This window comes from Brevibacillus schisleri (assembly GCF_055685845.1).
The window spans coordinates 4800344-5031029 of record NZ_JBVNDM010000001.1 but is presented as its reverse complement, the minus strand read 5'-3'; the positions used below and the strand labels follow the sequence as shown (position 1 = coordinate 5031029).

Here is a 230686-nt window from a genome sequence, read left to right as displayed (position 1 = left end):
AGAGAAACAAGCCCTTAGCGTCCACCTCTGAGACACCCCCCTGAATGGACGACTTTGGACGCGGGTTTCGCTTTTTTTCATGGAGCCGGGCAGTCAATCCCTCAGCGGGTGGCCCTAGAATCTGAGTGTTTTCTCCTGTTTCCTCCCCGGCACTACAGCAACGTACTTGAGTTTCTATGTATGTGGCTGCGGTGGGGAGAAGAATATTTCCAGTCTAGGCTCAGTGCTCCGTCCTGCTGAGGGTGGGACTGTCCGCTCCGAAGGAATTCGCGGGGAAACGCAAAAGTGGTAGCCGCTACGCCGCACGGGCACGGTTGCGTTTCTGTTGCCCGCGAATCCCTTCTCCGCTAAGTAGGACTCCACAAGTCGCTACGTCTGGAAATATTCTTCTCTGGCGTAACTGACTACATTCTTCATTCTTTTAAGATTTTTAAAACTCGTTATAGCATGGAAAGCTCGTAGAGGAAACAGGAGAAAACAGCGAAGATCTTAGGGACGCCGACCGAGGCGCAATGAAAAAAAGAGAAACAAGCCCTTAGCGTCCACCTCTGAGACACCCCCTGAATGGACGACTTTGGACGCGGGTTTCGCTTTTTTTCATGGAGCCGGGCAGTCAATCCCCCAGCGGGTGGCCCTAGAATCTGAGTGTTTTCTCCTGTTTCCTCCCCGGCACTACAGCTGGAATAACGTACTTTTTCAAATACGCAAAAAAGGCTTCCCCGCAATGACAAGCGTCCAACAGTGCTGGCCAAGTTTTACATACGATGACCATGTAAAACAAACTACCGCCAGAAAGGAAGGGGTGCCATGGCAACCTTTCAGGAAGCGCTCCTGGCCAAGAAGCATTTGGTCAAAAGGTGGAAGCGGATGCCGGGCGTAATTGGCATCGGGATTGGCTACGCAAACGGTAAAAACAAAAAAGGCGGCGCCTGCATTGTGATGTATACCGTCAATGCAAGTGCCGCCGTGAAGAAGAGCTGCCCGAGTTGCGTCCTTGTCAAAAGACAGGTGGCGACAGCCCATGTATCGGTTCCTGTTCGAACCGTAACCTCTGGACGGTGCCATTGTCATCCTGCTGTACGTCCTTCTGCAACGAATTATCGCAGCAGAATCAGACCTGTGATCGCTGGATATAGCATCGGCTATCCAGGGGCATCCGGAACGGCTGGGTTAATCGTTGCCCGAGGAGGCCAACGGTTTGTGTTGAGCAACAATCACGTCCTGAATCGTAACAATACGAGCGGCTATACCGAGACAATCCAGCCAGGTGGAGCCGACGGTGGTCGTTCGGGAAGAGATCGAATCGGACGCTTGTATCGGTATGTTCGACTTCGGAGAAATGCAGGTAATCGAATGGATGCAGCCCTTAGCATCCCTACTTCCAATCGACTCCTTGCCCCTCGTTATGCAACCGTGGGCAGAGTACCAGGCGTGATTCGCTCGTATGGTATCGGGCGCAGATTGAAAAAGGTGGGCCGTTCATCGGGGCTGGCATGGGGAACGGTCGAATCGATCCACACCGATATTGATGTCAGTTACGGGAACTACGGAGGACTGGGGACCATTCGTTTTCAGAACCAGACGGTCATCAGAAGTACGGTTCCCATCTCCTTGCCGGGAGATTCCGGCTCCGTTTGGCTGACTGCGGGCAATTACGCGGCGGCTGTGAATTTTGCTGGTTCAGCCAATGGGAGGCTCTCCATTTCGTATCCGGTTGTCTGGGCATTGCAAGCGTTTGGTGTTGGGATAGCAAGAGCAACAGGGAGGGCCAGCACGTCAATTGCCAAAGCAAAAAGGGTCGGGCGAACTAACACCCGTACTAGACCGCTATCTCCCGCAGAGTTAAATCGTGTCCAAACAAAAAAAGCTGCCTCCAAAAGGCAGCCGGGCAAGCGAAAGAAAAGTAGATAATAGCATTAGGATACTTCTTTGGCGAGCTGATCCAGTACGTTGAGAATGCGTTGTGAGATATCTTCTAGCGTATCAAACGTAGCTTCTGCTTCCTCTAATTTTCCTTGCTTGACGAGGTGGTAAATCCGCCGAACCGTTTCGTGGAACTGGCGATGAGGCGCTTCTAGTTGCTTGAAAGAGGGCAAGGTGCTCAAGGATGGATTGTTCAGGGCCTCGTCATACCAAATCCCCAAGCGGCATTGATGATGGTCCACGAGTTCTTTTTCATCAATGTGGTGATACCCAAGCATGAAGTTGTACAGCCACCATTTCCATAAGAGATGGTCGGTTTTGACGATTCGCAAGTAATGCTTGGTCTTAAAGTGGCTCGTTTGTGTGATGCTCAGCTTGTGTAGGCTGTTAATGCCAGCCCCAACATTATAGACGTTTTTACCTACATTCGAGACGTGCGAAGCGACCTGCTCCATATTCGTCAGGACTTGGGATATGCGCATGGAAATGTCATCTGTGGCAGCAGACTGCTCTTGTGCCAATGCGGCGATGTGTCCGGTGGAATGCCCGACAGTCTCAATATTTTGCACAATATCTCCTAATATCCCAATGGCATCGCGTGTCTGAATCACTTTATCGTTAAAATGGTCGCTCATGAGAGTGGCCGTTTCTTTTACTTGGACAGCTTCATTCTGAACATTGTTGATTGTCACAGTAATGCTTTGAACGGATTGCTTGGTCTGCTCGGCGAGCTTTCGTACTTCATCTGCCACGATAGCAAAGCCTCGCCCGTGTTCGTTGGCACGCGCTGCCTCAATCGACGCATTCAATGCAAGAAGATTGGTTTGATCGGCAATATTGCGGATGACTTGGACGACCTGAGAAACTTCTGCAATGGATGTCATTAATTGCGACGTTTTTGCTTGCATTTCTTGGAATTCATCTGCCATGGTAAGAAAGCTGGTTAATGAATCTTGGATAATATCCTTGCCCATCGTCGCTTGCTCGATTGTCGTGGAAGCACTCTCTGCGACAGAGACGGCTGATTGAGCCACTTTTTGCACAGACTCGCTTAGCTGCTCAGCAGCAGATCCCACATTGCCAGCTTCCTCAGTCGTATCCTCAAGCGTGTCCAGCACATGCTTGAATTTATCCATCTGAATCACTAATTCCAGAACTTCGCCCAGGCGATCAATGACTTTGTAATCATTGTCCTCCTGATACGATTGGAGGACGATTTGCGAATCAAGCGTGATGATCTTCAGGAGCGCCAACAGGACAGAAGATAATTCCTGGGGACGTTTTGAATAGGTATTGACGATAGCGGGAATCAAATATTCATAAACCCGCAAATAAGAGCCCGTATACCATTCTGGCGCAAGTCCAATTTTGCTATGGACCTCTCCGATTTTCTTACGCCCGGCTACATAGGCGTCGTCTAGCTTGGCATGTGGAAGCGATTGCAAATAGTGACGAAAGGATACGGCCAATCGATCAACCGTCGTATGCATTTCGATGATCTGCATAAGATTGGAGTATTGGTGAAGCATGTGGTAATGACGCTCTGTAATGGCCTCTAGGTGTTCTGTTAGGAGTGGTTCAATTTGTTTCAGCCGATCAAGGTCTGTTTGATTCATTTGCAAAAAATGAACTTTTCCCTGTAGCTGATCGGGCATTTGGACATCGCTTTTTTGAATTGAGGTGGTAACGGTTTGAGCGCCACGCTTACCAAACATAAAATCCCTCCATATTTTTACGGAAAACGGGCCTATTCATCAAAAGAATAGGCCATAAGTGCTTTTTAGATTATAGCATTCATGAATGGAGTTGAATCTTTGGAACTATTGTGATTTTGTGAAAAGTATATTAAAAAATGGGCAACGTCATCCATTATTCAAAAAAGGTCATGTGATGCTTTTCGTCCCGGTAATAGGCGAGGCGGTCCTGGAGAGTGCCTGTATGTAATTCGAACTTATGCCCATCAGGGTCGGTGAAATAAATGGAGCGCTTATCCCGCTCTGAGCGATCCCGTCCATGCAAAATGGTAACGCCATGCTTTTCCAAGTGAGCATACCACTCATCAAATGACTCTTCTGTAATAGTGAAGGCCATGTGTGTATAGGAGTGAGCAATTTCATTGCGTGGGATGTCGGGCTCCTCATTCAGCGCCAACCAGTAGCCATTTAAGTCAAAGTAAGCCAGCTTGCGACCTCGTACAAGTGGTTTGGCATGCAGGACATCCCGGTAAAAACAAAAAGATTTCTCCAGATCTGAGACAGAGAAAAGCAAATGATTTAATCCTTGAAGTTGCGGCAATATGTCCCCCACCTTTTTAGCAATCATCTAATTACTATTGTATGGGGAAAACAGGCAAACCACCAGTCCAATCCGGGTCTGCCTGCCATCTGGTTAGGATTGACTTTGTTGAGCTTGCGCTTGGGTTTGCAGCGTTGATTGGACTTGGGACACCATCGTTTGCGCTTGGGCAATTTCCTGAGACGCTTGCTTCAAGGCTTCTTCGGCGAGCTGTGGATTGGCTGCAGATTGCTCGATTGCTTGCGTAATCATATTTTTTGCCAGCGTGGTGGCTACCTCTGCTTTTTTAAGCGAGTCCGTGTTAATTTGGCTAGGCATTGCTATACCTCCTGCGGTTTTGGGTGATCAGAACACCGTATTAATTTGCCCTGCACGCAACGGTTTATGTATATAGGTACGCGTCCAACCATTTTCCTCCCGTGATGCATAGTCTGACAGGGGGAGGGACGTCAGATGAAAAAGCAATGGGTGCAGGTCATTCGATTGGCAGAGCAAGCATTCTTTACGATTATCTTTTCAGCGGATAAGCGGGTGGGGGATCGCGGAATCATTTTGCCAAAACGGTTCAATTCCAAGATGAAAATTCGCCGTTTCCTGCAAAAATTCATGACCCCTTGTCTGGCAAATCGAGTGATCGGCAATCTTGATTTGCGGCGAATAAACGGACGACTCGCGATCCCGGTAGGGGATACGATAGGGGCTCCACCGATTGTAAAATCACAGATCCTGTCTGCGGGCAGCAGGTGTGCGACGCTTGTGGTATGGTTTGCCTTCGATCCAAGCGATCGATTTTTCCGTGTGTACCAGTTGAAAAAGCTTTCGAATGGGCGCTGGATTGTTGTAGGGCGTCACCCGCTGGACTATCCGTTTAACCTTCCGCAAGATATCTTGAAACGACAAATACCATGTGGGAAAATCTGTACACCATGGAGAGCGAAGTTAAATACTAGGAAAAAATGACTATATTCTAAAGAAAATCCGGTATTGCTATTGGTCCGATTTACCTGTATAGTATGTAAGTGTTGCGATGCTTATCGGAAATTGTCGAATGAGAGAAGGTCCGATATGGTTGGCAATCGGGAAGTAGCTCAGCTTGGTAGAGTACTTGGCTTGGGACCAAGGGGTCGCAGGTTCGAATCCTGTCTTCCCGACCATGTTTTCTTTTGAATAGGCCGGTATGGCGGAATTGGCAGACGCGCGCGACTCAAAATCGTGAGGGAAACCGTGGGGGTTCAAGTCCCTCTACCGGCACCAGCAATCTATACATATGGTTTTCGTTATAAGGTGGGAAACAGTGAGTAGGCCTGTTTCTCACTTTTTTTATTCATACAATTATTGTCCATTATTCCTACAACAAAGCCTGCCAAAGGAGAGGACGACAGTGATTAAGGTAATGATAGTGGAAGATGAGAAACCCATCCTTGATCTCATGAAGCATGTAATCGGAGAAAACGATCACTATACGATCGTCGGAGCGTTCACACATCCACTAGAGGCTCTCGCTTGTCTGTCCGATCTGTGCCCTGATGTGGCGTTCTTAGATGTAGAAATGCCAAAAATGAACGGTCTCGAGCTAGGCTCCAAAATAAATGAGTTGTCTGAGCACACAAAAATTATTTTTACGACTGCCTATAAGCAGTACGCGTTGGATGCGTTTAAGGTGTACGCGTTTGACTATATTTTAAAACCAATTACGCCTGCTGCCATTGAACGAGTGACGAATCGATTAGTCAAACAGCTACAAATGGTTGCCCCGATCAAACAACCGATGAAGAATGTCTTCATCCAATGCTTTGGTGGCTTGGACGTGCGTAATGCAGGAGGCGAAGTCGTTCGATGGCCAACGAGAAAGAGTGAGGAGCTGTTTGCCTACTTTCTCTGCCATCCCAAGGAGGATATCAGCAAGTGGCATCTGACTGACCTTTTATGGCCGGAGATGGATGAGAGCAGAGCCACGCATAACCTGCACAATACCGTGTACCGATTGAAAAAAATCATGAAGCAGCAAGAACTCGGTATCGATATACAAAAAACGGGTGAAGGCTATCTATTTCACCCGATGAATCAGACGTACGATTTATTGTCATTCCAGCAATTCGATCCCTCTTCGTTAATGAATAGGCAAAGCGAAGGAAGAGCCGAAAACTTGTGTGCAATGTACAAGGGGTCCCTTTTTGATCGCAAGGATTTCTTATGGAAAGCCCCTCTGGAAGAAAGGTATCGGAAAAAGTATACGGAGCTGGTATACAAACTGGTAGAGCTCGACATTGCCTCAGAGGAGTTACCTAGGGCTGTGCGAAGGTTGGAAGAGTACTTGGCGGTGTACCCTTTGCACGAGGAAATGAATGTCGCTTTGATGGATATTTACGCGAGGGGCGAACAAAAACAGAAAATCGTTCAGCACTATGCCAAATTCGCTGATGTCTATCGCCGAGAGTGGGACATGGAGCCGCCTCGGAAGATAAGCGAGTGGGTGACACGCGTGATTGGACAGTGAGACAGGAAGATATGATTCTTTCTGTCTTTTTTTTGCCCTCGTAATGATAGAACTCCGATCATGTGAGAAGTTTGGGAGAACGAATTGCTATCATTCCAAGAAAAAGGAAGAAGGTGAGTTTCATGCAGTTCACTATAATACAGCGAACGTTTGGCCGTCTATTGCAAAATGAATATCGTCGAAATTCCAGAAGACGACCGAATGGAAAATATGAGTAGCTCTGAAATTGAGCAAGTGAGGCAGTCGGAGGGACAAAAAATTCTCGCGCAAGTCAAACAAGAACAGTATGTGATCACCCTCACTGGAGAAGGAGAACTGTGGACCCCAAAGCGACTATCTGTGCAAATGGAAGATTTGTCGGCGCAGGGTCAAAATGAGATTTTCTTTGTCATTGGCGGCTCATCTGGGTTATCAGAGGAAGTTTTGTTCAGGGCAAATGAGCGGTTGGCACTCCCAAAGAAAGCATATCCCTATCGGTTGGCGCGTTTGGTCGTGCTGGAACGCTTGTACAGAGCGTTGCGAATCAGCTTGGGAGAGCCGCTGGGGTAGTTTCGAATCCATGGGACTCCTTTTTTCTTGTACGTAAAAACATTGCGAGATTTTTGTGAGGGGGAAATGGTACTCTTAGAGCGAAAAGATCGGACATATTCGAGCTCTGTAGGGGAAGGGGATACATTTTTGGAGCGAAGAAATTTCCTGATGCCTGCCGGGATTGGATTGGTTTTTTTACTTTCCATTGCGGTATTTATCGGGATCTATATACAAACCTTTCCTAGTCGGGACATGCCTATGGCGAAGCGGGGAGTACTCGATTTGTCGAGATGGGATTTTCAAAGCCAAGGCTCGGTCAATTTAGATGGGGAATGGGAGGTATATCCAGGAAAATTGTTTTCACCTGAGGATTTTCGACGAGGCCAACATGCAAATGTCTCATATCTGGTCGTGCCTGGAACGTGGAAGGGAGACAGTGTCATCGATAGTATCGACCGGAAAGGTGCTGCAACCTATCGATTACAAGTAAAGCTTCCAGAAGATGGGCAAATCTACGGATTGAAAACAAAGAGCATTCGGATGTCCCACCGATTATTCCTTAACGGAAATGAGGCGGGTGCGAGTGGACATCCTGCCGTAGTGAGTGAAACCCATCAACCTGGGAATACACCATATACCGTGTTTTTTTTCGCAGATGACAAGGATCTGGAGATTGTCATTCAAGTGGCGAATTTCATGTTTTTTACCGGGGGGATTGCAAGCTCGATCCAATTGGGCTTGGATGAGGATATTGCCATTTTAAACAGCACCTTGCTCGGAACAGATATCGCCTTTGTCGTAACACTGGGGATCATGGCTGCGTACCATCTTAGCTTTTATTTTCTCCGCTTGAGGGAGAAAACCTATTTATTTAGCGGCAGCTATATGATTCTTCTTGGTATTTATCATATGGTTTTTGGTGAGAAGGTGCTGCTGCAGCTCTTTCCTTCGATTCCTTTCACAGTTGCGTACAAGGCACAGGATGCCTCCCTATTTGCGAGTTCAATCTTACTCGCCCTATTTTTCTGTTCCATCGATACGAGGGTTCTATCCCGCAACTGGCTGGTGAAGCTCACAGCGCCCATTTTTCTCTACATTCTTGTCATTCTCGTCTTGCCGTACTCCTTCTATACGAACCTGAAAGGGCCTCTCTTGATTTATGTGCAAATCATTCATTTCTTCATAATGGGTAGGCTGATTTATTTATCTGGAAAGAGTCTAAGGGACTCGTCCGACCGAAAAGAACTGCTGCTTTTCATTGGGGCGAGTATTTCCATGTCGATCAGTCTCATTGACGGTCTTTTATACGCAGAGAACATCGTGCCCACTGATCTTGCGGGAAAAATCGGCATCCTCTATTTCATTACCTTCATCAACATTCTTTTGGCCGTTCGATTCACGAATGCTTATGAAAAGACAGAGATTCTATCCCATCAACTAAAAATCTCCAATCAGATTAAAGATGAATTTCTGACGCATACTTCGCATGAGATGAAGACACCGCTTCACGGGATTATCAATATTACGTCCCATTTACTAGAAGATGAGAGTAATGCGTTGTCTCCCAACCAAAGACAAAATCTTTGGCTCGTCAAGGACACATCGATCAAGCTGTCCATGTTGGTTGGTGATTTACTTGATGTTACCCGCCTGAAGCACGGGGAGCTGCGCCTCCATTTCTCGATTGTGGATATCAAGGTTATCACCCAAATTGTCTTTGACGTTCTGCAATTCGAACTGCTGGGAAAAGATGTCCGGCTGAAAAATCAGGTCCCGGCTAACATTTGGGTGTATGCAGATGAGAATCGGCTTCGTCAAATCATGTATAATCTCGTACACAATGCCATCAAGCATACGAGCATAGGCTCGATTAAGGTAACGGCGGGCGTGGCGGGGGGACAGGTTCGTATTTCCGTTGAGGACACGGGGATCGGGATTGCACCGGATAAGTATGAAGCCATTTTTGATTACTTTGAGCAGGTGGACCAGCTATTGCCACAGGATGGGTATACAGGCATGGGTGTAGGCTTATTCATTAATCGCAAGCTGGTTGAACTCATGGGAGGGGAAATTTGGGTAGAGAGCTCGGAGCTTGGCAAAGGCACCCGTATGACATTTACGCTGGCGACGGGACATCAGCAGATGGTCAAGCAGGAGCTTGCTGCAGCGGCTCAGGAGAGGTATCGGGAGGCCAGTGAGCAGATTCCTCTTACCATTAGTGGTGATCACCAATATACCATCATGATTGTCGATGACGAGGCATCCAACATATACACCTTGCTGAACATCCTTTCCAAGCACCGCTATAATGTCATTTCGGCCTTTTCGGCAAAAGAAGCCATGAAGAAAATCAAGGAGCATCCACAACCTGATCTCGTCATTTTGGATGTGATGATGCCAGGAGTATCGGGGATTGAGCTGTGCCAGCTGTTGCGAACGCAGCATTCGATTCTTGACTTGCCGATCCTGTTTGCATCGGTCAAAGATACCCCGCAAGACATTGCACTCGGGTACAGAGCAGGGGCGAATGACTATGTGACCAAACCGTTTGATGCGGAGACACTCATTGCCCGCGTGCAGACACTGATCTCGATGAAGACCTCCATTCGGGAAGCAATTCGTAATGAACATGCGTTTCATCAGGCCCAAATTAAGCCGCATTTTCTCTATAACGCTTTAAGCAGTGTCATTTCTTTCTGTTATACCGATGGAGAAAAGGCAGCGTATCTCATCACCATGCTCAGTCAGTACTTGCGCTATATTTTGGATATGGATCGGACGGCGTTGTTCGTTCCGTTATTTCGGGAAATGGAGCTCATCCATGCTTATGTAGAGATCGAAAAGGCTCGTTTTGGGGAAGGCTTCGACTTTGTATGTCACGTAGACGAAGGTATTCTTGAAAAAGAGATTCCTTCCCTGAGCATTCAACCGTTCGTAGAGAATGCGATCCGGCATGGATTGTTCGAAAAGGACGAAAAAGGTCATGTGACGCTTACCATTGTGGACGGAGGTCATTACATCAAGGTCACGATCGAAGACGACGGGGTCGGTATAGCAGATGATCTCTTGTACCAAATGTCAAAAGGGGAGAATCCAAAAGGAAGCATCGGCATCCAAAACATCCGCAGACGATTGGATACCATTCCTGGTGCTACCTTGAGTATCACCTCTGAAATAGGAAGAGGGACCAAAGTCGTCATGTACATACCTACCCCAGAGGGGATGCATGCTTGATCCATGTACCTACTGTCTTTTCCTTTTGTACCTGCTACAATAGCGTAGTATAGAAGGAAAAGGAGGCGAGAACGTTGAGACTTGCAGGAAAACAAGTGGTTTGCTTCGTCGAAAGTGAATTTGAGGATCTCGAGCTCTGGTATCCGGTGATGAGACTGCGAGAGGAAGGTGCTACCGTCCATTTCGTCGGTCCGAAGGCGAATCACGTCTACATAGGAAAGTACGGTGTACCGTGTGAGGCTGACAAAGCGATGGGAGAGGTCAATCCTGCCGACTATGCAGGCGTACTCGTTCCAGGAGGGTGGGCACCTGACAAGCTGCGCCGCTATCCGGAAGTGCTTTTGTTTGTGGTTGCGATGCACGAGGAGAAAAAACCGATTGGACACATTTGCCATGCGGGTTGGGTGCTTGCCTCCGCAAAAATTTTGCGCGGGGTAAGGACGACATCGACGCCAGGCATTAAAGATGATATGGAGAATGCAGGAGCGATTTGGGTAGATGAAGAGGTCGTGGTAGACGGTCACATTGTAGGTTCCCGTAGACCGCCTGACCTGCCTGCGTACGCCAAAGCGTTTGCTGATTTGCTGGCAATACAATAGGAAATGTTGAAAAGGGCTTGCTCGGATTGACGGGTAAGTCCTTTCATGAAAGAAACTCCAACCTAGTAGGGGATGATAGGGTGTTCAATAATCGGGAGTCACTCCCAAAAGAAAATCAAAATCAGAGGCCAAGCAGCAAAAATCTATCCGACAATGTGCTTCTCCCACAAAATTCCCACCGAAATATGCCTCCCGTTTTACAACTCGCCAAAAAAGTAGGAAACAAGGCAATGACGCAACTCCTGCAAAATCAAAAGCAACCTCGAATGCCACTCATCCAAAGGAAACTCAAACAAGAGAATCTCAATAAAATGAAAGCGGACCATCCAGATGCATTCCAACAAGAAGATTTTGAAGAAGCCGTTGGAGATGACGGGAAGTTTACGGATGTGCAAGCAGATAAAGGTCTTCCTACTTTTTGGGGGATGTTAAAGGAAGTATTCGGAGAAAAAAATTTGAATGCAATGGTATTTGCCAAAACAAAAAACCAATTGGGAGAGACATGCGACCGTCCTCATTCTGTTACCGCTCTTATTACAAAAAGTACCTCTAAAAATGGCCGTGAAGGCTTAAAGTTGGTAACAGCCATCGGAAATCTTGGAAATGAAGAGGTTTTCATACGGGAAGGCGCGATTAGCGGGTTGTTGGCCAGCTACGAGGGAGGTCATTTGGTTGGCTATCAGATCCTCAGAGGACAAGGAGGCGATCAAGAATGGAATGTAGCCCCGCAGGATACAAAAAATAATAAAGAATCCTACAATAATACAATCGAGGAAATGCTGCGTGAAGCGAAAATTGGAACAAAGTACGAGTACACGGTAGAAGTAAAATACGATCAATTGAACTTCAGTGTAGACCAGGATCAGCTCTTAAAATTGGGGATCTTGAAAAAAATAGACGCGGATAAACCATGGGAAATTCAGCTTCCTGTCAGAATACCGTTCAAATGGGAGGCCAAGGCAGAGATGCTCAACAATGGGCAATTTGGTCGTCCGACGGCAGGAGATTCGTCCTATGATCAATATTCAGAAAATATGGACGAAGGTAATCTAGATTATACAGAGAGCGACTATACGGCGAGATACCATTTATGGTATTCCGTCAATCGAGGAGAAGACAAAGATTATACGCCCGGTGATTTGGAAGATATGAAGGGCGTTACAGGTGTTCGTTTTTCCATGCATCAAGCCTTGATGTCAGATCATGCGAAAAATAAAGACCCGATAGCATGGAAAGGAAGGGAAAGGGTAGCGGACTACGGGAGTGTACAAGATGGATTGGTGGCAGAGTCTGCGGGTATTCGAAAAGCGATTGACAATATGTATGAGAAAAACAGACAAGATTTTATCGAGTTTGAAGCCATGGAGGATGCAGATCAACCAGAGGACTTCGAGCTCGCTCCCACTGTTGTGATGGACAAAATGGATGACGAAGGATATAGAAGCTGTTTTATCCAAGAGTTGCGGGATGCAAAGATTGTGACGGAATACGATGAGCTGAAATATGCAAATGAAAATTATTTGGAATCTTTTTCTATGAAGGATGATGACTTGAAAAGCTTGCAGCTGGAAAAGGATCATCTGAAAGACATCGAAACAAAAATGAACGCAAAAGATATAAGCCCAGACCTGCTGAAGGAATGCAAAGCCATGCTCCAAAAGCAAAGCCGCGTTTTACGGGTCATCCTCAATCATAGACGGGAAAGAATGACGTATTCAAAGATCGTCAAAAAAACACGTCCTATCTATAAAAGAAAATGGGAAAGGTCGGTCAACAAATCGATTGCCGCGCATGAAAGATTGAAAATCATGAAGAAGAAAAGTAGAAAAACGGTGAGTGATGAACAAATTTTACGAGACTTCGAGTGGAACAAAAACAGTTGCAGACGAATCGAGACATTTGACGGATTTTTGAAAGGGAAAATCGATTTGCGCAAAATTGATACAGAATAAGAGAAACACCAAGCCGAAACATGGTACATTTCGGCTTGGTGTTTTATGAACCGGAGTTATTCCGTTTCTTCCACGGCGGATCGCCTAACTCATGAATTTTGTTATTGATTTTAAAAAAAAGATAGGGAATCAAAAACGCCATGATCGTCCCTGCGAAGGTCAAATAAGGAGGAACTACGCCTAAAAATTTGAGCATGGGATCACCTGTTGTCTTGACGTTCGGTACGGTTGATTGCACCGATATTGCGTAAATAGACTTTTGCTTGAACTTTTATTTCGCTTTTTTCATACAGATGCTGCCCTGATTCCCAATCCTGCCGAATCTTTTTCCATAGCGAAAAATAATGCTGCTTCAGATAGTTGCCAAGCTTAATGACATCCACTTTCATCTGCTTATGGACCTTCCTGATGGTATCATTACTCATTCGCTCGATTTCTTCGGCAAACACTTGTTCAAGCTTTTTCATCGCAGTGTTATTCAGTGAATCCATTGTGGCGTAAGACTCAGCCAATGTGCCTTCACATTCGATTGTGATTGTAAATTTCATGTGTTGCTGATCACGTAAATCTACTTCAATGCTATGCTTGATCCCTTGGATGTTCATCGAGACAAGACCGTTTTTAACCTTGCCTTTTACCATACCTCCCTTAACTTTTCCCGTGAGAAAATTTAGCCCCTCCGTCTCTTCTTCCCCCAGAAAACCAATCAATTGATTGTCACGGGTAAAAACAGAGGCGCCTGCTAATTTTACCTCCTGCTCTTCGGCTCTGATACGCGGAACCACAAAACTGTACGAACTGAGAAGCTCCTCGTGGACATCGCCCAATCGGGCCTCTGGAAGCATGCGGGAATTTTTATTAACGTTTTCTCCAATCGAGTTGACGTAAATAGCGGGTAGCTTCTCTGTTTTCGGTTTGACTTCCAGTACTTCTTTAGCGGGGCCATTTGAGATAAATACCTTGCTGCTTCGTCTGGAATCTGGATCACGCAGATAGAAATCGAGTGCTCTGGCAAAACCGTTTTTCGTACGGGCGACGTCTTCGGAGACGATCAGGATCTTCATATGCTGATAAAACGGAGTTCTGCTGGTCCGGGTAGCCAATTCCCGGGAAATCTCGAAAAGAGAATCCCCCTCGGATATGAGGTTGAGGTAAGCCTCATTGGCTGTGTTTTGACCACCGCCTTTTCCTTGGCTGCCGGAAATCAATCCACCGGGGACGACGAATTGATGAGTGACGAGAAAGCGCTCTTTTACTTGAGGTTTGTCTGGTGCCTCTTGTTTGGCTTGCTGCTCGGCTTCTTTTGTACGTGGTTTATCAACCGCTATGCCTACTACAAATCCTCGTTCCTCAATTTGAACCTGATCCCAGCATCCAGCCAGCAAAGTAGATAGAAGCAGGAAGATGCAGAAAACAGTGAGCTGTCTATTCATGACCCTTTACACCTCGTATGACAGCGATGAGGAGCAGCAAAATCGGACATAAATAGACGAGGATCATTCCGAAATAAGTGATGCTGTCTGCAAACGCGAAGAAATCAACCAGGTTTTGTGGGAGCATCGCGACAAAATAAATCATGGGAGAAAGAATGAGCACCAAAATCGTTTTGTGTACCTTGTGGAACATGGACGACAAGTTGAGCACGGTAATATCGAGCCACATCGCACATGTGTTGAAGATCGTCATGATCCAGATAGTGAAGAAAATGGACTCCACCCGTTCAAAAAAGCCGCCGGGGATTTCGACCTCTTTTGCCAACTCGATGGTTGGATAGGTCAAGTTCGTCGCAACCTCTGCTGAGAATACTCCGATGGCGAACATGTAGATGGTCATGTAGAGCAGAATGGGGATCGAGAGACCTAACGTCACGGCCTTTGCCCCTTCCTGAGGCTTTTTCATCAGCATGGTGTAAAAAAGGATAATCTCAAAGCCGGAATAAGACAATCCGACTACTCTGGAGCCTTCCAAGAGAGAGCGCCAGTCTGATGAAAAAAAGGGACGAACATTTTGGATGTCAAACAACTGGGTAGTAAACAGCAGGACGACGAACATGACGACAAGAACCACAGGCAAAAACAGCAAGTTGAGCCGCAGCATGGCAATACGTGATCCAGTCACGGAATATTGAACGATCAAGAGAAAAGAGAGCGTGATCATTTCCACCGGGGTATTGTAGAACAGGTACTGCTTAGCGATGTTTCCGATTGCCCTGATTTCAAACGAGACAAATAGCATCGTGTAAATACAGACGAGAAAGGTTAAGATGTAGGCGATCGGTTTGCTTGCGATCATCGAGCTGTATTCAAAGAAGCTTTGTCTCGGAAACCGAGCCGCTAGCTTGGCAAGTAGCCAGCCTACCAGGCACGCACAAAGACCACTAATCACGACGGAAATCCATCCATCGAATGCTCCGGTTGCCTTGGCTAAGGAGCGGGGAAAGGTCAGGATGCCGACGCCGATTGTGACTGAGGCAATGTTAATCCCCATATGATTTTTGCTGATCATTTTCTCCGCCAAGGTTTCTGCACTCACTTACGACCCTCCTGTACTCATTCTGTTTTCATCTTTCGTGTGAAGGGCATCTGGTCGGGTTTTCAAGAAGGTAACAGGTGCGCGCAAAATCATATCCTTCCAATCCCTTGGCATATGTGGAGCAAGAGGCGCCAAATAAGGGTACCCGATGCTGGTCAGATTGGATAAATGAATCATGATGGCAATAAAGCTAAGCACCACACCATAAATACCAAAAATGGCCGCCATAAACATGGCGAAAAAACGAATCATCCGAAAGGCAATGGCAAGGTGATAAGAAGGGATGGCAAAAGAAGCGATGGCAGTGAGGGCGACGACGATGACCATGACAGGACTGACGATGCCCGCAGAAACGGCTGCGTCACCGATGACAAGACCGCCGACGATCCCGATGGTCTGGCCGATCGGCTTCGGCAAGCGTATTCCGGCTTCCTGCAGCAACTCCATCGTCGTCACCATCATGATCGCTTCTACGAATGCCGGAAACGGAACTCCATCACGTGTGGCCGCGATCGAGAAGGCGAGATCAGACGGGATCAAGCCAGGGTGGAAGGTGACGAGAGCGATATAGAAAGCGGGCGAATAGACGGCCAGAAATGCTGCCAAATACCGTAACAGCCGAGCCAATGAACCGACAATCCAACGCTCGTAGTAGTCCTCTGGTGAATGCAGGAGCAAGCCAATTGTCACAGGCAAAATGAGCACCATCGGAGTCCCGTCCACCAATATCGCAATGCGGCCTTGAAACAACGCTCCACTCACTTTATCGGGACGCTCCGTGTTATGAATCTGCGGAAAAGGCGATAAAAAATCATCTTCAATCCATTGCTCGATAAAACCGGACTCTTCTATCTCGTCCACATCGATCGTAGAGATTCGCCGTCTCACTTCATTCAGTAGTTCTGGATCAACGATGTTTTCAATGTAGGTGATGATCACATCTGTTCGGCTGCGTCTGCCTATGATCGACCCTTCAAAGCGCAAGTTCGGGTCTTTGATACGTCTGCGTATATGAACAGTGTTGTCCCGGATACTCTCCGTAAAGCCATCCCGCGGACCACGCACCAGGCCTTCGGAGACCGGCTCCTCAATGGCACGAGTTTTCCAGCCCTTGCTGTCGACAATAATGACTTCGGTCGCTCCATCCACAAAAATGGCTGTATCCCCGGAAAGAATGCCTTCGAGTACTTTTGTCAAATCCGTTGCTTTCGATATTTCAACGACAGTAAGGACTTCCTCATAAAGCATCCGGACAATCTCGTCTGGTTCAGTCGGTACTACTTTGGAAGCAGTTGAGATCATCAACTGGATTTGTCCGAGAACTTGCGTATCCAGCATATCGCAGTTCGCCAATCCATCAATCGCAATCACGGCACAGGAATGATTGGTGTTGCCGATCGTAAAGGAACGAAGTAATAAATCGTGTGGGCTGCCCAGCACGGTCTTAAACGTCTCCATGTTTTGCTGCAAACTGGTCGTTAGTACAAGCGCAGGATCATTTCGCTGCTGCAAGCGCTGTGCGATAAGAGAGGGAGTTTTCTTTTGGCGACGCTGTGACAAAAATCTGCGCATCATTTGAAGTTTCCTCCCGTTCAGATTGCGAATATCATGTTAGTGCGATTTTTTCCAGATGAGAGGAAAATTATGCGGAAGAATAGGCGAATGCTAAATCTTTCATAGTTTTGAATTGAACTCATTTGTGACCTGTGATACATTCGGCATGGTAGAATAGAGTGAAGTAAAAAGGAAGTTCATGAACAAGAATTAGTAGAGAGAGTAGGAAAGATGGAGAAGGGTGGAATAGAAGTGCTTGACAGTCAAGTATTGATCCGGGAAACGGACTTTTCCCGACTGGCACATACATGGGAAGAACTCGCAGAAGTAATGAAGTCGCAGGGAGACGAAAACACGCCCCTCAAGCTCATTCAACTGGCTGCGAAAACAAAGAACGCTGAGCTGAATATTGCGTTTTGCGGACATTTTTCCGCAGGAAAATCAACGATGATTAACACGCTTCTGGGTGTTAATTTGTTGCCTTCCAATCCGATTCCGACAAGTGCGAATGTCGTGAAGATTCGTGGCGGAGAAAAAGCGGCTCGCGTCTTCACCATGAACAGCGGAGTCCTTACATTTGATCCAGATACGGAGATGGAGAAGCTCAAGCAGTTTGCTGTTGACGGAGATACGGTTGAATCCGTAGAGGTCTCTTATCCGGGAACATTCCTTGACGAATACGCCAGCTTGCTCGATACACCGGGCATTGACTCAACAGATGCTGCACACAAAATCGCTACAGAATCTGCTCTTCATTTGGCTGACGTCGTCATTTACATGATGGATTATAACCATGTTCAAGCCGAAGAGAACTTCAACTTTACGAAGACGTTGAAGGACCGTGGCAAGCCAGTTTATCTGGTTGTGAACATGATTGATAAGCATATTGATTTCGAATTGGATTTCGACAGCTATAAGGAAAGTGTCGAGGAGGCATTCGCGACCTGGAACATTCATCCGGATGGTATTTTTTACACGTCGCTTGCGGAACCAGATCATTCTGAGAACATGTATGAAGAATTTAAGGGCATGCTTTCGCAGTTGATCGCTGATCGTGAAAAGCTGGTTGGCACGAGCGTTCGCAGTGCTGCCGAGCATTTGATCGATGAACACATCCAAGTAGTAAGAACAAGCCAGGCAGATCAACGCCAGCAGTGGGAAGCCCAACTGGATGGTCTGGAAGTAGAAGGCATCGATAGTCGTAATGCAGCGGCTGTGCAGGAAGCGCTTGAGCAGGAGGAAGCAACAGCAGCGGCTCTAGAGCAGCGTGCTGAGGATGCCCGAGTGCAGATGGAAAAAGAGCTGAGTGTACTTTTGGACAATGCTCGTTTGACGTATTTCAGCACGAACGAAGCAGCACGAAGCTACTTGGAGAGCCGCAAACCGGGCTTCAAGGTGGGGTTGTTGTTTGCAGGCAAGAAGACAGAAGAAGAGCGCGAACGTCGCGAAGAAGCGCTTCTCGTCGAGTTCCGTGAAAAAGTGGCGGGAAATCTCGACTTCCATTTCAAAGAATTGCTTGGCAAGCAGCCGCAAGTGTTTGATTTGCGGAACGAAGAATATCACGCAAGCGTGCACGCGACCAAGATCGAGATTACAGGTGAGTTCCTGAGCAAGCACATCAAAGAGGGTGCTGCTTCGAGTGAGTACGTCCTGAACTACTGTGCGGATATTTCCAGCGGGATGAAGCTGGAGTACAGACGAGTGGGTCTCTCCTTCATTGCACAAGTGGTTGAGATGATAAAGGAGAAAGTGCGCGTAGAAAGTGCAGCTCAAGGCGAGCGTCTTGGCGCATTGCGTGAATTGGCAGCGCTGCATCAAAAGCTGGCGGGACTGGCAGCGAGAGAAGAAGAAACCAAGGGTCGTCTGTTGGCGATTATGCGTGGAGGAGAATAAGTAGCATGAATCAACTACGAGACAAACTAATTGCGGCAGCAGAGCGTCTGCGACGCGCAAGTGAAGAAGTCGTTTCCGTACCAGGGATGCAAGCACAGGCACAGGCGATGCTGGATCGAGCAGATCGTCTAACCGCCAACCGTTTTACTGTTGCACTGTTTGGTGCTTTTAGCGCAGGAAAATCCTCGTTTGCCAACGCCTTAATGGGCGATCTCGTGTTGCCTGTATCGCCGAATCCGACGACAGCAGCGATCAATAAAATTATGCCGCCTACGGATGAGCGTCCGCATGGAACTGTGCGTGTCGTTTTGAAGGAGCGCGAAGCAATTGAGCAGGATGTTATCCGTTCACTCGCTGTGTTTGGACTGGTTGCATCTGATCTGGATGGCGCATTGGCTGAGCTGGGCAAGATCGACGTCGCCCAAATCCCGCCTACGGCAAAACCTCACTACACCTTTTTGAAGGCTGTCACAAAAGGTTTGCCAGAAATGGCTGCTCATCTGGGTGGAGAACTGCTTGTGGATATGCAGGCATTCAAAGGCTTTGTAGCCAAGGAAGAAAAAGCTTGTTTTGCGGAATACATCGAGCTGTTCTATTCCTGCCCGCTGACAGACCAGGGCATCGTTCTCGTTGATACGCCTGGTGCAGATTCCATCAATGCGCGTCACACAGGTGTGGCGTTTGAATACATGAAAAACGCGGATGCTGTGCTGTTTGTAACCTATTACAACCACGCCTTTTCACAGGCAGACCGCGAGTTTTTGCTACAAATGGGACGGGTCAAGGATACGTTTGAAATGGACAAAATGTTCTTTATCGTCAATGCTTGTGACCTTGCAGCAAACGATGAGGAATTGCAGGGTGTGATTACCCACGTGGAGAAAAACCTCCTCTCGTGCGGAATTCGCCTCCCACGTATTTATCCGGTATCGAGCCAGACTGCTCTGTTGGCACGGATGCATGAAAAAGGCAAGCTGGCAGCTTCTGCGGAGAAAGTATACCGCCAGCGCACGAATACGGCTGAAGGCGAGTCGTTAATGCCGGCAGATGAAGCATTCAAGTTTTCGGGAATGGCGTCGTTTGAAGCAGAGTTCCTCCGCTTTACGATTGAAGAGCTGACGCAAATTGCTGTGAATGCTGCAATCGGTGAAATCCGTCGCGCTCATGATACCATGACAGAATTTATGCGTATGGCACAGTCCGGGGAAGACGAGCGTCTGTTGCGCAAAGAAGCAGCAAGCAACGCCAAGACACAGGCTCTGTCAGCTGTTGAAGCGCTGTCTACCGCTTCGTTCGAACGCGACTTGGCAAAAGAGCGCGAGGAGCTGCTCTACTACGTTCGCCAGCGCTTGTTCTTCCGTTTTAACGAGCTGTTCAATCTCGCATTTAACCCGGCTGTCATCAAGGACGATGGACGCAACATGAAGCAAGCACTGCAAGGATGCTTGACTGATCTTCTGCGTTCGATCAGCTACGACTTGGCGCAGGAGCTGCGTGCCACTACCCTTCGCTTGGAGAAATTCACGAACAAGCAGGGCACAATGCTTGTTGCGGCGTGGCAAAAGGATGTACAAGGCTACGCAGCAGGTTTGACCTTGGCACCTTATCAGCAGAGACAGGTGGAAACATTGTCCTTTGCAAACGAGCTGCCAGTAGCCGAATCCGCATTTGCTTCCGCGATTTCCTTGTTCAAAAACACGAAAGACTTTTTCGAGCAGGATGGCAAAGCCAAAATGCGTGACGAGCTGGAGAAGCGCATGCAAGAACCAGTGAGCGCGTATGTAGAAATCGGAAACAAGCAATTGGATGAGCAGTTTTCAACGCTGTTCCAGGAGCTGGTGGCAAGTGAGCGCAATCGCGTCATCGACCAGATCAACGAGTACTTCACAGGTCTGTTTGCGGCTCTTGAGATGAACGTCGATCTCGACGAGCTGGCGGCAAAAGTGAGTCGTGTGGCGGCTGAGTTGGAGTAATCAATTTTTCTACAAGTAAAAAGGGCAGTCCCTGCGTCTTGTTCAGACAAGGGATTGCCCTTTTTTACGGTAAAGTGGGAGGAGTGCATAGAGAGTCTGCGCATTTATTACTCTACCCTTAGCAAAATATGCTTGAATCCATCTTCGTCTCGTTCGTGCTGAAAAATAACTGTCCACGTCAATGTCTCATCAAAAATATACATATCCAAGGTGAATCGCGTGTAGTTTTCAAGCAGTTGCTTTGCGTCCATCTTCATTATTTTGTCGCGAATCATCTCTTTACCAAACGTGCTGTACCCTTCCCAAAATACGAGTACCTCGCCTTTTTGGAGCAAAAATGTTGCAGCTTCATTTTTTGAAAGACCCTCTCTGATGATACCCTTATCGTTGTTATTGAATCTCGCTAATTCCCAGAGAAAACCTCTGTACTGTGAAACATATCGCTTATATACAAATCGGCGAAAGCTACAGCTTTCTGTATCAAAAAAGATGGAAACATAGCGTTCTTTTAGCGACTTAGAACGTTCTTTCTCTAAGGACGGAATCGTACGTGTATTCACAACATCAGGACGATACTGAACTGGCCGATAGGAAAATTCTTGTTTAACGCCATTTTTTTTCGTCACTTTGGTAGAAAATCCATAGCTCATTTCTTCGAGATAATTTGTCCGAGCAAACATATCTAGCGTATAATCCAGTTGGCTCGAATGAAGTTTGGCATATTCTCCTGCGGGTATTTTTTTCACAAAGCACCCGTCTGGAATATGCCCGATATGGCTCACTCTCTTTCCGATGATGGTACTCTGTAAATCCCACACCTCAAATATTTTTTCTGGCTCAAGTATATGCTCGATTTCGGTGAGATGAGGATTATAAAATTGAGCGTAATCATTATCGTGAGAGTCGAAATCGCAATCTTCTGGGACCCCAATGACGATCACCTCGTCGAGTTTACATATGTCCAGCCTCATAGTTCCTCCTGTAGTGTGCAACGATTTGATTTTAACATCCAGTATAAGTAAGAGATGACGTAACTGTAAATACAGTTACGTCAAAAGGATTAACCCATCGATTTCCACGGATAGAAATGATGCCCGTCCATTTGTTCCCAATTATTGTTTTTTTTCTTTAGCATGTGATAGTGAGGGAGATTGGCTGGACGAATTCCCCGGCTAGAAATATGATGTCGATCATGTTGCATAGTTTCATAACCAGTTTGCGTTACTACTTCTTTTGCAAGGCTCTTCCGAACACTAAAAGTTTCTTCTTCATTTTTGGCCGCCAGTTTAGCTGCTGTAAGGGATAGTGGTGTGGTAACGAGGACTCCTCCAGAACTATTCAATCGTGCTCGAAAGTGTTTAACATTATTCTTTTTAATTTCATATGCAATTTCACTAGTCATTGTTACACTGTCTGTGATAACTCGGGCATAAGAACGTCCTTCATTCTCTCTAATATTTCTCTCTAATGCTGCTTGGTTTTCTATATAGTTTTCTAAATACTCACTCACAATAATGGCACCTGTAACTAACGCCACAAAGTCTCCCACAGGCAGAGGGCCGTCGATTGCTGCCAGAGCTCCTAATGTTACCAATCGAGCTGCTAATTGCCGTTCCGTCATTTTAAGTCCAGCGTTGCCTAGAGCCTTTATTGCAGCACTTTCTGACATAGAGCTTCGCAAGCCCATACTTTCCTCTGGGAAGCTTTGATGGATTTGATAGTATTCGTAGTATTCTTGTGCAAGCGCATCTATTCTTGCAAAGTCTTCCTGCAAGTCGTTATAGTCAATATCCTCTGATTGTTTTGCTTTCATGTTAGATGTTCGTGTAGGCTGATGTTTATCAATTATTGATGCAACATCTTCGAAATAGTATACATCATGTTCATTCATATAATCTTTTATTTCTTCTACCATCTGGATTCTATGCGGTTTTTCTTCAAAATCTTCTTCAGTGATACCAGTAATGAATGCCTCGATGTCACTTTGCTGAATTTGTTGCTTCTCTATTATTCCATCATTGGCAAACGCACTATTAGAGTTGGAAAAGAATAAACCAAAAATCAGTAGTAATTTAACCCAAAGTAATTTTTTCATCACGTATTTCGTTTGTACTACTGGTGCCAAGTAGTTACAAACTTCACTCCTCTCAAATGAATTAATTTCTAGTACCTTAAGGTTGTGGAAAGGTATATTCTGTAAATATTTACAGTTTGAAGCTTAGCGCAACATTGAATATATGTAAAATATTGTTTTTAAATAAATAATTAGGCGACCGATAAAATCATGCCGCCAATCAATGAACGCCTGCATGGAACTGTGAGTGTCTTCTTGAAGGAGCGTGAAACCATCAAGCATGATCTCATCTGTATACTCGATGTCTTTGGACGGTTTGCGGCTCTTGAGATGAACGTCGATCTCGACGAGCTGGCTGCAAAAGTGAGTCGTGTGGCGGCTGAGTTGGAATAGAGAGGTTTGAGAGTGAAAAATGAAAAGGGCAGTTCCCGGATCTTGTAACGACGAGGGGATTGCCTTTTTTCTGTTGTTAAATAGAGCATGTCACATGATTAAATGGAGTAAAGGAGTCATCAGATTCTCCTCTTGTAGTTTCATTAATCAAATCTCCTTTTTCCCCTCATAGCTGATCGTCTAAATGAATGACGGTTGATTTTGTGTGAGGATCCGCATGTCTGGTGAAAAAAACTATGAGCCAAACCGCGATCAAGACGAGTATCGTACCGGTCACGGTGATTATAGAATGACCACCTGTATGAATGAACAAAACGATAAGACCAATAAAGCTTAGGTACGAATGTATTTCTTTCATGAACTCTGTACGAACACGTTGGAAAAGCCAACCATAAACAGCTAGTACCAGTAAAAGAAGGAAAGCAGCAATTCCATTCAACATTCCTTTATGTGTGAGTTGTTCCGTTAACAAATAATAACTGCCAGGTAATATACTAAATACTAATGCTGCCCACCCTGTAAACAGATGGAAGATATGTTTGACGAGCGGGCCAAGTAAATGAAAGATATCTCGATAATCACCGCTCGCCATATTCGGATGACCGCCACCGATAGGAGGAACTTGGTGCATTTTTTGTGGTGTGGTATAGAATGAATAAAGAATAAGCATTGCAATAACCGTTACGAAAAGGACCGCGGGTAGCCAAGGTTTTATTTTTTTCACAAAAGTCACCTCTGTCTTTAAGTTGGATAAATAGTAGTGTAGAAAACTTAACAAATCCTTAAGTTGCGAGGATGTGAATTTTAAGGAAGAGTTAAGGGTTGTAAGACATAATTGATCCTCAGTATGAAAATAGATGTATTGATGTGGGGTGAAGTGATGTTGCGTTTGTTAGTTGTAGAAGATAATCTCCCGTTGAAAGAATCGATTATTCAAATATTAGTGGATGAGTTTAAAGTAGATGGAGTATCTGAAGGGGAGGAAGCACTCTTTCTAGCAATGCAAAATATTTATGATGCTATTGTGCTAGATGTGATGATACCAAGAATGGATGGCTTTCAAATTATAGAAAGCATGCGCAAGGAGGGGATTAAAACGCCAGTATTATTCTTGACAGCGAGGGATTCATTGGAGGATAGAGTGCAAGGTCTGGAGTTGGGAGGAGATGATTACCTGACCAAGCCTTTTCAAATGGCTGAATTAAAAGCACGCATTCGAGCGCTGTTAAGAAGGAGCGGCAGTTTGACGACTGATCATACTTTAAAGTACCGTGGCATCCAGTTAGTTGGTAAAGAACAGGAAACCCTAGTAGATCTGGTGCCTGTAAAATTGACATTAAAACAATACGAATTATTGGAATACCTCGTACAAAACAAGGGCATCATTCTGACAAAAGAGCAGATTTATGATCGCATATGGGGATTCGAGTCAGATACAACAATATTAGTTGTTGAGGTTTTTGTGCATCATCTTCGAAAAAAGCTGGAGCCCTTCGGATACCATAAAGATATTCAAACCATTAGAGGCGTTGGGTATATGTTAAAAGAACAGTAAGGGGAAGAATATGTTCAGACGAACGCATATGCGCCTTACCATTATGAATTCAGTTGTTTTCATAATGCTTATCGGTTTGCTAGCTACTGTGATCTACTTTTTCACCTATGTACAATTATATAAGGATGTTGATCGATCCCTGTTAAAAACAGCTGAGAAGTTAAACCCGCAGCTTAGGCCTGAAAGAAGCGATGAGCCTAGAAGTAAGCCCGGGAGTCAGCCTGGCGCTGGAGCAAAAAAAGGACCTGAAAAAGGACCTGAAAAAGGACCTGAAAAAGGACCGGCTCTCGAGGAATTTTTGTTTGAAAATGATCCGCGTGTCATTACGCTTGTCTGGAATGATAAAAATGAACTGATTAATACTGGGCCAGGAGTAGATTTCTTCCAAAAAGCGAATTTCGTCAAGAAGCCAAGGCACTTTGATGATGGAGAGATTCAGGAAATTCATGTTGATCGCTTTGCTTTTCACGTGAAAACCTTGAAAGTTCATTCCCCGAATGGGGTAATAACGGTACAGTATCTCCGCAATGTAAATTCAGAGCAGGAGCTTTTGGACAGATTGCTCGTCATTATTATCATCGGAAGCTGTATCGGGGTCGTATCTGCTGTGATTGCCGGTTATTTTCTTGCAGGTCGAGCATTGGTCCCAATACAAAATTCCTGGACAAAACAACAACAGTTTGTTTCAGATGCTTCTCATGAATTAAGAACACCACTTGCTGTCATACAAGCAAAAACAGATTTATTATTTCGCTCACCTGCTGCAACGATTCAAGAAAAAAGTATTGATATTTCCATGATTTCAAATGAGTCTAGAAGATTATCCAAACTGGTCACCAATTTACTTACCTTAGCGAGATCTGATTCCAATCAGATGGAAATGAAGAAACAGCCCTTTTTGCTTGATGAAGTTCTGCGAGATATTGTAGCTAACTATGAAGAAATTACTGTATATCAAGAAAAAGCGATCACTCTTCATACGCCAGTAAATATCAGTTTCACAGGAGATAAAGAAAGGGTCCATCAGTTGATTCTCATTTTCTTAGACAATGCTATGAAATATACAGAAGCAGGAGGCGAAATCTCACTTATATGTGAACAAACTGCCTCCACAATTAAACTGAAGGTGAAAGATGATGGGATTGGAATGGACGAGAAGGAAATTCCAAATATTTTTGAGCGGTTTTACCAAAGCGACAAAGCACGGACGATGGCAGAAGGCTATGGTTTAGGGCTATCTATTGCCAAGTGGATTATTGACAAGCATCATGGAAAAATTACGGTCAGCAGCAAAGCAGGGGAAGGAACTTGCTTTGAAATTACGTTCCCTAAGAATCAAAAATAACAAAGTATTGGGTACCGATTCCATTGGTACTCTTTTTTCTTTTTTCCTGCTCTTGTAGTTCTTAAGGAAAAGTTAAGACTGGAGATCCATAATCGTACCTGTAAACAAAACATCTCATCATCGAAAAAGGAGGAGAATGGATGGAAGAAAAAAAAAAGAAGCGGAAAATCTGGAGGTGGCTGATCGTTGCTACTGTTTCAGCTGTCATTCTTGCTGGTGGATTTCGGGCTTTACATGCAACAGGCTGGATGAATAAGGAGATGCTCGCTTATCCGCATGTTCATCAAATCTTTGTAAGCTTGCAAGACAGAGGCGAGAAGGAATTGGTAGGACAAAGCGAACATTCGGAGCGATTACAACCTAAATCTGAAGGAAGGCGATTCCACAAAGAGGATATCAAACGAGAACACGGTGAGCGAAGACATCAAGCAGATGGTTGGATATTCTTCCTGATTGCAGCAGGTCTTGTCATCAGTGGTTGGTTTGTTCGCAAACATGCAAATGAGAGTATCTGGAGAAAATGGACAGGCTGGCTTCTGATCTTTGTTGGGGTTCTTCCCATCTTGCCATTACTTGTCATTGCGTTCGTCATTTACTGGTTATGTATACGAATCAGACCGCGTAAAGGGAATATCGTTTTCGTTGATGTACCACTTCACTCCCCATATTCAGGTGAGAATAGTAATTCAGCCATTTTAGATAAATGGGAAAAACAGATGTCGAAGGAGGAAAAATAAGATGGGTATTTTTAAACGGGTAAGAGATATTGTTGTTGCAGATGTGCATGAGGTATTAAATAAAGTAGAGAATCCAATCACTTTGTTAGATCAATATATAAGAGACATGGACAAGCAAATCGAAAAAGCCAACCAGGCACTTTCCTATCAACTCTTTCTTGAGAAAAGGTATGATCTTCTCATCGCAGAAGAAGAAGCAAACATAGAAAAGCGCACGAAACAAGCCAACCTTGCTGTTGATTGTAATGAAGATAACATGGCAAAGCTTGCCCTACAGGAAAGAGTAATTCATGAAAATAAGCGCAATCTGTACCAGGATCAATATGACGCGACAAAAAAACAGACAGCGATCCTGTATGAGCAAATAGATAAACTTAAAAACACCTATCAAGAGTTCCAATACAAAAAGCTGGTGTTAACATCCAGAGCCCACGCTGCAAAATCTATCAAGCAAGGACAGGAAATGCTGTTAGGGTTTCATAGCGATTATGCAATGAAAGGATTTGCGAGGGTAGAAGAGTTTGTCCAGAAGCTGGAAGCTGAAGTAGCTGCGAGTTCGTACGTTTACGGTACGAAAGCTGTCGACAGGAAGCCATATATTGATCATCTTCTGGCAGAAACAGTCGAGGCTCAATTAGCAGAGCTGAAAAAAGCGAAAGAAGTGAATTAAGAGGATGTGAAACCAGACAAACTCCCTTTTTTGTTCAAATGAGAAGGGAGTTTGTTTTTTCGGTACCCGGCAACAGATACAGTCAAGTATTTCTGGTTGTTTTAAAATGTAATGTTCCACCTATTATTGGCTACGGTGGCAGAGACTACTGTGGGATTCTTCAAGGTTCTGCACTTTTACAAATTTTAGCCGACACCAACAACGACATAGCTCTTTCGTTCCGCATTCGACTTTTGGACAGTGATATCTTCCATATTGGGCATACAGTTTCCTCCTAATAGGGAGCTTCCTATACAGATGGAAGATGCTCATGTTGAAAACAACCGTTATTCAAAATTTTTATTCCGGAATCTCCCATTCCTCGCGCAAAATCCCCATCTTAATCGCATCGTAATATTCACCACGAACAATCCTTGCTTTGCGTACCCGCGCTTCTTCCACCATGCCCATGTGAGCAGCCAGCTTGATCATCCGTTCATTGCCAGACCACGTACCAATGCCTAAACGGACTGTATCCATATGGGTAAACAAGTAGTCGATCCACATCCGAAACGCTTCCCGACCATAGCCATTCTGCCAGTAGCGGGAGTCGTAAATGACGATTCCGATTTCGCACCAGTTCGTCTCCTCAGATATCCAGTAGCGACCGACACTGCCTTTTAGCTCGCCGTCAATCTCAATGATCAGCTCGGTTCTTGGTGCATCTGTCCCGACGAGAGCGAGAGACTCCTGGTAGCGTGGGAGGGCACGATACTCTTCTTTTGTGTACGGATCAAGCGGTTTGTAGGGGCCATTCCAATGGAGATGTTCCCGATCCTCTGCTTCGTATTTCCAATAGTAAATCGTATCCAAATCTTCTGCTCGAATATCTCGAAGAACGACCTTTTCTCCTTGCAAATGAATACGCATGACTTGTTCTCCTTTCGTTTGGGTGAATCTGGTACAATCATTGTAAAAGAAAACTGCTCCTATACATAGTGACAGTTTAGGAGAGTTGGATAGGAACAGATTGGAGGGCCGCTGATGGAGTACATGCCGGTCATGGATGCACAGAGCAAAGAACCTCTGTATCAGCAGCTATACAAGCAATTGAGCAGACGGATTGCATCAGGAGAGATACCATCCGGAACCAAGATGCCGTCTATCCGTCAGTTGATGAAGGCAAGCGGCGTCGGAAAAAATACGATTGAGGCTGCCTATCAGCAACTACTCGCAGAAGGCTACATCGTGAGCCGGGAGCGAAGTGGCTTTTATGCTGCCGAGATCGAGAGATGGTCAGAGCCAGTGGAGCAGGATGAGGAGATTACCTTGTACTCATCTATCTTGAAAAAGAAAAAAGGGGAGCATCTCACTTGTCGCTACAATTTTCACGGTTCGGTCATCGATACGAAGTCGTTTCCTTACGCTGCATGGCGCTCTTGCATGCTGGAAGCGCTGGATGTCTATCCGGAGGACTTTTCTTTTTACGGGGATGATCAAGGAGAGTGGGAGCTTCGAGAAGAGCTCAGTAAATATTTGCGCAGGGCACGTACGCTCATTTGTCGGCCTGAGCAAATCATCATCGGCACCGGATTACAGCAGGCTCTCAGCTTTTTATGTCTGCTCTTGGCAGATCGACATCGTGTGGTTGCGATCGAGGAGCCTGGCTATGCAGATGCACGAATAGTCTTTTCCCAGCACGGCTATGAGGTCGTGTCCATCCCGCTAGCGGAAGACGGGCTGTCCATTGAAGCCTTGGAAAAAAGCAAAGCAACGGTCGTGTACACGACGCCTGCGCATCAATTTCCGTATGGGATGGTCATGCCAGTAGGTCAGCGCCAGCAATTGTTGCAATGGGCAAAGAAAAGGAACGGAATCATCATCGAAAATGATTACGATGGTGAATTCCGCTATAATGTACACCCTACGCCATCTTTGCAAGGGATGGATCGGGACGGATGTGTGGTTTATATCGGGAATTTTTCCAAAGCATTTTCTCCAGCACTTCGCTTGGATTACACGGTACTTCCGCGGCAATTGCTCGGGCGATATTTGGAAGCATTCCAGGCGTATCCTTCTCCGGTTTCCCGCCATTTGCAGCGGAGCATGCAGTTGTTCATGCAAAAGGGCTACTGGGAAAAGCATGTCCGAAAAATGCGCACCGTCTATCACCGCAAGCACGATACATTGCTTCGGTCGATACAGACCTACATGCCTCGGGAAGTACGAGTTTTGGGACAGTCAGCGGGGCTGCATATTTTGCTAGAGGTAGATACTTCCCGAACGGAAAAGGAGCTGATCGAGCAAGCACGTGCGTCCGATGTTCGCGTTTATCCGAGCGGCCATAACTGGGCCAATGATCCGACGAATGTGCGTCCGCGAATCATCGTTGGATTTGGTGGAGTGGAGGAACAAGACATTGCAGAAGGAATCAGTCGTCTAGCAGAAGCTTGGTTTTCTTTATGATTGGCGCTTTTGCCGGATCTTCTCGTTCCGATGAGGGTCCCAAATAGTTTCAACAGAAAAAAGCAGCCTATGGCGTGGGACAGGGCAATTGTCCAGCGCATAGGCTGCTTGTTTTTTTTCGGCAAGGATTATTTCATGCTTTTTTGGTACTCATCAAACTGAGCGCTGACCTCATTCGAAGGCTTGCTAGTCAAATGGCTGACAACCACGATAGCGAGCAGGCTAATGGCAAAGCCGGGAACCATCTCGTAGAGGAAGTCCTTCAGCACATCAAAACGAGTCCAGATGATAACGGTAAGTGCGCCAGCGACCATACCGGCGAGAGCACCCCATTTGTTCATGCGCTTCCAATAGAGGGAGAGCAGAATGACAGGCCCAAACGAAGCGCCGAATCCGGCCCACGCATATCCAACGAGATCGAGGATCGTGTCATTTTTATTCAAGGCGAGCAAAAAGGCAATGACAGATACAAGTAAGACGGACAGGCGGCCAAAGGTGACCAGCTCTTTGTCGGTTGCAGAACGCTTGAAAAAGGTTTTGTAAATATCCTCGGTCAAGGAGCTGGAGGTGACGAGCAGCTGAGAGGAAATCGTACTCATGATCGCCGCCAAAATCGCCGCCAGCAAAAAGCCGGTAATGAGTGGATGGAACAGGATCGTACCGAGCTGGATAAAGATCGTCTCAGGATCGCTCAACGTCCAGCCTTGCTTGGAGTATAGGGCAATACCGACTAGACCTGTCAGCATGGCGCCAGCGACGGAGAAAATCATCCAGCCCATACCGATGCTGCGCGCTTTTTTGATCTCACTCGTGGACGTGATTGCCATAAAGCGAACGATAATGTGCGGTTGTCCGAAATAGCCGAGACCCCAAGCAAACAAAGAAATGATGCCGAGCAGGCTGGTCCCTTTAAAAATATCGAGCAAAGAGGGATCGACAGCGTGAATCTCGGTAAATGTTTCTCCCAATCCGCCTGCTGTAAGAACGGTCACAAGCGGAACGAGGATGAGCGCGATGACCATGATGAGTCCTTGTACAGCGTCCGTCCAGCTTACAGCGAGGAAGCCGCCAAACAATGTGTAGGCAATGGTGACCAATCCAACAATCCATAGCCCCGTTTGATAGCTCAGGTGGAAGGTGTTTTCAAACAACACGCCTCCAGATACGAGACCGGATGAGACGTAAAAAGTAAAAAAGATCATAATAACAAGGGCCGAGACAAGACGAAGCATCCGAGACCCGTCCCCGAAGCGATTTTCCAAAAAAGCAGGAATCGTAATCGAGTTGTTGGCAACCTCTGTATACGAACGAAGGCGGGGAGCGACATACAGCCAGTTGGCATAAGCCCCGAGAGTCAGACCGATGGCAATCCAGGATGCGCTAAGACCTTGGGCAAACATGGCGCCAGGCAAGCCCATCATCAACCAGCCACTCATATCGGATGCACCCGCGCTGAGAGCGGTTACAGTTGGACCGAGCGACCGACCGCCGAGCATGTAGTCTGTCAGATTGGAGGTACGTTTGTAGGCATAATAGCCGATCAGGAGCATACCTGCCATGTACACAATAATAGATGCGAGCAGCATATTCATTGGCATCACCTCGTTGTGTTTAGTATTTGTGAAAATTATATGAACATCTTACACGTTATCATGCCCAATTATAAAAATCTATAAGGAAACACAGAAAATTTTGTAGAAACCCAATAAAAAGTTTTTTAATAACACGAAAAAGCCCGCGATGATGGATCGCAGGCTTTTCTTGAAATGTTTTCCTAATTACTGAACTTGAACCTGACCGTTTCCGTCGAGTGTTACTTTGAATTCCTTTACGACAGTGGGCTCCGCACCTTGGTTGTTCAAATCGTGCTTGAGCACTTTGAAAGTACCATCGGCAGAGAGTGTGCCTGTATATTCAACACCAAACATGTCAGATTTATAAAAGCTGAAGTTCGCAAGCTCGGTTTTTTGCAATTCATTTACCAGCAACTGACCATCTCCACTGAACATGGCATTACGCAATGCTTCAGAGGATTCGTATTTTTGCTGGAGGTATGTTTGCAGCTGTTTGGCGACTTCAGACTCAGCCAGTTGCTTGCCGGCTTCGAGAGCTTGTTGGCCCGCTTCGACAGCCTGTTTTCCTGTCTCAATCGCTTGTTGACCTGTTTCTACTGCTTGCTGAGCGGTTTGGACCCCTTCGGATAGATCGGAGCAGGCAGTGAGCAGTAACGCGCATGCGATCATCCATACTTTTTTCATGTGATTCACTCCTTTCTGGCGTGACGATTCATACTTTATTTATTTTACCGTATATCCACTGACTTCGCATCCGCATATGATGGGGTAAGCGTAAGAGCTGCACTGATTACAGGGAGGAAACACAATGATTCAAGGGAAAGTAAAATGGTTCAGCAAAGAAAAGGGCTATGGGTTTATTGAGCGTGATGGAGGACCTGATGTATTTGTACACTACTCTGCGATCACAGGGTCAGGTTACCGGAACTTGGAGGAAGGCGAGCAGGTGGTTTTTGAAATCGTGAATGGACAGCGTGGGCTGCAAGCCGCCAATGTGGCGAGGAAAGTCGTGTAAAAGAGGTATCATCTTCTAAAAACACATGACGAAGGACTTCCTTCGATTCAAAAACGCCGTCAAACCTGTACAAGGCAGACGGCGTCTTATTTATGTCACGTATCGTTCGGGATGGATCAAAGGTTGTTGTAGAGAAAGACTGACAATGCAATCACCAAGGCGATGGTAATCATGCCGTAAATGATCAACAGATTGCGGGAGCGTTGTTTAAAGTCCCGAACTTTGGATTCGGATGGGTTCATACCGATTTTTATGGTAACGACGAGACCTATGAGAACAAGTACAATAATAGCAATAATGAAAGGCAAAATACTCATAACAGCCAGTCCTTTCTGTATGGCCCAGTCATCCTGCCGGATATACACGAGGATGCATACGGTAGCTTACTTCGATCATATACCGCCCGCACAAAAATGTTGCCATCCACTTGGGGATTATTTTGACCATCCACTTGCTGTGAATGCATCCGCTAAGCGAGAGACTGCCTCCGTGATCTGATCCAGGGTAGCTCTGCCAAAGGTGAAGCGGACATACCCTTGCTCTGCGCCGAACAGATGGCCCGGAACGAAAACTACTCCCCGTTTCACTGATTCTGTGAGAAAATGTTCGCCGCTCCATTTCCCTTTAAATTTACACCACAGGTGAATGCCTCCCTCTGACCCGACCATTTCTACTTGATCACTGAACTTGTCTTGGAGCGAGAAGACAAGCTGATCGTGCCGCAAGGATAGCTCTGTTCGCAACAGATCGATGTGACTCGCAAACTGAGGCGATCCGAGAAAGCGATTTGCCAGCCATTGCGGAAAAATGCTGTGCCCAAAATCAAACTGTTGTTTCGCATCTGCCAATCTTTCCATGACGGTAGGGGGCCCGACGATCCAGCCGATTCGCAGACCTGAGGCTACGATTTTGGTCAAAGAGCTGATATAGAGTACTGTTCCGTGTTGATCCAGTGATTTTAAGGTTGGGACGGGCTCTCTCGTAAAACTGGTCAGGCTGTATGGATCATCCTCGATGATCGGAATCCCTTTTTCATAGGAGAACGCGAGCAATTCCTGGCGCCGCTCCAATGAAAGTAGCGTCCCTGTCGGGTTCTGATAATTCGGATTGAGAAAAACCATTTTGATGCGGTGCTGGCGGTGGAGCTGGGCTAAGTGCTTCGGGTCGATTCCGTCTCGGTCGACAGGCAGCGAAAACGTACGCAAGCCAGCAGAATGAAAAAGCGGCAAGGAATAACAATAAGACGGCTCCTCAATGGCAACTGCATCTCCTGGCTTTAACAAGCATTGAACGACGAGATGAAGGGCTTGCTGCGCGCCTGACGTAATCATGATCGAGGTAGCAGGTGCTTCGATGCTTCGCCATGTTTTCATGTGGAGACTCAATGTCTCTCGCAAAGCCCAATTACCCTGCGGGTGCTCATAGCCGAGATGAGTCGGGAAGTCATCGGGGGTCATGAGCTGCTGGAGCGTTTGATTGGGGACGAGATCGGTCGAGAGCTCGCCACTCGCCAAATCGATCAAGTCATTTTCCTGTGTTTCACGACGGATTTTGCGAATCAACGGTAAATTCGGACGAAATGAACCTGATTCCGTCAAATGACGCCAGTTCGGAACGCGGGTCCGTGCCAGTCCCCAAATATCTTGGCTGACGATGGTGCCACTTCCTTGTATGCGCTCGATCATCCCTGCTGCTTGCAGCTCATCGTACGCAGCGACGACGGTCGAGCGGTTGACGTTCAGTTCTTTGGCCAGTGTGCGCTCCGAGGGCAAATAGCTGCCGGGGCCGAATTCACCACTGCTGATTCGTTGCTCGATTTGCTCTGCTATTTGTTTATATAAAGGCTTTGTAGGAATAGAAGATTTGCCATCCATCACGAATCCCGCTTTCTACATTTATCCATTTATTATATCATGACATTCCGATCTTTCCTTTTCGTCTGGGTCAGGTAAAATAGATGAGATGGAAGGAGAGATGGACGATGAAACAATACCTGGATTTGTGCCAGCGCATTTTGGATGAGGGTGTCACAAAAGAGGATCGGACAGGCACCGGAACGACCAGTGTTTTTGGGCATCAGATGCGTTTTGACCTGAGTGAAGGCTTTCCTATGGTCACGACGAAAAAGCTGCATATGAAATCGATCATCCACGAATTGCTCTGGTTTTTATCAGGCGATACCAATGTCCGCTACTTGCAGGAAAACGGTGTGCGGATCTGGAACGAATGGGCCGATGAAAACGGAGATTTAGGCCCGGTATACGGAAGCCAATGGCGTTCCTTTACTGGACGCGACGGCAAAACAGTGGACCAGATTCAATGGGTCATTGATGAGATCAAACGCAATCCGGACTCCCGCCGCTTGATCGTTAGCGCGTGGAATCCGGCTGAATTGGACAAGATGGCATTGCCGCCTTGTCACCTGCTGTTCCAGTTTTACGTAGCGAATGGCAAGCTGTCCTGCCAGCTGTATCAACGCAGTGGCGACACGTTTTTGGGTGTGCCGTTTAATATCGCTTCCTACGCGTTGCTGACGCATATGGTGGCGCATGTCACAGGGCTTGAAGTGGGCGATTTTGTTCATACGATCGGAGACGCTCATCTGTATCTCAACCATATCGAGCAGGTCAAGCTACAGCTCACTCGCCAGCCGAAACCACTGCCAAAGCTCGTGCTCAATCCAGATGTGACTTCGATTTTTGACTTCAAATACGAAGATATAGAAATCGTTGGCTACGAATCCCACCCGCACATCAAAGGCGAGGTGGCCGTATGATCAGCCTGATTGTTGCCTATGCCCGCAACCAAGTCATCGGAAAAGATGGCGACATGCCGTGGAATCTTCCTGCCGACTTGAAAAATGTGAAGGAATTAACGACAGGCAAAACGATTGTAATGGGACGCAAAACGTTCGAATCGATCGGCAAGCCGCTGCCTAACCGCAGAAATGTCGTTCTGACACGCAGCAAGGACTTTCACCCTGAAGGTGTAGATGTCGTTCATACGAAGGAAGAAGTTCTCGCCATGGGTGATGTCATCATCTTTGGCGGCTCGGAAATTTATCGCCAGTTCCTCGATGTCGTTGATCGTCTGTACATTACAGAGATCGATTTGGAAACAGAGGGTGATACGTTTTTCCCGGCATGGGATCGTGATGCTTACACCTTGGTGGACAAGCGTGAGGGTATCGTGGATGAGAAGAACGTTCATCCGCATGCGTTTTACGTGTATGAGCGGAAAAATAGCTGATAAACGAAAATGCCTCGATGCTGAGGCATTTTTTTGTTCTTTTTTGGAACTAAACGCATATATAACGATAGGAAATAGCAGGGACGAACCTAAGGAGGTGATCGGGTGAAGGTAGACTTTCACGTCCATCTGGAGGAAGGGCCGTATTCGCTGGACTGGCTGCTCAAGCAAGCAGAATCATTGCGCCCCCTCGTGGAGCATGCCGAAGTGATGGGGAGCCGAAAATGGGCAAGTATGCTGACCACTGGGTTGGCAGAACGCCTACAACAAGGCCCGTATTCACGGGATTGGCTTGAATTGTATCGACTCCGTGCCAAACAGGCTGGGATTCAGCAAGTTTGCGTGGTCGAGCACTTATATCGTTTTCATGAGTACCGGTCGTACTACGAACAGCATGTGCACATCGGCTCTGATCGTTTGGGAGCAGCGCAGCGCAAATGGCTGAGTCAGGTCGCAAACGATTCACTGGACAGCTTTGTTGTTTTCCTGCAAAAAGAGCGGCTTCGTTGGGCGGAGGATGGAATTGAGCTGCGTGTCGGGATTGAATTGGATTATTTTTCGGGTGGAGAAGAGACACTGCGGCCTATCATCAATCAATATCCGTGGGATGTGTGCATAGGAGCCGTGCATTTTCTGGAAGGCTGGGGCTATTCAATCCAGGGTGCACAAGAACGCTTTGGAAGACAGGAGCTAATCGGATTGTACAGCCTTTATTTTGATAAGCTTGAGCAGGTGATCGAATCGCAATTATTCGATGTTATCGCCCATATCGATGGCATCAAAGCGTTTGGTATGCGACCGGATGAGACTGCCCTATTGCCGTATTATCAGCGTGTGGCCCGGGCTCTTGGACGGATGGGGATTGCGACGGAAATCAATACAGGCTACGGTTTGGTGAGTCAACTCCGTGAATTTTCGCCCAGCTATCGTTTTCTGGAAATTTTGTTCGAGAATGAGGTACCCATCAGCTTGGCGTCTAACGCTACTGCGCCTGATCAAGTCGGTCAGCATTTGGACGAGGCTCGAGCGCAGTTGCAACGGGTAGGCTATACGAGCTTTGCGGTTTTTGAAAAGCGAAAACGTAGCATGCTCGCTCTGGATTAGTCAAGCTCCCCATTTGACCCATGATTCTGCTATGATGGGACAAGAATGATGAATCCAGGGGGAGGAGTAAGAACCATGGCCTTGCAGGAACAATTAAAAGAGCTGCTAAAAGAAATGGAGCCGCAAATCATTAGCTGGAGGCGTCATCTGCACCAGCATCCCGAGCTTTCCTTTCAAGAAGAGAAGACTCCAGCCCTTATTGCCGAAATATTGAGAGGACTTCACTTCGATGAGGTTCGCACAGGCGTCGGTGGTAGGGGAGTCATGGGCGTTTTGCGCGGTGGGCGCCCGGGTAAGGTCGTCGCGTTGCGTGCGGATTTTGACGCGCTGCCGATTCAAGATCAAAAAGATGTACCTTATAAATCGACTGTACCTGGCGTCATGCATGCGTGTGGGCATGATGCGCACACTTCTCAGCTACTAGGACTCGCTTCTGTTTTGGCAGCTCATCGTGAGCAGTTTGCTGGTGAAATTCGCTTTGTTTTTCAGCATGCGGAGGAGGAAAATCCGGGCGGAGCTATCCAAATGGTTCAGGATGGTGCTGTAGAGGGCGTCGATGCGATCTTTGGCGTTCATCTCTGGTCGATGTTCCCTGTAGGAAAGGTGTTCATTAGTGCGGGTCCACTCATGGCGAATACGGACGACTTTTCCATTGCGATTAAAGGAAAAGGGGGACACGGTGCTGTTCCGGAAGAAACTGTCGACTCTATTGTGATCGGTTCACAAATCGTCGGTCATCTCCAAACGATTGCCAGCCGCAACGTTAGCCCGTTAGAAAGTGTGGTCGTGACCGTGGGGACGTTCCACGGCGGAGACAGTACGAACATCATCGCAGATAGCTGTCGTTTGACAGGGACTGTCCGCTCCTTTTTGCCAGACGTCCGCGACCGTGCGGAGCAGCGCCTGACAGAAATTGCGGAGGGGACGGCTGTTATGATGGGAGGAAGCGCTACAGTTGTCTACGAGCGAGGATATCCAGCCGTCATTAACCATGAAAAGGAAACAGCGATTGCACGGGAAGCAGCCATTGCAGCGTTTGGAGCTGGCCGTGTGGAATCGATGAAGCCGTTGATGGGGGGCGAGGACTTTTCGTACTATTTGGAAAAGGTGCCCGGCGCTTACTTGTTCGTAGGGGCAGGCAATCCGGAAAAACTGGCAACATATCCCCACCACCATCCCCGCTTCGATATCGACGAGGATGCCATGCTAATCGCAGGCGAGCTCTTGGGACGAACAGCGCTGCACTATTTGGAAACACAGCAACGATAAGAAAACGCATGAAAGATGCGCTTTTGCCTACATAGGACAAAGGCGCTTTTTTTGCTTTCAACCATAAGCTATACGAGGCTAGCTAGAAAATCGAATAAGGGAGGGAGGGGCCTTTCGGTGAGAAAACGGATAGGCGTACTGACCTACCGAGGAGAATCAGGCTTTGTCGAGCCCGGCTATTTGCGAAGGCTGGTTGAGGCAGGAAGAGAAATGGGGGCAGAGGTTTTTTTATTTAGCCCACAAGATGTCCATTTTGAAGAAAAGCGGATTAACGGTTATGTACCAGATAGCACGAAGTGGAGACGAAAGCGTTTTGCCTGGCCCGACATCGTCATCGATCGTTATCGCTACTATCCATTGCCTAAGCATCGTGCCTATTTGCCATTTCGCAAGCAAAATTGGTTCAGTTATGCGAATAACCGCTTCTCGAACAAATATGTCGTTCATCAGATTTTGATACAAGATCCACAGCTACAGCGCTGGCTTCCCGAAACACTCCCCTACGACAGAAAAACGCTTGCCACCATGCTTGCCAATCATCGTCTAGTTTATCTCAAGCCGACAAACGGCACAGGTGGCAGAAGCATACTGCGTGTGGAGAAACGCGCAGGTCGTTACCTTTTGCATGGCAGGACCAAGCAGCAAGCCAAAAGCTGTGAAAAACTGGCGACGCTCACAGAGGTGTGCGAGCGGCTGGAGCATTGGATGAAGAATGAGAAGAGCGGAAACGAGCAGTTTTTTCTTCAACAGGGGCTACAATTGTCACTGGTTCCCAAGCGAACAGTAGATGCTCGCATGCTTGTGCAAAAGGACGGGAAGGGTCAGTGGTGTTTGACCGGGATGGGCATTCGGGTTGGGCCGATCCAATCGTCCACCTCGAATTTGCATGGGGGAGGAACAGCATTGCCTGCCGTCTCCTTCCTGGTCAAACGATTTGGTCAGGAAATGGCAGAGCGGATTGTACAGGAATGCAAGGAGCTCGCGATTAAGACAGTTACACGCATTGAAGAGCATTTCGGCCTGATGATGGAGTTTGGCTTTGATCTGGGGATTGATGTTCATGGCAGGGTTTGGATTATCGAAATCAATCCGAAGCCAGGGAGAGAAATTTTCAAGCAGATGGGTCAGCACAAGCGATATGCGACGGCGGTTCGACGGCCGTTGGAGTATGCGTTGTATCTTGTTAATAAGGGCAATGCAGTTAACTAAAGAGGATCTTCCATTAAGGAAGGTCTTTTTTTGTTATTTCCGTTTCTTTTAAGAGGGGGACACGGCATAATAATAAAAAAATGGCACAAGAGGTGAAACGCACATGCAAAAACAATCATTTTCCATCGCACTCGACGAGGAGTTAACGCTGCGCGGCGACATTCATACGGAGGAATCGGCAGGCTCAGCACAGCCACTAGTGCTATTTTGCCACGGCTTTAAAGGCTTCAAGGATTGGGGAAGCTTTCCCTACGTGGCCGACGAGCTGGCTAAGCAAGGCATTACCACAATCCGCTTTAATTTTAGCTGCAACGGCGTAGGGGAGAGCTTGATGGAGTTCGACGAGCTGGAGAAATTCGGACGCAATACATATGCGCGCGAGCTGGCTGATTTGCAAGCATTGACGGAACGGATTTTGTCAGGCAAGCTCCCGTTACCCGATTACGTGGACAAAACGAAGCTGTACGTATTGGGACACAGCAAGGGCGGCGGTGACGCGATCTTATTCGGAGCAAACAACCCGCATGTGGCAGGGATTGTGACCTGGAACGGAATCGCTCATGTCGATTTGTTCGACGAGAAGCTGCGCAGACAAATAGAAGAGACAGGCGTCGGATACATAGCAAATGCACGAACCGGTCAAGACATGCCCATCACCAGAGTCGTGATCGAGGATGTGGACAACAATCGCCAGCGATACGATATTTTGGAATTGGTTTCTACGATGGAGCAACCACTGTGCATCATCACAGGAGAAAAAGATTATGTCCGTCTGGTAGAGGGTGCAAAAAGAATTCATCAGGCTGCCAAAAACAGCGAGCTGCACTGGATAGAAGGCGGCGATCATACATTTAACACGCGTCATCCGTTTGCGGGTACATCGGCTCCGTTGGAAGCTGCGATCAAGCAAACTGTCGCATTTGTCCGCACCCCACGGACATAGAAAAAACCTCAATTTTCCCGCGTTTTCTTTCCATTTGGGCTGTGGTATACTGGGAATCGTTCTAACGGTTCGAATGATGTGATTATTCAGAAAAATAACAGAACAGGTGGAGAAGAAACATGAATAGCAAGGTGTATCTGTATGATACGACCCTGCGAGATGGAACGCAGGGAGAGGGGATCAGCCTGTCGGTAGAAGACAAGATAAAGATCGCACTGCGGCTGGATCAGTTTGGTATCGATTTTATTGAAGGCGGTTGGCCGGGCAGCAATCCAAAGGACATGGCTTTTTTTGAGCGTATCCGGGAGATTTCGCTACAGCACGCAAAGGTAACGGCTTTTGGCAGTACCTGTAGACCGAATGTAGCAGCGGCAGATGATGACAATCTGCAAGCGTTGATCTTAAGTGGAGCCTCGGCAGCCGCGATTTTCGGGAAATCATGGGACTTGCACGTGACGGATGCTCTCAAGACGACGTTGGAAGAAAACGTGCGCATGGTCGCTGATTCGGTTGCATTTTTAAAAGAAAACGGACTGACGACTCTCTTTTTGGCAGAGCATTTCTTCGATGGGTACAAGGCGAATCCTCGCTACGCATTGCATGTTCTGGAAGCAGCAGAAGAGGCTGGGGCTGACTGGATTGTTCTCTGTGATACAAACGGCGGGACACTGCCGCATGAAGTTTATGATATTGTCAAAACGACTGTGGGCCATCTACGGACGCCTGTAGGCATTCATCCGCATAATGACAGTGGAGTGGCAGTTGCCAATGCACTAGCTGCGATACAGGCGGGCGCACAGCAAGTACAAGGAACAATTAACGGTATCGGTGAGCGCTGCGGGAACGTCAACCTGATCTCTGTGGTTCCGAATTTGCAGCTCAAGCTGGGCCATCATTGTGTGAGCAGTGATCAATTGCAGGAGCTGACACAGCTGTCTCGCTATGTAGCGGAAATTGCCAACATGACGATGCCGAACAACCAGCCGTTTGTCGGGTACAGTGCGTTTGCTCACAAGGGTGGTATTCACGTAAGCGCCGTTATGCGCGATCCGAAAACGTACGAGCACATCGAGCCAGAAAACATCGGCAACAAACGTCGCGTACTCGTCTCAGAGCTCGCAGGACAAAGCAATTTGCTCGCGAAAATGGAAGAGCTCGAGATCGATCTATCGCTGGATCGCGAAAAGGCGAGAGAAATCATTACACACATCAAAGAGCGCGAATTCCAAGGCTATCAATACGAGGGAGCAGAGGCTTCGCTCACGCTGATGCTGCTGGAAGCCTCCGGCAAGCTAAAAAACCTGTTCAAGCTAGACTCCTTCAAAATCATGCTGGAAAAGGCAGCCATCCAATCGATCACATCGGAGGCAACCGTGAAGCTGCGAGTGAACGGGGAGTCTGTCCATACGGCTGCTGATGGAAACGGTCCGGTGAATGCACTGGACAATTCGATGCGAAAAGCATTGGAGAGCTACTATCCGTGCATAGCAAAAATGCAGCTGGAAGATTACAAGGTGCGTGTCTTGGACGAAAACGGCGCGACTGCTGCAAAAGTACGTGTCCTAATCGAATCCTCGAGCAACGGCGAAAAGTGGAGCACAGTCGGCGTCTCCACCAACGTCATCGAAGCGAGCTGGGAAGCACTGGCAGACAGTATTCGTTACTTACTGTGGAAAGAAGGTTGTGAGGAAGTCGGAAGCCTTGCTTCCTCCGGGACGCGTGTAGGAATTGTGAATCATTAACAAAGGGAACCAGCCCGGGCAGATGCCGTCGGGCTGGTTTTCCTTTGGTATGCAAGTTTTAAAAGGTACCGATCAACCAACAAAGCTGGCGAGAAGAAAAAGTACAGGGCTCGTAGACCTTGACAACGCCTACCCTTTTGGAAGTGGAGACGGCCATTGAATCCCCTTGCTGGTGTGTCAGAGTCGAAGAGAACTGTGCTTTTTCTTCTCCTCCACCATGTTGACTCAAACCACAAAGACCTTCGGTCACGGCTTCGAAGATGAAACCGGCCGATCAATCAACTGCCGCAGCTTTGTCTCCGTGGCAGAATTCGGGTCAGGTGTGTAAATGCTGCACCGCAAATCCGCATTCCCGGAAACTTGCAGCGAAGTCAGATGAAAGAGCATTTTCCCTACCTTCGCATGACGAAATTCCAGTAATACCTCCGGAGCTGAACTGACGCGGCTCTGCTCCCACAGGTCGTGAAAGTCGGGATGAACCTGCCGCATCTCGCTTAAAAACTGCTCGTACCACTCGTCCTCTACATACTGACCGTAATTGGCGCGGAAAATCGCGAGAAAGCCGCTGACGAAATGCTCCCAGTTGACAGCCAGCCGTCGTAATTCCTTACGCGTAAACACGAGGCGGATTAAATTCCGTTCTTCATAAGGGATTTGTTCAAAATCAAGAAAGACATGTGTAGCTGCCTCGTTCCAGCCGACAATATGACTGCGCCGATCTGAAATGATGGTTGGGCACGAGCGCAACTCTTTTAAGATTCGTTTCAGGGCTGGATTGATCTGCGGCGGTTCATCTTTTTGCGGGATTTGCCCGACTCCAGTCCCTGTCTCTAGTGCCAGCGCATACAAATATTTGTGCTCATCGACGGTAAGCTGCAAGGCTCTTGCAACCGCATCCAGAACAGAAGGCGAGACCTTAATATCGCGGCCTTGTTCCAGCCATGTATACCAGGTGGAGCTAACCCCGGCAAGCTGAGCCACTTCTTCTCTTCGTAGCCCAGGTGTTCTTCTGCGCGTCCCAGGGGCCAGCCCGACCGATTGTGGTAAAATTTTGGCGCGTTGCGCTTTCAAGAAAGTAGACAGTGCCTGCAAACGCGTTTGCTGATTCATGGAACACCCTCCTTTTCCTCAACTGGGTAAGTTTGTTAGACTAGTACTCATTATACTAGGATAAACAACAACTTGTAATAGGATAATACGTATGACAAGATGGTTTCCATAAGGCACTCGAATAGGAGGCTAATCATGGAAAAAGTCGTTGTCACAGGTATGGGAGTAATCTCCCCGATAGGGAATACAGTGAATCAGTTTTGGAACAGTCTCGTGCAAGGAAAGTCTGGTATCTCTCCAATTGATACTTTTGATACAGCACGAAATAAAACGAAAATCGCAGGTTTGGTGCGAGATTTTGATCCGGTGGAGCTGTTTGGGCGCAAAGAAGCGCGGCGAATGGATCGCTTTTGCCAATTTGCCCTTGCTGCTGTAGAAGAAGCACTAGAGGATGCAGAACTTCAGCTGGACGAGTTGGACCGCGAGCGAATCGGGGTTTATGTAGGCTCTGGCATCGGTGGGGTAGGGACGCTTCTTGAGCAGCATAACGTTCTTCGTGAACGAGGCCCTGAGCGGGTCAGCCCGACGCTTGTTCCCATGCTCATTTCTAACATGGCAGCAGCGATGATCAGCATCAAGTACGGTCTATACGGTCCGACAATGTCACCTGTTACTGCATGCTCGATTGGGAATACGTCCATCGGTGAGGCTTTCCGGCTCATTCGGGCGGGCGGAGCGGATGTCGTCATCGCAGGAGGGTCTGAGGCCGCGGTGACAGACATATCTCTCGCCAGCTTTAGCAATGCGACGGCATTGTCTACAAGAAATGATGATCCAGCAGGAGCGAGTCGGCCATTTGATGCCAAGCGGGATGGGTTTGTCATGGCAGAGGGTGCCGGGATAGTGATATTGGAATCAGAATCACACGCCAAGAAAAGAAACGCTCGCATGTATGCCGAGGTGATTGGCTATGGGGCAAGCTCTGACGCCTATCATATGGTGGCGACACATCCAGAAGGAATCGGTCCCTACCGTGCGATGAAATGGGCCCTTCAGGAAGCAGGGGTGCAACCGACAGACGTGGATGTCATCAGCGCGCACGCAACCAGCACAGAACTCGGAGACCGCTCCGAGACACTGGCGATCAAAAAGCTGTTTGGCGACCATGCGTACCGTGTACCGATCACCGCGAACAAATCGATGACGGGGCATATGTTTGGTGCAGCCGGGGGTGCGGAGGCGATCGCCCTGATTAAGAGCTTGCAGGAAGGAATCATTCCCCCGACGATTAATCAGGTAGAGCGTGACCCTGAATGCGATCTGGACTATGTGCCAAATACAGCACGCAAAGCCACGCTCGACATCGGCATGTCCAATTCCTTTGGCTTTGGCGGTCATAACGCAGTCATTGTGCTGAAAAAAATGTAATGGATAGAGCCTGTTCTCGTAGTCTCAGGTAGACTGTGAGAGCAGGTTTTTTTTATTTCGATAGAAAAAAATGAAACGTTTTGTCGCCCTGATTTCTCTAACAGGGGAGAAAAGGAGGGGGGAGCTGTTTGAATAGACAACTTGGTCTCGTTGCTCGTGCCAAGGCTGGTGATGCTGACGCGTTTCAAATGCTGATTCATCAGGAAAAAGCCAATTTGTACAAGATGGCTTTCGTGTATACGCGCAACGAAGAGGATGCGCTTGAGATTTTTCAGGAAACGGTCTATAAGGCGTTACTCTCCATTTCAACCTTAAAGGAAGAGCAGTATTTTACCACATGGTTGACGCGCATTTTGATCAACTCGGCGCTTGCCTATTTGGCTAGGAAACGCAAGGTAATCTCGCTTAGCAAAGACATGATTGAAAGTGTGCGGGATACAGGAAGCGTAAGGCTCGAGGAACGGATCGATCTGCTGGAAGCAATGGAAGAGCTGGAAGAAAAGTATGTAACGGTACTGCTGCTAAGGTTTTACAAGGACTACTCCGTAAAACAAATCGCGGAAACGCTGGATTGTCCGGAAGGCACTGTAAAAACAAATATTCACAGAGGATTGACGCTATTAAAAAAGAAACTAAAAGGGGAGTACTTCGATGAGAGAAAAAATTCATGCCTATAAAGAGCAAGTAGATCGCATTCCAGTCCCGACAGAGAAGCTGGACGCTATTATCGCCCAAACCGTTCAGCAGGCTGTACCGAAGAAAAAACGCTTGAACAAACGAAAGCTGGTGTATAGCACAGGGGCTGCAGTCGTTACTGTAGGTATCTTGTTTAGCTCGGCGACTGTCTCACCCGCGATGGCGAACCTAGTCTCCAAGGTGCCTTTGATCGGATCGATATTCACTACTTACGGTGACAACGGATTGAAGCAAGCGAGTGAAAAAGGCTTAACGACTGTCATCGGCGAGTCGCAGGACGTGGGTGGCAATGCGATTACCGTCAATGAAGTCTACTATGATGGGACACGCTTTACGATTGGGTACACATTGGAAACAAAGGAGGCAGTCGGAGAGCATTATTTAGGCTCCTCACCAGATTTGACAGTGAACGGAGAAGCGTTTGGATACGCAGGAAGCAGCAAGCAAACACAAATTACGCCGACGCTTGCGACCGGAATTGTCGAAATCGACGCAATGAATGGCTTGCCTCAGGAGTTCAAGCTAGGGTTGAGCTTTCAGGGGGAGGACGGCAAGAAGTGGAGCTTCTCCCTACCAATCAGTGAACGTACAGATACGAAACGCATTCCAGTTAATCACAAGCAACAAGCTGGAGGCATTGACCTGACGGTTTCGGATGTCACAGTGGGTCCAGCAGGGCTGGTTGTGAGCTTCCAGGCAGTAACCGAGGAAATTGGATATTTATCGAGCTATTTGGAATTCAAGGTGGTCGATGAAAAAGGGAACGAGCTGGGAGCGTACTCAGGCGGCAGCCAAGGTAAAAAGTCCGACGGCAAAGAGTATCTCACGGGTACAAGACGTTTCGATCCGGTGACATCGGATGTAAAAGAATTAACGATCACGCCATATATGTCGTTGCCTACAAACGGTGGCGGTGTCGAAATGGATGGCAAAGGGAAAGAAACATTGATCCAATCGGCAATCGAGACGATACAAAAGCATGGAAAGAACATCAAGTTCAATACGTTTACAATTTCCTTGCAAAAATAAAACCACGCAAAAAAGCGTCACTCCATGTACAGGAGCGACGCTTTTTTCTCTTGTTGGGGCAAAACTAGGATTGTTTTCTCATCGCACCTAGCTCTTCAACAATGGCGGTCATTTCATTGATGCCAAACGCTGCTTTTTTCTGCACCATGTTGTACAGGTACAGCAAATCCTCGTAATGAACGAGATCGAAGTCCTCCGGGCGCATCACTGCTGTATTCGCCATGTTCAGCTTTGCTTTGATGCCCTCAATGATAATGGCCAAGTTTTCTACAGTCGGTTGATTCAGGTCAGCCATACTTTCTCTCTCCTCTCTACAAATCTGGTATTTATTTCGTCAGTTGCCCACGTGTGACGCCCAACTGGTTGGTTGCCTTTAGTGTACGCCATACGTGTGTACCGCTAACTTCTCCGCGCAATGCCTTGCGATACAGACTGATTACCTCTTTCACGCGCTCTGGTTCTTCTTCCAAAAACTCGATGCGATAGCTACCGACATTCAGGGAGCGGAACTCGCTCAAGTATTCAGCACCGGACTGGTCAATCGCGTTATAAACGGTATTGCGGCAACCGGTATCCACACGTACAGGGTGAGAAAAACCGACGCGGTCTTTCAAAGAAATGCGGGAGGTCTCACATGGAGTACCGCAGTTTGTATGGTCAGTACCTTCACTCATGAATGTGCAGTATACGCAGTGCTCGGTGTGGAACATCGGCATGTGCTGGTGGATAACCAGCTCCATGTTCGCAGCGTTTGAGCGGCTGAGCATATCGACCATTTGCTGGATGTTCAGATCGTACGATGGCGTGACTCGCTCAAGACCTGTTGCAAGGAACAGTTCAACTGCCTTGTGATTCGCGACGTTCAAGGAGAAATCGCCAATCAGTGGAATGTCGATTTCATCACGACGGGACATGTAGTAATAGAGTGCTCCCGTATTGCGCACCAGAATAGCGTCTGGTTTGCTTTTCGCGATCAGGGCAAGGACACCGTTTTCATCCGGCATATGAATGCGCATCGTAGCAATCCCGATCTTTTTCCCGTACTTATGGGCCAGCTTGACACCCTCAGGATACTGCTTGACGAATTCAAAGTCAGCGTAGAGGAAGTCCACATCCGTTTGCGCGGCTGCCTCCAATTGCTCAAGCGAGCGGCACAGCGCTGTCAGGAGTGGCTTTTCCACTGGCTGGCTCTTCGGGGCATCCGCGTATACGTTGATATCGTGATGGTGGTAAATCGGCGGCTTCGAGCGCAGGAACACGAGCTGTTCAACCGCGTCACGACGCATCCGGTTCAACTCACTGACAGGTACGATGAGATCCCCTTCGAGATCGACAGTCAGATCGTGAGCTTCCAGGTGGAAAATGGTTCCGCCCAGACGGCTTAATTGATCATGCAGCAACTCAGCCGTCAGAGGACGCTTCAAAGCAGTCTCCAGCAGTACCTCGGAAGGAACACTGACAGCGTGATTCGCTTGTTTATCCACCCAAGTGACACTGAGCTTTTCACCCAGCTTTCCGCTTACGTGAACAGACAGCGGGAAGGTGCGATAAGGCTTTTCCGTCTCGAACGTTTTGCGCAGGCGACGATCCAGCTCAGGATCGCTCGTCTTCCATACGCGGTCACCGACATGAAGACGCTTCAGATTCACGTCATTGCGTCCCATGACGATTTCGTACATGCCTTTGGAAACTTCGCCTTCTACCTTTTTACTGCGGCTCAAAATATCGTAAATGCGACCGCCTTCTTCTTTTTGCGTCGGGTCACCCGCGTCGAACACGATTCCGTCTCCGCGTTTGACAGGAGCAGTGATTTCCACCAAAACGCCTGTGGGAAGCAGTTTTTTCACGGTTCCCAAAAACACACCGCGGCTTTTCGGGAACGAACCATCTACGAGCTGCTTGTTGTTTGTCCCGGTCAAAAATCCGTGTGTAAATCCGCGAGAGAAGCTTTGTTGCAGCTCGCGTACTTCTACCTCGGTTGGTCCTGTATCTTGTCCGGCAAAATAACGGTCGATGGCGGCATTGTATTTACTCACGACGTTTGCCACGTATTCAGGTGTTTTCAGGCGGCCTTCAATTTTAAAGGAAGTCACACCAGCCTCGATCAACTCAGGAACCAAATCGATAGCAGCCAAGTCTTTCGGAGACAGCACGTAAGCGATGTTCCCCATTTCCTTTTGCACACCGTCTACCATCAGGTCATACGGCAAGCGACAGGCTTGGGCACACTCCCCGCGGTTTGCCGAGCGTCCACCCCACATTTCCGAGGTCAGACATTGTCCCGAATAAGAAACGCACAAGGCACCGTGAACGAATACTTCCATCGGCAGCTCTGCTTTTTCACCGATTTTTTTGATCTCTTTTAATGAATTTTCACGCCCGAGTACGACGCGTTCCATATCAAACGGCTTCGTGAATTCCACCGCTTCCGGCGAAGTAATCGTCATTTGTGTAGAGCCGTGAATCGGGAAGTCTGGAGATATCTCGCGGATCATCTTTACGAGACCGAGGTCTTGAACAATCACAGCGTCTACTCCAGCGTGAATACAGGCGTCAATCAGCTCGCGTGCATCCTCTAGTTCATTTTCAAATACGAGAATATTAAAGGTAAGGAAGCCCTTTACCCCGTACATGTGCAAATAAGCCATAATCTCAGGCAGTTCCGCCATTTGGAAGTTCTCAGCACGAGCACGCGCGTTGAACTTTTCTACCCCAAAAAAGATGGCATTGGCTCCGTTGGCCACGGCTGCCTTCAAGCAGTCCCAGTTACCGGCAGGTGCCAACAGCTCGATATCTTCACGTTTTATACCATTTCGCATGTGTATGTCTTACCTCCAAGGTCTTCAAACAAGCTCTTCTTCATCATAGGGAAATGTGCTGGTCACCGCAACAAAAACATCCTTTCTGCCAGATGTTGAAAATGTGCCTTCCAGAAAGACATCTGTAATGTTATTCTGTAAGAAAAATCGAAATATTCTAAGAGCCAGGGGAACCGATATATGTTAATCATCAAAGACATTTTGCTACAGTTACTGTTCGTTATCGTCCCTGTTTTGCTGTATAGAAATGTTTGGCTGGGGCGATCAACCTCGAACAAGATGAGCGTCAAATCATCAATGGTTATCGTTTGTAGCTCGATCAGTGTTATTTTTGCGATGAGCTTTCCAGTACAACTCAGTAATGGTATGGAGTACGATTTACGCTCGATACCGATCATTATTACCATTTTATACGCTGGGTATATCCCGGGCATTTTGACGATTTTGGTGATGTTTATCGTAAGGATCGTTTTAGGTGGCGATAGCGTACTCGTAACGATCCTTGGAACGATGGTTTATGCGATCATCCCGTTTTTATTGGTGAATCGTTGGTATGGCTACTCTTTACGAAAGAAACTAGGGTTCGTTCTCTTGATCGGATGCTTAAAGCAGCTATCCATCATCGGTGGAGGGATGGTTGTTTTGATCTGGAGAGGATTTCCGTTGTCCATCATTAACAATTATCTGGAGCCGCTGGTGGAAATCGGCTACCTCGCTTTGATCGTACAAGGTGCAGCCGTTTATTTCATCGAGTTTATTCGAGAATCTCATATTATCCGCAAGCAGGTCGAACGCTCGGAAAAGCTGAACCTGATCAGCGAGCTGGCAGCCAGTGTCGCCCACGAAGTGCGCAACCCACTCACGGTGGTACGAGGCTTTGTCCAATTGTTGCGTGAGGAGACGAATCCGAAAAACGTTGAATATATCCGATTGGTCTTAAATGAACTCGATCGGGCTGAATTTATCATTTCCGACTATTTAAATCTGGCCAAGCCTCATTCTGAGACGCTGGAGCGACTGGAGATTGCGCATACCGTGAAAGAAGTCACGGCTATCATGTCCTCCTACAGCGTCATGAACCGAGTGGAAATCGCCTGTGAGACCGAGCCGGGACTATTCGTTGAGAGCAATGCCGTTAAGCTCAAGCAAGCATTGATGAATCTGATGAAAAACGGTATTGAATCGATGGGACAAGGTGGCATACTTCAGGTCACCGTACGAGCAGCCGGGAACTATCATGTGATTTCCATCATGGATGAGGGAGAGGGGATGACGCCAGAGCAGATTGAACAGATAGGGCTACCTTTTTATTCTACAAAGGAAAAAGGGACAGGTCTCGGTTTGATGGTAACCTGCCGGATCATCGAGGCGATGCAAGGGACGATCCACTTTCAGAGTCAACACGGGCATGGAACGCAGGTGACGATTCAACTGCCTGCAGTGTATATGACCGGAAAAGGAGAGGAACATGGACAAAGATCAAGAGGTGTGGGAGCGACTCTTACATGAGTTGGCTGTCATCAGAAGTGAATTAAAAGCGTTCAAGCTCGAAACACGTGCAGAACTCTATCAAATCAAAAGCGAGCTGAAAGAATGGCAGCAGCGTGAAGAACAGCGAAGGCTCTCGAGCGAAGGGGAATAGACCATGAGACGATCCGCAAACAGATGGTGGCAAAAAACAGGAAAAGCTTTTTTCGCAGCAGGTTTGGCTTTAGCGCTTGCTGCATGCGGACAACCACAGGAAGCAGCAAAGCCTGTCACACAACAAGCGAATGAAGCTACACCAGCTAATGCATCGGTGCCTCCCGAACAAATACTCAGACTGAATAACTTTACAGAACCGCTCTCTCTTCATCCCGGACTCATTTCGGATGTTTGGTCATCCAATGTTATTTTTCAAACGTTTGAGGGTCTGACTCGCATTAACGACAAGGGCATTCCTCAGCCCGCGATGGCCCAGGAAATCAAGGCATCAGACGATTTGTTGACGTATACCTTCACGATTCGCGACAATGCGAAGTGGTCAAACGGCGATCCCGTAACTGCGCACGATTTTGAAAACGCTTGGAAATGGGCACTCGATTCCAAAAACGGCTCCCAGTATGCCTACCAGCTGTTTTATGTAAAAAATGCAGAGGCGGCCTTTGCTGGCAAAGCGAAGCCCGAAGAGATCGGGGTCAAGGCAACAGATGACAAGACACTCGTCGTCCAACTGGAAAACCCGACGCCGTTTTTTCTGGAGCTGACGGCTTTTTACAGCTACTTTCCGTTAAATACGAAAGTGGTGAAAGACAATCCAGACTGGGCGAAGGAAGCAGGACCAGCCTACACCTCGAATGGACCGTTCAAACTCGCTGCGTGGGAGCATAAAAACAAGCTAACGCTAACGAAAAATGAACATTATTGGGACGCAGACGCTGTCAAGCTGACCAAAATCGAAATGAATATGATCAATGACGCGAATACAGAGCTGTCCATGCTGGAGAGCGGCGATCTCGATTGGGCAGGTGCCCCGGCTGGCAATCTTCCGCTCGATGCGATGCCGACCTTGAAGGAAAAAGGATTGCTGGTGATCACGCCAAAAGCCGGAACGTACTGGTATGAATTCAACACAGAGCAAAAGCCTTTCCACAACAAAAAAATTCGCCAAGCCTTTTCATACGCGATCAACCGGAAAGACATCGTGGAGAACATCACGCAGGGAGGGGAATTGGTTGCGACAGCCGTAGTGCCGCCGACAATGTTTGCTGAGAACGAGCAAGGCTTGTTTACAGACAACGACATGGAAAAAGCCAAGCAGCTATTGGCGGAAGGGATGAAGGAAGAAGGATACGCAAGCGTCGACCAGCTCCCGCCGATTACACTGTCCTATAATACGGAGGAAGCACAGACCAAAATCGCGCAAGCTGTACAGGACATGTGGCAAAAGAACTTGGGTGTGCATGTCAAGCTGGAGAATCAGGAATGGAATGTCTACTATGAAAACGTGAAAAACGGTAAGTACCAAGTAGCGCGGATGGGGTGGACGGGGGATTTCAACGATCCGATCAACTTCCTGGAAATATTCCGAACGAAGGAAGGCAACAACCATACTCGTTGGGAGAATCGTCAATATGCCGATCTATTGGCGGCTTCTGCCAAAGAGAAGGATGCTGCCAAACGAAAAGCAATCTTGCAAGAGGCTGAGAAAATCTTGGTGGATGAAATGCCAGTTATTCCGTTTTACTTTAAGTCTACGGTGTATGCGCAGAATCCCAAGTTAAAAGGTGTAGTCATTTCAGGTCTGGGATACGCGCAGTACAAATGGGCCTATTTTGAATAAATCATAAGCTGTCACATTCGAAGGGCTGGTCAGTCGGATTATTCCACGACCAGCCCTTCGAATACGATAGAGACTTTCTCTTCCATGATTTCTTCGAGTGCCCAGGCGCCTTCGCTGCGTACCCAATCATAAAGAGCGTTATAGTAAATGTTTTCCAACATATTCGCAGCAACAAGTGGGTTGAATTTGCTTTTCAATTGATTCTTTTCTTGCGCTTCTTCAATCAGGTCGGCGAACAGCTGGCGCAATTCAAAGTACATGTTCTTTTCGTTCTCAAGCACTTTCCGATGTTTCATCGAGGATTCTACGACGACTTTGATGAAATCGAAATTGGTGATGGTGACTTCATTCATGATCTTGTAAATCCGCAGCACCTTCGACTTGCATTCGTCACCATAGTCCCACTCTTCCCGGCGCTCCTCGATTTCATGCAGACGCTCGTATCCCCAGTTAGCGAGAATGGCTTCCTTTGAAGTGAAATGCAGAAAGATCGTACCGCGTGCAACATCCGCTTCTTCGGAAATCATGTCGATGGTAGTTGCTTCAAAGCCATGTGTTTTGAAAAGCTTGATGGCAGCATTGAAGATTTTTTCGCGTGTTTCGCGCTTTTTCCGTTCCCGTCTCGTCGTCAAGTATGTAGCACCTCCCTATGAACTCGTACGCTTGATTATAACACAACGGTTACCTAACAAAAGAATAGTTCATGCAATTGAGCATAATTTAGGTGAAAAAAGGATAGACTTCTGCGAAGGTCGAATGTATATTTATATACTATAATGAATAAATATTAAATCATACCAGGCTCGTGATGCATGGGGTGGAGGAGAGTAAAATGGGTGTTGCAAAGGCGCTGGCAGTACGTCAGGCTACGATGAAAGACGTGGATGCCATGTTGGAGATTGTTAATGAATATGCACAGCAAGGCTTGATGCTGCCACGTACGAAGCTGTCTTTCTTGGAAAACTTGCAATCCTTTATTGTCGCTCATGACGGAGATTCGGTCGTAGGTGTTGCAGGCCTGCATATTTTGTGGGAGGACCTGGCAGAGATCCGCTCCTTGGCTATCTCGGAAAAAGCAAAGGGGATGGGCGTTGGGAAACATCTGGTTCTTCATTTGGTTGAGCAATGCCGCCTTTTGGGAATTAAGCGTGTATTGGCGCTGACCTATCAACAAGTGTTTTTTGAAAAGTGCGGGTTTTGGGTAGTTGCCAAGGAAACACTGCCGCAAAAAGCCTGGAAAGATTGCATTAACTGCTCCAAGCTGCCGATGTGCGACGAAATTGCTATGATTTTCGAAACGGCTTGATACATTTGGTCTAGCCTTCCTTTTTCCTTTTCTGGTACTATATTCATATAAATAGTAGAAATATAAACAATATTCTATTAGTATACCAGAAAAACCGATTGGCAAAAATGGGGGGCTTTTCCATGAAACTAGGCGCTCGTATACTGCTCGTACTATTATTGGCAGGTAGTGTACCGCTGACAGCAGCGGGAGTGTTTGCTTATCAGGAATCCAAGCAGGAATTGTTGAATGGAAGTGCCGCTACACTGGAAGCACTACGTCAAAGCAACAAGGAACAGGTGGAAAATTACTTTCGCGAGCGAGCCAGGAACGTGGATACGTTGGCTGCATCGGGAACAGTAATGTCCGCCCTTTCTTCGTTTGAGGACGTGTGGCAGCAAGGCCTGGGATCATCTGCTTATGGAGAAGTGCAAGCGCGGTATACGAACGAATTGAAGATGGAGGTCGCTCGCTACGGCTTCGTAAATGCCTTTCTGTTGAATGCACAAGGGGACATCGTGTACGAGACAAAGCCACAGGCCGATTTCGGTACCAATCTCCTGACAGGCCCACACGCTGGCTCTGTACTTGGCCAGACTGTACAGCAAGTTCAGAAAACCCAAAGCGCAGAAATGTCAGATCTAGGCATTTACGAACCATCCGGAGGGGCGCCAGGGGTATACATTGCAGCGCCGATCTATGAACGAGGCTACATCATCGGGCAAATAGCAGTCGAAGTATCCATGGACTATATTTCAAGAATATTCAACCAACGAGAAGGGCTGGGGGAAACCGGGAAGATTTACTTGGTTGGCGGTCCGGACAAGCTCATGCGATCGCAACTGGGCAGTGGACCAAATACGTTGTTACAGCAAAAAGTAGATACGCCCATCGTCGATCAAGTCTTGCTCACCCAACAATCAGAAGGAACGGTCGAGAGCATGGATTACTTAGGTCAGCAAGTGCTCGTGTCCTACGATCAGGTTAAAGTGGGGAAAAAGACGTGGGCGATTTTGGCAGAGAGGAATATGACCGAAATACTGGAGGGCCCAACCCGCATTCGGAATGCCATGATTGCTTTTAATGGTGCCGTCCTCATGCTCATCGTTATCATCTCGTTATTTACTGCAAACTGGCTTCGCCGCTCGTTTCGCGGCATGCTTGCTGTCGCAGAACGGATCGGGCATGGTGATTTTTCACGAGAGATTCCTGACAAGCTATTAAAACGAAAAGATGAATTAGGAGAACTCGCTGGGTCTCTCGTTACGATGCAGAAGCAATTGCGCAAAATCTTGTTTCAGATTCAGCAGGCAGCTGCTTCCGTTTCAGGGGCGGTGCGTAATATTCAGGGAAACACCAGTGAGATTGCTGCTTCCAGCCAGCAAATAGTCCTCGTGGTCGATCAAGTGGCTGCCTCTGCAGATAGCCAGGTTGAGAAAATGGGACAAACCTTGAATCTGGCTGTTGATTTGACGAAGGATGTGGAAGGAGTAACGGAAAATGTAGAGCGAGTGACCGTATCTGCAGAAGAAATGAAGCAGCATGCACACGCAGGCAGACGCGCGATCGCAGATGTGATGGACAGCATGGACGAAATTAATCGTTCGGTAGAAGCTGCAACGGATGTCATTCATGTATTGGAAGGGCGCTCGAAGGACATTTCGAGAATTATCGCTGTCATTACAGAAATAGCTCGTCAGACCTATCTGCTCGCCTTGAATGCTGCGATTGAAGCGGCCAGAGCAGGAGAGCATGGCAAGGGATTCGCCGTCGTCGCAGGGGAAGTGCGCAAGCTGGCGGAGGATACCAACCATGCTGCCCAGCAGATCGTAGGCATGATTGGAGATGTGCAAAAGGATACGAAGGAAGCGGTATCCAGAATGGTCGAGGGTGCCCAAACAACCGCCCGTGGCATGAAGACAGCCCATCAATCGCAAGAGATGTTCCAGCACATCGAGGAAAACATCCTCGGGGTGTCGCAAGAAATTAACGGTGTCAGTGAAGCCTTCAAACGTATGGCGCCAGATGCCCAACAGGTAGCTGTAGTCGCTGGGGAAGTATCGTCCGCATCGATGCAAGCGGCTGCTGGTGTCCAGAGCATCTCGGCTGCGGTAGAAGAGCAGAGTGCAGCGATGGAGCTCATCGCAGATGCTGCGAATCAGTTGGCTATTCTAGCAGAAGAGCTGAGAAGCTCCCTTGCAACCTTTGTCTCGCGCGAAAATTAAGAAAAAAGGGACGGAGCAAAAGCCGGTGGAAACTGCCTTTTCTCCCGTCTCTTTTTGTATTTTGGAAGGATATCTCACACAAAATGTTGAATGATAAGGACGATGGAGAGTTTCAAGCCGGAGGGACGTAAGCGTGCACAAACTAGATTGGGAACTATATCTGCTACCGTTCGAACAAGCTGTAGAAGAAATCAAAGTCAAAATTAAAAATATCCGTAACGAGCTGCGCAAACGCAAGGAGCATTCACCGATTGAGTTTGCGGTGGGCAGGGTCAAATCGATCCCGAGTATTTACAACAAGGCAAACCGCTTGCAGTTTCCTATTGATGAAAATATTTGCTGGGAAATTCGCGATATCGCTGGCATCCGTGTCATTTGCCAGTTTATTGATGATATACCGGCTGTCGTAGAGATGATCCGCAACCGCGGGGACATGCGTGTGTATTTGGAGAAGGATTATGTCTCTACCCCAAAAGAAAGCGGCTATCGCGGCTATCACCTTGCTGTGGAGTATCCGATTATGATGGCGGGTGGGCAGGTGACCATTCCGGTAGAAATTCAGATTCGCACATTGGGAATGAATTTTTGGGCGACGATTGAGCACTCGCTGAATTATAAATACGAGGGAATTATCCCATCCGATATACGGCAAAGATTGTTCGAAGCTGCCAAGGCGTCCTACAAGCTGGATAGTGAAATGAACAATATCCGGGACGAAATTAAAGACGCCCAAGCAGAGTTTACGAAAAAAGAAGTGCCGATGGAGTCATTATTATCGTTGGTGGAGCTGGATCTCGACGTCGATGCGGCAATGGAAGAAGGAAGTATGAATGAAGGGGCTGGAGAAGAGAATGACAAGCGTTAATTGGCTGGGAGAAACAAATAAACGCAAGGAAGAACTAATTGCGACGACGCAACAATTTTTGCAAATAAAAAGCGTACTCGACCCCGAGTCCGCGCGGGAAGGTGCCCCTTTCGGAGAAGGGATTCGGCAAGCGCTTGACTTTGCGCTAGGCGTATGTGAAAAGGCAGGCATGACAACCAAAGACGTCCGCGGGTATGCAGGGCACGCTGAATTCGGACAAGGCGAGGAATTGATCGGCATTCTGAGCCATGTCGATGTCGTACCTGAAGGCGATGGCTGGTGTACACCACCGTATGCGGCTGAGATTGTGGATGGACGCTTGGTGGCACGTGGTGCGATTGATGACAAGGGACCGACGATGGCGGCCATTTTCGCCGCGAAGATCGTGATGGAGCTGGGATTGCCACTGTCGAAGCGCGTGCGCTTTATTTTCGGTACGGATGAAGAATCGAGCTGGCAGTGTGTGAACACGTATTTTGAAACGGAAGAAATGCCGACGATGGGCTTTACGCCAGATGCAGACTTCCCGCTGATCTATGCGGAGAAAGGCTTGACTGACCTGTCATTGCGCCAGAAGCTTGAATCCTTCCAAAGCCTCGGAATACCTGCTGCGGAAAATGTGGAGGCAAAGCTCGTTTCCTTACAGGCTGGCTTGCGGATGAACATGGTTCCAGACAAGGCTGTAGCAACGCTTGCACCAATCGGCTTGAATAGTGAGGCGATTGAACAAAGTTATCGTAAGCACTTGGATGCGACTGGCTTGAAAGGCAAGGCGGAGGAGCAGGATGGCCTCGTCGTTCTGCACATGGAGGGCGTCTCGGTTCACGGAATGGACCCGAGCAAAGGTGTCAACGCGGGTACCGAGCTCATTCACTTTTTGCGCACCTTGTCCTTGGATGAACGGGGAGCAGTATTCGTAGGCTTGGCTGATCGTTATTTGCACAAGCAGTATTATGGGGAAGCGATCGGCATCGCGCATAATGATGAAGAAATGGGCGCGCTCACAGTGAACACAGGTGTGATCGAGTATGACGAAAAGCAGGATGCGCTTTTCCGTCTGAATATCCGTTACCCACATTCTGTAGCCTTCGAAAAATGGTCGGCGGTGCTGGCTGAACGATTCAGTGAAGGAGCATTTACGCTCGAAGTGGCTGAGCATCTGACACCGCACCGCGTCGACCCGAATCATCCTTTGGTGACGACACTGCAACGCGTGTATACAGAACAAACGGGTGAGGAAGCTGGCATCATTGCAATTGGCGGTGCTACCTACGGCCGTTCGCTGGATGTTGGGGTGGCATTCGGACCGCTTTTCCCAGGACGACCTGACAGTGCTCACCAGCGAGATGAATATATTTTCGTCGATGACCTGATCAAAGCGACAGCGATTTACGCGCAAGCGATCTATGAATTAGCGAAGTAGAAAATAGGCAAACGGCTGGGCACAAGCTCCAGCCGCTTTTTTTTTTGCTGAATTAGACGAGACAAAAAACTTAGCAAATGCTGCGAAGGCAATTGAATCAAATGAGACAGCTTGAAGATGCACTCGAGCGCATTCGGGACAGCGGTTGGGGAAACAATAATAAGGGAATTCAGTATCAAAAAGGAGATAAATGATGGACGATCTTACGAAATTGATCAAGGATTTGACGGAAACGGACGGAGTACCTGGGCACGAGCGCGAAGTCAGAGTAAAGATGGAGAAGTACTTGCAGCCTCTTTGCGATGAGTTGGTAAAGGATCGGCTGGGTGGAGTGCTCGGGAAGAAGACGGGTGCAGAAAACGGTCCGAAAATTTTGCTCGCGGGACATTTGGATGAAGTAGGCTTCATGGTGACACATATCACGCCAAAAGGGTACTTGCGTTTCATCCAGCTTGGCGGATGGTGGACACACAATATGCTCTCGCATCGTGTGAAGGTCAAGACACGCAAAGGTGAGTATCTGGGGCTCATTGGTTCGAAGGCACCACACGCGCTGGAAAAAGAAGAACGGGAAAAAGTCATGAAGCTCAAGGAGTTGTACATCGACATCGGGGCAAAAGATGAAGCGGATGCAAAGGAAATGGGTGTTCGCCCAGGTGACTGGATTGTCCCTGACAGTAATTTTACGACGATGCACGACGGAGAGCTGTGGGTCGCAAAGGCGCTCGATAATCGGGCGGGGTGCGCGATGGCAATCGAGGTACTGAAACGATTACAGACGGAAGAGCATCCGAATGTGGTATACGCCGGTGCAACCGTACAGGAAGAAGTAGGGACTCGTGGAGCTGGCACAATAGCGAGGCTGGTTGAACCGGATATTGCTTTTGCTGTTGATGTTGGACTCGCGTATGACACACCTGGAAATGAATCGTATCCGATGACCTGCAATGTGGGAGACGGTCCGCTCGTCATGTTATTTGATGCTACGATGATTCCACATACCGGATTGCGTGATCTCGTATTCGACACAGCAGAGGAGCTGGGCATCAATATCCAGGTGGATGCCCTCGCAGGAGGTGGAACAGATGCAGCGAAATTCCATTTAAGCGGAATTGGCTGCCCATCGATTGTCGTCGGCTTTGCGACACGGTATATTCACAGCCATAATGCGATTATGTCCAAAAGCGATTTCGAGCAGGCTGCCCAACTGCTGACAGCTGTTATCAAGAAGCTCGATAAGGAAACGATTCAACAATTGATCGACAGATAGGCAAGGAAAGCAAAACCCTCCCCATGTATGAATGCATTGGGGAGGGTTTTCGTTTTGTTACTTGTTCTTCTCGGGGAGGTCTACCTTTATTTCCAGACCCTTAATAAACTGATCATCTGTGACTGTTTCAGCGAAATGATCTTTTACGACAAAAGGCTTGATTATAAAATACTTCGGCTGTCCTTGTGCAGAAGCATAGCGGGCGTCAAATGTGAGAGTGTTATCCTTACGTTCCCCTTCTCCGTGGAGGGATGTCAGTTGACGACCTTGGTCGTCAAACAGGGCAGCTCTGATGGACTTATCTGATGTCTCGCCATCCAGTTTGACCGAATACAACAAGCGCGTCGTCACTGGCGTCACATTGACCTCGGATACTTCGAAAGAAATCCCATCGTTTGATTGAATAGCATTCGGTTTAAGCTGGATGGTGTTGCTCGTCGCTTTTTGGAACGGAATGTCCAGCTTGAAGGCTTCATCAATACCAGCAAGCTTAACAACCACTTCCGCATGGAAAGAGTCTGGAATCTTGCCCGTAGAATTGTGTTCAGGTGTCTTCAAAATTTCTTCGAAGACCAGAAAGTTTGGGTGCGATTCGCCAGCTGAGTAGAAAAAACCACCTGTTACCAAACTACCTGGGTCATCTTGCCCTTTTCCATCGATGCTAAAAGTGACATTTTCGATCGCGTCACTGAGTTTGACAACCTCCGCTCCCGTATCAAACATGCCGTCCTTCAGGTTTGGAGCTGTTACATTGAGGAGGTAGACAGCGCGTGTTCCGTCGAAGACCGTCTCTGTTACCTCGAGTTTCATATCCTGGTGAGAAATACTTCTGTTTACCTTGGAAGAAAGACCTTGTTCGCCTGCCGCTCGTAAGCCGAGGTCCGCTTCGATGAAGCTAAAGAGACTGCCGACGAATGGGATCTGCTTAATCGATTGGGCCATGACTGGCGAGATAAATCCAGAGGTGAATACCGTTGCACCTAGAATGACTGCTGCGGCCGCAACATAGGGTGCTTTGCGTAATCGTTGGACTTTTCGTTCACGAGACATTTCCGGGAGAGCGGCGTATGTTTCATCCAGTCGAGCCCGTACCAATGGCGACATCGTCGTATCTTTTGTACGTTTGTATTCCTTTAGTTCTATATCGAGTTTAGATTGATCCATAATGTATCTTCCCTTCCCGAAATATATGTAATTTCTCCATCAAGTTGTTCCGTGCCCGACTGAGCCGCATTTTTGCAGCGCTCTCCGAAATTTCCAGTATCTCTGCTACTTGTCTTAAAGGCATGTCTTCAAAATAGTGAAGCACAATAACAAGACGCTGCTGCTCATCCAATCTCTCAACGGCGTCCCGTAGGTCAATAAGTTCGTCTTTCGGTGAGAGTGACAATTGGTTAGGGAATTCATCCATAAGAACGTTACGGGAGCGATTTGCTACGATCTTGTTGCATTCATTGATCAAAATTCGGAACATCCATGTCTTGAAAAATTGGGGCTCACGAAGTGAATGCAGAGATTTAAAAGCTTTCAAAATGGTTTCCTGCAGAGCATCTGCAATATCTTCCTCCTTTTTCAGGATGGATTTAGCGGTATGGTACAAGGAGCTCTCGACTTGTTTGACAACAGCGATAAAAGCTTCACGATCTCCTTGCTTTGCCAAGAGAACCTGTTCTGTTAGATTCATCTTTCTCACTCCTTTCTGTGTTGGTTTTTCGCATTGACAGTAATTAGATCAGCGAGATCGATACATGGTCACAGGATGCAAGCAAAAATTTTAGCTAGGCTTGCTTCAGCGTCGCGAGTCTTGAAGAAAAATGCCCGGGAGTTGAACGGTTTAGTTGTTTTTTCGAAAGGACTCCTTTAGTATAGGTAGGATAGGATTTCGCAAGGGCAACAACCTGCCTAGGATGAATTTTGATTGATGAGAGCCGGTTTTATCGCATCCACTGTCCATGCAGTCATGGTGTGGCGAATCGGATCGCTTGTGAAAGGAAGTGGAAGTTATGGCAAAATCGTTTGCGTCTTTTGGTTTTCGTCCGGAGCTGATGCAAGGGATTCAAGACCTGTATTATAAAGAACCAACACAAATTCAAGAGGAAGCCATTCCTCTCATTATGGAAGGCAAGGATCTGATCGGACAAGCTCAGACAGGTACGGGTAAAACAGCTGCATTCATGCTGCCGATCCTCAACGCATTGGAAGAGGGAAAACGCGACATTCAAGCGCTCATCCTCACTCCGACGCGTGAGCTTTCCATCCAGATTGCAAAAGAAGTAGAAAAGCTGGGCAAACACCTGAATGTGAATGTACTCTCCCTGCACGGTGGAACGGATATCGACAAACAACTGAGCAAGCTGAAAGAAACGGTTCAAGTTGTTGTAGGAACACCAGGACGTGTATTGGATCATATGAAGCGCGGATCGCTCCATTTCGGACGTATCTCCACATTAGTGCTGGATGAAGCCGATAAAATGATGGAAATGGGCTTCTTGGAAGATGTGGAGCAAGTAATCGTCCACACACCTTCCCAACGCCAGGTGCTGTTGTTCTCGGCTACGATGCCTGATTTGGTGAAAAAACTGGCGCACCGCTTCATGAAACAGCCACCGCATATCAAGATCGAGGGTAAGCAGAAGACTGTGGAGCGCATTGAACAATTTTACTATGTAGTGAACCAAAGCGATAAGACGGACGCTCTCGTCGATGTGCTGGAGCAAGAGCAGCCGTTCTTGACTATTGTGTTTGCCAATACCCAAGTACGTGTGCAACAGCTTACTGCCCGCCTACAGGAAAATGGCCTCTCGGCGAAAGCCCTGTACGGTGATTTGTCCCAAAACAAACGGGAACAACTGATGAAGCAATTCCGTGAGATTCGTTTCCAATACTTGATCGCGACAGATATCGCGGCTCGTGGACTGGATGTAGAAGGTGTAACTCACGTCATCAACTACGATTTGCCGAATGACGTGGACAGTTACATTCACCGCGTTGGTCGTACGGGTCGTGCAGGACAAAAGGGAAAAGCGATCTCCCTCATTTCTCCTCGTCAGAAAAACTTGATGGCTCGCTTTGCGAAAGCGACGAAGGCTTCGATCGAAGAAAGAATTTTGCAGGAAGGACGCCATCTGGATGCCGGACGTCGTCAGCGCGCAGAAGAACGGGAAACTCATTTCATTGAGCTGCGGGCGCAACAGGCGAAAGAGCAACAGAAGGAAAAAGACAAAGAGTTCTCTCCTGTACGTGAAGCGATTAAGAAAAAGACGAAGGTAAAGCCAGGCTACAAAAAGAAGATGGCTCGTGAGCTGGGAGAACTGCAAACGCAGTACGAGAAAAACCGCAAGAAGGCTGAAGCGATTGCAGCACGCAAAGCGGGTAAATCTGCAAAGCCTGCCGATACGAAAAAGGCAGGAAAAGGTGGAGCCGCTCGTTCTGCCAAGGGTGGAAGACCGTTTAGTCAATCTGCCGGAAAAACAAGAGGAAGATAAAAAATGAAGAGGCTGCCCAGATTCGAAAAGGATCTGGGCGGTTTTTTTTGTAGAAACGCCTTTGGTGTATGAAAGGAAGTTCTTGACTTTATACTCGACTAGAAGGTTTATACTCAGTTCGAAGTAATGGGAGAGAAGGTGTGGAATTGTTTAAAATCAGCGAGTTTTCCCGACTGAGTCGAATTCCGTTGCAAACGTTGCGCTATTATGATCAGATTGGGATTCTAAAACCAGCAAAAATCGATGATACGACCGGGTACCGATATTACTGTGCCGAACAGCTTCTGCAGATCAATCGAATTGTCATCTTCAAAGAATTGGGGTTCACCTTGCAGCAGATTGCGCAATTGCTTCACGAGAATATACCAGCCGAACAAATTCGGGGCATGCTGAGGCTCAAAGAAAATGAAATCCAATCCCTGCTGGAGATGGAAATGGCAAAGCTTGCCCGTATTAAAGAACGAGTGCAGCTTGTTGAACGGGAGGGAAGGATCGAGAAGGAGCAAGAGGTGGTTTTGAAGCAGGTAGATGGTATGCACTTGATCTCCTATTCGGCACGGGGTACTGCTGAAGATATTCCTTGGCTGTTTCAAATGTTCGACAGCATGCTTGATGCCAGCCTGAAGACATCCTTGACTGGTCCCAAAACAGTGCTCTGGAAGGAAATTGGCACGAAGGATCAGCTCTTCGAATTTGGGGTGGGCTACGGCATTAAAACAGAATCTGTCAAACTGCCCGAGCAAATCGAACGAAGCTTCTTGCCTGCCGAGACAATGGCTACGTTACTATTCCGTTCGGATTCGACCAAGAAAGAATCAGCTTGCCTGGATCTGGCTACGTGGATTGAACAGCATGGTTACTGCATTCGAGATGAGCAGCCCGGCAGAGAAATCTATGTTCCCTTATCAGAAGAACCTGGAGTTGAGCTCATAGAAATCCAGATTCCAATTGAAGCAAGGGGGCAAAGTTAGCATGGGGAATAAAGGGGTAGTCCATATTCTCGCTTTGGCAGTTTTCCTGATTGGGACAGTGGAGTATCTGATAAGTGGCATCATTCAAACGGTGGCAGCTGATCTGGGTGTCACGACGTCTTCTGCCGGATTGCTTGTCACTGCATTTGCCCTTTCTGCGGCAGTAGGGGCTCCCATTGTCATCGCTGCCACGATCCATCTTGACCGAAAAAAATTATTACTTATGATGCTTGGCATTTTTATTTTGAGCAACTGGCTGGTCTATGTGAGTTCTTCCTTTGAGATGATGCTGGTTACACGCATGATCCAAGGACTCAGTGGAGGAGTTGCTACTGTTGTTGCGATGGCGGTATCTACACGGCTAGTCGAAGAAGGCAATCGTGGGCGAGCAATCGGCATCATTTTGATGGGATTGAGCAGTTCACTTGTACTTGGCCTTCCCGTTGGCACTTTTTTAACTGAAGCGATTGGCTGGAGACTGCTGTTTATTTTTATTGGGCTGCTGGGCTTGGTTCCGTTGCTTGTCATTTATAAAAAAGTCCCGCCTATAAGAGCGCAGGAGGCTGTAACGCCGCGGGCACAGCTAGCTGTTATAAAAAATAGAAAGATTCTTACTGCGGTTGTTATCACGTTGTTGTACATCGGGGCTTATTCCACATTGTTTACCTATATTGCGCCTTTTCTGCTAACCCGGGCCGTGCTTTCGGCATCCGAGATTTCCGCGATTCTGTTTTTAGCAGGCATTTGCAGTTTTATGGGGTCAAAAATTGGAGGGGTTATCGCAGATCGCAAGGGGCCGAAGTTTACGATTTATTTTGGACTCTCCCTTCAGGCAAGTATGCTGCTTTTGCTTTCGGTCATGGATGGAGTGATCACTACGTATATCGTGATCATCATGCTGTGGATGCTCGCCACGTGGGCAACGTCTCCCGCCCAACAGCTATATTTGGTTACCCAGGTGCCCCGTTCGCCGGATATCGCACTTAGCATCAATACATCCTTTATTCAATTTGGCTTCGCTTTGGGATCGTGGGTTGGGGGACTGGTGATCAGCAGCTCCTCTGTGGAGAATCTGGGCTGGTCCGGATTTGTTATTGCGTTGCTGTCATTGTTGCTCGCAATCCGCTTGTTTTCTACAAAGAAAGAGCAGCTATCAGCGTAAGAAGATGGCGTATGATGTCTTCTCGTCTCTCTCGGCCGCATTATTTTAGGAATACGCCCCAAGACCATTCGTGTGGCAGAAAAAATGAAAGATAAGACATGTTATTTCTTTAAAAAATACGGTGATATCCTCAAACCCCCTTTTATTATGAAGGAATTGGTATAATCATGATAAAAAGGAGGGGCACCACTATGGATCGGATTGATGAACAAATCCTTCGCTTATTGCGGGAAAATGCCCGAATCACCAGCTCCGACATCAGCAAGCAGGTTCATTTGTCCGTGCCTGCGGTCTCCGAGCGAATACGCAAGCTGGAGGATACAGGACTCATTAGGCAATTCACGGTAAAGCTGGATCGGGAGCAGCTAGGGCTTCACCTGATTGCGTTTGTGATGGTGCAAATCGAGAAAACGGAGCATATCGCTGGCTTCCGTGAAACGGTCATGCAGGCAGACTGTGTGCTGGAATGCCATCATATTGCGGGAGCTTACGACTATGTATTGAAGGTTGCCGTAAAAGGGACGGCTGATTTGGAACGATTCATCTCTGAAACATTGAAGCAAGTAGAAGGTGTAAGCAAGACGAATACGATGATCGTCCTGTCTTCCATGAAAGAGGAGATGTGAGCCTGATGGCGATCTGGCACGGTCTATTATTCGGGATGATGCTCCAGCTATCCGTTGGTCCGGTTTGTCTGGCGGTGTTTCACCGCTCGATGACTCGGAGATTGCATGATGCATTCATGATGGTACTGGGTGTTGCACTCGCAGATGCTGTTTATATGGGAGGGGCGATCGGGGGACTGTCGCTGCTGTTACAAATCGATTGGGTCAAACAGTTGGTTTTGATTATGGGGGCCCTGATTTTGACTTGGTTTGGGATTCAAACCTTGCGTGCCATAAAAGGAAGGAGAGAACAACAACAAACACCAGCATCAGTCCAGCAGGCTTCATCGGGTCGAAGCAGCTTTTGGCACGGCGTGCTCCTGACGCTCGCAAATCCTCTGACTGTTCTGTTTTGGGCGGGAGTATTTGGTTCACTATTGGCATCTGGCGCTTTTGCTCATTCAACGGAGTTGTTCTTGTTTGCGACAGGCTGTCTGTTATCGACTTTATTGTTTCTGGGGCTGGTAGCTTTGCTGGCCGCGTATTTGGCTCGCTTTTTTCGTCCAGGATGGTTCAACGTTTTTCATGGGCTCAGTGGTGTCTTTTTAATTGGGTTTGCGATTGTCCTTTTCGCAAAAAGCGGTTTGAAGCCTCCATACTGGCCTTTTTAAAGGAATTTGGAATGACTGTATCGAATTTTAGATAGAATACAGGAATTGCGATAGAAAATAGTGTTTTCCTCTCATGTGAATTGGGTAATAGATAGGAAGATAGAACCCTTTCTTGTAAAAGTACCATAGTACAGGGTGTGAGGAGAACCAGTGATGACGACGGATACGTGCTTGAAATGCGGCAGTCCGATGGGCCGGGGAGAGTACAGTTGCCAGGTTTGCGGAGAAAACGAAATGCAAGACTACCAGATGATTCGCAATTACGTGAGAACGTATCCGAATTCGAATGCGATGCAAATTGCCAACGCAACAGGGATATCTGTTTCAAAAATATTGCGTTATATTAGAAATGGCTCTTTGTCCGTAGTAGACAATCCGTCCCGCAGAGGGCGATCATAAGAAAAAGAGAAAAGCCCAAAAGCAGTCACGAATGCATTTCGTGTAGCTTTGTGGGCTTTTTTATTTTGGATGGAAATCTACAACCAGCGTAGACCTTTTGGATAATGATTTTTGAGTTGCCCCTCTGATTGCTTGCCCCAACCGATGGAGAATCCATCTACAGTAACCAGCGTCCAGCCGCTTTCACCATCACGCGTGAGCGCTTCTCCTTTTAAGTACCGCAACAGCTCAGGATCGTCCGCGCCATACGAAGCGACACGGGCTGCCTCCGCAGGAGAGAGAGCGAGTGCCAAGGCGTGTGCAGGTTCAAATCTGTTCTTCTTTACGGTTCCTAGATGCAGACCGACGCGCGCGACCTTTAGCTTGTCCCAGTCGAGCTCGGGGGCAGGTGAGTAGTAGAACTGCTCGCCAAATAAAAGAAAAGCAGATTCATCTTCGAATGGTTTGGAGAGCGCAGGGAGTGCTTCGGCTGCGAATGTACGCCAGGCTGCGATGGCTTCTTTTCGACCTGCCGGAGCTGATTTTGCCGCACGCTTTTCTTTACGCTTCCCGGGAGGTACGTGAACTTCAGCGGTCTCACTCTTTTGCAGCTTGGCGAGGTAATGACCTTCTCCCTGTAGACGATGGGGCCACAATCTGGCTGTCTGGGTGAGCTGCTCATTTTGCGGCGACGCCCACTCGGGTTGACCAGCAGAAAAGCAATCTGCATGTGGTAGCGGGACAACCTCAAATTCCGGGTGACGGCCGAGGAAGTTAACCAGAGACTGCTCGTTTTCCAGCGGAGCGAATGTGCAGGTGGAGTAGACCAACGTCCCGCCTGGCTTCAGCATAGCAGCGGCCGCCTCGAGAATATCGCCTTGCATGACATGGCACTCCGTTACTTTTGCTGGGCTCCAGTCTTCGATTGCTTCGGGCAGCTTGCGAAACATTCCTTCGCCAGAGCATGGAGCGTCTACTAAAATTCGGTCAAAAAACTGAGGGAATCGCTCCTGTAAGCGTTCAGGCGTTTCGTTGGTCACGACGGCATTGGTCACGCCGCAGCGCTCCAGATTTTCTGACAAGGCTTTTGCCCGAACAGGATGAATTTCGTTTGCCACGAGCATTCCTTGTCCACGCAAAAACGCTGCAAGCTGCGTCGATTTGCCCCCTGGCGCTGCACACAGGTCGAGGATTCGCTCACCAGGTTGTGCACCGAGTGCTTCGGCAGCGGACATCGCGCTTGGCTCCTGCAAATAGTACATGCCAGCGGAGTGAAAAGGATGCTTGCCGGGACGAGCAGGCTCTTTGTAGCGAAACCCATTTTCGCACCAAGGGACTGCTTCTACAGCAAACGGCGAGATTTTCAAAAAATCGTCACGCTCCACCTTCAACGGATTGACTCGTAAGCCGTGTGTCACAGGCTGATCATACGAGGAAACGAAGGCCTCATAGTCGTGTCCGAGCAAGGTTTTCATGCGCTCGATAAATGATGTTGGTAAAATTTTTGTCATAACAGCCTCCGATGTCAGATTTTGGCCCCATGTGAAAGGAAAAGATAGAATCATGGCGAATCATAGAGAATGAGGTGAGAGCATTATGGAAGGATCCCGTGCAAAACGCTACCGCTCCCGGCGGAGGAATGACTCGGAAGTAAGCCGGTTTTGGATCATGGGGTTGTTGTTCTCACTGCTGGTGCTCGCTTTTGAATTCTTTATCGAAATACCCGCCGATGCAGATTGGCTGACCGATATGGAGATGGCTTTGTTTTCTGCCAGCTTTACGTTGCTTGCCTTTTATCTGCTCGGACTTACCTTTGCCTTTTCACGCCATCAAAAGGCAGGGAAGATCAATCACCAAATCATCATCTATGTATGGTTGGGTGCGATCTTGTTTCACTTGTTCCTGCTCATCAGCAATTTGTCCAATCAGCATGTGTACAAGGCAGGGATCATTCTATTTTTAGGACCATTGTTTTTAACTGTCTACCATTTTATCACGTACTTGGCAGCTTTGCGCGAGGAGCGTGAGGAGCAGGAGGCAGCTACGACAGCTACGCTCGAGCGTACGGCCTACCAGATGATCCTGGAGGGCGGGCGTGTATACAGCGAGCTGAGTCGCCTGAAAACAGAATATCCAGAAGTGGAGCAAATGCTTCGTGCCAACGATTTTCACGATAAACTGGAGCGCTATGCTTTGGAAATGCAGCAGTATTTGCAGGTGAAGCATTTTGAGCGTAAAGACGTGGAGCTCTTGGAGGGTCACTATTATTTCTTGGAAAACTTGCTGAGCTTGGCGAAACAACATCCGGGAATAATCGAGTCCCGCGTATATAGCCGCCGAGGTGACAATTGATGGGTACAAAGGAGAGGGAAGCGGATGTTTTGGAAAAAAGACAAAGGCCTGGCAGAAAAAGAGACAGCAGCGACGACATCCACAACCACAATGGCAGGACAGCAAGACGCATGGAAACATGAGCTTCGCGGTCTTTACGAACAGATGGGGGCAATCCTCGCTTCGAACCAAGCGATGAACGCCGATTCCGATCAAATGGTGCGATTGGTGACGAGGATGAAGCGTGCCGTAGAGAATATCCAGACCATTAATGAGCGGGATGAAGAATCTGCGAGCCAGTTGTCGGTTCGAGGAGAGCGCCTGACAGACATCTGCAAACAATCGGTAGCGCGTGCAGATGAAGGCAAGAAGGCTATGACGGACGTTGTGGAAGTCATGAGCCTGCTCGACAAAGAATCGGTTCATACGTCCAAGTCCATGAGCCGCTTGGAAGAGCGTTCTTCGGAAATTACGAGTATTGTCAAGGTAATCAGCGACATTACGAATCAGACCAATCTTCTCGCTCTGAATGCAGCGATAGAAGCTGCACGTGCGGGGGAACAAGGCCGAGGCTTTGCTGTCGTAGCGGATGAGGTACGGAAGCTGGCAGAGATGACAGCGAACTCGACCAAGACGATTGCGGAATTGATCGGCAAGATTCAAGAAGAAATCAAAGAAGCATTGTCCAACAGTGAAAAAAGCAGCAGTGCGATCAAAAATGGACTTTCCATCAGCAAGGATGCTGCACAGAAGACGGATCAGATCGTGAACGCTTTCCAGGTACTGAACGTCGAAGTGGCAAGTGTGATGGAAATCATCGCGCATCAAAAGCGTTTTGCTGACGATGTGTCCCAGCAGGTAAGTGAGGCAAAGGGCTTGCTGGACGAGCTGAATGAAGGCATGACCAAGCACGTAAGAAACGCTAACGCGGTAGAGCAAATGCTCGCGACGAGCGTAAAGGATGTCAAAAAGTTATTGTGATCATGTAGAAGAAAAATCAGGAGTCCGTATCCAAGCGATGCGGACTTTTTGATATTTGTTCTTTCCTTTCACGAAATATTTACATGTTTACGTTTGACTATTCGAAATGGAGTACTATAATCAAAGTAGGTTTCTCCATTTCTTTCCTTTTTTCGACAAAATCTTATCCAGCATTCGCTATGAATGGGCAAACCCATTGAAAAGTGGGGACGCAAAGCTACGGGCCTAATGTACACGTTACGATGGCAGCCGGGTTGCCAACTAGCAGTGTATTTTGCTGTTTTAGTATGACGGCTCCTTTCATGCGAAAGGGGCCTATTTATTTTTCAAAAGGGGAGTGGTTGTAGCATGTCAATCCTTCAAACACTGGACAAGCAGTACATCAATGGGGAGTGGCGCGACGGACTTGGCGCGAAGACATTGCAAGATATCAACCCTTACAACGGGGAAGTCATCGCAGAATTCAAAATGGCAAATCTGGAGGATATCGACGCGGCTTACAAGGCGGCAGCCGACGCGAAAAAAGAGTGGGATGAAGTGAATGCCTATACCAAATCCCGAATGTTGGAGCGTGCTGTTCGCTATATCGAAGAGCATGAGGAAGAAATCATTCAGATCATCATTCGTGAACTAGGTGGAACCCGACTGAAGGCATTTTTTGAGATCGGGCTTGTGAAGGATATTATTCGCGAGGCGGCTACGTTCCCTGTACGTATGGAGGGAAAAATTCTCCCTTCTCCCGTAGACGGAAAGGAAAATCGCTTGTATCGGATTCCCGCAGGAGTTGTCGGCGTTATCAGTCCGTTCAACTTCCCCTTCTATCTGTCGATGAAGTCTGTAGCTCCAGCTCTTGGCGCGGGCAACGGTGTCGTCCTCAAACCGCATGAGCACACGCCAATCACGGGTGGGACTCTCATCGCGAAAATTTTTGAAGAAGTAGGTCTGCCCAAAGGCTTGATCAACGTCGTTGTAACGGATATTACTGAAATTGGCGATGGGTTTGTCTCCCACCCGATTCCGCGCATCCTTTCGTTTACAGGCTCTAGCCAAGTAGGAAGCCATATCGCGCAAGTGGCAGCGAAGCATTTCAAGAAGGCGATTTTGGAGCTAGGTGGCAATAGTGCCCTGATTGTTTTGGAGGATGCGGATCTCCAGTATGCCGTCAATGCAGCGGTATTCAGCCGCTTTACCCACCAAGGTCAGATTTGCATGTCGGCTAACCGGGTTCTGGTTCACCAAGATGTCTACGATAAATTCCTCGATCTGTATGTGGAAAAAGTATCTGGACTCAAGGTAGGCGACCCAAATGATCCAGACACGGTAATCGGTCCACTCATCAATCAACGGCAAGTCGCCAACCTGATGGCAACGATCGATGAGGCGATACGCGAAGGAGCCGTTCCTGCACTGAAAGGGGAAGTAAAAGGAAACGTGGTCGAGCCGATTGTTTTGACAGGAGTGACCACAGACATGTCGATTGCATCCAAAGAGCTGTTTGGTCCGGCTGTTTGCATCATGTCGTTTGCTTCCGAGGAAGAAGCAATTCGCATGGCGAACGAGACACCATTTGGATTGTCCGGGGCGATTCATACCCGCGATCTGGAGAGAGGTGCCCAGATGGCCAAGCGCATTGAGACCGGCATGATTCATATCAACGATGGAACGATCAATGACGAGCCGATTGTGGCGTTCGGCGGTGAAAAGCATTCCGGATTGGGACGCTTGAATGGTCAATGGAGCCTAGAAGAGTTTACTACGCTAAAATGGATTTCGGTTCAGCACAAAAAGCGTCAATTTCCGTACTAATGCTAGCAAAAGATAGAGGTGAAGAGGGTCATGAACGGATACGAAGGTTGGAACGAAACAGAAGCCTCCGAAAAGGGGAAAAATGCAGAACTTCTCGAGGCTTTCATCAAGGTTGCCCCCTATTTAAATGAATTGCTCAACGATGACATTACCATTGGGGTCTACGACACGGAAAAGCTATTGCGCAATGTGCCTGCCCAAACATTTTCCCTGCAGGTAAAGCCTGGTGATCCACTCCAGGAAGGGGATGTGATCACCAACGCGATTCGAAAAAACACCAAGCAGGCGATGATGGTTCCCAAGGAATTATTTGGTTTTCCTCTCGTCGCACGGGCGATCCCCTTGCATGATCACACGGGAAAAGTTATCGGCGGTGTTGGCATTGGTTCGAGTATGGAGCGAGCCAATGAGCTGTATGAAATTGCCGCAAATCTCTCGAGCGTCGTCGAGGAGGTCAGTGCCACCACACACGAGATGGCCGTGCAGATCGGGAATTTGAACGAGCAAATGAAGGCGATCTCAGAGCAAGCCAATGATGTGAGCCAAAGTACAACTGAGATCGAGCAAATTACACTCGCCGTGAAAAAAATCGCTGATCAAAGTAACATTTTGGGACTGAATGCGAGCATTGAGGCTGCGAGAGTAGGAGATGCAGGGCGTGGATTCGCTGTCGTCGCGAATGAGGTACGAAATATGGCGACAGATTCACGGACGAATGCAGACAAAATCAAGCAAACCACCGATTCCATCCGGGATTTGATAACCCTGCTGCAAAATTCGATTGAATTGATCAATCAAACCATGGAGAGTCAGGCAGCCGCTACGGAGGAAATTTCTGCGACGATGGTCGAAGTGAGCGACAATACGCAAAAGCTGGCAGGACTTGCCCAAGAAGTGTTTGAAATAAAGTAAGCCCATACATGTAACAAAATTCCCCTCTCAGGAGTCTAACTCTAGAGAGGGGAATTTTTCCTTTAGTTCTTATTTGTGGTGGGGAGTGTTTGCTCCAGCATATAGCGATACACCGGTACTTCATCGCCCTTTTCAACGGGCAGGAAGTTAAACGTGACGTAGCTGTCCACTGATTCCGGTTCCAGAGCCAAGGCAATGAAGTTCGCGTTTGGCTGGGCCATGCTGAACACGTAACTACCCGCAGGAAAGGTTTTCGTTGTTTCTGTTACATTTGCAGTCACTTGATTGGTGAAATGCCCATTCTCGTATATCGTATTCACCTTGCTTTCCAAAATGGTGTAGCTTTCTACCGCTATGGTCGTTTCTTTTGATAGCTTGCTTACCGAAACACCGAGCAGTTCCAGCTTGGCTGCAACGTCATGGTAGCCAGGAGGCATGAGATACGCAGTGGGGCGCTCACGTTCGAGTACGGGATAGGCATCCGTAGAGCTTACCCAGTCGATGGGGGTAGACACTTTTTTTGCTGTAGCGAAATCGACAACTTCGAGAGATTGACCCGGTATTCGCTTATTCGCACTCAGGATAACGAGTTTGTCGTTGCCGTTTGCCTTTTTGCCTTTTTCCGTGATTTCTGCGCGTGCCTGTGCGACGGCGGACTTGATTGCCTTGGCGTTGGCCGCTGTTGATTGAATGACAGCAGCGTGAGTTATGGCCTGACTGTATACACGTCGTTCAAAATCGGCGCGTCCAATGCCGATGCCGCGTGTTTCCACCAAAAACGTTAACGTGTTTTTCAATCCCAAGGCATTGCGTCCGATTCTTGTCTCTGTGCTGCCTTCTGTTGCGGTCACTTTTCCGTCCTTGCCTTTAGCGAGCGTATAGTAAGCGTGATGAGAAAGTTGCTCCTTGTCGAGTGCTTTTTGAACGTCAGCCAAGAGCACGTTGTCTGACATTTTGCGCAGGTTGGTGGGGATATTCAAGTTTTTCGCAGAGGAGATCAGAACATCGTAGGCAGAGATCGCGCCTTTTTCTCCAACATCGCGAAGCTGGCTGGAAGAGACGCCGTATTCGTGGGCATCAAGCACCACATCAGGTTGATAGGTAGTAATGGCTTGGTGAACCGCTTGCACCTCTGGATATTCTACCTTCATGTAGTCGCGGTTGGCGTCCAGCTCTGTCGCGATGTAGCGTTTGAATTGGTAGGAGCCATCTGGGTTGATGCGAGGAACAATCGCAACGTTTACGTGATCCAGAAGGTCGGTCCCAAGCTTTCCCTCTGCCAACCATTTGGCGATCACAAGAGCAGATTCACCAGCGGCGGGCTCATTCCCGTGGATTTGTGCCTGTAGCCAGATGAGTGGCTTCTCATTGGTTTGTTTGAGCTTGCCGTGGTCTTTGCTGAATAACAGCAGGGGGATGTCCCGACCTTCCAATGATGTACCGATGGATAGCAGCTGGATTTCCTTGTTGCCTGCAACCAATTTGCTTATGTAAGCCATCATTTCTTCCTGGGATGTAAAAGCTTCTTTTCCTTCTTGGAAGCCGGGTGTCCCAAACTGGATAGTTGGCTTGGGAAACAAGCTCTCAATCTGTGCAGGTTGTACATAGGTTGGCCCGATTCCGTAATAAGGAATGTGGGTTTGTGGTTCAGCTTGGGTGATTGAGGGGCTGGTGAACAGAGATATTACGAGTGCTGTAGAAACAACGTAGCGTACTTTCTTGTCCATAAATTCCCTCCTGCGTAATAGAAGTAGACACCTATGGTTAATTTATCAGATTATTTTTAAAATAATAATCACTACGAAATATTCATTTTAAAGTAGGACTTTCGGTTCTCCTTTACTAGAATTGGGGGATGACATGGTCAGAAAAATCAGCAGAATGCTCCTTTTGATGACGGCCATCGCCGTATGTAGTATCCTTCCGAGCGATATTTTTGCAAATGAATGGAAAAAACCAACAGAAACAGAGAATGTTGAGCACCTGAATGGCGCGATTCACCAAAAACAAGAGTTTCGATTCTCAGATGGTGCCACGTATTGGGCCCATAAAATGACAGGTCAGCGCAATATGATGCCCTACGTTTTCACCATCCCCATTCAGGGTAACAGTCAGAACATGATGTTCCGCTACCGAGACTACGATGAGTCGAAGAAGCCGTATTGGAAGGTTGTCACGCTTGATCAAGTCCAGACCCTTCCGCTTTCCGCTGGTTTCCTAGAGACAGAGGGCAGGTATATTTGGTTAAGTAAGCCCATTACCTACGTGGATAAAGGTAGAGCCACGATTGAAGAAAAGCCAGCATTGGCGTTGCCAATCGAAGTAAAACAGACGCCTTCTGGTGTCGAGCTCGTGGTCAAGCTGCCGATGAAAGCAGGCTTTATCAGCGAAATGTGGGCGCTCGATTCGAGAGAACCGCTTGTTCCTTGGGGAGAACAAATGTTTGACAGCATCTGGCTTAACTTGGACGTTACGGAAAAGGCAAAATGGCTGTACGATGGGTATTACTATCAAAGCCCTTCTACGTATGAGCCGACTTCCAAGTCCTCCTTTTGGCGGATTCCCGAAAACTATGTCCTTCGCTCCTTTTTATATACAGGTGGAAGCAATGCTGCCCGGGATATGGGCTATGTGATGCTGAGAGCGAGCTTGAAACAGCAGGAGCCTGAGGGGTACTGGAAGACGCAGCCGCGCTCTTTGTGGTTAAGTGACGATTACGGGATACCAGAGGGCTTTTACGATACGAGATTCAACACAGGAGCGGCTGATCTGATTCTACGGGGCTGCGATCAGTATCAAGAAAAGGACTTTTGCCAAGCGGCGAAAAAATATGCTTCTTATTTTCACAATCATGCAGCCGTGAACCGTTTTGTCGTGGCTGGTGTACAGCAAGGCTGGCTGGTTCCGGACTACGCGACAGCAACGAATCCGATAATTCGGACACACGTTTCTTTGAATCATCAGTTGGCCGAAATTAATTTTCTCTACAAAAGCTACATGCAATTCGGTGATCGGACTGACAAAGATTTAGCAGATACGATGCTTTACGGTGTCGTAAACCTTGGGTCGCAGTGGATTCTCGGAAATGGCGATTTGCATTACGCTTATTTTCCAGATGGAACATTCGGCAGGAAGGACTATCCGTTCTTGACCTACAATGACTTGGTCGAAACCCAGCGTCTGTACCGTCAACTGCATGGGATAGATGAGATGACACTTGCCTTGTTGATTGACAGTAAATGGATGTGGATGCAGTTGAATAATGTTCAGTATCGGTAGGTAAAAAATCTAAATGATAATGAATGTGACCCTCAATAAGATCAAGTTAAAGTGATTTTATTGAGGGTTTTTTTGTTTTTGTATACTTTTTACATTTCGTTGACAAGAAAATCCTAAAAATGTGTAATGATGGTGGGGGTGTATACAGCATGGCATATTCAATATTAATCGCTGAAGATGATCCATCCATATCCGAACTAATCAAAATGACATTAGGCGCCTCGGGCTATGTCTGTAAAGTTTCATCCGACGGTAACACGGCGTTGAATGATCTCGAAGAAAAGGAGTATCACTTGGCGCTTCTTGACATCATGCTGCCTGGAGTTGACGGGTTCACACTGTTGGAATCCTTTAAGAAAAAGAATATCCCGGTCATTTTTGTTACAGCCAAGACAAGTGTTATGGACAAAGTACAAGGTTTGCGTCTTGGTGCTGAGGATTATATTACAAAACCTTTCGATTTGTTGGAGTTGTTGGCACGAGTGGAAGTCGCTCTGAGAAGAAGTCATCAGGTTGTATTGGAAACATTGACCGTAGGTGATGTGACAGTGGATTACCATAGCCGCAAAGTGTACAAAAATAATCAGCTCGTCACGTTAACCCCGAAGGAATATGAGCTGCTTGAATTTTTGTTGCATAATCCGAATATTGCTTTTTCTCGTGAAAGTTTGCTGAATCAGGTCTGGGGTTATGACTTTTATGGCAGCACCCGGACAATTGATACACATGTCTTGAATCTGCGCACAAAGCTAGGTTTGTCTGATCATATTCATACGGTGCACAAAATTGGTTATCGAATGGAGTTTTAAGATGCGTGAGAGGATGAAGAAAACTCCTCTGTGGATGCGAATCTATCTCATGGTGTTCGGATTGGTGACAGTGGTCATTGTCTTTGTTTCCTACCGGATCATCGAGGTTTCTATTGAGTACAATCTTCAAAGGGAAATCAGCAGTTCCCTTGAGAACCATAGCATGATCGGGAACTCGCTGAAAATGTATGAAAGTACGATTGATGATTACTATCCGACGTTGCTGAAAGACATTTTGCCGAAATCTTTTCAAAATTATGGGCAGTATTTTACTGATCAGAGAAGCCATCTTGCCATAACGGGTGAATCTGGCGAGAAGCATTTTAGCAGTATATCGAATGAAGAAGAGAAGGTAATGAGTCTAGTCCCACCCAAAGATGGGAGAAGAAGCTATGTGATTCGAAACATAGATGCGCGCACCGTACTGTTTGTTTCGAGCTGGATGAAAATGGATGACCAACTGCTTCGATTGGATTACGCCCATGACATAACAAGTCTGATCGATGACCAGAAGTCACTCTCCTTACAGATCTCTTTTTGGGTATTGGTTGGCTTGACGGTCTTTGCGGTTGGCTTGTTTGTCCTGATTAGACAAGCCTTGCGTCCACTCGGCCTGTTAAGCCAACAGGCTCAAGGGATTGCAAAAGGAAGCTATCAGCATCGCATAACGGTTCAGCGCGGCGATGAGATTGGCCAGCTTGCGGTTGACTTCAATCATATGGCAGAAGCGATTCAAGCCAACATGGAGCTTCTGCAGAGGGGCGTAACGGAAAGAGAGGCGTTTATCGCAAGTCTGGCCCACGAATTCAAAACGCCGCTTACATCCATCATGGGCTATGCCAGTTTGCTTCAGCATTATGACCTGGAAGAAAAAGACGTCGAGCAGGCCCTGAGCTTCATTCATTCGGAAAGCAAACGGCTTGACGGGATGTCAAAAAAGCTGTTGGAGCTTTTCCGACTTGGAAATGGGGAGGCACTGAACAAGCAGCAAGTTGATGTTTCTTCCCTTATGCAGCAGTTGAAAATCATCTCCCAGTTTTCGTTAGACAGAAAGGGCCAAACGCTGGAAATCATATATTCAGTCTCTACGGTTACCGTCGATCCGGAGCTTTTTTTGGTGCTATTAAACAATCTCGTGGAGAATGCCTCCAAAGCGTCTGAAAACGATGCAGTGATTCGATTTACTGTTTACACAGAGGACTCATTTGTTGTTTTTTGTGTGGAAGATCATGGCTGTGGGGTGCCGGAAGAGCATCTGACAAATGTTTTTCAACCATTTTTTATGCTGGATAGCGCGAGGGATCGGAAAAAGAACGGTCACGGTTTAGGGTTGTCTCTAAGCAAAGCGATTGCTACGGCACACCAAGGCAGTATTTATATGAAAAGCAGATTGAACGGCGGAACATCGGTTTACACCCTGGTTCCAGATCAAACTTCGAGGTAATTATGGAGGCATGTATTGCGAACTATCCAAAAAATAAAGATAAAGTCCCACGGCTTCAGGCTTAGCCTTGCTGTTATCGGCATACTAGGTCTGGCCTCCTTCTTTTCTCCGGCTGCTTTCGGCCCTGCTGTTCTGGACAGTAAAAAGGATGCCATCATGACGGAAACCTCTCCACCAGCAAACCTTGAAACCAAAGAAATCGCTTGGAAGCAAAGCCACGAGCAGAGTAAAAAATCCTTTGATCCGTTGACCAAGGATCAGGCGGCCCCCTATATTCGGATGGCAAGAGAAGCGTTCGATGCGCAAGGCATGCCAACACCTGAAACCGGTTATTGGATCAGCAGTACCGTGACGGAAGGCAAAAATCATGTGGATATCATCTGGTATCCCAATGGTGTTGTTTTTGGCCAAGAGAGCAAGATCAAGGAAAAGGTTTACTACGCACTATTTTACAACGCCGATGTGGATAAAGGCGTAGGGAAAATGGTTGAACTTGAGGTTATTTGGAATTACGGTGAATCCCATTGGTATGGCGAAAACGCAGAATAAGAAGCAGGACTGTAAGGAGATAGAATTGTGAAAAAATTGACCGATACAAAAATGAAGCTGGGGTTATGGTTAAGTATTGGAGTGATGGGCGTGTTAGCCCTTGCTTTGAGCTTCTCCCCGACAACGTTTGGCTTGGCTGAAATCAATAAAAACAAAGATGTCATTAAGACGGAAACAACGGCGTCAAACACGCTTGAATCGAATGAAGGTGAAGAGCAGCAGGACAAGAAGAAAACCGATAATCCGACACCCACCAAAGAAAGTTCAGTGAAGTTAATCCGCACTGACTTTAGTAAAGAAGAGCGAGAGCCCTTCGTCAAGTTGGCAACAGATGCGTTTATCGCCAATCATATCGACCTGCCTGATAATAATTACAGGCTTTCATTTTCCAGTGAAACGAGCGAGGATACAACGACCGCTGAGATATGGTGGCATCCAAAAAGAGAGGAAGGAGCCGAACCACCTTTGATAGGCTTTCACGAAAGCTATTTTGTCAATTTGACCGATGTGGACTTGGAGAAAGGAACGGGCACAATTAAAGAGATCAAGATTTGTATACGCAGGGACATCGTATCGTTCAAACCAAACACGATGTTCGCCCCGTATATAGACAAGGCAACAAAAGTTTGGAAAGACAAAAACATCAAAATTCCGCAAATCGGCTACGATCTGGCGGGATGCTTGGTCGTAAAACCCATCACGGAAAAAGAGACAATAGCGCTTGTCGATCTTTACTGGTACCCAAGATATACGAAAAGCAATAACGTTTATCAAGCTGTTCATGACAAGCTTTATTACGTGCAATTTTCAGATGTTGATTTAAAAAAAGGAACAGGTACAGTTGAGAACGTAGAAACGAACGAAGAAGAAACGAGAATCGTGGACGAAATACCACCAGAGCCGATTATCAGGAGTGTGAAACTGGCACCAGCACAGGCAGCCCCGTTTATCCAGATGGCAAAAGACGCTTTTCAAGAGAAGCAGGTAAAACTTCCTGAAAGTGGCTATTGGATTAGTAGCAAGATTAGGTACCACGATGATCAACCGAAACGACTACCAGAGGTGAGAATTTACTGGTATCCCGACGGCGTTGCTGAAGGGACTGATATCGCTTCTATAAAGGAAAGAGTTTATCTTGCTTATTTTGATGAAGTTGATTTAGAGAAAGGAACTGGTGAATTATGGGATATCTGGGTAAGAAGAACCGTTCCTTAGTAACAAGTTTCACATAGCAGGGTGGACGAAGAAGATGGAGAGTCGCGTATGGCGACTCTTTTTTCATACCCGGATTCCAGCTTGCCCCAATGCTCGAGACGATCTTTGACAAAACCATGACAACCTACCGATTAAACGTAAGCGCCAAACTCTTCCCACCTTCAACCACTATGCTAGCTAAGAGATCATGAGATTAACCTGAATACGGAGGGTATCTCATGAATGCCAAAGAACAACGCAGACAAGACAATGCTCTGTCGAACAATTGAAATATTGGCTCTACAAAATAAATCGTGTTTCATCCAGGGCCACTCCAGATCCAAAGACTTCTCCCGTTCAGTTTGTACCGCTTGCCGCCGTAGATCTGCCTAGTAGCACCATTCCTGTTCCTTCTCTCATTCTTCATATCGGTCAGGCTAGTATCGAGCTTCATTCCGGTTTTGACCCGAACCTTCTGCGCGAAGTAATTCACGCGCTTACTTCATCATGCTAACCTTTCCAAGCAATCAGCGTGTGTTTCTCGCCTGTGGTTCTACCGATCTGCGCAAGTCGATCGACGGACTTGCCGCCATCGTTCAGGAAAGCTTTGGTCTGAATCCGTTCTCCTCCGGCTTGTTCGTATTCTGTAACCGGGCATGTAACAAGCTCAAGATTCTCTACTGGGATCATAGTGGGTTCTGGCTTTATTATCGCCGTCTGGAACGTGGCAGATTTCAATGGCCGACAGGTAAAGAAGAAGTAGTAGCCATTTCGAGCAGGGAGCTTCGCTGGCTGCTGGATGGTCTTTCACTCAGCCAGCGGCAAGCGCATCCCAAGGTTAATGCCGTTTCCGTCATTTAGTCACATCTTTGTAATCACTTTGTCAGAGGCACTTTCAGAAATTGGGTTTTTATTATCTAATGTGTAAAGTATGGAAAAACATGCAGATATGCCAACCATTGAATCTCTACAACAACAAATCATCGAACTATCGGCCAAGCTCAAATGGTACGAAGAGCAGTTCCGCTTAGCGCAGCAGAAGCGTTTCGGTGCTTCCAGCGAGCAGACGCATCCGGATCAATTAGAAATCCCGTTGTTCAACGAAGCCGAAATGCTTGCATCGCCTGCCGATGAAGAGCCGCTGTCTGAACAAATCACCTACGAGCGGCGCAAGTCATCCGGCAAGCGAACAGAGGATCTTTCCAAGCTACCTGTAGAGACCATTACCTATACACTTTCTGAAGGCGAGCAAATATGTGCGTGCTGCGGTGGGTTTCTTCACGAGATGAGTACCGAGACACGCAGTGAAATTGCCGTTGTACCACCACAAGTGAAGGTCATCCGTCACGTGCGGAATGTGTATGCTTGCCGTTATTGTGAACGTGAAGATATTAAAACCCCGATCGTCACAGCTGCGATGCCAAGACCTGTTTATCCGGGAAGTTTGGCTTCACCGTCGAGCATGGCTTACGTCATGAGCCAGAAATACGTCGACAGCTTGCCGCTATATCGGCAAGAGCAGCATTTCGCGCGTCTTGGATACACGTTATCTCGTCAGACGATGGCGAATTGGATGATCTACGGAGCCGAGAAATGGCTCATGCCATTGGTCTCCGTGATGAAAGCTTATCTGCTAAGGCAGGATGTGCTTCATGCAGATGAGACGACGCTGCAAGTGCTGCGTGAGCCCGGGAAGTCTGCCCAATCGTCCTCGTATTTGTGGCTGTATCGCACCGGACGCGGCGTAACGCCGGCGGTCATCTATGATTACCAGAAGACACGTGGCGGCGAGCATCCTCAAAGCTTCTTATCCGGGTTCAATGGTTACCTGCATGTCGATGGTTACGCGGGCTATCATAAGGTTGCTGGTGTGACTCTTGTGGGATGCTGGGCACATGCGCGGCGTAAATATGACGAAGCGCTGAAAGCAGCTCCGCCGGCGACGAGAGATAACAAGGATTCGGTAGCCAGTCAAGGACTGGCTTACTGCAATGCTCTCTTCACCATTGAGCGCGAACTGAAGGATGCTTCGCCAGAAGAACGATATGCCGAGCGGAAGAAGCAAAGCCTTCCAATCCTGGAGACTTATTTGGTGTGGCTCAAGCAACATCGCTCTCAAACCCTACCGAAGAGTCTGGTCGGACAAGCGATTGCTTATAGCCTGAATCAGTGGGAGAAATTGACCGAATTCCTGAAGGATGGCCGACTCGAAATCGATAACAACCGAAGTGAACGCTCGATCAAGCCGTTCGTGATCGGAAGAAAGAACTGGTTATTTGCGAATAAGCCTCGCGGCGCGAAGACAAGTGCGGCGATCTAAGGCGTGATCGAGACGGCGAAGGAAAACGGACTTCTTCCGTTTCAATATTTAAAGTATCTGTTCGAGCAGCTTCCGCAGCTTTCGAATCCACAAAATCCAGAAGCGATCGAGCCTTATTTGCCATGGTCATCTTCGCTTCCGAGCACTTGTCGCGTGATGGGATAGGTGTCGTATTACATCAAAATTCTTGATGAGGCCTAAGTCTATGTGACGCTTACGTATATGCGAAACTTGTGATTAAAAAAAGAGTTAATACCGTAAAAAACCCTTAGGTTTCCCTAAGGGTTGAAAAGTATGAGTTGTTTGTTCTGTTAACTCATTTTTTCGGTTGTTGCTTGATCAAAGAATAAGCTGCAAGCGTTACTTTCCGAATCCAGTCTGCTGTGGGAAGAAGAGAAGGGAATTGTGTACCAATTGGCAAGCGGCCTCGCTGTGGATGAACTGAAAAAGATGGCAGAGTCTGTCGGAGTGGGTACACCTCCCACGCCACCGGATCAATACGAAATCGAATCCGATACAAAAACAATTACCGCAGAAGAAGCCGAGAAATGGCTTGGCTCGAAGATCCCAATGCCGACGAAGCTGCCTGTGGGAGCCGTCATCACGTACAGCTTGACGAAATCAGAGGATGAGGAGTCTGTAACTGTCAATTTCCAGAACCCGACCAATCCGGATGAACGCTTTTTCATCGACATCATGAAAGGCGACATCCAAAAAGAGGTAGGGAAGGTCCCGTACATCGACGGCAAAAGCACCGTGAAGGAAATCAAGCTGGCAAACGGAACGACTGCGTATGCTTGCCAGTATAAGGCGTGGAGCGCTCAAGATCCGAACCTGACAGCCTTGCAGGTGCTGTTCTGGGAGCCGAGCAAAGGTGTCATTTACAAAACGTTCGGAACCAAGCCGATCGAAGAATATGTGAAAATAGCAGAATCGGTGAAATAAACGAGTGGGAGGACGGCGAAGAAGCCGTCCTTTCGTTTTTTTGGAAATTGATCAATTAGTGGATAAATGGATGGAATTTACAAATCCATGACATCGTAATGACGAAGCCATGACATTGGATTGATACTCTATCAATGCTATCGAGTACTTTGGCTCGATAAGCACCGAACCAATGGAGGATTTTCTATGAAAAAAACAAAATCGAAGCTGGGATCATTTCTGAGCGTTTCCGCTCTGTCTGCGTTGGCGGTAACTGCCGTATTCCCTGTAATTCCTGCACAGGCGGCCATGAACGGGAACAAAGATGGTATTGTCGCGCAGGTAAAAAAAGTGGAAAAAGCGGATAGCAAAAAACAGCAGAATGACGAAGAGGACAAGAAGGGCAAGAAGGGCAAGAAGGAAGATATTAAGCTGACTCCAGAGCAGGAAGCCATTTATATTCAAAAAGCAAAAGATGCCTTCCAGGAAAAAAATATTGAACTTCCTGCAAGTGGATACAAGATTGAAGCATACCATTTCATGAAAGAGACAGAGACCGTATATGTGAGTTGGTTTCCTGAAGATGAAGATGAAGATGAAGCAAAGAAACCGATGAAAGTGTATCGAGCCAAGTTTGAAAATGCCGATCTGGATAAGGGAACAGGCACGGTGAGTGTAAAGGTCATCAATCAATTCGGCACCGTATTCAGTAAACTTGACCAAGAACTGGCCGCTCCTTTTATCGAAAAAGCAAAAGAAGCTTTACAAGAAAAGAATATCGACCTTCCTGAAACTGGGTATGAAGCTAAAGGTGTCAAAGTCACTACTGATGATGTACTTCGCTCGGTTGAAGTGTCCTTTTTACCCGAAGGTACTGATGGGCGATCTGGAAAGGTCTACTATGTGCATTTTGTAGATGTCGATTTGGATAAAGGAACCGGTAAAGTATTCAAATCATTTGTTAGAGAACACAAAGAACAGCAGGATGACGAAGACGACAAGAAAGACAAGAAGGCTGATAGTAAGCTGACAGCAGAGCAGGAAGCCAATTACATTCAAAAAGCAAAAGATGCCTTCCAAGAAAAGAATATTGAACTTCCTGCAAGTGGATACAAGATTAATACTGACTTCAGCAGCAAAAATTCAAATACTGTAATTGTGATATGGCTTCCAGAAGATAAAGAAAAAGTACGTACGATGAAAGTGTATCTTGCCGAGTTTAAAAATGCCGATCTGGACAAGGGAACAGGTACGGTGGATGTAAAGGTCATTAATAAATTCGGTACCGTAATCGGTAAACTTGACCAAGAATTGGCTGCCCCTTTTATTGAAAAAGCAAAAGAAGCTTTGAAAGAAAAGAATATCGAGCTGCCTGAAACCGGGTATGAGATTAAGGCTGTCACATTCACTACCAATGATGTACTTCGCTCGGTTGAAGTTTCCTTTGTTCCTGAAGGCACCAACGGAAGATCAGGAAAGGTTTATGAGGTGTCCTTTAGAGATGTCGATGTAGATAAGGGAACTGGTACTCTATACGATGTATTCGTTGATGACAACGACGACGAATAGCATTGAACTTTCGCAAAACGTAAAATGAGGCACAGGATACATGTTAATTCCCCCCAATCTTTATAGAGTCGCTGATGCGGCTCTTTTTGTCTTTCCTTTTGGGAACGAATTGATCAATAAATCCTTATGATCGATTGAGATATTTTTATGTTGACTCGAAAATTTCGCACACGAATATCTGTATCAATTGGGTTATCGTATAGTTCATTTCCCTCCAGCTCGAACTTTTCTAATTTTAGGCGCATTGTATGATAATATTCCCCGTTAAAAACAAGAGAATCAATTTTCCCGCCACTAGCCTTGATTTCTACTCTTTTCATTTCTCTAACCCTTTCTTCGCCGCAAGACTATTAACCAGCAGCTGAGCCAGCATTTTCGACGAATGATGATCTACATCCCGGAGTCCGGAAAATTCAGTTACTTCCAAGCCAATCACACGACGATCTCCAAGGAGCAATTGCAAGATTTCTTGGCATATGTCTAGTGAAAATCCCTGCTCGCTAGGAATGTACGCTACCGGCATTTCTTTCTTGCAAATCGCATCCACATCGAAATGGATAATATCTTGGCATCATTAGGTATTTCGGAAAGCAATAAGCATATAAGCAGAATTACCATGTAGATGTACTAGTTTTTGATAAGTACCGACGATAATATTGCAATCTCCCCCCAAAATTAACGAAAAATCATCTTGGGAAAACCAATCAAAAGATTGATCGTTCACGATATCTTCCCAAACCATTCACATAATAGAATAGCTTCAAGCAGCTCGTGACAAAGCCAAATCTGATGCATCCATAAGGAAAGCATTACATTTACACGCACACTAAACTTACCCCTTAGCTAACGAAAGCGAAGGGGTACGGAGGATTTACATGAACCGCTCAATATTCGTTCGATAGGCAAATCACGAGTATTCATCCTCCAGCTTTAGGGCTTGCAATACAAGTACCGCAAATTCAACGTATGCCCCTCCAACTGCCGTAATAAATTGTCCATCCATCACAACATCCGCATCTACTTTATTTTCCCACTGGAATACTCCTTCGATATTCTCTACGAAAGAAGTCGTGTACGTCACATCGCGAATTCCATCGATGATCTAAGCGGATTTGACAGTTGTCGTTTTTTCGTTTACGTAGAAACACTCGATCCAACGCAAAAACCTTGGAGGTAGTACGATGAAAAAGTCCAAAACGAAAAAAACTGCTGCATGGCTGAATCTCTCTGTTATGAGTGCTTTGACAGTGACGGCCATGTTCTCGCCTGTAGCTGCCAGCGCCGCACTCAACGATACGAAGGATAACGTTGCAGCCGAGGCAACAGACGAGGAATTCGATCTCTTGAAACTGACAGAAAAACAGGCCGCTCCGTTTATCGAAAAAGCGAAAGAGGCTTTGCAAGAAAAAAATATAGCTCTCCCAGCGAGCGGGTACAAGCTGTCAAGCAGCAGCCGTGCTTATGACGATGTGCTGGAAAGCGTTCATATTACCTGGCGTCCTGAGACGGGGCAAAAGGAAGGTAAGTACTATTCCGTGCGTTTTGCAGATGTCGATCTGGAGAAAGGAACGGGGAAAATCGATGATGTATATGTAGACAATTATGATAAGCTCATCGCTTTGGAAGAGGAGGATGAAAAGGATAAACAGGAGGACAAGGAACAAAAAAAGGATCTCTTGAAATTGACAGATCAACAGGTGGCTCCGTTTCTTGCAAAAGCAAAAGAGGCTTTGCAAGCAGAGAAGATCTAACTTCCAAATAGTGGATATGAGGTGACGCATTTCGGGAGCAAGAAAGACAAGACCTTACAGGTTCTATGGAGTGCTGAAGAACAATCGAAAGGGTATGTTGTCCATTTTGTTGATGTTGATGTCGAGAAAGGCACAGCGACAGTAAAAAGTGCAAAAGTGATCAATGAGCTTGGCGTCGTTATGAGAGATCTTCCACAAGAACAAGCTGCCCCTTTTATTGAAAAAGCAAAAGAGGCTATGAAAGCGAAAAATTTTACCCCATCTGAAAGTGCATACGAAATTTCCGCTACGGGTGTGACAGATGACGACGTTTTGCGATTTATTGACGTTTACTGGTATCCAAATGGAAATCCGCGGCCGAAATACAATGTACACTTTACCGACGTCAATTTGGAGAAAGGAACAGGCACAGTGGAGGATGTCATTGAATTTAATCGCTAATTGATGAGCAAGTATGTGAAAAAAACCAGCCGTTTCCCTGTAAGCTTCAGGGAAGCGGCTTCTTAATCATGTGTTGCGCTTGCTTTTCAAAGCAAAGTAGTCTTCTCGTTTTTTTCAAATGCGTTGATGCTCCCAATACAACGTCCCATTCTTTCGTACCACAAGCAGTGCATCGATACCGTTGACGCTTTACCGGGATCTCAATGACTTCATTATTGATGAGGTCTTTGTATATTTGGTGTTTCTTATCAGATTTGTGAAAGTTCCCATTCCCACAATGAAAGCAAATGATAGGGGCTACAATTGTAAAATTACATTCGTTGATAATAATTCTGCTCACCTTCCGAGATGTGTGTCGCACAATATTGTAGTAGAATTAATAAAAAATAATAAAAGTAAATAAATTTCATTAGTATGACTATTTTAACAACGAAATATTGGTAAGTAAACTACCCAGATATGGAATAGCAAAGCCTAGACTAGCGGGACACTGTTCGATGTGATTGATCATAAAAAATTGCCGGTTCTCCCTCTCGTAGGTGTGACCGGCATACTTAACGAAAGTTGAGAGCATTCTGATCTATTTCCGCAAAGCAAACAAGGTCAAAAAGCTGACCGCCTCCCGTAGTTCTACGCTTAAACGGCCCGCGATATCTGGCGTAATTCCTTCTTTGTATACCGGCTCTTCGCCTAGCAGTGTGAAGCCATTTTCGCTCGCTAACTGCTTGGCTTCCCAGGGCATCATCGTATTTTGGATCGTCGTCTCTTCATATAGTCTGCGATAGCTATGAGCGCGTGGGCCAGCTGTAGGACCGAGAATACCCAAAACGAGAATTCCTCCGGGTGCGAGCACGCGGTGAAGCTCCAAGAGTGCCTGGAGCGGAGACGGTGTGAATTCCACCACGTTAATCGAGAGCACACCCGAGAATGAATCATTGGCAAAAGGAAGCTCGCTGATATCTCCTGTCTGAAAATGAACAGAGCCTGAGAAGGAAATGACCCGGTCATGAGCGAGGCGGATCATTTCCCCGGCAATGTCGATGCCCTCCACCTGATAGCCGTGCTCTGCAAGCTTGCAACTGGCATAGCCGTCACCACAGCCTGCATCGAGAACAGGTCCAGATCCGACAGATACATGCTTCATAAAATAGGGGAGGATGGTGCTGCGGCTCCCTTTTTCCCACATATGCTCACTTCGTTTTCGCCAGTCTTCTGCAAATTGATCCCATTGCTTGGCGGCTTGTTCTGTCCATTGGCTCATCCTTGTTCACGCCTTTCTCTTCGATTGAACGATACCGTTATGAAGAAAAACCCCGGTCAAGGCGGCCGGAGCTTTTCATGGAAGATGTTTTACGTCAAAGGATCATGGTTTGGGGATATGTGGGACCAGGTCAGCAATTTTTTTACTCTTTAGCGTATGCATCATTTGCTGCTCGGCCTCAGCCACAACCTGTTGAATCAGACAGGCACTATCATGACGGAAGCTGCATTCAAACAAGGAGGTTGTCCCTTCAATGGCTTGGATAACATCCAGAAACGATATATCATCCTGATTGCGTTTGAGCTTGTATCCGCCATTTGCGCCAGAGACCGAGTGGATCAACCCAGCTTTGACCAGTTTGGTCAGCATTTTGGAAAGATATGTTTGTGAAACGCCGAGCTTTTCTGCCAAAAGCTGAACACTAACGGGTTTATCAGGGGCTTCTGCTACCAGATAGAGCATCGCATGGAGGGCATAGTCTGTTGCCTGTGAATACTTCATAAGACACCTCAATCATGGACTTAATACATCCATCATAAAGTGAATGGGGAGCATGAGCAAGGGGGAGAGTGATTCGTGCTGTCATCTGCACTTTCGACGCCCATTTTTGGATGGGGAAACTTGACACAAAAAATCATTGAGGGATATTATAGATATGATAAGTCCGCGAATGTGTTGTTTGAAATGATCTAAGTACAGGAAGTTATTTTTTTGCTTCTATTAAGGATATTAAGAATCTGTAATGGTCATTTTGAATAACTGTTCAACATAAAAAGGGAGGAAAATACAAATGAGCATTTGCCACACGACAGATACTACGTTTCAACATGATGTAAAAAGCGAAGGCTATACTCTCGTCAATTTTTGGGCACCTTGGTGCGGTCCGTGCCGCTTTTTTGGGCCGATCCTCGAATCGTTCGATAGGGAGCATAGTAGCGAAGTGAGAGTCCTAAAGGTCAATGTCGATGAACAACAAGAGATTGCCAATCAGTATGGCATTATGAGTTTGCCAACGACCATTTTGCTCAAGAACGGAGAAATGATTGACAAGGCCGTAGGAGCTGCCCCTCTAGCGGAACTGAAACAATTTGTTTTCAAGCATAGGTAGTAGGAAAACGAAGCGAAAGCCATCGGTCAACTTGATCGGTGGCTTTTTGGTATCCAGTTGTTACTCGCATGCGTACTTTAATGAATAAATGCGTTTGAGCGTTTTCGCGTTGTTTCGTGCTCTTGCAAGGGGAAGCGCTTCCAATGTACTCTCAAGATAACGACAAAATAATCCCAATTCACAAAATAATGTCAATAATCGAAAAGGAAAGCGGAGGGGTAGGCAATGAGCAATACCGATTTTTTCCCGATTCAGGACTGGGACTACCTGGAGTTTTATACAGGGAACGCCAAGCAAGCTATGCACTATTTCACAAATGCGTTTGGATTTGAAGCAGTAGCCTATTCGGGCTTGGAGACAGGTTCTCGGGAAAAGGTTTCCTACGTCTTGAAGCAGAAGCATATGACGTTCGTGATCAGTGGGGCACTTACGCCTGACAGCCCGATCGCGGATTTTGTGAAAAAGCATGGGGACGGAGTCAAAGACGTTGCCCTGCGTGTAGAGGATTGTGAGCAGGCTTACCGGGAGGCCGTTTCTCGCGGAGCCATTCCGATCATGGAACCGACTGAGTATACCGATGAATTCGGGACGGTCAAAAAAGCGATTATCGGTACGTACGGAGAAAACATTCATTCTTTTATCGAACGAAAAAATTACAACGGACCATTCTTCCCGGGCTATAAAGCTTACCAATCTCCAGTCAAAGGAGAGAGCACGGGTATCATCGGCATCGACCACATCGTTGGTAACGTCGAGATCATGGATGAGTGGGTAGAATATTACCAAAAGGTCATGGGCTTTACAGCCGTACAAAATTTCAGTGAGGACGACATCTCGACGGAGTATTCTGCGCTCATGTCCAAAGTGATGCAAAGTGGAACTGGACGCATCAAGTTCCCGATTAATGAGCCAGCAGAAGGACGCCGCAAGTCGCAGATTCAGGAGTTTTTGGAGTTCTACAAAGGTCCAGGCGTACAGCATATTGCCATCCTGACCAACGATATTATCGAAACGGTATCGAAGCTGCGTGATAACGGTGTAGATTTCCTCATGGTGCCAGATGCGTACTACGAAGATTTGAAAGAGCGTGTAGGGGAAATTGACGAAGACATCGAGGCGCTGAGAAAGCTGGGGGTCTTGGTCGACAGAGACGACGAAGGCTATCTCTTGCAGCTGTTCAGCAAGCCAATTGTTGACCGTCCGACGCTGTTTATCGAGATTATCCAGCGCAAAGGAGCGCGCGGCTTCGGGAATGGCAACTTCAAGGCACTGTTCGAGGCGTTGGAGCGCGAGCAGGAGCGCAGAGGGAACTTGTAATTTATTGAGGGAAACGAGCACGACAAGACCATCTCAGGCTGAAAACGCTGAAGGGATGGTCTTTTTTTATTTTGCCGAAGCAGAAAAATTAATGCCTCATGAACCATTTACCCGTCTCTATCATCTATACTAATGAGAACCAAATGTTGGATATAAAAGGAGGGTTATGCGATGTGAGCATCAAGAGGGAAGTTCAGCAGGACATTCAGCTGGCACAGGACGGCAGCGTTGAAGCTTTTTCCAGAGTCATTCAATTGTACGAGCGGACTTTGTATGGCTTGGCACGAACCTATGTCGGGCGGGACGAGGATTGTGCCGATGTGGTGCAGGATGCGGTAATGAAAGCATTCAGAGCCATCCGAACGCTGCGAGAGCCTGCTTATTTCAAAACATGGATGATTCAAATTCTCATAAACGAATGTAGACAATGGCAGAGAAAAAAGAAACGAAGCCCAACAACCGTAGAGCTGTTTTCACTACAAATAGAGGAGAAAGCGGTACAGGCTCCCTACGAAGCGATTGAATTAACAGAGGCAGTATGGAAGTTGGAGCAAGAGCTGCGCATCGTCGTTTGGCTTCACTATTACGAGGATTTGCCAATCAAGCAAGTCGCCTTGCGAGCAGGAATCCCGGAAGGCACAGTGAAATCCCGGCTGCACCGGGCTCGCCTACTGCTTGCAGAAGAGCTGGAATCCTCCCAGGAAAGGAACGTGGACGATGACCCGACTTTTGTGCGGAAGCTGAGTCTGGATGACTTCGCTCCGCTATTAGCCGCATAAGTACACAGATGTCCAAAAGAGAGTGAAAGGGCCGAAATTAGGATGATTCATCGATTGGAACCAAATGATTATGCAATAATCAGAACGTTACTCTCGCCTGATAATGTGAACATTTTGACCATCCAAGCGATTATCAATGGAACAAATCGAGGAGCGATTTTCGTAGACGATGTGGAGCAGCCCCGGACAGCCTTGGTCGATCAAACCGGTGTGATTAGTATTTTTGTCGGGGATGCTGCCAATGAAGCGTTCACAGCGGATCTGGGTGCCTTTATCGAGGGGGAATTGCGCAGATATACGACCGAATCATGCGGGGGAACTCATTTTCTGGCTGTTGTCCCAGATGAAGAGTGGGAAAAAGCAGTGACCAAAGCCATCTCGCATCGAGAGATCGAAACGGATTGGGAGTATTACTACGAGTTCAATCCCGAGCAATACCAAGCGCGAAAGATCAGCTATCGCCCTCTGCCTGAAGGATACAGTTTGACTAGAATCGATGCAGGTGTCATCGAAAACGACCCCGACAACATCCTGATCGAGGTTGAAGAGGAATTCTATCATTCGGTGGATGATTTTTTGCAGTGGGGCGTAGGTTTCTGCGTATGTAAAGGAAGTACGATTGTGAGTGCTTGCCTGTCTTGCTCTGTCCATGAGCATGACCATGAAATTAGCGTGGAAACGTACGAGGAAGCCGACATGAACAAAGGCTTTGCTACCCTTGCTTGCGCAGCGTACCTGGAGCATTGCATGGAACATGGACTGAAACCGCACTGGACCACGCTGGAAACCAACGAGGAGTCGGTACGTCTGGGGACAAAGCTAGGATTTGAGCCGAAAGGAAGTTGTAAAATATTGGAATTCAAATATTAAAATGATACGGGTATCCATGGGTTGTCGAAATCACTTCGGCAACCTTTTTTACTAGGAAAGGAAGAGAAGCAAAAGGGAAATGCAATGTGAAGAGTGAATATTTTGATTAGATATGGATATGAACAGGAACGAGCGGGCAGAGATTGAGAGGGATAAAACAATGAATCTGGCATTAATGGTTCCATTGACGGAGCGGACGGCGGTTTTGATTGTGATGGCCTTGCTGTTTACACGTGTCCGTGCATTCCGCAGCATATTGAACCAGCAAGCGACGTGGCGGGAAAAAGCACTGATGGTCGTCATTTTCTCTGCTATTTCCATACTCGGTACCTATAATGGCATATGGTATCAGGATGCGATTGCGAATTCACGCGTGATCGGGACGGTCGTGGCAGGCTTGCTGGCTGGTCCTTGGGTAGGGTTGATGACAGGGCTGATTGCGGGAATTCATCGCTATTCCTTGGGCGGCTTTACAGATTTGGCATGTGCCATCTCGACCATAAGCGAGGGTTTGTTTGCGGGATTAATCTATCAGTTCCTCCGTAACCGCAGCAAAAAAATCGGGTGGACGACAGCACTCTTCGTTGGTTTTTTGGCGGAGTGGCTGCAAATGGGCATTGTTTTGCTCATCGCACGTCCATACGCTGACGCTTTGGCATTGGTTCAAGCCATTAGTGTACCCATGTCAGTCGTCAATTCGGTCGGAATTGCTATTTTGATCATTATTATTGATTTGGCCAAAAAGGAAGAGGATCGGATTGGAGCGCTCCAAGCTCAGAGAACGCTGCAAGTAGCGGACAAAACACTATCGTACTTGCGACAAGGGCTGACTTATGATTCTGCCCAAAAGGTAGCGGAGGAAATTTTGCGGACGACGCGTGTAGCAGCGGTAGCGATTACCGATACGCGCTCTGTACTTGCGCATGTTGGTGCAGGCTCGTCTCATCACGTAGTGGGAGAAGGCATAACGACCAAGGCGACCCGTGAAGTTTTATCGACCAAAGAAGTAAAGATTGCCCAGACGAAGGAAGAGATTGGGTGCAGGGAGACGAATTGCTCCTTGCGCTATGCGATCCTTGTCCCCTTGATGCGAAGACGTGAAGTGGCGGGTGTGCTCAAGCTGTATCAGGATCGCTCGCGCAAACTGTCGGCAGTGGACCTGGAACTCGTACGTGGATTGGGGAACCTGATATCGAGTCAGCTCGAACTGGCTGAGCTAGAGAAGCAGTCCCGCCTGTTGGCAGATGCAGAAATCAGAGCCTTGCATGCGCAGATCAATCCACATTTCTTGTTTAATGCGCTCAATACGATCGTCTCGTTTATTCGCTTCCGTCCCGAAAAGGCCCGTGAATTATTGATTCATTTGGGAGAGTACTTTCGCCGGAATTTGCATGACTCTGGCGGATATGTCAGTCTGGCGCGTGAGCTGGAGCATATCGAAGCGTATTTGGCCATCGAACGTGCGAGATTCGGGGACAAGCTTCATGTAGAGTACGACATCGAGGACGGCGTAGAGCGGTTTACCGTGCCAGGACTGATTTTGCAGCCGCTGGTAGAGAATGCGGTCAAGCACGGGCTGTTGCCCAAGCGCGAAGGGGGTACTGTAGTGATTCGTGCGCGTCGCAAAGAAAAGCAAATCGTCGAACTGACAGTGGCAGATAATGGAGTCGGAATGGAGGTTGACCCATCCGAGCGAGCACTAGATGAGAAGCGTGTAGGGCGGCAATTATCTGGGATCGGTCTTGCCAATGTAAAAAGCCGTCTTCAATCGATTTACGGAGAACCGTATGGAATCGAGATCGAGAGCAAAAGCGGGAGCGGGACAACATGCACCATACAATTACCGATAGGGGTGAACGTCAGTGCTCAAAGTGTTCATCGTCGATGATGAGACGCCTGCCAGAGAAGAACTGCGGTATTTGCTAGAGCAGTTTTCGGAAGTGTCCGTAGTAGGAGAGGCGGGTAGTGGGGAAGAGGCGTTGGAAGCGGTGCTTCAGACAGAGCCGGATGCGGTTTTTTTGGACATCCATTTGCAGGACAGGGACGGTGTAGATGTGGGGCAGGAGCTTCTGGAATCCATGGTCAATCCACCTGTCATCATCTTTGCAAGTGCGTATGAATTTCATGCGGTTCGAGCATTTGAGGCCGAAGCCGTTGATTATATCGTCAAGCCGTTCAGCGAAATGCGTCTGGAAAAGACGATGAACCGGGTACGAAAAATGAGGCGGAAGAGTGAGCCTGCATTGGATGCGTCACCGCTACTGGAGGAAAGGCTACAATCCCTTCTGCAAAATGTACTGGTCGATACTCAGCCACATCGTGTCCCGGTAGAAAAAAACGGCAAGATCATGCTGATTGATCCAAACGAAATCGTCTTTGCCACCTTGGAAGGAAGGTATGCGAGCATCTATACAGCAGGTGAGCAATATGCGACCACCTTTACGTTGCAGGAGCTGGAGAGCAGGCTGTCACGCCAACAGTTTTTTCGGACGCATCGCGCTTTCATTGTCAATTTATCTAAGACGGCAGAGCTCGTCCCTTGGTTTAAAGGCTCGATTCATCTAGTCATGCAGGATCAACGTAAAACAGAAGTGCCTGTTAGCCGCAATGTCGTGAAGGAATTGAAGAAACGATTGGGCTTTTAAAGGAAACAGACCAATCCTGCGTCCCGTTTGGGGGAGGATTGGTCTGTTTTTTTGACTGCTTACACGGGATAGTCATCGTTTTTCTTCCGTGTCACCATGATCCCTCCCAAAACGATCAGGATCAAGCCGAGGATGCCGCCTACTTGGGTAGACGCCAGATTCGCGATCAAAAATATGATAGCGAGAACGGTGAGGATGCCAATGGGGATCAAGAGAGCGGGTTTGCGATTGCCGAATAGGTACAGCTCGGTAAGCCCCACGGCAGGACCAATCAGGAAAAAGGGCCACGTCGTGCTCATATCCCCATGAAAAAATAGCTGGCTGAAAAAGAAGAGTGGAGCATAAACAAGCAAGATCCCGCCTGGCACCAACAATCCAGCGCGATTCGGCATTGGGTTCATAAAAAAGAAAATATGAAACCCGATTCCTGGGATGAGAAGGAAGACTGGCCAAAGCATGTCCATTGCGAGCGGTACGTTCAGGTAGGTAGCCAGAACAAAAATCGCTCCGATTCCGATAATGATGTAACCCCCGATTCGTCGCATGTGCGTATTCTCCTTTTTGATTTCCATACCAATTTATGTATAACTTTAACATATTGTGGAGGAGTTTGTATCGGACTCTGGGCGGAGACTTTCTACGTCCCCAAATTGAACGCGCTTACACTCAAACGAGGATGGTGCAGCTTGTGCCTGTTTTTGTACGGTTCAGCCATTTTTTATGTTGGCAAGCTGTCCGATGTGATACGTTTTTCTAAGGTCCATTGCCTGAATATTTCATAAATAGAAGGAGGCGACTCGGATGAAGAAATGGTTTCTTTCCCTCTTGATTTGGGGCGGGATAGCCGCATTGGGTGCTGTCGGATTCGGGATGATAGCCCTCTGGCAAGGGGAATCAGTCAACTCGTTCTGGTTACTGACAGCCGCATTTTGCACTTATGCTGTAGCATATCGTTTTTACAGCAAATTCATAGCCAAAAAACTAATGGCGCTCGATGACAATCGCGCTACTCCAGCAGAAGTGAACAACGACGGCAAAGACTTCGTACCCACGAACAAATGGGTGTTGTTTGGGCACCATTTTGCTGCGATTGCAGGAGCAGGCCCGCTCGTAGGTCCTACGTTGGCTGCGCAAATGGGATATTTGCCGGGAACGATCTGGATTATCGTCGGGGTCGTGATCGGTGGAGCGGTACAAGACTTTATTATTCTGTTCGGATCGATGCGCCGTAATGGAAAGTCTCTCGGTCAGATTGCCAAGGAAGAGATCGGTCCTGTTGGCGGAGCACTTGCTTTGATTGGTATTATTGCCATTATGATTATCCTGATTGCTGTTTTAGCGATGGTTGTGGTTAATGCTCTTGCTGAATCACCTTGGGCTACCTTCACGATATTCATGACGCTGCCTATCGCGATAATGATGGGATTGTATATGCGGTATATACGACCTGGGCAAGTATTGGAAGGCTCGATTATCGGGCTTGCTCTCTTGTTCTTTTCCCTCTGGCTCGGTCAAATCGTTGCTGCATCGCCAACATGGGGACCAGCTTTCACGTTTTCCAAAGTACAGCTTGCCTGGATGATCATTGTGTACGGGTTTATTGCCTCTGTTTTGCCTGTGTGGCTGCTGTTGGCACCGCGTGATTATCTCAGCTCATTCTTGAAAGTAGGGACGATTGCGGTATTGGCGGTGGGAATTGTGCTGACACTGCCGCCATTGCAAATGCCAGCACTGACTAAGTTCATTGATGGAACGGGCCCTGTTTTTGCAGGAAACCTGTTTCCCTTCTTGTTTATTACCATCGCGTGCGGAGCCGTATCAGGATTCCATTCACTCGTATCATCCGGAACGACGCCGAAGATGATCGCGAAGGAATCGCATGCGCCATTGATCGGCTATGGCGGGATGCTGATGGAGTCTGGGGTCGCGGTTATGGCAATGATTGCAGCGTGCGTGTTGACTCCCGGTGTCTATTTTGCGATCAACTCACCTGCCGCAGCAATTGGCGTGGATGTAGTCCAGGTTGCGACGACGATAACGGGCTGGGGCTATACCGTAACGCCTGACCATTTAACAACGCTCGCCAACGACATTCAAGAAAAGACGATCCTATCCCGGACAGGCGGAGCACCGTCACTGGCAATCGGGATGGCGACGATTTTCTCGGGAGTATTGGGTGGCAAGGCATTAATGGCATTCTGGTATCACTTTGCGATCTTGTTTGAGGCTGTCTTTATTTTGACGACGATCGATGCGGGAACGCGTGTCGGACGATTTATGGTACAAGACATGCTCGGCAACGTCATTCCGAAAATGAAGGAAGTCAACTGGCTGCCAGGTAATCTGATTGGTTCTGGGATCATTACCATCGGATGGGGATACTTCTTGCTCCAAGGTGTCATGGACCCGTTGGGAGGCATTTACACCCTGTGGCCGCTCTTTGGTATCGCAAACCAAATGCTCGCCGCGATTGCGTTTACGGTGGGAACGACGATTATTTTCAAAATGGGCAAAGCCGCTTACGCGTGGATCACACTCGTACCGATGGCTTGGCTGACGACGGCTACGCTGACAGCAGGCTGGCAAAAGCTGTTCCATCCTGATCCAAAAATCGGTTTCCTCTCGCATGCAGAAGCATTCCAAAAGGCACTGGATGCGGGGACGCTGCCAAAAGGAGTAAAAACGATAGAAGCTGCACAAAAAATGATCTTCAACGACCAGATCGATGCTGTGGTATGTGCGATCTTCATGGTCATTACGATTGGGATTATTCTCGATGGTGCGCGGGTATGGATCAATATTCTCCGCGGCAAGCACTATCCGTTGCAGGAGTCTCCGTACATCAAGTCCAAAGGAAATGTATTTGACGGGAAAGGACATCACGTAGCATGAGGCGCAAGCTAAGAGCCATGCGAAAGGCAATGCGCAAAGTGAGCTCTGTTATTAAAACCATTTTCGGAATGCCTGACTATGAACGCTATCTCGCCCATTGGTACGAGACGCATGGGGCACCAGGAATCTTTCCGATGACAGAGCGTGAGTATTACATGTACGCATTGACCGAACGATTTGAAAAAGGCGGCGTAACGCGCTGCTGCTAAAGTGGTCATGTAAAAAAGGGTGTCTCCCCGGTCAGAAAATGACGAGGGAGACACCCTTTTTCAATAATCCGGGTGCTGGGTGAAACAACGACATTTCAGGCACACTCCCCATGGCTAACGTGTGGTGTAACAGCAGGTAAAGTATGGTACACTAAATCATATAGCATGGCCGTTTTTTAACACGAGCTGTCTCATCATATTCAATTAAAACATCGAAGCCTCTCTTTCTGGAAGAAAAGGGCGTGCTTTGCGAAAAAATAAGTCAAGTTTTAGGTGGCGATACGTGTGCAAGCATCAACACTGGCGGCTCTCAAGGAGCTCGCTTTGCAATGCGCCCGTTCAGCGGGTGAGCTGAGTTTGAAGCGAATGAAGGAGCCTTTTACCGTCGAGTATAAAACATCTGCCTCCGATCTTGTTACAGCCGTAGATAAAGAAGTGGAGAATCACGTCATTCAGATGATTCTTGCACGTTTCCCTGATCACGGCATTCTTGGAGAAGAGAGTGCACATGTGGAGGATTACAAGCAGTATGACACGCTTTGGGTCATCGATCCGATTGATGGTACGACCAATTTTGTGCATCAGCAAATCAATTTTTCCGTTTCCATTGCTGTGTATCATAAGGGAGAGGGAATGGTCGGAGTGGTTTACGATCCTTCCAGAGACGAGTTGTTTTATGCGGTAAAAGGGGAAGGGGCTTTTCTCAATGATCGTCCCTTGCAAGTGAATCGAGAAGTGAGCCTGGAGCAAGCTTTGTTATGCACGAGCGTATTTTGGAACAAGCGTGCTGAGCAGATCGGCATCGATTTGATCGTGAAAAAGCTTGCCGGGAAGGTTCGCGGAATGCGTCTTTTGGGAAGCGCCGCTCTGGAAATGGCGTATGTGGCTGCGGGAAGACTGGATGGCTACGTCAGTATGCAGCTCAATGCGTGGGATTTCGGGGCAGCTCGCATTATTGTAGAAGAAGCGGGCGGCCGGGTGACGACCATGACGGGGACACCACTGCCGTACGACCAAAAAAGCAGCGTGATGGCTTGCAACCCGACTTTTTATGAGGAGCTGCAGCAGTTCCTGAAATTGGAACATACCGATGTACCTTCACAAAATTAAGTGTACAAGAACCCACCGGACATGCGCATCCAGTGGGTTTTCTTTTGTTATGTATCTTGGGTTTTCGTTTGGATGTCGGGTGCATATGCTATAAAAGCATAGCCCAAAGACGAGCAACGACTGTATTTGGTACGAAGTCGGCTTGTCCGAATAAGGGGGATAACTATGACCCTGATCGAGGAAAGTGTAAAGTTGATCCTACAGCATCAAGCGAGTACCGGGGCGTATCTCGCTTCACCCGCATTTGTCCACTATCAGTATGCGTGGCTCCGCGATGGAACATTTACAGCCTACGCGATGAACCGTACTGGCAAGCATGAGAGTGCCCGCAAGTTTTACCAATGGTGTAATGATGTGATCCGAAAGCATGAGACAAAGGCAAGAGCAGCCATTTCGGCAGTAAAAAATGGATTAGACAAAAATGATGCGGGAAGAGACCGCTTTTTGCATACGCGCTATACAGCAGATGGAGTAGAAGTGGCAGGTGAATGGGGCAGCTTTCAGCTCGATGGTTACGGGACATGGCTGTGGGGGCTGGCTGAGCATGTGCGGATGAGCGAAGAGCATGACTTGATTCACGAGGTCAAGCCATCGATTGAACTGACGATTGACTATGTCGTGGCGTGCTGGCAGCTCCCGAACTTTGATTGCTGGGAAGAGGGAGGAGACCGAATCCATCCAGTGACGTTGGGAGCCATTTATGCCGGGATCAAGGCGATGGAGCCTTATTTGCCCGAACGAGCTTTCGAACTCGCTCAGCAAGGAGAGACCATTCGCCAATTCATACGCGAGCATGGCACAGCCAACGGGCGATTGATAAAATCCGTCGGGGATCATTCTGTGGATGCAAGTCTACTCTGGCTGGCACTGCCGTATGGGATCGTCGATGTAAATGATCCGCTTATGCTCCGAACCGTGCAGGTCATAGAAGAGGAACTGTGCGCAGGACACGGCGTGCATCGCTACCCGGCCGATACGTATTACGGCGGGGGGCAGTGGCTGTTGTTATCTGCGTGGTTGGGCTGGTATTACGTGAAAACGGGCAGGCGTGAAGAAGCCGAAAAGATAGCGGCGTGGATTGTGTCCCAGCGGCAAGCGAACGGACTGCCTGAACAAGTACAGGAGCATTTGCTTTCCCCGGCTCATTATGAGATGTGGGTGGAGAGAGCAGGCCAACCCGCTGTGCCGCTCCTTTGGTCGCACGCGATGTTTCTCGTGCTGGCGGCAGAGCTCGGCATTCCGTACTAGCCAGGAAGGGGGTCTTCCTGGTTTTTCTTATTGCTGACATCTATTGACACCATTTGTGGCTATGCTCAGCTCAGGACTCTGTTGGAATACTCGCAAGCAGCTTGGCTATCACAGACAGGGTTTCTTTTGCAAATGGCTTGTCCGTGAAGGAGAGGAGAGCTTCATAGGACAAAATCAGAGCAACCGCTTCCTCTGTCGTGAGGGCAAGGGGCGCTTGCAAGGGAGCACCTGCCTCGCTGAGCATAGAGACAGTCTGTGATTTGCACTTTGAGGATGCCTGCGCACAAATGAGATGCCCGGTTCTGTTTCTCCCGGCGGAGACTGAGTCAAAGCTCGATGTGAAGCTCTCTCTGATCCAAATGGTTACGAGGCATCCGCAAAGAAAAACGGTAGTCATTCCAAGCTCCAAGCATTTGATTCCGATCGATACGCCTATAGCGACAAGCATGGAAATACTGGCGTTTCTAAAAGGGTTGGTGTTTGAATGTGCTTCTGGATAACCGAGGCTTCATCGTTGCGAGCAGGACACCGACAAGCGTCACAACGCCACCAGCCATCGTCACAAGCGTAGGACCTTCACCCAGCCACACCCAAGCAATCAGAAAAGCGAGCACTGGCGTCATGTAAAGGGAGGTAGTAGCCTCCGAGGTGCCAACGACAGAAGTCACATAGGCGAGGGACAAATAAGCAACAACGCTAGGGAAAATGCCCAAATACACAACACTGAGTGTCACATCCCACGGCGCTTGGGCTATCGCTGTGCCAAGTCCGGGCAGAAAGAAGAGCATGCAGAAGGTACCTGCCCATAAGGTGTAGGCGGTAAACGCCAGAACGCCGTATTTTTCTACGAATGGCTTCTGAAACGCAAAGTAAATGCTTTCGCTACTGGCTGCCAATAAAATCAAGAATATTCCGTCTGTTATTTGGAGGGTCTCTCCTGTGCCAATCGTACAGATGGCGACTCCTAGAAAACTGATCAGTGCACCGAACCAGCCTCTCACACCGAAATGCTCCCGGAAGAATAGGAGAGCGAGGAGAGCGGAAAAGATCGGCGTCGTCGTGACCAAAAGGCTGGCTACACCTGCACTTACGCTCATCTCCCCGTAGTTGAGCGCTGTATGGTAAACGGCGAAACCCAAGCCCCCCAGCAGAAGGATAGCTGGGACATCCTTTAACTCCGGCAGACGGATGCGGAAAAACAGTGCGAGTATCCCGAGAAAAAGAGAACCAATCAGAAAGCGAAGCAGCGAGAGATGCTCCGGCGAGTATGCTTGCAGCCCAACGCGAATACCGGCAAAGGCCGAGGCCCATAACAAAATGCTGATGGCATGTGCAGCGAAAATACGACTTCTGACAGGATGAAACAAGATAACTTCCCTCCTTCGAATGAAAAAACCAACCTGCTATTCTCTGCTTCTTCTTTCTTTTCCATGGTAAACAAGAAGTGGTAAAATATCTGCAACCACTCAGCTATCAAAAAAACCAACCACTTTTACCTATGAAGATGAGGAAGAGGAAGGGATCGATCAGGTTGCACAGAGAGAAACGGTTGCCGAAATATCGGAAAATTATTGATTTTATCAAAGGAAAAATATCTACAGGAGAATGGCCGATTGGCAGCAAAATCCCCAGCCAACGCGACTTGGCACAAGCGTTCGAAGTCAATCGGAGCACGGTCATTGCGGCATTGGAGGAGTTGACTGCAGACGGGTTGATCGAGGGCAAGCTGGGAATGGGCACTGTCGTTGTCAATAATACCTGGACGCTGTTGGCTACGACACCACCGCCGGATTGGAGTGAGTACGTCAGATCTGGATTGCACAAGCCAAGCATGACGTCGGTGCAAGAAATCAATAAGCGTGAATTCCAGGCAGACCTGATTCAGCTGAGCAAAGGAGAGCTCTCCCCAGACATGTTTCCAGTCGATACGATGAAGCAAGTCATGGAGCGGGTAACGAGGAACCTTAGCGGATTTGGATATGAAGAGCCGAGAGGGTACTTTCCCCTGCGCCAAGCGGTCAGTAATTATGTCGGACGACAAGGAATTACAGCTTCGCCGTCTTCTGTCTTAATCGTGTCTGGTGCATTGCAGGCGCTCCAGCTCATTTCGGTTGGGTTATTGCATCGAGGTTCAACTGTGTTTTTGGAACAGCCTTCGTATCTCAATTCCTTGCATGTGTTCCAGTCGGCGGGGATGGAGCTTGCCGGATTGCCGATGGATCGTCAGGGGATGATTGCGCAGGCGATCTATGCGAGGCGAAAAGAGGAGCATGGGGCGATTCTGTACACCAATCCTTGCTTTCATAATCCAACAGGCATCCTGATGACAGAAAAACGCCGGCTGGAGCTGCTGCGGGTATGTGAAGAAGAGCGTCTGCCGATTATCGAGGATGACATTTACCGCGAGCTGTGGACGAAAGAGCCTCCACCGCTGCCGCTCAAGGCTAGAGATAAACACGGACATGTCCTGTACATCGGGAGCCTGTCAAAGACATTGACCCCCGGCTTGCGGATTGGATGGGTAGTGGGGCCAGAGCCAGTTATCGAACGCCTGGCCGGTATCAAGATGCAGATGGATTACGGAGTCAGCTCACTATCACAACGTGTGGCGGAGGAGTGGCTGGCAAGTGGCTTGTATGAGAGGCATGTGCACAAGGTCAGAGAGCAGCTCATTACAAGACGAGCTTCTGCCATCCGGGCACTTACGAAGCACATGAGTGAGCTCGCGACGTGGGAAGTACCTGACGGAGGATTTTTCATCTGGCTGAAAATGAATGGAAAGCTCTCGACGATGGAGCTCTTTACAGCAGCCAAACGCCAGGGCATTCTGCTGAATCCGGGCAACATTTACGGGGAGACGAAAGAAGGGTATGTGCGGCTCTCGTATGGGTACGATTCGATCGCCGATTTTGAATCTGGCATTGAGAGGCTTGGTCAAATCGTCCGCGATCATAGATAAAAGCAGAGGAAAGGTGGAGGCGGCAGCCAGTTGCTAATTTCATCACTGTCGCCTTCCAAAAGCAGGATGTCCACGGCCGGAAACCGCTTGCGAAAGCTGCCCAAAAGTCCGGGCAAAAAGCGGGAGGCGACTCAGCAAGGAGAGACCATTCGCCAATTCATACGCGAGCATGGCACAGTCAACGGGCGATTGATAAAATCCGTCGGGGGGCAGTGGCTGTTGTTATCTGCGTGGTTGGGCTGGTATTACGTGAAAACGGGCAGGCGTGAAGAAGCCGAAAAGATAGCGGCGTGGATTGTGTCCCAGCGGCAAGCGAACGGACTGCCTGAACAAGTACAGGAGCATTTGCTTTCCCCGGCTCATTATGAGATGTGGGTGGAGAGAACAGGGCACCCCGCTGTACCGCTCTTATGGTCGCACGCGATGTTTCTCGTGTTGGCGGCAGAGCTCGGCGTTCAGTACTAGCCCGGAAGAGGATCTTTCTGGTTGGTAGCGATCAACCGGGATAATTTAAAAAAGGTATTCAGGAGCAAAAATACATTCCTGAATACCTGTTAGTTTCATACTTCTTAAGGCACTCCTTAGCTCTTTATAGACACATCTTTTTCCAATGTTACTTCATGAAATGATTTCATACGTAGTTGTAAAAATGGGGTGAACAATAATGTACAAGCCGAAGCTAACAATCCAATGCCACCCGCAAATAAAGCGAACCGTAAACCCATTGCCCCTCCTATCATCCCTCCAATTAACGAACCAAGCGGTAAAGACCCCCACGAGATAAAGCGAAAGGTAGCATTCACGCGACCTTGCAGGGCATCGGGTACAATTACTTGACGTAAACTGACGGTACTAATGCTAAACATGGAGACACCCATTCCGAAAAGAAGCTGTCCCGTTATCATAATCAACGCCATGCTTAATTCTGATCCTACTGCTAATGGAGCAAGCAAGCCGCCACTTGCTGCGATCGTAGCGGAACCCACAATAGTTGGACCTACTCCAAAACGACGTACAGCCCTTTGGGCAAGCAGAGAGCCAAAGAGGTACCCTACTCCTAGCGTTCCATAAATGATGCCAACAATGCTCGCACTGATTTTGAGTTCTTGCGATGCATATAGAACATAAACACTAAAAATAACATTCCAGGAAAGGTTAAAGATTGTTGAGCAGCGAACCACTCCCCACAGCAACGGTTTTGTGTAAACCGTATGCAGCCCTTCTTTGATTTCCAGCCACATATTTTTTTGTTTTTTCGCATCTGTCACGACTGTCTCGAACTTGCGAATCCGGGCAATGTACACAGCGGATACAAAAAAGGATACCGAAGTAAATAATATTGCAAAAGGAGCGGTGATTAACTGTTCCAGTCCACCTGATAAACCCGGCCCAGCAATTTGCGCGGTAGATTTACTTGTCTCTAGTTTGCTATTCCCATCAACAAGCTGCTCCTTGCTCACAATGGAAGGCAAAAAGGATGTATAGGCAACATCGAAAAAGACAGTACAGATCCCCACTATAAAGGCTATCAAATATAGCACTGTCATATTCAGGAATCCGGTTAAGGCTGTCAGCGGCACTATGAGCAGTAATGCACCCCTGAAAAAGTTAGCGGCGACAAGAATGGGTCTCCGGGGAAATCTATCTATCCATACACCAGCGAGCAAACCGAAAAGGATAAATGGCGCATACTCGGCAAAACCAAGCAACCCCATTTGCATGGGACTGGCTCCTAAATAGAGAGCTGCCACTAATGGCATTCCTAATAATGCAACCTGAGTCCCAAACTGTGATGTCGTTTGCCCAATCCAGAGCCTGCGAAAATCTGTGTTCGTTAACAATCCTTCCACCTTGTTACTCATGTTCGTTCCCCCATTTTTCGTCACAACTAATTGCCATTTTTCGTATTTTTAGTATAGGGGAAATTATGTTTCAAGATCTTGCGCTTTCATTATCATAGTCAAAGCACGACGTCCAAAAAAGATTGGCATGATCGATTGATGCCGCGAGCTCAAGTGCCGCAGAAGATTCGGTTATTGAATTTTTATTACACCTACGTTATATTCCATATATGAAATATTAAAGATAAGGAGTCCCTCTATGCATACATTATCGAATGTTGAATTCATGCTCCTGCAATTAATCGCGGAACATCGTCAAGCTTCCGGATACGATATTATGAAGTTAGTCGAACAGCGAGGCTATAAAGAATGGGCAAATATCGGTACAACTTCGATATATACAGGATTGAAGAAACTTAGCGATAAAGGATGGATCTCACCTGAGACATCCGAGGAGAAATCCGGCAAGGGGCCAGCGCCGACCCGGTTTGCCCTCACCGAAGTGGGTATACGTAAGCTGAGAAATGAAATTCTTGATAGTCTGTCGTCTACACGGGAACGTGACAACCGCTTCGATCTCGGTTTGGCCGCTTTGCCTCATATCGGGAAGGAAGAGGCAGTCATTGCTTTACGGAAACGACTGGATTTTCTTGGACAATCCTCGATAAAAATAAGACAGAAGTACGAATCACAAGGGGGAGCTAGCTTGCCGCTGAACGTAAGGGCGTTGTTTTTGCATCCATTAAGCTTAATCGAGAGCGAGCAAGCGTTCGTTAGTCGTTTCATCCATGAATTATTGGAGGAGGCAAGTAAACATGGTCAAATTTATTGAAGGTTTCATTCCTTATCAAGGGGAACATTGCGAAACAACCGCCATGGGCAATTTATTGCAATATGCGGGAGTCCACCTGTCTGAGCCGATGTTGTTCGGACTCGGGCAAGGGCTTGGATTCATATACTGGGATTCGAAGGGAATGGACTTTCCTTTCATCGGAGGAAGGATAAAACCGGATAAACTGACCGCTTATCTCGCCGAACGACTCGGCTTGAACGTCAGATATCAAGAAACCTCGTCCGTCAATAAGGCGTGGCAGAACGTCCGAAGCAGCATCGAACACGGCATTCCGGTTGGGCTTAAATTAGATTCTTATTACTTGGATTATTTTACGAACAAAGTGCACTTCGCCGGTCACTATGCGGTACTTTACGGTATAGATGACGAATACGCCTACTTGGCGGACACCAGACAACAGGGTGGACTTGTGAAGACGAGTTTGACAAGCTTGGCCGCTGCCAGAAATGCAAAGGGACCCATGAGCTCCCGGAATCGTTCCTTTACGATCGAGCCAAACGACGCATTGCTTCCGCTTGTTTCTGCTATACGCGAATCCTTGACCATGAATGCGCAAGACTATCTGAACCCGCCCATTCAGAATATTGGCAATAGAGGCATTGTTAAAATGAGCAATGAAATCTTGAAGTGGCCTTCTCGCAGCAACAATGTCGAACATGATTTATGTCTTACCGCGATGCTAATGGAGCGGGCGGGAACCGGTGGCGCTTTATTTCGGAATCTGTATAGGGATTATTTGAGAGAATGTGCTGATCGGCTGGAGGACCCGAGGATCGAACAAGCCCACTGTATGTTTACAGAGATCGCTCCAATGTGGGTTAGCGTCTCTGCATCAATCGACCATGCAGGAAGAACAGGTGAGCACCAAGAGCTCGTGCATGCGTCTAAGCTGTTGCTTGAGATTGCGGATAAAGAACGCGCAGCCATGGAGCTATTGTTGTGATAGCTTTACACTTACATGGAACGGAATCATTCCTTTATGCTTAAAGTATAATAGCTTGATTTCAAAAGAGGAGGAATCAGAAAGTTGAAGTACTATCGCTATGTGTTAAGTATCCCACCTTTGGATTGGGAGTGTTGCTTTCTTAGCATTGAGGAGTATAAGCAGAGCTTTGCGAATAAGTATCATCAAAATATAGAGTATTACATGCAAGTTATCGGGGATTGTCAACAGCATCTCGTTGATATCGATAACCTTGCTGTTGTGACTTATAAAGATCTGTGTGCAAGCGTTCATTCTGCTGAGCTGCGTTGTCCAGCCATGATTTTCTCCATACCGAGTGGCGATCATCGAGGATCAGCTTTGTTTTGTATCATGTACAAGCTTGAAGACGACGGGGATACGTTTATTTACTCTCCTGTTCCACTCGTTCATCTAGAGCAAGATCAAGCAGGTGAAATAGAGCTTTTCATCTAGGATCGAAAGACTGGTCAAATCGTCCGCGATCGTAGATAAAAGCAGAGGAAAGGGGGAGGCGGTAAACAATGGGGTATATAGAAATTACGAAAAAAAATATAGAAACGGAGCACATATGCTGTGCATTAGGTGCAAAACAATACGAACATTCAGTAGCTGAGAAGAAGAAGTGGCTGACAGAGCGAATGGATGAAGGTTTGGTTTTTTATCGCTTGGATGAGCGAGCAAAAGTGTTTATTGAGTACTTGCCTGCGGAAATGGCATGGGTTCCAATTGAAGCGCCCAATTATATGTATATTAACTGTTTGTGGGTCTCTGGCAGATATAAAGAGAACGGGCATGCGAAACAATTGTTGCATCATTGCAAGGAAGATGCCATCAAACGTGGTATGGACGGAATCGTTCATATCGTAGGGAAGAACAAGTACCCGTATTTGAGTGAGAGGCGTTTTTTTGAGCATATGGGGTTTGAACTGGCAGACCAAGCAGAGCCGTATTTTCAATTAGTGGCATGGAAATGGAATGAACAAGCTGCTATGCCGTCCTTTCGTAACACAGGAACGACTTCTTCAAAGGAGAAGGGCGTCACCATTTATTACACAGCACAGTGTCCATTTGCAGTTGGTGTTTTGGAAGAGCTGAGAAAAGTAGCGGAAGCGAAAAGTGTCCCCTTTCATGCGTACAAGCTGACAACGAGGGAAGCAGCACAGAACGCGCCTGTCGTATGGACGACCTTTGGCCTGTTTTATCAGGGGGAATTTATTACCCATGAAATCATGAGTGCCAACAAATTTGAAAAGTGGCTAACAGAGCTTCTCGCACACCAAAAGCCCCGCCAACCCCAATAGGCGAGGGCTTTGTTCGTGTGGCTACCTGCTCGTTGGCGTGAAGTCCATGCCTTTTACATATTGCTGGCTGTGAACGGCAAACTCTGCCGTGAGTGGGGAGATCGACTGCCAGTTGCGTACCGCGAGCACCACTTCCCTTGTAATCGGGGGTGACAGAGGGATCGCGACGACTTTGGGGATGACAGGTGGCATGTACAGCTCAGGCATGATAGTGACGCCGATATACTCTTGCACCATGGTCAAAATCGTATACACCTCACGCACTTCAAACGTAACTGTTGGGGTGATGTGATTCTCTTGCAGCATTTTTCGGATGCAGCCATCCTTTGGCATGATAAAACAGCGTTCCGCAATTTCGGAAAAACGAAGGGTCTGACTGTCCTTCAATGGATGGGTATCTGGCAAAATGACCATCATTTCGTCTTGCAAGAGCGGCAACGTTTGCATTTCCTTATCAGGCATAACGGTAAATGCAATGTCGACAACCGAGCTGTGCAGCCAGTTGCTAATTTCATCACTGTCGCCTTCCAAAAGCAGGATGTCCACGGCCGGAAACCGCTTGCGAAAGCTGCCCAAAAGTCCGGGCAAAAAGCGGGAGGCGACGCTGGGGATCGAGGCAATACGCAAGGTACCGGACGAAATCCCTCGGGCCACATTTGCTTCCTCCGTCATGCAGGATGTGATGTTCAAAATGTCGCGAGCGTGCGAAAGCATTCGTTCTCCGATGCTCGTCGGAGTGATCCCGCTGCGACTGCGCTGAAAAAGGCTGACGCCTAGCTCTTTTTCCAAGGACTGAATCATCTGCGAGACGGCGGATTGTGTAAAGCCGATTTCTTCTGCTGCCCGCGTGAAGCTACCAGCTTTTGCTGCGGCGACAAACACTTGCAATTGGGTAAGCGTCATGTCTCCTCGTTCCTTTTCATTAGTTTTATCTTATGAAAAATATTATAAATCATTGTTTTACTAATGGAAAAGAGCTTCGTATAGTAAAAGACATCACCACCAAGCATATACGAGGAGGAACATAGATGCATCCCGAATGGCAGCGAATTGCAAATGAATTTATCGAGGCGACCTCTTACCGGGTGGGCGAGCTGGAAAAAGGCTGGGCCTCTCGTTACGATTTTTCCAAAAGACCAGCGACGTATTTGCGCTATGAAGAGGTGTTTGCCCGCATAGAATTGGGCAAGCCGCAGTTTCCAGCATCCGTCGATTTGTGGGAGGTCCTCGCCAATCGAAGATCCAAGCGTAATTTCTTGAAGCAGCCTATGACGCTTAACGAATTGAATCTCTTGCTGTGGGGGACACAGGGCATCACAGAGGATATGGGAGACTATCAATTACGCACGACGCCGTCTGCCGGGGCTCTGTATCCGATTGAGACGTACCTGATGATCAACAACGTGGAGGGACTCGAGAAGGGCCTGTATCACCTGGATGTACAGAATTGGTGCTTGGAAGGACTGAAGAAAGAAGACACATCCGAGATTGCCTATCTGTTCACGGAAGAACAAGAAGTGACGAGACGGGCTGCTGTCAATTTCGTTTGGACAGCGATGGTGGATCGCACGAAAGACAAATACAAAGAACGTGCGTACCGCTATATTTGGTGGGATTCCGGGCACGTGTCGCAAAATCTGCATTTGGTAGCAAACGGATTGGGGCTTGGGGTAACGACGATTGGTCACTGGATGGATCATGACATGAATGAATATTTAGGCATTGACGGCACGTCCCATCTGTCTGTTTTGATGGCATCAGTGGGCAAAATCGCAGGTGGGCATTGGCTGACGGACCGACGACCGGAATAAGCAGGTAAAAGGATGGGCATAAAAAGCCGCATCCTTTTTTTCATTTATGATGGTGTGCCAATTGAGATGTCATGTGCAGAAAGTGTATCGCGAAGAACGGTCGCCATGAGTTGGTAGCCGAGGACATGCGGATGAAGCCCGTCGTCAGCTAATTCCTTGCGCAGTGTGATGCCATCAGTGTCTATCATGCGGGAGTGATAATCGACATAGAGACAGTTTGTTTGTTCAGCAATCACTTGAAAACGTTTATTGATAGTAATCACGAGCTCGTTTCGCTCATAGTTGCGTGCGTATCGGTCCATGCATGTAGGCAAGAGGGAACAAAGAATGGGCTGAATGCCTTGCTCGAGAGCCGCATGCACCATTGCTTCTACATCACTGGCCACCTGCTGGCAAATCTCTTGGGGTGTCAGTCGGTCGGAAGGCAAGAATGTATCCAACGCCCATGTATTGTTAATCCCGATCATGATCACCACGTAACGTGGCTTCAATTGAAGGACATCCGCGGCAAAACGCCTACGGGCCTGCTCGGTTGTGTCACCGCCGATTCCACGATTGACGATTGTCTGACCCGACCGGCCAAAAAAGGTAGCGAGATCCCACCAATGCGTGATGGAATCGCCGAAAAAAACAAAATCGACTGGGTGCTGGTGGAAGAGAAGCGCTTCATTATGAAAGTCAAATTCGTTGCGTCGCCTGTCTGCTGGCGCATCGATACTAAAAAATCCTGGCTTTATGAGAGCTGGGCGCTGTTCGTCCAAGCTACATCCCTCCTCGTCCAAAAGTTTACCATATCCCTGTAGGCGTGGTGTGCAGTTTCGTTTACTTCTTACTTGATTTTGCCGAGTGTACACGATAACATATGTTCTAAATAAGAGTGATAACCATTATCAAAGTGTGGAGTCTAAGAGAAGAGGGTGACCGATGTGTCCATTGCCAAAGTAATTCGAGAGCGCCGCTCTATAAAAAAAGACTATAAACCAGATACTGTGTCCGAAGAGCTTGTTCTGGAGCTGTTGAATGACGCCGTATACGCGCCGAACCACTGTATTCGTGAGCCATGGAGATTTATGTTTGTATCTTCAGAGAAAAAAGAAGCGTTTGTAGAGAAGTTGATCACCTGCTATCCGCCCGAAGCCCATCAGGCGCGCAGAGACATGTACAACCAGCCAGCAGCTTATTTGGTTGTTATCATGAAAGAAGATCCGCGCCAAAAACAATGGGAAGAAGATTTCAGTGCGACGGCTGCTCTCATTCAAAACTTCCAGTTGCTCGCATGGGAGCGTGGACTAGGCGTCGTCTGGAAAACAAACGCGCACAACTGGGACCCGAAGGCACACGCCATCTTGGGTGTTGCGCCAGGAGAGAAAATCGTTGGCTTCCTGCACCTCGGTTTTTTCGATCAGGAAAATGTACCAGCAGCACGCACACGCACACCTGCCGAAGAAAAGTTCACTCGGTTCGAATAAATGGAAAAAACGAGATCATTCGAAGGTCTCGTTTTTTTTGTGTAGGCTGCACGACTTCGGTTACACTAGTGCTTGAACATTGTTTAATGAGCTCGAGTTGAAATATGGGAGCAGGGTGTATGGTATGAGAGTTTTTTGGACGTTACAAAACCAAGAAGCATGGGATCTGGCTCAAGATCGGGGATATATACAGGGGGAACGAAATTATGCGATGTTCCCAGAAGAATACGAATGGATGATCCACCAGATGAAGAAGCGATTGTCAAACTATGAGGGCGATTATCCGGTATGGTTGTGGGTGAACAAACCTGATTTGAGGAATACAGGCTATTTTGAAAGTGGCGTAAAGTTCGTCAGAATCAAAGTTGAATTGGATGAACAAGAGGTTTTACTGTCTGACTACGATGAATGGCACATGGTATTAAATCATGATTACCTGGCAAACAGTGAACAAGAGTATGAAGAATACCATCAGGGGAAAGGGACGATTTCAAAAGAGGAAAGCTGGGAACGCATCTTTGCATGGGATAGAAAGCGAGACTCCAGTTGGGATATAGATGGGGATAGAGAGTTACAAGGGACAACGGGGAAAATAAATCTAGCTAACGTCAAAAGCGTCGAGTACTTTATCGCGAGGTAATGGGAAAACGAGACCATGGAAAGGTCTCGTCAGGCTGTCGAGAAAGTCGACAGCCATTTTTATTTCACTTAATTTTAAAGCGACACCGCGTTAATTTGTTATAATTCTTATAATTACATTTTATAGTAGGTGATTATTGTGCTTACCTCCAATGATAAAAATCCACAAATGCATTACGAATTTGTGTGTCTTGATGAATTGGTCCCAGAGGACCATTTATTAAGGGTCATCCAGAAACATATAGATTTCTCCTTCATCCGAGAAAAAGTACGTCAATATTATTGCGAGGATAACGGTAGACCGTCGATTGATCCTATTGTTTTATTTAAAATGATTTTCATTGGATACCTTTACGGTATCCGCTCAGAGAGGCAACTCGAAAAAGAAATCCAGACTAATATCGCCTATCGTTGGTTTCTTGGCCTTTCTTTAACAGATCGAGTTCCAGATCACACAACAATCAGTTGGAATCGTCGAACCCGTTTTAAAAATACAAATGTTTTTCAGGAGATTTTTGATGAAATTGTTCGCTTGGCGATTCAGCATCGAATGGTCGCTGGACGTGTATTGATAAGTGATTCTACGCATCTTAAAGCAAATGCGAATAAACGAAAATTTAAGAAGCATGTCATCGAGAAAACGAGTCGTGCCTATCTCAAAGATTTAGAGGTAGCAATTAATGAAGACCGTGAGGTACATGGAAAAAAGGATTGAAGCCTAGAGAGGGTGTGAAGGAAGAAAAGGAAATCAAGATGAGTACCACTGATCCGGAAAGTGGCTACATGGTTCGAGACAGCAAGCCCGAAGGCTTTTTCTATCTCGATCACCGGACTGTCGATCATAAGTACAATATTATTACCGATGTCCATGTCACTGCTGGCAATGTCCATGATTCCGTTCCTTACATAGATAGGCTGAATCTCCAAATCGAGAAGTTTGGGTTTCAGGATACAATTGAAGCTATTGCATTAGATGCTGGTTATTTAACTACTCCAATCTGCAAGGCACTTCACGATATAAATGTATTTGCTGTCATCGGTCATCGTGCCTTTACACCTGTTAAAGGTCTTTTTGCTAAATGGCGCTTTAAATATGATCTGGAGTGCGATGTGTACACATGTCCTCAAAAACATACGCTTACTTATTCGACTACCGATCGAAACGGATACAGGATGTATAAGTCCAATAAAGAAATATGTAAAACTTGTCCAAGGCTTTCTGAGTGTACCCGATCTAAAAATCACCAAAAGGTGATAAGCAGGCACGTTTGGGAAGAGAGTAAGGAATGGGTTCGACAGAACCGTTTAAGTAAATCGGGGAAATATTTATATAGATTAAGATACCAAACCATAGAGCGAAGCTTTGCAGATGCTAAAGAACTGCATGGGCTTCGCTATTGTAGGTTACGCGGACGTGAAAATGTCCAAGAGCAGGTATTGATGACAGCAACAGTACAAAACATTAAAAGGATAGCGCTACACCTAGCGAAAGCAAGTTAGGTGCAGGCTATCCTTTTTTTCAGCACTTCGTGCTGAACAATACTAAAAAGAAATCCCCCAAAAGGGGGTTTCTCTTCAGGCTGACGAGACCATGGAAAGGTCTCGTTTTTTCATGATTATTTGGATGCTTCCTGCGCTACGACTTTTACCATGCTTGAAATGATCCCTAGATGGATGGACTCGTGCATGACGGCAAAGTTAAAGACTTCTCCTACCGTCGTAAATTGGAAGGGACCCATTGTAATGGGGGCAGGCAAAGCTGCCTCAAGCTGCTCAGGGGTGACGGAGGCCAGCAGATCTAGCTGTACGGACAAGTAGTGAATGAGTTCATCTTTCGCGGGAGGTGCAGTCGTCCAGTCAGAAGGCTTCGTTCCCGTCTGAAAAAGAGTAGCGTAAGAAGCGGGCAGGTCAGATTGGTAAGGCAAGCCGATGGACAGGAAATGTTGAAAACAAAAGACGATATGCCCAATATTCCAGCGAAGTGTATTTGAAAAAGCGGGAGATTGAACATCCAATAGCTCCTCAGGAATCATGGGAATCTGCTGCAGACCAATTTGACGAACGGATGTGGCAGAAGTGATCATGCTTTGAGACATAAGACAAAACCTCCCTATCATTTTCCTATGATTGACAGCGCTCTTACCGTCATCTAAAGTGTACGTCGTAGGGGAAAACGCAACAATCATGCTTTTCCGATGAGAATGATTAGTAAAAATGATCATGGGCGCAAGGGGTGAAGCAATGGAGCTCAGGCAATTGGAGTATTTTATGGCAATATGTGAGGAAATGCATTTTTCCCGGGCCTCAGAAAAGCTATGTACCTCTCAGTCCAACCTCAGCCAGCAAATTAAGTTTTTAGAGAATGAGTTGGGTGTCCCGCTGTTTGACCGCTTGGGCAAGCGAATCACGCTGACAGAAGCAGGAAAGGTATTGCTGGAGCAGAGTCGGCATGTTTTTTCCCATATCGACTACGCACGTGAAGCAATTGCAGCCATGAAAAATAACGAAGGGGGCACGCTCACGATCGGTGTCCTGCCTGGCGATGCCGATTTGTTGTTTGATGCTCTTCTTGTAGAATTCCACCGCTTGTATCCGAAAACATCTTTATCCGTCATAGAGTCTACAAGAATCGTGGAGCAAATCACATCCGGCGAGATTGATTTGGGCGTGACTGTGTTACCTGAGCCGGATGAGAGAATCACTGTCATTCCGCTATTTCATGAAGAGTTCGCGCTTGCCGTTCATCGCGCACATCCACTCGCCAAGGAAAAGGGAATCAAGTTTGGTCAGCTTCAAGAGGTGAAAATGGTGATGTTTCCGCCGGATCATCAAGCGAGACAGCTCATCAATCGCTATTGCATACAGGAAGGCTTTCGTTTGCAGCCTCATATCGAAACAACTACACTCCAGTCTCAATTGAGTCTTGTAAAAAAGGGGATTGGGGGCTGTATCCTGCCTAGCTTACTGCTGCAAAACGTAAACGACGACGAGATTGCGATCATCAATCTCTTGCATCCGACACCCAGCCAAGACATCTGTCTGGTTTATCGCAAGGACAAATATATGGGGTTCGCGGCTCGTACCTTCATCGATACGCTACAAGCGTATATTCAATCGGCCATCGACAACGCCCAGGCTTCCGCCATCAATAATAATCACTCGTAAGATTTTCCTTTCCTTGGTAAAATAAATGCATATCATGATGAACTGTACGATCTGGTCGATGGGAGGAAGTTCACATGCATCCAAAAAAAGTCCCCCGTTAATCCCGAGGTCCTCCATTCATGTATTTGTGTCAGCTCACCTCAAAAAATATCAAGGGAGAAGTACGTAAATGAACATGAATGGACCTGTAAAAATGTCTCGAAGTGAACGATTTCAAACCTGCCAAGAAATTGCTGCGAGATTGCATGACGTGTACAAAGAAAAGATTCTGGCCATTGGGGTGTATGGTTCTATTTCTCGTGGGACAGACGGCCCTTATTCGGATATCGAGATGTTTTGTGTACTAGAAGAAACAGGGGAAGAAATAGAATTTAGCCACGAATGGTCAGCGGGACCTTGGAAGGCGGAAGTGAATGTGTGCAGTGCAGATGTTATGCTGAACACTGCCGCTACTGTCGAGGATGATTGGCCGCTGACACATGGCCCATTCTTTTCTCCGCTGAGTCTGTACGATCCGAAGGGCTTTTTTGAAACGCTCAAAAAAGCAGCAGAATCACCATCGCAGGAAGAGTTCACAGAGAATATCAACGGTATTCTCGTAGGGGAAATGTACGAGTTTATTGGCAAGTTGCGAAACGTAAATTTAGACGGCCCACATACCTATCTGCCTTACTTGGCCATGGAGTTTGCCCAATACGGTGCGATGTTGATCGGGCTGCATAACCGAAAGCTCTACTCGACAGGGGCCAAGGTTTTGCCAGAATCGCTGGAATTGCCGCATCGCCCGGCTGGATACGATCAGGTAGCCAGATTGGTAATGGCGGGAGATCTGACTGATCCATTAAAAATCGTTACTGCTTGCGAAGCATTCTGGGATGGTCTCCAAGAGTGGGCTACACAACATCACTATGTGATTCATTCAGAGCGAATTCCTTTTTAATGGATAAAAAAACTAATGAGACCCCGTGCAACGTAGGGGTCTCAACTTTCCAAGAAAGCCTTGCTTCCTAGCGAGGCTTTTCTTTTTTGCTTACTCAACTTTGCCGCTCAAATGCTCATGAATGAGCTTCCATTCATCTGTCTCCGTTTTCGTGAAAATATTCGTGGCTCTGCCACTTCCTTTGACGAATTCCCCGTTGTAATAGCCTTGATATTCATACGTATATACACAGCTAGCGGATCTTTGATCGACAGCAATCCACTGGACATCCGTAGCCGCATACACTTCATCCTTGATCAGATGCCATGCATTTTCAAAGTAAGCGCGGATTTCACTCATGGATGTACAAGTCTTGTCGGAAAACCAGTAAATGGCATTCGGATGAAGCACTTTCTCTACATTGGCAAAGTCATGTGTATTAGTAGCTTCTATATATTGCGCTAACGCCTGTTTATACCCTTCCACAAATGATCCCTCTCTCCGCTGAAAATGGTCTATTTATCCATATTTTATAGGTTTGCGGCAAAGAAAAAAAGCCCGCCCGATGTAGAAGGGGGCTATTCGGGCGGAAATGGAGGACGTAATGTCCATCGTAGGGTCTGACACATTCATGATAGTTGTCTGATGTTAAGGAAGAGTAGAGAGAACATGAAGCATTTGTTAATTTTTAGGTTTTGTCTAAATGCCGAGGGGCAAGCACCCGTTTTTTTTCTTTTTGATCGCTAGGATAGACAGGCATCCATACAGGGGAGATGAGACTGTCATAAGCTGAATGCAGTACTGATCCTTGCCAGCAGATCGGTGCTTCCATCTGATCTCAATGAGAGGAGGAGAGAAGATTATGGGTTGCAATCGCGATGGTTTCGGCTTTTTTGGTGGCGGGTTCATTTGGATTCTCATTATTATTTTTCTAGTAATTTGCTTCTTTGATGATTAAGGTACGATTGCAAAGAAAAGACTCTGTGCTCTTATACGAGAGACAGAGTCTTTTTTCTGGTTACTACTTCAAATGCTGCAAAAACTGACGTGTGCGTTCCTCACGCGGCTTTGCGAACAAGTGGGAAGGTGTATCTCGCTCCACAATGACGCCTTGGTCCATGAAAATCACCTCGTCGGCAACTTCGCGGGCGAACCCCATCTCGTGCGTGACGACGATCATTGTCATTCCTTCCTGGGCAAGCTCCTTCATCACCTTCAAAACTTCGCCAACGAGCTCCGGGTCGAGAGCGGAAGTAGGCTCGTCAAATAGCATGACTTGCGGGTCCATCGCCAGTGCCCGAGCAATCCCAACGCGCTGCTGCTGTCCGCCAGATAACTGTGCAGGAAAATGGTCCAGCTTGTCACCAAGACCAACCTTTGTCAGGAGAGCAGCGGCTTTCGCACGTGCTTTCTCTTTGTCTTCTTTTTTGACAGTGACGGGCCCCTCCATCACATTTTCAAGGGCTGTCATGTGCGGGAACAGATTGTAGCTTTGAAACACCATTCCGGTTTGCTTCCGCAGCTTCGGAATACTTGTTCTCTCTACTTTTTTGGAAAAGTCCAGCTTGACGTCCCCAATCTGGACGCTGCCGCTGGTCGGAACCTCAAGTGCATTCAGGCAGCGAAGCAAGGTTGTTTTCCCGGAGCCAGAAGGACCGATGATAACGACTACCTTTCCTTTTTCCACCGAGAGGGAAATGCCTTTGAGCACATGTAAGGTGTTGAATTGTTTATGCACATCCGTGATCGTAATCATTCGTTTTCACCTGCTTTTTAGACATAACGGTCCAGCTTGCTTTCGATGCGATCCTGGATAATGGAGAGTACGAAGCAAATCACCCAGTAGATAAGGGCCGCTTCCGCATAGACGAGCAACGGCTCATATGTCGCAGCAACGACTTCTTGGGCTTTGCGAAACATCTCCGGTACGAGAACGACCGAAGCCAGCGAAGTATCCTTGACCAAACTGATAAACGAGTTGGACAAAGGAGGAATGGAGACGCGAGCTGCTTGAGGGAGCACGACCCTGCGCAGTGCTTGCCAGTAGGTCATTCCCAGAGAGTAGGCTGCTTCCCATTGCCCTTTTTGAATCGACAAGATCGCGGCACGTACTACTTCGGAAGAGTAGGCACCGACGCTGAGAGAGAAGCCGATGATTGCTGATGGTATCGGATCGATCATCAAGCCGACGCTCGGCAAGCCATAAAAAATGATGAACAATTGGACCAATAGCGGAGTACCGCGAATGATCGATACATAAAAGCGGGCGATGCCAATCAGCGGCTTAATGCCGGATAGTCGTGCCAGCGCAGTGAGAACGGCAAGGATCAGACCAATGAAAAAGGCAGCGATGGCGATTGTTAAAGAATAGAGCAAGGCTCCTTTCAACAGAGGAAGAAAGGAGCTTTGCGCGATATCGATCCATCGGTTCAGGCGTTCTGGGTTTTCAAAGAAGCTACTTAGAAACATCTGCACCAAACCATTTCTCTGATATTTTTGCGAGGGTACCATCTTTCGTCATGTCATCCAGTGCTTTGTTGAATGCATCAACCAGCTCTGTGCTGCCCTTGCGGAAGAGGAAGCCGTTTTTCGCTACGTTCGGATCTTTTGCGATAATTTTGATCGGAACATCAGGCTTTTGCTTCATGAAGTCTAACAGGGAAATCCCATCGTTGATCGTAACGTCTACACGCTTGGAAACAAGCAGGTCAATCGCTTGGTTAAAGCCTTCCACACCGACGATTTCCGCTCCGTTTTTCTTCGCGATATCTGTGAGGTTACTCGTCAATGTTTGCGCTGCTTTTAGACCTTTAATATCCGCAAAGCCTTTTACGGTCGTGTTGTCTTTATGGGTGACAAGGACTGCTGTGGAAACGGTATATGGATTGGAGAAATCGTATTTTTCCTGACGATCAGGGCGAATGCCTACCTGATTTGCTACGACATCAAAGCGCTTGGAGTCAAGTCCAGCGAACATGGCATCCCATTGTGTTTCTTGAAACACAGGCTCAACGCCGATGCGCTTTGCTACCTCTGTCACGACCTCCACATCATAGCCTGTCAGCTTGCCAGACTGATCGTGGAACGTAAACGGAGCGTATGTGCCCTCGGTTCCGATCAGCATTTTACCGTCAGCTTTTACTTTTTCCAACAAGTTTTGTTCTTTTTTCCCTTCTGTTGGGGCAGGAGCGGCACTATTTTGCGGTGGCTGTCCTGTTGAAGACGACCCGCAACCTGCCAATGCGACTAACAGAGTGGAAGCGAGAAGGGAAAATAATAGTTTTTTCATAAAGTAACCCCCACTAAACCGATGTGAATTTGAATAGGAACATACTAAAAGGGACAGACAATTTTGTCAACGGCTAAGAATTTATTTAAATTCTTAGGCGCATGAAAACTTACCGCATAAACGCGGTCGCTCCCCATGATTTTTCCACGATAAAGATTTTCTTCACGGCTAAGAATTACTTCGTGATATCTTCGCCGAACCATTTGACGGAAAATTTGGAAAGGGTGCCGTCCTGCTGCATCTCATCGAGCACCTTGTTAACGGCATCAATCAATTCCGTGCTACCTTTGCGTAACATGAAAGCGGTTGGTTGGCCTTCTGTATTTTTCGCCACGATTTTGATTGGCGTATCCGGCTTTTGTTTTAGGAAATCAAGCACCGACAAATTATCGTTGATCACCACGTCCACGCGTTTTTGCGCGATCAGGTCAATCGCCTGATTGAAGTTGTCTACACCGACGATTTCTGCCTCATGGGAGCGGGCGAGGTCAGCGTAGTTGCTGGTCATGGATTGTCCGGCTTTTAAGCCTTTAATATCCTTGAAGTCTTTGACGGTGTTATTGTCCTTGTGCGTGACCAAAACCGCACGGGAAATCGTATATGGCTTGGAGAAATCGTACTTTTCCTGACGATCAGGACGGATTCCTACCTGATTGGCAATGACGTCAAAGCGTTTGGAGTCGAGTCCCGCAAACATGGCATCCCACTGGGTTTCCTGGAACACAGGCTCTACACCGAGTCGCTTGGCAACCTCCGTGATTACTTCCACATCATAGCCAGTCAATGTTCCCGACTGATCATGGTACGTAAACGGAGAGTATGTACCTTCCGTACCAATGACGAGTTTCTTCTCGGCTTTCACTTTTTCCAGCAAATTTTGCGAAGCTGCTTGATCAGCAGGCGGAGTCGTATTATTCGGCTGAGAAGGAGAACCGGAAGTGCTGCAGCCAACCATTCCTAGTAGCAGACAAGAGAGTAGGGTAGAAAGAATGACTTTTTTCATGTTGTAATCCCCTTTATGTTAATCGGATTTCATGGATTCATAGTAGTGGTCGTTCATGCCTTTGTCAATCTTTATATTGTTAAATCCTATTTGATTACTTTGGATTGAGATCTATGTAGCTGCGGTGAAGAGAAGAATATTTCCAGTCTAGGCTCCAGGCTCCGTCCTGCTGGGGGTAAAGACTGTCCGCTCCGAAGGGATTCGCGGGGAAACGCAAAAGTGGTAGCCGCTACGCCGTATGGGCACGGTTGCGTTTCTATTGCCCGCGAATCCCTTCTCCGCTCGGTAGGACTCCACAAGTCGCTACGTCTGGAAATATTCTTCTCTGTCGTAACTGATGACATCTCTTCATTCTGTTAAATCTTTAAAAGCCCGTTTAAACAGGGAAAGCTCGTAGAGGAAACAGGAGAAAACAGCGAAGATCTTTGGTACACCGACCGAGACGGAATGCAAAAAGCGAAACACGCCTTTAAGCGTCCACCTCTGAAATATACCCTGAAAGGACCACTTTGGACGCGGTTTCGCTTTTTGCATGGAGGCGGGCAGTCAACCCCACAGCGGGTGGGACAAGAATCTGAGCGTTTTCTCCTGTTTCCTCCCCAACACTACAGCAACAACTCAAGGTCTCTAAATATGCATCTGCGGTGAAGAAAAGAATATTTCCAGTCTAGGCTCCAGGCTCCGTCCATCTGAGGGTTAAGACTGTCCGCTCCGAAGGGATTCGCGGGGAAACGCAAAAGTGGTAGCCGCTACGTCGCGTGGGCACGGTTGCGTTTCTGTTGCCCGCGAATCCCTTCTCCGCTCGGTAGGACTCCACAAGTCGCTACGTCTGGAAATATTCTTCTCTGTCGTAACTGATGACATCTCTTCATTCTGTTAAATCTTTAAAAGCCCGTTTAAACAGGGAAAGCTCGTAGAGGAAACAGGAGAAAACAGCGAAGATCTTAGGGACACCGACCGAGACGGAATGCAAAAAGCGAAACACGCCTTTAAGCGTCCACCTCTGAAATACATCCTGAAAGGACCACTTTGGACGCGGTTTCGCTTTTTGCATGGAGTCGGGCAGTGAATCCCTCAGCGGGTGGGACAAGAATCTGAGCGTTTTCTCCTGTTTCCTCCCCACCACTACAGAACGTTTACACTTTTTATCCCTTTTAAGATTCTCCATTCATGCGGTGGCTATGTGCATGAGACGAAAACTTGGCGCAGAAGTAGTGGTTGAGGTTCCCCGTCAAGAAGCGTACAATTAGTACGAATTGAAAGGCCTACAAGCAATGACGTGCTTGTTCTTCACAGGAGAGCGCACCGACAAAAGGAGTCAATCAACATGTTAAACGACTGGCGTATGTATACAGATGGAAGTGGAATCGAGCAAAAGCATGTAGCCTGGCATGAAGTGCTGAAGGAAATCGCTCAATTGGATGGAGTAACGCGGACGTTGGTTCACGCAGCGTATGGAGACCATGTGGATTTGGTCGTAGCAGGTGGGAACAACGGCAAAGTATTAGTGCAATGGAAAGAACACGAGCCGGCTGAGCAGCACTTTGTCCTTGCAGCAGACAAGCAATCGGCGGTGATGTCCACGCTCGTCATCGAGGGTAGTGAGGTTGCCTTCCCCCTTTCCTGGTGTGTACCGCTTGAGCAGGTTGTTCCCTTGTGCGGGGATTTGCTCAGAACATGTGAAAAAGGGGAGCCGACAAAACTCGAATGGCTTCCGGTAGAAATGTAGGCAGGAGGGCAGCATGGAACTACAAACGTTGCAGCAGTCCATCCTCATCATGGCCGTCATCATTGGGATCGGTAGCTTAATCGGCTACCGACAACCCTTGACTGCGGACTCCCGCCAACTCGTCATCACGATTATTATTAACGTAGCCATGCCGTGCATTATTTTAGACGGGATCTTTCAGACAACGATTGATCAACAAATTTTATACCAAATTTTTGCAATATTCTTCATTTCTATTATCCTGAACTGCTTGGGTATTTTCATCGGCTGGTTAGGTGCGCGTGCTCTTCCGCTTCCTGTGAAAAAACGTCGGGAGATCGCGCTCTTGTCTGGCTTGGGGAATACAGGCTTCATCGGTTTACCGCTTTGTGCGGCATTATTTGGGCCAAAAGGGGCACTCTTGGCGGCTATTTTCGACGCAGGTGTGGATGTTGTGTTATGGACAGTAGGGGTGATGATGCTCCAGGAAAAAGGAAGCTTTTCCTTGAAAGGGCTCAAGACACTCATCAACATCCCGATGATCGCGATTGTATTTGGACTCGGTTCTGCCATCATCGGGTTTGTGCCGCCTGAGCCTGTGAAGCAGCTGTTTGGAACGCTGTCCAAGCTCGCCTCTCCGTTAGCTATGATGTATATTGGTATGCTTTTGCCTATGTTTTTGCGCAACAAACCGCAAGTATCCTTGAAGCTTTTGAGCATGCCACTCACGTTTAAACTCGTTGTTTTTCCGCTGATGACGGCGTTTCTTTTGTCCGTTTTTTCAATCGACAGCGAGATCGTCAGCGTTTCCCTTGTGCAAGTAGCGATGCCCACCCTGACATTGGCCTCGATTTTGTTCGGGCGTTATGCGGCGGACGAGGAGATGGGGGCCATGACGACGGTTTGTTCCACCTTGCTGGCACTCTTGTCCATCCCGGTTGTTCTGGTCATGGGAAATTGGCTTTTGCACTAATCCCTCGCAAATCTCAGTCATAGTGAAACGAATCAGAGGTAACCTATGTCTAACAAGTAAAGAATGACGAAAATGATGATTAGGGATGGAGGAACAACAATGAAAGGCAAATCGATTTTGGCTGTTGCCCTGACACTGCAAGTGTTGGCGGCTTATCCTGTGCAGGCGGCAGTGACTAGCACACCACAAACAACGACAAATGCGATACTGGTAAACGGAGAGCAATCTTCCTTGGCAAAAGCACCAATTCTCGTCCAGCAGCGTACCTATGTAACTGCTGAGGATGCGAGCCGGATTTTAGGAGGCACTTGGAAACAAGATGCAACGAATGGAGAAATGAAGCTGGCAAAAGGGACGCTGACGTTCCATCTCGTTACAGGAAAAGTAGCGTTGAATGGCAAGTGGCTGTTAGATGGGCAGGGCGCAATCGTTCGTGACAAGCAAGTGTATGTGCCGTTGAGATGGATGGCAGAGCAGGCCGGACATCAAATCACGTGGAATGCCGAGAAAAAGGCGGTGGAAATTGTGATGGCTGGGGAAGAAAGTGCCTTTACGCTTGTCGATGCCGATAAGCTGACAGAACAGGAACGTACGTTTATTGATTCGGTAAAAGAACAGCAAGGCATACACAAGCAGGGAGATCTTTATGTCATCGCACGCGGATCCTCACCGAATCCTGGCTACGGACTGCAGGTAACCAAAGTCGAGCAGAGCTTGGAGCAGCTTTTTGTATATGTCAAACAAACGCAGCCTGATCCGGGCAAAATGTATCCGCAAGTGATTTCCTATCCGTATTTGGCGGCAAAAGTGAAGCTGCCACCTTACACGACGATTTCCTTTCTAGATGCAGAGACGAAGAAGCCGCTGTTTCCCACAGAGGGCAACGGAAGCCGATAAAAAAATCGAACAAACGACGCAGAGGGCCTGCTAACGAGGAGCACGTAGCAGGCCCTCTTGTTTTTGTGTAACTCCTGATGTAAGATATGGTTGTGATTTCCTATCCCTTGAGAAATGGAGGTGTGTGTACGTGTCCGGAACTCTTCAAGCATGGTTTGTGGTAGAAACTTCCAGTATGACGCATGATTTTACATTCAACGGGACCAGTCTGTCCTTTTTTGCGCATACAACTGAACGGAGTTTCCATAGGCGTACCATGCATCGATCAGGGGCGGTTTGTTCTTGTCTATAATGGGTAACTGACGTAAGGTCGGTCCCTTTCACGATGCCGCAGGTAATGGCCTGCGGCTTTTTTGCGTCCACTCGTACGTGCGGTGTGGTCTCAAAATTGTGCCGGGGCCACCAGGAAATCCATTATTTTGAACCGTTACCAACATTCATTTCGAGGAGGAAACAATCATGATTATTGTCGCGACACAGCAATTGCAGAAATCGTACGGAGCTGATCCGGTTTTACAAGATATCACATTGGAAATCAAAGCAGGAGAACGCGTCGGGATCGTAGGACCGAATGGAGCAGGCAAAACCACGTTGTTCAAGCTGTTGGCAGGTATCGAAAGCCCTGATTCTGGTGAGCTTTTTCGGGCAAAAGGAACGATATGGGCGTACCTGCCGCAAACGCCGAAGTATCCGGCGGAGTGGACGGGGGCGGATGTTGTAGCCAGTGCTTTTGCGGATGTCATCAAGCTGCAGGAGCAGATGCGCGAGCTCGAGCAACAGATGGGTTTGCTTTACGAAAATGAACAAGAGCTAAACCGCCTCATGCTACGCTATCAAAAGCTGCAAGATGAATTTGAACAGCGGGATGGCTATCAGTGGGAGACGAAAATGACCCAGGTGACACAGGGCTTGGGAGTTAGTTCGGAGCTGTTAGCGACACCTTTTGCCCAGCTCAGTGGTGGGGAAAAGACGAAGGCTGGCCTTGCAAAGCTACTCTGTCAACAAAGCGATGTTCTGCTCTTGGATGAGCCGACCAACCATTTGGATGTGGAGTCGATGGAGTGGCTAGAGGAGTTTTTAAAAAATTATCAGGGCACGATCCTGATTATCTCCCATGACCGTTATTTTTTGGATGCGGTCGTCACGTCTGTCTATCATGTGGACGGAGGAGAAGCCGAATTTTATATCGGTAATTACAGTGCATTCGCTACGGAACGTGAGGAGCGTTTGTTGCGCCAGTTTGCCGCTTATCAGGAACAGCAGAAACAAATCAAGAAAATGAAAGAGACAATCAAACGGCTCAAGGAGTGGGGCAATCGCTCCAATCCACCGAACGAAGCCTTTCACCGAAGGGCAAAAAGCATGGAGAAAGCGCTGGCACGGATTGAGCGTATCGAGCGACCGAAAATGGAAGCGGATCGCATGGGCTTGCAGTTTATGAAAACCGACCGAAGCGGACAGGATGTGCTAAAAGCGACGGGGGTACAGAAAGCATTTGGCGGAAAACAGTTGTTTGCGGATGCTAGCTTTTTATTGCGCTACGGAGAGCGAAAAGCGCTGCTTGGACCAAATGGCTGCGGTAAATCCACGTTGATTCGCATGCTGCTGGGAGAGATTGAGCCAGACGCAGGTACACTCAAAATTGGCAGCAGCGTAAAGGTTGGCTACTTGTCACAGCAAGCTTTGGAAGGGGACCAAAATCAACGTCTGATTGACGTTTTCCGCGAGGTAGCCAGCGTGACGGAGCCGGAAGCACGACATTTGCTGGCGCGGTTTATGTTTTACGGCGAACAAGTATTCAAGCGGATCGGGCAGTTGAGCGGCGGAGAGCGGATGCGACTGCGCTTGGCCCAAATGATGCATCAGGAAATCAACCTGCTCATTCTGGACGAACCGACCAACCATCTGGATATTGAAGCGCGAGAAACATTGGAGGAAGCCTTGGCGGATTTTCGCGGGTCGTTGTTTATCATCTCGCATGATCGCTATTTCCTGCAAAAGATGGCAGATGGTGTGTTTTGGGTAGAAAATAAGCGGCTGGTTCACGATGTGGGTTCCTATGGGGAAGCAAGGGAGAAGCAAAAACAGAGGATTGCTGCTCGTGCGGGTAAGCCAGAAGAAATAGAGAGAAAGCAGTCAGCAGTTAAACAAGTCCAAGTGACGGCCGTGACGAATGCGACAGCTAAACGTCCAAATCCGTACAAGCTGGCAGAGCTTGAACAAAAAATAGCCTCGCTAGAAGGAAGAAAAGGCGAACTGACTGCCTTGCTCCAAAGTGAAGGGGCCGATTACGAGCAGTTAGTGGCTTGGCAACAGTCGATTGACCAGGTACAGCAGGAGATAGAGGTAACCTTTTCAGTTTGGATGGAGCTACAGGAACAGTAGGCTGCCATAAAAATAGCACCGTCAGCAAAGTGTTGATGCTGGCGGTGCTTCCTTTTGTATGGCTTACGATTGTGCTTGTGTGCTAGGGTCTGGCAGGCGGCGATAGCTGCTGACAAACCACAGGAGGAGCAGCACCATCAAGACCCCTCCGAGGAAGAACGGACCGCCGTGGGAGACTTGGTAAACCGCTCCACCAGCTAATGGACCCAAGATCCGTCCTAGGCTGTCCATCGAGCTGATTGCTCCACTTGTCACGCCTTGGCCTTGCGTGGTTCGCTGGGTGATCATTGCGGTGGCTGTCGCTCTAATCATGCCTTGTCCCGCCCCGAATAAGGAGAGGATCAGCGCTAGCACCCAAAAGTTACCCGATAACGGAATGGCGAAAAATCCAATGCCGTAAAGAATCATCCCCATGACGAGGACACTTGCTTCCCCTAGCTGCTTGACCATTCTTCCGATCAGCCCGCCCTGTACGGCGGCAGCGATCAAGCCCATGACGAGAAACATGTAGCCGAGGTCTATGGAGGTAAAACCGTACAAATCACTTATGTACAGGGCAAAAGTCGTTTCCAGTCCGGAAAAAGCAAAGGAAACAGTGAACAAAATACCGTACAGCAAGGACATGGATCCGAACAAAGAGACAAGCGGATTTTGCCGCTGTTCTTTTTGTAGATTCGCCCGTTTTTCTTTCGGCAAGCTCTCTGGCAAGGAAAACAGGATCAGGAAAAACGTAAGCAACGCCACGATACCCGAAGCGTAGAAGGGAACGGCAAAGCCGAATTTGCTGAGCAGTCCACCAATGACCGGACCGAAGACAAAGCTAAGTCCAATCCCGGCGCCAATGACCCCCATCCCTTTTGCCCGTTCTTCTGAAGGGAAGAGATCCGCTACCATTGCGGTTACGGTTGGCAATGCGGCAGCCGAGACGATTCCACCCAAAATGCGATACAGGAGCATTTCTGTATAACTGTCAGCGAGTCCAAACAGGATAAAGGTGATGGAAAAGCCGAACAGCCCAAATGATAGGAGTGGCTTTCGCCCGACTCTATCGGAAAGTGCTCCCCAAATCGGTGCAAACACCAGCTGCATAATATTGTAGCTGGCAAAAAGTACGCCGATTTGAAACGAAGTCGCACCCAATTTTTCCGCGAAAAAGGGAAGAATGGGGATAATGATGCCAAAACCGAGCATGATGAAAAAAGCAATAAAGAACAAGAGGGCAAGGTGCTTCTTATTCACAACGTCTACCTCTTTTCGCACAAAAATCTGTTCAAGCGAATTGTTTGCTTTTTCCACCTTACGTGAAGGAAATGGCGAAGTCAAGCCAGCAGCGTGGGCAGTTATAGCGAGACGTGCTATAATAGAAAAGAAACAAGAATGGCTACCTATATTGTCAAGTATATATCCATGAGGTGTTTGTTACATGTCTACTGCGATGCTTTACTACCTGGCCTGGCATGAAGATGATTGGCTGGATGAAGTGCTCGATCGTTTTCCTGAGATCAATGCCATTGTGCCTTCGGTCAAAACGTTTGAGTTGCTGGCTAAACAAAGAGAGTCCGGAGAAGTTGAGCGAGCTGTCCTCGTTCTGAATGCGGCTGTCGAACAGGAGAGATGCAAAGAGTTTTTACGCTTGTGTCAAGAACACCCGCAGCTATCCGCGGACCCTTTGTATATCGTCGGATTGAAACCGGAAGAGGAGGAGGCGTGGCAAGAAGCGTATCCACACGCGAAGATCATCGTCATTACCGGCTTTGCTGTCGAGTTTGATTACGATGCCGTCCTCGCAAGGATGGAAATCGATCTGGAGGGAGCTCATTGAAAATAAACCCGAATGAATTCGATTTGAAGGCGTTTCTGCACCGTTTCGGATTGGTTATTTATACAGGTGATCCTGAAGGGGATTTGCTGTTGATAGAAGATGAAATTCGGGAGCTATATGAGCTGAATGTCATTGACAAGGAAGAGTTCATTGAAGCCATGTCAGCGTTGCGCAGCAAGCGTAAGGCTGAGGGAAGAGAATAGAGCGTAAGAACGTGTTTGCCAAGCCGTGTGTAAGCGGTAGTTGGTGAACACGTTTTTTTTGTTTGGGCATCTCGAATTGTATTTTGTAAGAAATTCTTCAGAAATACTTATCCTTTTCTTAAGGATATCTGTCTTCTTTTGAAAGGTTTACCCGTTAGGATAGAGTACAGAGAGAAAGGAGGCGGCACAGGTGGAGTTTACAGGGTATTACGAGCTATTCTGGGAGATGGTTACAGGCATGCTGGGAAAATTCATCCCTGATGAGATTACGGTCATGACCATGGGGGCACAGGTTGCCAATACAGGAGCGGACTTTTTTCCAGCATTTGCAGTTATATACCCCGTTTTTTTCATCGTTTCTTGCGTGGGATACTTGCTGGGAGCGAAGGCATTTGGGTGGATGGTCCGGAGGCTGGGCTTGCGTGCTGATAGACTGTCGGCATTGCGCGGGTCAATGGGCTGGCTGCTTGCTTTTAGTATCTTTCTTCCGATTATTCGTCATATCGTGCCTATCCTCGCTGGTGCCAGCCGAATGTCGTTTCGGCAATTCCTTCTATTCTTTTTGCCGAGCAGTATCGTTTGGACCTTGCATTACTATGTGGCAGGCTACTTGTTCTATGATCAACTGGAAATAATGATTGCGGGCGTTTATCAATATAGCAAAATTACATTGACGATTGTTTGTTTTGCAGGGTTTTCGTTCCTTATGATTCGCCAGTTGCAGCGTCTTGGTGGAATGAAAGGACCTCGAACGAATAAGCAACCACCTGTTTCGTAACCGATATGAATTCTTAGTGCGGCGTCTACTATCCACGAGCTTTTCGGATGGAAGGCGCCTTTTTTTATGCGGATTTATTATCGTTCTGTTCTGATACTTTTAAAAGTTTGTAAAGAAGAAGTTTACATTTGGTAACAATGGGGTAAATTACCAAATGTCGTCGTGTCATGAATTTCCATTTTTAAAAATTTGTATGATTGGAGGCTTTTGTTGCATGAGGAGCATAAAAAATGTGCTGGTAACCATTTTGGCTGCTATCACGATCGGTATTTTTATTCTTCAGCTAGTGTTTGGTTTTCTCCAGTTTGAGCAAATTATCTCGAATGAAGTAGAAGCAAAGTTACAAATGCAGGTAGCCAAAGAGGCGGCTTATCTGAATGGGATGCTGGACAAGACAGGCAAGCTCTCGGAAACACTCACTTATTCTGTCTCGCATGGCTCCAAGGAAACAATCAAGCAAATGGAAGGGACGCTGGTCGATGTCGTAGCGTCTGAGCCTTTGATTGTGGGCGGTGGATTTTGGATGGAGCCATACAGCTTCGACAGCACGCAAAAGCTGTACGGCAGGTACGCCATCCGCAATAACGACAAAGTAGAGCTCGATCCGGCTTATAGCGATGGTAGCTATGATTATCTCGCGCAGGATTGGTACAAGGCGGGGATGGTGGACAAGCCATATGTATGGACTGAGCCGTATGCCGACCCGATTTCCAAAGTTCCTATGGTGACAGCAATTGCACCCATTAAGGTGGGAGGAAAAATCAGCGGTACGACGACATTGGATATCGGGCTTACGGAGCTTAACAAAAGCATCGAAAATCTGAAGGTTGGTGAAACGGGCTATGGTTTTATCGTTTCCAAGTCGGGCATTTACGTATCCCATCGCGATGCCCAAAAGAACTTGCAGGTGAAAATGACGGACGAATCTGAAACGGGACTGCGGGACATTGCCAATCAAATAACAGAAGCAACCGCAACGGGTATGACGCAAGCAACCATCGCTGGTCAAACGCAATTCGTCACCTTCGCTCCTATCGGGGAAACAGGCATGACACTAGCTACTGTCATGCCCGCAGCAGAAATTAACGGACCGGTTACCCAATACTTTTACATCAGCCTGATTATTTTTGGTGTCTCGATCAGTATTTTCCTTGTGCTCTTGTATTGGTTCATCAATCGACAGGTAGCACGCCCTTTGCTACAGCTAAAAGCAAGCATCGTCAACCTGGTGGAAAAAAAGGATTTAACCCAGACGATCCCAATCCGGCGCAAGGATGAGATTGGCGACGTGGCGACAGCAGTGAATGCATTCGTTGCGGATCTGCACGGAATGATGAAAAATATTAGCGGCTATACCGGTCAAGTCGGAACTGTTTCAGAAACTTCCGCAAAGAAGTCTCATGAAGCACGACTTGCCTTTGGTCAGGTTGCGTCGTCGTTCCAAGAGGTAGCGACCGGAACGGAGAATCAACAGCATAGTGCCGAAGAAAGTGCGCGTGCGATGGAAGAGATGGCCATCGGTATTCAGCGGATTGCCGAAGCCTCATCCACAATGGCCGAATCTTCGAAACATATGGCAAACGAAGCGGTGGCGGGCAACCAATCCGTAGAAAAGGTGTCAGGACAGATGGATTCGATCAACCGATCCGTAAGCCATTCTGCCGATGTCGTTCGTTCGTTGGATAGCCGCTCAGCAGAAATCTCACAGATCGTGGAAGTCATCGCAAGCATCGCATCCCAGACGAACCTGTTGGCGCTCAATGCGGCGATTGAAGCTGCGCGTGCAGGTGAACAGGGAAGAGGTTTTGCAGTGGTAGCAGATGAGGTGCGCAAGCTGGCAGAGCAGTCCAATGACTCCGCGAACCAAATTGCCAACCTGATTACCGAAATCCAACGGGAAACGACTTCGGCGGTACAAGCCATGGATGAGGGAACACGCGAGGTAGAAACCGGAATCCAGATTGCCTATGAGACAGGGGAAGCATTCCGCCGGATCATGGATTCTACTCAGGATGTAGCCGATCAGATTCAGGAGATTTCCTCCGTTGCCGAACAAATGTCAGCGGCAACGGAACAGGTAACGGCATCTATTTTGCAGTTGTCCTTGATTGCAAAGGAATCTGCCGCAAGTGCATCGGGTGTGGCTGCTTCAACGGAAGAACAGCGCATCTCGATGGACCAGCTCTCTACATCCGCCGAGCAGCTAAACCAAATGGCGAAGGAATTACAGCAAATGATCAACCGTTTCACACTCTAAACTCTGTTTGCAAAAAAATGCAAAATGATGAACTGCTGCTGTCATGCGATGGGAGCAGTTCGCTTTATTGACAGAAAAATACAAGTCGGAATATAATGAATTTGGAATAAAGCAAACAAAAGCAATGTTTTGCAAACAATAATCCAAGGCTGGTGGAACAGAATGCAAAACCATAAGTATGACGTTGTGGTGATTGGTGGTGGAGTAGTCGGTACAGCCATATTGCGTGCCCTTTCGTTTTATCAACTGAAACTGCTTTTAATCGAGAAGCAGCCTGACGTTTGTGAAGGGACAAGCAAGGCGAACAGTGGGATTGTTCATACCGGGTTTGATGCAAAGCCAGGCACAGTTGAGGCAGAGTGCCTTCGCCGCTCCCACCGCTTATGGCCGATGTTGGTTGAGAATCTGAGAATCCCCTTCATTCCATGTGGCGCCGTAATGGTGGCGACAAATGAAGAAGAAAAGCAGATCATCGAAACCACCTATGTTCCCCAGGCAAAAGCAAATGACGTAGATGTTCACTGGATGTCTGCTGAGGAGATTCTGGAGATGAATCCCGCTGTGACAACCAAGGTAACAGGTGGATTGGCAGTGCCGGGTGAAGCTATCTGCGATCCATTCTGGGCCACCAGAGCCTTCGGAGAGATAGCAGTGGTAAACGGTGCGGAGGTTGTGCTTGGACAAGGCGTCTCCCACATCGAGACGGTACCGGATGGAGAGGACTTGCTCCTTACGCTGGAAAATGGGGAAACGGTCACGACCCGTTATGCGGTGAATGCTGCCGGATTATGGTCTGATGAGATTGCCAGGATGGTGGGAGAGGAGAGCTTCTCGATTTCACCGCGCAAAGGCCAGTTTATCCTGACTGAAGAGGCGATATCCATCTCCTCGATCATCTTGCCGGTTCCTACGAAAACCTCCAAGGGCGTGTTGGTCTCGCCAGTCGTGTTCGGTGGTTTTTTGCTTGGGCCAACGGCGGAGGACCAAGAGGACAAATGGGATCGTTCCACCTCACAGGCCGGGATGGAATCGGTGCTGGCAGGCTGTGAGAAACTCGTTCCTGACACGCGGCAGTTTTCCACGATTCGTCAGTTTGCCGGGGTCAGGGCAGTTTGCAGCGAAGGAGATTTTGTCATCCGTCCATCCGCTGTGCAGCCACGTATGATTCATGCTGCCGGGATTCGTTCCACCGGACTATCTGCTTCCCCTGGCATAGCAGAGCTGGTAGTGGAAACACTCCAGAAAGCTGGACTTGAGCTGCTGGCAAACGAACAGGCAGAGCACACCCTTCCCGATCTCTTTTCAGAGGAGCAGGATACAGGAGAAATCATTTGTCTGTGCCGCTCGATTACCCGGAGTGAAATCGTCCATTCCTTGAAGCGTCCACTCACCCCGCAGACCATTGATGGCGTGAAGCGGCGGACGGGCGCTACCTTAGGAGAGTGCCAAGGAAACTGCTGTATTCCCAAAATCATCGATGTTATGACCGAGACCTATCCTGAACAGACCGGGAAGCAGCCTTTAAAAGGAGTAAGAAACTCTTATCTAGCTGTAGCACAAGGAGAGGAGCAGTTATGAAGTATGAATTGGTGATCATTGGAGCAGGAATCTCGGGATTGACGGCAGCCCTTTCAGCGTGGGAAGGAGAAGTCAGCTCTGTTCTGATGATCGATTATCAGAAGAGAAGAGGTGGCTTCACCTTACCGTATTGGAGCTCTGATGAGTTTGCTCCAGAACGGGAACTGATAGAAAAAGCCGCGTCGCTTCCCTACGAGATTCACGAACAATCAACTGTCGTCGGTTTTTTCCCAGGGGCAAACGGTCAGCTGCACCAGTTGTACGTCCAATCGCCGATGGGCACCTATTCTATTGAGGCAAAAAAGGTACTGATCGCCTCAGGCTCGCTGGAAAAACCGCGTGAGGCGCACAAAATTCCGGGGACACGTCCAGCAGGAGTCATGACGCCGATGATGGCGATGCAGCTGATCGAGAGAGGACATCAGCCGGGCCGAAAGATTGTGTTGATCGAGAATGGCAGAATCTCTCGCAGTACAGCGGTCCTTCTGGAAAAAGAGACGAGCAATCTGGTCAAATATGCTGAATCAGAATGGGAGCTTATCTCTATCAAGGGATTGTCCCGCGTAGAAGGAGTGCAGCTGCGGAATCGGATGACGGATGAGAGAAGCGAAGTGGCGTGCGATACGCTCATTTTTGCAAAGGGTCGGGTACCCTGCACGTTTTTCTTGAAAGGAACGCCAATCGAGAGAGATCATCACGATGCGATTATCGTAGATGCCACGGGGAAAACGAATCTGCCAGATATTTATGCAGTGGGGAGCTGTACTTGCCTTGGCGAAGATGATCACTCCAATTCAATGGAATTGGCAAAAGAAATAGCCAAACACCTCTTTTAAAGCGGGCATCAGAAGGGAGAGTTTACGATGAAGCTATCCGACTCGTTTACGATTCAGTCAAGCAAAGCGGATGTATGGTCGGTCTTTATGGATGTAGAGAAGCTGTCAGGCTGCGTACCCGGCTGCAAAGAAGTAAAAATGAGCAGCCCAACCCGTTATGAAGCGAACATGGAAGTGAAAATACAGTTTATGACGATTCCATTCCGTGTCACCGGGGAATTAAGAGAAGCGGTAGAAGGAGAAGCGCTGCAAGTGGAGATGACCGGACAACCAGTAGCGCTGGCAGGATTGTTCCGCAATCAATTGCACCTTCAGTTAAAAGAGGAACAGCCGGGAACCACACGGGTTCAATACGAGATGGATTTGCAAATGACAGGACGATTGGCATCATTAGGAGATATACTAATGAAGGGGACTGTGAAGAAAAAGGCAGAAGAATTTGCGACGAACGTCCAAATCTTGTTTCAGTCTAGTCAGGAGATTTACAATTAAGAGAAGATGGTGATCATCCATGCTACAAGAAGAAAGACAGCAGCTGATCCTGCAAATGCTACAAGAAAATCAATCCGTTCGTATTGCAGAGCTATGCAGCCGACTAATGGTGACCCGCGAAACAATCAGGCGTGATTTGTATGAAATGGAGCAGCAGGGACTACTCAAGAAGGTGCATGGTGGCGCTATTCTGAATAAAACCAACGTGGAGCCTCCTTATGCCAAGAGGAGTGGATTAAACTTGGCGGAGAAAGAGGCGATTGCAGTCACCGCCGCCTCTTTGGTGGAGGACGGCGACGCGATCTATATTGATTTAGGCACGACGACACAATTGTTCGCCAAACACCTTTACCATAAAAAGGGGATTACGGTGATAACCAATGCGCTACTGGTGGCATTGGAGCTATCTCATCACCCGGATGCAAAGGTGATCATGAGTGGGGGTGAATTGCGGGCAGGGGATCTGGCCATGTCCGGTCCGATTGCCAGGAAAAGCCTCGAGGGGTTGTTTGTGGACAAAGCATTTATTGGTGTGGGGGGATTGGCAGCCGAAACTGGTTTTACGGATTACCATGTAGGCGAGTCAGACATCAGGCAGCTGATGCTTACAAACGCCAAAGAAACATATGCCTTGATTGATCATTCCAAAATAAATGTAACCGCTTTTATGAGAGTGGCAGAGCTATCCGATATCGACGTAGTCATTACAGATGAGGAACTACCCCAATCTCTTGCTGGGCGGCTTGCTCAGGAAGGATTGCAAGTCATCGTTGCTAAGACATCCGTGTAAAGCAAATGGTGAGGGAGGCAGTCCATGGTGAAGCAATCGGTACAAGCAAATGATTCGCAAGATATGCAAACGTATCATTATAAGCAAGAACTGAGACGGACTTTAAAATTGTTCAGTTCGTTTGCCGTCGCGTTTTCTTTCATTTCCATTACAACAGGCATTTTTAGCAATTATGGATTTGTGCTGAGTACGGCTGGGCCGGCTGGTATCTGGACCTGGCCGATTGTAACCATAGGGCATTTGTTAGTGGCGATTATTTTTGCAGAGCTGGCTGGAAGAATTCCATTGAGCGGTTATTCCTATCAATGGGTGACACGTCTTGCCAACCCGGGGCTGGGTTGGTTTGCTGGCTGGATTGCCTTTTGCTTTCTCGTTATCGTGGTTCCAACCGTCGACTATGCGCTGGCGCCCATCATTGCCGAGATGTTTGGTTGGGATACAGGCGCAAAGACGCTGGTCTGGATCGTGATTGGTACGCTGATCGTCCAAGCTTTATTAAACATTTATGGAGTGAAGCTAGCAACTCGCATTAACGATATCGCCGTGTACACCGAAGTGATCGGTATGGTTGGGATCGTTGTGGTGCTGGGGGCAGTTGTGATGTACAACGGGGCAAATGGGAGCATGCTAACCGATATCGGTACCGCTGCCACTCAATCAGACGGTTCGTACCTAGGCGCTTTTATCATGGCTGCCCTGATGGGTTCCTTTACATTAGTAGGTTTCGAGGCTGCTGCGAATCTCTCCGAGGAGACGATCAACGCGAAGAAAACGGTTCCTCGTGCCATGATTTTATCCGTATTACTAAGTGGTGTGATCGGTTTCTTGTTGTTGATCGTCATTTCTGTTGCCATTACAGATTTGCCGACTGTACTTGGTGCGGCGAATCCGATTCCGTACATATTGCAAGCAAGTCTTGGCTCTGCTGTATCCAGCTTTTTTCTGGTGCTTTGTCTCATTTCTATCTTCGCGTGCGGCTTGATCATCATGGCTTCCGCTTCCCGTCTCATCTATGCGTTGTCACGCGACAATGTATTCTTCGCTTCCTCCATCTTCAAGAAGGTATCACCTCAGACTTCCGTACCAACAAACGCAGTTTTACTCGTTTTCGTGCTAGGCATTCTCGCGGTGCTATTCGCAGATTCCTTGACCCTTCTGGTAGGGGCCACCTCAGTTCTGCCTGCCCTTCTCTATCTGACAACGATTGCGGCTTATGCATGGAAACGCAAGGAACTGCCCAAATCGAAGTACTTTGACTTGGGAAAATGGCGCACACCGCTTACTTTCCTAGCGATTGCATGGCTGATCTTTGAGATTGGCATTTTGACTATTCCGGAAAACTTCCATAGCGTAGCGATCGTAGCAGCTACCTTGCTGGCAGTTGGTGTGATTTTGTATCATCTGCTGTTCCGCAAAGGGATTAGGGAGGGCCGTATCGGTATAAAAGACAGAACATTCGGATTTGGTGAAGAGAAAGAAGATCATTCCGCCTAGAATAAGAAAAAAGGAGTCTGCTGTATGGAGAAGTATTTGCTGTCGATCGACCAGGGAACAACTGGGACCAAGGTGCTGTTGGTCAACCGCCAAGGACGAGTTGTTGCTGAAAGCTATCAGAAGCACACGCAATCTTATCCACAGTCCGGATGGGTGGAGCATAATCCGGAGGAGATCTGGGAAAAGGTCTTGATGGGAGTGGCCGACGTGATGCTCAAGGGACGTATCGAACCTGAGCAGGTGGAAGCGGTAGGTCTGGCTAATCAGGGGGAAACGGTCCTCTTTTGGGATTCGGTCAGCGGGGAGCCGCTTTATCCGGCGGTCGTCTGGTCTTGCCGCCGCTCCGATCAAATCGCCGAGCGTTGGAAGGCGGATGGCGAGTGGGCACAGAAGGTAGCCGAGAAAACCGGACTTTTGATTGACCCGTATTTTTCTGCGACCAAAATCAGATGGATGATGGAGGAAGTGCCTCTGGTGCGAGAAAAGATTCGACAGCGGCAGGCCTTTTGCAGCACGCTTGATTCTTGGCTGATCTGGCAGATGACAGGAGGCGCCTCGTATGTATCCGATGCTTCGACTGCTGCCCGAACGCTGTTGTTTGCCCATCGGCAGGGGAATTGGGATGAGGAAATATTGCGGTATTTGGAAATAGAGGAGGATTGGCTGCCGCAGATTCGTTCAACCGTTGGCTCTTTTGGTCGTACGAATCCGGATCAATTTTGCGGCATTCAAGCACCGATTCTCGTTAGCCAGGTGGATCAACCAGCCGCCCTTTACGGTCATCTCTGCGTAGAGCCGGGGATGTCCAAATGCACGTATGGCACGGGTTGCTTCGCTTACATGAACGTTGGAAACGAGCCGCCTGCTACGAATGAGAGCGGACTATTGACGACGCTTGTCTGGAAACGCGGGGCACAACAGACTTATGCGCTTGATGGCGCGATTTATGCGGCGGGGTCTGCTGTCGAATGGGGAAAGGAGCAGCTTGGACTGTATCAGGATATAGAAGAGCTGCAACGGTGGTCGGAGCAGTGGTATGAACAACTGCACAAGGGGGAAGCCCCAACTAATCTTTTATTTATCCCGGCATTGAATGGGATCGGCACGCCATACTGGAACTCGGAGGCCAGAGGGGTGTTTCTCGGACTCTCCCAGCATACGGACCGACCGCTGATGGCAAAAGCGATACTAGAAGGGATCGCTCACCGTGTAGCGGATGTGTTTGTCACAATGGAACAGGCGGTCGGACAAAAGATTTCGGTCTTGCGTGTAGATGGGGGCTTGACGCAAAATCCATATTTGATGCAGTTTCAGGCAGATCTGCTAGGTGTTCCGGTTGAGGTGCCCGAGATCCATGAAACAACAGCGATGGGCATTGCGTTTCTGCTTGGGGAAGAGTGCGGCTGGTGGTCGGTGAAAGACTTGGAAGCGAGGATGAAGGTAGGGCGTCGCTATGAGCCGACACTTGATGAATCGGTGAGGAAAAGACTACGTGCTCGCTGGAACAAGGCGGTTCACCTCCTGTTACAAGTCAGCGAAGGGTAACGTAAAAAAGCAACCAACTGCCAAAGCGGGCACACGGCGTCTGGCGGATGGGTTGCTTTTTATGATTCATTCCACTCGAATGGCACGCTCCCAGCCAAAGCTGTCAAACCACTCTTTACGTCTAAAGTTCAAGAGAGCTTGTCTCACATAAGGAATGACGTTCGGGGGTAATTTATCCATGTCCACCCATACGAGCTCATCGCATTTATTCGGCTCGGCATTGATAATTTCTCCGCGCCATTCGGTGGTCGCAACAAAAAAGTCAATGCGTTCATCTGTAGAGAGCCGATGCATGACGCCTACCATCTCCAGGCTCGCTGGATCGATGTCAATCCCGCATTCTTCTTTGGCCTCGCGGATCGCGGCTGTCTTCACTTCTTCATTCCCATCGAGATGTCCGGCGGGAACACTGTAATTGCCGTCTTCGTAGCCGGTATTGTAGCGGCGTAATAACAAGACTTGCGAATCTTTTACCAGGAAAAGGTGAACGGCTACCTGCATTGCGAAGCGCTCTGTCTGCATGCGAATTCTCCTCTATTTAATGATACTCTTCCGGACGATGATTCTCGGCAGCCTGTTTCCGGCGCTCGAGTCTGTTTTTTTTCAAAATAGGCGAACTTGTCATGGCAAAGAGCAGCATGCCAATTCCAGCAACCCCTAAAACGATCCCGATAGTAAGATACAGCGAATTCATTAAAAAAGACCTCCTTAATTCATGCAAAGCGAACATGATTATGAATGGGAACTATGCTATAATGGCACAGTGTGTTTTTACTTGATTCTCGGTAGTAATTTCTAGAAAACGCAGGGAGGATTTTGCGAGATGACTCAGCATACGTCTGTTGATCAGCTATCCATTAATACCATCCGCACGCTGGCGATTGATGCCATCGAGAAGGCGAATTCCGGTCACCCGGGAATGCCGATGGGTGCAGCGCCTATGGCACATGTACTGTGGAGCCGCTTTATGAAAGTAAATCCGAGCAATCCAAAATGGATTGACCGCGACCGTTTTGTCCTCTCAGCAGGACATGGCTCTATGCTATTATACTCGATGTTGCATCTGATGAAATACGATGTTTCACTGGAAGACCTACATAATTTCCGTCAATGGGGCAGCAAAACGCCTGGTCACCCTGAGTTTGGACATACGGCGGGTGTTGACGCGACAACGGGTCCTTTGGGACAAGGGATCGCGATGGCTGTCGGTATGGCGATGGCTGAAAAGCACATGGCAGCTGTTTACAACCGCGACAATTTTGACATCGTTGACCATTACACATACGTAATTTGCGGCGACGGTGACCTGATGGAGGGTGTATCCAGCGAGGCTTCTTCCCTGGCTGCTCACCTGAAACTTGGCAAAATGATCGTGCTCTACGATTCGAACGATATCTCTCTGGATGGCGAGCTTTCCCGTTCCTTCTCTGAAAACGTTGCGGGTCGCTATCAAGCGTATGGTTGGCAATACATTCGCGTAGAAGACGGCAATGATCTGGCTGCTATTGACGCGGCTATCGCAGAAGCGAAAAAAGATTTGGACCGTCCTACCTTGATCGAAGTAAAAACCGTCATTGGATACGGTAGCCCGAACAAAGGCGGCTCCAGCTCTTCTCACGGCGCTCCTCTTGGAAAAGACGAAGTGAAGCTGACAAAAGCAAACTACGAGTGGCACCATGAAAGTGAGTTCCACGTACCACAAGAAGTGACGGATTTCTTTGCAGGCTTGGCTGACGCTGGCGAAAAAGCAGAAGCTGCTTGGCGCGACCTGTTTGCTGCTTACGCAAAAGCGTATCCGGAACTGGCGCTGCAATTTACGACTGCAGAAGAAGGTCATCTGCCTGCTGGTTGGGACAACCATATGCCGACGTATGAAGCTGGCGCAAAGCTGGCGACACGCGTTGCTTCCGGTAATGCGATCAATGCATTGGCAAACAGCGTTCCATTCTTCTTGGGCGGATCTGCTGACTTGGCACATTCCAACAACACGGTGATTAAAGAAGCGGGCAACTTCCTGCCAGGTTCTTACGATGGCCGGAACATTTGGTTTGGTGTTCGTGAATTCGCGATGGGTGCAGCCCTCAACGGTATGGCTCTCCACGGTGGCGTTAAAGTATACGGGGGTACATTCTTCGTGTTCTCCGACTACGTTCGTCCGGCGATTCGCCTGTCTGCACTGATGAAGCAGCCAGTTGTCTACGTATTTACACATGACTCGATCGCGGTTGGTGAAGATGGACCGACGCATGAGCCGATTGAACAGCTCGCTTCCTTGCGTGCAATGCCAGGCTTGACCATTCTTCGTCCGTCTGATGCAGTGGAGACGAACGAGGCTTGGAAATATGCTGTATCTCGTACAGATGAGCCAGTCGTTCTGGTACTGACTCGTCAAAACCTGCCAGTTCTGCCTGAAACCATTGAGAAAGCGGCAGAAGGCGTGAGCAAAGGGGCGTATGTTCTCGCAGACGCTCCAAGCGGCAATCCGCAGCTCATCCTGCTCGCAACAGGATCTGAAGTATCCCTCGTGATGCAGGCGCGTGAGCAATTGCTTGCGAAAGGTATTGAAACACGCGTTGTTTCCATGCCGAGCTGGAACCTTTTCGAGCGTCAGCCAAAAGAGTATCGTGACGCTGTGATTCCACCGTCTGTCAAAGCGCGTGTGGCGGTAGAAATGGGCTCTCCAATGGGCTGGGAGCGTTATGCTGGCGATAACGGTACGGTCATCGCAATCGATCAGTTTGGCGCATCTGCACCAGGTGAGCGTATTATGAAGGAATACGGCTTCACGGTAGATAATGTTGTAGCTGAAGCAGAAAAACTGCTGAAATAGTAAACCTTTAGGAAAAAGCCTATCTTCTGTTTCAGGAGATAGGCTTTTCCAGTGACAAACGGAATTTTGTATGGAATGATAGACTACAACCCAAAACAGAAACTTTTTTGAAATGGGACCGTCTATATAAGATGTGGGGGAGAGAGAATACCAGGAGGTAAATAATGGCAGCAAAGGCCAAGAAGAAAGTCAAGAAGAAAAAGAACAACTTGCTGATGATTGCCGTATCGTTTGCAATTTTCCTTGTCCTTAGTGTGATTGGGGGCTACTTCGCCCTGTTGTATGCGGGAGACCGGATGATTGAGCAAAACGTACAAAAGCTACAGGACTTAAAAGCAGAACCAACTGTCATTTACGACAAAAACGGGAAAGAGATAATTAGTCTGATTCGTCAGAAGAACCGTGAATACAAACCGATTAACGAAATGCCAAAGACCCTCATCGATGCGTTCCTCGCTGTAGAGGATAAGCGCTTTTATGAACATAAGGGCGTGGATATGGTTCGGATCGGTGGCGCCATAGTCAATGACATCAAAAAAGGATCGCTGGCTGAAGGGGGAAGTACGATTACCCAACAGTTGGCAAGAAACGTCTTTCTCACCCTAGATCAAACATTCTGGCGCAAAACAAAAGAAATGAGTATTGCGATTGGCTTGGAGCGTAAGTACTCCAAGGATCAAATTTTAGAGATGTACTTGAATCGCGTTTATTTGGGCGAAGGGGAATTTGGGGTACAGGATGCTGCCCAGTATTACTTCGGCAAGTCGGTAAGTGATGTTACCGTTGCGGAAGCAGCGATGCTGGCGGCGATTCCAAAAGCACCGAGCACCTATTCACCATTTAACAATCCGGAAAAAGCGAAGCTACGTCGAGACACAGTTATACGTCTGATGTATGAGCAAGGCATTATTACCAATGAACAAAAGGATGCAGCTCAAGCAGAGGCGTTGCCGACCAAACCGCATGAAGTGGCTGGTGGAAGCCTGAAAAAAGGCTATCGCGCGTTTTTTGACAATATGTTAAAAGAGTCCGAAGCAGAGTTCGGAGTAACAGAAGAAGAACTGTACCGCGGAGGCTGGGACATTTACACGACCTTTGATCCGAAAGTACAGGATGCCATGGTAGAGGAATATGCCAATGCCAAAAACTTCCCGAAAGACGGCGCCAAGCGCGGTGTAGAATCATCGATGATTGTCATCGACGCGAAAACGGGCGGAATTGCCGGGATGGTGGGCGGACGCAACTATGCGCCAAAAGGCTTTAACTATGCGACAGACATGAAGCGCCAGCCGGGCTCCAGCTTTAAACCGATTGCTGTGTTTGCTCCAGCAGTCAATAAAGATATCAACAAATGGAACGCAAATTCGCAACTGAGCAACAAAAGGCAGAGCTTCAATGGCTATGAGCCGCGCAACTACAATAACCGCTACACTGAATCAGTCAGTATGAGCCGGGCGATGATCGACTCTGCAAATATCCCGCCGGTTTGGCTGTTAAATGAAATTGGGGTATCAGAGAGCTTGGCATACCTCAAGAAAGTCGGCATAGAGCTGACACCGAATGACCGAAACCTGGCGATTGCTCTCGGGGGATTGAATCAAGGTATATCCCCGAAGCAAATGGCTCAGGCCTATACACCTTTTGTGAATGCAGGGGTAGTTTCCGAGGCGCACTCGATCAGCAAGGTCGAGAATAAGGATGAGGGTATCGTCCGTGAATACCAGCCAAAACAATCTGAGGTACTGAAGCCGGAAGCAGCTTGGGAGATTCATACCATGCTGGAGAAAGCGGTTCAGGAAGGGACAGGGAAGGCAGCGCGTATCTCTGGCCGCCATGTTGCAGGTAAAACCGGTACGACCCAATCGATAGCAGGCGACAGCAAAGCAAACAAGGATGCTTGGTTTGTGGGCTATACTCCGGAATATGTCGGTGCCGTTTGGATGGGCTTCGATCCGGAGGACAAACAGCATTTGATGCACCAAGGAAGTAGCATGACAGCGCAAATGTTCTCCAAAGTGATGGGAACCGCCTTAAAAGGTGTGCCGTCATCGGACTTCGTTCGACCAGAAGGCGCCGTACAGCATAAACAAGAAGAAGTTGAATCGGAAATCCAATTGGCTGCAGACATGACATTGGACACAAGTACGAATAAATTGATGGTCGTGCTTAGCTGGATTGGTGGGCCTGACGGCGATACGTACGATCTTTACCGCATTAGCGAAAGCGGCGAAAGGAAGCTCATCTCTGCGGGTATGAAGGAAACCTCTTATGTAGATGTGTTGGATAGTCCGAAACAGTATCAGTATCAAGTCGTTCCACGAAATGCACAAGGCGAGGAAGGCACGCCTTCAAAAACAGTCCCAATCGATTCCAAGAAGCTGGAGAATATGATCAATCAAGATCCAGGTCATGACGAGGAAGGCAGGAATCAGGGACAAAATCCGGATGGTACGGGAAATGGTAACGGGGAAATTCCACCTGACCAAGGTACCGGAGAAACTGGTGAGCATACTAATAATGGAGGCAGTAGCCAACCGCCAAATCAGGGAACAGGTGAGGTTCCACCGGACATCATGAATCCAGTGCCTGGTCAGACAAATGGTTCTTCCAATGAAATTCAATTACCGCCACCTCCACAAGAGGATGGGCAGAACCAGTCCCCAGATGCTTCAAACGGCTAAAGATTAGCCCAGCAAGAACGATTCAAAACCGATTCGACTATTTGCACAGCTTCTTTCGCGTGGTACAATACCATTAAATCGGGAGACAGGGGGGACAGTCCATGTCTAGCTACGCACAAAGGGATCTACCCACATTTTTCAAAGAACAGTTACGCCAAACCAAGTTGAATTTTGAGCGAGCACTTGACTGTAAACACACCGATTTCGATGATCTTTACCCATACATGAACGAGCAGCCACAGTTCTTCTGGTACAAACGTTACGTGGCTTGGTCAGAACTGTTGACCGTCGTACGTCTAGCTGAACAATTGGGTATTGAGTGGACAGAGGATTTCAGTGAGCAGCAGGTAGAATTCATTCAAGGCAAGGTTCTGCAAGGAAAAGTGCTCGATTATTGGAACCCAGAAGAAGAACAAGAAGAATCGATGAGGGAATTGGAAGAAGAAAAATAAATGTGATCGTAAAAACATGGCGCGTTCCCATTGCGGGAACGCGCTTTTTTGCGTGCGCGAAGCAAGGCTCACTTTAGAAAGGAATAGTGTCTAATATTACATACATGTTTATGTACTTTTGTAAAAAAATGTATACACCCTTGCTCTTCTTTTCTGTTATATGCATTGGCATCATACTTGCAATTTCTAACAGCGTGTCATTTATTTCATTCCGTTACCATTCAAAGGAGGTTTGCTCATTCATGAAGAAAAAGCGCCACACGGTACACACAAGCCGCATGATGGCTGGTGTCCTTCTCTCAACATCCTTTCTATTGGGGACAGTTGGTACTCCTGCCCAAGCCTTGGCAGTCAAGGATTACTCGAGTGCGATCGGACGCGATGCAGATCAAAACGTTCCGCCTTCTGGGAAATATGTAGAGGGAAAGCTGGACCCAGTCACCTCGTTTCAGCATCAGCCCAGTGACAAAGCAGAGGAATATCCGCATCCAGTGGAGCCGACCTGGCGTGTAGAGGAGCAAGAGTCTTCGAACGAACAGCAGCGGAGCATAAAGGCAAATGCCGAAAAGTACGCGATGTCCGATTTGAACAAGCTCAGTTATGACGAATTAGTCAATGTACTGGTGACGGTCAGCTGGGAGCAGATTCCTGAATTATTCGATTTTACCCCCGATTCGTATGCCTTTTACAATGATCGGCAGCGCGTTCAGGCTATCATTGACGCATTGCAAGTCAGAGGCACACAATACTCCAGCAGCGATTCCAAAGGAATAGACACCTTGGTAGAGGTTCTTCGCTCTGGATATTACCTCGGCTACTACCATCAGGAATTATCCTATCTCAATCAGAGAAGCGAGCATGAAAAAGTGTTCCCTGCTCTACAAGCCATTGCAGACAATCCGAATTTCAAATTAGGGACAGATGCCCAAAATGAGGTGGTAGGTGCATTTGGTGGACTTATTGGAAACACGTTTGTAAGCGCTTCCCTTGTGGAGAAAGCTGCACCGATCATCCGTCAATACGAAGAACAAATGGATACGTTCATCACGCAGCGGAGTGCGGGAGATGCTGTATTCCGCATCATGAGCCAGTTTAGCTATATTCTGATGTGGAAAGTGGATGAACCAACCAAGAAACAGGAATTTTACGGCAAAATCGATACGTATCTGAACGAGTTGGGAAAACTCGCGTTGCATGGCGATACGGATGAAGCGAAGGAATGGGTCCTCGACAATGGGTTTTATCATAGTGCGTATTTGGGAGAATACCATTCCAATCCGAATAAGGGCAACGAGGTGCTCACAGAAGCGTTAGAGCTTTATCCGTATGTGGGACTGCAGTATATGCAGGTAGCGAAGCTGATCCAGACGGTCTATGGCGGAAAAGACGCTAAGGGAAGGGACATCCAGTTCAACAAGATTCGTGAGGATGCCATGGAAAAGTATCTGCCCAAAGAATACACATTCGATGACGGAAGCATCGTCATGAAAACAGGAGGGGGTGTCACAGAAGAAAAAGTCAAACGGTTATACTGGGCGGCAAAAGAGGTAAAAGCGCAGTTTCATCGGATGGCAGGACGAGATGAACCGATGGAGGAAGGGAACCCCGACGATATTTTAACCATGGTCCTTTACAATAGTCCTTCAGAGTACAAGATGAACAACCCCCTGTATGGCTATGAGACGGACAACGGGGGCATGTATATTGAGGGAAAAGGAACTTTCTTCACCTACGAACGAACACCGCAGCAGAGCACGTACACACTGGAAGAATTATTCCGCCATGAATTCACGCACTATTTGCAAGGGCGCTATGCCATACCTGGCTTGTGGAATGAAGGACTGATTTACAGAGATGAGAGACTGTCGTGGTTTGAAGAAGGAGGAGCGGAACTGTTTGCAGGCTCCACGCGAACAACAGGTGTTCTGCCTCGAAAATCCATGGTCAACAATCTGATTCGCTTTGGACAAAATAATTGGTATACAGCCGCTCAAACTTTACACGCACGCTACGGCACGTGGGATTTTTATACGTATTCATACGCCTTGCAGTATCACATGATGAAAGAGGACTGGAACAAGCTCGATGATATCATGGATTACATAGAGGTCAATAACGTGGATGGTTATGACCAGTTCATCCGTACGCTCAGCAATGATTCAGAGCTAAATCGGGATTACCACCGAACAATGGAATCGTTGGTAGACAGCTATCCTGATCTGACCGTGCCGCTGGTGTCTGATGATTATCTGGTCACACCAGCCCCCAAAGCAAGTGCAGAAATCTTCCAAGAAGTTGAGGATGTCGCTGGGTTGCAAAATGTGTCTACAAACAGGCATGATTCAGAGTTTTTCCAAACCTTTACGTTAACAGGGACGTACACGGGTACGCAGGCACAAGGGGAGAAGCAAGACTGGGAAACGATGAGTCGCATGACAGACGAGTTTCTAACTACACTTACTTCCCACCCGTGGAACGGCTATAAAACCACGACTGCCTACTTTACCAACTATAGAGTAAATGCGTCCAATCAATTTGAGTATGATGTCACGTTCCACGGAGTACTTCCAGAACAAGGAGATGGTGAGAACAAGCCACCTGTTATTGTCATGAACGGACCGTCAAAAGCGGCCGTAAACGAGAAGGTTGCATTCAGCAGTAACGGAAGCTCCGATCCGGATGGCAGCATCGTATCCTATCTGTGGGAATTTGGAGATGGCTCAAGCAGCAGTGAAGCCAATCCTACGCATGTCTACGAAAATCAGGGAGAATATACCGTGAAACTGCGAGGAACGGATGACAAAGGAGCGGTTGCTGCGAAATCGATGACGATCACGATCGAGGAGCAGGGTGGAGAAATTGGGGAAAAGGAACAAGAGCCAAACAACAGCTTTTCAGAGGCAAATCCGTTGAAAAGCAACGTGGAGCTGAGTGGTCAAATAAGTAAGCAGGACGACAAGGATATTTTTGCCTTGAAGGTATTGGGCAACGGAACGGTGAAAATCAACGTAACGAGTGAGCATAATACTGGTTTGAACTGGGTCGTTCACCACGAGGATGATCTGAATCATTATTTCGCTTACCCCAAAACCTCAGGCAAAACGCTCTCTGGTGAGTTTGAAGCAACTCCGGGTACCTATTATTTGTCCGTGTACAACTTTAACGGTGAAACCATTCCATACAAAGTAACCGCGGAATGGCCAGAAGAAAATACAGAACCAACCGAAGCAGAGCCGAACAATTCATTTGATGACGCTAATGTGCTACAGTTGGGCGAAGAGATAAGTGGTCAAACCGATCGTACAGATGACAAGGACACGTACATGATTCAGGTTGAAGAGGAAGGGGGCGTTCAAGTTACGGTAAGTAGCGAGAAGGACGAAGGCATAAACTGGGTGGTGTTCCATGAAGATGATCTCGAAACGTATTTCGCCTACCCCAAAACCACAGGTAAGAAACTGACTGGAGAATTTGAGGCAAAACCAGGGAAATATTACTTGTTAGTCTACAACAATAACAACACGAAGATTCCGTACAAAGTAATCGTGAACGCTGAGTAATCTTCCTATTTATAGGAAGAAAAGCCTTTCTACCCCCTTTTTTAAAAAAAGGATAGAAGGGCTTTTTTTCGTTTGATAAGCGTCTGGTAAAAATCAGTGCGTAACGCTATGACATTCCGCACGTCTTTTCTTTACGTAGCTTAAAGAATCAATGGAGCCAATTGTAAATGACTTGTGGCGTCTCTTCCTCAGGACCAGCCGGGAGGACGAATGGAGCTGGGTTGCTCCAAGGCTGGGCAGGGGACGGGGCATCGGAGATCATGAATTCTGTCCCCAATGAAACAAAGCTGTACAATTCCTCGACAGCGGCATTGTACAAGCGAACACAGCCGAGTGAAACGGATGAGCCTATGCTTTCGGGATGGTTTGTCCCGTGGAGGGCATATCCGTTCTCCTGAAAGACCATGCCCCTCGTACCATAAATATTGTCATGTCCGCGAGGCTGATTGATTTTTTGTTGAATGGTATAGTAGCCTTCGGGTGTAGAACCGTTTTTGCCTATGGCGACGGGATAGCTGCGTACGAGATGAGAACCGCTGATGAGCTTCAACGTGTGTGTCGATGTAGTCAATTGAAGCTGTAACGGTTCGAAAGGCGCAACTGGCTCTGGATAGCCGGGAAGCGGCAGCACATTACGCAAGCTGTCCCATGCGGACTCTGGCAAGAAGGCTTTCGGATGATACGGATAGCTTTTTAACAAAAGTCTCTTTGGCGGTACTGGAATTTGCGGCAAATAATTGCCTGGATAAGCGCCAACCAGATCAGACAGCTGGGCAGGCAACGTACCCGTTTGCTGATAGTAGCGATACAAGGCGTTTCGCAAGATCAGTACATGCTGAAGGGTTAGTTGCTCATCGGTGAGTTCTGCCTTACTTTTAGCAAGCGTCGGTTCTCGTTCCAGCTGCACAGGTTTATCCCACCATTTTTCACTGAGAACAGTTCGACTCGTCGGATTATAACGCAAGATGCCTCGGACTTCGCGCGGCTGATAAAACAGCAAGGGACGGAACAACGGCGAACCAGGTACTTCTGGGACAACCATCACCGTAAAAGGCTGCGTTAGAGCTGGACGCCGGGACTCTACATACCGCCGGACCTGTTCAGACAGCTCACGGGCACTGAGTGTAGGAGGGACTGCAATGACCTCTACATGTGGCTGTGTTTGCCCAGGGGTCGGTACGGGCTGTTTGGCAGCCTGCGGCGTTGTCTTGGATGACGCATCTCTCAACGGTCCGGGCGAAAAAGCGAATTGAAAATAGAGAAACAAAAGGGAAGCCAAGAGTAAACGTGTTCGACTGCCCAAGGAGCTGCGTTGTCGCTCACGCAGCAGTCTGTGATAAGCGTCACGCGTCTCGTTGTAATACGGGCCTTGCTTGGATACCAGGCCACGCCTATACGCTTCGAGAGCTTGTTCCGAGTTTCCTTGGGCTTCTCGTTCTTTGCCAAGGTGAAACCACCCGATGGCTTCGTTTGGATACTGAGTCGTATACCACCGATAAAAGGCGAGGTCGCTCTGATCCGGATATTTCATATGAAATGTACTTTTTTCCTGAAGAAAGGAAACCTTGTCCACGGATGCTTCTCCCCCAAATAAATGAGCGTTTAAAAAGGCGCCCTTATTAGGATGTATCGGCGGGAGTCGGGAAAATAATGAGAGTGGAGGTCAAAAATGGTTTACTTACGAACGATCAAGCTGCTGCGGGAGAAATTTCCCAACACGAAAGAATATCCATTTCACTTGCCTTCCTTGCGTAAGCTGGAAGAGATTGAGCTTGCGAGCAGTGTCACTTTTTTTGTAGGAGAGAATGGCTCGGGTAAATCGACCTTATTGGAATCCATTGCCTATCAATGCGGTTTTCACACAGCTGGAGGATCGCGTCACAGCTTTTATGAGGTGCATCGCTCGGAGGCGATTCTGGGTGACTACATACGCCTTTCCTGGCTGCCTAAAATAACGAATGGCTTTTTCCTGCGAGCGGAGAGCTTCTACCAGTTTGCCAGCCATATCGATGAGATGGGCCCGAAAAGCTATCAACATTACGGCGGACGCTCGCTGCATGAGCAGTCGCACGGAGAATCTTTTTTCTCGTTGTTTGCCAATCGCTTCAACGGCAGGGGAATCTACCTGCTGGATGAGCCCGAGGCTGCTCTTTCACCGAAGCGTCAAATCGCTTTTTTGTACATGATGCGTGATTTGGTGGAAGAAGGAGCACAATTTATCATTGCGTCGCACTCGCCGATTCTATTGGGCTATCCCGGAGCGACTATCCTTAATTTTGACGAATCGCCGGTACAAGAGGTGAATTACCGCGATACGGAGCACTATCAATTGACGCGCCGTTTCCTGGAAAAGCCCGATCTATTTTTAAATGAAAAATAATTTTCATTCTTCCTGTCACAAAACTCGCCTTGGCGGTTTCTATTAGATGAACGAAGCAGTAGAGGCATTCGTTAATAGCGCATGCGGGAAGGAGGAATCCAGTGGAGGTGCAAGCAAACCTGGTGATGAACCATGCTCGAGTAGAGGATCATACAGATTCCTTTCAAGAATTGTTTACGACTTATTATCCGTTTGTAGTCCGACAGATCATGCGAATTGTGAAAGATCAACAAACGGCAGAAGACATTGCACAGGATGTATTTCTCTCCTTTTACCATACCGATCGCACGCTGATCGAACATATCCCGGCATGGCTGTCCAAGTCCGCGCTTTACGCAGCGTACAATTATCTTCGTTCAGAAAAACGCAGGTACGCAAGACAAGAGCGAAGTGCATCCGAGCAAGAACACGTCAGCCCTTCTTCAGAAGAGATGTGGCTTGCAAAAGAGTCCCAGAGTATCGTCCGCGATGTGCTAGAGGAGCTAGACGAGCGGGAACGAACCTTGCTGGTCATGAAATATTCCGGATTTCCTTATGCGGAATTGGCGAAAGCGACTGGCACGCAGATCAGCTCGGTGGGAACACTCCTCGCGAGAGCGAAAAGTAAATTTCGTACCATATATGGCAGGATGAGGGGGGAAGAGGAATGAAATGTGCCGATACAGGCTTTATCCAGGCGTTCTTGGATGGGGAATGCAGCTCAAAAGAAAGTAAGCAATTCCTGCTTCATCTGGAGTACTGTGAAACCTGCCGCACACAGCTGAACGAACTGTCCACGCTGGATAGCTGGACTCGTGAGAAGATGGAGCATGCTTTTTCCGAGACAAACGGTGGGAAGGTCAATACGGAAGCAGCGTGGCAGCGATTTTCGCAATCCATCGAGAAAACGACTGACACTTATTCACAAGAGCGACAAATGATAACCAATCGAGCAACAATCAGAAGGAGCTGGAATCAGATGAACAAGCAAACAAAAAGATGGGTAACAGGTGCTTCGGCAGCAGCAGTATTGGCTGTGTCCCTGTCTTTCCCCCAAGTACAAGCAGCAGCAAACGATTTTCTGTCCATTTTCCGCATGGATAAAGTAGAGTTTGTCAAAGTGACGCAAGAGGATCTGCGAGAGGTCGAACAATGGATCGCTAACGGCAATGTGGGCGAGATGGAATTGAAAGGGATCGGAAAAATCTGGATTGATGAAAACGATCAAGAGAAGCTCGAACAAAGAAACCATTATTACAATAGCAAAGAAGCTGCTGTAAAGGCTGGAGTGAAGCTGCCTGAGCTGCCGAAAGATGTCACGGTGGATAGCGTAGACGTCACTTCGCCTTACACCATGTACATGGAAATCGATGCAGATCGTGCAAACAAGCTATTGGCGCAATTACAGGTAGAGGCGCGTTTTGATGAAAAGCTGAGTGGCAAACGCTTCTCCTTGAAGATCCCACAGATGCAGAACGTTTGGATGACCGCAGGAAAAGAAAGCTATGGCTACTCTGTCATGGACGCACCTGAGCTAACTGCTCCTGAGGGAGTTGATCTCGCACAGCTTCGCGAGACACTCTTAGCCCTGCCGTTCATTCCTGATCAAGTGAAAAAGCAGATGATAAGCATTGAAGACTGGCAGCATACTCTCCCGGTGCCATACATGGCAGACGGCGAGAGCAAGATGAAGGAAGTAAAAGTGAACGGTCAAAACGGAATGCTGATCACGGGTAAATACAATGCACATCTGATGTGGCAGCAGGATGGACAGATTCACATGCTGGAAGGCAGCGAAAAGAACCCTGATGGGCTGTTGGATTTTGCCAATCAGCTGAAATAAGGAAACAAATAGTCGGGCATTGGCGGAGTTTTCCTGAAAAGGGAGGGCTCTGCTTTGTCCCGTTTGTCATGGAGAAAGTGAGGTAAGCGATGTCAGATTATGTGATTGAGACCTGGGACTTGACCAAGCAATATAACGGCAAGGCCGGCTGCAAAAATATTACGCTACAAGTACCGCGCGGCTCCGTATTTGGATTCCTCGGGCAAAATGGAGCGGGTAAAAGTACCTTTGTCAGGACGATGCTCGGGTTATTGCACCCAACGAATGGCAAAGCGGTTATGCTGGGGGAGCCGATTGGTAGTGTAGAATCGCGAAAAAAGGTAGGGTACTTGCCAGAGCTGTTTCGCTATCCGGATTGGTTGACAGGTCAACAGCTTTTAGAGCATCATGCCGAGTTGTGTGGATTAACACATCGCGAGAGCAAAACAGTCATAAAAAATGTCGTTGAGCTGGTTGGAATGGCTGGACGCGAGCGTGAACGCATCCGTGGCTATTCCAAAGGCATGCAGCAGCGTATCGGGATTGCCTGCGCCCTCTTATCCGATCCAGAGCTGATCTTTCTCGATGAGCCGACCTCCGCGCTTGACCCAATCGGGCGAAAAGAAGTACGCGAGCTGATCGCAAGGCTTCGTGACCAAGGAAAGACGGTTTTCCTCAACAGCCATCTCCTGAGTGAAATGGAGAGCGTGTGCAACTACGTCGGGATCATTCACCGCAGTGAGCTGGTCGTACACGGCGACTGGCGCAAGCTGAGCAGCGTCCAGCCACAAATTGAATTGACTGTGGACAAGGATAGCGCTGGCTTTCATAACGAGCTTCCTTCTTTCGTCACAGAGAGTCGTCTCGTTAGACAAGAGGAAGACCGTGATACATGGTTAATGACGCTGGATCAGGACAATCGGGTACCCGCTCTGTTGCAACAGTTGATCGCATCAGGAGCCGGGGTCCATGAAGTCGTGCGCAAGCAGCAATCACTGGAAGAGGTATTCCTGTATTGGGTGCAGAGAAAGGAGGAAGAACGACATGTGGCCGATCATCAAAATCACGTATAGAGAAATGATTTCCAAGCGTATTTTCACGATTACGCTGATCATGTCACTGGCCTTCTTGCTGCTGTTTGGACTTGCCACAGGCTATGCCGTCAAGGAAATGAAGGACTCATTCGGGGGCGCAGGTCCAGAAGCTTTGCTGCAAAAAAACTTCTTTTCCACGCAGCTCTTGGGAATGGGTTTGTACTTTGGCTCCGTCATTACGGCACTCCTGGCGATTTTGAGCAGTGTCGGGAGTATTGCATCTGAAATCGAGAGCCACCAAATCGACACGTGGCTGGCCCGCGCCCTTCCTCGCTACAAATATGTATTGGGGAAATTTTTCGGGTTGGCAAGTATGTTGGGGCTTTACGCACTCCTGATGTTTGCCGGACTTTTGGCGATCAACCAATGGGTGGGTGGCGGTGCGTTGGCTGTTCAGGTAAGTGGAGCCCAAATCCTGAAAGCAGCAGCTTTCTTCGTAAGTATGCCGATCATTCTTGTCTGTGTAGCCATGCTCTTGAGCAGTATAACTACAACAGTAACAGGCGGTATTATCCTGATTATTCTGTATGGGATCAGCTTCATCGGTGGCTTTATCGAGCAGCTTGGTGTTGCCTTTAGCAACAGCTCACTCACGAACATCGGGATTATTTCCAGTCTGGTTTTTCCAACTGATTCGTTATTTAGGCAAACGACGCTCTCCCTATTTGACACAGCGGATGATCCGTTGTCCTTTGCTTCGCAAGGAATTTTCGGGACGACTTCTCCTCCGAGTACTGCCATGCTCATCTACACCATTCTCTATGGCATCGTGGCGTTGGGGTTGTCTATCCGGGTGTTTCAAAAGCGAGATGTATAAAATACAAGAAAGAACGGCTTGATTCGTGCCGTTCTTTTTCTTTTCGCCCGTGCACGGCCGATCGCCGTATGCGCATTTCATGATTTTTATGAAGTTAATAGAGGAAATGCAGTTAAAACAGTTTATGCGCATATTCTATTCGGATTTTTACGAACATTGCTATAATGACAGCACAATATGAAAGCGCATTCTTGCAAGGGGGAACTCGCGTATGCTGGCATTACTTGGATTTCTCATGGTAGCCGTTTTCATGTACTTGATTATGTCGAAACGGCTTTCGGCATTGGTTGCTTTGATAGTTGTTCCTGTTGTATTTGCGTTGATTAGCGGATTCGGTACAGAAATTGGCGACATGATGCTTGCGGGCATCAAGAAAATTGCGCCTACGGGAATCATGCTGTTGTTTGCCATTCTGTACTTTGGAGTCATGATGGATGCAGGTCTGTTTGATCCATTAATTAAAAAAATCGTAAAAATGGTGAAGGGTGACCCACTAAAGGTGATTGTAGGTACAGCGATTCTCGCTACCTTGGTCGCACTGGATGGAGATGGAACCACGACTTATATGATTACCGTTACCGCGATGCTGCCTTTGTATCGCAAGCTGGGAATCAGACCGATGATTTTGGCAGCCATGGCGATGCTCTCACTCGGTGTCATGAACATGACGCCTTGGGGTGGACCGACAGCACGTGTCATGAGTGTACTCCATATGGATGTTTCCGAGATTTTTGTCCCTGTGATTCCTATGATGATTGGCGGAATTGCGTGGGTGATGATCGTAGCCTGTATTCTGGGCAAACAAGAGCGTAAGCGTTTGGGGATTATTGAGATACCAGATCAAGATTTGAAATCGCTTGCAGGACAAGAGGTGGCGGCGACGGATGAGACCGCTGCACTGAAACGTCCGCGCTTGATCTGGTTCAATCTGTTGTTGACCACAGCCCTGATGGTCGGCCTGATTACGAGCTTTTTGCCACTGCCGACGCTGTTCATGCTCGCTTTTGCCATTGCTCTGTTTGTAAACTATCCGAAAATGCAAGATCAGAAAGAGCGAATTGCCGCCCACGCAGCTAACGCACTGGCTACCGTGTCCATGGTTTTCGCTGCGGGTATCTTTACAGGCATCCTGACTGAAACGAAAATGATCGATGCGATGGCAAGCACACTCGTTTCCTGGATTCCGGATTCACTTGGTTCCCATATGCCTCTACTCGTAGCGCTGACAAGCATGCCATTCACGTATTTCATGTCGAACGATGCGTATTACTTCGGGATCGTTCCAATCCTGGCAAATGCAGCAGCCACTTACGGAATCGATCCGGCGGAAATTGGTCGCGCTTCCATCCTGGGTCAACCGCTGCATGTACTTAGCCCGTTGTTTGCAGCACAGTACCTGTTGATCGGAATGGTTGGGGTCGATTATGCAGAAACCCAAAAGTTCATCCTGAAATGGGCGTTTGGAACATCGATCGTGATGATTGCGCTTGCTCTTCTTACCGGAGTCATCTCATTTTAGTCATAGATAAGAAGGAAGAAAGGAAAAAGAGGCCTGCTCATGGCCTCTTTTTCGTCATCGAGCGAAATGAGATACAATGAGAAGAAGAGGAGGGAACGATGTGCGTTTTCACAGCAAGCTGATGTTGATTATTTGTTCGCTCCTTTTTGGTGTGACGGTCATACTCGGTACAATGTTTGAGCAGATGCTGGCGGGCGTATTGGAGCATGAGATCGGGACGCGCGCACTGCATACCGCCAAGACCGTTGCGCAGATGTCCGAGATCAAACAGGCGTTTGACACAGAAGATCCCGCCAAGATTATCAATCCAATCGTGGAAAAAATACGCGTGGACACGAATGCGGCTTTTATCCGGCTTTTATCACAGTAGGAAATTTGCAAAGCATTCGCTATTCCCATCCTGATCCAGAGCAGATTGGCAAAAAGATGGTGGGAGGCGACAATGAGGCAGTATTTGAAGGACAATCTATCATCTCTGAGACAGTCGGTTCGCTTGGCCCTGGACTCAGAGGAAAGACACCGATCTATGATGAGGAAGGAAAGGTGATGGGGGTCGTTTCGGTCGGCTTCTTATTTGAGGATATAAATCAAACGATCGAATCGTATCGCAATCGAATCTTCGTCATTGGCATCGTCACCTTGCTCTTGGGTGTGGTGGCTACGCTCATTCTTTCACAAAATGTAAAAAAGGCCATATTTGGTTTGGAGCCTGAACAAATCGGGCGATTGTATCAGGAAAATCAGGCCGTGCTGGAATCGATTCGCGAAGGCATTGTGGCGGTCAATAAGGATGGGGCGATCACACTCGCGAATCAGACCGCTCTCCATATGCTGGGGCAAGCGAAGGATAAAGACAGGATCATGGACAAACAGGACGAGCTGGTTCGGTCGTTGGGCCTTCATGAGGTGATTGAGACTGGGAGGGCCGAATTTGACCGCGAAACGAAAGTGGACGAGCACATATTAGTGGTGAACCGGGTCCCGATTATGGATAAGGAGCGCCATGTTTTGGGCGCGGTAGCGAGCTTTCGCAATCGGTCCGAGCTGTTCGAGGTCACACAGGAGCTGTCACGAGTGAAGGAGTATGCGGAAGTCCTTCGTTCCCAGACGCACGAGTATTCCAACAAACTGCACCTCATATCAGGACTCATCCAGCTCGAATCGTATCAGGAAGCCATTGAAACGATCTCTTCTGAGTTGAATGTACATGTCCACAATACGACGTTTATTATGCAAGAAGTCCCCGACCCACTGATAGGTGGCTTGTTGCTCGGGAAGCTGAATCAAGCCAACGAACGCAAAGTAGAATTGAAAATTGATCCAGAAAGCAACTTCCGTGACATTCCTGCCTCGATTGATCACTCACAGCTGATTGTCATTCTTGGCAATTTGATAGATAATGCGATGGACGCTGTAAAAGCTCCGGGTGCATTTGCACCAGAAATCACGATCTTTTTGCTCAATATGGAAGAGGTCCTGCTCATAGAGGTAGAGGATAGAGGGCCAGGCATCTCCGAAGAAAATGCTGAACGAATCTTTGAGTTGGGCTTCTCTACCAAACAACAGCCAAATCATGGCTACGGACTGCACTTAGTCAAACAAGCTGTTATTCATGTACACGGCAATATTACGCATACAGGTAATCCGGTAGGCGGAACAATTTTTACTGTGACGATACCAAAGGATGCACACACGGCAGAACGGAAGGAGGCCGTACTAGATGATACGGGTACTCATTATTGAGGACGACCTGAGAATCGCAGAGGTAAACCGACGCTTCGTGGAAAAAGTGGAGGGGTACGAGGTGATTGGCATTGCCACGAATGGACAAGAGGCCAAAGACCAAATGGAAATTTTACAGCCCGATCTCGTGTTGCTCGACATTTATTTTCCGGATATGGACGGCCTCGATTTTTTGTCGATCATAAAGGAGCAGTTTCCTACAACGGATGTCATCATGCTGACCGCTGCCAAAGAAGTGGATGCGGTTGTAGAGGCGATCCGCTACGGCGTATTCGATTTTATTACCAAGCCGCTTATCTTTGCACGCCTGCAACAAACGTTACGGAATTACCAGGAGTTCAGGCAAAAGGTCAGTGATTGGAAAAAAGACACCGATCAGATCAGTCAAACCCAAATCGATGAACTTATTGCCCGGACAGGCCAAAAGAAGACACCCGAGACAAAGGCAGTCAAAGGAATTGATCAAATTACGCTGGACAAGATCTCTGGCTTTCTCATGCAGACGCAGGAGGCCACAACGGATTTGGTCAGCAAAGAAACAGGTATCAGCCGTTCAACAGCAAGGCGATACCTCGAATATTTGGTAGCCAAAGGAGACGCCATCGCAGACCTTTCGTACGGCGTCGTCGGACGTCCAGAGCGCGTGTACAAAAGCGTCGGGCGGCAAAAAGAATAAAAAAAACCCTCCGCGCAAACAAGTAAGTTCCAAGGCTTACTTGAGAGCGTGGAGGGTTTTTTGTACTAATGATTTTTGACAAGCATTTAAAAAGTTCCGATGAACCAACAAAAGCTGGCGAGAAGAAAAAGCGCAGGGCTCGCAGACTGAACTACTACCCGTTAGATGGACACTTTGAAAAAAGTGACCGTCTAACGGTTTTTTGTGTTTTAATCATCATTAACGAGAAATGAGTGGGGATATGTTAGATGAGTAAAAACAGAATAAGTTTTACGGAACATGAGATACATATGTTAGAAAAAAATCAAAATGTACTTCGAGTAACAGGGAAAAACATCACGTATTCTCCTATGTTCAAATTTACCGCTGTACAGGCATATCGAGAGGGACAAACGCCGATTGAGATATTTCTTCAGGCAGGTTTCCCCTTAGAAATAATGGGTCGTCATACACCAAAAAAATGCTTACATCGATGGAGAAAAGTATGTACGACTTTTGGTGAAGCTGGATTAATTGAGGAGCGCAGAGGCAAGGGGAGCACCGGTAGAAAGTCAGAGGGAGAATTATCAGCAAAAGAAAAACTGAGACGTGCTGAAGCACGAATTAGGCTTCTGGAAGCAGAGAACGAACTTTTAAAAAAGCTAGAAGCGCTCGAAAGACAAACCAATAAGACGTTATCGTCTCCCGAGCGCTTTCAGCTTATTAGCATAGTTCTTCGTAAACATGGCTTGAAGCGTGTAACCCGTTATCTATGCCAGATTGCTGAAGTGAGCTCAAGTGGCTATTATCGCTGGTGTAGTGCTGAGGAACAGCGACAAATTCGAGAAGAAGCCGACGAACGAGACTTCCTGCTCATCAAGGAGCATTTCGAAACTCGAAAAGGGAGAGCAGGAGTGCTGGTCATTAAAATGAGATTGGAGCGAATGAACGGTGTCGTGATGAATCATAAAAAGATTCGTCGTCTTATGCAAAAGTTTAAGCTAGTCACTCTTATTCGGAAAGCGAATCCGTATCGAAAAATGGCCAAGGCTACTCAGGAACACCGCACATGCCCAAACCTACTTAAACGTCAGTTTGATCAAGGTATACCCGAGAAGGTTCTACTTACTGACATTACTTATTTGCGCTATGGTACTGGTCAATGGGCATATTTGTCTTGCGTAAAAGATGGGGCGACCAAACAGATTTTGGCACACTATCTGTCTTCGACATTGGAGTTATCACTAGTGAAACGGACACTAGACTTATTAATCAAACGATTGGACGGTAACGTCCATCCTGATGCTATTTTTCATTCGGATCAAGGAATGCACTACACTCATCTTACAACGAGGCGCCTTATTGCTGAGGCTGGTTTTAAACAGTCGATGTCTCGCAAAGGTAACTGCTGGGACAACGCTTCAATGGAATCGTTCTTCGGTCATATGAAAGACGAACTCGAATATAAGGACTGTGTTTCACTTCAAGAGTTGCGTCAACGCGTCAACGAATATGTAACCTATTACAATTCAGAGCGTTATCAGTGGACATTAAAAAAGATGACTCCTGATGAAACCAGAAATCATCTCATTGCTGCTTAATTTGCAACAGGCTCTTTTTAAATACTGTCTATTTCTAGGGGAGTAGTTCAGACCTTGACAACGCCTACCCAGTCGGAACTTCAAAAAGGGGACCACGCTTGTCGAACACTTCTTCTGTGAGAATCTTCCGCCCGTAGGGTGGCTTTGGCTCGACGGTCCCCTTTTTGAAGTGGAGACGGACATTCAATCCCCCTTGCGGGCGTGTCAGAGTCGAAGAGAACTGTGCTTTTTCTTCTCCTCCACCATGTTGACTCAAACGCTTACCTAATCACACAGCTCGCTTCCACCCGATAAATACGCTGCCCACGAGAAGAAAAGCGCTCCTCATACTCCGTCATCACATTATCCGCCGCCAGCTTGGACTGGTGCAGGTCAAAGGTGATATTGCGCATCTGGAAACGCTCCGCAGCAAATTGGTTGAGTGAAAACTCAAAAAGGTTCTCATTGTCTGTCTTCATATGAAGCTCACCGTCTGCCTCAAGCACCTGACGATACGTGTTCAAGAAGCTTTTGTAAGTAAGACGGCGTTTCGCATGACGGGTTTTTGGCCACGGATCACTAAAGTTCAGATAGATGCGAGAAATTTCATGATCGGCAAACAACTCGGTCAACTTGGAAGCGTCGTACTGAACAAAAGCCAGATTCGGAATAGCTTTGTACTCCGTACGCTGGACAGCGCGCAGAACGACCTCTGCCTTCAATTCAACCGCAATGAAATTGATGTCAGGGTGACGCTCGGCCAATGTATTAATGAAACGTCCTTTTCCACAGCCGATCTCCACGTGAATCGGATTGTTATTCCCGAAGCGTTCCTTCCAATTCCCTTTATAGGAAAGGGGATTGTCTACGAACGTCGGATATTCTCTCAGGGCCGCTTCGGCACCTGGAATGTTACGCAGTCGCATATGTGCCTCCTTCAAAACGAACTCCTATCTACTTTACGATGACTCCCTGCTAGTTGCAAGTAGAGAGAGAAGAAAGAGAAGCGAGATTCCAGAGGCAGATTACGTGAGAAAGGTGCGAAAAGGGGTTTTTTGTAAAAGGTACTAGGACGAAAGTCGCATACAGCACGGATTTTAACATAGGATGGCTGGATAAATTTTGCCAATTTGAGAGGGACATTCTGGTAGGAAAATAGACTGAAAATTTGAGGAATGCCTGTTAAATCAAGCGCGAAGGCGTCAAGCGGTAATCGTGCCCAGTTGAAAAAATCATTTTTGGCAAGTTTTTTGTAATTTCATAGCGTTTGGGCTTTGGTAAAGTAGAGAACAAGTGAGAGGTCAGCCAAACTTTGCATAAAATGGTCCCCTGTTGAACAGGGATCTTTTTCAAAAGAAAAGGGAGGATGAACAGCATGAAATTACATAAAGCCCTCATAGGAATCGTAATGGGAGTAGCATTGGGAGTCACAGCGATTGTCGCTCCGCTGCCAGGAGAGAAAAATGTAGCTGAGGCGGCATGGACGCAATCCAAGGCGGACAAAGTCATTGCCACGGGAAGAAAGTATATGGGTACTCCTTATAAATTCGGTGCGAGCAGCAATACCACAGCCGTTTTTGATTGCTCTTCCTTTACAAAGCGCGTATTTAAAGTCGCAGTCGGCAAGAGCTTGCCACGCACTTCTCGCGACCAAGCCAAGGTAGGAATGAGTGTGTCCAAGTCGAACCTGAAAAAAGGAGACCTGGTGTTCTTCAAGGCGAGTAAAACGACGACGTCCAAACGGATTACACACGTGGCGATCTATGCAGGTAACAACAAACTCCTTCATACATATGGAAAACCAGGAGTGACGTATTCGACCTTTAAGGGCACGTCCTGGGAGAAGCGCTTCGTTTCGGCACGGCGAGTCTTGTAATCTACCCGTCTGGCTCTCTACTTACTAATACGTTTCGCACGCGGTAAAGTTGCGATAAGTGAATAGGCAAGTTTTGTAAATATGATAGGGAAAAGGGATGATCCATTGCAGATCATCCCTTTTTGCTGTCGAGCGAAACTCAATCGGATCTCTTTGCAGGCCGAGCATACTTTTGCCGCCAATAAAAGAAACAGGAAGCAAGAAAGAGGGGAATGGAGGCAAGCAGCATCACTTCCTTGGCCGTAAGTCCGCATGCGATCAATAGACTCGTTATCGCCTGTGAAATCGGCTGCAAGCCTAAAGAGGAGAGCGAAACCAAACTCATGACTTTCCCCAACGAGGCTTGTGGTACCTTTTCCTGGACAAAAGAGAGAATCGGAACATTAATGAGAGAAAACGTGACGCCGAGCGTAAATAGAATAAGCAAGCTGAGCCAGAACTGTTGGATGAGACTAAAAGCAAAAAAGACAAGTGCTTGCATGATCATGAAAAGAAAGGCGATCTGCAACCTGTTTTGGCCTAGTGTCCTGAGTGTGAGCACGATTGCCCCAGCAAGCATGCCAAAAGCGAGTGCCCCTTCCAAAAAGCTGTACTGCAGCGTAGAACCAGCTAGCACCTGATCTACAAAAATCGGCAAGCCGATATATAAGGGGCCCATCAAAAATACGTTCAAGCAGATGATGGAGGTCAAGAGCAAGGGAAGGAAATCCGATTGTTTGACATAGCAGAAGCTTTCCTCTATAGATTCCTTGAGCCGTTGCTGTGGTTTGGAAAGAACGGCTGGTTCCTGTTTCGGCATGCACCATGCAGATACACTTGCAACCAGCAGAAGCAAGCCAACAAAGCCGTATAAAAGGGGATAACTTCCCCACTCAATCACAAAACCGGCAAGAACAGGACCGATCAGTTGTGAGGTTTGGTTTGTCGTTTGTAGCACAGAATTCGCTCGCAAAAGGGAGGGAGAGGGTACGATTGACGGAATGAACGAATTTTGAGCTGGCCAATAAAAGGCATCAATGGTACCGAAGAAGAGAGCGAACCAAATAAATAGCGCCAGCGAGGAATACCCCCACCAGATGATTCCTCCAAGCAACAGCATCAAAAATGCTTTCAACATGCTTGTGATTGACAGGATTCTCTTTTTGCTCATCCGATCAGCGAGCGTTCCGCCTATCAGCATGAAGACGATCCTGGGAATGGTTGCCGCCATAAATACGAGGCCTAATGAGGCCTCCTGAGATAAAACCTGGATGATATACCAGGTTTGCGAGAAAAGAAAGAGTGAGATACTGAGTCCGGAACAAAGGGCGGACATCCAAAGAAGGGTAAAAGGTTTCGTAAACAAGCGGGATGTATCCACTGAGGGATGGCTAGATTGCTTGGGGACAGCTTCCATGGAAATTCACTCTCCTTATTATTAACCGGTTAAAAAATATTAACCGTATGTCCGAAAGAAAAACCTACTCGAATAGGCTTTTCATACACATGTGGACTTATCGGATTACATGTTCCTTTGTTACTCCTGTCCATCCTTTTTAAATAACGGTTCATCAATTTGAAATCCCGTAATCATCAGGTAGTAATCCTGCTTCGAAGCTGGGTCATCCAGGGAGCTTTGCTGCAATTCGTGGAGTAGGCTCCGGTATTTTTGTAAAAAGGACACAAACGCTTGCTCACTTACTCTGACTTCAGACTGTAGGGAGATGCGCGGCCATTTCTCGACTTCCGTTGATGTCAGTGCAAAGGCTTCTTCAGGAGCACTGAGCGCTCTTGTTTTCGCCCGTTGCAACACTTCGACATAGGATTGTCTGGTAGCCTCCTTCGACTCCGTATACGTGAGCAGATGATCAGCGGGTATGAAGCCTCTTGCCACCGCCTGATAGTATTTGAGAATGTTGCCGCCCTTCTCTTCCTTTTTAACCAACTGGATGATGCCATGCCTCTCCAACTCACGCAGGTGGTACAGAATCTTCGCACGAGACAGTCCAAAAAGCTGGGAAAGCTGTTGCCCCGTGTGCGGCTTTTCCACCAGATGCATCAGCATTTTCGTGCGTAACGGGTCACTGATCACTTTTAGCTGATCGTAGTTTTCGATGATAAAAATCGACTTTTGCTCCAATATGTATCACAATCCTTTTAACCAGTTAAAATTTATTAACTTGATTGTATGAGGGAATAGATGGAAAAGTCAATACAAAAACCCTTCCTGAGTGACGGTGATTCACAAAGGAAGGGTTTTGCCGTTACTTGCAACACTAGATTTTCAAAATACCACCCATGCTTGCATTCGTTACCAGCTTGGAGTAACGAGCCAGATAGCCTGTTTTTACTTTCGGCTCGAATTCTTTCCAGCCTTCTTTGCGGCGAGCCAGCTCGGCTTCATCCACGAGCAGTTGCATCGTGCGCTCCTCGAGGTCAATCGAAATGATATCTCCGTCCTGTACGAAGGCAATTGGACCGCCTTCTGCGGCTTCTGGAGACACGTGACCGATACTGATTCCGCGAGAAGCACCGGAGAAACGTCCATCTGTGACGAGAGCGACTTCTTTACCGAGGCCCATACCCACGATTTGTGAGGTAGGAGCCAGCATTTCTGGCATGCCTGGTCCGCCTTTAGGACCCTCATAGCGGATGACGACAACATGACCGGATTTGATTTTGCCAGCAGCGATTCCTGCCAGAGCTTCCTCTTGGGAGTCGAAGCAGATGGCTGGACCTTCGTGCTTTTTAATAGAAGGATCGACACCGCCTGTTTTGATGATCGAGCCTTGTTCCGCCAGGTTACCGAACAGAACAGCGAGACCGCCAGAAGCGCTGTACGGGTTGTCGAGGCGACGAATGACTTGATCGTTTTTGATTTCAGCGTCTGCGATGTTTTCGCCAAGGGTTTTGCCCGTGACTGTGATGCGGTCTGGATGGATCGCGCCTGCTTTTTTCGCGATTTCTTTTAGAACCGCAGATACGCCGCCTGCCTCGTGGCAATCCTCGATATGATAGTCGGAGGAAGGAGCCAGCTTGCAAATATGTGGAATGCGCTTCGCCACTTCGTTGATGCGCTCGATTGGGTATTCGATACCTGCTTCTTGTGCGATAGCCAGTGTATGGAGAACTGTATTGGTTGACCCGCCCATCGCCATGTCGAGAGCGAATGCATCGTCGATTGCCTCGAGTGTAACGATGTCGCGTGGCTTGATGTCGCGTTCAATCAGATTTTTCAGTTTTTCAGCAGATGCTTGTACCAGCTCGCGACGCTCAGGCGAAACAGCGAGTACGGTACCGTTGCCTGGCAGAGCCAATCCGATGGCTTCGAGCAGACAGTTCATCGAGTTCGCTGTAAACATACCGGAACAGGAACCGCAAGTCGGGCATCCATATTGCTCCAGCTCTTCGAGTTGCTGGTCGTTGATCAAGCCTGCTTGGTGAGCGCCGACACCCTCGAATACGGAGGAAAGCGAGATGGAGCGGCCATCACTCGTTTTTCCAGCTTTCATAGGACCGCCGGTTACAAATACGGTTGGAATGTTGACACGAAGTGCGCCCATGATCATTCCAGGCGTGATCTTGTCACAGTTTGGAATACAGATCATGCCATCAAACCAGTGAGCAGCGACAACGGTTTCCAAGCTGTCTGCGATGATCTCGCGGCTCGGGAGGGAGTAGCGCATCCCGATATGTCCCATAGCGATTCCGTCGTCAACACCAATCGTATTGAATTCGAATGGTACCATGCCAGCAGCGCGAACGGCTTCTTTGACCAGTTTTCCAAACTCCTGCAAGTGCACGTGACCTGGAATAATGTCGATGTACGAGTTGCAAATAGCGATAAACGGTTTATCGAAATCCTCATCCTTTACACCTGCTGCACGAAGCAAGCTGCGGTGTGGTGCGCGGTCGAATCCTTTTTTGATCATATCACTTCGTTGTCTGGCCAATTTGAAAAACTCCCTTCCAATACGGATCATGCCTGTCTTATGTTTTGAACTATCTTATCAATTTTTAATTACAGAAACAACCGTAAAAGTCTGAACATTCGCTCAGCCCCGGGTGGTTCGGACAGCTGCTCTCGGTTGGCATACGTTTAGGAATCATAGCGAAATCAGCTTGTTTGGGATAAAATAGAAGAATCGACTCTATTTCGTTTGGAGTGAACAAAATGTTAGATGAGCTAAAAAACATCTGGTCGGACGGGAATGAAGAGGAGCGCCGCATTCTCGAGCTGGCTGTTGCTGCCATTCATCAAAAGCGGGAACGGAATAGCGCGTTTATCTCTGGGTTTCTCGGATTAAAGGGAGAGTTCATAGACGAAGATAGACAGTCATATCGCTTTGAATTGCCTCTGACCCCTTTTATGCACAATTCAGGGGGAGTTGTTCATGGAGGAATTCTTGCGACCTTGATCGATTCAGCGATGGGCTCCTTGATCAATCGGTCCTTGCCATCCAATCAGTATGCGGTGACGACAGAGCTAAAGCTCAATTATTTGCTTCCGGGAAAAGGGGAGCGGCTACGCGCTGAAGCGAGCTTTTTGCATCGCGGACACACATTGGTCGTCATGGAGGGCAGTGTTTACGATGATCGGGATAGGCGGGTCGCCCACGGTACAGGAACGTTCATTGTTCTCACCAGAAATGGACGGAAATAAAAAAACTCGCTTCCCATCAAAAAGATGGGAGCGAGGGCTGACGGCGTTATTTAATGACAACGAGACCGCTGTATTCCGAGATATAGGTGAGCATTTTGGTGGAAAGCGGCACGATAAACTCCATGTCTTCTTTTTCTGCGATACCGGATCGTGAAACTATCCGCGCCCACTTGGCGGTCAGCTTGTAGTAATCGGAACCAAACGAGGCGTGAACCGTCTCACTCCGATGCCGAAACGTGACTGGGCTTGTGTCCAGCTTCATCGGGACCATGCTGATGATATCCTGCAAAAACAAATGGTAGGTCGTGTGTGGCTTGAAAAAAACGAGCTCCTTTGTGGTGACAGAGAAGCCGTAGCTATTGTTCATTTGGGTGAATTTGAGTTCACCTTCCATATTTTTCAGCCGAATGAAGTCGGTGTTCATGTTTATCCCCCTCCTTCGGGTATCTCTCTATGATAGTAATCTTTCCTATACAAGTGCAAGTGGAAGGTTGTTCAAAAAGTCGTCTTTTGACATCGAATATTATTTGGGAAGTTGTTCCAGAAGGAAAAAGGAGCGAAATGTCATGATCGAAATTGCAAAAGAAGCAGCAAGTGTCGCGGGCGCGTTTTTGAAGGAACGTTTTCTCGAACAGCTCGTGCCCGATGAGGAATTGCATAACGACGTGAAGCTGCCAGAGGATAAAGGCAGTGAACAGCGCATCATCGAAGTACTGCATCGCCACTTCCCGACACATACTATTTTTTCTGAAGAGGTCGGAATGGTTTCCCGTGAGGAAGAGTATCTGTGGATTATCGATCCTTTAGATGGAACGAATAACTATTTTATCGGTTATCCGTATTTCTCGATCTCGATTGCGTTGCAGCACAAGGGCGAGCTGGTGTTGGGCGTCGTCTACAATCCGGTAGCAGGTCAAATGTTTTGGGCGGAAAAAGGAAAAGGAGCCTATTTGAACGGAAAACGATTGAACGTCAATAACCGCCAAGACCTCACACGTGCAGTCGGGACATACATCCGTGGGCGCAACACGGTAACGAAGGAAGAAGAGATGGCTTTTACGGAACCGTTTGTATTCCAGACCAAGCGTCTCATGCGAAATATTGCGCCTGCACTGGACTGGTGCTTGCTGGCAAACGGATGGCTCGATTATATCGTGATGCAACGCTCCAATATTATGGATGTGGCCGCCGGAATTGTGATCGCCCAGGAGGCGGGTGCAATGATTACGGACTGGTCTGGAAAGCCGTATCAGCATGAACCATTCCAACAGGATTACACTCCTTCATTCGTGGCGAGCAACGGACATTTGCATGAAACCATTCGCGGTATGATTCGACAGGAACGGGAACAAAAGAAGTAGGACTTATGTATTAGTTTAAGGCTTTACTGGATTTCTTTTCATTTATTGGCAACTAAATGTTTCGGCTCACGTATAAAATTGTTGCGAATGATTTGTTATTCTGGCATAGGTAAAAGAGGTGAGAAAAATGGCACGATTGGAATATCGGCTGCTGGATGAGGCGAGGGGATACCCTGTTCAGTTTTACTATGACAACGTGGACAAAGATGAGGTCTCCTTGCGTTTCGCTTGCGATTATTTGGTGAAAGGGCATGTCGTTTATGAAAAGACGTCATGTGCAATCGAAAACGGCACGTATGTCATTTACGTCAAGCGCTCAACAGAAGAGCAAGCTGTCGACTATGCGGAGGCTGTGTCTACACGCTGGGGCAGCATCCAGATCGAAATGCGTGAATATCAAGAAAATGCAAGCGTTTATCCGCTCGTACACTCGTTTTATTTCAAGGACGATGACGATGCTCTCTTGCATTTGCAAAGCGACTACTTGTATGTGAATGGACGCGAATGGGAGAAGACATCGGCCGAGGTGGATGAAGATCGGCAGGTTTATGTTTACTACGCGAAGCCAGTGTAGGAGGAAGAAAATGGCACAAACGAAATCGAAGAAAGTAGTCGGTCTGTTCGTCGCAGCTGCACTTGCAGTCAGCGGTTGTTCTTCCGGGGACGACTATGATGATGATTGCTACGATAACGACAATGACGGCTATTGTGACGATAGCAGCAGTGGGGGTTCGAGCTCTACTTACAGGTCTTACAAGAGCAAATCCGGAGTATCGAGTGGGATAAGCACGAGCAGCTCCAAGGGCGGTATCGGCAGCTCGGGCTATTCCAGCTCCGGGTGAGGTGAGGGAAGTGGAAGACCATAACCGACGAGAACGTGAGGCGCTGTACGGCCCGATGCGGGAAGAGGGCGTATTTTCCTGGGATTGGATGTATGGCGAGGAGTATGCGCTCTATGATATCCACCTGATCTCTCCCGCTTTTCGAGAAGAAATCGCGATGGCAACCGAGCGGCTTGGGCAAATCTTTACCAAGGTCGTTCCCGTATTGCAGCGTGCAGAGGACTCCCTGTTGTTAGAACTAGGAGTGCCAAAGCAGGCATTACAGGCAGTCAGGATCGTCGTTTCCCAAACGGTGCCGACTGTGATTGGACGCTTTGATTTTGCCCAGACGACAGAAGGACTGAAGATGCTCGAGTGCAACAGCGATACCCCTACCGGAATCGTCGAGGCTTTTTATGTGAACGGCCGTGCTTGTCGCCATTTCCTGCGCGAGGACCCGAATGAAGGGATGGAGCGGCAGTTGCGTTCAGCATTCAGTAAGGTGTTCGACGCCTATCGGGCGCAAGGCTATCATACGGAGTCTATCTGGTTTAGCTCGCTCGACTGGCATGAGGAAGACAAGGGAACGACGTTGTACTTACTGGACCAATCAGGTCTGCCTGCCCGGTTTGCTGCTTTGGAGCATTTGCGTGTTTGGCAAGATCGTCTCTATGTAAAGGAGAATGAGGAGCTATTGCCAGTCGATGTGCTGTACCGCCTGCATGCTTTGGAAAAACTGGCGGTAGAACAGGATGAAGATGGTTATCCGACTGGTGAGCATGTGCTCTCGCTGATTGCCCGCAAAAAGCTGGCCATTATTAATCCTCCTTCTGCGTTTCTCATTCAGACGAAGGCTTTGCAGGCGCTCATCTGGAACTTGCATGAGGCGAATGAGTTTTTCACCGAAGAAGAGCACGCGATCATCGAAGCTTACATGCTGCCGACTTATTTTGAAAATCGGTTTGCAGGCAGGGAGGACTACGTCACGAAGCCGATTTTTGGGCGGGAAGGTGGCGGTGTCATGCTGTTTGCATCAGATGGTACGCTGCAAGAGAAGGATCAGGAAGAGTTTTACTGGGAGCAGCCGATGATTTATCAGAAACGGGTGGAGCTTCCAGAGATAACGGTTCAGACGATGAAGGGAGCATATGCTGGACGGCTGCTCTGGGGGTCCTTTTGGATCGGTACAGAGGCATCGGCCATTGTAGCTCGTGTCGGGGGACCGATAACAAACAACCTATCCTATTATTTGCCGGTCGGCATAGACAAGTAGTGAAAGGAGAGGACAACGTACATGTTGGGACAATTGGATTACGTAGTAAACTTTTTAGCGTATTTGGCAGTGACCATTCCCATATTGGCTGTAGGGATTTTTGTGTTTACGATTACGACTCCTTACAAGGAGTTTGATCTGATCAAGCAGGGAGCACAGACTGATGATCCGAAGAAAATGGCAGCGGCAAAAGCAGCCTCGCACGATTTGGGAGGGAAAATCATCGGTTTGGCAATCGTCCTCGCTTCGGCTGTATACCACTCGGTTAACTTGTGGGATTTGGTCATCTGGGGTATTGTAGGAATGGTATTTCAAGTCATCGTTTTTTATTTGTTCGAATGGATCACACCATTCAAAGTCGTGTCTGAAATTCCGAACGGAAACGTATCCGTCGGTATTTTCGCTTCGCGGTTGAGTATTGCCGCGGGCTTGTTGATGGCTGCGCTGATCAGTTACTAAGCATGGAAAGAGGCGTTCACCTTCGAAGTATGGTGCTCATGTAGGTTCTCTACATTTGGCTCCTCCCGCTTCAGGTTCCCGCCTCTTTTTCGATGCGGAACCGATCCTATTTTGAATAGGCACTTATGAGCACAGGGAGGAGTCTTTTTGTTCTGGCGCGTCATGTATGAGATTTTTATCATTATGCTAGTGATTACGTATGCGATCCTGTTGTTCGCAGACTTCTCTAACCATCCTCTCTTGACGGATGAACTGATGGACAAGGTAGATACTTGGCTGATCATCATGCTGATTGTTGAGTATTTGGTCCGGCTATGGAGGGCGGAAGACAAGCGGAAATTCGTCTTGGCCAACTGGTTCGATCTGATTGCAATGATTCCATTGGACTCTTATTTGTATTTAGCCAGAATCATGCGCGTGCTTCGGCTGGTGCGCATCGTGCGCGCTTCGCCGTTTTTGTTGGGAATCATTCGTTCAGGTCCGATGCGTCAAGTATTTGGTGTCGTCACGATTATCATGCTGTGGAGCTCGACTGCAATTTATTTGCTGGAATACGGTGTAAACGAGAATATCAAAAGCTTCCCTGATGCGTTGTGGTGGTCGATTGTGACAACTACGACAGTCGGCTACGGTGATATTTCGCCTGTGACCTCAGGTGGAAGAATCATGGCGGCGATCTTGATGATAACAGGGATCGGAATGCTGGGAGCCTTGACGGCAAACTTTGCTACGCATTGGACAGAGACACATGAAAGCAAAAGCCCAGATGAGAAAGATCGCTTGACCGAAGAGATCAAAAAACAGACGATCACAAATATCCGACAGATCGAAAACTTGACCGAGCGCGAGTATGAGACGCTCAAAGAAAGTATGGATTTGCTGTATCGTCGAACGAGGAAAAAGAGTGAGGAATAAGGGGAGTCAACTAGCTGTCAGGCATCAGGCCTGGCAGCTTTTTTTACTCACTTTGAATCACTTTCATAATGTTCACAAAAGCTGCGTAGGAAGAAGTTCATTTCCAGTCCAAGCGCCTCTGGAGCCCGACTAAGCTTTGAAATGAATGGCGGGGAATTTCAGCTTCACCTATGGAATCCTTCTTCGAAACGTCTACGTTTGAAGCGCTCCCGCCATTCATTTCAAAGCGGACAGTCAATCCCCCTAGCGGGGCGTAGGCCGAAGCGTAGACTGGAAATGAACTTCTTCCCCCCACAACAGCAACTCCCCAAACCACTATGTTCAAGTGAAATATGATTTTGTTATTGACGAGGCAATCCATCCCAATTATAATTCCGAGTAAACATATATGAATTACAAAAATAAGGTTGGATAAAGGGGTTATCCGATGGCGAAAATAGCGGTTTTGGTAATTGCTCACGGTTCACCCGATCCTGACTGGTTAGCGTTGGTGGAATCAGCCGTATGGCAGTGCCGCACTGATTTGCCAATTCGGGTAGCTTACTTGGGAGGAGTGGAAGGACGAAGCATCAGCGACGAAGTGAATCGTCTGGAAGCATCAGGAGCGACAACAATTGTCGTCGTTCCCCTATTCGCCACGGCAGGAAGCAATCACGTAGGGGAAATCCGGGCGATGCTTGGACTAGACCCGTGGCCTACAGGAGAGACAGACCTGATTCGCGTTCCGGTTCAGGCAAGAACTCTCTGGTGCCCGCCATTGGAGGATCACGGAAACGTCGAGCAGATCGTGGCAGAGCGAATCGCAAGTCTATCGCGCGTGCCTAGTCGGGAGGCTTTGTTGCTCGTCGGGCACGGCAGTGACTTGCCTGGATGTCATGAGCGTTGGGAAAAGCTGCTCTTGCGTCTGACATTCCGCTTGCAAAACCGCTATGCATTTGCGGCTGCCGGATATGCGACACTGAGGCCCGATACACTGTACGAACAAGCCTGTTCACTGGCACAAAAAGGGGATGTCCTCGTGCTTCCTCTGTTCGTCAGTCAGGGCTACTTCACGCGACAAGCAATCCCGAAACGGCTCGCGGGCTTGGCTTATCGCTATGAGGGTAGTGCGTACTTGCCCCATCCACTGATTGCGGACTGGATGAGCCAATCGATTCGAATGGCATTGGTAACGGACATCTTTACACAAAGGAGCATGTACGAGCATGGCAGAGAGAAAGCAGTGGAAGTGAGCTGCTGATCATCCCTCAACAAAATGGAGTTTACGAAGCTGGAAAAAGACGGACTGGATGTCATCGAAACGATCGTAAACACCTATTCAAAAGAAGGGTTTGCATCGATTGAATCTTCTGACATGGATCGGTTTAAATGGGCGGGCGTCTATCAGCAGCGGCCAAAGGACGGACACTTCATGATGCGTGTGCGCATACCTGGAGGCATTTTGAACAGTGAACAAGCGCGGGTGCTTGCCAACATCGCAGAAGATTATGGCCGTGATCGGTGGATGTGACCACGCGTCAGGCTGTGCAATTTCACTGGCTCACGGTAGAATCACTCGCTGACATTTTTGATCGGCTCGCATCAGTCGGACTCTCCTCTTTTGAAGCATGTGGAGACTGCCCGCGGCAAATCATGGGGAACCCACTGGCAGGAATTGATCCGTATGAAGTGCTGGATACCCGTCCTATCGTAGCCGAGTTAGAACAATTTTTCTTGCTCAATCGCGACTTCTCCAATCTGCCACGCAAGTACAAAATATCGGTTTCTGCCAACATCCATAACGCCGCGCATGCGCAAATCAACGACCTAGCTTTCACTCCGGCCCAAAAAGTCATAGCTGGCGAAGAAGTGCTCGGCTTTCATGTATGGGTAGGTGGCGGCTTGTCAGCGAAGCCATACTTGGCGAAGCAACTGGATGTGTTCGTGCGACCAGAGGAGGTCGTCAAAGTAGCGGCAGGAGTTACGACGCTGTTCCGCGATTTCGGCTACCGTCAAAAACGTACGCATGCACGTCTTAAGTTCTTGGTCGCCGACTGGGGACCGGAAAAGTTCAAGGAGCAATTACTGGCGCTGGTGGGCGAGATTGAGCCGCGTGGTATCGATTTAACCGCGGGATGGAATGGCGGATATTTTTATGGCATTCACGAGCAGCGCCAAGCAGGACGATACTACGCAGGCTTGTCTGTTCCTGTGGGGCGGATGAATGCAGGGGAGCTAAATGAGCTTGCCCGTCTGGCTGACGAATATGGCGATGGGACGATTGGCACCTGTAACACACAAAATGTCCTGATACGCAACATTCCCGAAGCGAAGGTAGCAGCTTTCCGCCATGAGCCGATGATTGTGAACCGTTTCAAATTGCAGCCCACTACGTTTGTCGGGTATGCCGTATCGTGCACAGGTACGGAATTTTGCAATCTGGCAATCGTGGAGACCAAGGAGCGGATGCGTTCGCTGGCTCAATATTTGGATGATACGGTTGTTCTCGAAACACCGCTGCGCATTCATATGATTGGTTGCCCGAATTCCTGCGGTCAGCGCCAAATTGCGGATATCGGCCTGCAAGGTGCATTGGTCAAGACACCGAACGGGATGATTGAGGTATTTGACATCTACGTAGGTGGGACACTGGTGGAACCACAATTCAACCGCAAGCTCAACGCGCGGATTACTGTGGACAGACTCGGTCCCTTCCTTGCCCAATTGATCACACTGTACAAGGCGGATCGTCAGGAAGGAGAACCATACTGGCGCTACGTGGAGCGGGTAGGACTTTCCCATATCCAAGCACAGGTAGACTCCATCCTGCAACCAACGTAATACTCGTGCGGGTAGGGCTAGATTAAGGGAGGAATTCATGGCAGAGGAACATGCAGAGAGCTACCTCTATAAGCTGGAAGCCGTGCTAGAGGAAGGGCGGTTACTGACAGTTGTGGTGGTCGCCCAAACGGATGAGCGAGCCTTCTCTTCCGCCGAGAACAATCTTTTGCGACATACGATAGCCTCACCTCGTATCAGAGAGCTGAGCTTGGTGGAAAAGAAGCCGCTCGGACGTCAAGGAGTCGGGTTCGTAGTGGAAACCTCTACGTTTGCTTAAAACGGCCAAGACTCTTCCTGTGAAGGAACAATGCAGCAAGGAGGACGGATTCGCAATGAACACAGGCAGAGTCGTTTTTGTTGGAGCAGGGCCTGGTGACCCAAAGCTGCTGACGATTCGCGGCATGGAGTCGCTTCGTCTTGCGGATGTGATTGTGTACGATCGCCTAGCAAGCCCGCAGCTTCTCTCGTACGCAAAAAAGGGAGCCACCCTCATCTATTGCGGGAAAGAGGCCGATCATCATACATTGCCACAAGAAGAGATCAACCTTCTGCTCATCAGGGAAGCCCAAAAAGGGAAATACGTCGTTCGTCTGAAAGGCGGCGATCCGAGCATGTTCGGGCGGGTAGGAGAGGAAGCGCAGATGTGCCGCGACTATTCTATTCCGTTTGAGATCGTCCCAGGAATTACTTCCGGGATGGCGGCTCCGCTCTACGCAGGTATTCCGCTGACGCATCGTGACTACAACGCTTCCGTCGCTTTTGTCACCGGTCACCTGTGTGAAAAAAATGCAGGAAAGGAGCCGGACTGGGCAGCCCTCGCCTCGATGGAAACGTTGGTCATCTACATGGGTGTGAAAAATCTGCCTCGCATCAGGGAACGACTTCTTGTGCATGGAAAAGACGCCCAAACGCCCGTTGCTCTCGTGCGCTGGGGGACGGTGCGTGAGCAGGAGACGTTGATCGGCAAGCTTGGGACGATAGATAAGGAAGTTGAGCAGGCTCGTTTTGCCGCACCCGCCATCATTATCATAGGTGAGGTCGTCCGTCTACGGGAATCGCTGAACTGGTATGAATCACGCCCCTTGTTCGGAAAACGGGTAGCCGTTGCAAGAAGAGCAAGCGATGAAGGAAATAGCGAACTCGTGATTGCCTTGGAGCAGTTGGGCGCCGAAGTCATGCCGATTCCTTTGATCGAGCAGTGCACGTTTGACACACCATTGACGGAGCTTGCCACTTATCGTTGGCTCGTGTTCGAGGATGAGCAGCAAGTATCCTTTTTTACTTCTGCCTTGCGACAACAGCGATATGATGTACGGCGCTTGACGAGCAAGCTGGCTGTTTGTGGACAACGGGCTTCTGAGGCTTTCGAGAAACAGGGGATTTATCCGGACTTGATGCTGGATGAAAATACATCTCTACTGGCACTCCCCGACCTGCTTGCCTTGGAAAAAGAAGAGCAGGTGCTTTACGCAGGGGAGCGGAAGCCGCAAAAAATCACGATGGACCACGGCAACGTGATTCACGTAATCCAAGCGGGCACGCTCGTATGGGATGGGAAGGACCTTAGTGCGAAAAAGGAGGGATGGTCATTTGACTGGCTTGCGACGGATGATGTCCATACGCTGTCAGCGCTGGCGCAATTCGCTGGCGATGCCTGGTCAAAGACACCGATCGTATGTGTCGGAAAGGAAACAGCAGTTGCAGCGAGAGAAATGGGCTGGCAATCCGTGAGCAGTCTTAAAGATCACACGATCAATATAAACGAGCTGAAGGATGATCGAACGCTGAATGATCAAGGAGGGGGCACATGAGCCAACTGAATTATGCGTCAGCGACAGAGGAACAACTCGCTTCCATCAATAATCGTCTCGCAAAGGGTGACACCATAGACGTAATCAAATGGGCATATAAGACGTTTTCGGATGATTTGATTTATTCGTGTAGCTTTGGGGCCGAAGCCATGGTGCTGCTCGATATGATCAGCGATGTGAAAAAGGATGCCAAGGTCACTTTTTTGGATACCAATCTCCACTTTTTCGAGACGTACAGCTTGATTGAGCGGGTGAGCGCGAGGTATCCCGCGCTGAGGATAACGGTCAAGCAGCCGGACATCACGCTGGCCCAGCAGGCAGACCTCCATGGCGAAGAATTGTGGAGTAGGCAGCCGGATATGTGCTGCCATATCCGCAAGGTACAGCCGATGGAAGATGTGCTGACCGGAGCGGTTGCATGGATGTCAGGTCTACGCAGAGAGCAGTCTGCCACGAGAGCGAATGTCGGGTTTATCAACCGCGATGAAAAATTCCAGTCGCTAAAAATTTGCCCGCTCATCCATTGGAAGTCGGAAGAAGTGTGGCAGTACATCCGGGCATTTGAATTGCCGTACAATCCCCTTCACGACCAGAGCTATCCGAGCATCGGCTGCGCTCCTTGTACACGTCCTGTAAAAGAGGGCGAGGATTCGAGGGCAGGGCGCTGGGCGCAAGCAGGGAAAACGGAATGTGGCCTGCATCTCGCAAGGTAACGAGTAAGAGAAGAACAAACCAAGGATAGGAGGGGCTTTTGTATGAGTGGGAAACCTCACGGGGGAGAGCTGGTAAACCGTTTTGATCCACAGGCAGACCTGTCGGTGACTACGCATGAAGTGGAGATAGATGCATTTGCACTCGCAGATCTGGAGTTAATCGGGATTGGGGGCTATAGTCCGCTTACCGGATTTTTGAATCGGGAGGATTATATATCCGTCGTTGAGCAGATGCGGCTGGCAGATGGTACCGTTTGGAGCATTCCAATTACACTTCCGGTCTCGACCACTGTCGCAGGAGCCTTGCAGATCAAAGACAAGGTGCGGTTGAGCCATCAGGGCTCGGTCTACGGCATTCTTGAAATCACAGATATTTATTCACCTGACAAGGAGAGAGAAGCCCGCCTCGTTTATGGCACCGACGATACGAATCATCCCGGGGTGAAAAAGCTGCTGGAGCGTCCTGCTGTTTATTTGGCTGGCCCGATTACGCTGGTAAAGCGCACCGAAAAAGGGCGTTTTGCCAGCTATCACTTCGATCCGGCACAAACGAGAGAAAGATTTGCCGAGAAGGGCTGGAAAACGATTGTCGGCTTCCAGACACGCAACCCAGTCCACCGCGCACATGAATACATCCAGAAGTCAGCTCTCGAAATCGTCGATGGTCTGTTTTTGAATCCTCTTGTGGGCGAAACGAAGGCAGATGACATCCCTGCTGATGTGCGGATGAACAGCTATCAGGTATTACTGGAAAAATACTATCCGGCTACACGGGTAGAGTTGGCTGTTTTCCCGGCTGCCATGCGTTATGCGGGACCACGGGAAGCAATTTTTCATGCTTTGGTGAGGAAAAATTACGGCTGCACACATTTTATTGTAGGTCGGGACCACGCTGGTGTTGGCAACTACTACGGGACGTACGATGCTCAGCATATTTTCCGCCAATTCCAGCCGGAGGAGCTAGGGATTACGCCATTATTTTTCGAGAACAGCTTTTATTGCAAGACCTGCGGAAACATGGCCTCTACCAAAACGTGTCCTCATGATAGCGAGCATCATGTTGCGCTGTCCGGGACGAAGGTGAGGGAAATGCTATCGCGCGGAGAGGCTCCGCCACCTGAATTTAGCCGTCCTGAAGTTGCTCGGGTATTGATCGAAGGGCTGCGACCCGTGTCCGTTTAATCGGCGAGAAGAAAGCAGTGGAAGAGAGGAGAGAGACGATGAGTAGAGAGGGCACCGCGAATATCGTATGGCATCCGACGACGGTAACTAAACAAGACCGTCAAAAGCGTGCAGGCCACAAAAGCTGTGTCTTATGGTTTACGGGGCTGTCAGGTGCTGGAAAATCGTCGTTGGCCAATGCAGTCGAACACGAACTGCATCAGAGAGGGCTAGCCAGTTACGTACTGGATGGTGACAATATACGCCACGGCTTGAACCGCGGATTGGGGTTTGGGGCAGAGGACAGACAAGAGAATATTCGCCGAATTGGCGAGGTCGCGAAGCTATTCGTAGACGCAGGCGTGATTACCTTGACCGCGTTTATCTCTCCGTATCGGGAAGACCGGGAGCTTGCGCGTAATCTGGTAGAGGCGGGAGAATTCATCGAGATATATGTAAAATGTTCATTGGATGAGTGTGAGCGCCGGGATGTGAAGGGACTGTACCGAAAAGCGAGAAGTGGAGAGATTGGTCAGTTTACGGGGATTTCAGCACCGTATGAAGAGCCTCTTCAAGCGGAGTTGGTCATTGAGAGCGACAAGCAGACGATTGAGGAATCTGTCCAGATTGTCCTTACATACCTGGAAAAGCACAAGATTCTCTAGTTTTATGGATAGGTAAAAAAGCACGACGCGAGAGGCGCCGTGCTTTTCTTCGTGAGGAAAAATATTACTTCGTAGTGGTCGCTGGTTCAACAGCTTCCAGATCCTCAGTCATTTCTAGCATCCATTTTTGTTGATCAACCATGCTTTCAGCGATTGGACGAACAAAGCCTTTGTCGCTAAAGCTGTTGATTGCTTTTTCGTCTTTCACCAGCTGTTCTACAGTCAGACCAGCATCTTTTGCTGGTGCATTGAACTTGGTTGCTTTTCCGAAGTTGTATGCATATTGATCAGCAGACAGACCGATTGTTACAGGTTGCTTCATTTCTGGCGCTTGGAAAGTTACGCTCAGATCGCTTGTTTGTTTTACAGGCATTTTGTTGCTGTCGATGTAGAAGTCGAGGTTCCAAGCGAGCTTGTGGAAGCCTTCTTTTTTCATTTCTTCTACGATTTTTTCAGGTGTGTATGCTTTACCTGTTTCATCCAGCCATTTTTTCGCTTCAGCCATGCCTTCGTTTACCATTGCTTCCGCATTTGCGCGCTTCTCAGCTTCTGTGGTTTTCTTGCCCATTTCTGGATACAGATCTTCTGTCATGGAAGTGGTCAGTACCATCATATCGATCGCAAAATCTTTTACTTCTTTGCTAGCTACTGCATCGTTAGCTGTGAAGAAGAACATTTTTACCAATTCTTTTGCGTCGATTTTTACAGTTACATGAGTTGCTTCTACTTTATTACCGTTTGGCAATGTAACGGATTGTTTGCCATGGTTTTTCGCGTCTGCCAATGTATAGCCATATTTACTTACATACTTTTTCACAAAGTTGAAAGTAAGGTCGTTCATTTTGTCTTGGTATTCTTTCAGCTTCGCAGCGTTAGCAGCATCGGAGCCGCCAAACTCAGCCATGAAAGGATTGGATGCGTTCGAATCGATTACCAAGTACTTGCTGTCCAGTGGAGACTTCACGTAGACTTTATCTTCGTCAACGATCGTTTCAACAGATGCTTTTTTGTCACCTGTCCAGAGCTTGTTGTCGCGCAGGAGCTTGTCGTCTTTTACTTCTACTTCAAACTTCACAGTGTCCAGATCCAGCTGGGAGCCTTTTACTGTTACGCCTGCTTTCAAAGCGGACAACAATGCTTGCCCTTCTTTGTCAACCGGTTCTCCGAATGCTTCAGGCAATTTCTCAACGTCGCCTGTCAGCTTCAAAGTGCCTTCAAAATCATAGTTAGGCTTGTCAATTGTCGCTACGATAGAATCACGCACCAGGGATGCCTCTCCTGCACAACCAGTCAGCAGTACTGTACCTGCTACCAGAAGGGCGCTACCTTTTTTCCACATGATGTGTTCCTCCCCTATGTATATTATTTTTTATTCCCCCTTTGTTCTACGCACAAATAGAGAAAAGGTTTCGCAAAAACGGAAAAAAATCACAATCCGGCTAATTCTGCCTCATTTTCGTGGTAAAATGAAGGGGAGAAGATGGTTAGTGAAGAAAGGGCGTTGCAACATGTGGTCGTGGCTTCAAAAGCTGATGAACTTTTTTCAGGGAGAAAGAGAAGAAGAAATAGAGGAAGAAGGCCGTCCAGCAGGTACCGGTAACCAAGCGGGTAATCCCGTTCCCCGTCAGCCTCAGCCTCAGGCGAGAACAAAAAGCATATACCCAAAAGAACGGGTAGACACTCGAGATATAGAAGACAATGTGCGTCAAAGAAGAGAGCGTCAATTTCGTTTTCCAGTTGTCCCGGATGACTATTTGGAGAAGAAGCGCAATCGTAGCGAGAATCCTGCCGAATCGAATGATCGCAGTCGCCAGCAGGCACCTCGTGAGCGATTCGAGCCCAAACGTGAAACGGTGCGGCCAGCAAATGATCGCGTGATGGAAACAAAGACAGAGCCCGTTTTTGAGAAAAAGAAGCCTGAGCTTGTTAAAAACAACATCGAGATACCGCAGCGTCCAAATCGTGCGCCGCAAAAAGAAACGGAAAAAGTAACGAGACCCGTTTTTTCTACAGAAGAAAAGCGTGCCTACCAGCCGTCTGAAATCGTTTCTCCTGTTTATGGGAAAATAACCCCGGCGACACGCGAGGCAGAGCATCGGATTCATACGACTGCGGGAATCATTTATCCGCGTCAGGAGCAAGAAGAGCATTTGCAGCAGATGAAGCAGTGGGAACAAGAGATCAGCGAGCGATATTTTCCAGAGGAGCAAGAGTCTGCTTCCTTTGAGCAAAATGAACCGCAGCATGTTGTTGGTGTTGTTGCGAATGATTCTGTACATAACGAAGGAGAAAATACTGTTGCAAAGACTGTCGTGGCAGAAGCTCTTGACTCAGAACGAGAGGTTGCTGTTTCCGTACAAGTGGAAGAGACAGTCGTAGAAGAAAAAACGCTGGTGGATACGGAGCCAAAAGCCGAAGAGACGGTGGCTGAAGTGCATGAGAATGAAGAGCCACAAATAGAAGTGAGCGAACTCGCAGAACCAATGGCGAGCGTGGATGCGGAAGAAGAGGTATCGGAGTCTCAAACGTCGGAAGAGCGACTAGCCCATGAGGAAGCCGAGCATAAACTGATTCCTACACCTAGTGAGGTTGTGCAGGTGGAGAGCGAGAATGATGGCGATGATGTCGAAGAGCCTGCCTATGCATCATCTATCAGCCGTTTGCTAGAGAGAGCAGAAATAGATTCACCACAGGAGCTCAGTTCAGAAGGAGTTGGTTCAAGTTTCGAAGATAAGCCTGAGCACACAGAACCAGCAGAACTAAGTGAGCCTGAATCTATTGCTCAACCAATTGTGGAATCCGTTGTGGAACCGATTGAAGAACCAGTTGCAGAAACCGTACCACTCCCTGTTTCATCCGCTACACAGTCCGTGAACTTGTCTCAGGCATCCAAGTCGATACAGCCTGCGTCAGCTCCGGTAAAAGACTCGTCCAATGAAGCGGACCAAGGAGCAGAGTCCGCACAGCCGCCATACGCCTTGCCGGATTTGGGACTGCTGAATCCAAGCCCACCGGTCAGTGATGACGACGATGAGCATACGCAAATTCAAAAGCTATTATTGGAAGAGACACTCGTGAATTTCAATGTCAGCGCTCAAGTAGTAGGGATTGTCAAAGGTCCATCCGTGACACGCTTTGAGTTGCAACCGGCTCCGGGCGTAAAAGTGAACAAGATTACGGGATTGGTTGACGATATCAAGCTGAATTTGGCTGCCAAAGATATTCGTATCGAGGCACCGATTCCAGGACGCAATGCCATCGGAATCGAAGTCCCAAATATGTCCAGCCAACCTGTATTAATCGAGAAGATTATCAGTTCAGACAAGTTTCAGGAGCATTCCTCTCCGTTAGCAGTTGCACTTGGTATGGACATCGGCGGAGAGCCGATTATTGCGGATATTAAAAAGATGCCGCACGGTTTGATTGCCGGCTCGACAGGCTCGGGTAAAAGTGTCTGCATCAACTCGATCATCGTCAGTCTGCTGTACAAAGCGACTCCTGAGCAGGTGCGATTGCTCTTGATCGACCCGAAAATGGTAGAGCTCGCCCCTTATAATCATTTGCCGCATCTGGTTACGCCTGTTGTGACAGAGGCCAAGCAGGCAACGGCATCTCTCAAGTGGGCCGTGGAAGAAATGGAGAAGCGCTATGCGTTGTTCGTAGATGCGGGTGTTCGCGATATTGACCGCTACAATCAGACGACAGATGATCAACTGCCTTATATCGTGATCGTCATCGATGAGTTGGCTGACCTGATGATGGTTTCGCCGCAGGATGTGGAGGATTGCATTATCCGTATCGCTCAGAAGGCACGTGCTTGCGGTATTCATTTGCTTTTGGCGACACAGCGCCCATCCGTGGATGTCATTACCGGAAACATCAAGGCAAACGTACCGACTCGTCTTGCTTTCGCCGTGTTCTCCCAAGTTGATTCGCGTACGATTCTCGATCAATCTGGGGCAGAGCGACTGTTGGGTAGAGGGGACATGCTGTTCCTTGAGAGCGGTACGACTCCGGTTCGTCTGCAAGGGAACTTTGTCTCGGATGACGAGATCGAGCGAATCACGCACATGATCAAAAAGCAAAGAAAGCCTGCGTACATTTTCAGCAAAGAAGATTTGGAGCAGCAGGTTGCATCGTTTGACAGCGGAGATGATCCGTTGTATCAGGAAGCCCTCGTGTTCGTGGCTGAGCAGGGCCAAGCTTCTGCATCTGGATTGCAACGCCGTTTCCGCGTCGGATATAACCGTGCTGCCCGTCTCATTGAAATGATGGAGGCAGATGGGTACGTCGCAGGACAAAGCGGCGGTAAGGCTCGCGCCGTCCTTATTTCCAAGGAGGACGCTCAAGCCGTAGTAGAGGGATCGACACTCCTGTAAAAAATGAGGGTCTTGCATGGAGCAAGGCCCTTTCTATACGGATGAGTTGCCTAAATATTCAGTAAGGTAGTATGCTATAAGATAGATGTGAGATGGAAAGGATCGATGACGATGAATCCGCTGGCGAAAAAGTATCAGGAAATTGACGACAAAATTGTCTTGTTCAATGAAGAGTATTATTTGAGCGTGGAGAAAATCGACATTACCGCACTGACGCTGGAAATAAGGGAGTCGCTCTTTAACCAGCTGTACGATTTCGACAGTCCGGACATGGAACTAGAGATCGATGTCTCTGAGGAAGACAAGGGCGTTTGGTACCTGCAATTGCTCGTACCACATGTATTGACACTGCCTGAAGCTGCCAAAAGACGTATCGAAAATGGAACCAATCAACTCACCAAGCATTTGAGTGAGCAGGCAGATGGGCTAGTAAGAATGCAATTGCTTGGGGAAGAAATTTATACTTATGTGAAACGGTACAATCCGGATTTGGAGCGTATTGCCTAATAACAAACATCCATCTATCCCACAACGAGGGGCCAGATGGATGTTTTTCATTCCCCTTAGCTTTTGGCCGTTTTGGTCACTAACCAGGTGCAGGCAGTCTTATTTGTCGTAGTCGCAATCCATTCACAGGGTTGATTGTTTACAGGAGTGATCAAGCGCAGAGTATCGCCTTTGATACCACCATATTTGACGGAGGCGCTGGGGGCTGTCGCGACATACACAACACGTTCGTTGATGGAAACAATTGGGGTAAAGGAAGAATTTTCGGATTTGTAGCCGCTAGTGAGGGAAACAGGAACAGGGAGGTTTTTCATGGAGAGGGTTATTTTATCCGAAGACTTGTGATAAAACATTTTTCCAGTAACCTGGCTGAAGTCGCCACCATCCACGGTGACTACCAATGGGTACGTTCCGGTGCCGTAGAGCATGATGGCGTGATCGGACCCGGAGTAACGGTTGTTTATGAGGGAGACATTTCCGCAGCGATTCAACGAAATGTTTTGGGTCAGTCGAGGATCAAACGAACAGTTTCTCACGGTAACTTGTCTCTCGGCGAGCACTTCCCATGGCTCCAAGCTCAAGGCGTAGCCGCCGATGGAAGTCGCTGTATCATTGGCCTCGAAGCTACAGCCATCAAATACAAGTCCTACATCTGAATAATCCACGGTGAGACCAGTACCAACTGTATTGGTGCTTCCTTGTGCGGTCGTATGCAATACCCAGCGACAATTGCTGAACGTCATGTTTTTCATAAAGTTCACCCGATTTTTCTGTTCGGGTGCCGTATAAAATACCGAGGAGCTGATACAGCCTGTCATGCCAGTGAGACTGAAGCTAGCGAGCGAAACAAGATGACTACCTTGCACGACCATTGGGGAGGACAAATCTCCTTCCAAGTCGAGCTGTTGACGGCAAGAGATATTGGTCAGGTTTACGAACATGGGTGTGGCTCCGTCGTACCCTTGATTGAGCTCGACCTCAAAACGATCACACGCTACGTTCGCTGCATTCAGCCGCTCTAGGCCACCCGTCACCGTAATATCTGAGCGTGTACGCTTGCGGTTGTCGCTGTAAAAATCGGTAATTTGCACAGTGCGGACATAGCAGTTTTTTTCCCCGGCAAAGTAAAAATGGTCGGCGACTCCATCCGTACACCATACTTGTTGTAGTGCTACGTAATTGAGATAGCTGCTAGGACCGCCACCACGAATGTAGAAATCGGTGCTATGCTCGTAATCGTAAGGGTCGGGTGGCAGCGGGTTTGCTCTCGCATTGGAATCGATCTTCAGGTTGGCGACCACAAAAGAATCAGCATCCCCACCCGCGGACGTAATCGAGAACAGCCAGCGCCAATCTGCGGCAGTTGAATTCGCTTTCCTTTTTATTACGGAAAAAGGACCGATTCCCTGCATCACTAGGCTTTTTCCTGCTCCTAGGATGACCTCCAGTCTGTTTGGCTCAATGATATAGGTGCCAGCAGGGAAAAATAATGGAATTTGTAGGTTAAGAGCAGCAGTTAATGCAGTCTGGATTGCTTGGGTATCGTCGGTCACTCCATCCCCCTTTGCTCCGTACGTTTTTACATCAATCCACATAAAAGCATTCCCCTCCAAAAAATGGGTAGACAAGATTGTCTTCTTTTCATTTCATTCAACCATTTCTCAAATGTTGACAACCATTTAGTAAAAAGGGCACGGACTCCATAAAAATGTGTTCCATAAACTTTGGGCAACGACTGGCATATTTGTCCTAGAACCTCCGTATTAATAAGCAAAGAGGTGGATAGTATGTCGATTTTGGTGACAGGTGCAGCTGGATTTATCGGTTTTCATGTAGCACGACGGCTTTTGGAACAAGGACAGACGGTGTGGGGGGTAGATAATTGCAATGAGTATTACGACCCAGTCTTGAAGAGTAACCGACTGGAAATCCTCCAAGCGTATCCATTATTTCGTTTTGTCAGAGCGGATATTGCAGATCAGAGCAAGATGGACGAGTTGTTCCGAGAAATGGAGCTGGAGACTGTCATTCACTTGGCCGCTCAGGCGGGTGTCAGGTACAGTCTGGAAAATCCTCATGCCTATACGACTTCCAATATCACCGGATTTCTAAACATTTTGGAAGGATGCCGACGGTCGAGGGTCAAGCATTTGCTCTACGCATCTTCTAGCTCCGTCTACGGAGGGAATACAAAGCTACCCTTTGCAGAGTACGATCCCGTAGATGAGCCGGTCAGCTTGTACGCAGCAACGAAAAAAGCCAATGAACTGATGGCCTATACCTATAGTCACTTATACGGCTTGCCTGCGACGGGACTGCGCTTCTTTACGGTATATGGGCCGTGGGGCCGACCCGATATGGCGCTCTATACGTTTACCAAGGCGATTTTGTCGGGAGAGCCTGTCCGTATCTTCAACTACGGCAACATGACAAGGGACTTTACGTATGTGGACGATATCGTCGAAGGGATGCTGCGACTGATGAATCGAATCCCCCAAAGGGAAGGGGATAAGGTGCCGCATGAGGTCTTCAACATCGGGAATCACCAGCCGATCGATTTACTTACGTTTCTCTCCATCTTGGAAGAGAAGCTGGGGAAAAAGGCTGTTCGCGACTATTTGCCCATCCAGCCGGGGGATGTTCCTGCTACCTATGCATCAGTAGAAGCTCTGTATGAGGCGACAGGCTTTCGCCCAAAAACACCAGTCGATGTGGGGATATCCCGCTTTGTAGACTGGTACGTCAGCTATTATGGTGTCGCCCATGCGTAAAAAAGTGGGAGTAGTCGGTCTTGGATATGTAGGACTGCCTGTCGCGATTGCTTTTGGCCAAGTGCTTCCAGTAGTGGGTTTTGACATTGACGAAAGACGCATACGCAGTCTGGAGAGCGGAATGGATGAAACCGGAGAGATGTCTACAGATGAGCTGATGCGAGCCAACATCACGTATACAGATGACCCCGCAAGTCTAGCAACGTGTGATTTTATCATCATAACGGTACCCACACCTGTCGATTCTGCGAAACGACCCGATATGCGCGCACTCATTCTCGCATCTGAAAGTGTTGGGCAATATCTGACTTCAGGGACCATCGTTGTCTATGAATCGACCGTGTATCCAGGGGCAACAGAAGAGATTTGTATTCCTGTATTGGAACAAGCGTCTGGAAAGCTGGCGGGAATTGATTTTTTCGTCGGCTACTCACCTGAACGAATTAATCCGGGGGATCGGGAACGGAGATTGTCCCAGATCGTCAAGGTCGTTTCAGGGCAAGATCGCCAGACGTGTGAAACGATTGCCGAGATGTATGGGCTGATAGTAGAGGCAGGTATTCATAAAGCGCCCTCGATTCAGGTGGCTGAGGCAGCCAAGGTGATTGAGAACACGCAACGCGACATCAACATCGCCTTGATCAATGAGCTCTCGATTATTTTTGATCGCTTGGGCATTTCTACGGCAGATGTGCTCCAAGCTGCTCGGACCAAGTGGAATTTCCTTCCGTTCTCTCCAGGACTCGTCGGTGGTCATTGTATTGGCGTCGATCCGTACTATTTGACATACAAAGCGGAGAGTGTTGGTTATCATCCACAGGTCATACTGGCTGGACGACGGATCAATGACGGAATGGGTAAGTTCGTCGCGACCTCACTCGTGAAACAAATGATCTGGCAAAATATTGCGATTCAAGGCTCGCGGATTACGATTATGGGCATCACCTTTAAAGAAAACGTGTCGGACATCCGCAATAGTCGGGTCATCGACATTATTCAGGAACTAAAGGAGTTCGGAGTAGAGGTCCAAGTGACAGATGAATTGGCTTGTCCAGAGCGGACGAGAGAGGAATACGGCATTCAATTGCGAGAGTGGGAAGACCTGCAGCCTGCCCACGGAATCGTATTGGCTGTACCTCATGAGCGATATCTGCACCTGGGATGGGAGGAGCTTGCAGGGCTCTTGTATCAGGGGCAAGGTGTCATCGCAGATGTGAAAAGCGTGCTCAATCGCGAAACATGCCCGGCAGAAATTAGCCTCTGGCGTTTATGATGACCATTTTTTGAATAACGATCACCTGGAGCGGATGAATATGAGCTACCGGAAGAGAAGATTCTGGTTAAGCTTATCGGATGCAGGAATTATCAGCTTGGCTGTCTGGTTGGCCTGCCTGGTTCGATTTGATTTTTCTTTCACGGAGATAAGCGACTATCAACCTATGTATTTGATGATTGGCCACGTACTGTTCGTCGTGACAGGCATGCACTTTGCTCAACTCTATCGACCTGTTTTTCGCTATGTCAGTGTTCGCGAACTGGTCTCGATCATTTTTGCCACGAGCTTTTCTGTTTTGGCTCTCTATCTGGTACTAAAAATGACGTACCTGCTTGGTTGGTCCGTCCGATTTCCCACCTCACTCTTTCTCATGACACTAGCCTTTGTTTTGCTCGGGATGACAGGCTCTCGGTTTGTATGGAAGTGGTGGTATGAAGGGCGGGAGAAAAGAACGCAGGATCGCAGGCGCACATTAATTATCGGAGCAGGTAGCGCAGGGGTGCTCGTAGCCAGAGAGATGAAAACCTCGCCTTTGTCGGAGCTGCGTCCAGTGGCTTTTATCGATGATGAGCCCAGTAAACAAAATCTGCGTGTGTACGGCCTGCCCGTTGTAGGGAATCGGGCTGACATTGCCCGTGTCGTTCAACGACTTTCCATCTCGGACATCGTGATTGCGATGCCATCTGCTTCCCGACAGACGATTAAGGAGATTTTTGATATTTGCAAAACAACGAGAGCGAGCGTCAAAATTTTGCCGCACGTAGCAGATATCATCAGCGGAAAAATCACGATGAACATGATACGGGATGTAGCGTTGGAAGATTTATTGGGAAGAGAGCCTGTTCAAGTCAATCTGGAAGAGATTACGGGGTACTTGCGGCAGCAAGTCGTACTCGTGACAGGAGCGGGCGGCTCGATTGGGTCTGAGCTTTGCAGACAAATAGCTAGATTTGGCCCAAGGAAACTGCTTCTCTTGGGGAACGAAGAGAACGGTATTTTTGAAATGGGCCTGGAGCTCTCGCGTTTGTTTCCTGAGCAGGAGACGGTCAGCTTGATTGCAGATATTCGTGACAGACAAAGAATTGCTTCGATTATGCATGAATATCGTCCCGCCGTTGTTTTTCATGCGGCAGCCCACAAGCATGTGCCGTTAATGGAGAACAACCCGTGTGAGGCATTAAAAAATAACATTCTGGGTACGAAAAATGTTGCGGAATGCGCGCTGGAAACCAGCGTCTCTCATTTCATCCTGATCTCGACGGACAAGGCAGTGAATCCAACCAGTGTGATGGGGGCAACGAAAAGAATTGCTGAGCTACTGATCCAGGGTTATAACCATTTCGGACTTACCCGGTTTGCGGCTGTTCGCTTTGGAAATGTCCTGGGGAGCAGGGGGAGTGTCGTTCCCGTTTTTCTCAATCAAATACGGGCAGGTGGACCGATTACCATTACGCATCCAGATATGGAGAGATTCTTTATGACCATTCCTGAGGCTGCCCAGCTTGTTATTCAGGCGGGAGCACTCGCTCAGGGAGGGGAAATATTCATTCTCGATATGGGGAAGCCGGTCAAGATTGTCGATATGGCCCTCGACCTGATTCGCTTGGCTGGCTTGGAGCCCGGGAAGGATATTCCGATCGTATTCACGGGAATTCGTTCGGGTGAGAAGCTGTACGAAGAAATTTTGACGGCGGAAGAAGGCTTGTCGTCTACTTGCCATAATCGCATCTTCATAGGGAAGCCGCTCGATTTTTCCTGGAATGAGCTCTTGGCAGGGATCGCCCGGTTGGAGCAAATTGCAGACAAGGGAGCGACGATGGAGGATAAACAATCCATCATCGAGATTTTGCAAGGGATCGTGCCAGGCTATCAATCCACTTCTTACGTGAAAGAAGAGTCTACGCCAGTCCCTTATCCAGTGGCGATCGGATGAGCGTCAGCAAATGGAAGGAAAGGATCGCCACGATCAAGTGGAAGCGGCTGCTAGCATGGGCGGGATTGATTTGTCTCATCAGCTTGAGTGGTTATGGTGTGTACGTCTATCTGTCGTTAAAAGAAACAGCCAACAAAATGTACCTCCCTGTCCGCACGCAGAAATCTGTCGAGATACCTGTAGCGACTGAACCAGCATCTGTGAGACAAACGTCGACCATGAATTCCGCAGAAGGAGCTACACCGCCTGCGGCTGAAGTGGAGAACTCCGCTATCTTGGCGAAAGAACCGATCACTCTACTGCTTCTTGGCGTTGATGAACGAGAGAATGACAAGGGGCGCTCAGATGTCATCCTCGTACTCTCCGTCAACCCGAAAACGAAATCCGCGCTCCTCATCAGTATACCGCGTGATACACGAACCGTTATCGCTCACAAAGGTACCCAGGATAAGATCAATCACGCCTATGCATTCGGCGGCGTGCAGCAGGCAGTAGACACCGTCGAGCAGTTTCTCCAATTACCCGTTGATTACGTGGTGACCGCGAATATGGAAGGGTTCGCAGGTGTGATCGATGCGCTGGGCGGAGTGGAGGTAAACAACAAGCTTGCCTTTACTTATGCCGATTACACCTTTCCTGTCGGTCCCATCCAGCTAGACGGGAAGCAAGCCTTGGTCTACGCTCGCATGCGCTACGAAGATCCGAGAGGCGACCTCGGGCGCAACGAAAGACAGCAGGAAATCATCAAAGCATTGCTGGACAAAGGGGTAACTCTTGCATCGCCTACTCGATTGAATGATGTCCTTACGACGATGGGGAAATACGTGAAAACGAACATGACCTTTGATGTGATGAAACAGCTTGCCCTAAGCTACAGTACGGCAGTTACCTCCGTCGAGACGATTCGTTTGGAAGGAAAGGGTCAAATGATCAATGGAATCTACTACTATATTGTCAGCCCGCAAGAGCGTAAGAGGTTGACCGAGAGTCTTTCAACTTTTCAAAAACAAATCGAACCTCCCGTACAACTGCCGAAAGAAGGAAGTGACAGCATAGCGGGGCAAAGGGGGAAGCAGGATGAATGAGGAGCTTAATCTTCGTGAAATACTCCTGATGTTGTTGAAGCGATGGAAGCTGATCCTTTTGATTACCTCTTTATGCACCATCGGAACAGCGCTCGTGAGCTTCTATTTACTAACACCGATTTATCAGGCTAAGACGGAAATATTAGTGAATCGCTCGCTGGATTCAACCGTAGAGAGCATGCTATCCGTCGCAGAAATTGATTCCAATCTGAAATTGATTGAGACCTATCGCGTCATTATTGAAAGTCCACGGGTGATGGAGCGCGTGCTCGAAGTGATCGGGGCGGGCTCTACGATGGAGGAGCTGCTGCTTCAAACAAAGGTAGAGCCAGTCAAGGACTCGCAGGTCATTTCCATTACGGTAGAAGATCCGGATCAGGGCAGAGCAGTGCTCATCGCTAATACAATCGCGACGACCTTTCAGGGAGAAGTCGTCAAAATGCTCAGCATGAACAACGTGCATATTTTGGCGGAAGCCCGAAACAATCCGGCGGCCATTCCAGTGAGTCCAAAGCCGATCCTCAATTCGGTGATCGCTTTTGTCCTCGGGTTGGCAACATCTATGGTCGTCGTCTTCTTACTCGTGCAGATGGATACCCGACTTCAATCGGAAAAAGAAGTGGAGGAGTTTTTAGGCTTACCTGTACTGGCAACGATTGCGGTGATTGATAAAAAAACGCGGAAGGCATTTCGCCAGCCCAAGGTGGAGGAAGTGAGGAATGAGTATGAGAAGGCAGAAGCCTGATGATCGTTACCAAAAGCTGATCGCCCATTGGGAGCCGCTGTCTCCGCTGGTAGAGGGCTACCGTACCCTTCGCTTAAACATTCAGTTTTCCATGGGCGACAAGCTGATGCAAACGATTTTAGTCACCAGTCCAGGGGCTTCTGAGGGAAAAACGATCACTGCTGCCAACCTGTCCTTGATGATGGCAAAGGATCACAAGAAAACGGTGCTGCTTGATTTTGACTTGCGCAATCCGCGGGTACATTTCACTTTTGATATGCCCAATCTGTACGGGATCAGTTCTTACTTTTCGGATATGTGCCAGATTCCCGATATCATCCAACCGTCTGGGGTGTCAGAGCTGTCGATCATTACGGCAGGGCCAATCCCGCATAATCCAGCGGAAATGCTCGGGACGCCACGGCTCTTGGAATTGATGGACTATCTGCGCCACAACTATGATTTTGTCATTGTCGACAGCCCGCCATTAATCGTAAGCGACGCAATGGTGCTGGCGAGGGAAATGGACGGCTGTGTCATGGTGGTGGATGCTAGCAAGACGAAGCGGGATTCTGCTGTCAAGGCGGTAGAGCAGTTAAAAGCAGCAGGAGCCAATCTGCTTGGTGTTGTTCTCAACAACAAAAAGGTAGGGAAGAGAGAAGGCTACTACGGATATGGGTACAACGCATAGCAGAAAGCGGGGCGTTTGTAGGCATGCATGCCCTCAAATTAGCTTGGCAACGACAATGGGGCCGTCTCAATAAAGATCGCGATGTTCACGAAGTGATTCGGGGCTCGGCCTTCACGTTTTTGTTTCGGCTCCTTGGCTTCGTATTGCTCTATCTCTTGCAGTTCTACATTGCCAGAGAGTATGGAGCCGAGAGCTTGGGCATTTATTCGCTGACGCTCACCCTGATGAACATCGGAATGGTGCTGGCTGTTTTGGGGACGGATACAGCTATCATCCGCTTTCTCTCGGAGTTTCGCGCGAAAGGCTCGCTTTATCAGATTTCCGAAGTATTCAACAAAGTAGTGCTGTGGGCGACGTTGATTTCGATTGTGCTTGGGGTACTTTTGTATGTGTTCTCAGAGCAGGTGTCTGCCTACGTGTTTGCAGGGGAGCTGCCAGCAGAGGCACTGCGAGTCGTCGCGTGGATGCTTCCGTTTGTGTCGCTCGCAAGACTGTATGCATCTGCATTTCGGGCGCTGCATCGGGTTGTCATCTCGATCACTGTCGATATCGTGGGTATGCGTTTTCTGCACTTGGCGTTTCTCTTTATCGCCATTCCTTTTTTCGAACCCAGTACGATGCTCTTGATTCAACTGCTCGCAGCTGCTGTTTTCTTGAATGCTGTCTATGGGATGGGGCAGTGGTATGCGACAAGCCGAGGATTCCGTAACAGTGTACAGCCGACTGCGGGAGAGCCTAGTGTTGGGTTGAGGGAAATTATTGCAGTCGCACTCCCGATGTATCTGAGTGCGTCGATGGAATTGATCATGACGTGGACAGATATGATCATGCTGGGTATTTTTACGGATGCCAAAACTGTCGGAGTATACAGTGTGGTCATTCGTCTGGCAATGGTGACCGGCTTTGCGCTGATTTCCATCAATACGATCCTCTCTCCCAAGTTTTCTGAGCTGTACGCACGTAATGATATGGACGGCTTGAAAAAGATGATTGCGTTTGCCAATCGGCTCATTTTCTTTACCTCTGCTCCTCTCAATCTGCTGGTGGCGATATTCGCCGTTCCGTTGCTCACTTTCTTTGGCGAAGAGTTTGCGAGCGAGAGTCTCGTCCTTGTGATTTTGTGCATGGGGCAGTTTGTCAATTTTTGCACAGGCAGTGTTATCCCTTTATTGACAATGACCGGGCATCAAAAAACGTCCCGCAATATTCTTGTTTGTTCAGCTGCACTAAACATAATCGGAAACGCTTGTCTCATTCCGCTGTATGGAATTATCGGGGCGGCCATTGCTACTTCAATCAGCTTGATCTGTCGAGATCTTTGTGCTTCGTATTGGGCATCCAAATATTTTGGCTTTCGCACATGGTACATCCCGTTTTTGTCCGAAAAATATTCCGTCTCGCTCCAGGAGACGAGGTCATGAAGAAGGTGGCTTACCGTGAAGGATGAGCTGTATCCGTCTATGTTTTGGGATAGTGAAGAGACACGTCATTGCCGTGTGCAGGTGCAGAAGCCGTGGAGCAGGGAAGAATTTTGGTCGTACTACTTCATTCGTCGCATCTCCATCTATGTGAGCTTACTGCTGACCCGAAAAACACAAATATCACCCAACGCGATTACAATGGGAGGGATTGTCGCCGGACTCCTTAGCGCTGCGGCATTTATGTACGGAACGGCGGCATCCTTTCTGCTCGGCTGCTTCTTCTGTCAGTTGTGCTATTTGGCGGATTGCGTCGACGGGGAAGTAGCCCGCATCCGCAACCAGAAGAGCAAGGGAGGAGAATGGCTGGACATCGGGCTCAACTATGCACTCTACCTAGTGTCATTCGGTGTGATTTACGGAATCACGGATCATCACGCGATGTTGGATCCGTGGCTACTCTATTTGATTTTGCTCTCGATTTTTGCCGAGATTTTGGCGACCAATGGTTCCGATCTCGTCTTTAGCCAAGGGAAAATCTCTCACGAAACAGTCTCTATGAGAAAGCGCAGCAAATGGATCGATGCTTTTGTCTTCCTTTTTCTTACCCAAACGGGCTATCAGTTGGGCGTGTTCGTTACCGCGTTTCTGTGGGCAATCAGCGGTCAGATGCTATTTTTGCTCTTATGGACCTTCTACCACCTGTTCGTCGGACTGGCCAGATCGATGTACAAGCTGAAGCTGAACATCAAATACGTCATGCCATCTCTGAAAGAAGGAGGGGAGTCGGATGAAGGCACTGCTCATGGCGGCAGGTCTCGGGTCACGAATCAACGAGCAAATTGACGGTATTCCCAAGTGTACAGTGGATATCGGGAACCGAACGCTCATTGAAAATACGATAACGGAGCTAAGGCGCAACGGAATTGAAGAGATCGCGATGGTGGTGGGCTATCAAGCCAACTTGATTTTCAAACTGCTCAGAGATGAACCTATTTGTTTTTACCGCAATCCTTTTTATGATCGGACGAATAGTATCGTGTCCCTCTGGTTCGCCCGCGATTTTTTGCAAGGCAGCGATTGCTTGCTGTTGAACGCCGATGTTTACTTTGAATCAAAGGTGCTGGAAGTCGTATTGCAAGAGAACACATGTCCCGTCATGTTTGCTGATCCAGTCCGTCGCTATGAGGGAGATTATAAATTTGGTTATGAAAACGGACTGCTGCTTCGCCATGGAAAGGGACTCTCTCTGGAAGAGACAACTGGCGAATACGTTGGAATTGCCAAGCTTCAAGAGAGCTTTTTGCCGATATTTTTGCGTCGATTGCAAAGGTTGATTCAGGAGAAGCAGTATGATTTATGGTGGGAAAATGTCCTCTATTCCTTTTTGGGCGAAAAGAATGTGTATGTCGCACAAATACCACCGGGATTGTTTTGGGCAGAGGTTGATACGTGGGAGGATTATCGGCGAATCCTGCAATTCACTAACCATCTGGCACACAGGTAAATGATGATCAAGGAAAAGCTCTCCCCGGACAAGATCCTTCTTTTGCTATATGTGGTGCTTAAGCCCTTCTACTTCTTCCCAAGTGGCAATCCGCAAATCGCCGATTTTCTTATGCTGATTTTGATCGCCTACAGCCTCTTGTTTCGCCTGGGGCGGGTCAATCGCAGACTCGGATTGTTTCTCTTCCTTACCCTTCTGTTTTTGTACGACATCATGATGGTGAATGGCATATGGGCGATTGCATTAGGCGGGGAAATGGATGTATTCAGCTCGACCAAGTGGTACATGTACAACGGAGCCGTGATGCTTGCCTTGATTATTTTGTTCAGGCGCAACCCGCAAGAGTACGTCAAATGGATCTTCCTGGCTACATCCACTTCCTTGCTCATTCAGGCATTCCTTCTCGTGTCAGGTCTATCACCGGATAACGGAGAGTTCAGACAATCGTTGTTCTTTAACAATCCGAACCAGCTCGGCTATTTTGGGCTCTTGTGCATGGGAATATGCCTGCTGTGTGCTCGCTTTGTGTCTGTGAAGACCATTCCTCTTTTTATTTCGATCGGCACGGCGTTTAGCATCATTGCAGCGTCCCTGTCGAAAGCAGCGATCATTAGTGCCGTAGGGATGTACCTCGTTTTTTTGCTCCTCTCCATCAAAGAACGAACGGGCTTGTTTTGGATAAATCTGCTTTGCGTGCTCGTCTCGTCCTTCACTGTCTTCTTCATCTATTTGTACACCAACGAAAACGTGCTGAGCGACACATCTATTTACACACAAATCGAAGAACGAATGGTAACACTCGGTGAAGATTCAGATGACAATTTGGCAGCGCGGGGCTATGACCGGATTGCCAACCATCCGCAGTACATTTTGTTCGGAGCAGGGGAAGGGATGTACGAGCGATTTAACAGCAGCATTTCGTTGGAGCTGCATTCTACCTTAGCCAATCTGTTCTTTTCCTACGGCGTAATAGGCACGGTGTTGTTTATTCTCATGATTTATGGGGCGGTCCGTGGGCATCGATTGGTTGCTTGGTATCCACTTGTCTTCCAAGTTTTGTACGGACTCACGCATAACGGAATTCGCGAAACGTTTTTCTGGATCATGCTCGCGCTGTATTTCGTGACAGCCGAAATCAATACGCGTCAGATCAAAAATGGCGGTGATCTGCTTGAAAAAAATCTTGCAAGTATGCGCAATTGACCGCTCTGTAGAAAGCTTGCTGTTTCCCCTGATTGAAAAGCTGATGGATGAAGGCTACGAGGTGCATACCGCGTGTTCGGATACAGGGCGCTTTGATGTGCTAACAGAGAAGGGATTGACGCTTCGAAGTATCCCCATTAAGCGAAAGATCGACCCGATTTCCAATTTGGGCACAATTGGAGCCTTGTATCGGCTGATGAAACGGGAGAAGTATGATGTCGTGCATGTCCATACGCCGATTGCCGCTGTTCTCGGGCGTGTGGCAGCAAGGCTGGCAGGAGTGCCGCATGTCATTTACACAGCGCATGGCTACTTCTTTCATGAGGGAATGAGCAAAAGTACGTATCAGATGTACTACACGCTGGAAAAATGGTTTGCCAGGCATATGACCGACTATCTTTTGCTTCAGAGTCGAGAGGATTACGAGTTGAGCGTGCAGGATGGCTTCTCCTCCCAGATGGAGCGGATTCTGCACATTGGCAACGGTGTTGATCTCACAGAACGCTTTCACCCGCGACTCGTTACGAGAGAAAAGGTCCAGTCTATCAAATCCTCACTGGGGCTTCAGGATGATCATGTGGTGATTACTTATGTGGGACGTATGGTCTCGGAAAAAGGGATTTTTGAGCTGTTGGAAGCCTTTCGCAAGCTGGCGGGCGAATTTCCGCGTCTGCGCCTCTTGTTGGTGGGGGACGTATCTTCCAGTGAACGCGATCAGCGGGGGCAAAACTTCGTGGAGCTTTGTCGACAGCATCCGCAAATTATTTTGGCTGGATTCCGCACAGACATCCCGGAGCTGATGGCCACAAGCGATATTTTTGTTCTTCCCTCTCATCGCGAAGGGCTGCCTCGATCCATCATTGAGGCGATGGCGATGGCAAAACCGATCGTCGCCACGAATATCCGTGGATGTCGGGAAGAAGTCAGCGATGGTGTGAACGGATTTTTAGTAGAACCAAAACAAGTAAGTCCCTTGTATGCAGCCTTAAAAAAGCTCGTAGTGGATTCGAGACTCAGAGAAGCATTCGGACAGAATAGCCGCAGCATCGCGCTTGAGCACTTCGATGAGCGGACAGTCCTTGCGAAGCAGGCGGCTTTATTTGCCCAACTGACTGGTCAGCTACGAGAAGAAAGAGAGCAGGAGAAAGGAGGCAGCGGAGAAGATTGGACAAGACGGGAGCATTCGTCATTTCCCTAGACTTTGAACTTTACTGGGGCGTCCGAGACAAGAGAACCATTCCATCCTATGAGCAAAATTTGTTAGGCGTTCGTCGAGTGATCCCCGCACTTTTGGAGCTGTTTGCCAAGTATGAAATGCACGTCACCTGGGCTACTGTCGGTTTTTTGTTTTGCGAGTCGCGCAAGGAGTTGGCAAGTGTCGTCCCACGGCATCTCCCGGCGTATTCCGATGAAAAGCTGTCACCCTATCCCTATATAGAGACAGATGCGATTGGAGAGCATGAGCAAGTCGATCCGTATCATTTTGCTCCTTCCTTAATCAAGCTAATATCCACTTACCCGCATCAATTCATCGGAAGCCACACCCTTTCCCACTACTATTGTCTAGAGCCAGGACAGACTCCCGAAGCTTTTGCTGCTGACCTTGATTCTTTTCATAGATTAACTCGCAAAAAAGGATACGCTCCATCCAGCATTGTTTTTCCGCGAAATCAGGTGCAGTCCGCTTATTTATCTTTGTGCAAGAAAAAGGGATTCTGTTCCTATCGCGGCAACGAGCAGTCTTGGATGTACCACACAAGAGGGGCTGCCGAAGAGACATTGTTCAAAAGAGCCATGCGGCTGATGGATGCGTATGTGAATCTCTCCGGCCATAACAACTATGTTTCATTGCAGCGTAGTCCAGATGGAATGATCGATGTTCCATCCAGCCGGTTTTTGCGTCCTTATCATCCTCGACTACAGAGGTTGGAAAAATGGCGCATGAAAAGAATCAAATGCGACCTGACTCATACGGCAGAGCACAATCGCTTGTACCATCTATGGTGGCATCCGGAGAACTTCGGGAGCCATATGGAAGAGAATCTCTCCTTTTTGGAGGAAATACTCCAGCATTATTCCATGTTACGCGAGAGGTACGGCATGCAGAGCCTCAGTATGGAGGAAGCGGCAGCGAAGTGGAATCATCAGGAGGTGCGGCATGAAGTCCTTGTTTGATCGTTGCGTATCCTTCCTGATGCTCGTCATACTGTCCCCACTGATCTTGCTGGTGAGTCTGCTCATCCGCTGGAAGCTGGGGTCTCCGGTTTTGTTTGTACAAGAGCGACCAGGTTTGCACGGAAAATCGTTTTTCATTTACAAATTTCGTACGATGACCAATAAGCGTGATGAGAGTGGAGTGCTTCTCTCTGATGAGCAGAGATTGGGTTCATTCGGAACGCTTTTGCGAAAGTATAGCTTGGATGAACTGCCGCAATTATGGAATGTGCTCCGTGGTGAAATGAGTCTCGTAGGGCCGAGACCGCTGCTGATGGAGTACCTGCCGCTGTACACGCCGCGGCAGTTGAAGCGACACGATGTAAAGCCGGGGATTACAGGCTGGGCGCAGGTCAATGGGAGAAATGCAATTGACTGGGAGCAAAAGTTCGAGCTGGACGTCTGGTATGTAGAAAATAGCAGCTTTTTTCTGGATATGCGGATTATCGGTCTGACGATCAAGCGTGTTTTTCAATCGACAGGCATAAATCAGCAGGGCAGCGTCACGGTAGAAGACTTCAGAGGGAGTGAAAACACAGAGCGCGCTGGGAGGGGAGCATGTGAGCCTGATCGTACTGTCGGAACAGGATGATTGGACCGAATATTTGCGACGGTTTTTAAAGTTAGACGTGTCCTACACGAAAGAATTTGTGCAGCTATACGCCAAAATGGAGCAGGGCACGCCAGAAGCTGTTTTTTTCAAGAGTGGGGAGAACGAGGTTTTCTATCCCTATTTGGTCAGACGTCTGGATGGGTGGATTCCCGGCTATGCTGATTTGGTTTCGATTGGATACGGAGGGCCATTTGTCGTGGGAGGACAGACGGCTGCCCGATTGTTCCAGGAGCAATTCCACGTCTACTGTCGGTACAAAAACTATCTGACAGAAACGGTTCGCTTTCATCCGTTGCTGGGGAATGCGGAGCTGTTCGCGGATCAAATGCGACTGGATCTGGTGAGGATGGTAACGGCGGTCGATTTGCGCCCCACCCTTGCCTTCATACGCGCCAACTATACACAAAACGTCGGACGAAATATGAGGAAGGCCGCGGCAAACGACGTCCGGGTTACATTGGGCGGAACCGATCGGCTGCATTCTTTTATCCAGCTGCATCGGGAGACGATGGACCGTAACCATGCCGCGGCGCACTACTACTATGCTCCTGAATTTTTTGGGGGACTCATGAAAAAAACAGCGCTGTGCAAGCCGCGGCTTCTGCTCGCCATGCATGAGGATCGCCCGGTGGCGGGAGTGCTTTTGCTCAGTGGAAAACAATTCGCCCATTATCAGCTAGGGGCATCCCATACGGAAGACATGGCGCTTGGGGTCAACCACCTCCTCTTCGACGCCATGATCCAGCAGGCAAAGCAGGATGGAGCACAGCTACTTCTCCTTGGAGGAGGAAATCTGGATGGAGATGGCTTGTTCCGTTTCAAGTCCTCGTTTGCAAACGGCAATCATTTTCCTTACTGGATGGGCAAAAAAGTTCACGATGAGGAAGTGTATCTGGCCTTGTGCCAAAAACTACAGGTCGATAAGGCTGGCGAGCAAGATTTCTTTCCTGCCTATCGCAATGGAGGGACGTCGTAATGAGTGCGCAGCAGCGGATTTTTTTATCACCGCCACATATGGGGGAGGATGAGCAGGAGTTGGTGGCAGACGCCTTTGCCTCCAATTGGATTGCACCATTGGGGGAACACGTCGATGCTTTTGAGCGAGAGATTGCCCAGTATGTGGGCGTAAAAGCTGCGCTGGCTGTGTCCTCTGGTACGGCTGCTATCCATCTCGGGCTTCGGCTAGCGGACGTCGCTCCGGGTGATACGGTGTTTTGCTCCAGTCTCACCTTCGTCGCCAGTGCCAATCCGATTTTGTACCAGGGAGCGACTCCTGTATTCATTGATTCCGAGGCAGGGTCTTGGAATATGTCTCCGTTGGCATTAGAGCGTGCCCTGCGGGAAGCGGCAGCAGCGGACAAGTTGCCCAAGGCGGTCGTCATCGTCAATTTATATGGGCAGAGCGCCGATATGGGGCCGTTGATGGCGCTTTGTGAGCAGTATGGGGTTCGTGTGGTGGAAGATGCAGCCGAATCGTTAGGGGCTGTATACAAAGGGAGAATGAGCGGCGCCTTTGGTCATGTTGGGACCTTTTCATTTAATGGTAATAAAATCATGACGACTTCAGGTGGGGGAATGCTCGTCTCCGATGACGTTGAGGCAATCGAAAAGGCGCGCTTCTGGTCGATGCAGGCGAAGGAGCCAGCCAAGCATTACCAGCATGAAGAAATGGGCTACAACTATCGGTTGAGCAACGTGCTGGCTGCAATTGGCCGGGGGCAACTGCGTGTTTTGGAGGAGCGAATCGAGGCAAGGCGAGGGGTTTTCAAGCGTTATGAACAAGCCCTCGGGCAATTGCCAGGTATTTCGTTCATGCTCGAGCCGGCGACAGGGCGATCCACACGATGGCTTACGGTGATGACACTTAATCCAGCGGATACAACCCTCTCAGCTGCACAACTGATCGATGAACTGGGCAAAGAAAATATCGAAGCCCGTCCCGTGTGGAAGCCGATGCATCTTCAACCGTTGTTCGCACAGTGCCAATACTATCCACACCAACCTGATGAGAGTGTATCAGATCGGCTATTTGCCCAAGGTGTTTGCTTGCCGTCAGGTTCCAGCCTGACCGCTGATCAGCAAGAGCGAGTCATCGGTGTGATCACGAGCTGCCTCCTGAATCAGAAACAGGGGGTGCGCCATGTATAGTTATGAGCAGCTAGAAAAATGGCGTAGTCTCTGCTCGTCTTCTTTTTACGTATTGGACACAGTGAAGCTCTCTGACAACTATCGTCGTTTCCAACGAGCGTTTACTCGTCGCTATGAGCATGTAGTCGTCGGGTATTCGTATAAGACGAATTACTTGCCGTTTTTGTGCCAAAAGCTGCATCAGTTAGGGGCGCATGCGGAAGTCGTCTCTCGATTGGAGTACGAATTGGCACGGAAGCTCGGCGTCGATCCTGCGTCCATCATTTTTAACGGCCCGCTCAAAACGGAAGACGACATTCACTTTGCCTTAGAGCAGGGGAGTCTGATCAATCTGGATTCTTTTTCGGAAATCCCGTGGGTGGTGGCCTACGCCATGCAGTATCCTGAGCAGACATTTCGGATTGGGCTACGGATCAATGTGGATTTGGCCAGGGGTGGAGTGAGTCCTCTGCAAAATGGATACGAGGTCAGCCGATTTGGTTTTTGCGTCGAAAACGGTAATTTGGAAAAAGCCCTGAGCCAATTGGCTGTCGCCCCGAATGTGCATGTAGTCGGATTGCATGGACACTTTTCCACCAATCGCAGTGTCGGTGTGTATCGCCAAATTACGCGCCATTTATGCCGTTTGGGGAAACAGCATTTGGGAGAGCGGCTTGCTTTTATCGATATAGGAGGCGGATTTTTTGGCGAGCTCCCGACCTCATTTGGGATGACGGCTGCTCCAACCTTTGAGGAGTACGCCGAAGCGATTACATCAGTTGTGAAGGAGGAGCTGGCAGAGTTGGATCATGCGCCACTGCTGATTCTCGAGCCGGGTATTTCCCTTGTGGCAGATGCCGTTGATTTCGTTTGCCGAGTCATCGATGTAAAAGAAAACAGAGGCGAGCGATTTGTTCTCGTGGATGGAAGCATTCACAATGTCAAGCCGACGATGCATTCTCACCTCTTGCCAGCCCGACTTGTGTGCAACCGCAAGCCAGTTCCCGAAGCGACCTATCATGTAGTCGGGTATACGTGCATGGAAAAAGATTATTTGCTGCAAGGCTACACGGGGCCTCTGCCTGATAGCGGGGATTATTTTGTCTTCGGGCACGTGGGAGCTTATACGCTCGTCTTTAATCCACCATTTATTCGGGAGAGGCCGCCTGTTCTTGCCATCGATGGAACTGAAGCGTTCATGGTTAGGGGAAAAGAGACTCTTCAACAATTCATTCCCGAATCGGTTTATCGTTTTCACGTTGACAAGCAGGAGGTAGTGAACTGAATGAACGTACTTGTGACCAGTGTAGGCAGACGAGTTAAGCTGCTCCACTATTTTGTACGCGAATGGGGGGACACTGGCAAAATCATAGCAGTCGACTGCGATCCGACGGCCCCGGCCCTGTACGCTGCCCATCATCATGAGCAGGTGCCGCGTATCGATGATCCTGGTTATCTCGATGCCCTTCTGCACATCTGCCAACGATACGAGATCAAGGCAATTCTCACTTTAATAGACCCTGAGCTGACGTTGTTGGCAGCGCATGCAGATCGTTTCTACATGCAGGGCATCGAGGTGATCGTGTCCAGCCGGGATGTAATCCAGATATGCTTGGATAAGAGGGCAACGTATGATTTTTTGTCCGCGCATCAGATTCCCGCCATTCCCACCTTTACCAAAATGTCCGAGGTACAAGCAGCGCTTTTTGCAGGGCAGATTACGTATCCATTGATCGTCAAGCCGCGGTATGGAAGTGCCAGTTTGGGCATCACACGTGTGGAGAATGACCAAGAATGGTCCGTGCTCATGGAAAAAATGGAGGATGTCGTCATTCAACCGTTCCTACAGGCAGAGGAGTACGGAGTGGATGGCTATGTGGATCTGATCTCGGGAGAGCTGGTGACACTTTTCACCCGCAAAAAGCTGCGAATGCGGGCAGGGGAGACGGATCGCTCCCTCGCGGTAAAAGATCCGCGTCTGTTATCACTTGCGAAGGAACTCATCCGTGTCCTAGAGCCGCGTGGGCCCATTGACATCGATTGTTTTTTGGTCGGAGATCAGTACGTTGTGTCGGAGATTAATCCCCGTTTTGGCGGCGGGTATCCGCATGCTCATGAAAGTGGAGTGAACATCGTTCGTGCGCTTCTCCAAAACATAAAGGGCCTGGTAAATGTGCCAAAAGTGGGGGAGTACAAGGAAGGAAGCATTCTGATGAAATACGATGAGGTCATGCTGTTGGAGTGAGCGCAAAAATATATTTCAGGAGCAGGGCATGGGCAGGAAGCAATAACAAGACATAGACGGCGCACCTGCCCCCTAAGACTCCCGTTCCCTAATGGAAGTGCCTGTATATTCCTGAAATGTGCTACAATCGTACTTGGGCGTCTATCGCGATGCCTACTTTATCAAAAAACAGGAGTGTTACACACCATGATCATCCAGTTCATTCGTCTACGGTAATGTGAGGTACAGATCAACGTAATCCCGCATTTTTGTGAAAATGCTTGGGGTTTATTTGACTGTGCCTTTTTTCATTCACCGAAATACGAATGAATGGGGTGCTTTTTGATGTCTACAGCTATCTCCCAGCATGTGGGGATTTTTCGTTGTCCAATTTGCCAAGCAGCTATGCGCAACGTACCTGCAACCAGCTTGGTATGCAACAATCATCATTGCTTTGATTTATCCAAGCACGGCTACGTTCACTTGGCTGCGCGAACCTACAAAACAAAGTATGACAAGCAATTGTTTTCAGCAAGAAGGGCGATCATGGAGCAAGGTTTTTTTGATCCATTGTATGACGTGTTGAGCGAAGTCATCCTGCAAACGACAGAACCTGAGGAAAACCGGATGTACGTGCTGGATGCAGGATGCGGCGAAGGCTATCATTTGACGCAGGTTCGGCAGAGAGTGATGCAAGCAAGCGAAGTCCCCATTATCGGAGTGGGTATCGATCTCGCTAAAGAGGGAGTTATGCTTGCGGCGAAGAACGATTCAGAAGTAGTTTGGTGCGTCGGTGATTTGACAAATGCACCGTTTGTCGATAGACAGTTTTCTTATATTCTCAATCTGTTATCTCCATCCAATTCGGATGAGTTTCATAGACTTCTGGCCGATGAAGGACGGATGATCAAAGTCATACCAGAGGCGAACTACTTGCGAGAGCTACGGGAAGTCTTGTATCAAGAGACACCCAAAACACAATATGAAAATCAGCGTACGATCGACCACTTCAAAACCAGCTTCCAGCTAATCGGTAAGGAACGGGTTCAGTATCAGTTCCGACTGGATCAAGAGGGTCTAGCTTCCCTGCTCCAGATGACGCCGTTGGCATGGGGGGCGACACCTGAGCAGGTGGAACGTGTGTCAAACTTGGCAGGAATGGACATGACGATAGACTTGGTTGTGTTGATTGGCAGGAAATAAAACAGCGACTGTCCTGAGCGGGAAAATTCGTTCTGGACGGTCGCTTTCCTATTTTTACATGGTCTTTGTTGACAGCGTTCTTTCTTTTTTTGAAAATAAGTATGAATACTCGGAAAAATCTCGGGGGGATCGTATGGGGGCTGATCAGGATAGGGCTTCCTTTTTGCGCGTAAAACCTTTTCTAGCGGATATCCAAAAGCATTGCTTGTTCCTCGCGAAAAACGACTGGGATGCGGAGGATCTCCTGCAAGAAACATTGACTAAGGTATATCGTTCCTTGCAGAAGGCTCCAGACAGAGAACTAACCAAGGCATTTTTGAGGCAAATTGCCACGAATGCTTGGATCGATCATTGCAGGAAGGGAAAGGCAAATGAGCATCCCGCCCTGTTTGATGAAGCGATCTATCTGCACCAGTCCCGTGTATCTGATGCGTTTGTGCAAAGAGAGGTGTTCGAGCAGCTGGCTGATCGTCTAAATGCCAGACAGATGGTGCTGATTCTCATGATGGACATTTTTTCGTTTACGGCGCAGGAAACAGCCACATTGCTGCACACGACCGTAGGGGCAGTGAAGGAAGGAGTGAAGAGGGCACGTCAGCGCTTGTTCGTGTTGGCAGAGCAATCCAGACAGGATGAAAGCCCGTCCAACAAAAAGAAAATCGACAAAGCTGGACATCGTGATTCGTCTGGATTTGTATCAAAAGAAGGGTTTGAGCAATTTTTGGCTGCCTTTCGTGCGGGGGATGCCTATGCGATTTGTCAAACGTACCTGCGTCTCGCCGAACAGGGCATGAGCGTGGAAAAGGTTTCGGTAGCAGGCGATCGCCTTTTCTTTGCTGTTCGTGACCCGGATGGACATTTGCTGCATTTTTTTCAGAAATGGTAGAAGCACCCGTTTCTTTTTGTTCTTTTCTTTCGTTTAAGAGGATGAAAGTACATATTTGAAATTAAGGAGCGTATACAAATGAGTATCCATGTGCGTAATTTTGCGGTTGTACAGCTGCCCGTCAAAAACTTGGAGGTATCGATAAAGTGGTATCGCGATGTGCTCGGCATTCCGTTTACCTTCGAATTTTCACCTGGAGACAATGAGGCGTGGTTGAACGTAGGCGGAGTAGGTCTCGGGCTTATTCGTTGTCCGGAAGTTCCTCGTTTGGACTTTACCGATATGGCAGGACAAGCCCAGCCGATCATCTCCTTGCAGGTAGACAAAATCCATGAGGTTTATGAGGAGCTGAAAAGCAAAGGAATCGAAGTAAGTGAAATGACGTACAAGCGAGGCGGAGGCTACAGTTTTCGATTTCGTGATCCAGATGGGCACTTGAACCACCTATGGGGTGGCTGGCCTTCTGCTGAGGATGAAGAGAGAAACGCATAGAGATACCCGATTCTATCAACCCACCTGTGAAAGTTATGCAGGTGGTTATTCTTATCAACGGGGCTGCGGTGGAGAGAAGAATATTTCCAGTCTACGCTCCGGGCTACGTCCTACTAGGAAGTGGGGACTGTCCGCTCCGCAGCGACTTGCGGGGAAATGCAAAAGTGGTAGCCGCTACGTCGTTTGGGCACGTTGCATTTCTTTTGCCCGCAATTCACTGCGAAGCTGGGTTGGACTTCGAAAGTCGCTAGGACTGGAAATATTCTTCTCTGACGCGGCTATGACCAGCCGCCGAGGCTCCATGGTAAAAGCGAAACACGCTCTTAAGCGTGCAAAAAAACGCGGAAGGGCTGCTCGTTGCTAGCTCCTTTCGCGTTTTTGATTGACCCGTTTTACTACTTCAAGTTCTGAAAGTCTACCGCTTTTTGGCTCATCAGGTAGGAAACAATCTCTTCCTCATTGGACACTTCGTCCGTAAACGTGACTTTGAAACAAACGTCATTTTCTCTCCAGAAATAGGAGATGAGAGTTGGATCCTCTGCGTTGCTCGCCTCTCCGTAACGCTTGTATTTCTCCGTTTTGAACACTTCATTTCCAGCGATTTTCAGCATGTTTACCTTAACTTTGTGCGCTTCGTCCATAGATTGGTAAAAGGCTACATTCCCATTCTTTTTCATATCTTCGTATATTTTCGTGTCTTTGATTTGATCAAACGAGATTCTACTTGCCCCGCTCAATCTTTTGTTTTTCTCAGCAACATCATAGTAAATCCCAAGGTACATGGTCTTATAATCTTTCTCATTTGCAGGCATGCTGAAATTTACTTTTGAGCTTATATCTGCTGCTGTACCTTTAAACTGTCCCGGCAGCTCCAAAGGAAATTTAGGAGTAAACCCTATTGCTTTTGAGCCATGCTGTACATCTTCCGTATCATATAAGCCCATGACGTAAACGGAATAGCCTACATAGCGTTCTTTCATCGCTTGATCCGGATATTTCACATTCGAGATCATTCTCACAATGTCTTCTTGAGGATCGCTTGCGAAACTACTAAGGCTATACTGTATGCCGTTCTCTTGCCATAGATAGTAAACGGAGTTAATGTCGTTATCTGCGCCAATAAAAGTCACTTTCATTACATCTAGCTGTTGGACCTTCAAATTTTGCTTCTCTATTTTTTGTTCCCCATATCCCTTTGTTTGTTCATCCACGATTATTTTGTAAGCAGCCTCCAATCCCTGTAGTCCGCTACTTGCAGAAAAACGCACATCTTTAGATGAGGGATCTTTTTGGCGAAATTCAATATAAACGTGAGTTTCTTTATTGGTACGCAACTTTTTCTGATCGATATACATTCCTCTAAACTCATAGTCCATAGCAAGCACATCAGGAACTTTAAAGGCAAAACCAGTTGTCTGCATTCCTTTTGACAAACGGTCGTATGTTCGCTCATCCGAATCAAACAAAAGTCTAGCCTCTTGTTCTGTATTAGCCTGATCGAAAGCGACTGGCTTGACGGTACTCTCTTCCTTCACTGCGGCATTCGTAAGGGTCACCGAACTCATCAAAGCTACGCACAAAACGGCAGCAACCGAGAGTTTGTAAGATCCTGCTTTAAAGCTTTTTATCATTTGAATTCTCCTTATCATTTGATTCTTGTTATTTGCTTCGGTAAAGGGAAGCAAGTGAAGCTGCTGGCGGTTGGTAGAAAAACGCTGCAAAAATTGAATAATCGTCATCCCGTAGGGCACAGACTCAGCCTCACCCAGAACGTTCAACACATAAGCGTCACACGCAAGCTCTCGGTCGGCCTTCATCTGTTTGACACACATCCAAATAAAAGGGTTCATCCAGTGAATGGCCAGAGCAAGTAGACCCAGTAGGTTCCACGCGATGTCTTTTCTTTTGTAGTGGGCAAGCTCGTGGGAGAAGACATGGGTAAGCGCAGAGGCGTTCGATTCCTTGTATATCTCTTCGGGACAGTAAATCCATGGATGGATCAACCCGGAGATATGTGGGCTTTTTCTATAGCTTCCTGAATAGATAGGGATTGGTTTTGTGATGCCAAATCTTTTGCGGCAATCATCCATGATGGAAATGACTTGTGGGTCTGTCACGATTTTGAGGCTGCTCATTCTGCTTCTGGTCCGAAACAGGTAGGCACACATAAATCCAAGCAGGGAAATACATCCGATTAGCCAGACGATGGCTGCTATTTTAACGCTAAGGGTGTGAGTGTCCTCGATAGGGTCTGGATCGATCTTGATTGGGTGGGATATGGAGGGATCCAGAAGTTTTTGATTTTCTGGTTGTTTTGTCTTATCATTTTGAGGTGAGTTTATTTGTTTGCTGTTTTGCTCTCTCTCTTTTTGTGACGCGTCATTCGCAACAGGGGAGTGGGGGGAAACAGCATTTTTTATGCTGTCTACGCCTAGTTGCCAGATATTGAAGATGCTTACCGAACTGTTAGGGAGAAAAGGGAACAGAAGCCGTATTAACACAATCAGCCAAAGCGCGTGGTGAAGCCGAGCGCTTATCCGGTGATGAAAGATTTTCTTGATGGCTATCACCATGACAGCGACGAGGCTAGCTCCAATGGTGGCATCAAAAACCCATAAAAAAATATCACATAGCATATCCATGCCTTCTACCTCTTTACAGTAAGATCTGCTGCTTTATCATTCTTCTCATCTGTCATCGCCTCTGCTGCCCATGTTTGTCTGCTTTTCATTCAGAATCTTTTGGAGATGCTCGATGTCCTTCTGGGACAACTTGACGTCTTCTAAAAAATTGGTCATCATCATGTCTGCCGCCCCACTAAAGACTCTTTTCAAAAACGACTGGCTCTCTGCCCGGATGCATTCTTTTTCGGAAATCAATGGAAAATACTTATAGCCTCTTCCCGATTTTTCAAAACCGATCACCTTTTTCTTCAAAAGTCTGTTGATGAAGGTACGAACGGTTTGATCGGTCCACTCGATTTCTTCAGGCAAGAGGAGTGCGATATTTTCAGCGTTTATAGGGTTGTTCTTCCAAATGATCTTCATGATTTCCCACTCTGCTTCCGAAATTTTGGGGATATTGGGCATGTACTCACCTCCCCATTCATCTTTTGATTTACAGATGTAAATATAATCTGATGGGTTAATATTACAAATGTAAATGGAGTGTGTCAAGGGTAATTTCCATTTTTAACCATGGACACTGCCGGATGCAGACCAGATAGAATAACTACAGTTATTTGGTGATCACATGAGAGCAGCGAACGCAAAAAAGGCCATCTCGCAAAGGGGCTGTTGACAAAAAGGGTTAGGGACCCAATGCCCTAACCCTTTTGCCGTTTTTTCACTTATACGTCGTCGGATTGTTTTGTTTCGTAACCTGTGATTAGTTTGCTTTTATCATTCGTTTAATGTTAATTGCCATTGCAGAAAAGAGGCAGTGTTCGGATACATTTCGAATGCCTCTTTTGTATGTTTCTTTTAAGTTATGCTGCCTTTTCATTGTACCGAAGGTACCCTCGCACCATATTCTTCTTTGCCTTTGGATAACACTGTACTCTTGGCTTTGCTTCCTTGCTTGGTTGCGTTCTTTAGCCTCTTGGAATAATGGTCTTTCTATTGTTTTGCGAGATGCGGTTTGTCCAAAACATTGTTGGCGTAACTCACAGGACTTACAGTCCTTTGTTTGGGCAGCATAAATTTTGCTATAACTTTGTTTCCAACTGTGCCACTTAACATGAGTAAATTGAAGTGCCTTGCCATTCGAGCAATAATAGGCATCGTTCATTTCATCAAATGTAAATTGTACTGACCTTTCGGTCTGATCAATAACACCTTTTATCGGAGAGATATAACCGGTTATCTTTAAATTTTCTAATTCATGGTGTACTCCAGAGCGATCATACCCTTTATCTGCGCCTACTTTGCCAATATGTAAACCAAATTTCTCTTTTTGTATCTGTAATCGCTTTATAAATGGTTCGTGGTCATTCACATTAGCAGCCGTAACGTGTATATCAGTTATGATTCCATGCTTAACGTCCACACTGGTATGCGCTAAATAGTGAAATCCCTTGGGTTTATTAGGACGGTTCAATAAACCTGACTCCGGGTCTGTTGTGCTCTGTTTTACTTCCTTCTCAGGAGGAGAGGTTTTAGGTTTTCTTCCTCGTTTTTTCCTAGTGGGATCGTTATCTCTGTCTTTTTTAATTCTCCGTGCTTCCTTTTCTAGCTCTTCAAGGTACTCAGTAGGCTTTTTCTCCACTAAAACTTTTTCTGACCTATTAATCGATGCATTCGCTTTGATGTGAGTAGAATCAACAACAATTATTTCCCCAGTAACTAAACCAGCCCGAATACATTCCGAGACGATGTGATCGAAGATCTCCTGAAAAATATGACTTTCTTTAAATCTACGACGGCGGTTCTGGCTCAGTGTGGAATGATCGGGAACAGTGTCAGCTAAGTCCAATCCTAAAAACCATCGATAGGCCAAATTCACTTGGATTTCTTGTTCCAACTTCCTTTCGGAAGGGATGCCATAAAGATACCCGATAAGGATCATTTTCATTAACAAAACTGGATCAACTGAGCGACGACCTACAGGCGAGTATAAGTGTTGCACTTTCTCATAGATAAAAGAAAAATCAATCTTATTACGAACAACACGTAAAAAATGATTCTCGGGTACAAGATCATCCAAATTTAAGAACATAAACTGGTGCTGTTTGTCTCCATCGATTCCCATCATGAGATAGCCCTCCAAAATAAAAAGAACCGTATAGAAATGATTTCTACACGATTCCCAGAAACTCCTATCTCTACGGCAATTTGTCAACAGCCCCCGCAAAGGATGGCCTTTAGTAATCGCGTGCTGCGTCGAACCAGCTTTGAGCCATTTCCTCCGTAATAGGCTGGCCAATTTGGTGGTCAGACTGGCTTAGTTGCCATACAGCTTCACCCAAGTCTTCTCGTTCAGTGGTTTCGATACCTTTGAGGGTGTTGAAGCGCACGGTGAAGGCGGTAATGGCTGCCTCGGCATCAGCAAGGCTTCGGGCTTGGGCCAAGGCCGCTTGTGCAACGTCATAGGCTTCATTAGCCAGCTTGGCTAGACGCTTCGGCCAGGACGAAAATGGGCGGCCAAACTCTGTCGTCCACCATTCGGGCTTGCGTAATTGGCTCACGGAAGCGTAGCCCGTCCACGGGCGGGTCTTAGCTCGCGCTTTCATTTGCTGCCTCAGTCGCTTACCCGTAATTTCCTCCACGTTATAGGCGATAAATCTGTCAAGCAACGGCCATACATTTAATGGCGGCAAATCACCCAGATCAGGCATAAAGCGCAGCTCCAAATTCGTTAACTGGGCCTGACGAGCTAGCAGCTCCAAATCGCAGAAATTTCCCCACAAACTCAGTGATGTAAGATTTTGAAATCTCTCTAGACACGCAAGCGAGATAGGCTGCGCAAGCGGTTCGTTTCGAAGCGTCAGGCTCGTGACCTGGTGTAGTGCGCCCAGATCGGGAAGCAAGAAGGGCTCATGATTCTTGCGACGGCTGGTGCCCGGCTTCAGTGTCAGAGAGTATGGCATGTCGCCAGCGACAGAAAAACGCGATAGATCACCCGCTACACTCAGACGGAAATATTCAGAGACCTGGCGTTTCGGGAGCTTCAGGTGCAAACGGCTTTCAAACCGGTCCAGATCGATATGCAAGCCGTGCAATTTGGACTGGCTGGCGTCCACGACTATGTCTTTTGGCAGGATCGGAACCCATGTCATTTCTTCAATGGGGCGTTCTATGGCCCAGTCGAAGAAGCTCGTGTCACTCCCTGCGTAGTACAGAACTCGCGGCCAAGGCGAGCCAGCTGGCGTGGCGAAGGAATCGAATACGTGCCAATTGATGGGCGTATAGGGATCGACGTGTAGGTCTGTTTTATTGCCCGCTTGTGACGGTCCAATGGAGAGGCTGCCTACGCCGGGCTTGATATCAAGTGTGTGGCTGTGAGGGCCAGTCAGGTCGATAGGATAACGACCATCCTCTCTGATAGAACCAGCAGGAGAACGAACTTGCTTATGAATTGGCATTTAACTCATCCTTTCTTCATAACTCCTGACTTATCCGCTATGTATCAACCATATCTATACCATAGGGCATACTAAAAATATAGCATAGAAAGCCAAGCCGAGGTTCCAGTTGCTGTGGTGGAGAGAAGAATATTTCCAGTCTACGCTCCGGGCTACGTCCTGCTAGGAAGTCTAGACTGTCCGCTTCGCAGCAATTTGCGGGGAAATGCAAAAGTAGTAGCCGCTTCGTCGTTTGGGCACGTTGCATTTCTTTTGCCCGCAAATCACTGCGAAGCTCGGTTGGACTTCGAAAGTCGCAAGGACTGGAAATATTCTTCTTTGACGTTGCTGGAAGATGATTTTCAATCTTTAAAACCCACTTGAAAACCGAACAGCTCGCAAGGAAACAGGAGAAATAAGCGAAGATCTTTGGGGCACCCACCGAGGCTCCATGGAAAAAGCGAAACACGCCTTTAAGCGTCCACCTCTGAAAAGCATCCCTGAACCTCTACTTTGGACGCGGTTTCGCTTTTTCCATGGAGCCGTGCAGTGAATCCCCCTAGCTGGTGACCCAAGAAGCTGGAGCGTTTTCTCCTGTTTCCTCCCACCACAGCAGTAGGAAAGCGAGTTTTTAAATGTAGCTGCAGTGGAGAGAAGAATATTTCCAGTCTACGCTCCGGGCTACGTCCTGCTGGGAAGTGGGGACTGTCCGCTCCGCAGCAATTTGCGGGGAAATGCAAAAGTGGTAGCCGCTACGTCGTTTGGGTACGTTGCATTTCTTTTGCCCGCAAATCACTGCGAAGCTCGGTTGGACTTCGAAAGTCGCTAGGACTGGAAATATTCATCTCTAGCGTAGCTGGAAGATGATTTTCAATCTTTAAAACCCACTTAAAAACCCAACAGCTCGCAAGGAAACAGGAGAAATAAGCGAAGATCTTTGGGGCACCCACCGAGGCGGAATGGAAAAGGCGAAACACGCCCTTAAGCGTCCACCTCTGAGAAGCATCCCTGAACCTCTACTTTGGACGCGGTTTCGCTTTTTCCATGGAGCCGTGCAGTGAATCCCCCTAGCTGGTGACCCAAGAAGCTGGAGCGTTTTCTCCTGTTTCCTCCCACCACAGCAGCAGGAATAATGAGTATCAAATCAAGACTATAAGTATCAAATTGATACAACAAAATCTCAAGTTGATACGATTATCACCAAAACAATAAGCCATCCACGTCCTCATACCGTTGGCACGATCCTTGCTCTATCAATAGGATGAAACCAACCGAGGAGGTACACATCAAATGGATAAACGGAATCAACCACCAATCTACGTCGTAAAAAACAAGAGAAAAAATAGCGAGAGTGCTCGCATTCCTGCCTATTTAACCCCAATAGAATCCCGTTTTGCCAAAGCCTTTCATCAATCTCTCGCAAACTACGAGCCGACCCCTCTCGTTACATTACCTGCGTTAGCACGTGAGCTGGGAGTAGGACAAGTACTTGTAAAAGATGAGTCCAAACGCTTCGGGCTCAATGCCTTCAAAGTTCTAGGAGCCTCTTACGCGATGGCGCGTTTCTTGTGTGAGAAGCTGGGCATATCGACAGAAGAGATGACCTTCGAGGCACTGTGCTCCCGAGAATTGAAAGAGCGAATCGGAGAAGTCACTTTCGTTACGGCGACAGATGGCAATCACGGAAGGGCTGTTGCATGGGCTGCCAAGGCGCTCGGGCAGCATGCCGTTGTATACTTGCCCAAAGGCTCCGCCCAACAACGGGTAGATGCGATACGCGAGGCCGGTGCACAAGCCCACGTCATCAATGGAAACTACGATGAAGCCGTGCGTCTCTCAGAACAAATGGCCAAGGAACATGGCTGGCAAGTGATTCAAGATACGGCATGGGAAGGCTACACCACCATTCCCACGTGGATCATGCAGGGCTATACGACGATGGCAGCAGAGGCGATGGAACAACTCTCAGCCACTACAGACGCCAAACAGCCGACGCATCTATTCTTGCAGGCTGGTGTCGGTTCCATGGCTGCCGCAGTTTTGGGACATTTCGTGACGACGCAAGCAAACAAAAACCTAACAACCGTGATTGTCGAGCCGCATAGCGCCAATTGCATGGTCCTCTCAGCAGAAGAGAACGACGGACAACCACATGCTGCTACAGGAGAGCTAGGAACCATCATGGCAGGTCTGGCATGTGGCGAGCCGAATCCGCTGGCATGGGAAATCTTGCAGGAGCATGCAGACTTCTTCGTCAGTTGTGCCGATTACGTGGCGGCAAACGGCATGCGTATACTTGCGGCACCGACTGGAGGCGACCCTTCTATTGTGAGCGGGGAAAGTGGAGCAGTCGGCGTAGGGCTACTCGCTGCCTTGATGAGCAAACCAATGTATCATCAACAGCGTGAGCAGCTTGGCTTACATGAAAATTCCGTTGTTCTGTGCTTTAGTACGGAAGGGGACACGGATCAGGATATATACAAACGCATCATCTGGGAAGGCGAATGCCGGGAAGAGGGGGAGATGACAAAATGAGCGTGACGATCAATCGGGACGAACTGATTTCATTGGTGCAGAACTTAATCCGTATCGATTCCGTAAATCCATACCTCGATGAGGATGGACCGGGCGAAAAAGAGATGGCTGCTTTTATTCGAGATCGTTTACAGAAGGCAGGGCTGGAGGTTCACGTCACGCCGATTAACGATACAGCGGTCAATGTCGTCGGGATTTTGCGCGGAACAGGCGGTGGCAAATCCTTGATGCTCAACGGACATATGGACACCGTAAGTGCCAAGCGCATGGAGATTCCGCCGTTTGAGCCTACCCTTGTAGACAACAAAATTTTCGGCAGAGGCAGTCAGGACATGAAGGGAAGTCTGGGGGCCATGATCGCCGCAGTAGAGGCGATCGCACAAGCAAAGGTTCCGTTGACAGGAGATGTCATTTTGACTTTTGTCGCTGACGAGGAATATAAAAGCATCGGCACGGAGGAGCTGGTAAAAGCGTACAAAGCAGATGCGGCGATATGCTGTGAGCCTTCCGATCTGGCGATTGGCGTCGTACACAGAGGTTTTGCCTGGGTCAAATGCGAGGTGCTGGGCAAGGCAGCTCACGGAAGTCGTCCAGCAGAAGGGATTGATGCAATCGTTCGGGCGGGCAGGGTCCTGCAAGAGCTGGATCGTCTTTCAGACAGGCTGGCTCAAGGTCCAGTTCATCCGATACTTGGTGCGGCCTCTGTTCATGCTTCACTCATTCAGGGTGGAACGGAGCTGTCGACCTACCCAGACTATTGCCGCATCGATTGGGAGAGAAGGACGTTGCCAGGCGAGACAGAGGCAGACATGGCCAATGAAATCGAAGCATTACTACAGAAGCTGCGCGCTGAAGATGAGACGTTTCAAGCAAGCGCCGAGCTGTCATTTTTGCGGGAGCCATTTGAAGTCGGGCTGGATGAACCTGTTTATTTAGCCCTTCAGGCAGCGTGTGAGAGCGTGATGGGTAAAACTCCCGAAATATGCGGATTCTCGGGATGGACGGATGCAGCATTGTTGCAGGAAGCGGGAATCCCTACAGTCTTGTTTGGACCAGTGGGAGCCGGTTTGCATGCGGCAGTTGAATATGTAGAGGTGGATAGCTTGGTAGACATGAGTGCCATCTTGGTGGAGGCGATTTGCAGTTTTTGCCAGTAAAATCGGCATAGAGGGCTGGCTTCTCCTGTGATACGTTATAATGGAGGCAAGAGATTGACGGGAGGGGAAGCCAGATGCCCTTGCGAGAAATACAAGAAAGTGTGCAACAGATTGCTTCGGCTGTTGCATCCGTTCTGCGCGTAGAGGTAGAGATTGCGGACAGTCAGTTTTTGCGGATCGCAGGGACGGGGAAGAATGAGGCTGGCGTTTTGCGGACGATGGCAGGAGAGGATCATATATACCGAGAGTCGTTGCTCGCCGGACATCCTGTTGTGATCATGAATCCGGGGCAGGATGAGCGGTGTCGACCCTGTATGCATTATGGAAATTGTACGGAGACGGGAGAGATTTGTTGCCCGATACAATTACACAATGAAAATATTGGGGTGATCGGCCTACTCGCTTTCGACGAGGAGCAGCGCGAGCGGTTGTTTGCAGATGTGGATGCGATATTGACCTATTTGCAGAAAATGGCCGAGCTGATCGCCATTAAGCTAAAAGAGCACTACTTGTACGTCGAGCAGTTGCATACGGTAGAAAAGCTCCGTGTCGTCATGGATGAAATGGATAAAGCCGTCTTTCTCGTCGATCAAGACAATCGGATTATTCAGGCGAACCAGCGTGCCCGTCAATATTTGCAGCTCGATCATGACGACAGTCAAACGGCAGAGTGGATAGATGCCATCCGACTTGCAGATGCCGCGCAGTCCGCGCCAAAGCAGGTCGTTTTGTCTGTCGGGCAGGTAGACAAGACATTTTTGTTTGCCATCAAGCCCATTCTACTGGCCGGAACGGTCAAAGAATGGGTGATTACGCTTGATGATGTGCAGGAAGTCGTGCAAATCGCAAGGCAGGTGAGTGGATATTCGGAGCCCGACCCTTTTCAGATGATTGGTGGTAACAGTCCTGCGATTGTACAGGCAAAGGAAGTAGCAAGACGTGTGGCGGCCAGTGATTCGACTGTCCTACTCCAAGGTGAAAGTGGAACCGGAAAGGAGCTCTTTGCCAAAGCCATTCATCAGGCAAGCCCTCGACGTGACGAGCCGTTCCTTTCGATTAATTGCGCCGCAATCCCTGAGCATTTAATGGAAAGCGAGTTGTTTGGTTACGAGGAAGGCTCATTCACAGGAGCACGAAAAGGTGGAAAACCGGGCTTGTTTGAGGTCGCAGGTAAAGGCACACTGTTCCTCGATGAAATCGGGGATATGTCTATGCATTTACAGAGCAAGCTGCTGCGTGTCTTGCAAGAAAAGGAACTGTACCGAATAGGAGGGAACGGCAAGCCCATACGCTTAGCGGCAAGAATCATTGCAGCGACCCATCTGGATTTGCAGGAGCGGGTAGACGCGGGGCTGTTTCGACTGGACCTGTACTATCGGTTGCATGTGATTCCCATCCACTTGCCCTCGCTACGAGAACGAAGAGAGGATATCCTGCCTTTGGCAAACGATATCCTTTTGGCGCATGCGAATCGGGTGGGGAAGGGGTTGCACGGTTTTTCCAAGGAGACGCAAAACATCCTGTTCCATCACGACTGGAGAGGAAACGTCCGAGAATTGGAAAATGTAATCGAATATGCGGTCAATATGGAGGCAACCTCTTGGGTTCAGCCTGCGAGCTTGCCCATTCGAACGGGAATGCTACGTGAATCTTCCCCACATTCCGTAGAAGAAAGTCAGGGGCGATTTGACTGGAAAAAACAAGGACTCCTGCTGAAAGAATTGGAACGAGCGGCAATCGATACCGCGATGCAACAAATCCGTGATAGAAACGGAAGAAAAGAAGAAGCAGCTGTGCTATTAGGCATAAGTAGGGCAACGTTGTTTCGGAAACTGCGCGAGTACGGTATCACCTGATCTGACTTCTGGCCGATTTTTTGGGATTGAGCGGATAATGTGGTATGATGGTTTCGATACCGGAAGTAGAATGGTAAAAGGAAGGAGTGCCAAAAGAAATGAGAGAAGTATTAGGATGGATTCGATCGATAACCTTTGCTGTCGTTTTCGCTCTTGTCCTCGGAATTTTTGTATTCCAACCGTTCAAGGTTGATGGGCATTCCATGGACCCTACCTTACAAGACGAACAGCGCATATATGTTTCTAAACTATCACACACGTTTTCTTATTTGCCAGATTATGGCGATATTGTCGTGATCGACAGTCGGGTAGAACGAAACCGTACATTGATGGACGATATCATGGGGCATCCCTTGGTGTCGCTGGTCACAGGTCAAGCTGATGATCACACGATGTATGTCAAGCGTGTCATTGGAAGACCAGGCGACGTACTGGAGTTCAAAGACAACAAGGTGTATCGAAACGGTGAGGCACTGAACGAACCATACATTAAAGAAACGATGGAATATGTAGCAGACGGAAAGATCACGGTTCCAGCCGATCATATTTTTGTCATGGGAGATAACCGAAATCACAGCACAGATTCCCGCGATATTGGCTTTATTCCGCTGGATCATGTGATGGGAACCATGATCCAAAATCCTCTTAAGAAGTAAGACCGTGAAGGAGAAAAGGTTGTCCATTTATGGGCAACCTTTGTTTCAGTGCGCCCAGCATGGGCGATAACTCTAGGGTGTAAGTCCCGAACGGGGGTTGGCTGTACCAACCGTTAGCTCAAGGCAAGGGTGTCTACCGTGAGGTGGAATCTGGAGGAAGCCGGCGGCAAAGTCCCGACCTGAGGTACACGAATCCAATTTGAGGCTGTTGTATTCGGGCGAGTCTGCTGAACAAGACGAAGCCCTATACAGCCAAGGAATACAGCAGTAAACTTGGGCAGGTACATGGGATGAAAGTTATCGTTCTTACCTGGGGAGGTCTGCATGAAGTGCCTTCAAATGTTGGTAACCGTCTCCGTAAGGAGTCGCTGAACATGCAGAAGTCAGCAGAAGCCATAGTACCCAAGTATAGGACGCTTGAACGGGGAAGGGCTGAACATTAAGTCAACACATCCGCTAATCACTTTCGTGATCAAACTGTGAAGCAGAATTCCGTAAGGAACTACTCTTGGAGAATAAGGGTGAAGCCCTGAGGGTACAAGAGAGGGCTGAGTATTGACCGACAAGACTAGAAGGATGCGTGCGAAGGAAAGGGTATCGTCATGGAGTTGTTGGAGAAAGTCCTATCACGGGAAAATCTATTAGTGGCGCTCGAAAGAGTGGAAAGAAACAAAGGATCGGCGGGAATCGACAGTGTTTCAACCGAACAACTGCGCGATTATATCCGTGAACACTGGTTAACCATTAAAGAACAGATTATGAAAGGAACCTATAAACCTTCCCCTGTCCGCAGAGTCGAAATCCCGAAAACTGACGGAGGGGTAAGGTTATTAGGTATTCCTACCGTGATAGATCGCTTAATCCAACAAGCCATTCTCCAAGTTCTTACTCCCATATTCGATCCCCACTTTTCAGAATCCAGTTTCGGATTCCGACCGAATCGCAGTGCGCATGACGCTATGAGACAAGCACAATCTTATATTTCCGAAGGATATCGCTTTGTCGTAGATATGGACTTAGAGAAATTCTTCGACCGGGTAAATCACGATATTTTAATGAGTCGGGTTGCCCGAAAAGTAAAAGACAAAGCTTTGTTGAAACTTATTCGCGCATACTTACAAGCAGGCATCATGATCAATGGAGTCTGCCTCTCGGCAGTAGAAGGCACACCACAAGGTGGCCCGCTTAGTCCGTTATTGGCGAACATCCTGCTTGACGACTTGGATAAAGAGCTGGAAAAGAGAGGACATCGCTTTTGTAGATACGCAGACGATAGCAACATCTACGTGAAAACAAAGCGGGCGGGAGAACGGGTAAAAGAGAGTATCCAAAACTACTTGGAGAAGGTACTTAAGCTAAAAGTAAATGAGCAGAAAAGTGCAGTGGATCGACCTTGGAAACGTAAGTTCCTCGGTTTCAGTTTCACTAACGCAAAGCAAGCAAGGATTCGGCTTCATCCAAAATCACTTCTGAAGTTGAAAGAGAAAATCCGCTTCATCACAAATCCGGTATGGAGCATCTCTATGGATGAAAGGATTCGGAAGCTAAACCAGTATCTCATGGGATGGGTTGGATATTTCGCCCTTGCAGATGCAAAGAAAATTCTACAATCCATCGAAGAATGGATACGGCGTAGACTCCGACTTTGCTTGTGGTCTCAGTGGAAGCGAATAAAAACCCGATATCGAGAACTTCGTTCTCTGGGTTTATCACACGTCCAAGCAATAGAAATTGCAAACACCCGAAAGGGTGCGTGGCGTTCCACAAAGACTCCTCAAATACACAAAGCCCTCGGAGTTGCATACTGGCAACAACAAGGGCTGAAAAGTTTAGTACAACGATATTCTGTTCTTCGTCAAGCTTGATGAACCGCCGTATACCGGACGGTACGTACGGTGGTGTGAGAGGACGGGAGTTAGTCACTCCCTCCTACTCGATTAGGGAAAGATGTCTCACTTTTCTGATCGCTCAAAAAAGGAGGCCAGCTTATGCCCAGCATTTTGATAGCGGATCGAGACCCGAACGAAAGAATCGGGATCGGCTGGCTCGTCAACAGCTATGCCATTCCGTATGACAAGGTCCATAGTGCCGGGACTATGGAAGACGTTTTTGAAATGATGGAAGCGCATACACCGGAAGTGCTCTGTATTGAACTGGACATGATCGGGCGCGGGCAGTGGGACCGACTGAAGCTTTTGGTGGATCAATATCGTCCGACTGTTGTGGTGACCACATCAGAGGCGACGTTTGAGCGCGCGATGCAGGGAATTGGACTTTTTGCACGCGATCTATGGTTAAAGCCACAGACACCGGAATACATCAGGAGAATCCTGACGAGATGCTGCCAGGAGCGCTTGGATCGGAAGCGAGTGAACGAAGAGAAGGGAACAGGAGCGGACAATGACAGGGATGTCTCGTATCTTGACCTGTTTTTCCCCGGGCATGTACAAGCCAAGTCCTATTCGCTCATGCTGGCTCAATTGGAGGACCCGAAGCGGCATCCTGAGCTGCTGCGCTTTTTTGAAGAATATCCGTTTCGCGACAAACCCGATCTTTTGCCATTAGGGGAGAGCATTGTGGGGGTTTTTCCAATGGATGCAGCAGTCTCGCCTTCTACGCTCCATCAAATGGGCAAGCGTTTGCTGATGGACTGGGAAGCAAACAATGATGCGCCACTCTTTTTGGTCATGTATGACGCAAGTAACCATGAGCAGAGCTTGAACGAAAATTATGCGGAGGCGAGCCAAGCCCTGCAAGTCCGCTTTTTCAAAGGATATCGGCAAGTGACGGTTATGGACAATCCCGTAAATTGGACGATGATAGACCCATTTTTGACGCCCGCCGAACAGCGCACCTGGGTAGAAATGCTGGATGAAGGTAATCGGGAAGAGTTGAAGCAGTGGCTGTATACACACTTTTTTTACAAGGAAGAGCCTTATCCAGAGCCGGGATTGTTGCGTATTCGGCTGACGAGTATTTTGGCCCAAGTCCGACGGTACATGATATCACGTGGTCTTGACTCTGCACCTTTGGAAGAAGAGTATCACCGGGTTTTCGAAACGATTCTGTACTCACCGATCTTGTATCGGATCGTAGTGGAACTGCTGCTGTTCATCAATCAGCTTCTTGATGCTGCTCACCATCCCATCGACGAATCCCGTGTAGATGTCGTGGAACAGGCGATTCGTTATATAGAAGGACGTTATACCGATCCGGCACTGCGCCTGGAGGAAGTCGCACGCTATATCGACCGGAGCCCTTCCTATTTCAGTACGCTGCTCGCGCAAAAGCAAGGAAGCTCTTTTCGCCAGATTCTCACTTCGTTGCGGGTAAAAGAAGCACGTCGATTGCTTCTCGAAACATCCTTGTCTGTCCAAGAGGTGGCAGAGCGATGTGGATTCATTAACGCGAATTATTTCAGTAAAATTTTTAAGGAAAAGACAGGGACAACCCCACGTTTGTTACGAAATCAGAAGAAAAGATAGAAATCGAAAAAAAAGACAGATTTTTTCGTCAAACCATGAATGCGGTTGCAAGTGAATCGAAATTAGAGGCACCAAATCGAAAGCGTGGTGCCTTTTTTGTCTTTCCGTGCTTTTTTACAATGGAGCTAAGAAGTACATCCTTTTAGAAAAGCAGGTGGAAATGATGACGACGACACAATCCGTTGAACAATTGATCCAAGCTTTTTCAGGTACCCAATTACATACAAAGGGATGGGTGCAGGAAGCTGCGCTGCGCATGCTTTTGAACAACCTCAATCCTGATGTAGCGGAGCGTACAGAGGATCTGGTCGTATACGGCGGAATTGGCAAAGCGGCACGGAACTCGGAATGCTTCGATGCGATTGTCAAAACATTGCAAACGTTAGAGAGCGATGAAACACTCCTCATCCAGTCCGGGAAGCCAGTTGCTGTATTCAAATCGCATACCGATGCACCGCGTGTGCTACTGGCAAACTCGAACCTGGTGCCTGCCTGGGCGAATTGGGAGCATTTCCACGAGCTGGACAAAAAGGGTTTGATGATGTACGGACAAATGACAGCGGGAAGCTGGATTTACATTGGGAGCCAAGGCATCGTACAAGGAACGTATGAGACGTTTGCAGAACTGGCACGCCAGCATTTTGAAGGCACGCTGACTGGAACGATTACCGTCACAGCAGGCTTGGGCGGCATGGGTGGTGCGCAACCGTTGGCCGTATCGCTCAATGGCGGTGTGAGCATCAATATCGAGGTGGACCTGACCCGTATCCAACGCAGACTGGACACGAAATACCTGGATGTAATGACAGCTAGTCTGGATGAAGCGATCCGTTTGGCGGAAGAAGCGAAACGCGACAAAAAAGGCATTTCCATCGGTTTGTTGGGGAATGCTCCCGAAGTGCTGAATGCCATGCTGGCTCGCGACTTTATCCCGGATGTGCTGACGGACCAGACCTCCTCGCATGATCCACTCAATGGCTACATTCCCATCGGCATGTCACTGGAGGAAGCAGCCGAGCTGCGGACACGCGATCCGAAAGCGTACGAATCTCGCGCAAAAGCAAGCATTGCTGAGCACGTCCGCGCGATGCTCGCCATGCAGGAAAAAGGAGCAGTCACTTTCGACTATGGTAACAACATAAGGCAGGTGGCAAAAAACGAGGGTGTGGAGGATGCGTTCCGTTTCCCTGGGTTTGTGCCAGCTTATATCCGTCCGCAGTTTTGCGAGGGCAAGGGGCCGTTCCGTTGGGTAGCGCTGTCTGGCGATCCTGAGGATATTTACAAGACAGACGAAGTCATCCTGCGCGAGTTTTCCTACAACACGCATTTGTGCAACTGGATTCGCATGGCACAGGAGCGCATTCAGTTCCAGGGACTGCCTTCCCGTATTTGCTGGTTAGGTTATGGAGAGCGTGCGCGTTTTGGTCAAATCATCAATGAAATGGTGGCACGCGGTGAGCTATCGGCTCCTATCGTCATTGGGCGTGACCATCTGGACTCCGGTTCTGTCGCTTCGCCAAACCGTGAGACGGAAGCGATGAAGGACGGCAGCGACGCGGTTGCAGACTGGCCAATTCTCAATGCCATGATCAATGCGGTAGGCGGAGCGAGCTGGGTATCAGTACACCATGGAGGCGGTGTTGGTATGGGATACTCTCTCCACGCAGGAATGGTCATCGTGGCAGATGGTACTCCAGAAGCAGCACGTCGTCTGGAGCGTGTCCTCACGACCGATCCAGGCATGGGCATCGTCCGACATGTGGATGCAGGCTATGACCTCGCGATTCAAACAGCCAAGGAAAAAGGCGTCAACATTCCGATGATGAAGGAGTAAAAGCCATGACAAAACCTGTATGGATTCGCCACGCCAGTCAGCTTGCCACGCTGTCTGGCGGCTCCTCTTCCCCGGTAGTAGGAGCGCAAATGAATGAATTGTCGATCATTCAGGACGGAAGCATCTGGCTGGAAGACGGCGTTATCCAGCGAGTGGGAACAGATGAAGAGCTGGCACTTCGCTATCGAGACCGTGCGCATGAGGCGCAAATCATCGATGCCTCGGGCAAGCTGGTCACCCCAGGGCTGATCGATCCGCATACACATCTGGTGCACGCGGGCAGTCGGCAAAACGAGTTTAACATGCGGCTAAATGGTGCGACCTATATGGAGATTATGAACAATGGCGGCGGAATTCACTCGACTACCGCAGCGACGCGCGCGGCTACACATGAAGAGCTGTTTGCCCAGAGTAAGCAGCGTCTTGACCAGTTTCTGTTGCATGGGGTCACAACCGTCGAGGCGAAAAGCGGATACGGCCTGACATTGGAAGATGAGCTGAAGCAGCTCGAGGTTGCCAAGCAGTTGCACGAAGCACATCCCATCGATATCGTCAGTACCTTCATGGGTGCACATGCTGTGCCACGTGAATACAAGGAAAATCCGGATGCGTTTGTAGACGTGGTCATCGAGGAAATGATCCCGGAGGTCGCTCGTCGCAAGCTGGCTGTTTTTAACGATGTGTTTTGCGAAAGAGGTGTGTTCACCCCGGAGCAATCCCGACGCATTCTCGAAGCAGGGGTCCGTCATGGGCTATTGCCAAAGATTCATGCGGACGAAATCGAACCGTATGAAGGGGCAGAGCTGGCAGCTTCGGTTGGCGCGGTATCTGCGGATCATTTGTTGCGCGCCTCTGACAAGGGGATTGAACAGATGGCAGAAGCAGGTGTCATCGCTGTGTTACTGCCTGGTACGGCATTCTTCCTGATGGCAGAGTCAGCAAATGGCAGAAAAATGATCGATCGTGGCGTGGCGGTAGCGATTTCAACGGATTGCAATCCGGGCTCGTCTCCAACGGTTTCGCTCCCACTCATCATGAATCTGGGTTGCCTGAAAATGGGGATGACGCCAGCCGAGGTGCTGACAGCAGCTACCATCAATGCCGCTCACGCAATCCGCTGCGCGCATGAAGTCGGCAGCCTTGAGGTGGGGAAAAAAGCGGATGTCACGATTTTTGATGTCCCTGATTTCATGACCTTGCAATATCGGTATGGGATCAACCACGTAAACACGGTCATCAAAAACGGAACGATTGTCGTTTCAGAGGGCAGACTGGCGTAATACGAAAGAGAACGAAAGAAAAACGGATAGAAGTGGAGGAGACCGGCTTGTCTTTGAAATGGGGGGACATGTATGGGCAATATTTCTAACAGCAATCTTGCGCCGCATCCTAGTCAGCAAGCCGTATCCACCACACATGCTTGGAAGTTTTTTGTTTTTAGCCTGATTGGCATTTTCGTCTTTTTTATTCCTGTTACCGTTAATGACACAAGCTCAATTGTTCTCGATCACATCGTGACATGGGTTCGGCAAATCATGCCGGGTGCAATACCGGTGTACGCTTTGCTTGTGATTGTGCTTGGGGCCATTTATCCGTTTGTGACGGGGAGTTGGAAGCAGAGCAAAGTAAACCTCGTCTTTTCGGCGCTAAAAGTACTGGGTGTGCCTATCGCTCTGTTGATTTATTTTCAGGCGGGTCCTGCATGGCTGCTGGACAAGAATATGGGGCCATTTCTTTTCGAAAAGCTGGTGATTCCCGTAGGCATGGTAGTTCCAATTGGCTCCGTGTTCTTGGCTCTGCTGGTTGGCTACGGCCTTTTGGAGTTTATTGGGGTATTGGTACAACCGATCATGCGCCCGATTTGGAAAACACCTGGCCGCTCTGCAGTAGATGCGGTGGCATCCTTTGTGGGAAGCTATTCGATCGGTCTTTTGATCACGAACCGGGTATTCAAAGAAGGCAAATATACGATAAAAGAAGCAGCCATTATTGCAACCGGCTTTTCCACCGTTTCTGCGACATTTATGATCGTGATTGCGAAAACATTGGATTTGATGAATTACTGGAATCTTTACTTCTGGGTGTCGCTCGTGGTGACGTTTCTCGTAACCGCAGTGACTGTGCGTATTTGGCCGCTGTCCAACATGAGCGATGCGTATTACCAAGACAACGGCGATCCTGAAAAAGTAATCAAGGAAAAACGGCTGCGCCAGGCGTGGATGGAAGCAATGGATGCAGCGGGAAAAGCACTGCCGCTTACACGGAACATTTGGGAGAACTTGCGGGATGGTTTTATCATGACCATGAGTATTCTTCCGTCCATCATGTCGGTCGGTTTGCTCGGGTTGGTACTGGCCGAATTTACCCCTTTGTTTGACTGGCTGGGCTACTTGTTTTATCCAATAACATGGCTATTGCAAATTCCAGAGCCGATGCTGGCTGCAAAAGCCTCAGCGATCGAAATTGCCGAAATGTTTTTACCCGCACTCCTAGTGGTAAAAGCGCCTCTGGTCACCAAGTTTGTCATTGCCGTTGTTTCGGTTTCTTCTATCCTGTTCTTTTCCGCGACGATTCCTTGCATTTTGTCTACCGAGATTCCGATTAGTATTCCAAAGCTTCTGGTGATTTGGATAGAGCGTACGATCCTAACGCTGCTGTTTGTTACCCCGCTGGCTTTTCTGCTTCTGCCATAATCATAAAAAGTGAACGGACAATTATGGTATGATGGTGGCAGGTTCGAACAAGCAGAGGAAAGAGGGGCTAGTCATGTCCGGATTCGGAATTTTCCGTGATGTTATTACGTCAGAGCAGCAACTGCGCGAAATGGTCGGAGAGCCAAGTCGTCTCGTACAGAACAAGGCGATACCCCAGCTGGATGATCATAGCCGCAATTACATTGCCCAAGCGCCATTTCTCATCATTGCCACAGCAGACAAAGATGGCCATTGCGATGCTTCGCCACGTGGAGATGCACCTGGCTTTGTGCATGTCATCGATGATCACCATCTGGTCATCCCCGAGCGCCCAGGAAACAAGCGGATGGACTCTATCACGAATATTTTGGTCAACCCGCATATTGGGCTGATCTTTTTGATTCCTACACTGGAAGAGACGTTCCGCGTGAACGGCAAGGCTTGCATTATTCGCGATGAAGAAATACTGGCGAAGATGGCGGTAAACGGGAAGGCGCCCACGCTCGGAATCGGTGTCAAGGTAGAGGAGTGCTTCGTCCACTGCGCGAAGGCATTTATGCGCTCTGGTCTTTGGAAGCCGGAGTCATGGCCAGCAGAGGGGACGACTCCTAATGTCGCACAAATGCTGGCGGATCATGTGAAGCTTCCGGGTGTGACGGAAAAAGAAGTGGCAGAGGGCTTGCAAGACAGCTATACGAATCGATTGTACTAAGCATAGGAAAAACGGCGGTTCTCCCATCTCGTTGTGGAGTCTGCCGTTTTCGGTTTATTCAGGGATAGGGTCGCCTACCAACCACCCAGTATTGGAGCTGCCACAGTAATAGCATTCGACTGTATAAGAGGGCATGTTCGAATAACGTATATGTTCCGGGATTATGAAGACCGGGTCGACGTTTCCGGTTCCCCCCGTTGGGGTTCCTTTTGTAATGCCCCGGAAAATTACCTTGATATCATACCCTGGCAGATTGATCATATTGCCCAATCTAGCGGTCAGTCTAGCCTTGAGATCACCCAGCGGGGCGCTGGCCTTATTTTCGGCAGCGGTGTACGGCCAAGGGTTTTCAGGATGATACTTTTGAATGACAATGACATACTCTTTATATCGATTCGTATCCCGCCGCTTGTCTAATTGACCGATCGCTTCATGAATCCGAGAGCCAATTTGGGAATCGTCATGAGAGCTGATTGTCTTGATCTCCATAGCCACACGTTTTTCCTCGTATGAAACGGTTGAATCATCCTCATCGTCCTCCAGCATGCGGTCTTCCTTAGGCGTGTCGTTTTGCTGCTCCTCCAAATAGGTGTAATCAATGTCAGGATCGTCGTCCTTATCCTTTCCGAAAAAGGGTGTGATATTTTCTCCGAATAGACGCTGTGCCTCCTCCAGTTCTGTATAATTCCCACCCGTAACCGAGAAGATATCGGAAATTTTGGCGTGCAGACTGATACCGTAACGTACTTTGGCAAAGTAGTTATCTACGTCGTCCACTTGCTCAAAAAGCTCATTTACCGTTCCTTCATCCAGGTTATTTGTTTTTTTCACATGTTTGTCCCACATTCTGCGTGCATCTTTTACATCTTCGTCCCAAGTGCCTTGGATAATCGGAGGTGATACGGAACTACCAGCATCTGTACCTGTACCATCCGTCATGGTACCAGCAGCTGCCAGTGACCCATAGCGATCCGCTTCCGCTTCCAGAGCCGGATCATCATTGATGGGCAAACTGGAATCTGGAACGTTCGCTTTTACCCGTCCTTGTCGTTGCTGAACCACGTGTGTTAGCTCATGACCGAGTAGCTGCTGACCGCTTTGCGTCTCTGGCTGGTACGTCCCCGGGGCAAAGTGAATGTCATTCCCTTGGGCAAAGGCAACCGCTCCGATTTGGGAGGCGACAGACGACTCTGGATGAATCTGTACATCTGAAAAATCAGTGTGAAAAGCATTCTCCATTTTTGCTTGGACGGAACCGGGGAGCGAGCGGCCGCTGCCGGAAGAGAGATTCTCCGATTTTTGCAGGGGAGTATTCGATAACATGCGCTGGACAGCCTGGTTGCCAAGAGTCTTTTGCAGCGAAAGGATGTGGGAAGAGTGACTCGCCTTTCTTTGGACCTGGCTCGGTTGGAGCATGGGCTTGGAGACAGGTGCTTTCTGTTTTTCATGAGTCGCATCCATAGACGGCTTGCTAGTTTCATAGCGTCGCATGATTACACCCCCTCTACTTTTGTCACGTCCAATTGAACGGGTTCCTTTTGCTGTGCTTGATAGAAATAGAGATACAGATACGGATCGACCAAATAGCTCGTGATAGCGCCAGTGCGGTTAACGTACGTGGAGGATGTCTTGGGCAAAACGGCAGCTTTGCTGTCGAGCTCGTTCCGATCTTCTTTGACGATCGAGATGACCTGCGGGTGATAGACGTGGACGGCAGTGACAATTTGTTTGCTAGGGTGTCCAGGTGCTGGTTCAAGTGTAAAAGCCATGTTCATTTCACGATACGCCAGCTTTTGTGGTAATAAGGTGGTATCCTTCGCTGGTGGAACTTCGGGTGCTTTTTGATCGGCAGGAGGAGGGGCAGTACCTTCGACTTCCTTCGGTGTGTCATCGTCGGGCTTGCCCATGATTTCCTCCAGCTTGCTCCTAGAGATGCCAATGAATCCTGGCAAATCAATGCGCCCTTCGCGGAAGTACCCCTTGTACAACGGCAAGCCTTCCTTGTCGTAGAGTACCCCGATGCCGTCGTAGGCACCTACCCGAAATTGCCCTTGATACAACAGAGCGTCTTCAGCAGAACGAAGCTCTCCCGTTCCGTGATAATGCCCTTCGGCAAAGCCGCCTTTATACAGCGTTACGCCACTTGCATCTTTCAGCTCGCCCTGTCCGTGATATACACCCAGCAAAAAATCACCTTGATAGACGATGCTGCCATTGGTGGAGAATTTGGTGCCGGCTCCATTGAAGTGCCCGTTTCGAAAATGACCTTCATACACGAGCTTGCCATCCCGATCAAAAAGACTTCCGGCCCCATTGTATCTGCCGTCCACAAATTGCCCTTTATACTGCACGAGCCCGTTTTCGTAGTAATCAGTTCCTTCGCCGCCGTAGAATCCATTGTCAAACATTCCGTCGTAGAGCAGCTTTCCATCCTTCGTAAAAAGCCTGCCAGCTCCGTTGTACGCCCCGTTTTTAAAAGCGCCTTCGTATTTGATTGCGCCATTTGTGTACAATTCCTGACCGGCTCCATCCAGCTTCCCATTTTTGAAATTTCCCTGAAAAACGACTTGCTGGTTGTCGTTGTACAACGCTCCTTGACCAGCGTATACCCCATTTTCAAACCCGCCTTGATAGACGAGAACGCCTTTCCGGTATCCTTTGCCGAAGCCTTGCGGAGTGCCGCTTTTAAACTCGCCGCTGTATAGAAGCTTCCCCTTGTCGTCATAGAGCTCGCCTTTTCCGTCATACAGACCATTCACGAGCTGGCCAGAATAGATCATCGTGCCTTCCGGATTGTAAATGATCGCCAGACCCGTGTCGGAAATCTGTTGATTGGGAGTTTTTAAATGAATGACGACGGGACGTTGCAAAAAGCGGTTAAGGGCATCGGGAGGGTTAATGAAAAGAAAGTAGGCCAGGACAAGGAGGAATAGTCCTGTCAAAATGAGAAAGCGTTTGGCAATATAAAAACGGCCGATATGCACGTAATCGTTGAGTGAAGTTTCTTTTTTGGTGAATAGTCCGGCAATGCCGTTCTTGATCCAATCGAGGGCTTGCTTGGGGAGGGCGGCTCCTTTTTTTATCCAATCCTGCCCCCATTTTTTGAGTGGATGGGTGAGCGGGTCGACAATCGTTTGTTCCGTTAGCTTTTGGAGTTGTTTGTCCATATCGTAACCTCCCTACTTGTCAGGGAACCTGAATCGTCGCTTGTCCGGGGTTCGTGATCGAAATGACACCACCCCAGCTGCACATGAGCTTGGAGGTTTGATTGAGGGCAGGCATGTTGGCCACGAGAACAGTAGGGGAGCCAGGAACCCAAGGGGCGGCTGTGACAGGGACGCAGGGGACCGGAGTAAAAACGCCCAGCTTCGCCGCTGTGGCTGCTGCGACCTGAGGGTTGGACATCGTATTGCACATCCCGAATGGAAGGACGTTTACCATCGGTTTATTGTCCATAATGTTTGCGATCGGCATACTGGTTGTGACGCGATTCACCGGGAGCACCATGAGTGAACTGGGAGCAGCACCAAAGCTGCACTGTAGCATGGCTCCTCCGCAGACGAGTTGTCCCATGAAGCCAACTCCTTTTCATAAGTCATCTGGTAAGATATTGAAAATCAATCTGTATAGTAGTATAAATGTCAAATAGAGAAGATGTATAGCGAAATTTGTAATTTTTAGTATAATGTTGCTTGGTATCATTTTCGAAAATACGTTTTCGAGAGATGGGAGAACCGCAAACGATGGGAAATAACAAGAAGTATTCCTGGTTGACCGGACTGCTGATTGTATTTGCTGGGATCGGCTTGCTGCTCGCTTGGAACATGGATAGGAGCGGGAAGCAGGACGAACCGTTTCAGGGGATCAACAGCATCGCGGCCAATAGTCAAAAGGATGTCGTCCTCATAACGGATGGACACCAAAAGCTGACTAGCCTGTACCCCGATCGGACGCTACGGTACCAGCAAGTCCTGGAGCAAAATCCAGAAGAAGGCTTGGAAAATTTCACAGAGGTAGCCATCGACGAAGAAGGATATGCGTACGTGCTGATCACAAAGCTTGATAGCTTTGGATTGCGAACTGTATCCGAGAGAATCGTGCGAA

General features: G+C 48.1%; 206 protein-coding genes, 2 tRNA genes, 3 pseudogenes and 1 riboswitch (1 of these 212 only partly in view). Of the genes and pseudogenes, 155 read left to right on the top strand and 56 right to left on the bottom strand.

The genetic code is table 11. The features are described 5' to 3' along the window. Nucleotides 1-807 precede the first annotated feature (807 nt). Complete coding sequence (locus ACUUHJ_RS23900; RefSeq protein ID WP_472300092.1) at nucleotides 808-1911, top strand: chymotrypsin family serine protease; 1104 nt, start codon at nucleotides 808-810, stop codon at nucleotides 1909-1911. A gap of 5 nt (nucleotides 1912-1916) precedes the next feature. Here the strand turns inward: ACUUHJ_RS23900 and ACUUHJ_RS23895 are convergent, their stop codons facing one another. The 3 genes from ACUUHJ_RS23895 to ACUUHJ_RS23885 all read right to left on the bottom strand — a co-directional run bounded on the left by ACUUHJ_RS23895 (nucleotide 1917) and on the right by ACUUHJ_RS23885 (nucleotide 4536). Beyond that, complete coding sequence (locus tag ACUUHJ_RS23895; protein WP_472300091.1) at nucleotides 1917-3638, bottom strand: protoglobin domain-containing protein; 1722 nt, start codon at nucleotides 3636-3638, stop codon at nucleotides 1917-1919. Nucleotides 3639-3792: 154 nt separating this feature from the next. Continuing rightward, nucleotides 3793-4245: a metallothiol transferase FosB gene (gene fosB / locus ACUUHJ_RS23890; protein ID WP_064201034.1), complete on the bottom strand. Its 453-nt coding sequence runs from the start codon at nucleotides 4243-4245 to the stop codon at nucleotides 3793-3795. Nucleotides 4246-4311: 66 nt separating this feature from the next. After that, the gene (locus ACUUHJ_RS23885; protein ID WP_007722024.1) at nucleotides 4312-4536 is read right to left on the bottom strand and encodes a hypothetical protein; all 225 of its coding nucleotides are present in this window, start codon (nucleotides 4534-4536) and stop codon (nucleotides 4312-4314) included. Between the two features lie 135 nt (nucleotides 4537-4671). Here ACUUHJ_RS23885 and ACUUHJ_RS23880 point away from each other — a divergent pair, with 135 nt between their 5' ends. The 8 genes from ACUUHJ_RS23880 (at nucleotide 4672) to ACUUHJ_RS23845 (ending at nucleotide 13031) form a co-directional block, all read left to right on the top strand. Further along, nucleotides 4672-5178 carry a hypothetical protein gene (locus tag ACUUHJ_RS23880; RefSeq protein WP_289674095.1) on the top strand — a complete coding sequence of 169 codons (507 nt, stop codon included), beginning with the start codon at nucleotides 4672-4674 and terminating at the stop codon, nucleotides 5176-5178. A gap of 117 nt (nucleotides 5179-5295) precedes the next feature. Next, nucleotides 5296-5372 (top strand) — tRNA-Pro (locus ACUUHJ_RS23875). A gap of 17 nt (nucleotides 5373-5389) precedes the next feature. After that, nucleotides 5390-5472, top strand: a tRNA-Leu gene (locus tag ACUUHJ_RS23870). A gap of 127 nt (nucleotides 5473-5599) precedes the next feature. Next, on the top strand, nucleotides 5600-6715 hold the full coding sequence (locus tag ACUUHJ_RS23865) for a response regulator (RefSeq protein ID WP_289674094.1): 1116 nt from the start codon (nucleotides 5600-5602) through the stop codon (nucleotides 6713-6715). Between the two features lie 150 nt (nucleotides 6716-6865). Continuing rightward, nucleotides 6866-7264, top strand: coding sequence for a 23S rRNA (pseudouridine(1915)-N(3))-methyltransferase RlmH (locus ACUUHJ_RS23860; protein ID WP_289674093.1), 399 nt, complete (start codon nucleotides 6866-6868; stop codon nucleotides 7262-7264). Nucleotides 7265-7393: 129 nt separating this feature from the next. Then, a complete protein-coding gene (locus ACUUHJ_RS23855) occupies nucleotides 7394-10480 on the top strand; it encodes an ATP-binding protein (RefSeq protein WP_472300090.1) in 3087 nt (1028 codons plus the stop codon). 74 nt (nucleotides 10481-10554) lie between these two features. Then, nucleotides 10555-11079: a type 1 glutamine amidotransferase domain-containing protein gene (locus ACUUHJ_RS23850; RefSeq protein ID WP_472300089.1), complete on the top strand. Its 525-nt coding sequence runs from the start codon at nucleotides 10555-10557 to the stop codon at nucleotides 11077-11079. A 230-nt stretch (nucleotides 11080-11309) separates the two neighbouring features. Next, nucleotides 11310-13031: a hypothetical protein gene (locus tag ACUUHJ_RS23845; RefSeq protein WP_472300088.1), complete on the top strand. Its 1722-nt coding sequence runs from the start codon at nucleotides 11310-11312 to the stop codon at nucleotides 13029-13031. Between the two features lie 200 nt (nucleotides 13032-13231). Here the strand turns inward: ACUUHJ_RS23845 and ACUUHJ_RS23840 are convergent, their stop codons facing one another. From ACUUHJ_RS23840 to ACUUHJ_RS23830, 3 genes are read right to left on the bottom strand one after another with little or no spacing between them, the layout of a single operon-like run. Further along, nucleotides 13232-14464 (bottom strand): Ger(x)C family spore germination protein, encoded by a 1233-nt coding sequence (locus ACUUHJ_RS23840; protein ID WP_472300087.1) that lies wholly within the window; start codon nucleotides 14462-14464, stop codon nucleotides 13232-13234. Next, nucleotides 14457-15563, bottom strand: a complete 1107-nt coding sequence (locus ACUUHJ_RS23835; protein WP_289674088.1) for a GerAB/ArcD/ProY family transporter — start codon at nucleotides 15561-15563, stop codon at nucleotides 14457-14459. Before ACUUHJ_RS23835 ends, ACUUHJ_RS23840 begins: the two co-directional genes overlap by 8 nt. Further along, nucleotides 15564-17138 (bottom strand): spore germination protein, encoded by a 1575-nt coding sequence (locus ACUUHJ_RS23830; RefSeq protein WP_472300086.1) that lies wholly within the window; start codon nucleotides 17136-17138, stop codon nucleotides 15564-15566. Nucleotides 17139-17348: 210 nt separating this feature from the next. Here ACUUHJ_RS23830 and ACUUHJ_RS23825 point away from each other — a divergent pair, with 210 nt between their 5' ends. Continuing rightward, nucleotides 17349-19010, top strand: a complete 1662-nt coding sequence (locus ACUUHJ_RS23825) for a dynamin family protein (protein WP_289674086.1) — start codon at nucleotides 17349-17351, stop codon at nucleotides 19008-19010. A gap of 5 nt (nucleotides 19011-19015) precedes the next feature. Continuing rightward, nucleotides 19016-20983: a dynamin family protein gene (locus tag ACUUHJ_RS23820; protein ID WP_472300085.1), complete on the top strand. Its 1968-nt coding sequence runs from the start codon at nucleotides 19016-19018 to the stop codon at nucleotides 20981-20983. Nucleotides 20984-21090: 107 nt separating this feature from the next. On the opposite strand, the gene ACUUHJ_RS23815 is transcribed toward ACUUHJ_RS23820, so the two are convergent. Together ACUUHJ_RS23815 and ACUUHJ_RS23810 are read right to left on the bottom strand one after the other, a co-directional pair. Continuing rightward, nucleotides 21091-21954 carry a hypothetical protein gene (locus ACUUHJ_RS23815; RefSeq protein ID WP_472300084.1) on the bottom strand — a complete coding sequence of 288 codons (864 nt, stop codon included), beginning with the start codon at nucleotides 21952-21954 and terminating at the stop codon, nucleotides 21091-21093. A gap of 89 nt (nucleotides 21955-22043) precedes the next feature. Continuing rightward, nucleotides 22044-23108 carry a hypothetical protein gene (locus ACUUHJ_RS23810; RefSeq protein WP_472300083.1) on the bottom strand — a complete coding sequence of 355 codons (1065 nt, stop codon included), beginning with the start codon at nucleotides 23106-23108 and terminating at the stop codon, nucleotides 22044-22046. A gap of 159 nt (nucleotides 23109-23267) precedes the next feature. Between ACUUHJ_RS23810 and ACUUHJ_RS23805 the strand changes: the two genes are divergently transcribed. Beyond that, complete coding sequence (locus tag ACUUHJ_RS23805; RefSeq protein WP_289674082.1) at nucleotides 23268-23450, top strand: hypothetical protein; 183 nt, start codon at nucleotides 23268-23270, stop codon at nucleotides 23448-23450. A gap of 166 nt (nucleotides 23451-23616) precedes the next feature. Here ACUUHJ_RS23805 and ACUUHJ_RS23800 read toward each other — a convergent pair whose 3' ends face one another. After that, the gene (locus ACUUHJ_RS23800; protein WP_289674081.1) at nucleotides 23617-24174 is read right to left on the bottom strand and encodes a hypothetical protein; all 558 of its coding nucleotides are present in this window, start codon (nucleotides 24172-24174) and stop codon (nucleotides 23617-23619) included. A 159-nt stretch (nucleotides 24175-24333) separates the two neighbouring features. Here ACUUHJ_RS23800 and ACUUHJ_RS23795 point away from each other — a divergent pair, with 159 nt between their 5' ends. From ACUUHJ_RS23795 to ACUUHJ_RS23780, 4 genes are all read left to right on the top strand, one after another. Then, a complete protein-coding gene (locus ACUUHJ_RS23795; RefSeq protein ID WP_064201164.1) occupies nucleotides 24334-25005 on the top strand; it encodes a response regulator transcription factor in 672 nt (223 codons plus the stop codon). A 10-nt stretch (nucleotides 25006-25015) separates the two neighbouring features. Beyond that, on the top strand, nucleotides 25016-26350 hold the full coding sequence (locus tag ACUUHJ_RS23790) for a sensor histidine kinase (protein WP_472300082.1): 1335 nt from the start codon (nucleotides 25016-25018) through the stop codon (nucleotides 26348-26350). A gap of 140 nt (nucleotides 26351-26490) precedes the next feature. Continuing rightward, nucleotides 26491-27087 carry a hypothetical protein gene (locus ACUUHJ_RS23785; protein ID WP_472300081.1) on the top strand — a complete coding sequence of 199 codons (597 nt, stop codon included), beginning with the start codon at nucleotides 26491-26493 and terminating at the stop codon, nucleotides 27085-27087. A gap of 1 nt (nucleotide 27088) precedes the next feature. Beyond that, nucleotides 27089-27757 (top strand): PspA/IM30 family protein, encoded by a 669-nt coding sequence (locus ACUUHJ_RS23780; protein ID WP_289674079.1) that lies wholly within the window; start codon nucleotides 27089-27091, stop codon nucleotides 27755-27757. 339 nt (nucleotides 27758-28096) lie between these two features. On the opposite strand, the gene ACUUHJ_RS23775 is transcribed toward ACUUHJ_RS23780, so the two are convergent. After that, nucleotides 28097-28666: a GNAT family N-acetyltransferase gene (locus ACUUHJ_RS23775; protein ID WP_289674077.1), complete on the bottom strand. Its 570-nt coding sequence runs from the start codon at nucleotides 28664-28666 to the stop codon at nucleotides 28097-28099. Between the two features lie 114 nt (nucleotides 28667-28780). Between ACUUHJ_RS23775 and pdxR (ACUUHJ_RS23770) the strand changes: the two genes are divergently transcribed. Next, complete coding sequence (pdxR, locus tag ACUUHJ_RS23770) at nucleotides 28781-30202, top strand: MocR-like pyridoxine biosynthesis transcription factor PdxR (RefSeq protein ID WP_472300080.1); 1422 nt, start codon at nucleotides 28781-28783, stop codon at nucleotides 30200-30202. 128 nt (nucleotides 30203-30330) lie between these two features. Here the strand turns inward: pdxR (ACUUHJ_RS23770) and putP are convergent, their stop codons facing one another. Beyond that, a complete protein-coding gene (gene putP / locus ACUUHJ_RS23765) occupies nucleotides 30331-31794 on the bottom strand; it encodes a sodium/proline symporter PutP (protein ID WP_289674075.1) in 1464 nt (487 codons plus the stop codon). Between the two features lie 186 nt (nucleotides 31795-31980). Continuing rightward, on the bottom strand, nucleotides 31981-32460 hold the full coding sequence (locus ACUUHJ_RS23760) for a hypothetical protein (protein ID WP_015892634.1): 480 nt from the start codon (nucleotides 32458-32460) through the stop codon (nucleotides 31981-31983). Between the two features lie 124 nt (nucleotides 32461-32584). Between ACUUHJ_RS23760 and ACUUHJ_RS23755 the strand changes: the two genes are divergently transcribed. Then, on the top strand, nucleotides 32585-32791 hold the full coding sequence (locus tag ACUUHJ_RS23755; RefSeq protein ID WP_016743125.1) for a cold-shock protein: 207 nt from the start codon (nucleotides 32585-32587) through the stop codon (nucleotides 32789-32791). A 116-nt stretch (nucleotides 32792-32907) separates the two neighbouring features. On the opposite strand, the gene ACUUHJ_RS23750 is transcribed toward ACUUHJ_RS23755, so the two are convergent. Further along, complete coding sequence (locus ACUUHJ_RS23750; protein ID WP_015892632.1) at nucleotides 32908-33108, bottom strand: hypothetical protein; 201 nt, start codon at nucleotides 33106-33108, stop codon at nucleotides 32908-32910. A 117-nt stretch (nucleotides 33109-33225) separates the two neighbouring features. Next, nucleotides 33226-34665 carry a MocR-like pyridoxine biosynthesis transcription factor PdxR gene (pdxR, locus tag ACUUHJ_RS23745; RefSeq protein WP_472301236.1) on the bottom strand — a complete coding sequence of 480 codons (1440 nt, stop codon included), beginning with the start codon at nucleotides 34663-34665 and terminating at the stop codon, nucleotides 33226-33228. Between the two features lie 107 nt (nucleotides 34666-34772). Here pdxR (ACUUHJ_RS23745) and ACUUHJ_RS23740 point away from each other — a divergent pair, with 107 nt between their 5' ends. From ACUUHJ_RS23740 to cimA, 7 genes are all read left to right on the top strand, one after another. Then, entirely contained in the window at nucleotides 34773-35567 is a 795-nt protein-coding gene (locus ACUUHJ_RS23740; RefSeq protein WP_289674073.1) for a thymidylate synthase, read from the top strand. Further along, nucleotides 35564-36040, top strand: coding sequence for a dihydrofolate reductase (locus ACUUHJ_RS23735; RefSeq protein ID WP_289674072.1), 477 nt, complete (start codon nucleotides 35564-35566; stop codon nucleotides 36038-36040). The genes ACUUHJ_RS23740 and ACUUHJ_RS23735 overlap by 4 nt, the downstream gene beginning before the upstream one ends. A gap of 105 nt (nucleotides 36041-36145) precedes the next feature. After that, nucleotides 36146-37144, top strand: coding sequence for a histidinol phosphate phosphatase domain-containing protein (locus ACUUHJ_RS23730; protein WP_472300079.1), 999 nt, complete (start codon nucleotides 36146-36148; stop codon nucleotides 37142-37144). Nucleotides 37145-37219: 75 nt separating this feature from the next. Beyond that, nucleotides 37220-38413, top strand: coding sequence for a M20 metallopeptidase family protein (locus tag ACUUHJ_RS23725; protein ID WP_472300078.1), 1194 nt, complete (start codon nucleotides 37220-37222; stop codon nucleotides 38411-38413). A 117-nt stretch (nucleotides 38414-38530) separates the two neighbouring features. Then, nucleotides 38531-39622: a YheC/YheD family endospore coat-associated protein gene (locus ACUUHJ_RS23720; protein WP_472300077.1), complete on the top strand. Its 1092-nt coding sequence runs from the start codon at nucleotides 38531-38533 to the stop codon at nucleotides 39620-39622. Nucleotides 39623-39725: 103 nt separating this feature from the next. After that, nucleotides 39726-40565: an alpha/beta hydrolase gene (locus ACUUHJ_RS23715; protein WP_472300076.1), complete on the top strand. Its 840-nt coding sequence runs from the start codon at nucleotides 39726-39728 to the stop codon at nucleotides 40563-40565. A gap of 119 nt (nucleotides 40566-40684) precedes the next feature. Then, a complete protein-coding gene (gene cimA / locus ACUUHJ_RS23710) occupies nucleotides 40685-42307 on the top strand; it encodes a citramalate synthase (RefSeq protein ID WP_472300075.1) in 1623 nt (540 codons plus the stop codon). Between the two features lie 246 nt (nucleotides 42308-42553). On the opposite strand, the gene ACUUHJ_RS23705 is transcribed toward cimA, so the two are convergent. After that, nucleotides 42554-43417, bottom strand: coding sequence for a helix-turn-helix transcriptional regulator (locus tag ACUUHJ_RS23705; RefSeq protein WP_289674064.1), 864 nt, complete (start codon nucleotides 43415-43417; stop codon nucleotides 42554-42556). A gap of 135 nt (nucleotides 43418-43552) precedes the next feature. Here ACUUHJ_RS23705 and fabF point away from each other — a divergent pair, with 135 nt between their 5' ends. The 3 genes from fabF to ACUUHJ_RS23690 all read left to right on the top strand — a co-directional run bounded on the left by fabF (nucleotide 43553) and on the right by ACUUHJ_RS23690 (nucleotide 46510). Beyond that, complete coding sequence (gene fabF / locus ACUUHJ_RS23700) at nucleotides 43553-44785, top strand: beta-ketoacyl-ACP synthase II (RefSeq protein ID WP_289674063.1); 1233 nt, start codon at nucleotides 43553-43555, stop codon at nucleotides 44783-44785. A 128-nt stretch (nucleotides 44786-44913) separates the two neighbouring features. Beyond that, nucleotides 44914-45462: a sigma-70 family RNA polymerase sigma factor gene (locus ACUUHJ_RS23695; RefSeq protein WP_289674062.1), complete on the top strand. Its 549-nt coding sequence runs from the start codon at nucleotides 44914-44916 to the stop codon at nucleotides 45460-45462. Further along, complete coding sequence (locus ACUUHJ_RS23690; RefSeq protein ID WP_472300074.1) at nucleotides 45437-46510, top strand: DUF4179 domain-containing protein; 1074 nt, start codon at nucleotides 45437-45439, stop codon at nucleotides 46508-46510. Before ACUUHJ_RS23695 ends, ACUUHJ_RS23690 begins: the two co-directional genes overlap by 26 nt. Before the next feature lie 64 nt (nucleotides 46511-46574). Here ACUUHJ_RS23690 and ACUUHJ_RS23685 read toward each other — a convergent pair whose 3' ends face one another. Together ACUUHJ_RS23685 and ACUUHJ_RS23680 are read right to left on the bottom strand one after the other, a co-directional pair. Next, nucleotides 46575-46805 carry a DUF1128 domain-containing protein gene (locus tag ACUUHJ_RS23685; RefSeq protein WP_015892616.1) on the bottom strand — a complete coding sequence of 77 codons (231 nt, stop codon included), beginning with the start codon at nucleotides 46803-46805 and terminating at the stop codon, nucleotides 46575-46577. A 31-nt stretch (nucleotides 46806-46836) separates the two neighbouring features. Continuing rightward, the gene (locus ACUUHJ_RS23680; RefSeq protein WP_472300073.1) at nucleotides 46837-49329 is read right to left on the bottom strand and encodes a U32 family peptidase; all 2493 of its coding nucleotides are present in this window, start codon (nucleotides 49327-49329) and stop codon (nucleotides 46837-46839) included. Between the two features lie 180 nt (nucleotides 49330-49509). Between ACUUHJ_RS23680 and ACUUHJ_RS23675 the strand changes: the two genes are divergently transcribed. From ACUUHJ_RS23675 to ACUUHJ_RS23665, 3 genes are read left to right on the top strand one after another with little or no spacing between them, the layout of a single operon-like run. Continuing rightward, the gene (locus ACUUHJ_RS23675; RefSeq protein WP_289674060.1) at nucleotides 49510-50838 is read left to right on the top strand and encodes an ATP-binding protein; all 1329 of its coding nucleotides are present in this window, start codon (nucleotides 49510-49512) and stop codon (nucleotides 50836-50838) included. Then, nucleotides 50798-50971 carry a hypothetical protein gene (locus ACUUHJ_RS23670; protein WP_016743111.1) on the top strand — a complete coding sequence of 58 codons (174 nt, stop codon included), beginning with the start codon at nucleotides 50798-50800 and terminating at the stop codon, nucleotides 50969-50971. The genes ACUUHJ_RS23675 and ACUUHJ_RS23670 overlap by 41 nt, the downstream gene beginning before the upstream one ends. Before the next feature lie 3 nt (nucleotides 50972-50974). Beyond that, nucleotides 50975-52651 carry a peptide ABC transporter substrate-binding protein gene (locus ACUUHJ_RS23665; protein ID WP_472300072.1) on the top strand — a complete coding sequence of 559 codons (1677 nt, stop codon included), beginning with the start codon at nucleotides 50975-50977 and terminating at the stop codon, nucleotides 52649-52651. Nucleotides 52652-52689: 38 nt separating this feature from the next. Here ACUUHJ_RS23665 and ACUUHJ_RS23660 read toward each other — a convergent pair whose 3' ends face one another. After that, complete coding sequence (locus ACUUHJ_RS23660) at nucleotides 52690-53283, bottom strand: TetR/AcrR family transcriptional regulator (RefSeq protein WP_173618652.1); 594 nt, start codon at nucleotides 53281-53283, stop codon at nucleotides 52690-52692. Nucleotides 53284-53483: 200 nt separating this feature from the next. Here ACUUHJ_RS23660 and ACUUHJ_RS23655 point away from each other — a divergent pair, with 200 nt between their 5' ends. The 5 genes from ACUUHJ_RS23655 to ACUUHJ_RS23635 all read left to right on the top strand — a co-directional run bounded on the left by ACUUHJ_RS23655 (nucleotide 53484) and on the right by ACUUHJ_RS23635 (nucleotide 59719). After that, on the top strand, nucleotides 53484-53957 hold the full coding sequence (locus ACUUHJ_RS23655) for an N-acetyltransferase (RefSeq protein ID WP_007722846.1): 474 nt from the start codon (nucleotides 53484-53486) through the stop codon (nucleotides 53955-53957). Between the two features lie 122 nt (nucleotides 53958-54079). Then, complete coding sequence (locus ACUUHJ_RS23650; protein WP_472300071.1) at nucleotides 54080-56161, top strand: methyl-accepting chemotaxis protein; 2082 nt, start codon at nucleotides 54080-54082, stop codon at nucleotides 56159-56161. A 133-nt stretch (nucleotides 56162-56294) separates the two neighbouring features. After that, nucleotides 56295-57026, top strand: coding sequence for a GTP pyrophosphokinase (locus ACUUHJ_RS23645; RefSeq protein WP_472300070.1), 732 nt, complete (start codon nucleotides 56295-56297; stop codon nucleotides 57024-57026). After that, nucleotides 57013-58449 (top strand): dipeptidase PepV, encoded by a 1437-nt coding sequence (gene pepV, locus ACUUHJ_RS23640; RefSeq protein WP_472300069.1) that lies wholly within the window; start codon nucleotides 57013-57015, stop codon nucleotides 58447-58449. The genes ACUUHJ_RS23645 and pepV overlap by 14 nt, the downstream gene beginning before the upstream one ends. Nucleotides 58450-58639: 190 nt before the next feature. Then, nucleotides 58640-59719, top strand: a complete 1080-nt coding sequence (locus ACUUHJ_RS23635; RefSeq protein WP_064201066.1) for a M42 family metallopeptidase — start codon at nucleotides 58640-58642, stop codon at nucleotides 59717-59719. Nucleotides 59720-59776: 57 nt separating this feature from the next. Here the strand turns inward: ACUUHJ_RS23635 and ACUUHJ_RS23630 are convergent, their stop codons facing one another. Beyond that, the gene (locus tag ACUUHJ_RS23630) at nucleotides 59777-60883 is read right to left on the bottom strand and encodes a DUF4179 domain-containing protein (protein ID WP_472300068.1); all 1107 of its coding nucleotides are present in this window, start codon (nucleotides 60881-60883) and stop codon (nucleotides 59777-59779) included. Then, complete coding sequence (locus tag ACUUHJ_RS23625) at nucleotides 60870-61403, bottom strand: RNA polymerase sigma factor (RefSeq protein WP_472300067.1); 534 nt, start codon at nucleotides 61401-61403, stop codon at nucleotides 60870-60872. Before ACUUHJ_RS23625 ends, ACUUHJ_RS23630 begins: the two co-directional genes overlap by 14 nt. Nucleotides 61404-61722: 319 nt before the next feature. On the opposite strand from ACUUHJ_RS23625, the gene ACUUHJ_RS23620 reads away from it, so the two are divergent. The 6 genes from ACUUHJ_RS23620 to ACUUHJ_RS23595 all read left to right on the top strand — a co-directional run bounded on the left by ACUUHJ_RS23620 (nucleotide 61723) and on the right by ACUUHJ_RS23595 (nucleotide 67012). Then, on the top strand, nucleotides 61723-63204 hold the full coding sequence (locus ACUUHJ_RS23620) for a DEAD/DEAH box helicase (protein ID WP_472300066.1): 1482 nt from the start codon (nucleotides 61723-61725) through the stop codon (nucleotides 63202-63204). Between the two features lie 146 nt (nucleotides 63205-63350). Beyond that, nucleotides 63351-64175: a MerR family transcriptional regulator gene (locus ACUUHJ_RS23615; RefSeq protein ID WP_472301235.1), complete on the top strand. Its 825-nt coding sequence runs from the start codon at nucleotides 63351-63353 to the stop codon at nucleotides 64173-64175. Nucleotide 64176: 1 nt separating this feature from the next. Next, nucleotides 64177-65337 (top strand): MFS transporter, encoded by a 1161-nt coding sequence (locus ACUUHJ_RS23610; protein ID WP_472300065.1) that lies wholly within the window; start codon nucleotides 64177-64179, stop codon nucleotides 65335-65337. Nucleotides 65338-65528: 191 nt separating this feature from the next. Next, nucleotides 65529-65963, top strand: coding sequence for an Lrp/AsnC family transcriptional regulator (locus tag ACUUHJ_RS23605; protein WP_048034169.1), 435 nt, complete (start codon nucleotides 65529-65531; stop codon nucleotides 65961-65963). Between the two features lie 5 nt (nucleotides 65964-65968). Further along, nucleotides 65969-66613 carry a LysE family translocator gene (locus ACUUHJ_RS23600; protein ID WP_289674051.1) on the top strand — a complete coding sequence of 215 codons (645 nt, stop codon included), beginning with the start codon at nucleotides 65969-65971 and terminating at the stop codon, nucleotides 66611-66613. A gap of 153 nt (nucleotides 66614-66766) precedes the next feature. Then, the gene (locus ACUUHJ_RS23595) at nucleotides 66767-67012 is read left to right on the top strand and encodes a hypothetical protein (RefSeq protein ID WP_015892597.1); all 246 of its coding nucleotides are present in this window, start codon (nucleotides 66767-66769) and stop codon (nucleotides 67010-67012) included. A gap of 77 nt (nucleotides 67013-67089) precedes the next feature. Here ACUUHJ_RS23595 and ACUUHJ_RS23590 read toward each other — a convergent pair whose 3' ends face one another. Beyond that, nucleotides 67090-68502 (bottom strand): RsmB/NOP family class I SAM-dependent RNA methyltransferase, encoded by a 1413-nt coding sequence (locus ACUUHJ_RS23590; protein WP_289674050.1) that lies wholly within the window; start codon nucleotides 68500-68502, stop codon nucleotides 67090-67092. Between the two features lie 85 nt (nucleotides 68503-68587). Between ACUUHJ_RS23590 and ACUUHJ_RS23585 the strand changes: the two genes are divergently transcribed. The 4 genes from ACUUHJ_RS23585 to ACUUHJ_RS23570 all read left to right on the top strand — a co-directional run bounded on the left by ACUUHJ_RS23585 (nucleotide 68588) and on the right by ACUUHJ_RS23570 (nucleotide 73021). Then, a complete protein-coding gene (locus tag ACUUHJ_RS23585) occupies nucleotides 68588-69343 on the top strand; it encodes a hypothetical protein (protein WP_015892595.1) in 756 nt (251 codons plus the stop codon). Nucleotides 69344-69367: 24 nt separating this feature from the next. Then, on the top strand, nucleotides 69368-70303 hold the full coding sequence (locus ACUUHJ_RS23580) for a methyl-accepting chemotaxis protein (RefSeq protein ID WP_289674049.1): 936 nt from the start codon (nucleotides 69368-69370) through the stop codon (nucleotides 70301-70303). 176 nt (nucleotides 70304-70479) lie between these two features. Then, a riboswitch (cyclic di-GMP riboswitch) is annotated at nucleotides 70480-70565 on the top strand. A gap of 86 nt (nucleotides 70566-70651) precedes the next feature. Further along, complete coding sequence (gene yfmT / locus ACUUHJ_RS23575; RefSeq protein ID WP_289674048.1) at nucleotides 70652-72109, top strand: benzaldehyde dehydrogenase; 1458 nt, start codon at nucleotides 70652-70654, stop codon at nucleotides 72107-72109. 30 nt (nucleotides 72110-72139) lie between these two features. Beyond that, on the top strand, nucleotides 72140-73021 hold the full coding sequence (locus ACUUHJ_RS23570) for a methyl-accepting chemotaxis protein (RefSeq protein WP_289674047.1): 882 nt from the start codon (nucleotides 72140-72142) through the stop codon (nucleotides 73019-73021). A 62-nt stretch (nucleotides 73022-73083) separates the two neighbouring features. Here ACUUHJ_RS23570 and ACUUHJ_RS23565 read toward each other — a convergent pair whose 3' ends face one another. Beyond that, complete coding sequence (locus tag ACUUHJ_RS23565; protein WP_472300064.1) at nucleotides 73084-74748, bottom strand: M14 family metallopeptidase; 1665 nt, start codon at nucleotides 74746-74748, stop codon at nucleotides 73084-73086. 133 nt (nucleotides 74749-74881) lie between these two features. Here ACUUHJ_RS23565 and ACUUHJ_RS23560 point away from each other — a divergent pair, with 133 nt between their 5' ends. The 9 genes and pseudogenes from ACUUHJ_RS23560 (at nucleotide 74882) to ACUUHJ_RS23520 (ending at nucleotide 85109) form a co-directional block, all read left to right on the top strand. Then, nucleotides 74882-76300, top strand: coding sequence for a hypothetical protein (locus ACUUHJ_RS23560; RefSeq protein WP_472300063.1), 1419 nt, complete (start codon nucleotides 74882-74884; stop codon nucleotides 76298-76300). Between the two features lie 149 nt (nucleotides 76301-76449). Continuing rightward, nucleotides 76450-77109 (top strand): response regulator transcription factor, encoded by a 660-nt coding sequence (locus ACUUHJ_RS23555; RefSeq protein ID WP_289674044.1) that lies wholly within the window; start codon nucleotides 76450-76452, stop codon nucleotides 77107-77109. Nucleotides 77110-77122: 13 nt separating this feature from the next. Continuing rightward, complete coding sequence (locus ACUUHJ_RS23550; RefSeq protein ID WP_472300062.1) at nucleotides 77123-78553, top strand: sensor histidine kinase; 1431 nt, start codon at nucleotides 77123-77125, stop codon at nucleotides 78551-78553. A gap of 15 nt (nucleotides 78554-78568) precedes the next feature. Then, a complete protein-coding gene (locus ACUUHJ_RS23545) occupies nucleotides 78569-79102 on the top strand; it encodes a hypothetical protein (protein WP_173610851.1) in 534 nt (177 codons plus the stop codon). Nucleotides 79103-79129: 27 nt separating this feature from the next. Beyond that, on the top strand, nucleotides 79130-80317 hold the full coding sequence (locus tag ACUUHJ_RS23540) for a hypothetical protein (RefSeq protein WP_289674042.1): 1188 nt from the start codon (nucleotides 79130-79132) through the stop codon (nucleotides 80315-80317). 486 nt (nucleotides 80318-80803) lie between these two features. Next, nucleotides 80804-81157 (top strand): IS66 family insertion sequence element accessory protein TnpB, encoded by a 354-nt coding sequence (gene tnpB / locus ACUUHJ_RS23535; RefSeq protein WP_472300061.1) that lies wholly within the window; start codon nucleotides 80804-80806, stop codon nucleotides 81155-81157. A gap of 70 nt (nucleotides 81158-81227) precedes the next feature. Then, nucleotides 81228-82781: pseudogene (gene tnpC, locus ACUUHJ_RS23530) on the top strand (IS66 family transposase). 240 nt (nucleotides 82782-83021) lie between these two features. Then, the gene (locus ACUUHJ_RS23525; protein ID WP_289674039.1) at nucleotides 83022-83561 is read left to right on the top strand and encodes a DUF4367 domain-containing protein; all 540 of its coding nucleotides are present in this window, start codon (nucleotides 83022-83024) and stop codon (nucleotides 83559-83561) included. 186 nt (nucleotides 83562-83747) lie between these two features. Further along, nucleotides 83748-85109, top strand: coding sequence for a hypothetical protein (locus ACUUHJ_RS23520; RefSeq protein ID WP_472300060.1), 1362 nt, complete (start codon nucleotides 83748-83750; stop codon nucleotides 85107-85109). A 316-nt stretch (nucleotides 85110-85425) separates the two neighbouring features. Here the strand turns inward: ACUUHJ_RS23520 and ACUUHJ_RS23515 are convergent, their stop codons facing one another. Together ACUUHJ_RS23515 and ACUUHJ_RS23510 are read right to left on the bottom strand one after the other, a co-directional pair. Then, nucleotides 85426-85656 carry a hypothetical protein gene (locus ACUUHJ_RS23515; RefSeq protein ID WP_217367202.1) on the bottom strand — a complete coding sequence of 77 codons (231 nt, stop codon included), beginning with the start codon at nucleotides 85654-85656 and terminating at the stop codon, nucleotides 85426-85428. Between the two features lie 360 nt (nucleotides 85657-86016). After that, entirely contained in the window at nucleotides 86017-86190 is a 174-nt protein-coding gene (locus tag ACUUHJ_RS23510) for a type 1 glutamine amidotransferase family protein (RefSeq protein WP_289674036.1), read from the bottom strand. Between the two features lie 100 nt (nucleotides 86191-86290). Here ACUUHJ_RS23510 and ACUUHJ_RS23505 point away from each other — a divergent pair, with 100 nt between their 5' ends. Beyond that, complete coding sequence (locus ACUUHJ_RS23505; RefSeq protein ID WP_472300059.1) at nucleotides 86291-86860, top strand: hypothetical protein; 570 nt, start codon at nucleotides 86291-86293, stop codon at nucleotides 86858-86860. 21 nt (nucleotides 86861-86881) lie between these two features. Continuing rightward, nucleotides 86882-87301: a hypothetical protein gene (locus ACUUHJ_RS23500; RefSeq protein WP_472300058.1), complete on the top strand. Its 420-nt coding sequence runs from the start codon at nucleotides 86882-86884 to the stop codon at nucleotides 87299-87301. A 580-nt stretch (nucleotides 87302-87881) separates the two neighbouring features. Here the strand turns inward: ACUUHJ_RS23500 and ACUUHJ_RS23495 are convergent. Both ACUUHJ_RS23495 and ACUUHJ_RS23490 read right to left on the bottom strand, forming a co-directional pair. Beyond that, nucleotides 87882-88562, bottom strand: a complete 681-nt coding sequence (locus ACUUHJ_RS23495) for a class I SAM-dependent methyltransferase (RefSeq protein ID WP_472300057.1) — start codon at nucleotides 88560-88562, stop codon at nucleotides 87882-87884. 102 nt (nucleotides 88563-88664) lie between these two features. After that, nucleotides 88665-89063: an RrF2 family transcriptional regulator gene (locus ACUUHJ_RS23490; RefSeq protein ID WP_289674033.1), complete on the bottom strand. Its 399-nt coding sequence runs from the start codon at nucleotides 89061-89063 to the stop codon at nucleotides 88665-88667. 289 nt (nucleotides 89064-89352) lie between these two features. On the opposite strand from ACUUHJ_RS23490, the gene trxA reads away from it, so the two are divergent. The 6 genes from trxA to ACUUHJ_RS23460 all read left to right on the top strand — a co-directional run bounded on the left by trxA (nucleotide 89353) and on the right by ACUUHJ_RS23460 (nucleotide 95281). Continuing rightward, nucleotides 89353-89670: a thioredoxin gene (trxA, locus tag ACUUHJ_RS23485; RefSeq protein WP_172141557.1), complete on the top strand. Its 318-nt coding sequence runs from the start codon at nucleotides 89353-89355 to the stop codon at nucleotides 89668-89670. Nucleotides 89671-89895: 225 nt separating this feature from the next. Continuing rightward, nucleotides 89896-90987 (top strand): 4-hydroxyphenylpyruvate dioxygenase, encoded by a 1092-nt coding sequence (gene hppD / locus ACUUHJ_RS23480; RefSeq protein ID WP_016743081.1) that lies wholly within the window; start codon nucleotides 89896-89898, stop codon nucleotides 90985-90987. 173 nt (nucleotides 90988-91160) lie between these two features. Continuing rightward, complete coding sequence (locus ACUUHJ_RS23475; protein WP_472300056.1) at nucleotides 91161-91766, top strand: sigma-70 family RNA polymerase sigma factor; 606 nt, start codon at nucleotides 91161-91163, stop codon at nucleotides 91764-91766. Nucleotides 91767-91820: 54 nt separating this feature from the next. Continuing rightward, nucleotides 91821-92636: a GNAT family N-acetyltransferase gene (locus ACUUHJ_RS23470; protein WP_472300055.1), complete on the top strand. Its 816-nt coding sequence runs from the start codon at nucleotides 91821-91823 to the stop codon at nucleotides 92634-92636. Between the two features lie 160 nt (nucleotides 92637-92796). Beyond that, a complete protein-coding gene (locus tag ACUUHJ_RS23465; RefSeq protein ID WP_289674030.1) occupies nucleotides 92797-94524 on the top strand; it encodes a sensor histidine kinase in 1728 nt (575 codons plus the stop codon). After that, entirely contained in the window at nucleotides 94499-95281 is a 783-nt protein-coding gene (locus ACUUHJ_RS23460) for a LytR/AlgR family response regulator transcription factor (protein WP_289674029.1), read from the top strand. The genes ACUUHJ_RS23465 and ACUUHJ_RS23460 overlap by 26 nt, the downstream gene beginning before the upstream one ends. Before the next feature lie 59 nt (nucleotides 95282-95340). Here the strand turns inward: ACUUHJ_RS23460 and ACUUHJ_RS23455 are convergent, their stop codons facing one another. Then, a complete protein-coding gene (locus ACUUHJ_RS23455) occupies nucleotides 95341-95826 on the bottom strand; it encodes a hypothetical protein (RefSeq protein ID WP_015892581.1) in 486 nt (161 codons plus the stop codon). Between the two features lie 256 nt (nucleotides 95827-96082). Here ACUUHJ_RS23455 and ACUUHJ_RS23450 point away from each other — a divergent pair, with 256 nt between their 5' ends. The 4 genes from ACUUHJ_RS23450 to ACUUHJ_RS23435 all read left to right on the top strand — a co-directional run bounded on the left by ACUUHJ_RS23450 (nucleotide 96083) and on the right by ACUUHJ_RS23435 (nucleotide 100740). Further along, a complete protein-coding gene (locus tag ACUUHJ_RS23450; protein ID WP_016743076.1) occupies nucleotides 96083-98173 on the top strand; it encodes a carbon starvation CstA family protein in 2091 nt (696 codons plus the stop codon). Then, a complete protein-coding gene (locus ACUUHJ_RS23445; protein WP_289674028.1) occupies nucleotides 98170-98382 on the top strand; it encodes a YbdD/YjiX family protein in 213 nt (70 codons plus the stop codon). The genes ACUUHJ_RS23450 and ACUUHJ_RS23445 overlap by 4 nt, the downstream gene beginning before the upstream one ends. Before the next feature lie 285 nt (nucleotides 98383-98667). Further along, nucleotides 98668-99492, top strand: a complete 825-nt coding sequence (locus ACUUHJ_RS23440; protein ID WP_289674027.1) for an inositol monophosphatase family protein — start codon at nucleotides 98668-98670, stop codon at nucleotides 99490-99492. A 165-nt stretch (nucleotides 99493-99657) separates the two neighbouring features. Then, complete coding sequence (locus tag ACUUHJ_RS23435; protein ID WP_289674026.1) at nucleotides 99658-100740, top strand: glycoside hydrolase family 15 protein; 1083 nt, start codon at nucleotides 99658-99660, stop codon at nucleotides 100738-100740. A gap of 70 nt (nucleotides 100741-100810) precedes the next feature. Here the strand turns inward: ACUUHJ_RS23435 and ACUUHJ_RS23430 are convergent, their stop codons facing one another. After that, the gene (locus ACUUHJ_RS23430) at nucleotides 100811-101137 is read right to left on the bottom strand and encodes a hypothetical protein (protein WP_472300054.1); all 327 of its coding nucleotides are present in this window, start codon (nucleotides 101135-101137) and stop codon (nucleotides 100811-100813) included. Nucleotides 101138-101204: 67 nt separating this feature from the next. Next, nucleotides 101205-102107 carry a DMT family transporter gene (locus tag ACUUHJ_RS23425; protein WP_221868082.1) on the bottom strand — a complete coding sequence of 301 codons (903 nt, stop codon included), beginning with the start codon at nucleotides 102105-102107 and terminating at the stop codon, nucleotides 101205-101207. Nucleotides 102108-102244: 137 nt separating this feature from the next. Between ACUUHJ_RS23425 and ACUUHJ_RS23420 the strand changes: the two genes are divergently transcribed. Both ACUUHJ_RS23420 and ACUUHJ_RS23415 read left to right on the top strand, forming a co-directional pair. Further along, nucleotides 102245-103699, top strand: a complete 1455-nt coding sequence (locus tag ACUUHJ_RS23420; protein WP_472300053.1) for an aminotransferase-like domain-containing protein — start codon at nucleotides 102245-102247, stop codon at nucleotides 103697-103699. 30 nt (nucleotides 103700-103729) lie between these two features. Further along, nucleotides 103730-104164, top strand: a complete 435-nt coding sequence (locus ACUUHJ_RS23415; RefSeq protein ID WP_472300052.1) for a hypothetical protein — start codon at nucleotides 103730-103732, stop codon at nucleotides 104162-104164. 116 nt (nucleotides 104165-104280) lie between these two features. Here ACUUHJ_RS23415 and ACUUHJ_RS23410 read toward each other — a convergent pair whose 3' ends face one another. Then, complete coding sequence (locus tag ACUUHJ_RS23410; protein ID WP_472300051.1) at nucleotides 104281-105549, bottom strand: MFS transporter; 1269 nt, start codon at nucleotides 105547-105549, stop codon at nucleotides 104281-104283. A gap of 250 nt (nucleotides 105550-105799) precedes the next feature. Between ACUUHJ_RS23410 and ACUUHJ_RS23405 the strand changes: the two genes are divergently transcribed. From ACUUHJ_RS23405 to ACUUHJ_RS23390, 4 genes are all read left to right on the top strand, one after another. Next, nucleotides 105800-106372, top strand: coding sequence for a PadR family transcriptional regulator (locus ACUUHJ_RS23405; RefSeq protein WP_289674020.1), 573 nt, complete (start codon nucleotides 105800-105802; stop codon nucleotides 106370-106372). Then, nucleotides 106356-107336 (top strand): BtrH N-terminal domain-containing protein, encoded by a 981-nt coding sequence (locus ACUUHJ_RS23400; protein ID WP_234125214.1) that lies wholly within the window; start codon nucleotides 106356-106358, stop codon nucleotides 107334-107336. Before ACUUHJ_RS23405 ends, ACUUHJ_RS23400 begins: the two co-directional genes overlap by 17 nt. 84 nt (nucleotides 107337-107420) lie before the next feature. Further along, nucleotides 107421-107810 carry a hypothetical protein gene (locus tag ACUUHJ_RS23395; protein WP_289674018.1) on the top strand — a complete coding sequence of 130 codons (390 nt, stop codon included), beginning with the start codon at nucleotides 107421-107423 and terminating at the stop codon, nucleotides 107808-107810. Nucleotides 107811-107878: 68 nt separating this feature from the next. Next, on the top strand, nucleotides 107879-108658 hold the full coding sequence (locus ACUUHJ_RS23390) for a GNAT family N-acetyltransferase (protein ID WP_289674017.1): 780 nt from the start codon (nucleotides 107879-107881) through the stop codon (nucleotides 108656-108658). 21 nt (nucleotides 108659-108679) lie between these two features. Here the strand turns inward: ACUUHJ_RS23390 and ACUUHJ_RS23385 are convergent, their stop codons facing one another. Continuing rightward, the gene (locus tag ACUUHJ_RS23385; protein WP_289674016.1) at nucleotides 108680-109561 is read right to left on the bottom strand and encodes a LysR family transcriptional regulator; all 882 of its coding nucleotides are present in this window, start codon (nucleotides 109559-109561) and stop codon (nucleotides 108680-108682) included. Between the two features lie 125 nt (nucleotides 109562-109686). Here ACUUHJ_RS23385 and ACUUHJ_RS23380 point away from each other — a divergent pair, with 125 nt between their 5' ends. After that, entirely contained in the window at nucleotides 109687-110469 is a 783-nt protein-coding gene (locus ACUUHJ_RS23380; RefSeq protein ID WP_289674015.1) for a SagB/ThcOx family dehydrogenase, read from the top strand. 44 nt (nucleotides 110470-110513) lie between these two features. Here the strand turns inward: ACUUHJ_RS23380 and ACUUHJ_RS23375 are convergent, their stop codons facing one another. Beyond that, a complete protein-coding gene (locus ACUUHJ_RS23375) occupies nucleotides 110514-111230 on the bottom strand; it encodes a GDSL-type esterase/lipase family protein (RefSeq protein WP_289674014.1) in 717 nt (238 codons plus the stop codon). Between the two features lie 156 nt (nucleotides 111231-111386). On the opposite strand from ACUUHJ_RS23375, the gene ACUUHJ_RS23370 reads away from it, so the two are divergent. From ACUUHJ_RS23370 to ACUUHJ_RS23360, 3 genes are all read left to right on the top strand, one after another. Further along, nucleotides 111387-111938 (top strand): nitroreductase family protein, encoded by a 552-nt coding sequence (locus tag ACUUHJ_RS23370; RefSeq protein ID WP_289674013.1) that lies wholly within the window; start codon nucleotides 111387-111389, stop codon nucleotides 111936-111938. Between the two features lie 124 nt (nucleotides 111939-112062). Then, a complete protein-coding gene (locus tag ACUUHJ_RS23365; protein WP_289674012.1) occupies nucleotides 112063-112578 on the top strand; it encodes a DUF3841 domain-containing protein in 516 nt (171 codons plus the stop codon). Between the two features lie 168 nt (nucleotides 112579-112746). Then, nucleotides 112747-114077, top strand: a protein-coding gene (locus ACUUHJ_RS23360) for an IS1182 family transposase (protein ID WP_472301122.1) whose coding sequence is annotated in 2 segments (ribosomal slippage) — nucleotides 112747-113287 and nucleotides 113287-114077 — 1332 coding nt in all. Because the reading frame shifts where the segments join, the coding sequence is not laid out codon by codon here. Nucleotides 114078-114193: 116 nt separating this feature from the next. Here the strand turns inward: ACUUHJ_RS23360 and ACUUHJ_RS23355 are convergent. Next, the gene (locus tag ACUUHJ_RS23355; RefSeq protein ID WP_472300050.1) at nucleotides 114194-114673 is read right to left on the bottom strand and encodes a DinB family protein; all 480 of its coding nucleotides are present in this window, start codon (nucleotides 114671-114673) and stop codon (nucleotides 114194-114196) included. A 145-nt stretch (nucleotides 114674-114818) separates the two neighbouring features. Here ACUUHJ_RS23355 and ACUUHJ_RS23350 point away from each other — a divergent pair, with 145 nt between their 5' ends. Both ACUUHJ_RS23350 and ACUUHJ_RS23345 read left to right on the top strand, forming a co-directional pair. Then, nucleotides 114819-115742 carry a LysR family transcriptional regulator gene (locus tag ACUUHJ_RS23350; protein WP_289674010.1) on the top strand — a complete coding sequence of 308 codons (924 nt, stop codon included), beginning with the start codon at nucleotides 114819-114821 and terminating at the stop codon, nucleotides 115740-115742. A 169-nt stretch (nucleotides 115743-115911) separates the two neighbouring features. Next, on the top strand, nucleotides 115912-116682 hold the full coding sequence (locus tag ACUUHJ_RS23345; RefSeq protein WP_472300049.1) for an ANT(4')-I family aminoglycoside nucleotidyltransferase: 771 nt from the start codon (nucleotides 115912-115914) through the stop codon (nucleotides 116680-116682). 90 nt (nucleotides 116683-116772) lie between these two features. Here ACUUHJ_RS23345 and ACUUHJ_RS23340 read toward each other — a convergent pair whose 3' ends face one another. The 5 genes from ACUUHJ_RS23340 to ACUUHJ_RS23320 all read right to left on the bottom strand — a co-directional run bounded on the left by ACUUHJ_RS23340 (nucleotide 116773) and on the right by ACUUHJ_RS23320 (nucleotide 120953). Next, nucleotides 116773-117147 carry a YybH family protein gene (locus ACUUHJ_RS23340; RefSeq protein ID WP_289674008.1) on the bottom strand — a complete coding sequence of 125 codons (375 nt, stop codon included), beginning with the start codon at nucleotides 117145-117147 and terminating at the stop codon, nucleotides 116773-116775. Between the two features lie 535 nt (nucleotides 117148-117682). Beyond that, nucleotides 117683-118417 carry an amino acid ABC transporter ATP-binding protein gene (locus tag ACUUHJ_RS23335; RefSeq protein WP_016743061.1) on the bottom strand — a complete coding sequence of 245 codons (735 nt, stop codon included), beginning with the start codon at nucleotides 118415-118417 and terminating at the stop codon, nucleotides 117683-117685. Between the two features lie 17 nt (nucleotides 118418-118434). Continuing rightward, nucleotides 118435-119130 (bottom strand): amino acid ABC transporter permease, encoded by a 696-nt coding sequence (locus ACUUHJ_RS23330; protein ID WP_289678135.1) that lies wholly within the window; start codon nucleotides 119128-119130, stop codon nucleotides 118435-118437. Next, complete coding sequence (locus ACUUHJ_RS23325; protein ID WP_289674006.1) at nucleotides 119117-119950, bottom strand: amino acid ABC transporter substrate-binding protein; 834 nt, start codon at nucleotides 119948-119950, stop codon at nucleotides 119117-119119. Before ACUUHJ_RS23325 ends, ACUUHJ_RS23330 begins: the two co-directional genes overlap by 14 nt. 175 nt (nucleotides 119951-120125) lie before the next feature. Beyond that, nucleotides 120126-120953 (bottom strand): amino acid ABC transporter substrate-binding protein, encoded by an 828-nt coding sequence (locus ACUUHJ_RS23320; RefSeq protein ID WP_472300048.1) that lies wholly within the window; start codon nucleotides 120951-120953, stop codon nucleotides 120126-120128. 1327 nt (nucleotides 120954-122280) lie between these two features. Here ACUUHJ_RS23320 and ACUUHJ_RS23315 point away from each other — a divergent pair. The 4 genes from ACUUHJ_RS23315 to abc-f all read left to right on the top strand — a co-directional run bounded on the left by ACUUHJ_RS23315 (nucleotide 122281) and on the right by abc-f (nucleotide 126916). Further along, the gene (locus ACUUHJ_RS23315) at nucleotides 122281-122682 is read left to right on the top strand and encodes a hypothetical protein (RefSeq protein WP_016743057.1); all 402 of its coding nucleotides are present in this window, start codon (nucleotides 122281-122283) and stop codon (nucleotides 122680-122682) included. Between the two features lie 13 nt (nucleotides 122683-122695). Further along, nucleotides 122696-123634: an AEC family transporter gene (locus tag ACUUHJ_RS23310; RefSeq protein WP_087346214.1), complete on the top strand. Its 939-nt coding sequence runs from the start codon at nucleotides 122696-122698 to the stop codon at nucleotides 123632-123634. 99 nt (nucleotides 123635-123733) lie between these two features. Then, the gene (locus ACUUHJ_RS23305) at nucleotides 123734-124531 is read left to right on the top strand and encodes a stalk domain-containing protein (protein ID WP_472300047.1); all 798 of its coding nucleotides are present in this window, start codon (nucleotides 123734-123736) and stop codon (nucleotides 124529-124531) included. 459 nt (nucleotides 124532-124990) lie between these two features. Next, complete coding sequence (gene abc-f, locus ACUUHJ_RS23300; RefSeq protein ID WP_472300046.1) at nucleotides 124991-126916, top strand: ribosomal protection-like ABC-F family protein; 1926 nt, start codon at nucleotides 124991-124993, stop codon at nucleotides 126914-126916. 63 nt (nucleotides 126917-126979) lie between these two features. Here abc-f and ACUUHJ_RS23295 read toward each other — a convergent pair whose 3' ends face one another. Continuing rightward, nucleotides 126980-128317: an MFS transporter gene (locus ACUUHJ_RS23295; RefSeq protein ID WP_472301234.1), complete on the bottom strand. Its 1338-nt coding sequence runs from the start codon at nucleotides 128315-128317 to the stop codon at nucleotides 126980-126982. Between the two features lie 22 nt (nucleotides 128318-128339). Between ACUUHJ_RS23295 and ACUUHJ_RS23290 the strand changes: the two genes are divergently transcribed. The 10 genes from ACUUHJ_RS23290 to ACUUHJ_RS23245 all read left to right on the top strand — a co-directional run bounded on the left by ACUUHJ_RS23290 (nucleotide 128340) and on the right by ACUUHJ_RS23245 (nucleotide 138711). After that, complete coding sequence (locus tag ACUUHJ_RS23290; RefSeq protein ID WP_016743052.1) at nucleotides 128340-128738, top strand: hypothetical protein; 399 nt, start codon at nucleotides 128340-128342, stop codon at nucleotides 128736-128738. Further along, on the top strand, nucleotides 128735-128941 hold the full coding sequence (locus ACUUHJ_RS23285) for a YqgQ family protein (RefSeq protein WP_015892550.1): 207 nt from the start codon (nucleotides 128735-128737) through the stop codon (nucleotides 128939-128941). The genes ACUUHJ_RS23290 and ACUUHJ_RS23285 overlap by 4 nt, the downstream gene beginning before the upstream one ends. Nucleotides 128942-129131: 190 nt before the next feature. Further along, nucleotides 129132-129719, top strand: a complete 588-nt coding sequence (locus tag ACUUHJ_RS23280; protein ID WP_289673997.1) for a DedA family protein — start codon at nucleotides 129132-129134, stop codon at nucleotides 129717-129719. Between the two features lie 214 nt (nucleotides 129720-129933). Next, nucleotides 129934-131976 carry a methyl-accepting chemotaxis protein gene (locus tag ACUUHJ_RS23275; RefSeq protein ID WP_289673994.1) on the top strand — a complete coding sequence of 681 codons (2043 nt, stop codon included), beginning with the start codon at nucleotides 129934-129936 and terminating at the stop codon, nucleotides 131974-131976. A 162-nt stretch (nucleotides 131977-132138) separates the two neighbouring features. Next, nucleotides 132139-133554, top strand: coding sequence for an NAD(P)/FAD-dependent oxidoreductase (locus ACUUHJ_RS23270; RefSeq protein WP_289673993.1), 1416 nt, complete (start codon nucleotides 132139-132141; stop codon nucleotides 133552-133554). Next, a complete protein-coding gene (locus tag ACUUHJ_RS23265) occupies nucleotides 133551-134390 on the top strand; it encodes an NAD(P)/FAD-dependent oxidoreductase (RefSeq protein ID WP_289673992.1) in 840 nt (279 codons plus the stop codon). The genes ACUUHJ_RS23270 and ACUUHJ_RS23265 overlap by 4 nt, the downstream gene beginning before the upstream one ends. A 27-nt stretch (nucleotides 134391-134417) precedes the next feature. Further along, nucleotides 134418-134882, top strand: a complete 465-nt coding sequence (locus ACUUHJ_RS23260; protein WP_472300045.1) for a CoxG family protein — start codon at nucleotides 134418-134420, stop codon at nucleotides 134880-134882. A 19-nt stretch (nucleotides 134883-134901) separates the two neighbouring features. Further along, nucleotides 134902-135672 carry a DeoR/GlpR family DNA-binding transcription regulator gene (locus ACUUHJ_RS23255; RefSeq protein ID WP_016743046.1) on the top strand — a complete coding sequence of 257 codons (771 nt, stop codon included), beginning with the start codon at nucleotides 134902-134904 and terminating at the stop codon, nucleotides 135670-135672. A gap of 24 nt (nucleotides 135673-135696) precedes the next feature. Beyond that, entirely contained in the window at nucleotides 135697-137166 is a 1470-nt protein-coding gene (locus ACUUHJ_RS23250) for an amino acid permease (protein WP_472300044.1), read from the top strand. 24 nt (nucleotides 137167-137190) lie between these two features. Beyond that, nucleotides 137191-138711 carry an FGGY family carbohydrate kinase gene (locus tag ACUUHJ_RS23245; RefSeq protein ID WP_289673988.1) on the top strand — a complete coding sequence of 507 codons (1521 nt, stop codon included), beginning with the start codon at nucleotides 137191-137193 and terminating at the stop codon, nucleotides 138709-138711. A 66-nt stretch (nucleotides 138712-138777) separates the two neighbouring features. On the opposite strand, the gene ACUUHJ_RS23240 is transcribed toward ACUUHJ_RS23245, so the two are convergent. Further along, nucleotides 138778-139233 (bottom strand): NUDIX hydrolase, encoded by a 456-nt coding sequence (locus tag ACUUHJ_RS23240; protein ID WP_472300043.1) that lies wholly within the window; start codon nucleotides 139231-139233, stop codon nucleotides 138778-138780. A gap of 16 nt (nucleotides 139234-139249) precedes the next feature. Next, nucleotides 139250-139405, bottom strand: coding sequence for a hypothetical protein (locus tag ACUUHJ_RS23235; RefSeq protein WP_231850507.1), 156 nt, complete (start codon nucleotides 139403-139405; stop codon nucleotides 139250-139252). 129 nt (nucleotides 139406-139534) lie between these two features. Here ACUUHJ_RS23235 and tkt point away from each other — a divergent pair, with 129 nt between their 5' ends. From tkt to ACUUHJ_RS23215, 4 genes are all read left to right on the top strand, one after another. Further along, nucleotides 139535-141541: a transketolase gene (gene tkt, locus ACUUHJ_RS23230; protein ID WP_289673986.1), complete on the top strand. Its 2007-nt coding sequence runs from the start codon at nucleotides 139535-139537 to the stop codon at nucleotides 141539-141541. A gap of 164 nt (nucleotides 141542-141705) precedes the next feature. Next, nucleotides 141706-144222, top strand: a complete 2517-nt coding sequence (locus ACUUHJ_RS23225; protein WP_472300042.1) for a transglycosylase domain-containing protein — start codon at nucleotides 141706-141708, stop codon at nucleotides 144220-144222. Between the two features lie 101 nt (nucleotides 144223-144323). Then, the gene (locus tag ACUUHJ_RS23220; RefSeq protein ID WP_289673984.1) at nucleotides 144324-144674 is read left to right on the top strand and encodes a hypothetical protein; all 351 of its coding nucleotides are present in this window, start codon (nucleotides 144324-144326) and stop codon (nucleotides 144672-144674) included. A 242-nt stretch (nucleotides 144675-144916) separates the two neighbouring features. Continuing rightward, nucleotides 144917-148234, top strand: a complete 3318-nt coding sequence (locus ACUUHJ_RS23215) for a collagenase (protein WP_472300041.1) — start codon at nucleotides 144917-144919, stop codon at nucleotides 148232-148234. 148 nt (nucleotides 148235-148382) lie between these two features. Here ACUUHJ_RS23215 and ACUUHJ_RS23210 read toward each other — a convergent pair whose 3' ends face one another. Continuing rightward, nucleotides 148383-149807: a L,D-transpeptidase gene (locus ACUUHJ_RS23210; RefSeq protein ID WP_472300040.1), complete on the bottom strand. Its 1425-nt coding sequence runs from the start codon at nucleotides 149805-149807 to the stop codon at nucleotides 148383-148385. Between the two features lie 96 nt (nucleotides 149808-149903). On the opposite strand from ACUUHJ_RS23210, the gene ACUUHJ_RS23205 reads away from it, so the two are divergent. The 10 genes from ACUUHJ_RS23205 (at nucleotide 149904) to ACUUHJ_RS23160 (ending at nucleotide 159844) form a co-directional block, all read left to right on the top strand. After that, nucleotides 149904-150614, top strand: coding sequence for an AAA family ATPase (locus tag ACUUHJ_RS23205; protein WP_472300039.1), 711 nt, complete (start codon nucleotides 149904-149906; stop codon nucleotides 150612-150614). A 101-nt stretch (nucleotides 150615-150715) separates the two neighbouring features. Then, on the top strand, nucleotides 150716-151264 hold the full coding sequence (locus tag ACUUHJ_RS23200) for an RNA polymerase sigma factor SigX (RefSeq protein ID WP_289673980.1): 549 nt from the start codon (nucleotides 150716-150718) through the stop codon (nucleotides 151262-151264). Beyond that, nucleotides 151261-152436: an anti-sigma factor family protein gene (locus ACUUHJ_RS23195; protein ID WP_472300038.1), complete on the top strand. Its 1176-nt coding sequence runs from the start codon at nucleotides 151261-151263 to the stop codon at nucleotides 152434-152436. Before ACUUHJ_RS23200 ends, ACUUHJ_RS23195 begins: the two co-directional genes overlap by 4 nt. Nucleotides 152437-152525: 89 nt before the next feature. Next, complete coding sequence (locus ACUUHJ_RS23190) at nucleotides 152526-153488, top strand: ABC transporter ATP-binding protein (RefSeq protein ID WP_472300037.1); 963 nt, start codon at nucleotides 152526-152528, stop codon at nucleotides 153486-153488. Further along, nucleotides 153460-154326 carry an ABC transporter permease subunit gene (locus ACUUHJ_RS23185; protein WP_015892531.1) on the top strand — a complete coding sequence of 289 codons (867 nt, stop codon included), beginning with the start codon at nucleotides 153460-153462 and terminating at the stop codon, nucleotides 154324-154326. The genes ACUUHJ_RS23190 and ACUUHJ_RS23185 overlap by 29 nt, the downstream gene beginning before the upstream one ends. A gap of 211 nt (nucleotides 154327-154537) precedes the next feature. After that, nucleotides 154538-155845, top strand: coding sequence for a CitMHS family transporter (locus ACUUHJ_RS23180; RefSeq protein WP_472300036.1), 1308 nt, complete (start codon nucleotides 154538-154540; stop codon nucleotides 155843-155845). 100 nt (nucleotides 155846-155945) lie between these two features. After that, a complete protein-coding gene (locus ACUUHJ_RS23175) occupies nucleotides 155946-156215 on the top strand; it encodes a hypothetical protein (RefSeq protein WP_472300035.1) in 270 nt (89 codons plus the stop codon). A 5-nt stretch (nucleotides 156216-156220) separates the two neighbouring features. Continuing rightward, nucleotides 156221-157588 carry an ATP-binding protein gene (locus ACUUHJ_RS23170; protein WP_472300034.1) on the top strand — a complete coding sequence of 456 codons (1368 nt, stop codon included), beginning with the start codon at nucleotides 156221-156223 and terminating at the stop codon, nucleotides 157586-157588. Beyond that, nucleotides 157566-158264, top strand: coding sequence for a DUF977 family protein (locus ACUUHJ_RS23165; RefSeq protein WP_016743028.1), 699 nt, complete (start codon nucleotides 157566-157568; stop codon nucleotides 158262-158264). The genes ACUUHJ_RS23170 and ACUUHJ_RS23165 overlap by 23 nt, the downstream gene beginning before the upstream one ends. A 290-nt stretch (nucleotides 158265-158554) precedes the next feature. Continuing rightward, nucleotides 158555-159844 carry an IS3 family transposase gene (locus tag ACUUHJ_RS23160; protein WP_289673973.1) on the top strand — a complete coding sequence of 430 codons (1290 nt, stop codon included), beginning with the start codon at nucleotides 158555-158557 and terminating at the stop codon, nucleotides 159842-159844. A gap of 260 nt (nucleotides 159845-160104) precedes the next feature. On the opposite strand, the gene trmB is transcribed toward ACUUHJ_RS23160, so the two are convergent. After that, entirely contained in the window at nucleotides 160105-160749 is a 645-nt protein-coding gene (gene trmB / locus ACUUHJ_RS23155; protein WP_472300033.1) for a tRNA (guanosine(46)-N7)-methyltransferase TrmB, read from the bottom strand. A 449-nt stretch (nucleotides 160750-161198) separates the two neighbouring features. On the opposite strand from trmB, the gene ACUUHJ_RS23150 reads away from it, so the two are divergent. Further along, on the top strand, nucleotides 161199-161699 hold the full coding sequence (locus tag ACUUHJ_RS23150) for a C40 family peptidase (RefSeq protein ID WP_472300032.1): 501 nt from the start codon (nucleotides 161199-161201) through the stop codon (nucleotides 161697-161699). Nucleotides 161700-161838: 139 nt separating this feature from the next. On the opposite strand, the gene ACUUHJ_RS23145 is transcribed toward ACUUHJ_RS23150, so the two are convergent. From ACUUHJ_RS23145 to ilvD, 3 genes are all read right to left on the bottom strand, one after another. Beyond that, on the bottom strand, nucleotides 161839-163095 hold the full coding sequence (locus tag ACUUHJ_RS23145) for an MFS transporter (RefSeq protein ID WP_289673970.1): 1257 nt from the start codon (nucleotides 163093-163095) through the stop codon (nucleotides 161839-161841). Between the two features lie 120 nt (nucleotides 163096-163215). Continuing rightward, on the bottom strand, nucleotides 163216-163818 hold the full coding sequence (locus tag ACUUHJ_RS23140) for an ArsR/SmtB family transcription factor (RefSeq protein WP_472300031.1): 603 nt from the start codon (nucleotides 163816-163818) through the stop codon (nucleotides 163216-163218). Nucleotides 163819-163954: 136 nt separating this feature from the next. Further along, nucleotides 163955-165631, bottom strand: coding sequence for a dihydroxy-acid dehydratase (gene ilvD, locus ACUUHJ_RS23135; RefSeq protein WP_015892520.1), 1677 nt, complete (start codon nucleotides 165629-165631; stop codon nucleotides 163955-163957). 221 nt (nucleotides 165632-165852) lie between these two features. On the opposite strand from ilvD, the gene ACUUHJ_RS23130 reads away from it, so the two are divergent. Next, on the top strand, nucleotides 165853-166341 hold the full coding sequence (locus ACUUHJ_RS23130; protein WP_289673968.1) for a PaaI family thioesterase: 489 nt from the start codon (nucleotides 165853-165855) through the stop codon (nucleotides 166339-166341). Nucleotides 166342-166387: 46 nt separating this feature from the next. On the opposite strand, the gene ACUUHJ_RS23125 is transcribed toward ACUUHJ_RS23130, so the two are convergent. Next, a complete protein-coding gene (locus ACUUHJ_RS23125) occupies nucleotides 166388-166765 on the bottom strand; it encodes a hypothetical protein (protein WP_016743021.1) in 378 nt (125 codons plus the stop codon). 142 nt (nucleotides 166766-166907) lie between these two features. Here ACUUHJ_RS23125 and ACUUHJ_RS23120 point away from each other — a divergent pair, with 142 nt between their 5' ends. The 13 genes and pseudogenes from ACUUHJ_RS23120 (at nucleotide 166908) to cysC (ending at nucleotide 178340) form a co-directional block, all read left to right on the top strand. Continuing rightward, complete coding sequence (locus tag ACUUHJ_RS23120) at nucleotides 166908-167702, top strand: inositol monophosphatase family protein (RefSeq protein ID WP_289673966.1); 795 nt, start codon at nucleotides 166908-166910, stop codon at nucleotides 167700-167702. Nucleotides 167703-167829: 127 nt separating this feature from the next. Further along, the gene (locus tag ACUUHJ_RS23115; RefSeq protein ID WP_289673965.1) at nucleotides 167830-168276 is read left to right on the top strand and encodes a hypothetical protein; all 447 of its coding nucleotides are present in this window, start codon (nucleotides 167830-167832) and stop codon (nucleotides 168274-168276) included. 10 nt (nucleotides 168277-168286) lie between these two features. Further along, nucleotides 168287-168544 (top strand): hypothetical protein, encoded by a 258-nt coding sequence (locus ACUUHJ_RS23110; protein WP_064201129.1) that lies wholly within the window; start codon nucleotides 168287-168289, stop codon nucleotides 168542-168544. 10 nt (nucleotides 168545-168554) lie between these two features. Next, entirely contained in the window at nucleotides 168555-169796 is a 1242-nt protein-coding gene (locus tag ACUUHJ_RS23105) for a glutathionylspermidine synthase family protein (protein ID WP_472300030.1), read from the top strand. A gap of 21 nt (nucleotides 169797-169817) precedes the next feature. After that, complete coding sequence (locus tag ACUUHJ_RS23100; RefSeq protein WP_015892514.1) at nucleotides 169818-170255, top strand: DUF350 domain-containing protein; 438 nt, start codon at nucleotides 169818-169820, stop codon at nucleotides 170253-170255. Between the two features lie 147 nt (nucleotides 170256-170402). Further along, complete coding sequence (locus ACUUHJ_RS23095; RefSeq protein ID WP_199927965.1) at nucleotides 170403-171170, top strand: potassium channel family protein; 768 nt, start codon at nucleotides 170403-170405, stop codon at nucleotides 171168-171170. A gap of 427 nt (nucleotides 171171-171597) precedes the next feature. Then, a pseudogene (locus tag ACUUHJ_RS23090) lies at nucleotides 171598-171948 on the top strand (sirohydrochlorin chelatase); the annotation flags it as partial. Between the two features lie 427 nt (nucleotides 171949-172375). Continuing rightward, nucleotides 172376-173990, top strand: a pseudogene (locus ACUUHJ_RS23085) (nitrite/sulfite reductase). A gap of 37 nt (nucleotides 173991-174027) precedes the next feature. Next, nucleotides 174028-174267, top strand: coding sequence for a DUF3906 family protein (locus ACUUHJ_RS23080; RefSeq protein WP_472300029.1), 240 nt, complete (start codon nucleotides 174028-174030; stop codon nucleotides 174265-174267). A gap of 55 nt (nucleotides 174268-174322) precedes the next feature. Beyond that, entirely contained in the window at nucleotides 174323-175801 is a 1479-nt protein-coding gene (cobA, locus tag ACUUHJ_RS23075) for a uroporphyrinogen-III C-methyltransferase (RefSeq protein ID WP_472300028.1), read from the top strand. Next, entirely contained in the window at nucleotides 175798-176514 is a 717-nt protein-coding gene (locus ACUUHJ_RS23070; RefSeq protein WP_472300027.1) for a phosphoadenylyl-sulfate reductase, read from the top strand. The genes cobA and ACUUHJ_RS23070 overlap by 4 nt, the downstream gene beginning before the upstream one ends. A gap of 42 nt (nucleotides 176515-176556) precedes the next feature. Further along, the gene (gene sat / locus ACUUHJ_RS23065; protein WP_289673958.1) at nucleotides 176557-177696 is read left to right on the top strand and encodes a sulfate adenylyltransferase; all 1140 of its coding nucleotides are present in this window, start codon (nucleotides 176557-176559) and stop codon (nucleotides 177694-177696) included. Nucleotides 177697-177734: 38 nt separating this feature from the next. Beyond that, nucleotides 177735-178340: an adenylyl-sulfate kinase gene (gene cysC / locus ACUUHJ_RS23060; protein ID WP_289673957.1), complete on the top strand. Its 606-nt coding sequence runs from the start codon at nucleotides 177735-177737 to the stop codon at nucleotides 178338-178340. Nucleotides 178341-178404: 64 nt separating this feature from the next. Here cysC and ACUUHJ_RS23055 read toward each other — a convergent pair whose 3' ends face one another. Beyond that, nucleotides 178405-179679, bottom strand: a complete 1275-nt coding sequence (locus tag ACUUHJ_RS23055) for a hypothetical protein (protein WP_289673956.1) — start codon at nucleotides 179677-179679, stop codon at nucleotides 178405-178407. On the opposite strand from ACUUHJ_RS23055, the gene ACUUHJ_RS23050 reads away from it, so the two are divergent. Beyond that, nucleotides 179573-182719, top strand: a complete 3147-nt coding sequence (locus tag ACUUHJ_RS23050; RefSeq protein ID WP_472300026.1) for a DNA translocase FtsK — start codon at nucleotides 179573-179575, stop codon at nucleotides 182717-182719. The genes ACUUHJ_RS23055 and ACUUHJ_RS23050 overlap by 107 nt on opposite strands. A 111-nt stretch (nucleotides 182720-182830) precedes the next feature. Next, nucleotides 182831-183226 (top strand): hypothetical protein, encoded by a 396-nt coding sequence (locus ACUUHJ_RS23045; protein ID WP_354142452.1) that lies wholly within the window; start codon nucleotides 182831-182833, stop codon nucleotides 183224-183226. Nucleotides 183227-183282: 56 nt separating this feature from the next. Here ACUUHJ_RS23045 and ACUUHJ_RS23040 read toward each other — a convergent pair whose 3' ends face one another. Next, entirely contained in the window at nucleotides 183283-184821 is a 1539-nt protein-coding gene (locus ACUUHJ_RS23040) for a glycosyl hydrolase family 28-related protein (protein WP_472300025.1), read from the bottom strand. Nucleotides 184822-185013: 192 nt separating this feature from the next. Between ACUUHJ_RS23040 and ACUUHJ_RS23035 the strand changes: the two genes are divergently transcribed. The 20 genes from ACUUHJ_RS23035 (at nucleotide 185014) to ACUUHJ_RS22940 (ending at nucleotide 205593) form a co-directional block, all read left to right on the top strand. Then, nucleotides 185014-185997, top strand: a complete 984-nt coding sequence (locus ACUUHJ_RS23035; RefSeq protein ID WP_289673953.1) for an NAD-dependent epimerase — start codon at nucleotides 185014-185016, stop codon at nucleotides 185995-185997. Then, nucleotides 185990-187270 carry a nucleotide sugar dehydrogenase gene (locus ACUUHJ_RS23030; protein WP_238352010.1) on the top strand — a complete coding sequence of 427 codons (1281 nt, stop codon included), beginning with the start codon at nucleotides 185990-185992 and terminating at the stop codon, nucleotides 187268-187270. The genes ACUUHJ_RS23035 and ACUUHJ_RS23030 overlap by 8 nt, the downstream gene beginning before the upstream one ends. Before the next feature lie 40 nt (nucleotides 187271-187310). Beyond that, nucleotides 187311-189206: a polysaccharide biosynthesis protein gene (locus ACUUHJ_RS23025; RefSeq protein ID WP_472301233.1), complete on the top strand. Its 1896-nt coding sequence runs from the start codon at nucleotides 187311-187313 to the stop codon at nucleotides 189204-189206. Next, nucleotides 189203-190291, top strand: a complete 1089-nt coding sequence (locus tag ACUUHJ_RS23020; protein ID WP_472300024.1) for an LCP family glycopolymer transferase — start codon at nucleotides 189203-189205, stop codon at nucleotides 190289-190291. Before ACUUHJ_RS23025 ends, ACUUHJ_RS23020 begins: the two co-directional genes overlap by 4 nt. Further along, nucleotides 190284-191036, top strand: a complete 753-nt coding sequence (locus tag ACUUHJ_RS23015) for a YveK family protein (RefSeq protein ID WP_289673950.1) — start codon at nucleotides 190284-190286, stop codon at nucleotides 191034-191036. The genes ACUUHJ_RS23020 and ACUUHJ_RS23015 overlap by 8 nt, the downstream gene beginning before the upstream one ends. After that, nucleotides 191011-191706 carry a CpsD/CapB family tyrosine-protein kinase gene (locus ACUUHJ_RS23010; RefSeq protein ID WP_173610932.1) on the top strand — a complete coding sequence of 232 codons (696 nt, stop codon included), beginning with the start codon at nucleotides 191011-191013 and terminating at the stop codon, nucleotides 191704-191706. The genes ACUUHJ_RS23015 and ACUUHJ_RS23010 overlap by 26 nt, the downstream gene beginning before the upstream one ends. 23 nt (nucleotides 191707-191729) lie before the next feature. Then, on the top strand, nucleotides 191730-193127 hold the full coding sequence (locus ACUUHJ_RS23005) for a flippase (protein WP_472300023.1): 1398 nt from the start codon (nucleotides 191730-191732) through the stop codon (nucleotides 193125-193127). Between the two features lie 15 nt (nucleotides 193128-193142). Beyond that, on the top strand, nucleotides 193143-193970 hold the full coding sequence (locus ACUUHJ_RS23000) for a CDP-alcohol phosphatidyltransferase family protein (RefSeq protein WP_289673948.1): 828 nt from the start codon (nucleotides 193143-193145) through the stop codon (nucleotides 193968-193970). Further along, nucleotides 193915-194631, top strand: a complete 717-nt coding sequence (locus ACUUHJ_RS22995) for a phosphocholine cytidylyltransferase family protein (RefSeq protein ID WP_289673947.1) — start codon at nucleotides 193915-193917, stop codon at nucleotides 194629-194631. Before ACUUHJ_RS23000 ends, ACUUHJ_RS22995 begins: the two co-directional genes overlap by 56 nt. Continuing rightward, complete coding sequence (locus tag ACUUHJ_RS22990) at nucleotides 194632-195834, top strand: O-antigen ligase family protein (RefSeq protein WP_472300022.1); 1203 nt, start codon at nucleotides 194632-194634, stop codon at nucleotides 195832-195834. Beyond that, nucleotides 195794-197032, top strand: coding sequence for a glycosyltransferase family 4 protein (locus tag ACUUHJ_RS22985; RefSeq protein WP_472301232.1), 1239 nt, complete (start codon nucleotides 195794-195796; stop codon nucleotides 197030-197032). Before ACUUHJ_RS22990 ends, ACUUHJ_RS22985 begins: the two co-directional genes overlap by 41 nt. Continuing rightward, nucleotides 196999-198009 carry a polysaccharide deacetylase family protein gene (locus ACUUHJ_RS22980; RefSeq protein WP_472300021.1) on the top strand — a complete coding sequence of 337 codons (1011 nt, stop codon included), beginning with the start codon at nucleotides 196999-197001 and terminating at the stop codon, nucleotides 198007-198009. Before ACUUHJ_RS22985 ends, ACUUHJ_RS22980 begins: the two co-directional genes overlap by 34 nt. Next, the gene (locus tag ACUUHJ_RS22975) at nucleotides 197993-198640 is read left to right on the top strand and encodes a sugar transferase (protein ID WP_289673943.1); all 648 of its coding nucleotides are present in this window, start codon (nucleotides 197993-197995) and stop codon (nucleotides 198638-198640) included. Before ACUUHJ_RS22980 ends, ACUUHJ_RS22975 begins: the two co-directional genes overlap by 17 nt. Then, a complete protein-coding gene (locus tag ACUUHJ_RS22970; protein WP_472300020.1) occupies nucleotides 198609-199637 on the top strand; it encodes a GNAT family N-acetyltransferase in 1029 nt (342 codons plus the stop codon). Before ACUUHJ_RS22975 ends, ACUUHJ_RS22970 begins: the two co-directional genes overlap by 32 nt. Continuing rightward, a complete protein-coding gene (locus tag ACUUHJ_RS22965; RefSeq protein ID WP_289673940.1) occupies nucleotides 199637-200809 on the top strand; it encodes a DegT/DnrJ/EryC1/StrS family aminotransferase in 1173 nt (390 codons plus the stop codon). The genes ACUUHJ_RS22970 and ACUUHJ_RS22965 overlap by 1 nt, the downstream gene beginning before the upstream one ends. Next, nucleotides 200802-202073, top strand: coding sequence for a type III PLP-dependent enzyme domain-containing protein (locus ACUUHJ_RS22960; protein ID WP_472300019.1), 1272 nt, complete (start codon nucleotides 200802-200804; stop codon nucleotides 202071-202073). The genes ACUUHJ_RS22965 and ACUUHJ_RS22960 overlap by 8 nt, the downstream gene beginning before the upstream one ends. Continuing rightward, a complete protein-coding gene (locus ACUUHJ_RS22955) occupies nucleotides 202074-203033 on the top strand; it encodes an ATP-grasp domain-containing protein (RefSeq protein WP_289673938.1) in 960 nt (319 codons plus the stop codon). A 324-nt stretch (nucleotides 203034-203357) separates the two neighbouring features. Further along, complete coding sequence (locus ACUUHJ_RS22950) at nucleotides 203358-204215, top strand: putative RNA methyltransferase (protein WP_472300018.1); 858 nt, start codon at nucleotides 203358-203360, stop codon at nucleotides 204213-204215. Nucleotides 204216-204348: 133 nt separating this feature from the next. Then, nucleotides 204349-205101: a sigma-70 family RNA polymerase sigma factor gene (locus ACUUHJ_RS22945; protein WP_472300017.1), complete on the top strand. Its 753-nt coding sequence runs from the start codon at nucleotides 204349-204351 to the stop codon at nucleotides 205099-205101. A 78-nt stretch (nucleotides 205102-205179) separates the two neighbouring features. Then, nucleotides 205180-205593, top strand: a complete 414-nt coding sequence (locus ACUUHJ_RS22940; RefSeq protein WP_173627413.1) for a VOC family protein — start codon at nucleotides 205180-205182, stop codon at nucleotides 205591-205593. A 395-nt stretch (nucleotides 205594-205988) separates the two neighbouring features. Here the strand turns inward: ACUUHJ_RS22940 and ACUUHJ_RS22935 are convergent, their stop codons facing one another. The 4 genes from ACUUHJ_RS22935 to ACUUHJ_RS22920 all read right to left on the bottom strand — a co-directional run bounded on the left by ACUUHJ_RS22935 (nucleotide 205989) and on the right by ACUUHJ_RS22920 (nucleotide 211675). Then, on the bottom strand, nucleotides 205989-208235 hold the full coding sequence (locus ACUUHJ_RS22935; protein WP_472300016.1) for a M56 family metallopeptidase: 2247 nt from the start codon (nucleotides 208233-208235) through the stop codon (nucleotides 205989-205991). A 45-nt stretch (nucleotides 208236-208280) separates the two neighbouring features. Next, a complete protein-coding gene (locus tag ACUUHJ_RS22930) occupies nucleotides 208281-208682 on the bottom strand; it encodes a BlaI/MecI/CopY family transcriptional regulator (protein WP_472300015.1) in 402 nt (133 codons plus the stop codon). A 298-nt stretch (nucleotides 208683-208980) separates the two neighbouring features. Then, nucleotides 208981-210345: an IS1182 family transposase gene (locus tag ACUUHJ_RS22925; protein WP_289673520.1), complete on the bottom strand. Its 1365-nt coding sequence runs from the start codon at nucleotides 210343-210345 to the stop codon at nucleotides 208981-208983. A 109-nt stretch (nucleotides 210346-210454) separates the two neighbouring features. Then, nucleotides 210455-211675 carry a hypothetical protein gene (locus tag ACUUHJ_RS22920; protein ID WP_472300014.1) on the bottom strand — a complete coding sequence of 407 codons (1221 nt, stop codon included), beginning with the start codon at nucleotides 211673-211675 and terminating at the stop codon, nucleotides 210455-210457. Nucleotides 211676-212944: 1269 nt separating this feature from the next. On the opposite strand from ACUUHJ_RS22920, the gene dpaL reads away from it, so the two are divergent. The 10 genes from dpaL to ACUUHJ_RS22870 all read left to right on the top strand — a co-directional run bounded on the left by dpaL (nucleotide 212945) and on the right by ACUUHJ_RS22870 (nucleotide 226582). Further along, on the top strand, nucleotides 212945-214189 hold the full coding sequence (dpaL, locus tag ACUUHJ_RS22915; protein ID WP_472300013.1) for a diaminopropionate ammonia-lyase: 1245 nt from the start codon (nucleotides 212945-212947) through the stop codon (nucleotides 214187-214189). Continuing rightward, nucleotides 214186-215346 carry an ArgE/DapE family deacylase gene (locus ACUUHJ_RS22910; protein ID WP_472300012.1) on the top strand — a complete coding sequence of 387 codons (1161 nt, stop codon included), beginning with the start codon at nucleotides 214186-214188 and terminating at the stop codon, nucleotides 215344-215346. Before dpaL ends, ACUUHJ_RS22910 begins: the two co-directional genes overlap by 4 nt. Before the next feature lie 74 nt (nucleotides 215347-215420). Beyond that, entirely contained in the window at nucleotides 215421-217202 is a 1782-nt protein-coding gene (locus ACUUHJ_RS22905; RefSeq protein WP_472300011.1) for a sigma-54-dependent Fis family transcriptional regulator, read from the top strand. Nucleotides 217203-217300: 98 nt separating this feature from the next. Continuing rightward, on the top strand, nucleotides 217301-217858 hold the full coding sequence (gene lepB / locus ACUUHJ_RS22900) for a signal peptidase I (RefSeq protein ID WP_289673926.1): 558 nt from the start codon (nucleotides 217301-217303) through the stop codon (nucleotides 217856-217858). 602 nt (nucleotides 217859-218460) lie between these two features. Beyond that, nucleotides 218461-219723: a group II intron reverse transcriptase/maturase gene (gene ltrA / locus ACUUHJ_RS22895; protein ID WP_106834678.1), complete on the top strand. Its 1263-nt coding sequence runs from the start codon at nucleotides 218461-218463 to the stop codon at nucleotides 219721-219723. A 123-nt stretch (nucleotides 219724-219846) separates the two neighbouring features. Next, the gene (locus ACUUHJ_RS22890) at nucleotides 219847-221343 is read left to right on the top strand and encodes a helix-turn-helix domain-containing protein (protein ID WP_289673925.1); all 1497 of its coding nucleotides are present in this window, start codon (nucleotides 219847-219849) and stop codon (nucleotides 221341-221343) included. Between the two features lie 163 nt (nucleotides 221344-221506). Next, on the top strand, nucleotides 221507-223177 hold the full coding sequence (gene hutU, locus ACUUHJ_RS22885; RefSeq protein WP_472301231.1) for a urocanate hydratase: 1671 nt from the start codon (nucleotides 221507-221509) through the stop codon (nucleotides 223175-223177). Nucleotides 223178-223182: 5 nt separating this feature from the next. After that, on the top strand, nucleotides 223183-224457 hold the full coding sequence (gene hutI, locus ACUUHJ_RS22880; RefSeq protein WP_472300010.1) for an imidazolonepropionase: 1275 nt from the start codon (nucleotides 223183-223185) through the stop codon (nucleotides 224455-224457). A 72-nt stretch (nucleotides 224458-224529) separates the two neighbouring features. Then, the gene (locus ACUUHJ_RS22875) at nucleotides 224530-225870 is read left to right on the top strand and encodes a YjiH family protein (protein ID WP_472300009.1); all 1341 of its coding nucleotides are present in this window, start codon (nucleotides 224530-224532) and stop codon (nucleotides 225868-225870) included. 73 nt (nucleotides 225871-225943) lie between these two features. Next, nucleotides 225944-226582, top strand: a complete 639-nt coding sequence (locus ACUUHJ_RS22870) for a pyridoxamine 5'-phosphate oxidase family protein (protein ID WP_289673922.1) — start codon at nucleotides 225944-225946, stop codon at nucleotides 226580-226582. Between the two features lie 54 nt (nucleotides 226583-226636). Here the strand turns inward: ACUUHJ_RS22870 and ACUUHJ_RS22865 are convergent, their stop codons facing one another. Genes ACUUHJ_RS22865 through ACUUHJ_RS22855 form a run of 3 tightly spaced genes read right to left on the bottom strand, consistent with a single transcriptional unit; the run spans nucleotide 226637 to nucleotide 230155 of the window. Beyond that, nucleotides 226637-228073 (bottom strand): eCIS core domain-containing protein, encoded by a 1437-nt coding sequence (locus ACUUHJ_RS22865; RefSeq protein WP_472300008.1) that lies wholly within the window; start codon nucleotides 228071-228073, stop codon nucleotides 226637-226639. 2 nt (nucleotides 228074-228075) lie between these two features. Next, nucleotides 228076-229749: an MORN repeat-containing protein gene (locus ACUUHJ_RS22860; protein WP_289673920.1), complete on the bottom strand. Its 1674-nt coding sequence runs from the start codon at nucleotides 229747-229749 to the stop codon at nucleotides 228076-228078. A 19-nt stretch (nucleotides 229750-229768) separates the two neighbouring features. Further along, entirely contained in the window at nucleotides 229769-230155 is a 387-nt protein-coding gene (locus tag ACUUHJ_RS22855; protein ID WP_015892467.1) for a DUF4280 domain-containing protein, read from the bottom strand. A gap of 170 nt (nucleotides 230156-230325) precedes the next feature. Here ACUUHJ_RS22855 and ACUUHJ_RS22850 point away from each other — a divergent pair, with 170 nt between their 5' ends. Beyond that, nucleotides 230326-230686: the beginning of an adenylate/guanylate cyclase domain-containing protein gene (locus tag ACUUHJ_RS22850; protein WP_472300007.1), read on the top strand. Its footprint extends 2396 nt past the window's final position; only the first 361 of its 2757 coding nucleotides appear in the window; it begins with the start codon at nucleotides 230326-230328; its stop codon lies beyond the right edge, outside the window.

Bases quoted from the DNA above. Each gene is read 5' to 3' on its own strand.
- ACUUHJ_RS23900 (WP_472300092.1), top strand. From the start codon at position 808: ATGGCAACCTTTCAGGAAGCGCTCCTGGCCAAGAAGCATTTGGTCAAA.
- ACUUHJ_RS23895 (WP_472300091.1), bottom strand. From the start codon at position 3,638: ATGTTTGGTAAGCGTGGCGCTCAAACCGTTACCACCTCAATTCAAAAA.
- fosB (WP_064201034.1), bottom strand. From the start codon at position 4,245: ATGATTGCTAAAAAGGTGGGGGACATATTGCCGCAACTTCAAGGATTA.
- ACUUHJ_RS23885 (WP_007722024.1), bottom strand. From the start codon at position 4,536: ATGCCTAGCCAAATTAACACGGACTCGCTTAAAAAAGCAGAGGTAGCC.
- ACUUHJ_RS23880 (WP_289674095.1), top strand. From the start codon at position 4,672: ATGAAAAAGCAATGGGTGCAGGTCATTCGATTGGCAGAGCAAGCATTC.
- ACUUHJ_RS23845 (WP_472300088.1), top strand. From the start codon at position 11,310: ATGACGCAACTCCTGCAAAATCAAAAGCAACCTCGAATGCCACTCATC.
- ACUUHJ_RS23840 (WP_472300087.1), bottom strand. From the start codon at position 14,464: ATGAATAGACAGCTCACTGTTTTCTGCATCTTCCTGCTTCTATCTACT.
- ACUUHJ_RS23830 (WP_472300086.1), bottom strand. From the start codon at position 17,138: ATGATGCGCAGATTTTTGTCACAGCGTCGCCAAAAGAAAACTCCCTCT.
- ACUUHJ_RS23825 (WP_289674086.1), top strand. From the start codon at position 17,349: ATGGAGAAGGGTGGAATAGAAGTGCTTGACAGTCAAGTATTGATCCGG.
- ACUUHJ_RS23820 (WP_472300085.1), top strand. From the start codon at position 19,016: ATGAATCAACTACGAGACAAACTAATTGCGGCAGCAGAGCGTCTGCGA.
- ACUUHJ_RS23815 (WP_472300084.1), bottom strand. From the start codon at position 21,954: ATGAGGCTGGACATATGTAAACTCGACGAGGTGATCGTCATTGGGGTC.
- ACUUHJ_RS23805 (WP_289674082.1), top strand. From the start codon at position 23,268: ATGCCGCCAATCAATGAACGCCTGCATGGAACTGTGAGTGTCTTCTTG.
- ACUUHJ_RS23790 (WP_472300082.1), top strand. From the start codon at position 25,016: ATGTTCAGACGAACGCATATGCGCCTTACCATTATGAATTCAGTTGTT.
- ACUUHJ_RS23785 (WP_472300081.1), top strand. From the start codon at position 26,491: ATGGAAGAAAAAAAAAAGAAGCGGAAAATCTGGAGGTGGCTGATCGTT.
- ACUUHJ_RS23780 (WP_289674079.1), top strand. From the start codon at position 27,089: ATGGGTATTTTTAAACGGGTAAGAGATATTGTTGTTGCAGATGTGCAT.
- ACUUHJ_RS23775 (WP_289674077.1), bottom strand. From the start codon at position 28,666: ATGCGTATTCATTTGCAAGGAGAAAAGGTCGTTCTTCGAGATATTCGA.
- pdxR (WP_472300080.1), top strand. From the start codon at position 28,781: ATGGAGTACATGCCGGTCATGGATGCACAGAGCAAAGAACCTCTGTAT.
- putP (WP_289674075.1), bottom strand. From the start codon at position 31,794: ATGAATATGCTGCTCGCATCTATTATTGTGTACATGGCAGGTATGCTC.
- ACUUHJ_RS23760 (WP_015892634.1), bottom strand. From the start codon at position 32,460: ATGAAAAAAGTATGGATGATCGCATGCGCGTTACTGCTCACTGCCTGC.
- ACUUHJ_RS23755 (WP_016743125.1), top strand. From the start codon at position 32,585: ATGATTCAAGGGAAAGTAAAATGGTTCAGCAAAGAAAAGGGCTATGGG.
- ACUUHJ_RS23750 (WP_015892632.1), bottom strand. From the start codon at position 33,108: ATGAGTATTTTGCCTTTCATTATTGCTATTATTGTACTTGTTCTCATA.
- pdxR (WP_472301236.1), bottom strand. From the start codon at position 34,665: ATGGATGGCAAATCTTCTATTCCTACAAAGCCTTTATATAAACAAATA.
- ACUUHJ_RS23740 (WP_289674073.1), top strand. From the start codon at position 34,773: ATGAAACAATACCTGGATTTGTGCCAGCGCATTTTGGATGAGGGTGTC.
- ACUUHJ_RS23735 (WP_289674072.1), top strand. From the start codon at position 35,564: ATGATCAGCCTGATTGTTGCCTATGCCCGCAACCAAGTCATCGGAAAA.
- ACUUHJ_RS23725 (WP_472300078.1), top strand. From the start codon at position 37,220: ATGGCCTTGCAGGAACAATTAAAAGAGCTGCTAAAAGAAATGGAGCCG.
- ACUUHJ_RS23715 (WP_472300076.1), top strand. From the start codon at position 39,726: ATGCAAAAACAATCATTTTCCATCGCACTCGACGAGGAGTTAACGCTG.
- cimA (WP_472300075.1), top strand. From the start codon at position 40,685: ATGAATAGCAAGGTGTATCTGTATGATACGACCCTGCGAGATGGAACG.
- ACUUHJ_RS23705 (WP_289674064.1), bottom strand. From the start codon at position 43,417: ATGAATCAGCAAACGCGTTTGCAGGCACTGTCTACTTTCTTGAAAGCG.
- fabF (WP_289674063.1), top strand. From the start codon at position 43,553: ATGGAAAAAGTCGTTGTCACAGGTATGGGAGTAATCTCCCCGATAGGG.
- ACUUHJ_RS23690 (WP_472300074.1), top strand. From the start codon at position 45,437: ATGAGAGAAAAAATTCATGCCTATAAAGAGCAAGTAGATCGCATTCCA.
- ACUUHJ_RS23685 (WP_015892616.1), bottom strand. From the start codon at position 46,805: ATGGCTGACCTGAATCAACCGACTGTAGAAAACTTGGCCATTATCATT.
- ACUUHJ_RS23680 (WP_472300073.1), bottom strand. From the start codon at position 49,329: ATGCGAAATGGTATAAAACGTGAAGATATCGAGCTGTTGGCACCTGCC.
- ACUUHJ_RS23675 (WP_289674060.1), top strand. From the start codon at position 49,510: ATGTTAATCATCAAAGACATTTTGCTACAGTTACTGTTCGTTATCGTC.
- ACUUHJ_RS23670 (WP_016743111.1), top strand. From the start codon at position 50,798: ATGGACAAAGATCAAGAGGTGTGGGAGCGACTCTTACATGAGTTGGCT.
- ACUUHJ_RS23665 (WP_472300072.1), top strand. From the start codon at position 50,975: ATGAGACGATCCGCAAACAGATGGTGGCAAAAAACAGGAAAAGCTTTT.
- ACUUHJ_RS23655 (WP_007722846.1), top strand. From the start codon at position 53,484: ATGGGTGTTGCAAAGGCGCTGGCAGTACGTCAGGCTACGATGAAAGAC.
- ACUUHJ_RS23650 (WP_472300071.1), top strand. From the start codon at position 54,080: ATGAAACTAGGCGCTCGTATACTGCTCGTACTATTATTGGCAGGTAGT.
- pepV (WP_472300069.1), top strand. From the start codon at position 57,013: ATGACAAGCGTTAATTGGCTGGGAGAAACAAATAAACGCAAGGAAGAA.
- ACUUHJ_RS23635 (WP_064201066.1), top strand. From the start codon at position 58,640: ATGATGGACGATCTTACGAAATTGATCAAGGATTTGACGGAAACGGAC.
- ACUUHJ_RS23630 (WP_472300068.1), bottom strand. From the start codon at position 60,883: ATGGATCAATCTAAACTCGATATAGAACTAAAGGAATACAAACGTACA.
- ACUUHJ_RS23625 (WP_472300067.1), bottom strand. From the start codon at position 61,403: ATGAATCTAACAGAACAGGTTCTCTTGGCAAAGCAAGGAGATCGTGAA.
- ACUUHJ_RS23620 (WP_472300066.1), top strand. From the start codon at position 61,723: ATGGCAAAATCGTTTGCGTCTTTTGGTTTTCGTCCGGAGCTGATGCAA.
- ACUUHJ_RS23610 (WP_472300065.1), top strand. From the start codon at position 64,177: ATGGGGAATAAAGGGGTAGTCCATATTCTCGCTTTGGCAGTTTTCCTG.
- ACUUHJ_RS23605 (WP_048034169.1), top strand. From the start codon at position 65,529: ATGGATCGGATTGATGAACAAATCCTTCGCTTATTGCGGGAAAATGCC.
- ACUUHJ_RS23600 (WP_289674051.1), top strand. From the start codon at position 65,969: ATGGCGATCTGGCACGGTCTATTATTCGGGATGATGCTCCAGCTATCC.
- ACUUHJ_RS23595 (WP_015892597.1), top strand. From the start codon at position 66,767: ATGACGACGGATACGTGCTTGAAATGCGGCAGTCCGATGGGCCGGGGA.
- ACUUHJ_RS23590 (WP_289674050.1), bottom strand. From the start codon at position 68,502: ATGACAAAAATTTTACCAACATCATTTATCGAGCGCATGAAAACCTTG.
- ACUUHJ_RS23585 (WP_015892595.1), top strand. From the start codon at position 68,588: ATGGAAGGATCCCGTGCAAAACGCTACCGCTCCCGGCGGAGGAATGAC.
- ACUUHJ_RS23580 (WP_289674049.1), top strand. From the start codon at position 69,368: ATGTTTTGGAAAAAAGACAAAGGCCTGGCAGAAAAAGAGACAGCAGCG.
- yfmT (WP_289674048.1), top strand. From the start codon at position 70,652: ATGTCAATCCTTCAAACACTGGACAAGCAGTACATCAATGGGGAGTGG.
- ACUUHJ_RS23570 (WP_289674047.1), top strand. From the start codon at position 72,140: ATGAACGGATACGAAGGTTGGAACGAAACAGAAGCCTCCGAAAAGGGG.
- ACUUHJ_RS23565 (WP_472300064.1), bottom strand. From the start codon at position 74,748: ATGGACAAGAAAGTACGCTACGTTGTTTCTACAGCACTCGTAATATCT.
- ACUUHJ_RS23560 (WP_472300063.1), top strand. From the start codon at position 74,882: ATGGTCAGAAAAATCAGCAGAATGCTCCTTTTGATGACGGCCATCGCC.
- ACUUHJ_RS23555 (WP_289674044.1), top strand. From the start codon at position 76,450: ATGGCATATTCAATATTAATCGCTGAAGATGATCCATCCATATCCGAA.
- ACUUHJ_RS23550 (WP_472300062.1), top strand. From the start codon at position 77,123: ATGAAGAAAACTCCTCTGTGGATGCGAATCTATCTCATGGTGTTCGGA.
- tnpB (WP_472300061.1), top strand. From the start codon at position 80,804: ATGCTAACCTTTCCAAGCAATCAGCGTGTGTTTCTCGCCTGTGGTTCT.
- ACUUHJ_RS23520 (WP_472300060.1), top strand. From the start codon at position 83,748: ATGAAAAAAACAAAATCGAAGCTGGGATCATTTCTGAGCGTTTCCGCT.
- ACUUHJ_RS23505 (WP_472300059.1), top strand. From the start codon at position 86,291: ATGAAAAAGTCCAAAACGAAAAAAACTGCTGCATGGCTGAATCTCTCT.
- ACUUHJ_RS23495 (WP_472300057.1), bottom strand. From the start codon at position 88,562: ATGAGCCAATGGACAGAACAAGCCGCCAAGCAATGGGATCAATTTGCA.
- ACUUHJ_RS23490 (WP_289674033.1), bottom strand. From the start codon at position 89,063: ATGAAGTATTCACAGGCAACAGACTATGCCCTCCATGCGATGCTCTAT.
- trxA (WP_172141557.1), top strand. From the start codon at position 89,353: ATGAGCATTTGCCACACGACAGATACTACGTTTCAACATGATGTAAAA.
- hppD (WP_016743081.1), top strand. From the start codon at position 89,896: ATGAGCAATACCGATTTTTTCCCGATTCAGGACTGGGACTACCTGGAG.
- ACUUHJ_RS23465 (WP_289674030.1), top strand. From the start codon at position 92,797: ATGAATCTGGCATTAATGGTTCCATTGACGGAGCGGACGGCGGTTTTG.
- ACUUHJ_RS23455 (WP_015892581.1), bottom strand. From the start codon at position 95,826: ATGCGACGAATCGGGGGTTACATCATTATCGGAATCGGAGCGATTTTT.
- ACUUHJ_RS23450 (WP_016743076.1), top strand. From the start codon at position 96,083: ATGAAGAAATGGTTTCTTTCCCTCTTGATTTGGGGCGGGATAGCCGCA.
- ACUUHJ_RS23445 (WP_289674028.1), top strand. From the start codon at position 98,170: ATGAGGCGCAAGCTAAGAGCCATGCGAAAGGCAATGCGCAAAGTGAGC.
- ACUUHJ_RS23435 (WP_289674026.1), top strand. From the start codon at position 99,658: ATGACCCTGATCGAGGAAAGTGTAAAGTTGATCCTACAGCATCAAGCG.
- ACUUHJ_RS23430 (WP_472300054.1), bottom strand. From the start codon at position 101,137: ATGACTACCGTTTTTCTTTGCGGATGCCTCGTAACCATTTGGATCAGA.
- ACUUHJ_RS23420 (WP_472300053.1), top strand. From the start codon at position 102,245: ATGAGGAAGAGGAAGGGATCGATCAGGTTGCACAGAGAGAAACGGTTG.
- ACUUHJ_RS23405 (WP_289674020.1), top strand. From the start codon at position 105,800: ATGCATACATTATCGAATGTTGAATTCATGCTCCTGCAATTAATCGCG.
- ACUUHJ_RS23400 (WP_234125214.1), top strand. From the start codon at position 106,356: ATGGTCAAATTTATTGAAGGTTTCATTCCTTATCAAGGGGAACATTGC.
- ACUUHJ_RS23390 (WP_289674017.1), top strand. From the start codon at position 107,879: ATGGGGTATATAGAAATTACGAAAAAAAATATAGAAACGGAGCACATA.
- ACUUHJ_RS23385 (WP_289674016.1), bottom strand. From the start codon at position 109,561: ATGACGCTTACCCAATTGCAAGTGTTTGTCGCCGCAGCAAAAGCTGGT.
- ACUUHJ_RS23380 (WP_289674015.1), top strand. From the start codon at position 109,687: ATGCATCCCGAATGGCAGCGAATTGCAAATGAATTTATCGAGGCGACC.
- ACUUHJ_RS23365 (WP_289674012.1), top strand. From the start codon at position 112,063: ATGAGAGTTTTTTGGACGTTACAAAACCAAGAAGCATGGGATCTGGCT.
- ACUUHJ_RS23355 (WP_472300050.1), bottom strand. From the start codon at position 114,673: ATGTCTCAAAGCATGATCACTTCTGCCACATCCGTTCGTCAAATTGGT.
- ACUUHJ_RS23350 (WP_289674010.1), top strand. From the start codon at position 114,819: ATGGAGCTCAGGCAATTGGAGTATTTTATGGCAATATGTGAGGAAATG.
- ACUUHJ_RS23345 (WP_472300049.1), top strand. From the start codon at position 115,912: ATGAACATGAATGGACCTGTAAAAATGTCTCGAAGTGAACGATTTCAA.
- ACUUHJ_RS23335 (WP_016743061.1), bottom strand. From the start codon at position 118,417: ATGATTACGATCACGGATGTGCATAAACAATTCAACACCTTACATGTG.
- ACUUHJ_RS23330 (WP_289678135.1), bottom strand. From the start codon at position 119,130: ATGTTTCTAAGTAGCTTCTTTGAAAACCCAGAACGCCTGAACCGATGG.
- ACUUHJ_RS23325 (WP_289674006.1), bottom strand. From the start codon at position 119,950: ATGAAAAAACTATTATTTTCCCTTCTCGCTTCCACTCTGTTAGTCGCA.
- ACUUHJ_RS23320 (WP_472300048.1), bottom strand. From the start codon at position 120,953: ATGAAAAAAGTCATTCTTTCTACCCTACTCTCTTGTCTGCTACTAGGA.
- ACUUHJ_RS23315 (WP_016743057.1), top strand. From the start codon at position 122,281: ATGTTAAACGACTGGCGTATGTATACAGATGGAAGTGGAATCGAGCAA.
- ACUUHJ_RS23310 (WP_087346214.1), top strand. From the start codon at position 122,696: ATGGAACTACAAACGTTGCAGCAGTCCATCCTCATCATGGCCGTCATC.
- ACUUHJ_RS23305 (WP_472300047.1), top strand. From the start codon at position 123,734: ATGAAAGGCAAATCGATTTTGGCTGTTGCCCTGACACTGCAAGTGTTG.
- abc-f (WP_472300046.1), top strand. From the start codon at position 124,991: ATGATTATTGTCGCGACACAGCAATTGCAGAAATCGTACGGAGCTGAT.
- ACUUHJ_RS23290 (WP_016743052.1), top strand. From the start codon at position 128,340: ATGTCTACTGCGATGCTTTACTACCTGGCCTGGCATGAAGATGATTGG.
- ACUUHJ_RS23275 (WP_289673994.1), top strand. From the start codon at position 129,934: ATGAGGAGCATAAAAAATGTGCTGGTAACCATTTTGGCTGCTATCACG.
- ACUUHJ_RS23270 (WP_289673993.1), top strand. From the start codon at position 132,139: ATGCAAAACCATAAGTATGACGTTGTGGTGATTGGTGGTGGAGTAGTC.
- ACUUHJ_RS23265 (WP_289673992.1), top strand. From the start codon at position 133,551: ATGAAGTATGAATTGGTGATCATTGGAGCAGGAATCTCGGGATTGACG.
- ACUUHJ_RS23260 (WP_472300045.1), top strand. From the start codon at position 134,418: ATGAAGCTATCCGACTCGTTTACGATTCAGTCAAGCAAAGCGGATGTA.
- ACUUHJ_RS23255 (WP_016743046.1), top strand. From the start codon at position 134,902: ATGCTACAAGAAGAAAGACAGCAGCTGATCCTGCAAATGCTACAAGAA.
- ACUUHJ_RS23250 (WP_472300044.1), top strand. From the start codon at position 135,697: ATGGTGAAGCAATCGGTACAAGCAAATGATTCGCAAGATATGCAAACG.
- ACUUHJ_RS23245 (WP_289673988.1), top strand. From the start codon at position 137,191: ATGGAGAAGTATTTGCTGTCGATCGACCAGGGAACAACTGGGACCAAG.
- ACUUHJ_RS23240 (WP_472300043.1), bottom strand. From the start codon at position 139,233: ATGCAGACAGAGCGCTTCGCAATGCAGGTAGCCGTTCACCTTTTCCTG.
- ACUUHJ_RS23235 (WP_231850507.1), bottom strand. From the start codon at position 139,405: ATGAATTCGCTGTATCTTACTATCGGGATCGTTTTAGGGGTTGCTGGA.
- tkt (WP_289673986.1), top strand. From the start codon at position 139,535: ATGACTCAGCATACGTCTGTTGATCAGCTATCCATTAATACCATCCGC.
- ACUUHJ_RS23225 (WP_472300042.1), top strand. From the start codon at position 141,706: ATGGCAGCAAAGGCCAAGAAGAAAGTCAAGAAGAAAAAGAACAACTTG.
- ACUUHJ_RS23220 (WP_289673984.1), top strand. From the start codon at position 144,324: ATGTCTAGCTACGCACAAAGGGATCTACCCACATTTTTCAAAGAACAG.
- ACUUHJ_RS23215 (WP_472300041.1), top strand. From the start codon at position 144,917: ATGAAGAAAAAGCGCCACACGGTACACACAAGCCGCATGATGGCTGGT.
- ACUUHJ_RS23205 (WP_472300039.1), top strand. From the start codon at position 149,904: ATGGTTTACTTACGAACGATCAAGCTGCTGCGGGAGAAATTTCCCAAC.
- ACUUHJ_RS23195 (WP_472300038.1), top strand. From the start codon at position 151,261: ATGAAATGTGCCGATACAGGCTTTATCCAGGCGTTCTTGGATGGGGAA.
- ACUUHJ_RS23190 (WP_472300037.1), top strand. From the start codon at position 152,526: ATGTCAGATTATGTGATTGAGACCTGGGACTTGACCAAGCAATATAAC.
- ACUUHJ_RS23185 (WP_015892531.1), top strand. From the start codon at position 153,460: ATGTGGCCGATCATCAAAATCACGTATAGAGAAATGATTTCCAAGCGT.
- ACUUHJ_RS23180 (WP_472300036.1), top strand. From the start codon at position 154,538: ATGCTGGCATTACTTGGATTTCTCATGGTAGCCGTTTTCATGTACTTG.
- ACUUHJ_RS23165 (WP_016743028.1), top strand. From the start codon at position 157,566: ATGATACGGGTACTCATTATTGAGGACGACCTGAGAATCGCAGAGGTA.
- ACUUHJ_RS23160 (WP_289673973.1), top strand. From the start codon at position 158,555: ATGTTAGAAAAAAATCAAAATGTACTTCGAGTAACAGGGAAAAACATC.
- trmB (WP_472300033.1), bottom strand. From the start codon at position 160,749: ATGCGACTGCGTAACATTCCAGGTGCCGAAGCGGCCCTGAGAGAATAT.
- ACUUHJ_RS23150 (WP_472300032.1), top strand. From the start codon at position 161,199: ATGAAATTACATAAAGCCCTCATAGGAATCGTAATGGGAGTAGCATTG.
- ACUUHJ_RS23145 (WP_289673970.1), bottom strand. From the start codon at position 163,095: ATGGAAGCTGTCCCCAAGCAATCTAGCCATCCCTCAGTGGATACATCC.
- ACUUHJ_RS23130 (WP_289673968.1), top strand. From the start codon at position 165,853: ATGTTAGATGAGCTAAAAAACATCTGGTCGGACGGGAATGAAGAGGAG.
- ACUUHJ_RS23125 (WP_016743021.1), bottom strand. From the start codon at position 166,765: ATGAACACCGACTTCATTCGGCTGAAAAATATGGAAGGTGAACTCAAA.
- ACUUHJ_RS23120 (WP_289673966.1), top strand. From the start codon at position 166,908: ATGATCGAAATTGCAAAAGAAGCAGCAAGTGTCGCGGGCGCGTTTTTG.
- ACUUHJ_RS23115 (WP_289673965.1), top strand. From the start codon at position 167,830: ATGGCACGATTGGAATATCGGCTGCTGGATGAGGCGAGGGGATACCCT.
- ACUUHJ_RS23110 (WP_064201129.1), top strand. From the start codon at position 168,287: ATGGCACAAACGAAATCGAAGAAAGTAGTCGGTCTGTTCGTCGCAGCT.
- ACUUHJ_RS23100 (WP_015892514.1), top strand. From the start codon at position 169,818: ATGTTGGGACAATTGGATTACGTAGTAAACTTTTTAGCGTATTTGGCA.
- ACUUHJ_RS23080 (WP_472300029.1), top strand. From the start codon at position 174,028: ATGGCAGAGGAACATGCAGAGAGCTACCTCTATAAGCTGGAAGCCGTG.
- cobA (WP_472300028.1), top strand. From the start codon at position 174,323: ATGAACACAGGCAGAGTCGTTTTTGTTGGAGCAGGGCCTGGTGACCCA.
- ACUUHJ_RS23070 (WP_472300027.1), top strand. From the start codon at position 175,798: ATGAGCCAACTGAATTATGCGTCAGCGACAGAGGAACAACTCGCTTCC.
- sat (WP_289673958.1), top strand. From the start codon at position 176,557: ATGAGTGGGAAACCTCACGGGGGAGAGCTGGTAAACCGTTTTGATCCA.
- cysC (WP_289673957.1), top strand. From the start codon at position 177,735: ATGAGTAGAGAGGGCACCGCGAATATCGTATGGCATCCGACGACGGTA.
- ACUUHJ_RS23055 (WP_289673956.1), bottom strand. From the start codon at position 179,679: ATGTGGAAAAAAGGTAGCGCCCTTCTGGTAGCAGGTACAGTACTGCTG.
- ACUUHJ_RS23045 (WP_354142452.1), top strand. From the start codon at position 182,831: ATGAATCCGCTGGCGAAAAAGTATCAGGAAATTGACGACAAAATTGTC.
- ACUUHJ_RS23040 (WP_472300025.1), bottom strand. From the start codon at position 184,821: ATGTGGATTGATGTAAAAACGTACGGAGCAAAGGGGGATGGAGTGACC.
- ACUUHJ_RS23035 (WP_289673953.1), top strand. From the start codon at position 185,014: ATGTCGATTTTGGTGACAGGTGCAGCTGGATTTATCGGTTTTCATGTA.
- ACUUHJ_RS23030 (WP_238352010.1), top strand. From the start codon at position 185,990: ATGCGTAAAAAAGTGGGAGTAGTCGGTCTTGGATATGTAGGACTGCCT.
- ACUUHJ_RS23025 (WP_472301233.1), top strand. From the start codon at position 187,311: ATGAGCTACCGGAAGAGAAGATTCTGGTTAAGCTTATCGGATGCAGGA.
- ACUUHJ_RS23020 (WP_472300024.1), top strand. From the start codon at position 189,203: ATGAGCGTCAGCAAATGGAAGGAAAGGATCGCCACGATCAAGTGGAAG.
- ACUUHJ_RS23015 (WP_289673950.1), top strand. From the start codon at position 190,284: ATGAATGAGGAGCTTAATCTTCGTGAAATACTCCTGATGTTGTTGAAG.
- ACUUHJ_RS23010 (WP_173610932.1), top strand. From the start codon at position 191,011: ATGAGTATGAGAAGGCAGAAGCCTGATGATCGTTACCAAAAGCTGATC.
- ACUUHJ_RS23005 (WP_472300023.1), top strand. From the start codon at position 191,730: ATGCATGCCCTCAAATTAGCTTGGCAACGACAATGGGGCCGTCTCAAT.
- ACUUHJ_RS22995 (WP_289673947.1), top strand. From the start codon at position 193,915: ATGAAGGCACTGCTCATGGCGGCAGGTCTCGGGTCACGAATCAACGAG.
- ACUUHJ_RS22990 (WP_472300022.1), top strand. From the start codon at position 194,632: ATGATGATCAAGGAAAAGCTCTCCCCGGACAAGATCCTTCTTTTGCTA.
- ACUUHJ_RS22975 (WP_289673943.1), top strand. From the start codon at position 197,993: ATGAAGTCCTTGTTTGATCGTTGCGTATCCTTCCTGATGCTCGTCATA.
- ACUUHJ_RS22965 (WP_289673940.1), top strand. From the start codon at position 199,637: ATGAGTGCGCAGCAGCGGATTTTTTTATCACCGCCACATATGGGGGAG.
- ACUUHJ_RS22960 (WP_472300019.1), top strand. From the start codon at position 200,802: ATGTATAGTTATGAGCAGCTAGAAAAATGGCGTAGTCTCTGCTCGTCT.
- ACUUHJ_RS22955 (WP_289673938.1), top strand. From the start codon at position 202,074: ATGAACGTACTTGTGACCAGTGTAGGCAGACGAGTTAAGCTGCTCCAC.
- ACUUHJ_RS22950 (WP_472300018.1), top strand. From the start codon at position 203,358: ATGTCTACAGCTATCTCCCAGCATGTGGGGATTTTTCGTTGTCCAATT.
- ACUUHJ_RS22945 (WP_472300017.1), top strand. From the start codon at position 204,349: ATGGGGGCTGATCAGGATAGGGCTTCCTTTTTGCGCGTAAAACCTTTT.
- ACUUHJ_RS22940 (WP_173627413.1), top strand. From the start codon at position 205,180: ATGAGTATCCATGTGCGTAATTTTGCGGTTGTACAGCTGCCCGTCAAA.
- ACUUHJ_RS22935 (WP_472300016.1), bottom strand. From the start codon at position 208,235: ATGGATATGCTATGTGATATTTTTTTATGGGTTTTTGATGCCACCATT.
- ACUUHJ_RS22930 (WP_472300015.1), bottom strand. From the start codon at position 208,682: ATGCCCAATATCCCCAAAATTTCGGAAGCAGAGTGGGAAATCATGAAG.
- ACUUHJ_RS22925 (WP_289673520.1), bottom strand. From the start codon at position 210,345: ATGATGGGAATCGATGGAGACAAACAGCACCAGTTTATGTTCTTAAAT.
- ACUUHJ_RS22920 (WP_472300014.1), bottom strand. From the start codon at position 211,675: ATGCCAATTCATAAGCAAGTTCGTTCTCCTGCTGGTTCTATCAGAGAG.
- dpaL (WP_472300013.1), top strand. From the start codon at position 212,945: ATGGATAAACGGAATCAACCACCAATCTACGTCGTAAAAAACAAGAGA.
- ACUUHJ_RS22910 (WP_472300012.1), top strand. From the start codon at position 214,186: ATGAGCGTGACGATCAATCGGGACGAACTGATTTCATTGGTGCAGAAC.
- ACUUHJ_RS22905 (WP_472300011.1), top strand. From the start codon at position 215,421: ATGCCCTTGCGAGAAATACAAGAAAGTGTGCAACAGATTGCTTCGGCT.
- lepB (WP_289673926.1), top strand. From the start codon at position 217,301: ATGAGAGAAGTATTAGGATGGATTCGATCGATAACCTTTGCTGTCGTT.
- ltrA (WP_106834678.1), top strand. From the start codon at position 218,461: ATGGAGTTGTTGGAGAAAGTCCTATCACGGGAAAATCTATTAGTGGCG.
- ACUUHJ_RS22890 (WP_289673925.1), top strand. From the start codon at position 219,847: ATGCCCAGCATTTTGATAGCGGATCGAGACCCGAACGAAAGAATCGGG.
- hutU (WP_472301231.1), top strand. From the start codon at position 221,507: ATGACGACGACACAATCCGTTGAACAATTGATCCAAGCTTTTTCAGGT.
- hutI (WP_472300010.1), top strand. From the start codon at position 223,183: ATGACAAAACCTGTATGGATTCGCCACGCCAGTCAGCTTGCCACGCTG.
- ACUUHJ_RS22875 (WP_472300009.1), top strand. From the start codon at position 224,530: ATGGGCAATATTTCTAACAGCAATCTTGCGCCGCATCCTAGTCAGCAA.
- ACUUHJ_RS22870 (WP_289673922.1), top strand. From the start codon at position 225,944: ATGTCCGGATTCGGAATTTTCCGTGATGTTATTACGTCAGAGCAGCAA.
- ACUUHJ_RS22865 (WP_472300008.1), bottom strand. From the start codon at position 228,073: ATGCGACGCTATGAAACTAGCAAGCCGTCTATGGATGCGACTCATGAA.
- ACUUHJ_RS22860 (WP_289673920.1), bottom strand. From the start codon at position 229,749: ATGGACAAACAACTCCAAAAGCTAACGGAACAAACGATTGTCGACCCG.
- ACUUHJ_RS22855 (WP_015892467.1), bottom strand. From the start codon at position 230,155: ATGGGACAACTCGTCTGCGGAGGAGCCATGCTACAGTGCAGCTTTGGT.